The organism is Nocardioides nematodiphilus (assembly GCF_020216525.1).
GTDB classification, from domain to species: Bacteria; Actinomycetota; Actinomycetes; order Propionibacteriales; family Nocardioidaceae; genus Nocardioides; species Nocardioides nematodiphilus.
Genome location: NZ_JAIWOY010000007.1, coordinates 1 through 213096 on the forward strand (window position 1 = coordinate 1; position 213096 = coordinate 213096).

A 213096-nucleotide genomic window follows, 5' to 3' on the forward strand; every position below is an offset into this window, starting at 1 on the left:
CAAACGCTCAACAAAACCAACAAACGCATAAACTGCGCAAAGTGTTCGCGTCCACGAACCAACGTTCACCACGGTGACCATTTGTTTTCCGATACCGAGTGTGTCGGGCAAGGGTTACGGCGGTCATAGCGTAGGGGAAACACCCGGTCCCATCCCGAACCCGGAAGTTAAGCCCTACAGCGCCGATGGTACTGCAACCGGGAGGTTGTGGGAGAGTAGGACGCCGCCGGACATATATTGAGGTCGAGAGCCCCATCAGACGCGAGTCTGATGGGGCTCTCCCGCATTTCCGGGACGATATCGAGCCATTTGTTCTCCACAGCAGTGCGCCATCGCCGGGCTTTCCACAGGCGGTCGGCGACCGGGTGCCAATGTCGGCAGCCCCGGGCAGGCTGGTGCTGGAGGTGATGCCCGATGGGCGCACGCAAGAGCAGCGAAGAGACGCTTGACGTCGTGAACGACGTCCACCTGATCGGCCGGCTCTCTGCGGCCGCGGAGAGCCGCACTCTGCCGAGCGAGGCGGTGATGTGCACCTTCATGGTGATCGTCGACCGCCGGGACTCCGATCTGCGCTCCAAGCAGCGTGTGGACGTCCTCAGCTGCATCGCGTGGACGCCGCGGTTGCGTCGCCAGGTGATGACCTGGGTCGAGGGCGATGTCGTCGAGGTCGAGGGTGCGTTGCGCAAGCGCTTCTTCCGTACCAGCGGGGGCGCGACCGGCTCCCGGGTCGAGGTGGAGGTGCGATCCGCCCGTCGGGTACGGCGCGTGGCAGCATGACGCCATGCTGAAGGCGACCGATCGCGCGCTCTGCGAGCTGTACGACCTGGCCATGCTCGACCTCGACGGCGTGGTGTACATCGGGGGCCATGCGGTCCCAGGAGCCGCCGATGCCATCGCGTCGGCGCGACGCCGGGGGATGAAGGTCGCCTTCGTGACCAACAACGCGGCCCGTCCTCCTGCGACCGTCGCCGAGCACCTGCGTGAGCTCTCGATCGACGCCGCGTCGGAGGACGTCGTCAACTCTGCCCAGGCAGCGGCCGGCGTCCTGCGTGGGCGCTTCGGCGCGGGTGCACGGATCGCGTACCTCGGCGCCGCCGGCCTGGATGAGGCACTACGCGAGGCTGAGCTGGTTCCCGTGGGCGTGGACGACGACGCGGACGCGGCGGCCACCGGCTACGGGCCGGACGTGCCCTGGCGCGACATCATGCGACTCACCACCCGCATCCGAGACGGGCTGCCCTGGGTCGCCAGCAACACCGACGGGAGCCTCCCGACCCCGTACGGCACTGCGCCCGGTCACGGCGTCATGGTGGACATGATCTCGAGGTTCGCGGAGGTCCGGCCCGAGGTGGCCGGCAAGCCGTCTCCGCCGCTGCTGCAGGAGACCATCCGCCGCGTCGGCGGTGAACGTCCCCTGATGGTGGGCGACCGGCTGGACACCGACATCGCCGGCGGCGCGGCCGTCGAGGTCGACACGCTGCTGGTGATGACCGGCATCACCGGCCTGACCGAGCTCATCGAGGCGACCGCGGAGCTGCGCCCGACGTACATCAGCGCCGATCTGGGCGGATTGGTCGCGCCGCAGCCGCAGGTGACGGTCGAGGAGGACCGCTGCGCGCTCAGCGGCTGGACCGCCTCCGTCACGGACGGCACTCTCGAGGTGAGCGGCGAAGGTGATCCCGGGGATTGGTGGCGCGTGGTCGCAGCCGTGGCCTGGAGCTGGTCGGATGCTCACGGCAGCGCGCCGGACACGGGTCGACTGACCCCGCCCCGGTAGCCTCTGCGCCATGAGTGAGCAGGTTCCCGAGCGCACCGGCGTCGCTGCCGTCGATGCGGCGATCGACGCTGTGGAGGCGTTGGCGGTCGCCCCGGTCGCGGAGCACGCCGCGGTCTTCGCGAGTGTGCACGACACCCTGCGCCGCGCCCTCGACGCCGATCCGGAGGCCTGAGCCTCCGTGCCTCGCCGACTCCGCCTCGACGCCGAGCTGGTGCGCCGGAACCTGGCCCGCTCCCGTGAGCATGCCAGCGACCTGATCGCCGCCGGCCGCGTCACCGTCGCCGGTGCCCGCGCCACCAAGCCGGCCACCGGCGTCACCACCGATGCCGCGATCGTCGTGCGGGAGGACCCGAACGACCCCGACTACGCCTCGCGCGGCGGCCACAAGCTCGCCGGCGCCCTCGAGGCGTTCGCCGCCCTCGGCCTCAGCGTCGAGGGCCGCCGCTGTCTCGATGCCGGCGCCTCGACCGGCGGCTTCACCGACGTGCTGCTGCGCCACGGCGCCCGTGAGGTCGTCGCCGTCGACGTCGGCTACGGCCAGCTGGTCTGGCGACTACAGCAGGACCCGCGCGTCATCGTCCACGACCGGACCAACGTGCGCGAGCTCACCACCGAGCTGATCGACGGTGCGGTCGATGTCATCGTCGGTGACCTGTCCTTCATCTCGCTGGAGCTCGTCCTCGACGCGCTGATCGGCGTCACCGCTCCCGACGGAGACCTGGCGCTGATGGTCAAGCCGCAGTTCGAGGTCGGCAAGGACCGTGTCGGGCGCGGTGGCGTGGTCCGGGACGAGGCGCTGCGCGCCGAGGCGGTCAACGCCGTCGCCGCGGCAGCCGCGACCCGTGGCTGGGGAGCCCGCGCGGTCACGACGAGCCCGCTGCCCGGCCCGTCGGGCAACATCGAGTACTTCCTCTGGCTGCGCCGTGGTGCAGCGACGATCAGTCCGGAGGAGATCGACGCCGCGGTCCGCGCCAACGTCGGACTGTCGGTCCCGGATGAGAAGGTGGATCCGTGACTGAGAGTGCACCGATGAGCGCGGGGGACCGCCGCATCCTGATGCTGGCCCACACGGGCCGCGAGGAGGCGCGTCAGGTCGCGCTCGCGTGCCTGAAGGCGCTGATCGCGCACGGCATCACGGTCCGGATGCTCCGCACCGAGATCGAGGAGTTCGGGCTCGACCCAGCCATGGACGGGCTCGAGGCCGCCCCCGGTGCGGAGGGCGCCGCAGTCGGCTGCGAGCTCGCCCTGGTGATCGGCGGCGACGGCACGATCCTGCGGGCCGCGGAGGTCACCCACGGCAGCCGGACGCCGGTGCTCGGCGTCAACCTCGGCCATGTGGGCTTCCTCGCCGAGGCCGAGGTGGAGGACGTCGAGTCCACCATCGAGGCGATCGTCGCACGTCGCTACACGGCGGAGGACCGTCTGACCCTCGACGTCCGGGTGTTCCACGGAGGTGACGAGGTCTTCCGTACCTTCGCGGTCAACGAGGCCAGCGTCGAGAAGGCGGCGCGCGAGCGGATGCTCGAGGTCGTCGTCGAGATCGACGGCCGACCCCTCTCGCGGTGGGGCTGTGACGGCGTGGTCTGCGCGACCCCGACCGGCTCGACCGCCTACAACTTCAGCGCCGGCGGCCCGATCGTGTGGCCCGGTGTCGAGGCGCTCCTGATGGTCCCGATCAGCGCCCACGCCCTCTTCGCACGGCCGATGGTGGTCGCGCCTACCTCGATGTTCGCCATCGAGGTGATGGCGACCGCGGCCGGCACCGGCGTGCTGTGGTGCGATGGCCGGCGTGCGGTCGATCTGCCGCAGGGGGCCCGCATCGAGGTCACCCGCGGCGCCGAGCCGGTCCGGCTGGTCCGGCTGCACCAGGCGCCCTTCACCGACCGGCTGGTGGCGAAGTTCGGGCTCTCCGTCGAGGGCTGGCGCGGAGCCGGCGAGCGCCGGCGGAACGGAGGCAGCTGATGTTGGAGGAGCTGCGGATCAGCTCGCTCGGCGTGATCGACTCGTCGACGCTCGAGCTCGGTCCCGGACTGACCGTCATCACCGGTGAGACCGGCGCCGGCAAGACCATGATCGTGACGGCGCTCGGCCTCCTGCTCGGCGGCCGCGCTGATGCAGGGGCGGTGCGTCGCGGAGCCAAGACCGCGCGCGTCGAGGGCGTGGTCGACGCGCGCTCGCTGCCCGACTTCGTGACCGCGACCGACGAGGCCGGTGGCGAGGCGGAGGACGGCCGGGTGCTCCTGGCCCGTACGGTCGCCGCCGAGGGCCGCTCGCGCGCCTTCGCCGGTGGCGCTTCCGTCCCGATCTCCACGCTGGGGGACCTCGCTGCGCCGCTGGTCGCGGTGCACGGCCAGTCCGACCAGCACCGGCTCCTCCAGCCCCGTGCCCAGCGGGAGGCCCTCGACCGCTTCGGTGGCGCCGAGGTCGAGGCGCTGCTCTCCGCCTACCGCGACACCTACCGCCGCCTCAACGACGTCGAGTCCGAGCTCGACGAGGTGCGCAGCAACGCCCGTGAGCGTGCCCGTGAGGCTGACCTGCTCCGGTTCGGCCTCGACGAGATCGAGAAGGTCTCGCCGGTCGCGGGGGAGGACGCCTCCCTCGCCACCGAGGAGACCCGGCTCGGCTTCGCCGACACCCTGCGCACCGCCGCCGAGCAGGCCCGCGAGGCGCTCTCCAGCGAGGAGGGCGGCCCGGACGCCCTCGGTGCGACCTCGGCCGCACGGCGACTCCTCGACGGCGTCCGCGACCACGACACCGAAGCCGCCGCGCTCGCGGACCGGCTCGCCGAGATCACGTACCTGCTCTCCGACCTGGCCGCCGACGTGGCCTCGTACGCCAGCGCCATCGACACCGACCCGGCCCGGCTGGCGACGGTGTCCGAGCGGCGCGCGGCCCTGACGGCGCTGACCCGCAAGTACGGCGACACCATCGATGAGGTGCTGGCCTGGTCCGAGACGTCCGCGCAGCGGCTGCTCGCGCTCGACGGCACCGACGAGCGGATCGAGGCGCTCGCCGCCGAGCGTGCCGAGCTCCGCGTGGCGCTCGGCGAGCAGGCCGCCGCGCTGAGCGCTGCCCGTACCGCGTGCGCCAGCCGACTGGCCGCGGAGGTCACCGCCGAGCTGGCGCTGCTCTCCATGCCGCACGCCCGACTCGCGATCGACGTCCGTCAGCACGACGCCGGCGAGGCCGGCGCCGCCGGCGGGCGTGAGCCTCTCGAGGTGGCCGGACGACGACTGCGCTTCGGGTCCTCCGGCGTCGACGAGGTCGAGCTGCTGCTCGCCGCCAACACCGGCTCCGAGCTGCGCCCGCTCGGCAAGGGCGCCTCCGGTGGCGAGCTCTCTCGCGTGATGCTCGCGCTCGAGGTGGCCCTCGCCGGCACCAGCCCGGTCCCGACCTTCGTCTTCGACGAGGTCGACGCCGGCGTCGGCGGAGCCGCCGCGGTCGAGATCGGTCGCCGCCTCGCCCGGCTCGCCCGCAGCTCCCAGGTCCTGGTGGTCACCCACCTGCCCCAGGTCGCCGCGTACGCCGACACGCACGTCGCGGTCGAGAAGGCCAGTGACGGCAGCGTCACGACCTCGGGCCTGACGGTGCTCGACGACGCGGCCCGGGAGCGCGAGCTCTCCCGGATGCTGGCCGGCATGGCGGAGTCCGACACGGCCCTCGCGCACGCCCGCGAGCTCCTCGAGGTCGCCCGCACGGCCCGCTCGGAGCGCTGAGGACCGACACACCCGGGACTCCGCGTCCGCTGACGCGGCGGGGTCGGATGTGAGGATTGCTCGGTCATGAAACTGCGTACCCGGACCGATCTGCCCACCCTGCCCGGCCTCGCCGGCACGCTCCGTGTCGGTCGGCCGACACGCTCCCTGCTCGCTCGGCTCCGACCGGGCGACATCGCCGTGGTCGACCACGTCGACCTCGACCGCGCCACCGCCCAGCGGATGCTCGACTCCGGCGTGGTCGCGGTCATCAACGCCCAGCCGATCTCCTCTGGCCGGTTCCCCAACCAGGGCCCCCAGCTGCTGGTCGACGCCGGCATCCTGCTGGTCGACAGCGTCGGGGAGGGCGGCTTCGGCGCGCTGGGCGACGGCCGTGCGGCCCGGATCGAGGACGGCATCGTCTACGACGGCGAGCAGCGCCTGACCACGGGCCGCGTCGTCGACAAGGCCGTCATCGAGACGCAGATGGCCGAGGCCCGTACGGGCATGGCCTCCCAGCTCCAGACCCTCACCCACACCAGCACCGAGCTGATCCGGCGCGAGGAGGACGTGATCCTGCACGGGGTCGGTCTGCCCGTGCTCGACGCGCGGATCCGCGATCGGACCGTGCTCGTCGTCGCCGACAGCGGCCAGACGGCCGCGCAGCTGCGCGGCATGCGCAGTTTCCTGCGCGAGCAGCGCCCCACCGTGGTGGCGACCGCCCCGGCCGTCGCCGCAGTGCGCGCGGCCGGCCTGCGCGCAGACGTGATCGTGGTGGGCGCGGGCGAGGACCTGCCCGACGCCAAGTCGCTGCGCGGCGCACGCGACGTCGTGCTCTGCGGCACCGGCACCACGCACGACGACGGCCTGGCGCGCCTCGGCACCGCGCCGCATCGGGTGCTGAGCAGCCTCGGCTCTCGCGAGATCGCCGTGCTCTCCGCCCACGTCGCCGATCCGCGCGTGATGATCGGCGTCGGACTCGGCGCCGGGTTGGCCGATGCGCTCGATCATGATCGAGACGGCGCCGCCGGTGCCTACCTGAGCCGGCTGGCCGCCGGCCCGCGACTGGTCGACGCAAGCGCGGTTCCCACCCTCTACTCGGGAAAGGTGCGGGTGCACCACATCCTGCTCGCGCTCCTGATCTGCCTGGTCGCGGTCACCGCCGCGATCGCCACCACCGACGTGGGCCACGACTGGCTCCGCGACGCCCTCGACCGGATCGGAGTCGCGCGATGATGCGCCGCGCCCTCGTCCCGCTGATCGCCGTGTGCACCGCCCTCGGGGTGGGCATCGCCCTCGGCGGCGGGCCCCTGAGCGACCGCGGCGACGCCGGCACCGCGACCGGCTACGTCAGCGGCAAGGCCCACGACGACCTCCTCGCCCAGGCCAAGGCCGGCCAGAAGCTCGCCGCCGCGACCGCCCCGATGCTCGTCCACGGCAAGCTCACCGGCAAACCGGTCGCGATCGCCGCGTTCCCGGGCGCCCCGCAGAGCGTGCTCGACGCCGTGGCCGGGCAGGTCGCCGCCGCCGGCGGCACGGTCACGAGCACCGTCCACATCACCGGGGCGGCCACCGACCCGGCGAACAAGTCCTTGGTCGACACCCTCGGCAGTCAGATGGCGACCCAGGTCCACGGCGTCGTCGACGCCGCCCAGCCGCCGTACGTGCGTCTCGGGCAGCTCCTCGGCGGTGCGGTCGCGACGACCAGCACCCCCGCTGCGCCGAGCGCGGATGCCGCGACCACGCTCGCGACCCTCGCCGAGTCCAAGCTCGTCTCCATGGGTGCAGCCGGCCAGGCCAGCGACGCCCAGCCGACCGTGCAGAGCAGTGCATCCCTGCTGCTGGTCGTCCTCGGCGACCACGTCGACCCGACGATCCTCGCCGGCATCGTGCAGGGCGCCGCCACCCGCGCCCACGGCGTCGTGGTCGCCGGCAGCACCGGGTCCGGTCTCCGCGGCGACCTCAAGCGCCTGCGCGCCCACGACCTCGGCGCGCAGGCACCGGTCGTCGCCACCGTGGACGGCGACGAGACCAACATCGGTCAGGTCGGCGCCGTGCTGGCCCTCGCCCACCAGATCGCGGGCGGCGGCGGAGCCTATGGCGCGTCAGGAATCGATGGAGTGGCTCCGCTCGGATAGGATCAAGGTCCATGAAGTCGGGCGCCCAGACCAAGCATGTTTTCGTCACGGGAGGCGTCGCCTCCTCTCTCGGTAAGGGCCTGACGGCTTCCAGCCTCGGTCGCTTGCTCCGCTCACGCGGCCTGCGTGTCACGATGCAGAAGCTCGACCCGTACCTCAACGTGGACCCGGGCACGATGAACCCGTTCCAGCACGGCGAGGTCTTCGTCACCGAGGACGGCGCCGAGACCGATCTCGACATCGGCCACTACGAGCGCTTCCTCGACACCGACCTGGTGGGCAACGCCAACGTCACCACCGGTCAGGTCTACTCCAACGTGATCGCCAAGGAGCGCCGCGGTGAGTACCTGGGCGAGACCGTCCAGGTCATCCCGCACATCACCAACGAGATCGTCGACCGCATCCTCGCGATGCACGGCGACGACATCGACGTGTGCATCACCGAGATCGGCGGCACCGTCGGCGACATCGAGTCGCAGCCCTTCCTCGAGGCCGCCCGCCAGGTGCGCCAGCGGATCGGCCGCGACAACGTCTTCTTCGTGCACGTCAGCCTGGTCCCGTACATCGGCCCCTCCAAGGAGCTGAAGACCAAGCCCACCCAGCACTCGGTGATGGCGCTGCGCCAGATCGGCATCCAGCCCGATGCCATCGTCTGCCGCGCGGACCGCGAGCTGCCCGAGGGCATCAAGCGCAAGATCGCGCTGATGTGCGACGTCGACGAGGAGGCCGTGGTCACCGCCGCCGACGCCCCGTCGATCTACGACATCCCGAAGGTCCTGCACCGCGAGGGCCTCGACGCGTACGTCGTGCGCAAGCTCGACCTGCCGTTCCGGGACGTCGACTGGTCCATCTGGGACGACCTGCTCCGCCGGGTGCACCACCCCAAGGAGGAGATCACCGTCGGCCTGGTCGGCAAGTACATCGACCTCCCCGACGCCTACCTCTCGGTCGTCGAGGCGCTGCGCGCCGGCGGTTTCGGCAACGAGGCCAAGGTCAACATCCGCTGGATCGCCTCCGACCTGTGCGACACCCCGGAGGGTGCCCACAAGCACCTGCACGACGTAGACGCGGTCTGCGTCCCGGGCGGCTTCGGCATCCGCGGCCTCGAGGGCAAGGTCGGCGCGCTCACCTACACCCGCACCCACGGCATCCCGACCCTCGGCCTGTGCCTGGGCCTGCAGTCGATGGTGATCGAGTACTCGCGCAACGTCCTGGGACTCGAGAAGGCCGCCTCCACCGAGTTCGACCCGAACACGCCGGAGCCGGTCATCGCGACCATCGAGGAGCAGAAGGCGTACGTCGAGGGCGCCGGTGACCTGGGCGGCACCATGCGCCTCGGCTCCCAGCCCGCCGACCTGCAGAAGGGCTCGATCGCCGCGGAGGTGTACGGCGCCACCCGCGTCGAGGAGCGCCACCGCCACCGCTACGAGGTCAACAACGACTACGTCGCCCGCCTCAGCGAGGCCGGCCTGGTCATCTCCGGCACCAACCCGGACAACGGCCTGGTCGAGTTCGTCGAGCTGCCGCGTGAGATGCACCCGTACTACATCGCGACGCAGGCCCACCCCGAGCTCAAGTCGCGCCCGACCCGGCCGCACCCGCTCTTCAAGGGCCTCGTCGCTGCCGCGATCGCGCGCCAGAAGGACCAGCGCTTCCCGATCGACGAGTCCAAGCTGTACCGCGAGCCCGAGCAGGACGCCCCGGCCGAGGCCGCTGTCGTCGCCGACGCCGAGTGATGGCGCACGGGAACGGCGAGGTGCGCGACGAGCCGCAGCAGTGGCCCGTCGTCTCCTCGACCGACCTGCACCGCGACGACTGGGTGATGGCGCTGCGCCGCGACACCCTGCGCGACCTCGACGGTGAGGGCACCTTCTCCCGGCTCGTGATGGAGCACCCTGGTGCGGCCGTGATCGTCGCCCTCGACGCGGAGGGCCGGGTGCTCTGCCTCAAGCAGTACCGCCACCCGGCGCAGATGCGGTTCATCGAGCTGCCGGCCGGACTGCTCGACGGCGAGAACGAGTCGCCGCTCGACGTCGCCCGGCGCGAGCTGCAGGAGGAGGGCTCCTACGCGGCCGCGACCTGGCGCCCGCTGACCGCGGCCTACTCCTCCCCGGGGCTGATCTCGGAGAAGATCCACTACTTCCTCGCCACCGACCTCACCGCGGTGGATCGCGGCGACTTCGTGCTCGAGCACGAGGAGGCCGACATGGAGCTGATGTGGGTCCCGTTCGACGACCTGCACGCTGCCGTGCTGGCCGGTCAGGTCAGCGATGGACCACTTCTGATCGCGGTTCTGATGGTGCGGGCGCTCGGACTGGCGTAAGACTGTGGCATGACCACGATCGGTGTGCCCAAGGAAGTCAAGAACAACGAGTACCGGGTCGCGATCACGCCAATCGGCGTGCACGAGCTCGTCGCCCACGGACACACCGTGGTGATCGAGCAGGGAGCCGGACTCGGCTCCTCGATCCCCGACGAGGAGTACGTCGCCGCTGGGGCGCGGATGCTGCCCAGCGCCGACGAGGTGTGGGGGAGCGCCGAGGTGGTGCTCAAGGTCAAGGAGCCGATCGCCGAGGAGTATCACCGGCTACGACCTGGACTGACCCTCTTCACCTACCTCCACCTCGCCGCCGACCCGACCCTGACCCGTGAGCTGCTGGCCAAGCAGGTCACCGCGATCGCGTACGAGACGGTGCAGCTGCCGTCGGGCGGCCTGCCGCTGCTCTACCCCATGTCGGAGGTCGCCGGCTGCCTCGCGCCGCAGGTCGGGGCGTACTGGCTGATGCGCGCCCAGGGCGGACGCGGCGTGCTGATGGGCGGCGTCGGCGGTGTCGCCAGCGCCAAGGTCGTCATCATCGGCGCCGGCGTCTCGGGGCAGAACGCCGCCAACATCGCGCTCGGCATGGGCGCCGACGTCACCCTGCTCGACACCGACCTGGACAAGCTGCGGATGTCGTTCTGGCGCTACGACAACCGCGTGCACGGTCTCGTCTCCTCCAAGCTCGCGCTCGAGGAGCAGGTCAAGCAGGCCGACCTGGTGATCGGTGCGGTGCTGATCCCGGGCGCCGCCGCCCCCAAGCTGGTCAGCAACGAGCTGGTCGCGCAGATGAAGCCGGGCTCGGTGCTGGTCGACATCGCGATCGACCAGGGCGGCTGCTTCGAGGACTCGCGCCCGACCACGCACGCGGACCCGACGTACCCGGTGCACAACTCGACGTTCTACTGTGTGGCCAACATGCCTGGCGCCGTACCGAACACCTCGACCTACGCCCTGACCAACGCCACCCTGCCGTACGTGGTCGCGGTGGCGGACCGGGGCTGGCGGGGCGCATGCCAGGCTGATCGCAGCCTCGCGCTGGGTCTCAACACCCACGCCGGCGAGCTCACCAACGCCCCCGTCGGCGCAGCCGTGGGCATCGATGCCGTCTCGATCGAGAGCGTCCTCGACCAGGCGGGCGCCTCCTGATCACGACCGTCGCGCCGAGCACCGCCGTCCGCACCTACCTCGACCACCTCTCGGTCGAGCGCGGCCTGGCGGAGAACACGCTCGCCTCCTACCGTCGTGACCTGCGGCGCTACCTGGCCTACCTCGACCAGGTCGGGATCACCGACCTCTCGGGCGTCTCCGAGGCCACGGTGACCGAGTTCCTGGCGCGCCTGCGTGAGGGCGACGCCGACCACCAGCCGCTGTCGGCGACCTCTGCTGCGCGGACCGTGGTGGCCGTACGGGGCTTCCACAAGTTCGCCCTGGCCGACGGGATGGTCACCCTCGATCCTGCAGGGGCGGTCCGCCCGCCGCGCCCGGCCAAGCGGCTGCCCAAGGCGCTCCCGCTCTCCGACGTCGAGGCGATCCTCGAGGCCGCCGGCGAGCCGGAGACGCCGCTGACCCTGCGCGACCGCGCCCTGCTGGAGGTGCTCTACGGCACCGGCGCCCGCATCTCCGAGGCGGTCGGGCTCGACGTGGACGACCTCGACCTGCCGCCCGGCGAGCCCGGCGGCACCGTGCTGCTGCGCGGCAAGGGCGGCAAGGAGCGCCTGGTGCCGCTCGGCTCGTACGCCCGCACGGCGGTCGAGGCCTACCTCGGCCGCTCGCGTCCCGGCCTGGTCGCGTCCTCCACCCCCGGTGGCGCGCTCTTCCTCAACTCCCGCGGCGGCCGGCTCTCGCGGCAGTCGGCCTGGACCGTCCTGGTCCGCGCCGCCGACCGCGCGGGCGTGAGCGCCGACGTCTCGCCGCACACGATGCGGCACTCCTTCGCCACGCACCTGCTCGACGGCGGCGCCGACGTGCGCGTCGTGCAGGAGCTGCTCGGCCACGCCTCGGTCACCACCACCCAGATCTACACCCTGGTCACCGTCGACAACCTCCGCGAGGTCTTCGCGACCGCCCACCCCCGCGCACGATGAATGAGAAGACTGCTGTGAGCACCTGGCCGCCGAACGCCGGCACGAGCACCGACGACGTGTACGAGGCGATCACCGCCTACGTGGAGGGCCGCGGACTCGAGCTCTACCCGCACCAGGACGAGGCGATCATCGAGCTGCTCGGCGGCGCGAACGTCGTGCTGGCGACTCCGACCGGCTCAGGCAAGTCCCTGGTCGCGCTCGGCGCCCATGCCGCCGCTCTGGCCAGCGACCGGGTGAGCTTCTACACCGCCCCGATCAAGGCGCTGGTGAGCGAGAAGTTCTTCGATCTGTGCTCGGTCTTCGGCGCCGAGAACGTCGGCATGCTCACCGGCGACGCGTCGGTCAACGCGGACGCCCCGATCATCGCCTGCACCGCGGAGGTGCTGGCCAACATCGCCCTGCGAGAGGGCTCGCGCGCCGACATCGGGCTCGTGATCATGGACGAGTTCCACTATTACGGCGAGCCCGATCGCGGCTGGGCCTGGCAGGTGCCGCTGCTGGAGCTGCCGCAGGCCCAGTTCCTGCTGATGTCGGCGACGCTGGGCGACACCCGTGAGCTGCGCGAGGACCTGACCCGCCGCAACGGCCGCGAGTCGGTCCTTGTCGACCAGGCCGAGCGCCCGGTGCCGCTGAGCTTCACCTGGGCCATGACCCATCTTGCTGAGACGCTCGAGGAGCTGGTCAGCACCGGTCAGGCCCCGGCCTACGTCGTGCACTTCACCCAGGCCGCGGCCGTCGAGCACGCCACCGGGCTGCTCAACGCCGGGTGGATCACGCCGCCGGACAAGGACGCCCTGGCCGAGCGCCTGGCGGACGTACGGTTCGCGGCCGGCTTCGGCAAGACGCTGGGCAAGCTGCTGCGCAAGGGCATCGGCGTGCACCACGCCGGCATGCTGCCCCGCTACCGCCGCCTCGTCGAGCAGCTCGCCCAGGCCGGCCTGCTCCGGGTCATCTGCGGCACCGACACGCTCGGCGTGGGCATCAACGTCCCGATCCGCACGGTCCTCTTCACCGGTCTGGCGAAGTTCGACGGCCGGCGCCAGCGGATCCTGCGCACCCGTGAGTTCCTCCAGATCGCCGGCCGCGCCGGGCGCGCGGGCTACGACACCCACGGCTACGTGGTGGTCCAGGCGCCCGAGCACATCATCGACAACGAGAAGGCCAAGGCGAAGGCCGCGGAGCGGCAGGCCGCGGGCAAGAAGAACTCCAAGGCGCAGCTCAAGAAGCCGGCCGACGGCACGGTGGTGTGGAACGAGGCCGCCTTCACCCGCCTGGTCGAAGGGCAGCCCGAGCCGCTGCAGAGCCGGATGAAGGTCGACAACGCGATGCTGCTCAACGTGGTCGCGCGCGACGAGGACGCCTTCGCGGTGATGCGTCGCCTGGTGATGGAGAACCACGAGTCCCGTCGCGAGCAGCTCCGGCTCGCGCGCCGCGCTCTGCGGCTGGCGCGCTCGTTGGTCTCCTCGGGGATCCTCACCCGCCTCGACGAGCCCGACGCGTACGGGCGCCGCTACATCCTCACCGAGGACCTGCCCGCCGACTTCGCGCTCAACCAGCCGCTCGCACACTTCGCGCTCGCCGCGCTCGACACCCTCGACCCGGAGTCGCCCGAGCACACCGTGGAGGTGGTCTCGGTGATCGAGGCCGTCCTCGAGCCGCCCCGCCAGCTGCTGCTCGCCCAGCAGTTCACCGCCCGGGGCAAGGCCGTCGAGGAGATGAAGGCCGACGGCATCGAGTACGAGGAGCGGATGGAGCTGCTCGAGGAGATCACCTGGCCCAAGCCCCTCGCCGAGCGCCTCGAGGCGCTCTACGAGGTCTACCGCGGTGGCCACCCGTGGCTGCCCGAGGACGCGCTCGACCCCAAGTCGGTCGTGCGCGAGATGTACGAGAACGGGATGAGCTTCACCGACATCGTCGGCCGCTACCAGCTCGCCCGCTCCGAGGGCCTGGTGCTGCGCTATCTCACCGACGCGTACCGGACGCTGTCCCACACCCTGCCCGCCGCGGTCGTGACGCCCGAGCTCGAGGACCTCATCGCGTGGCTGGGGGAGACGGTCCGCCAGATCGACTCCTCGCTGCTCGACGAGTGGGAGGCACTCAACGATCCGGCGCACGTGCGCGAGGACGTCGCCCACCACGCCCCGCCGCCCCCGCCGCGCGCGCTCTCACAGCAGGGCCGGGCCTTCGAGGTGATGGTCCGCAACGCGATGTGGGCCCGCGTCGACGCCGTCGCGCGTGACGACCTCGATGCGCTGATGCGGCTCGAGCGGGCCGCCGCGGACCGCACCGACCCGCCGGGCGAGGTCGTGATGAAGCGGACCGACTGGGACGACGCGCTCGAGGAGTACTACACCGAGCACAAGTCGGTCGGCACCGCCGGCGACGCCCGCAGCCCGAAGATGCTCGCCACCCGCGACGAGGGCCGGCTGCGGCACGTCACCCAGACCCTCGACGACCCCGCCGGCCACCACGACTGGGTGATCGAGGCGGTCATCGACCTCGAGGCCACCGACGACACCGGCGAGCTCGTGCTGCGCACCGAGGCGATGCGACGGCTGTGATCGGGAACCTCCAGCGCGTCTCGCGGCGTCCTGGAGGTATGCCATCCCTGCTGGCCCTGGCCGTTCCGGCCGTGCTGCTCCTCGGGTTGTCGGCGTGCGCGCAGCAGGGCCACACCGACGGGCCCGACCTCGCCGACCCTGGCGCCGGTCCTGGCACATGGACCGAGATCACCGGCTCGCCGCTCTCGGGACGCGATGACCCGGTGGTCGCCAATGTCGCGGGCGAGCTGGTCGTCGTCGGCGGCTACGCCGGTCCGGGCTGCCCGCCGGGCGCGGACTGCGCGTACGTGCAGGACGACGAGCGTGACGGGGCCGCCTACTCCTTCACGACCCACACCTGGCACGCCATCGCGGACGCACCCGAGCCCGTCGCGGGATGGACCTCGCCCGCCGTCGTCGGCGACCGGCTCTACCTGCTCGTCGAGGGCGCGCTCCTCAGCTGGGACAGCAGCGAGGACGCGTGGCGCGAGCGACCGGTGCCGGGGCACGCCCGCGGTCGCGGTCTCGACCTGACGGTCGATGGTCGTCGGCTGATCCTCACGTCCGGATCGGACGAGCACGGTGTCCTCCCCGACCGGACCTTCGACACCCGGACCGGTGAGTGGTCCGAGCTCCCGCCGAACCCGCTCGCACCGTCGTTCGACCGCACCATCACCGCGACGCCGGCCGGGCTGGTGCTGACCGCAGACGCGCTCGACGCCGGGGGCAACCCGGTGGACCCGTCCCTCGTCCACGCCGCGGTGCTGGCGCCGGGCGCGACGACCTGGCGCGAGCTCCCGCTCACCGGTCAGCTCGCCAGCGGTCCGTGGTCGTGGACGGGCACGCGCCTGGTCGCGCCGGTCCTCGGTGGCGCCGACGGCGGCGAGGTCGACGACTACGGCCGGACGATCCCGTTCGGCGGCCGTCTCGACCCCATGAGCGGCGCGTGGAGTCCGTTGCCCCCTGCCCCGACCGAGGGCACCCGCGCCTGGCCGGTGCAGGCGCTCGCCGGCGCGAGGATGGTCATGGCGGGCTGGCTCTACGACGACGCGGCCGGGACCTGGACCCGCCTCCCGCGCCCCGCGGAAGCGCCCGAGGAGCCGGGGCCCGCGATCTGGGCCGGGCCCCGGCTCCTCGTGTACGGCGGTGGCAGCTGGCAGGGCGAGACGTACGTCCGCTCGACCAACGCCTGGATGCTCAGCCGCTAGCGGCGGCCCACCTCCTTGAGGTAGCCACCAGTGACCGTGCCGACGCCGGTGACGTCGTCCCAGCCGCGGGTGGTCGTCAGCGAGCTGTCCTCGTCGAACGTGCGGACGCTGGCGAGCAGGCCGTCGTCGGCGTTATAGCCGTTCGCGTAGTCCGAGCGGATGTTGCCGGCGTCGGGGGAGTAGGAGGTGGGGTCGTAGAAGACGCCCGCCTTGCCCGCGAGGCGGTAGATCAGCGGGTTCGCGAAGCCGATCCGGCCTCGGGAGCCCTGCTGGGCGATCGCCTGGGCGCCCGCCATCAGCGGCGAGGCGAGACTGGTGCCGCCGATGCGGTACTCGCCGTAGTGCACGCCCGCCGGACCCCAGACGCTCGCGTCCTCGAAGTCCTGGGTCTCACCCACGCGCATGCCGGTGGTCGGGTCGGCGTCCATCGCGATGTCGGGCACCGCACGGCCGGAGCCGCTGGTGACGACGCCCCGCTGGTAGCTCGGACGGGCGAAGATCTGGCTGAAGCCACCGCCGGCGCCGTAGAGCCAGGTCGCGCCGGACCAGCTGCTGCCGTTGGTCGTGTACTTGGTGGTGCCCCAGCCGGTCTCGAACTGCCGGGAGTTGGCCTGGGTCACGCCCAGGGCGGTGCCGCCCACCGCGGTGACGTACGGGTCACCGGACGGGTAGTCGGGGTGGATGTAGCCGGCGTTCGCCTTCTCGTCCCCGTCGTCGCCGGAGGAGAAGTAGAACCCGATGCCCTGCACCGCGCCCTGCTGGAAGATCGACTGGTAGGCGTCGATCGTGCCCTGGTCGAGCGTCAGGCACGGCGTCTTGGTGGTGCAGCCGTCGGCGGGGTCGTTCGCGATCACGGTCGGCTCGCCCCACGAGTTGGTGACGATCGAGGCCTGGTTGAGCTGCACGACCTTCGACAGCGCGGCGAGCAGGTCGTCGTCGTAGCAGCTGGCCGCTCCGACGTACTGGATGTTCGCGCCGGTGGCCATCGCGTGCACGGCCTCGACGTCGAGCGCCTGCTCGCCGTACCAGCCGTTGCCTCCGCAGTCCTCGATCGGCGTCGGGGTCACGTCGGTGGCGCCCTCGGGGAAGCTGACGTCGCTGAACTGTCCGTCCTTCAACGCCGGGTCCCCGTGCCGGGTGGCGTACGTCGAGGCATCCGCGGCCAGCGAGGAGGAGTCGAAGGCGTCGGTGATCGCCACGGTCTGGCCCGCCCCGGTCTTGTTGGTCGGGATGCCGTACGCGCCGCGCAGCTGTGAGGGGGTGTAGCCACAGACGGCGTACGGGAGGGTCTTGCCGTGGAACTTCGGCAGACCCGTCGCAGCCTTCTGGCCGTAGTAGTCCGAGCAGGGAGTCGCGTTCACGAAGCCGGAGGGCGCGCCGAGGTCGGCGGGCTCGCTCTGGTGGGGCGAGACCTTGTGCCCGGCGGGCGTGAGCCCGGTGACCGCGAGCACCGAGGAGCCGACCGAGTTCGGCACCGAGAGCTGGGAGTCGGGAGCCGGGACGGACTTCCCCTGGAAGCGGTAGGTCGACATCGTGGTGCCGAACGCGTCGGAGACGGCCGAGGCCGAGCCGGAGACCGCGACGAAGTGGTTGTCCGCGCCGACCGCGGTCACGGTGAGACCGGCACCCTTCAGCCAGTCCTCCACCTGCGCCACCTGGGCCTGGGTCGGGGCGAAGCGCGCGACGTACTCGTCATGGGTGAGGTACTGCCCGTAGGAGGCACTCGCCGGATCGCTGACGTCGGCGACCAGCGCCGCGAGACCGCTGCTGTCATGGCCGCTGAGCCAGACCTTCGCGGCGACCCGGGTCGCCGCCGGGAGGGTGCCGGTCTTCTGGAAGGCCCCATGGGTCTGCCAGGCCGGACGACTGCCGGCGAGCTCGTGCCGGCCCGATTGCGAAGCATTGGCCGGCGAAAGGCCGACCATGGCGGATCCGACGGTCGCGATGCCGGCTGCGCCGGCCGCGACGATCGCCAGAACGCTCACCCGAGTGGTGCGCATGATTCTCCTGTCCGCGACATCGCCGAGATGTCGACTGGCCACCGATCCTGCGCCCGGTAAAGACGTTCTGGCAAGAGTCTCGGCACAATCGGGCGCGGCCCTCCCCGGACCGGCCCCATCGCACGAGTAGAGTCGGGCCAACGCGGAGATATGTCGACATATCCCGCACCGATCCGCCTTCCGGAGAAGCAGGAGCATCCGTTGTCCGACGCGTTGCCGTTCGAGTCGCCCATCGCCGAGCAGCTGGGCCCCACCGGGCGCCCGATGCCGGTCTTCCCGGAGCCGGAGCGACTCGAGCGCCACGGCCCCGCCCGCGTGATCGCGCTGTGCAACCAGAAGGGCGGCGTCGGCAAGACGACCACCACGATCAGCCTGGGTGCCGCACTCGGCGAGCTGGGCCGCAAGGTCCTGCTCATCGACTTCGACCCGCAGGGCTCCATGTCGGTCGGCCTCGGCCTCAACCCCAACGAGATCGAGCTCGGCACCTACCAGCTGCTGATGGATCCGGGCATCTCCTTCGACGAGGTCGTCGTGAAGACCAACGTCGACGGCGTCGACCTGCTGCCGGCGAACATCGACCTGTCGGCCGCGGAGATCCAGCTGGTCCACGAGGTCGGCCGCGAGCAGGTGCTGAGCAGCAAGCTCCAGCCGATCCTCGACCGCTACGACGTCATCCTGATCGACTGTCAGCCCTCGCTCGGCCTGCTGACCGTCAACGCGCTGACCGCCGCCGACGGCGTCATCATCCCGCTCGAGTGCGAGTACTTCGCGCTGCGCGGCGTCGCGCTGCTCAAGGACACCATCGAGAAGGTCAAGGGCCGGCTCAACCCGCGCCTGCGCATCGACGGCCTCCTCGGCACCATGTACGACGGCCGCACCCTGCACAGCCGTGAGGTCATGGAGACCCTGGTCGCGGGCTGGGGCGACACCGTCTTCCACACCGTCATCCGCCGAACGGTGAAGTTCTCCGACGCGACCGTCGTCGGCGAGCCGATCACCACGTACGCGTCCACGTCCCCGGGCGCCGAGTCCTACCGCCAGCTGGCCAAGGAGGTGCTCGCCCGGTGGCAGCGCGGCGCGTGAAGGTGCCGGCCGCGGACGACATCTTCCGGGCCACCATCGACCCCGCGCCGAGCGAGCCGGCGCCGGCCGAGCAGAAGCCTGCGAAGAAGGCCGCGCGCGGCACCTCGGGCCGGGTCCGGCACGACGAGAAGATGACCGTCTACGTCACCTCCGACGAGCTGCTCGAGCTCGAGCACGCCCGGCTGACCCTGCGCAGCAAGCACGGCGTCGCGGTCGACCGCGGCCGGCTCGTGCGCGAGGCGATCGCGATCGCCCTGGCCGGACTCGAGGCCGACGGCGAGCAGAGCATCCTCGTACGCCGTCTCGCCGAGCCCGCCGAGGGATGACCACGACCGCGGAGCTCGCTCCGGAGCCGGGCGCCGAGGCCCCCGGCTTCGCCGTACGCCTGACCAACTTCGAGGGTCCCTTCGACCTGCTGCTCAGCCTGATCGCCAAGCACAAGCTCGACATCACCGAGATCGCGCTGGCGACGGTCACCGACGAGTTCATCGCGTACGTGAAGCAGGGCGGCAAGGAGTGGGACCTGGAGCAGACCTCCAGCTTCCTGCTCGTCGCCGCCACGCTGCTCGACCTCAAGGCGGCCCGGCTGCTTCCGCAGGGCGACGTCGAGGACGAGGAGGACCTCGCCCTCCTGGAGGCGCGCGACCTCCTCTTCGCCCGGCTGTTGCAGTACAAGGCGTTCAAGCAGGTCGCCGCCGTGCTCTCGACGCGACTCGCCGACGAGAGCCTGCGCCACCCGCGCGCGGTCGGCCTCGAGGAGCGCTACGCCACCTTGCTGCCGGAGGTGCTGATCGGGATCGGGCTGGAGCAGTTCGCCGCCCTGGCCGCCAAGGCGATGGCCCCCAAGCCCGGGCCGCCCGAGCTGACCTTGCACCACATCCACGCGCCTGCGGTGAGCGTGCGCGAGCAGGCCGGGATCGTCGTCGACCGGCTCCGCAGCCACGGCACGATGACCTTCCGGGCGCTGTGCGGCGACTCCCCGGACACCCTGACCACCGTCGCCCGCTTCCTCAGCCTGCTCGAGCTCTTCCGGGAGGGCGTGATCGGGTTCGACCAGGTGTCGCCGTTGGGAGAGCTGACCGTGCGCTGGACCGGCGACCACGGTGAGGCGGGCAGCGCCGAGATCGATCTCGACGACCTCATCCATGACGAGTTCGACGGGCAGCCCCCGGCTGCCGAGCAGGAGAGCAGCGATGACTGACCAGACCGACCAGACCGACCGGGGCGCCGAGCCCGAGGTCGTAGAGCGGCCCGCGCTCCCACTTCGCCCGGCCCTGGAGGCCGTGCTGATGGTCGCCGACCAGCCGCTGAGCGCCTCGACGCTCGCCACCGCCGTCGACCACCCGTTGGCCGACGTCGAGTCCGCGCTCAGCGCCCTCGCCGCCGAGTACACCGCGCAGGGCCGCGGCTTCGACCTGCGCAACGTCGCGGGCGGGTGGCGGTTCTACAGCCGCGAGGAGTACGCGGCCGTCGTCGAGGGCTACGTCCTCGAGGGCCAGCAGGCCCGCCTCACGCAGGCCGCGCTCGAGACGCTCGCGGTGGTCGCCTACCGCCAGCCGGTCTCCCGTGCGCGGGTCAGCGCGATCCGTGGTGTGAACGTCGACGGCGTCATGCGTACGCTTCTGGCACGCGGCCTCGTCGAGGAGGCCGGTCAGGATCCCGAGACCGGCGCCCATTTGTACCGCACGACCAGCTACTTCCTCGAGCGGATCGGCGTCACCGGGCTCGACGAGCTGCCCGAGCTGGCGCCGTACCTCCCGGAGATGGACGACCTCGACGACGAGCTGGCGGAGATGACGGGGATGAGCGTCGCGCAGCCCGAGCACCACAGCAGCACCGAGCAGGAGCAGACCCATGACTGAGCGCACCGACCTTCCCCTCGACGAGGATGGTCTGATCCGCATCCAGAAGCTGCTCGCGCTCGCCGGCGTCGCCAGCCGCCGCCGCAGCGAGCAGCTGATGCTCGACGGTCTCGTCGAGATCAACGGCGAGGTCGTCAGCCGGCTCGGGGTCAAGGTCGACCCGGCCAAGGACCTCATCCGGGTCGACGGCAAGCGACTGCCTCCGATCAGCGAGAAGGTCTACCTCGCCTTCAACAAGCCCGAGGGCGTCACCTCCACGATGAGCGACCCGCACGCCGCGCGGACGCTCGAGGAGTTCGTCGCCGACCGTCCCGAGCGGCTCTTCAACGTCGGGCGCCTCGACGTCGAGACCACCGGCCTGCTCTTCCTGACCAACGACGGCGACTTCGCGCAGAAGGTCGCGCACCCCTCGTTCGAGATCAAGAAGACGTACGTCGCCGAGGTCACGGGCCAGCTCTTCCCGCGCCACGTCAAGCAGCTGCTCGAGGGCGTCACGCTCGAGGACGGGCCCGTCGACGTCAGCGCGGCCAAGATCCTGCGCGCCACCGACGCCAAGTCGATCATCGAGCTCACCATCCACGACGGCCGAAACCGGGTCGTCCGGCGCCTGCTCGACGAGATCGGGCACCCCGTCACGCGGCTGACCCGCATCCAGATCGGGCCGGTCAAGCTCGGCACCCTGCGGCCGGGTCAGATGCGCGAGCTCACCAACGATGAGCTCGGCGAGCTGCTGGACACGGCCGAACTCTGAGCGGACCAGCCGGTCCGATCCCGGCGGCGACGGTCCGATAGATTTCGCCCAAGCACAACGAGAGGGAACGACGTGGCAGTGCGTGCAGTACGGGGCGCGACCCAGCTCGAGGTCGACGAGCGCGAGCACCTGCTCGAGCGGACGACCGAGCTGGTCACCGAGGTGATGGAGGCCAACGGCCTGACGACCGAGGACTTCATCTCGATCATCTTCACCTCGACCTCCGACCTGGTCTCGGAGTTCCCCGCGTACGCCGCCCGCCAGCTCGGGTTCGACGAGGTGCCGCTGATGTGTGCCCGCGAGCTCGAGATCGAGCGTTCGATGCCGCGCGTGATCCGGCTGATGGCCCACGTCGAGACCGAGATGCCGCGCGCCGAGGTCACTCATGTCTACCTGCACGGCGCCGCCAACCTGCGCCGCGACCTCACCAGGGTGAAGTCCGTACCCGATGCCTGATCAGGCCCTCAGCGGTCCCGTCGAGATCATCGGGACCGGCCTGCTCGGCACCTCGATCGCGCTCGCGTGCCGTCAGGCCGGGCTCGAGGTGCTGCTCACCGACGCCTCCCCGGAGAACGTCCGCACAGCCTCCGGCATGGGTGCCGGCCGGCCGCGGCTCCCCGGTGACCGACCGCAGCTCGTGGTCGTCGCTGTCCCGCCCGCCTACCTGGGCCGCGTCATCGCGGAGGCGCTCAGCCAGGACCCCGACGCGATCGTCACCGACGTCGGCAGCGTCAAGAGCGCTCCGCTCCTCGAGGTAGCCCCCCTGCCCGGTGCCGACCGGTACATCGGCAGCCACCCGATGGCCGGCACCGAGCGCTCCGGCCCCCTGGCCGGCAACGCCGCGCTGTTCGACGGCCGCCCCTGGGCGGTCACACCGCACGCGGGCACGCGTCCCGACGCCACCGCGCTCGTCGAGCAGCTCGCGCTGCTGTGCGGTGCCGTGCCGATCCGGATGGATCCGGCCGAGCACGACCGTGCCGTCGCCCGCATCTCGCACGTGCCGCACCTGATGGCCGTCCTGGTCGCCGGCCGGCTGGCCGGCGCGCCCGCCGACCACCTCGCGCTGTCCGGACCCGGCGTGCGCGACGTGACCCGCGTGGCCGGGGGAGACCCCGAGCTCTACAGCCAGATCGTCACCGGCAACTCCGGTGCGGTCGTCGACCTGCTCAGCGAGGTCCGCCACGAGCTCGATGAGCTGATCTCCGCGCTCCGCGGCGGCGACCGGGGGACCCTGGCCGGCCTGCTGGAGCGTGGCCAGGAGGGCACGCGGGCCATCCCGGGCAAGCACGGCGGACCGCTCAGCCCCACCACGGCGGTCTTCGTCGCGGTCGCCGACGAGCCCGGCGGCCTCGCGCGGCTCTTCGCGGATGCGGGCGCCAGCGGCGTCAACATCGAGGACGTCCGCATCGAGCATGAGCTCGGCCGCCCGGCGGGCCTGGTGGAGCTGGTCGTCGCCGAGGGCAGCGCGGAGCAGCTGCGTACGGCTTTGGAATCCCGGGGATGGGTCGTCCACCGGTAACATCACGCCCGTGAATGAGCGTGGAGCGGCGGCAGGTCAGAGCATCGTCATCGCCGTCGACGGCACCTCGGGCTCCGGCAAGTCCAGCACCTCGCGCGGCGTGGCCGCCCAGCTGGGCCTGCGCTACCTCGACACCGGTGCGATGTACCGCGCCATGACCTGGTGGATGCTCGCCCACGACGTCGACGTCTTCGACGCCGCCGCGGTGGCCGCCCGGGTCGAGGAGCCGGTGATCACCTCCGGCACCGAGCCGCTGGCTCCGGCGATCTCGCTCGACGGCGAGGACGTCGCCGAGGAGATCCGCAGCGAGCAGGTCAACGCGCACGTCTCGCCGGTCGCCACGGTCCCGCAGGTGCGGGCCCGCCTGATCGCGCTGCAACGCGCCGAGATCGAGCAGGCGCTCGCCGCCGGCGTGGGCATCGTCGTCGAGGGCCGCGACATCGGCACCGCCGTGTGGCCCGACGCCGACCTCAAGCTCTACGTCACCGCCGACCCGGCCGCGCGCGCCGCGCGCCGCGCGCTGGAGGAGGGCGGTACGGACGCCGCCGCCGTTCAGGCCTCGTTGGAGAGCCGCGACAGGATCGACTCCACCCAGGGCGGCCTGGCCGTCCCCGACGGTGCCACCCACCTCGACACCACGCCGTACACGCTCGACCAGGTCATCGCGCAGGTCGTCGCGCTGGTCGACGAGTCACAGAAGGCCCGATCGGCATGAGCGAGCGCAGCGAGCTCATCATCGAGCGCTGCGCCCCTCGTGCCTCATGCGCGCACGGAGCGAAGCGAGTACGTGCATGAGCAATGGCCTCCCCGACACGAGCGCTGTCCGGGCGCCGCGCCGGTGGTGGCTGCACACCTTCGCCTGGTTCGGGCGCTGGGCCATCCGGCGCCGTTACCGCGTCACGGTGCACGGCGCCGGCAACGTTCCCGCCTCCGGACCGGTGATCCTCGCCTCCAACCACATCGGCGTCATCGACGGCCCCCTGTTGGCGATCTTCGGTCCGCGCCCGGCGCACGTGCTGACCAAGGACGAGATGTTCCACGGTGTCTCCGGCCGCTTCTTCAGCGCGGTCGGCCAGATCTCGCTGTGGCGCGGCGGTGCTGACCCCGGTGCGATCAAGGCCTGCGTGAAGGTGCTCCGCGATGGCGGCGTGGTCGGCATCTTCCCCGAGGGCACGCGCGGCGCGGGGAGGTTCGACCTGTTCCATCACGGCGCGGCCTACCTCGCGATGGTGACCGGCGCACCGGTCGTACCGGTGACGATGCTCGGCAGCCGCGACCCCGGCGGCGGGCGCAACTCGCTGCCGCGCAAGGGCGCCCACATCGACATCGTGTTCGGCCGGCCGTGGACGACTGAGCAGGTGCCGTGGCCGCGGACGCGGGAACACGTACGGGCTGTCTCGGCGTTGCTCCGTGGGCACCTGCTGGCCCAGGTCGCGCTTGCCGAGGCGCTGACCGGCCGCGATCTTCCGGGAGCGATCCCGGATCCCGAACCCACCACCCCAGACGATGGCGCACGTACCGGCGCCGCTGTAGACGTAGCAACAACCACGGTCCCTGACCAAGGAGCATCATGAGTGACATCACCGACCAGCCCGACGATTTCGACTTCGAGGGATTCGGCGACGGTGAGTTCTCCGGCCCTACGCCGGTGCTGGCCGTGGTCGGCCGTCCCAACGTGGGCAAGTCGTCCCTGGTCAACCGCATCATCGGTCGCCGCGAGGCGGTCGTGGAGGACGTGCCGGGCGTGACCCGCGACCGCGTCTCCTACGACGCCGACTGGAACGGGCGCGCGTTCACCATCGTCGACACCGGCGGCTGGTCCTCGGACGCCAAGGGCATGGCCCTCCGGATCGCCGAGCAGGCCGAGCTGGCGATCAGCCTGGCCGACGCGGTCCTCTTCGTGGTCGACGGCAAGGTCGGCATCACCGACGAGGACGAGGCTGTCGTCCGCGTGCTGCGCAAGGCGAAGAAGCCGGTCGTGCTGGCCGCCAACAAGGTCGACGACCAGCGCACCGAGGCCGAGGCCGCGACGCTGTGGAACCTCGGTCTCGGCGAGCCGTACCCCGTCTCCGCACTCCACGGCCGCGGCTCGGGCGACCTGCTCGACGCGGTCCTGGCCGCGCTGCCCGAGCTCCCCCCGATGCCCGAGGGCCGCGAGCTCGGCGGCCCGCGCCGGATCGCGCTCGTCGGTCGCCCCAACGTCGGGAAGTCGTCGCTGCTCAACCAGCTCGCCGGCCAGACCCGCGTCGTCGTCGACAACGTCGCCGGCACCACCGTCGATCCCGTCGACGAGCTGATCGACCTGGGTGGGCGCACCTGGAAGTTCATCGACACCGCCGGCATCCGCAAGCGGGTCAAGGAGGCGTCGGGCCACGAGTACTACGCGTCGCTGCGCACCACCACCGCGATCGACCGCGCCGAGGTCGCCGTCCTGGTCCTCGACGCCGAGCAGAACATCGCCGAGCAGGACGTCCGGATCCTCCAGACCGTCCGCGAGGCCGGCCGCGCGCTGGTCATCGTCTTCAACAAGTGGGACCTCGTCGACGAGGAGCGCCGCTACTACCTGGAGAAGGAGATCGAGCGCGAGCTCGTCCAGGTCCAGTGGGCGCCGCGCCTCAACCTGACCGCGCGCACCGGCTGGCACATCGACCGGCTCGTCCCGGCGCTGGACAAGGCGCTCGAGGGCTGGGAGACGCGTGTCGGCACCGGTGCGCTCAACACGTTCCTCGGCAAGCTGGTCGCTGAGCACCCGCACCCGGTCCGTGGCGGCAAGCAGCCGAAGGTCCTCTTCGCGACCCAGCCGACCACGGCACCGCCGACCTTCATCCTGTTCACCTCCGGCAAGCTGGATGCGGCGTACGAGCGCTTCATCGAGCGCCGCCTGCGCGAGGAGTTCGGCTTCGTCGGCACCCCGATCGTGCTGCAGCAGCGGGTCCGCGAGAAGCGCAAGCGCAACGGCTGACGGACCCCGATTCTGACCTCCCGGGGGCCTGCGATAGGCTTCGCGAGCCTTCTTCGGAGGGTGTTCGGGCTGTAGCGCAGCTTGGTAGCGCACCTGACTGGGGGTCAGGGGGTCGCAGGTTCAAATCCTGTCAGCCCGACCGAACGAACCGGCTCTGACCTGGGGATACTCCCCAGCGTCAGAGCCGGTTCTGGTTTCGCCGCGATTCGACCCCAGGTTCCTACGCAGCCCGCGTAGGGTACGTGGACCGTCACGACGGTGAAGTCGAGGACCTCAGGAGCACGGATGCCGAGCGCGCCCACATCGAGCCTGCCCGCACGGGAGTGGGCTTACCACGTGCTGATCCTGGCCGTCGGGCTCACGCTGACCGTCGTGGTCGGCGCCGACGTCGTGCGGCACGGAGCCGACCGCTGGTTCGCCACGGCGCTCCTGGTCGGCGTGCCGCTGATCGCCGTCATCGCCCGCTTCCCGATGGTGCTGGACAGCGGATCGGGAGCCATCGAGGTCGGCTTCGAGTCGTGCGTGCTGATGTTCCTGCTGTGCGTGCTCGACACCGCGCCGGCGTTGGTGGTCTGGTCCCTCGGCGTCCTGCTCACCCAGGCGCTGGCCGAGACCCGGGCCTCGGCGCGGACGTTCAACATCGGCATCGGCATGATCGGCGGCGGACTCGCGGCGGCGGCCTACGGCATCGTCAACCCGGGCGACTCGATCGAGACGCTCCGTGGCCTGCTGGCCGTCACAGCCGCTGCGGTGTCCTACTTCCTCACCGATTACGTGCTGTCCGCGGTGTCGCTGACCATCTCCTCGCGCTCCCCGTTGCGCGCCACCCTCTTCCAGCCGGAGACGGCGCTGGCGATCGCCTGCTTCGTCCCCCTGGACTCGCTCGGCTACCTCGCCGCGGTGGTCGCGCTCAACGCCCCATGGTGGACGCTGTCGCTGCTCGGCATCCCGCTCCTCACCCTGCTCACCGCCACCCGTGCGATCACTCGCGGCCGGGAGAACGCGCGGCGGCTGGGGGTGCTGTTCGGTGCCGCCGGCCGGGCCCAGACCCTCGTCGACCGACAGGCACTGATCGAGGCCCTGTGCGCGGATGCGGGCGAGCTGCTCCGACTGCGCGACGTCCAGCTCCGGGCCGAGCCGCCCACCGAGGGGGAGATCGGGGTCGAGGTGTCCCTGGGCGACGACGACCTGTGGCTGGTGGCGCGGGCCGCACAGCGTGCCCGGGCCACCGTCGCTGGGGACCGGCAGGCGCTGGAGGCGCTCGCCGCCGTCGCCGCCGACGCGAGCGCCCGCATCGAGCTGGTCGACGAGAAGCTCCACGTCGCCCGCCACGACCCCCTCACCGACCTGCCCAACCGCGGCATCCTCCTCGACCGCACGAACCAGGCCCTCGAGAGAGCCCAGGCCCGCGACGGACGCACCGCGCTGATCTTCCTGGACCTGGACGGCTTCAAGCCGGTCAACGACCGTTTCGGCCACCAGGCCGGGGACCTCGTCCTCGTCGACGTCGCCGCCAGGCTGCGCGCCTGCGTCCGGGACCAGGACACGGTCGCCCGACTCGGAGGCGACGAGTTCGCCGTGCTCGTCGAGGACGCCGACCCGGCTGACGTGGCCGCGATGTGCGATCGGATCCTCCGTCGGGTCGCTGCGGGGACCGTGGTCAGCGGCCAGGAGGTGCGGCTCGGCGCCAGCATCGGGATCGCGTACGACCGCGGCAACGACAGCGCCGGCAGTCTGCTGCGCAACGCCGACCTCGCCATGTACCAGGCTAAGTCCGAGGGCAAGGGCCGCTACACCGTCTTCGAACCCGCCATGGGCCACGCCCGGGTGGAGCGCCTCGAGCTCCTCGAGGACCTGCGCGCTGCGGTCGATGCCGACCAGATCGGCGTCGCCTACCAGCCCGTCGTCGACCCCGTCACGCGCCGGATCGTCGGGATGGAGACACTCGCCCGCTGGCAGCGCGCCGGCGTGTCCGTGCCTCCGGACACGTTCATCTCGATCGCCGAGGAGTCGGGGCTCATCGTCGCTCTCGGCGCGGCGGTGCTGCGACGCGTCGAGCTCGACGCTGCCGCGATCCGTGCCTCCGGCGGCCTGGGCCGCGCGGTGAGCGTCAACGTGTCGGCCGCCCAGCTCCGGGAGCCGGGATTCGTCGACATGGTGCTGCACACGGCGCGCGAGCTGGAGGGCATGACGCTCGTACTCGAGATCACCGAGCGTCAGGGCGTCGATCTGACCGGCGGCGTGCTCGAGGCCATGCATACGATCGCCGACAGGGGCGTTGGGTTCGCCATCGACGACTTCGGCGTCGGGTTCTCCTCCATCAGCTACCTGCAGAACCTGCCGGCCACCGTCATCAAGGCCGACGCCGCCCTGTCGCGGAACATCGATCGCGACAGCCGTGCGCGGAGCCTCCTGCGCTCCGTGACCGAGATGGGTCGCACCCTCGGCTTCCGGGTCGTCGTGGAGGGCGTGGAGCGCGAGTCCCAGCTCGATGTGATCAGGCAGGACGCCCCGTACGCGTCCGTCCAGGGCTACCTCCTCCACCGTCCGATGCCTCTGGAGCAGCTTCTGCGGACCCTCGCTGGGGATCTCGACGCCGCGGAGCAGCCGGCCGGCTGAGGAACGTCGACGCCTCGGATCTGGCCGGGCGACCAGATCATGGGGACGTTCCTGGTCTTTTGCTGGAGCGCTCGCTTCGCGTGCCGATAATGGCGACGTGTCATCGCGCCCGCCTCTCGGCGCCGAGGTCGCGCTGGAGCGCGGGGGCTCGGCCTGGCTTGCTGCCCGCGTGACGGGACGCGACGGGGACCACGACCTCCTGGCGGTCGAGCCCCGCGGCGCCGCCGAGACCCCGGCCGAGGGCAGCGCGTCGACGGTCTGCGACGCGATCATGGTCTGGTCGACCGAGCACGGGGTCTTCCGTGCCACCGCGACCGTCGCGATCGACGGCACGCGCGCGCGGGCGACCGTGCACGCGTCGGCGACCCGGACCCAGCGCCGCGAGTACGTCCGGCTGCCGATGGACACCCAGATGACCCTCGCGCACGCCGACGGCATCGCTCGCGGCACGCTCATCGATCTCAGCGAGGCCGCGTTGCGGCTGCGCCTGCCGGCGCAGGGCGCGCCGCGGCTCGCGCCCGGCGCCCAGGTGCGCTCGGCCTTCACCCTGCACCACACCGGCTTCATGCTGCGGGGCACCGTGCTCCGGGAGCAGGCGAGCGGCGCACCCGACACGATCGACGTCGTGGTGATGCTGGACATCCCCGCGCGTACGGCCAACGACCTGCGTCGCAACGTCGTCTTCGAGCAGATCGAACGACAGTCCGAGCTGCACGGGACCGACGACGCGTCGCGGCGGGACGTCCCGTGAGCACCGGCGTCCGGGAGGGCCTGCGCGCGTGGCTGGTCCACGCGCTCGCCGTGCCGACGATCGCCACCGTCAAGCTTCGTTCGCGCGTCAGCGGCGGGTTCTACCTGACCGGTGGCGTCATCGTGGTCCTCGCGACGCTCGGCACTGCGTCCTGGGACGCGGCCGACATCGCCTCGATCCGGGCGATCGGGTACTTCGCGATCCTGACTGGTCCGCTGCTGATCCTCTTCGGGCACCGGCTGCCTCGCGGGGCGTATCACGGCATCTCGGCACTGGGGACCGCACTCATCAGCGGCCTCGTGCTCTACGGGCACGGGGGCGAGGCATCGGTGGCGCTGGCGATCCCGTACCTCTACGTCATCCTCGATGCGGCGTTCTTCTTCGGCATCCGGGGGCTGGCCTGCCACATCGGTCTGATCACCGTCGCCGCCGCCCTCAGCATGCATCACGTCGGGCTCTCCTCGGCGGACACCGTGCTCATCGTGGGCGTCGCCGTGGTCACTGGACTGGTGGTCGCCTCGCTCGCCCGTGCCGCGAACCTCGCTGAGGAGGACCCGCTCACCGGCCTCGGCAACCGGCGCGCGTTCGACCGCCGCCTCGAGGAGGACCTCGCCCGTACGCAGCACGAGCACAGCACCCTGGCCCTGATCCTGCTGGATCTCGACAACTTCAAGATCGTCAACGACGGCCACGGCCACCAGGTGGGGGACCAGATGCTGGTCGCCTGCGCCGATGCGTGGCGCGAGGTCCTGCGCGACGAGCTGCTGCTCAGCCGTTACGGAGGCGACGAGTTCGCCGCGATCCTGCCGGACCACAGTCTCGGCAGGGCCGCCGACATCGCCGACCGGCTGCGCGAGGTCGCCCCATCCGGTGTCACGATCTCCGCCGGCGTCGCGTGCTGGGCGGAGGGCGACACCGCCTCGGTGCTGCTCGGCCGAGCCGACGTCGCGCTGTACGAGGCCAAGTCGGCGGGACGCGACCAGACGGTCGTGTACGGCGACCCCACCCGTGGCGCCAGCGAGCTGGAGGCGGCGATCGGCGCCGGCGAGCTCTTCCTCAACTACCAGCCCGTGATCCGGCTCTCGGACGGTGCGGTGGTCAGGACCGAGGCTCTCGTCCGCTGGCAGCACCCGCGTCGCGGCCTGGTCCCGCCGATGGACTTCATCCCGCAGGCCGAGCGGACCGGCGCGATCCACGCGCTCGGCGAGTGGACGCTGCAGAAGGCGTGCTCGGAGACCGCGTTCTCGTGCGCCAACCGGGGGGTCGCGGTCAACGTCTCGGTCCCCGAGCTGCGCAACCCCTCGTACGCCGAGATCGTCAAGAAGATCCTCGTCGTGTCCGGCCTGCGGCCCGATCGGCTCACCCTCGAGGTGACCGAGGCCCTCTTCGACGAGGACGACCCGCAGGTGGTGCGCACGCTCAAGGAGCTGCGCGCCTTCGGCGTCCAGGTCGCGATCGACGACTTCGGCACCGGCTATTCGTCGCTCAGCTGGCTGGAGAAGTTCCCCATCGACGTGGTCAAGATCGATCGGTCGTTCGTGCAGGCCATCGACCCCGACCGCGACCGGCAGCCGGTGCTCTCCGCGATCATGGCCATCTGCGGCTCGCTCGGCGTCTCCGTCATCGGTGAGGGCGTCGAGACCCCGGAGCAGGCGCAGGTGCTGCGCGATCTCGGCGTCGATCTGGCCCAGGGCTACCTGTTCGGCAAGCCGATGCCGTTCGCCCAGCTCCCCGCCGAGCCAGCCATCCCCGCGCCCCGCTGATCGGCCCCTGACCGAGCGCTCGTCGCCCACTGGTTGAATGGCGGATGTCGCCAACGACCCGAAGGAGATTCATGAGCGAGGCCACCCATGCCGAGCGCCGTACTGCCCGCGAGAGCCGCCGAGTAGGCGGTCACGATGCCCGTTCCTGGCAGCTGGTCAACGCGCTGCGCCCCGATGACTTCGATCCCGCCGAGCTCGGCCGTGCCGACCAGATCATCCTCGACCTCGAGGACGCGGTCGACGAGTCGCGCAAGGACGAGGCGCGTCGCAACGTCCTCGACTGGTTCGCCGGCGGTGGCCGCGCCTGGGTCCGGATCAACGACGTCACCACCACCGACTGGGAGCGCGATCTGGTCGCGCTGACGGGGGTGGACGGGGTCCGTGGGGTCATCCTGGCCAAGACCGAGGCGCCGGCGCAGGTCACCGACACCTTCCACCGGCTCGGTGGACACACCGCGGTGATCCCGCTGATCGAGTCCGCGCTGGGCATCGAGGAGGCCGTCGCGATCGGCCGCGCCCCGGGCGCCTACCGCCTCGCCTTCGGTTCCGGTGACTACCGGCGCGACACCGGCGCGGAGAGCAACGCGCTGGCGATGGCCTACCCGCGGACCAAGCTCGTGCTGGCCTCCCGGATCGGCGGCCTGCCCGGTCCCATCGACGGCCCCACCCCGTACGGCGTGCACGCGGTGCTGCGTGAGGCGGCCGCCGACGCCGTCGCGATGGGGATGACCGGGAAGCTCTGTCTCGACCTGGAGCACCCCGCCGTGATCAACGAGTCGATGTCGCCCTCGCCCTCGGACGTGGCGTGGGCACTGGAGTTCCTCGCCGAGTTCGAAGCGGGCGGCCGCGTCATCCGCGACGGCTCGGACAAGCCGCGCCTGGGCCGCGCCGAGAAGATCCGCGAGCGCAGCCAGGTCTTCGGTATCGAGCCGGCCTGACATGCGGGTCCTGGTGGTCAACCCGGGATCGACCGGCCTGAAGACCGCGCTCGTCGAGGACGGCGAGACGGTCGGTACGGCCGAGGTCGGCTCGGGGTCCGCCCTCGACGAGGTCGCGCGCGTCGCCGCCCAGTGGCTGCCACTGGACGCGGCGGCGGTGCGGTTCGTCCACGGGGGACCGGACCACCTGGCGCCCGTCGTGCTCACCAGCGAGGTGCTGGCGCACCTGGAGGGCGTGACCCCGCTGGCCCCCCTGCACAACCCGACCGCTCTGGCGGCCGCCCGGGCGCTGGCGAGCGCCCACCCGGAGCTACCGCTGGTGGCCTGCTTCGACACCACGTTCCACGCGGGCCTGCCGGCATCCGCCGCGACCTATCCGGTGCCGCGGGAGTGGACCGAGCGCTGGCGTCTGCGGCGCTACGGGTTCCACGGGCTCTCGCACGCATGGGCCTCGCGCCGGGCGGCCGACCTGCTCGACCGGCCGGTCGAGGAGCTGCGGATCGTGGTCTGCCACCTCGGCGGCGGCGCGTCACTGTGCGCCGTCGCCGGCGGTCGCTCGGTCGACACCACGATGGGCTTCACCCCGCTCGAGGGGCTGGCGATGCAGGTCCGCAGCGGCACGGTCGACCCCGGGCTGGTGCTGTGGCTGCAACGTACGGCGGGGCTCGGACCCGACGAGCTCGAGGAGGGTCTGGAGCGCCGCAGCGGCATGGCCGGGCTGTCCGGCACCTCGGGCGACATGCGCGAGATCGTGGCCGGCCTGGACGCCGGTGATGCCCGCTGCCGGGCCGCCTTCGACCTCTACGTCCACCGGCTGGTCCGCGAGCTCGGCGGCATGGTCGTATCCGCGGGCGGCCTGGACGCCCTCGTCTTCACCGGAGGCGTCGGCGAGCACCACCCGCGCGTTCGTGCGGCCGTGGCCGAGCGCTTGGGCTGGCTGGGCGTCGACGTGGACCCTGTCCGCAACGAGGCGCCGCGCGACGAGGACCGCGACATCGCGAGCGATCAGAGCGCCGTACGGGTGCTGGTGGTGACCGCCCGCGAGGAGCTGGTCGCCGCCGAGCACGCCGCTCAGGTCCTGGCACGGAGCTAGGGCTCAGCGGCCTCGTACGGGTGCCGTGTTGCCGCTCTGCCAGCGCCCGCCGCCGTAGCGCAGCCGATAGGTGAGGCCCTTCCTGACCGACAGGCTCGCCACCCCCTCACCGTTGGTCCGGGCGCTGCGCACCGAGACCCACCAGCGGCCGCGGTGCTGCTGCAGCTGGACGGGCACCGAGCGGGCGGGACCGCCCCAGGGCGCGCGTAGGGTGGCTCGCAGGGTGCTGCCCTCCTGCCGCAGGCTCACGACCGGGCGGAACCGCGTCACGGACAGCGCGTTCGAGGTCGAGGCGTCCGTGCTGACGGTGCCGCCGAAGACGACCCGATAGGCGGTCGCGCTGGTGGGCGCGTCGGTCAGCACCGCATTGCCGCGGCCGTCGGTGCGCCCGCTCCGGATCGAGGCGTAGGTGCCGTCCGCGCGGCGGCGCTGGAGCACGATCGGGGCCCAGCGCACCCCGGCGCCGGTCACCCTGTCGGCGAGGTGGTAGCTGAGCTTCACCGGGTAGCCGGAGCCGCCGGTCAGGGTGCCGGCCGTGGCGGTGCTGTAGGTCGGCACGACCGTCCCGTCGGCGGCCAGCGCCTCGGGACCGGCAGGCGTGCCCAGCCCGGTCGGCCCGTCCCAACCCGGACCGGCGCTGCACAGCGATGCGGGCGTGCACGAGCCGGTCGATCCACGGGTGACGTCGACGAGCTTCGAGGTGGCGTTGTAGACCGACATCGGCGAGGTGTGGTTGCCGGCGAGGGCGTAGAGCCCCGCCAGGATCGGCGCGGCGAGCGAGGTGCCGCCGCCGTTCCACCATTGGCCGCCGCGCCAGAACAGCATGCCGGTGTCCGGATCCGCGAGCGCGGAGACGTCCGAGACCGCGCGCTTGCCGCCGCAGACCCCGCTGAGTGACTCCTGGGCCTGCGGTGCGGAGATCGAGTGCTGCTCGGAGCAGCCGGATCCGGACCCGGACCAGGCGGTCTGCTGCCAGGCGCCGTTGACCAGCTTCACGCTGGTGCCGCCGGCCGCGACCACGTTCGTGGCGCTGGCCGGGAAGAGGGCGCCGCCGCCGTACCCGCTGTCGCCGGCCGCGGCCACGTAGGTGACGGCGGGATTGCTGTAGTAGGTGTTGCGCAGCCACGGCGTCGACGACGACTCCGGCGAGCCGTAGGAGAGCGAGAGGTACGTCGCGCCCAGCCGGGTCGCGGTCAGCGCCGCCTTGGCCATGTCGACGGTGTTGGCCGTGGCCGCGTCCACCAGCAGGATGTGGCAGGTGGGGCAGATGCCGCTGACCGCCTGCACGTCGATGGCGATCTCGGTGGTCCACTCGGCGTTGCTCGCCGGCAGGTTGCGCGAGCCGTCCTGGGCGACCTCGCGGAAGCAGCCGCTGGCGCTGGTGCACGCGGGCAGCCGGAAGAACCGGCGGAAGTACGTCATCTGCGCCTCGGTGTTGGGGTCGCTGCCCACGTCGACGATGCCGATCGTGTCGGTCGGCGTCAGGTCGGCCGGGATGCGATAGAGGCTCGCCAGGTCGCTGGGGGTGTAGCTGTCGCTCTGGTTGCGCGCCACCAGGGGTGTCGCGGTGCCGCTGGCAGGTGCGGACGTCCGCGGACGGGCGCCGGGTGCGACCGCTCCGACCGATGCCGGCCGGCTGCGTGCCAGGCAGGTGACCTGGCCGGGGGCGGGCGTCGTGGGGCAGGGCGCGGCGGCGACGGGGATCAGGGCGGGGGCGGCCGGATCGGAACTGCTGACGGCGACGGCTGCGTGGGGAACGGCCAGGAGGCCGACCGTGGTCAGGATCGTCGACAGCAGGGCCACTTTGACGAGGGAGCAACTCTTCATGGCTGTGTGATCTGTCTAGGCAGGTGGAGCGTGTGTGGGGGATCTTGCGTACTGAGACCTCTATCGGCCCCTAGGGTCCTGACGTGACCGGGTGGCGTGGGAAATGATTCGTTCGGGGCATATACGGGAGAACCGCTCGGTTACTCGCGCAACCTGCCGATCGGCGGGGCACATCCATGAGCGGAGGGACGCGTGAGCGATTCGACGTCGGAGCACCAGCTCCCGGCGAACGGCTTCGTGCCGTCCCCGTTCTGGGCCGACCCGGTCCCGGCACCTCCGACCTCCGCCGACTCCGCGCTCGACGCCTCCGTGCCGTCGGACATCCCGGCGCTCTCCGCCGAGGTCGCCGAGGCGGTCGCTCGCGGCGACGCCGCGCTGACCGGCGCCCTGCGCGACCTGCTCGGCAGCATCCCGCTCCAGCGCGCGCCTCAGCCCGCCGAGTCCACCCCGGCCGAGCGCGCCGAGCCCGCGCCCTTCTACGGCGAGTGGGAGCCGACCGACGCGAGCGACGGCGACGACCTCCCGCTCCTCGACGGCGAGGAGTCGTCCGCGGGGGATCCGGCCGGCGACGCCCCGCTCGCGCCGACCGACGCCGACGAGTCCGCGGACTCCGACGCCACCGACGACGAGCACGAGGATGCCGAGGAGGCTGACGAGGACGACGAGGTCTCGGATGAGGCCGCCGCCCGTCGTACGCGCTTCGCCGAGCTCGTGGAGGAGCGCGTCCGCCGCGCCCGCTACGCCCACCACCTGACCCGCGCGATCTTCACCCCGGGCGAGGCAGCGACCGCCGTGATCGTCGAGAAGCGCGCTGCCATCTGGGTGCCGACCCTGACCTTCGTCGCGACCCTCGTCAGCGCCGCCTCCGCGGTCGTGCTGGCGACCCGCCTGCACGGTGACCCCGCCGACCCGACCGGCCACCAGCTGCTCATCGTGATGATCACGGTGTGCCTGCTCGCGGCGGCCTTCGGCATCCTGCTGCGCGCCGAGGTCCACTACGAGCGGCTGCGCCCGCGCGGGCGGACCGTGCGCCACGACGTCGCCGACGCCTACGAGATCGTGCGCGACGCGCCGCGCCGCCTGGTGCGGGTGGACGCACCGCTCGACGTGCTCCGCGGCGTCAGCGACCTGCTGCCCGCCGCCGAGCAGATGGTGGACGCGCTCGTCGAGTACGCCGCCGAGGGCGGCAGCCGGGTGCGCGAGCACCCCGCGTACGAGCGCATCCTGCGGATGCGGGCCGAGGTCGAGGCCCTCGAGGTGATCCTGGCCGAGCGCGCCGAGCGCGATCTGGAGGAGGAGCTCGGTCGCAAGCCGCGGACGAGCGACGTCCGGATGGTCAGCACGGACGGCGCGCCGTTGCCGCGGCCCGAGCAGGTCCCGAACTTCGCCGGCCTCGCCGATCTGGCCGCCACGCTCGACCCGCCGGACTGATCCGGCGAAATCGCCATGTTTGGGAGCGTGGCCACGGGGTAAAGACTGATTCGGCGCATCCTGTGCCGACCAGACAGGCAACCGTGGCCGTCCGTATCTCGGGGGCGGACGGCCGCGGAGATCTTGCCCGGGTCTTTGGGAGGATGCTCCGCGTGGAGATCGTGCCCGCCGACCGCCCTGACGCCTACCTGGTGCGCCTGGACGGCATGGACCAGTCCCTCGTCGATCTGGCCGATCCGCGCCGGCTGGCGTTCGAGTACGTACGTCGCATCGGCGACGTGATCGACGCGAGCGGACCGGCCGGTGAGCCCATCCGGATCCTGCACGTCGGGGGAGCGGCCCTGACCCTGCCCCGCTACGTCGCCGCCACCCGGCCGCGCTCGTCGCAGATCGTGCTGGAGCCGGATGGCGAGCTGGTGGAGCGGGTGCGGGCCGAGCTGCCGCTGCCGCAGCGCAGCGGCGTCAAGATCCGGGTGGCCGACGGGCGGGCCGGGATCGCGGGCGTGCGCGACGGGACGATGGACCTCGTCGTGGTCGATGCCTTCGCCGAGGGCCGGATGCCGGCCGATCTCACCTCGTCGCCGTTCTGGCAGGAGGTGGGAAGGGTGCTCGCACCCGGCGGTCGCCTGATCGCGAACCTGGTCGACCGGGCGCCGTTCCGCCACGCCCGACGGGTGTTCGCAGGCATCCGCGAGCACCTGCCCGAGCTGGTCGTGACCGCCGAGCCGGCCACGTTGCGCGGGCGACGGCAGGGGAACCTCGTCGTGGTCGCTGGCCGGACGGCGGCGGACGGCATCGAGGCCGCGCTGCAGGCCTCAGCGGCCCGCTCAGGCGCTCCGTACCGGGTCCTCGGCGGCGCGGCCACGAGCGACACCCTGGGCGGCGGGACGCCCTTCAGCGACGCCGATGCGATGCCGGGACCGGCCCCGGAGCGCGCCCGGTAGCGGCGTGGCCCGATACAGTGGGCGCACCATGGACGGCCAACATCGGCGAGGTCAGACCTCGTGCTGACCTCGCTCCTGCTCCTCGCCCTCGCGCTCGTACTGGTCGCGGCCTGCGGCCTGTTCGTCGCCGCGGAGTTCTCCCTCGTCACCGTCGACCGTACGACGGTCGACCAGGCCGTCGCGGCCGGTGACGCATCGGCGGGTGGCGTGCAGCACGCGCTGCGCTCGCTCTCCAGCCACCTCTCCGGCGCGCAGCTCGGCATCACCGTCACGAACCTCGGCATCGGCTGGATCGCGGAGCCCGCGGTCTCCGGCCTGATCGACGAGCCGCTGCGCTCGATGGGGGTCAGCGAGGGCGCGGTCGGTCCGATCGCCGTCGCGGTCGGCCTGACGCTGTCCAGCGTCATCACGATGGTCTTCGGCGAGCTCGTCCCCAAGAACATCGCGCTCGCGTTGCCGATGCGCACCGCGCAGGCCACCCAGGCCCCGCTGCGGGCGTTCACCGCCGTCAACGCCGGCCCGATCCGGCTGCTCAACGGCACCGCCAACGCGCTCGTACGCCGCTTCGGCATCGAGCCGCAGGAGGAGCTGCGCTCTGCGCGCAGCTCCAGCGAGCTGGCCTCGCTCATCCAGCGCTCGGCCGACGAGGGCACCCTCGACGCCGACACCGCCGAGCTGATGGAGCGCTCGGTGGAGTTCGGCACCCGTACGGCCGGCGAGATCATGACGCCCCGGGTGCGCCAGCACAGCCTCGAGGAGGGCGACCGCGCCCAGGCCGTGATCGACCTGGCGCGGAAGACCGGACACTCCCGCTTCCCGGTGCTCGACGAGCACGACAACGTCGTCGGCACCGTCCACGTCAAGGCCGCGGTCGCGCTGCCCGTCCACGAGCGCGCCACCACCCGCGTCAAGCACCTGATGGCCCGCCCCATCCTGGTGCCCGACTCGTTGCGCCTCGACCCGCTGCTCGCGCTGCTGCGCAACGAGAGCTTCCAGATGGCCGTCGTGCTCGACGAATACGGCGACCAGGCCGGCATCGTCACCCTCGAGGACGTGATCGAGGAGATCGTCGGCGACATCGCCGACGAGCACGACACCCACGGATCCCGCGCCCGCCTGCGCCGTGACGGGTCCTGGTCGATCTCCGGTCTGCTGCGCCCCGACGAGGTCGAGGACCTCACCGGGGTCGCCCTGCCCGAGGGCGACGAGTACGACACGGTCGCCGGTCTCGTGCTGCGCCTGCTCGGCCGGATCCCGCAGCGCGGTGACAGCGCCGAGGTCGCCGTGCCAGCTCCCGCGGACGGCGGCGACCCGGACGAGGCCGGCGTGCGACTCGCGGTGCTGACCGTCGAGCACATGGACGGCCTGCGTGTCGACCGGGTCTCGCTGCGCGTCAACGGAGAGGCGACGTCGTGAGCACCCCCGTCGCGCTCGTGCTGGCAGCGGTCCTGCTGCTCCTCAACGCCTTCTTCGTCGCCACCGAGTTCGCGCTCGTCTCGGCCCGCCGCAGCCAGATCGAGCCGCAGGCCCATGAGGGCTCCCGGCTGGCCCGGCGCACCCTGACCGCGATGGAGGACGTCGCCTCGATGATCGCCGGCATCCAGCTCGGCGTCACCGTGTGCTCCGTCATCCTCGGTGCCGTCGCCGAGCCCGCCGTCGGGCACGTCATCGCCCCGGTGCTGCATGCGGTGCGCATCCCCGAGGGGGCGGCGCACCCCATCGCCTTCGTGATCGCGCTCGGCATCGTCGCCTTCCTGCACGTCGTGCTGGGGGAGATGGTCCCCAAGAACATCACCCTGGCCGTGCCGGAGCGCGCCGTGCTGATCCTCGCGCCCCTGATGTATGCGCTCGTTCGGCTGTTGCGTCCGCTCATCGTGGTGCTCGACGCGATCGCGCGCGGCACCCTGTGGCTGCTCCGCGTCGAGCCCAGGCAGGAGGTGGCCTCCACGTTCACCCGGGAGGAGGTCGCCGCCATGGTCGAGGAGAGCCGCGGCGAGGGCCTGCTGCGCCAGGACGAGTACGACCGGCTCGCCGGCGCCCTCGGCTTCACCGAGAAGACCGTCGCCGACGTCCTGCTCCCGACCGTCACCCTCACCACCGTGCCGCGCGGCGCCTCCGGCGCCGACATCGAGGCACTGTGCGCCGCCACCGGCTTCAGCCGCTTCCCGGTGGTCGACACGCCGGGCGCGGACGGTGCCGGTCAGCTGCTCGGCTACCTGCACATCAAGGACGTCCTCGAGCCCGACGAGGCCCGCCGCCAGCGACCCGTGGACGACAAGTGGATCCGTCCGTTCGCGACCGTCACCCCCGAGGACCCGCTGCACGACGCCCTCGAGACGCTGCAGCGGCGCGGCTCACACGTGGCCCGGGTGGTCGACCAGGAGGGCATCACGCTCGGTCTGGTCACGCTGGAGGACGTCATCGAGGAGCTCGTCGGCGAGATCCGCGACGCGGCCCACGCCGATGAGGTTCCCGCCACCTAGCGCACCGCGCGTGCCGGCTCCGTTCGCCCGCCGCCTCGCTCCCGGCCTGCGCCAGAGCTCGTCCCTCGCTCGCGCAGCCGCTCGCTCGGTCGCCGAGCGCACTGCGTGCGCTGGCTCCCTCCCTCCCGGCCTGCGCCAGAGCTCGTCCCTCGCTCGCGCAGCCGCTCGCTCGGTCGCCGAGCGCACTGCGTGCGCTGGCTCCCTCCCTCCCGGCCTGCGCCAGAGCTCGTCCCTCGCTCGCGCAGCCGCTCGCTCGGTCGCCTAGTCTGAGGCCCGTGCAGGACAGTGCCACCCTCCCGAGCAGCTCCGATCGCGTATGGACCATCCCCAACGCGCTCAGCGTGCTGCGCCTGGGCGGTATCGGGCTGTTCCTGTGGCTCGTCCTGGGGCCCGAGCTGGACGGGGCGGCGTTCGCGGTCCTGGTCGTCTCCGGCGCGACCGACTGGCTCGACGGCTACCTCGCGCGCCGGCTGGGGCAGTACTCGCGGATCGGTGAGCTGCTCGACCCGCTCGCCGACCGGCTCTACATCCTCGCCGTCGTCGTCGGCCTCGCCCTGCGCCACATCATCCCCTGGTGGGTGGCCCTGCTGCTGCCCCTGCGCGACGTGCTGCTGTGGGTGCTCGTCCCGTTCCTGCGCAGTCGCGGCTATCGCGCGCTGCCGGTGCACTTCCTCGGCAAGGCGGCGACGTTCAACCTGCTCTACGCCTTCCCGCTGCTCCTGCTCGCCGACGGCGACGGGGTGCTGGCGATGCTGTGCCGGGTGCTCGGGTGGTCGTTCGCGATCTGGGGGATCGGGCTCTACTGGTGGGCCGCAGTGATCTACGCGCTGCAGACCCGGACACTCGTCCGTACGGTCCCGCCACTGCGTCTGACACGGCAGCCCGCGAGCGCCAGGAGGGACCGATGACCCAGCAGAACCTGCGGGCGATGCCGTTGCTCGACCTCATCACCCGTCAGTCGCTGGACGAGGACTACCAGCACGTCGCCGAGCAGCGCGAGCAGCGCGGCGACGTGCGGCCGCGGGCGCGGCGGGCCCGAAGCATCACGACCATCGCCGCCGTGCTGCTCTTCGGCCTCCTGGTCGCGATCGCCGCGGTGCAGACCTCGCGCAACTCCTCGGTCGCGAACGAGGGCCGCGAACAGCTGATCGAGCGGATCAACGCGCGTCGCGACAATGTCGCTGCCCTGCAGAAGCAGATCTCCGAGCTGCGTGCCGCCACGACCCAGCTCAACGCCGAGTACGCCGATCTGGGACGGACCCTGGGGGACGTCACCGCCACCCGGCGCACCCTCGGTGCTCAGACCGGGTGGGCGGCGGTCAGCGGCGACGGCGTACGCGCCCGGCTCGACGACGCGCCCAACGGCGGCAGCGACGGCGCCGTGCGTGACTCCGACCTGGCCGGACTGGTCAACGGGATGTGGCAGGCCGGGGCGACCGCGATCAGCGTCAACGGTCAGCGCGTCACCGCGCTGAGCGCGCTGCGCAACTCCGGTCCGGTGATCCGGATCAACGACGTCTCGCTCTCGGCCCCGTACACCGTTCTGGTCCTCGGCGACGTCAACACGCTCCAAGCGAAGTTCACCCAGTCGACCTCCGGGATCCGGCTGCAGAGCCTGGCCCACCAGCTCGGGATGCCGTTCGACATGGAGAATGCGCACGACCTCGACCTGCCCGCCGCGCCGGCCTCGATGTTGGTCCTGCGGCATGCCAGCACCGATCATGGTGCGATGACCGAGAAGGAGACGCCGTGATCGCAGCGCTGGGCCTGGTGGTCGGAGTCGTGCTCGGGCTGATCTTCCGCCCCGACGTGCCCGTCGCCCTCGAGCCGTACCTGCCGATCGCCGTCGTCGCCGCCCTCGACGCGGTCTTCGGCGCTCTGCGTGCGTTCCTCGACGGCATCTTCGACGACAAGGTCTTCGTCGTCTCGTTCGTCAGCAACGTCGTGATCGCGGCCGGCATCGTCTGGATGGGCGACAAGCTCGGCGTCGGTGGCCAGCTCTCGACGGGCGTCATCGTCGTCCTCGGCATCCGGATCTTCTCCAACGTCGCCGCCATCCGAAGGCACATCTTCCATGCCTGAGGCCCACAGCCACCTGGCGCAGCCGTCCGAGGAGCCGACCGGCCGCCAGCGCCTGATCGACGCCCTCACCCACGTCCGGGGCGGACGTGGCCAGGTCATCGTCGCGGTGCTGCTCGCGGTCCTCGGCTTCGGCGCGGTCACCCAGGTCAACAGCAACGACCACGACGCGACCTATGCCGGCTATCGCCAGCAGGACCTCATCGACGTCCTCAACGGCCTGGCCGGCACCACCCAGCGCGCGCAGGACGAGCTCACCCGCCTGCAGGAGACGCGCAACCGCCTCAACTCCGACACCCAGCAGCGCCAGGCCGCGCTGAGCCAGGCCCAGAGCCAGGTCGACGTCCTCGGCATCATGGCCGGCACCGTGCCGGTGACCGGTCCCGGCATCCGGGTGACGATCACCGAGAGCACCGGGCAGGTCAACGTGGACTCCTTCCTCGACCTGATCGAGGAGCTCCGCTCCGCGGGAGCCGAGGCGATCCAGGTGAACGGCAAGGTCCGGCTGGTGGCCAGCTCGGCCTTCGAGCAGGGTCCCGACGGCCTCTTCGTCGACCACCAGCTGCTCACGCCCCCGTACACGGTGGACGCGATCGGGAACCCGGACGGGCTCGCCGGCGCCGTCTCCTTCGCGCACGGCCCGCAGGACGAGTTCGCCCATGACGGCGCCGAGGTCTCGGTCGCGCAGCGACACACGCTGAAGCTGACCGCGGTCCGCACCAACCCCTGACACCCCCGAGCGTCTAGTCTGGCGCCGACCGGCCATCGATCCCGAGGAGCATCACGTGACGCTGTACCCGCAGGACCTGAAGTACACCAGCGAGCACGAGTGGGTGCGCAGCCCCGGCGAGCACGCCGGATCCGTACGGGTCGGCATCACCCACTTCGCCCAGGAGGCGCTCGGCGACATCGTCTACGCCCAGCTGCCCGACGTGGGTGCCGTGGTCACCGCCGGCGGCGCCTGCGGCGAGCTCGAGTCGCACAAGTCCGTCAGCGACGTCTACGCCCCGGTCTCCGGCGAGGTGGTCGCGGTCAACAACGGCCTGGACGCCACGCCCGGCCTGGCCAACGACGACCCGTACGGCTCCGGCTGGCTCTTCGAGATCGTCCCGTCGAGCCCCGACGAGCTCGACGGCCTCCTCGATGCGGCCGCCTACGAGGCCGGCCTCGCGTCATAGCCGCGCCTGAGCCGACTGGTCCGGACCTGATAGGTTCGACTCAGACGTCACCCTCACCATCCGGTTGAGGGTCAGACGAGGAGGAAGCCCCCGATGACCTGCCCCGCCTGTGGCCACCAGAACGCCGCCGACGCGCGCTTCTGCTCCCAGTGTGGTTCGGCGCTGGTCGCCCCCGCGGCCCCGTCGGACAACACCTCGACGATCCAGATCGTCGACCCGCACAGCGACACGTCCGACCGGCTGCTCAGCCCGGTCGACGCCGCCGCCGTGGACGGGCTGCCGGCCGGCAGCGCCCTGCTCGTGGTCCAGCGCGGCCCCGGTGCGGGCAGCCGCTTCCTGCTCGACCAGGACCTGGTCCGCTCGGGCCGGCACCCGGACAGCGACATCTTCCTCGACGACGTGACCGTCTCGCGCCGGCACGCGGAGTTCCAGCGCTCCGAGACGGGCTACACCGTCTCGGACGTGGGCAGTCTCAACGGCACCTACGTCAACCGCGACCGGATCGACAAGGTCGCGCTGAACGACGGTGACGAGGTCCAGATCGGCAAGTACCGGCTGGTGTTCTACTCCGGCCACGCCGAGCGCTGAGGCCGTAGGCGTGACTGCTGAGAACCGTGCCGCCGAGCGGACCGTCGAGGAGTCGGCCGACGGCGGCGAGCTGTTCAACATCGGACAGGTCCTGGACCTGCTCCGCGCCGACTTCCCGGGGCTGATCAGCATCCCCAAGATCCGGCTGCTCGAGCAGGACGGCCTGATCACGCCGCACCGTACGGCCAGCGGCTACCGCAAGTTCTCCCACCGCGACGTCGAGCGGATCCGCTACGTGCTGCGGATGCAGCGCGACCACTACCTGCCCAAGAAGGTCATCGCCGAGCACCTCGACGCGATGGACCGCGGCCTGGAGCCCCCGGAGGCGGCGCCGGTGGTGCCGACCGTCCCGACGGTCTCGCTCGCCTCGGACGGCACGCCGAGCGCGGACTCGTTCCGCCGTACCGACAACCTCCGCCTCTCGCGCAAGGAGCTGGTCAAGATCGCCGAGGTCAGCGACGAGCTGCTCCGTGAGCTCGAGGACGCGCGGCTGATCACGGCGGTGCGCGGCTACTACGACAGCGACGCCCTGGTCATCGCGCAGACCGCGAAGGAGCTCGCCGAGTTCGGCATCGAGCCGCGCCACCTGCGCGGCATGAAGGCCGCCGCCGACCGCGAGGTCGGCCTGGTGCAGCAGATCGTCGCCCCGCAGCTGCGGACCAACGACCCCGCCGCGCGCGCCCGCGCCGAGGAGACCGCCGCCGAGGTGGCGGCGCTGTCCGTACGGCTGCACGCGACGCTGATCAAGGCTGGCCTGAAGCGCCCCTGAACCGTCGCGACCAGCGGGGTAGGGTGGATGACGTGCGCGAGGTAGACGTCCTGGGTGTCCGTGTCGAGATGCCGTCGAACCAGCCGCTGGTGCTCCTGCGGGAGGTCACCGGCGAGCGCTACCTGCCGATCTGGATCGGCGCTGTGGAGGCGACCGCGATCGCCTTCGCCCAGCAGGGGGTGGTGCCGCCCCGCCCGCTGACGCACGACCTGCTCAAGGACGTCCTGGAGGCCACCGGCAACGAGCTCGCCGAGGTGCGGATCGTCGACGTCAAGGACAACGTCTTCTTCGCCACCCTGGTCTTCGCCTCCGGCGTCGAGGTGTCGGCTCGGCCCTCGGACGCGATCGCGCTCGCGCTGCGGATGGGCACGACGATCGTCTGTGCCGACGAGGTGCTCGCCGAGGCCGGCGTCGCCGTGCCGGCCGAGCAGGAGGACGAGGTCGAGCGGTTCCGCGAGTTCCTCGACCAGGTCACCCCGGACGACTTCGAGGCACTCTGAGCGTGCCGGCGAGCGCGGCCTGACCCTCAGGTTGAGGTTGAGGGTTGCGACACGCCGGGAGAGTCTTTGACCCCGGCCTCTCGTGGACCTACCTTGAAGTGTCTCTGGTGTAACTCCACCGCTGTGACCCATAGGTCGCGGCGGCTTCCCCGTAGGAGTTACGCTCGACCGGAGTAGACCACGGAGGATCGCGTGAACGAGCACGAGCAGGAGCCAGGCCCCAGCGCCGAGGCTGTCCTGGCTGCGGAGCAGGCTGAGGAGCAGGGACTGCTCTTCACCGACGATGTCTCCCCGCTGCCGAGCGATCTTGGCTACCGCGGTCCGACCGCATGCAACGCTGCCGGTATCACCTACCGACAGCTCGACTACTGGGCGCGCACCGGCCTCATCGAGCCGAGCGTCCGCGGCGCCAGCGGCTCCGGGTCGCAGCGCCTCTACAGCTTCCGCGACATCCTGATCCTCAAGATCATCAAGCGTCTTCTCGACGCGGGCATCTCGCTGCAGCAGATCCGTACCGCCGTCGACCACCTGCGTGAGCGCGGCACCGAGGACCTCACCCGCGTCACGCTGATGAGCGACGGCGCCTCGGTCTACGAGTGCACCAGCAGCGACGAGGTCATCGACCTCCTCCAGGGTGGCCAGGGCGTCTTCGGTATCGCGATCGGCGGGGTCTGGCGCGAGATCGAGGGCAGCCTTGCGCAGCTCCCGAGCGAGCGCACCGGCGCCGATGGCGACGCGACGCCGTCGGCAGGCGACGAGCTCGCCGCCCGTCGCGCCGCCCGCAGCGCAGGCTGATCCACCGAAGAACCCGACACAGCCCCGGTACGTCGTCGACGGCCGGGGCTGTGGTGCGTCTCGACGAGCCATCGCGCGAAGCACGCTAGACTCCGGGTGCCGACATCCCACGTGGGAGAGCTCGATCGCGAGCGCCGAAGGGGCAATTCCTCCCCGGAACCTCTCAGGCACCAGGACCACGGGGGCTGGCGACTCTGAAGTGCCACCCGTGTCCGCTGCCGGACGCAAGTGCCGTGACAGAGGGGGAGGACCACCTATCCGTGCGTCCCCAGGAGCCTTCGTGTCCGACCGCCCCACCCTCGCCGATCTCGACTCCGCGGCTCCGTTCGCGGCCCGCCACATCGGCCTCCGGGACGAGGACGTCTCGACGATGCTCGCCCGCCTCGGCTTCGACTCCCTCGACGCGCTCATGGGCTCGGCCGTCCCGGCGGGGATCCGCAGCACCGCCCAGCTCGGCCTCCCGACAGCGCTGAGCGAGGCCCAGGTGGCCTCGCTGGCCCGGGAGATCGCGGCGACCAACCGGCCCGGCGAGGCCATGATCGGACTCGGGTACCACGGCACCATCACCCCGCCGGTGATCCGGCGCAACCTGCTCGAGGACCCGAGCTGGTACACCGCGTACACGCCCTACCAGCCGGAGATCTCGCAGGGTCGGCTCGAGGCGCTGCTCAACTTCCAGACCATGGTCGGCGACCTGACCGGGCTGCCCACCGCGAACGCGTCCCTGCTCGACGAGGGCACCGCCGCAGCCGAGGCCATGACGCTGGTGCGCCGCGCGCGCAAGGGCGCCGCAGGTCCGTTCATCGTCGACGCGGACGCGCTGCCCCAGACGATCGACGTCGTCCGTATGCGCGCCGAGGCGATGGGCATCGAGGTCGTCGTCGCTGACCTGTCCGACGGCCTGCCGCAGGACGTCGTCGACGCGAGTGGCGTGCTCATCCAGTATCCCGGCGCGTCTGGTGCCGTCCGCGACCCGCGCCCGGTGATCGAGGCGGCCCACGAGCAGGGCGCCCTGGTCGTGGTCGCGGCGGATCTGCTCGCCCTGACCCTGCTCGAGGCGCCCGGCGCGATGGGCGCCGACGTGGTGATCGGGTCGGCCCAGCGCTTCGGCGTACCGCTGTTCTACGGCGGCCCGCACGCGGGCTTCATGGCCGTGTCCGCCGGGCTCGAGCGGAGCATGCCCGGTCGACTCGTCGGCGTCTCGATCGACGCCGAGGGACGCCCGGCGTACCGGCTGGCGCTGCAGACCCGGGAGCAGCACATCCGGCGCGACAAGGCGACCTCCAACATCTGCACGGCGCAGGTCCTGCTCGCGGTCACCGCCTCGATGTACGCCGTCTACCACGGCCCCGAAGGGCTCGCCTCGATCGCGACGCGCACCCACCGCTATGCCGCCGTGATCGCGGCGGCGCTGCGTGACGCCGGGTTCGCGCTGGCCAGCGAGACGTTCTTCGACACCCTCACCGTCGTGGTGCCGGGTGGCGCCGCGGACGTCGTCGCCAAGGCCCGCGAGCTCGGTCTGCACCTGCGGCTGGTCGACGCCGACACCGTCGGGCTCTCCACCTCGGAGACGACCACCCGCTCGACGCTGCGCTCGGTGCTCGCCGCCTTCGGCGTCGCGGCCGAGGTCGACACGCTCGACACGGCGACGGGTGACGCGCTGCCGGAGACCCTGCTCCGCGCGACGCCGTACCTCACCCACGAGGTGTTCTCCACGCACCACAGCGAGACGCAGATGCTGCGCTACATGGCCCGCCTCGCGAACCGCGACTACGCGCTCGACCGCGGCATGATCCCGCTCGGGTCGTGCACGATGAAGCTCAACGCGACCAGCGAGATGGAGCCCATCTCGCTGCCCGGCTTCGCCGACCTGCACCCGTTCGTGCCCGCCTCCGACGCGGCCGGCTACGCCCGGCTCGTCGAGGAGCTCGAGGGCTGGCTCGCCGAGGTCACCGGCTACGACCGGGTCTCGATCCAGCCGAACGCCGGCTCCCAGGGCGAGCTCGCCGGACTGCTCGCGATCCGCGGCTACCACGCGGCCAACGCCCGGGCCAACGGCGTCGCCAACAACCGCGACGTCTGCCTCATGCCCGCGTCCGCGCACGGCACCAACGCCGCCTCCGCGGTGATGGCCGGGATGAAGGTCGTGGTCGTGAAATCCCACGAGGACGGCACCGTCGACCTCGACGACCTGCGCGCACAGTGCGATGCGCACTCCGCAGATCTCGCCGCGATCATGGTGACCTACCCCTCGACGCACGGGGTCTACGAGGAGGGCATCACCGAGCTGTGCGAGATCGTGCACAGCCACGGCGGTCAGGTGTACATCGACGGTGCCAACTTCAACGCGCTGCTCGGCTACGCCAAGCCTGGTGAGTTCGGCGGCGACGTCTCGCACCTCAACCTGCACAAGACGTTCTGCATCCCGCACGGCGGCGGTGGTCCGGGCGTCGGGCCGGTGGCCGTGCGCGAGCACCTCGCCCCGTACCTGCCGACGCACGCGATGCACCCCGACGCCGCGAAGCGCGAGGGCATCGGCCCGATCTCGGCGGCGCCGTACGGCTCGGCGGGCATCTTGCCGATCTCGTGGGCGTACATCCGTCTCATGGGTGGCGCGGGTCTGACCCGCGCCACGGCGGTGGCGGTGCTCTCGGCCAACTACATCGCGGCCCGGCTGGGGGAGCACTACCCGGTGCTCTACCGCGGCGACTCGGGCCTGGTGGCGCACGAGTGCATCCTCGACCTGCGGGCGCTGACCAAGGCGACCGGTGTCTCGGTGGATGATGTGGCCAAGCGACTCATCGACTACGGCTTCCACGCCCCGACGATGTCGTTCCCGGTGCCCGGCACCCTGATGGTCGAGCCGACCGAGTCGGAGGACCTGGCCGAGCTGGACCGCTTCATCGACGCGATGATCGCGATCCGAGGCGAGATCGAGCGCGTCGCCTCGGGCGAGTGCTCGCCGGAGAACTCCGTGCTGCGCGGCGCGCCGCACACCGCGCGAGCGCTGGTCGGCGAGTGGGACCGGGTCTACAGCCGCGAGGAGGCGGTCTTCCCGCAGGGTGTCGACGTGGACAAGTACTGGCCGCCGGTCGCCCGGATCGACAACGCGTACGGCGACCGCAACCTGGTCTGCGCGTGCCCGCCGCCGGAGGCCTTCGCCGAGTGACGTCGAGGGGTCACTTCTTGTGGGTCGAGTGTCCAGGTGATCGGACACTCGACCCGCAGGAGGTGACTCCTCAACCCACAGGAAGTGACCTCTCAACCCGCAGGAAGTGACCTCTCGACCAGGTAGAGGGTCCCCCGCTCGCCGGGAGCGGGTCAGCGGAGAGCGAGCGTCGAGCCGCCGCGCGACTTGGTGACCAGCAGCTGGGTCGGGATGCGGTCGCGGAGCTCGGCGACGTGGCTGACCACGCCGACGACGCGCCCGCCGTCGCGCAGGCCGTCGAGGACCGCCATCACGTCGTCGAGGGTCTCTGCGTCGAGGGAGCCGAAGCCCTCGTCGACGAAGAGGGTCTCGAGCATGGCGCCGCCGGCCTCCTGGCTGATCACGTCTGCCAGGCCGAGGGCCAGCGCGAGGGAGACGACGAACGTCTCGCCGCCCGACAGCGTCGCGGGGTCGCGGGACTCGCCGGACCACTCGTCGCGGACCAGGAGCGCCAGGCCGCCGCGGCGGTCACCGGCCGCACGCGAGGCGGTGTGCTCGAGCTGGTAGCGCTGGTCGGTCATCGTGGTGAGACGCTCGTTGGCGGCCTCGACGACCTGGGTCAGTCGGTAGGCCACGACGTAGGCCGACAGCGACATCTGGAGCTGGTTGTCCGCGCTCTTGCCCTCGGCGAAGGCCGCCAGCTGGGTTGCGGTCGCCAGCGCGCCACGCAGCGGCCCCCACGCGGCCAGCGCGTCGTCGAGCTCCTCGCGCAGCTCCGCCAGCCGCGCCAGCGTCGTCGCGCCGGCGGCCACCGCGGCTTGGGCGCGTCCACGGAGGTCCTGGGCGGTCTCGTGCGTGGCGAGGAGCGCCGGGAGGTCGGGGAGCGGTTGCGTGCCCACCGTCGCGGCCTGCGGCTCGGCGAGGATCGCGGAGACGACGGCCATCCGACGCTCGTGGTGCTTGAGCCGCGCCGTGGCAGCCTCGATCTCGGCCGGATCGAGCGCTGCGGCCGCTGCGGACTCTGCGTCCTCGAAGCCGGCCTGTGTCACGGCGTCCGCCAGGGTGCGCTCGGCCTCGGCGAGGGCCGCCGCGGCGCGGTCGCGGGCGTCGAGTCGCTCGACGAGGGTCGCGGAGGCCTGGGCGGTCCGCTCGCGCTGGGCGAGCAGGGCGGCGACGGAGTCGGCCCCGGTCTCCTCCAGCGCCTCGGCGAGGACCCGGTCGAGGTCCGCGCACTCGGCAGCGAGGCCCTCGTGCGTGGTGCGGGCGGCAGCGGCCTGGGCGCTGATCTGGGTGAGCCGCTTGGCGTCGGCCTCGACCGCGCGGGTCGCGGTGCTGAGGGCCGTCTCGGCAGCAGGTGCTATCGCCGCGAGGCTCTGGGCGGTCGCGAGCTCGGTCGCGACGGCCTCCCGCTCCGCCTCGGGCCCGGCCTGCTCGCGGGTGAACGCCAGGCGGGTGTCGAGATCCTGGAGCTCGAGGCTGCGCAGGTGCTCGATGGCGCTGGCGTCGTCGGCGGCCTTCTGGGCGGCCTTCTCCGCCTCCGCGTCAGGCGCGTCGGCCGACGGTGCGGCCTTGTGCGGGTGCTCGTCGGAGCCACACACCGGGCAGCAGGCGCCGACGGCCAATCCTCCGGCGAGCTCGGCGGCCATGCTCTCCAGACGGGCGGCACGCACATCGAGGGCGCGCTCGCGAAGCTCGAGCGTGGCGGTCCGCGCGAGCGCGTACGCCTCCTTGGCCTCGGCGACCGCCGTGACCAGACGATCGGTCTCGACGTAGGCCCGGGCGCGCACCACGAGAGCCTCCGCACGGCCCGCCGCAGCACGCGCCGACTCGAGGTCCGCGCGCAGCGCGTCGAGACGCGCCGGAGCGGCCTCGGCGCGCTCGACGAGCGCGGCGAGCTCGGTGCTCAGCTGGTCGTGGATCGCGGCGGTGCGGGTCGCCTCGGCGGCGACACGGTCGCGCCGCTGCTCCTGCGGAAGGAGGGCGCGCGCGGCGTCCACGAGGCGGACGTGCTCGCGGTGGGCGGCGGTCGCCTCGACCAGGACGGCGTCGCCCGGCACGGCCGCGAGGCAGGCGTCGTGCTGGGCTCGGGCACGGGCGACGAGGGAGCGGACGGGGGTCACCGTGGCTGCGCGACGGGCGGCCTCGACTCGCGCGCTGTCGAGAGCGACGTCCTCGGCCTCGGCCTCCAGCGCGGCATGCTCGGCAGCCGCGGCGTCGAGGCGCTCGCGCGCCTCGACGAAGGCCCGGGCCTCCTCGAGAGCAGCGCGCGCGGCGGCCTCCGCAGCGACCGCGTCGCCGGCCGTGGCGCAGCTCGCCAGGTGCTCGTCGTGCAGCCGCTTCTCGATCGTGTCGACCCAGCCGACCATCTCGCCGTCGCCGGCCGCGAGGCTCAGGTCGCCGAGGTCCCAGTCGTCGGGCAGTGGCGTCTCGGTGGCCTCGCTGACGCGGCTGACGGCGTCGGCGACACGCTGGTTGAGCGTCTCGCTGCGGCGGCGCAGCTCGATCCGGTGCTCGCGCAGCCAGCGCTCGATGTCGGTGAAGCGCTCGGTGCGGAACAGCCGCTGCAGCAGTTGCTTGCGCTCCTCGGACTTCGCGCGCAGGAACGCCTGGAAGCGACCCTGGGGGAGGAGGGCGACCTGGGTGAACTGGAGCAGCGTCATCCCGAGCAGATCGGTGATGAGGTAACCGGCCTCGTCGAGCCGGGTGGTGTGGGTGACCCATGCCGCGCCGCGCTGCTCCTGGAGCGTGACCGAGGCCTGCTCGGTGGTGACGCCGTTGCCGCGCTTCTTCGGCCGGTCCCAGGCCGGTGAGCGGCTGATCCGGAAGCGGCGACCGGACAGCGTGGCCTCGAGCACGACCCGCGGCGCCACGCCGGGCTCCGCCTGGTCGCAGCGCAGCCGCTTCGCGGCGGCGCGGTCGCCGGGGACGTCACCGTAGAGCGCGAAGCAGACGGCGTCGAGGACGCTGGTCTTGCCGGCGCCGGTCGGCCCCGAGAGGAGGAACAGGCCGGCCGCGGAGAGCATGTCGAGGTCGACCGAGACGGTGCCGGCGAAGGGGCCGAAGGCGGTGATCTCGAGGTGGTGCAGACGCATCAGAAGAGCACCTCCGCCCACTCGGTCTCCGGCTCGGCGCTCTCGGACGACTCCTCGCTGAGGTGCATGTCGACCTCGGGATCCTCGCAGCAGGCGTCGACAGCGCGCCCGAGCAGGGCGAGCTCGTCGGCCGAGGCGGAGGCCCCGCGCAGCTCGGCGATGAAGTCGGCGACCAGGTCGCGGTCGCGTCGCGCGGGCTCGCGCCGGTGCGACAGCCCGCCCACGACGGGTGCGGTGGACTCGAAGCCGAGCATCAGGGTGTGGGGGAAGCGGCGCCGCAGCCGGTCCATCGCCTGGAGCGGGCGCACGGTGTCGGTGAGCGTCACCTGGAGCCAGGAGCCCTCGTGCTCGGCCAGCGAGGCATCGCTGAGCAGCGTCTCCAGGTCGCCGCGCAGGGTCGCCAGCGGCCGGGGGACCGGTGCGTCGATGAACTCGGCGTGGCTCGTCCCGGCGGCGCCCAGCTCGATCAGCCACGACCCCTTGTGCTGGCGGGCCTCGGAGAAGGAGTAGGCGAGCGGGGAGCCGCTGTAGCGGATGGTGTCGGTCAGGGTGTGTCGCCCGTGCAGGTGGCCCAGAGCCGCGTACGAGACGCCGTCGAAGACGCTGGTCGGCACGATCGAGACGCCACCGACCGAGATGTCGCGCTCGGAGTCGCTGGCGAGGTCGCCCGCGTCCTCGACGCGCCCGGCGACGAAGGCGTGGGCGAGCACCACCGAGCGCGCACCGCGGCGATCGGAGAGGTCCGTGCGCACCCGGCGCATCGCCTCGCCGAGGGCGGCCGCATGGGAGCGCGCAGAGAGCTGCCACGGCTCGCGCACGGTGTCGGGGTCGAGATAGGGGATGCCGTAGACGGCGACCGGGCCGTGCTCGTCCTCGAGCAGCACCGGCACGTCGACGCGGGAGGCGTCCGTACGGATGAAGACACCGGCCGCGTCGATCAGCTCCGAGCCGAAGCCGAGCCGCTGGGCGGAGTCGTGATTGCCGCTGGTGAGCACGACCTTCGCCCGCGAGGCGGCGAGCCGGCCGAGCGTCTCCGACGCCAGCCGGACCGCGTCGACCTGCGGAAGCGCCCGGTCGTAGATGTCGCCTGCGACGACGACCAGGTCGACCCGCTCACGCTCGACCACCTCGAGGAGATGGTCGACGAAGGCACCCTGGTGGGTGAGCATCCCCTCCCGGTGGAAGGACCTCCCCAGGTGCCAGTCGGAGGTGTGCAGGATCCGCATGCGCCCAACTTAAAGGCCGCCACCGACAGTTTCCGGGGGACGCCCCGGGGCGACCGATTAGTTTCGACCCGTACACACGTTTCACCGGTGTCTTCATCCCCGACCACGAAGGACACCACCATGAACGAGCACATCACCAGCACCAGCACCGGCCTGGGCACCTGCCTCTGGTTCGACGGCACCGCCCTGCCGGCGGCCGAGCTCTACGCGGCGCTGATCCCGAACTCGAGGATCACGCACGTCAGCCACTGGAGTCCCGGCATGAACGCCGGCGTCGCCGGTGAGGTGATGACGGTGCTCTTCGAGCTCGACGGCCGGCCGTATCGGGCCCTCAACGGCGGACCCGGCATCACGCCCAGCGAGGCCTACTCCTTCGATCTCACGGTCGAGACGCAGGAGGAGATCGACCGCTACGTCGCGGCCCTGACGGCCGACGGCGGCGAGGTGGGGCCGTGCGGCTGGCTCAAGGACCGCTTCGGCTACTCCTGGCAGGTCGTCCCGACCGTGATGGCGGAGCTCGCCGCCGACTCCGACCCCACGGTCGCCGCGGCGGTGATCAACGCGATGCTCGGGATGCGCAAGCTGGACATCGCGGCGCTGCAGGCGGCCGCCGACGCGGCCCGCCAGGAGGGCGCCGCCCGATGAGCGTCCTGGACGAGGCCCGGTTCGCCGCGGCCAGCGAGCAGCACCGCCACGAGCTCCGCGTGCACGGCTACCGGATGCTCGGCAGCATCGAGCAGGCCGAGGACGCGGTGCAGGAGGCGCTGCTCAAGGCGTGGCGGGCCCGGGACTCGTTCGAGGGCGATCCGTCGGCCGGCGTACGGGCCTGGCTCTACCGGATCCTCACCACCACCTGCCTCGATGTGCTTCGCGCTGCGGGCCGCCGGCCGACCGCGGCCGGCACGATCGACGAGGTGAGCTGGCTCCAGCCCGTCCCGGACGCGATGCTCGACCAGACGTCGCCCGAGCAGTCGGTCGTACGCCGGGAGACGGTCGAGCTGGCCTACCTCGCCGTGATCCAGCTGCTGCCGGCCCGGCAGCGTGCGGCGCTCCTGCTGCGCGACGTCGAGGGCTACTCGGCCCAGGAGACCGCGGAGATCCTCGGCGTCTCGGTGCCGGCCGTCACCAGTGCGCTGCAGCGGGCCCGGGCGACCATCGCCGCGCGGACCGCGGCTCGCGACGCGGACTGGTCGCCGACCGAGATCACCGACGGCGAGCGGCGCCTGCTCGAGGCGTTCATTGCCGCCCATGAGGCGCAGGACCCGGCTGCAGGCCTGGCGCTCATCCGCGAGGACGTACGCGTCGCGATGCCGCCCAACCCGGGCCTGTTCGTCGGCCGCGACGCGGTCGCCGGCTTCATGGCCCAGGCCTTCGACCGGACGATCTTCGGGGAGTGGCGGCTGCTGCCGATCGCGGCCAACCGGATGCCCGCCGCCGCGTCCTACCTGCGGCGCGAGGGGGAGAGCGTCTTCACGCCCTTCAAGATCGACGTGCTGCGGATCGGCGGCGGTCTCATCGCCGAGATGACCACCTTCGACGCCTCGCACTTCCGCCGCTTCGGTCTGCCGGAGAGCCTTCCGGTGCAGGAGGGGTGACCCTCAGCCGCCGAAGCGCTGCATGATGGCCTGCGCGCGGGTGAGCTGGTCGGTGCAGTCCACCAGCACCCGGCGCAGCGACAGGTCCAGACCGGGCTGCTCGATCGCGGCGCGTGCCCGTGCGAGGGTCTCCTCGTCGGTCGCGCCGGCCGGGAAGAACGCCTCGGCGGCCTGGGCCAGCACCCAGCCGGCACGCGCGTTGACGGTGGCGGGCAGGGCGTCGAAGTAGCGCCCGACGTACGGATCCGTCAGCTCCTCGGGCCCGCGCCACAGCCCGTGGCCGGCGGCAAGCACGTCGTAGTTCGGCAGGTCCGTCTCGCCGGTGAAGACCGACCAGGCGTACGCCTTCGCCTCGGCGTCCGGCAGCGAGCACAGCGCGCCGGTGAGCGCGACCCGCGCGTCGTTGGCGGGCTCGGCGTCGAAGGCGCTCCGCAGCTCCTCGCGAGTGATCTCGCCCAGGGCGGCGAGTCGCCCGAGGATCCGCCAGCGAAGGTCGAGATCGAGGTCGATGCCGGCCGGCGTCGCCGCGGAGAGCCAGCCCCGCAGCGGGTCGGGGGACTCCGCGGAGCGGATCGCCGTACGGAAGGCGGCGAGCTGCTGCTCGGAGCCGACCTCGGTGGCGGCGAGCTTCGCGAGCGCGGCCTCGTGCACGCGTGCCAGCGACCCGTCCGGTGCGAGGGGGAGGACGTCGTTGAAGAGCCAGCCGAGCGTGCGCCGGTAGGTGTCCTCGGTGTCCTCGACCGGCAGGCTCGCCACCGCGATGTCGATGACGTCGGCGGGGGAGACGGCGGCGTTGTGGAAGCCGCTGCGCAGGTTGTTCCAGATGCCCGCGCGCAGTCGTCCGTCGCCGACCAGGGGCAGGTGGGTCTTGAGCGCCTCGACGGTCCGCTGGTCGGGGATCGCGACCGCCCAGGTCTCGTCGAACGGGTCCAGGATGATCGCGGCCCCGGCGAGCTCGCCGACCTCGGTCCGCTCGCCTGCGACGGTGACATCGTGGGTGTGCCAGTGGCGACCGTCGTCGCTCATCGAGATCGTGAAGGCGTGCGTACGGTCGGCAGGGTGCTCGGCCGGAGGGGTCCGGACGAGCTCGTGGGCCGCGCGGTCGTACGTGAGCGTGTCCGGCCCGGCCGTGCGCAGCCACTGGGTCGCGAAGTCGGACAGGTCGCCGGCGCCGGACCGCTCCCAGGAGGCGAGCAGGTCGTGCATGGTCGCGTTGCCGAACCGGTGCGCGGTGAAGTGGTCGATGACGCCGCCGAAGAAGACGTCGTCGCCGAGGGTGTTGGCGAGCTGACGCAGGATCGCGGAGCCCTTCGAGTACGAGATGCCGTCGAAGTCCTGCAGCGCCGCGGCCCCGTCGACCGCGCCGTTGCCGGCGACCGGATGGGTCGAGGGCCGCTGGTCGGCGATCAGGCCCCACTGGCGCCGGGCGTAGGACAGGTCCGCCCACGCGTCGCTGTACTCGGTGACGTCGGCGGTCACCCGGTTGCCCATGTACTCCGCGAACGACTCGTTGAGCCACAGGTCGTCCCACCACACCGGCGTGACGAGGTTGCCGAACCACTGGTGGGCCATCTCGTGCGCGATCGTGGTCGCACGCTGGATGCGGACGCCGCGGGTCACGCGGGAGGTGAAGATCAGCGGGTCGCGGAAGGTGACGCAGCCCGGATTCTCCATCGCGCCGGCGTTGAACTCCGGCACGAACGCCTGGTGGTAGGCGCCGAACGGGTAGCGGATGCCGAAGAGCCGGTGGAACTCGTCGAAGCTCTGCTTGGTGATGGTGAGGATCTCCTCGGCGTCCCGCTCCAGGTCGCCGGCGAGGCTGGCGCGCGCCGAGAGGCCGAGGGGGATGCCGGCGTGGCTGTCGCGGATCAGGTGGTACGGACCGGCGACCAGGGTGACGAAGTACGTGGAGAGCGGCTGGCTCTGCTCCAGCTCCCACACGCCGGGCTCCACCTGCTCGCCGGGCGCGTTGCCGACCACGAGCCAGTCCTGCGGTGCGCGCACGTGGAGCGTGTACGGCGCCTTCAGGTCGGGCTGGTCGAAGCAGGCGAAGATCGAGGGAGCGGCGTCCATGAAGGACATCCCGTACACGTAGTGCCGCCCGTCGGCCGGGTCGACGGAGCGGTGCAGACCCTCGCCGTCGTTGCGGAAGCGCATCGTCGCCTCGACGACGAGCTCGTTCTCACCGGCGACGGTGTCGAGAGGGAGGCGTCCGCGGTCGAGGAGGTCGACATCGATCGGGTCGCCGTTGAGCCGGGCGGCCTGCAGGCGGACCGGCTTGAGGTCGACGAAGGTCGTGCCGCCGCGCGAGCGGAACCGGATCACGGTCCTCGAGGCGAACTCGGTCTCGCTGCTCGCGAGATCGAGGGAGAGGTCGTACGAGAGCACCTCGAGCAGGGCCCGGCGGGCCTCGGCCTCGGTGCGTTGAAGGCTCTGGAAGGGGGACGACGCGGTCACCCGGGCACCTTAGTACCCGGGTGACCGACGGTTGTCAGGCCTGCGGTCCGAGCGCGAACTCCACGCGCCCGTCGGGGTCCACGGCGGCGTCGAGGACCTTGTCGTCCAACAGCTCCGCGGCGCGCGAGTCGAGGTAGACGGTGGCGCCGTCCTGCTCGACGACCTGGTCGCCCGGCGTCGCGTCGGGGGTGGCCGTCACCTCGAAGGTCTGGGTGGCCTCGTCGGAGGAGATCCGCAGACCGGCGGACTCGGGCGCCTGCGGGCGCTGGGTGATGTTCTTGACGATGGTGCTTGCGTTCTCAGTGAGAGTGAGCATGCACGTCCGTTACCCGATGCTCAGGGCCTCACACGGGGTGAGTGTCCGGGGTCACCCGACGCTGACCGCGGAGATCTTCACCGGGGTCTTGGGGGCGCCGTCCACGCCGCCGTCGGCGGTGCCGGCCTGCGCGACCTGATGAAGCACCGTGAGGCCCGCCGGCGCGATCGTGCCGAACACGGTGTAGTTCGGCTGGAGCGGGCTGTCGGCGTACACGAGGAAGAACTGTGAGCCGTTGGTGCCGGGGCCGCCGTTGGCCATCGCCACCGTCCCGGCCGGATAGGTCTTGTACGTGGATCCCATCTGAGCGCTCGCCTTCTTGTCCGTCTCGAGGGCGTTGGCGCTGTCCAGCTCATCGGCGAAGGAGTAGCCGGGGCCGCCCTGGCTGGTGCCGGTCGGGTCGCCGCACTGCAGCACGGCGATGCCGGACGCAGCGGTGGTGAGCCGGTGGCACGACGTGTCGTCGAAGTAGCCCTGCTTGGCCAGCGAGACGAAGGAGTTGACCGTGCACGGCGCGCTGTCGGCGTTGAGGGTCAGGGCGATGTCGCCGGCCGAGGTCTTCATGGTCACGGCGACGTCGCCACTCTGCGTCGGCGTCGACGGCGGCGCCTTCACCGGCTTGGTTGCTTGACCGGCGCTCGGGTAGGAGCAGGCACCACTGCTCGCGCCGGTGCCCGCACCGGCGTCGTCGGTGGCGTTGTTCTCACTGCTGCCGCAATCGGCGAGCAGGACCAGGGGGGCGACGGCGAGCAGGGCGTACGAGGCGCGCTTGAGCATGCCCAGAGGCTAGATGACGGGGCTAGTGTCGAGAGCATGGACCTCGGCCTTCACTACGCGAACTTCACCAACCCCGAGTGGCAGACCCAGCTGCTCCCACGCCTGACCGAGTCGGCGCGGATCGCCGACGAGGGCGGCGTCGACCTCCTGACCGTGATGGACCACTGGTTCCAGATGGAGGCGTTCGGCGGCCCGTTCGAGCCGATGCTGGAGGGCTACACCACCCTGGGCTACCTCGCCGGACTCACCGAGAGGGTCCGGCTCTCGATGCTGGTCACGGGTGTCACGTACCGCCATCCCGGCCTGCTGGCCAAGACGGTCACGACGCTCGATGTGCTCTCCGGTGGTCGCGCGCTGCTCGGCATCGGCGCCGCCTGGTACGACCGTGAGCACGCCGGGCTCGGCGTGCCGTTCCCGCCGCTGAAGGAGCGCTTCGAGCGACTCGAGGAGGCGCTGCAGATCGCCCAGCAGATGTGGTCGGACGACGACGGCCCGTACGAGGGCAAGCACTACCGGCTCGCCGAGACGATCTCGCTGCCGCAGCCCGTCCGCGGCTCGATCCCGATCCTGATCGGCGGAGGCGGGGAGCGCAAGACGTTGCGCCTGGTCGCGCAGTACGGCGACGCCACCCACCTCTTCGCCCGCGAGGGCCGGGAGGCGATCGCCCACAAGCTCGACGTGCTGCGCGGGCACTGCCGCGACGTCGGGCGCCACTACGACACCATCGAGAAGACCCTCGGCGGCGGTGGCGGCACCGACCCGGTCCGCGACACCGACACCTTCCTGCGGGAGATGGAGGCGTACGCCAAGCTCGGCATCACGCTCTTCACCGTCACGATCGTGCCCGGTGTGGACGACCCGGTGGGCTACACCACCGAGCTGGTGGAGCGGGTCCTGCCGCGGCTTCAGAGCATCGGCTGACCCGCCAGCCCGGTCAGCGTCGGAACGACGTGGTCACCGTGACCCGCGGCCGGCCGAGGTAGGTCGCTCGCGCGCGGTGGACGCCGGCGACGAGACGGGGCAGGCGGAAGGCGGCACGACCGTGCACGAGGCGCTTGGTGAGGCGCATCCGGCCGTCGATGGTGAGGCGCACCCGCCCGGGAGCGGTCGAGGTGACCACGACCCTACGGCCGTGGACCTTCATCCGCAGGTGCGGTGCGGCGACGTCGCCGGTGGCGGCCGGGGTGGCCGAGCCGGGTGCGTCGACCGGGATCGCGACGCCGTCCTGGTACGCCTTGTTACGCGTCGGCAGCACCAGTGACGACGGGTAGGTCGTCGAGGAGTGGACGGTGATCGGGGCGAGCGTGTTGGCCAGGTCGGGCAGCGTCGGCAGCAGGTGCGGCACGTCGAAGGACTGGACGGTCAGCTCGAGGCGGTGCCCGGGCCGGATGTCCGCGCCGGTCGGGAAGAGCTCGACGTCGACCGGCACGACCTGGCCGGGCTTGGCCAGGGCCTGCGAGGCCTTGGTGAACGGGTGGTACGGCTGGAGCACCTGGCCGTCGAGATAGCGCGTGCGCGCGGTGTCGAGGGCGCGCAGCGAGATCATCTGCCAGCCGCCGGTGAGCCGCTTCACGGATCCGTCGGGGGCGACGTCGTCGATGGCCACCGAGAGCAGGCCGTCACCGGTCGGGCTGGAGACGTAGAGCCGCGCGTTGATCGGGCCGAAGATCGGGAGGTGCTGCGTCAGGGGAGCGGTCCGGAACGCCGTCGACATCTGGCTGTTGACGTTGTTGGACTCGAAGCAGGTCGAGTTGAACAGCTGCAGCTCGCTGATCAGACCGGCGGTCCACTGGTCGGTGGAGCGCGAGCAGAGCCCGGAGACCGGGTTGGGCAGGACCGTCGAGGCCTGGTCGGCAGTGCTCGGCGCGACACCGAGCACGCCCGGCTTGCCGGTCCCGGCGGTGCCGGAGAGGGGCTCGACGGTGGCGCTGGTGTCGGTCGGGTCGACCCAGCGCTTGGCGGTGCGCCACTGGTCGGGGCCCTGCTCGAAGTAGGTGATCGGCGCGATGTCGCTCTTGGCGCCGTCGAGGCCGGCGTCGGGAATGCCCTTGACGTAGTGGTCGAACCAGCGCAGCTGCAGCTCGGCGAGCGAGCCGTGGCCGGCGTCGCCGACGTCCTCGCCCGAGGAGCCCTGAAGGTGGTTCCACGGGCCGATGATCATCTTGGTCGGGACGCCGCGCTTCTGGAGGTTCTCGAACAGCAGCGGAGTGCCGCGCTGGAACAGGTCGTACTCGCCGCCGACGAGGAACGTCGGCACGTCGACCTTGTCGATCACGTTGATCGGGGAGCGCTGGGCGTAGAAGTCGCCGTCGTACGCGTCCTGCTGGCCGCCCAGCGCGCTGAGCATCGTCGGCGCGCTCCAGGTCGCGATGTCCGTGAGGTGCTGGACCAGCGCCGTCAGGCCCGAGACCGGATCGGTGGCGGTGACGGCCGGCGGGATGATCCCGGTCGTGGTGACCAGGCCGATCCACAGCGGGATGAAGCCGACGTCGATCTGGCCGCCGCTGGCGACCACGTCCCGGTAGACGTCCGCGGCCGGGACCTGCGGGAAGATCGCCTTGAGCCCGGCCGGGTGCTGGGCCGCGGCGAAGATCTGGTCGATGCCCATGTAGCTCGGGCCGGTCATCGCCGTCGAGCCGTTGCTCCACGCCTGGTCGTGGGCCCAGGTCATGATCTGGCCGTAGTCCTTGGTCTCGCGGGTGCAGAACGCGCACCAGGTGCCCTCGCTCGAGCCGGTGCCGCGGGCGTCCACGGTGAGCTGGGCGTACCCGCGCTTGACCAGGTAGCCGGGGTCGGCGCCGGTGAGCATCCCACCCACGCCGGGCACCTGTGAGGTGGACTTGTTGTACGCGGTGATCGTCACGACCACGGGGACCTTGTCGGTGGTCGCCGTGCCGTCGGCGTCGGCCGGCAGCGTCAGGTCGGCGCGCAGCACGGTGCCGTCGTCCATCGTGATCGGCAGATCCGTCCGGGTGACCGTCTTCGGATAGTCCTCCGGGCGCGGGGTCCACCCGCTCGCGGCCTGGGCCGCGCCGGGCACGACGACCAGCCCGAGCACTCCGAGGAGGACGGTCAGGACCAGGGCTGTGAGGCGGCGCACACTCGCACAACGCGGCGCGGTCGAAAACGTTACTCGCGAGTTCGGTTCCACCGGCGGGGCCGCAACAAGTCCGGCGATGCCGGTGGGGGAGGGGACGGCGAGTAAAGTCGCGCGGTCGTCCGATCGCCCGTCCTACTGCTCCGGAGCCCCGCTTGTCCCTCGCCGTACCGCACCCGATCGACGTCCGCACGGCACTCCGCTCGCCGGGACTGCTGCGGACCGAGGTCCTCGGGGGACTTGTGGTGGCGCTGGCGCTGGTGCCCGAGGCGATCGCGTTCTCCGTGGTCGTCGGCGTCGATCCGAAGGTCGGGCTCTGGGCGGCGGTCACGATGGCGATCACCATCGCCTTCGTCGGCGGCCGGCCGGCGATGATCTCCGCGGCGACCGGTGCGGTGGCCTTCGTGGTGGCCCCGGTCGCCCGTGAGCACGGCGTCGACTACCTGGTCGCCACCGTCATGCTCGGCGGGCTCATCCAGATCGTGCTCGGACTGGTGCGGATCGGGCGCCTGATGCGCTTCGTCACCCGCCCCGTGATGGTGGGCTTCGTCAACGCGCTCGCGGTGTTCATCCTCCAGGCACAGTGGGACAATCTGCACCGGGTGCCGTGGCAGGTGTTCCCGCTCGCGGCGGTCGCGATCGCGATCATCGTGCTGCTGCCGCGGGTGACCACCGCCGTACCGGCGCCGCTGGTGGCGATCGTGGCGCTGACCGCGTTCGTCTGGTGGTCCGGCGTCGGGGTGCCGACGGTGAGGGACAAGGGCGCGCTGCCCACCAGCCTGCCGCCCTTCGGGCTGCCGGACGTGCCCTGGAGCTGGGAGACGCTGCGGATCATCGCGCCGTACGCCCTGGCGCTCGCGGCGGTCGGTCTGATGGAGTCGTTGATGACGGCCACGCTGGTGGACGACATCACCTCGAGCCGCTCGAGCAAGGACCGCGAGGCCTGGGGTCAGGGCGTCGCCAACATCGTCACCGGCCTGTTCGGCGGCATGGGTGGCTGCGCGATCATCGGCCAGACGATGGTCAACGTCCGCCAGGCGGGAGCGCGGACCCGGATCTCGACGTTCCTCGCCGGCGTCTTCCTGCTCGTCCTGCTGCTGGCGCTGGGCGGCCCCGTCGGGCGGATCCCGATGGCGGCCCTCGCCGGCGTGATGATCATGGTCGCGGTCGGCGCCTTCGACTGGGACAGCGTGCGGACCCTGCGTCGTACGCCCCTCTCCGAGACGCTCGTCATGCTCGTCACGGTGGCGATCGTGGTGGCCACCGGCAACCTCGCGATCGGCGTCGTCGCCGGGGCGATCCTGCATGCCCTGGTCCGGCGCTCCGGCGGTGCGCCCGGCGACGTGAGCGACGACGACCCGGTGGGGGACCCGGTGCTGGTCTGAGTCGCGCCTAGATGTACCGACCTCATGGCCGGGTACACCTAGATCGTCCCGGCGAGCACCGGCTCGTGGTCGCCGGCATGGACCGGCACCCAGCGGGTGGCGACGAGCGCCAGGCCCGCGAGCAGGAGCGCCGCGGTCAGCCAGAACGGATAGGCGCGGTCGATGCTCGAGAGCCATCCGGAGATCCAGCCGAACGGCGCGGCGGCCAGCATGATCACGGTGCGCTGCAGCGCCATCACCCGCGAGCGCTCGGCCTCGTCGACGTGCAGCGCGACGAGCGACTCCGAGAGCATGAAGAGGATGCCTGCGCCGAAGCTGTCGAGCAGGAGGCACAGGCCCAGGGCGGCGTACGTGCCGGCGCTCGCGCCGTCGTGCACCGTGGGGATCGCGACCAGCACCAGCTGCCCGGCGAGGTAGACCCCGAAGCCCCACAGGCTGCCGCGCTTGAGGTCGACACCGGTGCTGAGCCGGGGGATCAGGGTGAACAGGAAGACCACCGAGATCAGTGAGCGGACCATCGGGAAGAACGGCAGCGCCGGATCGGGTACCTGCAGCCGCTGGTTGATCACCACCTGGAAGAACGTGCTCTCGATCAGCGTGACCGCGGCGACCAGCCCGGCGATGCCGAGCGCGAGCCGGGAGCCGGGGGAGCGGCCGAGCAGGGTGAGCGCGTGGCGGTAGCCGCGCAGCAGCTGGAGGACGGACTCGTGCTTGGTCTCCTCCATCCGGATGCGGCCCTGCCGGGTCTCGGTGGACCAGCGGTAGAGCCAGATCGTCTTGCCGAGCATCACGATCGCCGCGTTGACCAGCAGGATCCGTACGGCCGGCTCGAGACCGAGCTGGGAGACCAGGACGGCGGCGATCGGCGCGAAGAGCGCGGAGCAGTCGGCCGCGACGCGTACGAGCGCGTAGATCCGGGTGATCTGGCCGCGCTCGGCGTCCTCGACCATCAGGCAGTCCCACGAGTTGCTGGTGATCTGCAGGGTGCCGTTGAGGATCGATCCGGCCACGAAGACCCAGAAGTTCTGCGCGACCGCCCACAGCAGGCAGGGGATCACCCAGGCGGTGATGTCGAACCATGCCGTGGTCGCACGCCGACCGAGCCGGTCGGTAATGATGCCGCCGGCCAGGCCGAAGAACACCTGAGAGACCATCCCGATGCTGGCGACCAAGCCGATCTGCGCATCGTGCACCCCGAGGGCGAGCATGAAGACCGACATGTACGGCAGCACCAGAGCCATCGACAGGCCCCACAACGGCTCGGTCCACACGCACGCGCGCGGGTTGCCGCGCAGGGTGATCAAGGTGTGCCAGAGCAGGTTGGGGGTACGAGCCACCGCGACAGTAAAGCAGCGGTGGCAGCGCTCTCGCGACGAGATGGCTCCGCAGGGCGCGCCGCGTCCTGGTCACCCGGTGGTCTGTCCGGTTTCCGCTCGCGCGGGCGCAGCGTCGGTTAGCGTGCGCCCATGAGGCGGCGACCGGGGACAGGGACGTCCACGGCCCGACTGATGCTCACGCACGGCCTGCTGATCCTGGTGTCGGTCGGCCTCCTCGGGATCGCGCTGTCGCTGGGGATCCAGGGGACCGCCTCCGAGCGTGGGCTCGCCGAGGCCCGGACCGAGTCACTCCTGGTGGCGCAGACGGCAGTGGAGCCGCATCTGAGCGGGCGTCCGCTCGACGAGGGGCTCACCGAGCGTGAGCGCGCGGTGATGCAGCGGCTGGTGCAGCGGGCCGTCACGGGAGGGCATCTGCTGCGGCTGCGGCTGCGCGACGAGCTCGGCCACATCGTCTACGCCGACGACGGGCCCAGCGACGTGGGTCGGTCCAAGTCGACACTCGGGAAGGGCACCTCCGACGACGAGGCCGCTGACGACGAGGTCAGCGAGGCGACCGACGGCGAGGTGGTAGCGCAGCTCACCCACCTGAACGCCGATCGTGAGGATGGCGGGACGCTGGGGCCGGCGGCCGTGGAGGTCTACCTCCCGCTCGTGGCCGGCTCCCCGGGGCGACAGATCGGCGTGCTCGAGATGTACCTTCCGTACGCGCCGATCAAGGCCGCGGTGGATCACGACCTGCGCGTCCTCTACCGGGACCTCGGCCTCGGCCTGGCCGGGCTGTTCGTCGTGCTGTTCGTCATCGCGGTCTCGGTCAGCCGGGGTCTTCGACGCGCACTCGCCGCCAGTGCCTGGTCGGCGCGCCACGACGCGCTCACCGGGTTGCCGAACCGGGCGCTCTTCGTCGAGAGCATTGCCGCCGCGGGTGCCTGGGCGAGCCGGACGGGCCGCCCCGGAGCGGTCGCGATCATCGATCTGGACCACTTCAAGGACCTCAACGACACGCTCGGCCATTCCATCGGCGACGAGCTGCTGTCCGTCCTCGCCGACCGGCTCAGTGCCGCGGTGCCGGCGCCCGACATGGTCGCCCGCCTCGGGGGAGATGAGTTCGGCCTGGTGCTCCGCGACGGCCACGACGCGGCCAACGAGCTGGCCCGCATCGCCGAGATCCTGGTCGCCGAGGCCCAGGTGGGTGCCTTGCCGCTGTCCGCCGCGCCGAGCATCGGCTACCTCGCGATCACCGGTACGGATGTCAGCGCCGAGACGCTGATGCAGCGCGCCGAGGTCGCGATGTACGCCGCCAAGGCCGGTCACACCGTCATCGCCGAGTACAGCGCCGATCTCGAGCGGTTCGTCGCCGCCGACATGGAGCTGATCGCGGAGGTGCCGCGGGCGTTGCGTGCGGGGGAGCTCCGGCTGCACTACCAGCCCCAGTGCGACGCGGCGACCGGCGCGCTGGTCGGTCTCGAGGCGCTCGTGCGGTGGCAGCATCCCCGCCTGGGGCTGCTGGCGCCCGGGCGGTTCATCCCGATGGCCGAGCAGACCGACCTCATCGAGCGACTCACCGCCTGGGTGCTCGAGGCCGCGCTCGCCGACGCGGCCCGGCTCGCGGACCGGGGGAGGCCCATCCCGATCGCCGTCAACGTGTCGGCCCGCAGCGTCGTCCGCACCGACTTCGCGCGCCAGGCGATGGCGGCGCTGGAGCTCGCTGACGTCGCGCCGTCGCAGCTGGTGATCGAGGTGACCGAGACGACGCTGGTGAGCAATCCCGAGCGGGCCCGCAGCGTCCTGGCCGAGCTCGACAGCGTGGGCGTCCACGTCAGCATCGACGACTTCGGACAGGGCCAGACGTCACTGGCCTATCTCGCCGATCTCCCGATCCGCGAGCTCAAGGTCGATCGCGCGTTCGTCACCGGGATGGCCGCCGACCCGGCCAGGACGGCGATCGTCCGATCGGTGATCGACCTCGGGCACAGTCTCGGCATGCGGGTCGTGGCGGAGGGCATCGAGACGGATCAGGACCTCGAGGCCGTGCGCGCACTGGATTGCGATGTCGCGCAGGGGTACCACCTGGCCCGACCGATGGACTTCGACGCCCTGGTCGAGCTCATCGACCGCACGGCGGCGCCATCGCCGACGGCGTGACGCGCGCTGCGTAGGCTGCGCCTCGTGCGTGCCGTGGTGACTCGAGTGTCCGCAGCGTCCGTCGAGGTGGCGGGGGAGACCGTCGGCGAGCTGCCGCGGCCGGGGCTGCTGGTGCTGCTCGGCGTCGGCCATGACGATGGGCCCGCCGAGGTCGAGTGGCTGGCCCGCAAGGTGTGGGGGCTGCGGATCCTGGAGGGGGAGCAGTCGGCCTCCGACGTCGGTGCCCCGGTCCTGGTGATCTCGCAGTTCACGCTCTACGGCGACGCGCGCAAGGGCCGGCGTCCGTCCTGGACCGCCGCCGCGCCCGGGCCGGTGTCCGAACCGCTGTACGAGGCGTTCTGCACGACGCTGGCCGGGCTGGGTGCGCAGGTGGAGCGCGGCGTCTTCGGCGCCCGGATGAACGTCGCGTCGGTCAATGACGGCCCGTTCACGATCCTGTTGGACACCGACGCCCGCTGAGACGTGTGAGACTGTCGGTGTGTCTGACAACGAGTCATCCCAGGAATCGGCCAACGACGACCTGAAGGCGCGCATGCGTGAGGCGCTCGACCGCAAGAAGCCCAACGATCAGGGGGTCGCCCACGGCAACCACGAGCGTGGCCACGCCGAGGCGCACGGTCCGGCCGGCGGGAAGCGGCTCCACCGCCGCAAGTCCGGCTGAGTCCGGGAGACCTACCTCGCCGCGGAGCCGGGCTCGGACTGCCCGCGGCGGGGACGGCTGGCGTGCAGGCGTCGGCGGGTGCACGACGCGCTGCTGCATCCGGGTGGCGCAGCGCATCTAGGAGATCTGCCCGTCCCAGCCCCACCTCGGCGTGGGGCCCGGTTCGCCGACGTCCGTGCCGACCGGTTCCTGGGAGACGTCCTGGGCGATCGCGGCGCCCCAGTCGAAGTAGGTCATGAGTGCGGCGCTCAGGTCGGTGCGGCCCGGGTAGGTGTCGGCGATCGCGTCGGTCATCAGCTCGAGCCAGCGCTGTCGGTGCGCGTCGTTCATGCCGATCCCGAGGTGCGAGTGCAGCAGGGCCTGGTGTCCGCCCAGGCGTGCGGTGAAGTCGGCAGGTCCGCCGAAGACCTCGGCGAGCCAGACGGCGACGTGCTCGAGATGGGTCGGCGTGAAGTCGACGAAAACCGGCGCCAGGATCGGGTCGGCCAGCACGCGGTCGTAGAAGTTGTCCGACAGACGACGCAGACCGTCGAGTCCTTCGACGTCGTCGTACAGGCTCGTCCCACGGCCCGTCGGCGCGAGCTCTGATCCGTTGTCGGTCATACGTTCAGCGTCTCACCGGCCCGCTGCGGGGAACAGGGAGACGGAGACAGAATGACATAATGTCGCTTATCGGCGATATATGGAGAACAGTCTGAGGAGCAGCGTCACTGCTACCCAGGTTGCGGTGGCGCACACGACGACGTGTCCCATCTTGCGCACGACGGGCCGCTCGTACAGCCCACCGAGGTAGACCAGGACGAGACCCAGGCAACGGCGGCAGTGACCACGGTGCGGCGCCTTATCCGATCTGCTCGATCGGATAGCGCCGCGGACGTCGCTCGCCGCTGAACTGCTGACGAGCCTCGTCCACGACACGCTTCCACTCCTCCGAGCGGCACCGGATGGGTACGGCACCGAGCCGGATCGCAGCGGCGCGGGTCTCATCGGTGACGTCGAAATGAACACCGCTGATCTTGTCCTGCAGCCAGGCGGGCTGCAGGCCGAGGCGCCCCGCGAACTCCAGCAGCTCGGCGCGGGAGTCGGCCATCAGGTGTGACCAGTGCGCGCTGAGGTGCCCGACCTGCGCCTCGATCCGGTAGTCGTCGACGTAGGCAGCCACCGGCCCATTCTCCCCGATGCGGCGTGCGCCGGTCGGAGGCGGGTACCGCGTCCCGATGGACGACGCGACCTTGGAGTTCATCGGCACGGCCACGGCTCTCCTGCGGCTGGGTCCCTTCACGCTGCTCACCGATCCCAATTTCCTCCACCGCGGCCAGCGGGCCTACCTGGGCAAGGGCCTGTTCTCCAAACGCCTCACCGACCCGAGCCTGCAGCCGGCCGACCTGCCCGACCTGGACGCGATCGTCCTCTCGCACCTGCACGGAGACCACTTCGACCGCGTCGCGCGCCGGGAGCTGGACCGGTCCGTGCCGATCCTCACCACGCCGGCCGCCTCGGACCGGTTGCACGACTGGGGGTTCACCGAGGCCGCCGCGATGCGTCCGTGGGACACCCAGACGCTGACCTCGAGCGGGGCACGGCTGACGATCACGTCCGTCCCCGGAGAGCACACGCCGCGCTTCGCGAAGGGGCTGCTGCCGCCGGTGATGGGCAGTGTCCTGGAGGTGGAGGGCGCCGGTGTCGCACCGCTGCGCATCTACATCACCGGCGACACCCTCTACCGGCCGTGGCTACGGGAGGTGGTCGACCGGTGCGGACCCATCGACGCCATGGTGATCCACCTGGGCGGGACCCGCGCGCTCGGCATCCTGGTCACCATGGATGCCGGCCAGGGTGGCGACCTGGTCGAGCTGATCCGCCCCGCCCTGACCGTCCCGGTCCACTACGACGACTACACCGTGTTCCGCTCCCCCTTGGCCGACTTCGAGAGCGCGTGGCGCCGGCGCGGCCTGCCCGGCACGCTCCGCACGGTCGCGCGCGGCGAGTCGGTCTCGCTGCGTCCCGGAGCGCCTACCTGACGCAGCGCGCCCTCAGGACGGGCGCTCGGCCGGCGTGCTGGTCTGCACCGACTCCGCGGCCGTCTCCTCGGGATCGTTCGTACGCTCGGCCGACTCCTCGAGGATGGCCTCGGCCTGGGCCTCCGGATCGTCGCTGCCGACCGCGCGCTCCTCGGCGAGCAGCTCGGCACGCGTACGGACGTCATCCTCATCGGGTCGCTGGCTCATGCCGTGCCGGTATCCCGACCCGCGGCGCACGATTCGCGCCTCGTGGATGACATCCCGCGAGGCCCTCAGCGAAGCACCGCCCCGTCAGCTGATCGCGGGAGACCGTCGCTCCGGGGCCTCCATCCCCCGCGGGACGCGAACGCGACCGTCCCACGGGACCGCGAGTCCCATCGGGAGACCTCAGTCCTTGCGCAGCACGTTCACGGCGAAGTCCGCGTCGTCGTGCCAGCCGCGCAGGTCCCAGGTGGCGAAGCGGTTCTCCAGGCGCAGGCCTGCCGCACGGACGGCGTCGTCGAAGGCAGTCAGGGTGAGGTCGCGGTCGGTGTGGAAGCCGACCACGACGAAGCCGTCATCGACGACGTGCGCGGCCACCCGGCGCAGCACCTCGGCCTCGGTGCCCGGGGTCACGAAGACGATGACGTTGCCGGCGAGCACGGCGCCCGCGAACGGCTCCGGCTCCCCCATCGCCGGAAGATCGAGCTCGGCGAGGTCGGCGACCAGCCAGCGCGGCCCCGGGTGGTCCTCCTCGGCGGCCGCGATCAGCACAGGGTCGGCGTCGACGCCGACCACGGTGTGGCCGCGCTCGCGCAGGATCGCGCCGACCCGACCCGGACCGCAACCGCCGTCGAGCACCCGCGAGCCGGGCGGCAGCATCGCGTCGACCAGCCGGGCCTCACCGCCCAGGTCGCGACCCTCCGCGGCCATCGTGCGGAAGCGCTCGACGTACCACTGCGAGTGCCCTTCCTTCGTGTCGGTCATCCACCGTGTCGGCTCGCCCATGCCTCCACTCTAGGGACGGCTCATGAGGGCCGGACGATGTGGAACAGGTTCTCGGGGGTGATCGCGAAGTAGTCCGTCGGGCCGCCACCGCGCAGCACCGGCTCCGCGTCCGCCGTCCGGTAGACGCCGTCCGTCACCAGGTCCGAGGCGATGTGCACGCCGACGACCTCACCGAGCACCAGCCAGGTGTCGAGGTCCGAGCCGGACGCGGACCGGAGCCGTACGACATCGCTCCGTCGGCACTCGAAGGAGACCGGCGCCTCAAGGACGTGCGGCACCGACACGACCTTCGACGCCCCCGGCGTCAGGCCGGCCAGGTCGAACTCCGAGACCGAAGCGTCCACCGACGCGGAGCACGCGTTGACCTGCTCGATGAGCGGCCGGGTGGCGAGGTTCCAGCAGAACTCCCCCGTCGCCTCGACGTTGGCGACCGTGTCCTTGTAGCCGAGCGACGCGAAGCCAATGATCGGCGGGGTGTAGTTGAAGGCGTTGAAGAAGCTGTACGGCGCCAGATTGAGCAGGCCCTCGGCCGATTGCGAGGAGATCCAGCCGATCGGGCGCGGCCCGACGATGGAGCCGAACGGGTCGTGCGCCAGGCCATGCCCCAGCCGGGGCTCATAGAAGTGGGTCATCGCAGCACAACCTAGTCGGCCGACAGCCGGATCGCCTTCGCCTTCGGATAGCCGAGCGGCAGCACCCATACGCCGGACCTGGCCCGGTACAGCACCCGCCAGGACCGGTAGCCGAGGATCGAGCGGGGCCAGCGGCGCATCACACCTGCGTAGGAGCGGACCGCGTTCACGTACGACGTCGAGTGGTTGTACGCGTACAGCGCCCGCGTCATGTCGCGCGGCGCGCCGTGGGCGCGCAGGTAGCGGGCGGCCGCCGGGATGGCGTCGCGCGGGTCGTGCACGTCTCCCCCGCGTCCGTACGCGGCCCACGTCGCCGGCATGAACTGCATCGGCCCCTGGGCGCCTGCGTAGCTGGGGCCGACGATCCGGCCGAACTTCGTCTCCACGAAGTTGATCGCCGCCAGGTAGGTCCACGGCACGCCGGTGGTGCGCGCCGCGCGCCGGTAGATCCGCATCAGCTGCGTCGCCGGCAGTGGGTCGACGATCCGCCACGGGGGCAACGACGGCTGCGGTGGGGTGATCGAGCGCAGTCCCCCAGCCGCGGCGAGGTCGGCCGCGATGATCCGGTGGGCGCGGCCGCTGAGCCGCGCCAGCACCCGCCTCCGTACGCCCGCCCGCGCCTCGGAGAGCGCCCGCACCGCGAGCTGCTCGAACTCCCCCGCCGCCCGGACTGCGCCGGCCGTCGACCCCGGCGCGGCGATCACCGACTCGGCCGAGGCGACCTGCGCCGCGAAGACACGGACCGGGCGTACGGGCGGCATCAACCGAGACGTCGACGATGCGCTCGGCGCCGATGAGCTCACCAGCGACACGGACGGCTCGGCCGAGGGCGCCCCTCCCCCGCAGCCGACCACCCCGAGGGCGACGACAGCGACCAGGGAGAGCGAGACCGGAGCGAGCACAGCGCGCATGCACCATGCTTACCTCATGCCCGAGGCCGACCTCCGCCCCGTCATCGCGATCTGCGCACCCGAGCACGCCGACATCCTCGAGCGTGAGTTCTTCCGCTACACCGGTGACTACGACGTCCACCTGCACAGCACGCCGGTGGCGATGACCGCCGACCTGGCCACCCTCGTGGCGCAGGGCCGCCAGATCGCGCTGCTGGTCACCGAGTCGGTGCTGCCCGGCGTGCCCTTCTTCGAGACCGCCGGCACCTGGCGCTCGATCATCCCGACCGCGCGACGCGTCGTCTGCGCCCACATCGACCACTTCCTGCGCCAGTCGCCGGAGTTCCGCCCCGGTCTCGCGGTCGGCAAGTACGACGCCTTCCTCCTCACTCCGCGCGGCGCCCGCGACGAGGAGTTCCACACGGCCATCACCGAGCTCCTCTCCGACTGGGGCTCCACGGTGGCCGACCCCGAGGTCGCCTCCGCCAAGATCATCACCGCGGGCAACGACCCGTTGGTGGTCGCGATCCGCGACTACCTCGACCGGATGGGGATGCCGTCCCACACCTACGCCCCGGACTCCGAGATCGGGCGGCGCATCCTGGACGAGCTCGCCGCCGACGGTGAGGAGATCACGCTGCCGGTGGTCTGGTCCCTCAACCGCCAGTCCGGCTCGGTCCGCAGCGTGCGTGAGGTCGCCGCCCGCTTCTACGGTCGCCCCGAGCAGATCGCCGCGGCCGGCGAGGTGCAGGACGTGGTGGTCGTCGGCGCCGGTCCGGCCGGCCTCGCGGCCGCCGTCTACGGGTCGTCCGAGGGCCTGTCGACCGCTGTCATCGAGGCCGAGGCGATCGGCGGGCAGGCCGGCACGTCGTCGATGATCCGCAACTACCTCGGCTTCCCGCGCGGCATCTCCGGCATGCGCCTGGCCCAGCGCGCCCGGAACCAGGCGATCCGCTTCGGCACCCAGTTCACCGCCGGCTGGCCGGTCACCTCCCTGATCCCCGGCGCGCCCGGCGAGCCGCACGCGCTGGTCACCGACGGCGGCTCGATCCGGGCCCGGGCCGTGGTGATCGCCAGCGGCGTCGACTACCGCCGCCTCGCCGTCGACACGGTCGAGGAGTTCGTCGGCAAGGGCGTCCAGTACGGCGCCGCCGCCAGCTCCGCCCGCTCGATGTCCGGACGCGACGTCTATGTCGTCGGCGGTGGCAACTCCGCAGGTCAGGCCGCCATCCACCTCGCACGCTTCGCCCGTTCGGTCACGATCGCGGTGCGTCGCAAGGGACTCGAGGAGACGATGTCGGACTACCTCATCCGGGAGATGTCGTATAGCCCGCGGATCAAGGTCCTGCCCTGCACCGAGGTGGTGGGCGCACGTGGCGACACGGCGCTCGAGGCGATCGAGATCCGTGACGTCGAGACGGGCGCGGTGCAGGAGGTCGAGTGCGCCGGCCTCTATCTGCTGCTCGGCGCCCAGCCGCACTGCGACTGGCTCCCCGAGGAGATCTGCCTCGACGCCAAGGGCTTCGTCCAGACCGGGCGCGACGTCCCGACCGAGCACTGGATCGAGGGTCTCCCGCCGGAGAGCCTCGCCACCTGCGTGCCGGGCATCTTCTGTGTCGGCGACATCCGGGCGGGCTCGATGAAGCGGGTCGCCTCGGCCTCCGGCGAGGGCGCCTCGGTGGTGCCCCTCGTGCACCAGTACCTGGCGTCCCTGGCCTAGGCCCCGACGTACGCGGCCAGGTGCTCGCCGGTCAGCGTGGACTTCGCCCGTACGAGATCGGCGGGCGTGCCCTCGAAGACGACCCGGCCGCCGTCGTGACCGGCGCCGGGGCCGAGGTCGATGATCCAGTCGGCGTGCGCCATCACGGCCTGGTGGTGCTCGATCACGATCACCGAGCGCCCGCTGTCCACCAGTCGGTCGAGCAGCCCGAGCAGGTTGTCGACGTCGGCCAGGTGCAGACCCGTGGTCGGCTCGTCGAGCACGAAGACGTCGGCGTCACCGGAGCCGAGGTGGGTGGCGAGCTTGATCCGCTGCCGCTCGCCCCCGGACAGGGTGGTCAGCGGCTGGCCGAGCTTGACGTAGCCGAGGCCGACGTCGACCAGTGTCGCCAGGATCTTCGAGGCCGCCGGGGTCCGCGCGTCGCCGTCGGCGAAGAAGGACGCCGCCTGGGCGACCGACAGGTCGAGCACCTCGGCGATGTTGAGGCCGCCGAGGCGGTACTCCAGCACCGCCGCCTGGAACCGCTTGCCGCCGCAGTCCTCACACGGGCTCGCCACCGTCTCCATGAAGCCGAGCTCGGTGTAGATCATCCCGTTGCCGTTGCAGGTCGGGCAGGCACCCTCGGAGTTGGCGGAGAAGAGAGCCGGCTTCACGCCGTTGGCCTTCGCGAACGCCTTGCGGATCGGCTCTAGCAGACCGGTGTACGTGGCGGGGTTGGACCGGCGCGACCCCTTGATCGCGCCCTGGTCGACGGTGATGACCGAGTCGCTCGGCAGGTGGCCGTGGATCAGCGACGACTTGCCGGAACCGGCGACGCCGGTGACCACGCAGAGCACCCCGGTCGGTACGTCGACGTCGACCGAGTCCAGGTTGTGGGTGTCCGCGCCTCGGATCGCGAGCACACCGGAGGGCGCGCGTACGGACGCCTTCAGCCGGGCGCGATGGTCGAGGTAGCGCCCGGTCAGGGTGCCGCTCCCCCGCAGGTCGGCGACGGTCCCCTCGAAGCAGATCGTGCCGCCGTCCGAGCCCGCCCCCGGCCCGAGATCGACGACCCGGTCCGCGATCGCGATGGTCTCGGGCTTGTGCTCGACGACCAGGACGGTGTTGCCCTTGTCGCGCAGCTCGAGCAGCAGCGCGTTCATCCGCTGGATGTCGTGGGGGTGCAGGCCGACCGTGGGCTCGTCGAAGACGTACGTGACGTCGGTCAGCGCCGAGCCCAGGTGGCGCACCATCTTGGTGCGCTGGGCCTCGCCCCCGCTCAGCGTCCCGCTCGGGCGGTCCAGGGAGAGGTAGCCGAGGCCGATCTCGGTGAAGGCGTCGAAGAGCCGCAGCAACGTCGCGATCAGCGGCGCGACACCCGGGTCGTCGACCGTACGCAGCCACGCGGCCGCGTCGGTGATCTGCAGCGCGCAGATGTCGGCGATCGACCGTCCCCCGATGAGCGAGGAGCGCGCCGACTCGTTGAGCCTCGTCCCCGAGCACGAGGGGCAGGTCTTGAAGACGGCGGCCCGCTCGACGAAGGCCTTGATGTGCGGCTGCAGCGAGTCGACGTCCTTGCTGAACATCGACTTGCGGATCTTGGGGATCAGGCCGTCGTAGGTGACGTTGATGCCCTTGGCCCTGATCTTCGTCGACTGCTTGTAGAGCAGATCGTGGCGCTCCTTCTCGGAGTAGTCCCTGATCGCCTTGTCGGGGTCGACGAAGCCGGACTCGATGAAGGTCGCCACCATCCAGCCGTCGGCGGTGTAGCCCGGCACCAGGATGGCGCCCTCGCGCAGCGACCTCGACTCGTCGATGATCACCGACAGGTCGAGATCGGAGATCGTGCCGCGTCCCTCGCACTCCGCGCACATGCCGCCGAGGTAGATCGCGTCCTTGACGATCTTCTTCTCGCCGTTGGGGCCGGTCATCACCCCGCTCGCGCGCGTGGTCGGGATGTTGAACGAGAAGGCGGTCGGACCACCGATGTACGGCGTGCCGAGCCGGCTGAAGAGCGAGCGCAGCATGGCGTTCGCGTCCGTCACGGTGCCGAGCGTCGAGCGCGGGTTCGCGCCGAGCCGCTCCTGGTCGACGATGATCGCCGTCGTCAGCCCCTCGAGCGCGTCGACGTCGGGACGTGGCAGGTTCGGCATGAAGCCCTGCACGAACGTCGAGTACGTCTCGTCGATCAGTCGCCGTGACTCGGCCGCGATCGTGCCGAACACCAGGGACGACTTGCCCGACCCCGAGACGCCGGTGAAGACCGTCAGGCGTCGCTTCGGGATCGTGATCGCGAGGTCGCGCAGGTTGTTCTCCCGCGCGCCCTCCACCCGGATGACGTCATGGCTGTCTGCTCGCACCAGGCGAGCCTATTGGCTCAGCGCCAGCCGAGGGCGGGCGCGACGTGCTCGAGGATGTTGCCGAGCAGCTTGGCGTTGTAGTCGACGCCGAGCTGGTTGGGCACGGTCAGCAGCAGGGTGTCGGCGGCGGCGACGGCCTCGTCGTCCTTGAGCTGCTCGATCAGCTTGTCGGGCGAGGCGGCGTACGTGCGACCGAAGATCGCGCGGAAGTCGTCGATCTGACCGACCTGGTCGCGGCCTTCGCCCTCGCCACCGAAGTACATGTCGTCGATGTCGTCGACGATCGGCATGATCGAACGGCTCACCGAGACCCGTGGCGTACGGGTGTGGCCGGCTTCCTTCCAGGCCTCGAGGTAGGCCTCGATCTGCTTGCGCTGCTGCACGTGGAACGGCTCGCCGGACTCGTCGGCCTTGAGCGTCGAGGACTGGAGGTTCATCCCCAGCGTGCCGGCCCAGCGGGCGGTGGCGTCGGAGCCGGCGCCCCACCAGATCCGCTCGCGCAGCGTCTCGGAGTGCGGCTCGAGCCGCAGCAGCCCCGGCGGGTTGGCGAACATCGGGCGCGGGTTCGGCTCGGCGAAGCCGTCGCCCTCGAGCATCTGCAGGAACACCTGCGTGTGGCGGCGGGCCATGTCGGCGTCGGTCTCGCCCTCGGCCGGCTGGTAGCCGAAGTAGCGGAAGCCGTCGATGACCTGCTCCGGGCTCCCCCGCGAGATGCCGAGCTGGAGCCGGTGCCCGGCGATCAGGTCCGCCGACCCGGCGTCCTCGACCATGTAGAGCGGGTTCTCGTACCTGTCGACTTAGCGTACGTGACTCTGAGACCAGCCAGCCTGCTCAGCTCATCGCATCGACGGTGCGACGGCGGCGGAAACGGCACTCCTCCTCGACCTCCTGTGCAAGGTCTCCGAGACCCATCGTGGGTAGAAGGTCCTTGAACCGCTCCACGAGCGCGAGGCCATCGCTTTCATCCAGTACATCTGTTACCCACACGTCGAGGAACGACTCCCAGACACGGCTCTTGCGAACCCTGTCGCCGAGCTGCCGCGCGATCTCCGCCGACCAAGCGTGATGGTTCGGGATCGTTAGCGCGTCGTCGACGATGTCGGCCAAGTCGCCGAAGCGAACGCCGAGCCGCTCAGCGACGGCAGCCATGTTGTCTTCACTCATTGACCGGTAAACGACCACCTCCGGCGGGCCGCCGCCCGGAAGAGCGACACAGCCAACTCCGCTCCCCTCGTCACCATCAAGGACACCGATCCCTGCTTCCGGCAGCTTTCCGGCGTGGGCGAGTCCGCCCAACGAACGAACGGTCCCTGCGGGACCTACCTCCACGATCTTCATGCGCTCGAGTGCACCTGGATCGAATCTACGAACGATGCTCTCAACCATGGATCCGGACTCTCCGTCTTCGCAATAGGCAAGAAGTTCCGGGTGCCGCTCGTCATCCATCAGAGACAAGGCGTACTCAGGGGTGACCCCGTAGACCGGCTCTCGTTGCCCGGCGCGCGTGGATCGAAGGTAGATCCGGGCCTCAGGCGGGAGTTGCTCTAGCACGTATGGCGAATGGGTGCTGACGACGAGTTGCAACCTCCGGGCGCGAGCGATGCCGATGAGTTCGGTCATCAGGCGGCGCTGGGCTCGGGGATGAAGGGAAGCCTCGACCTCATCGATCAGAATCAGGGAGTTTCGTGGCGCCTCTTGCAACAGCGCGATGAGGTCGGTCGTCGCATCCTCCCCCGCACCTTGGTGGAAATTCGAGTAGCTAGCTCCACTACTCGTTTCGACGATCCCAACTTGCTTTCCACGTTCGTCACGGACGATAGATCCGGACTCGTAGTTTCGCCCAAGCACGCGTGAGAGCACTTTTACGTTGTCAGGAGTGAGTTGGAGCTCCGTCGCTGACTTGGCCAGTTCCGTCCGAGCAACGCGTCCGTATCCGATCAGGGTGTCAACGGGCTGAGTTCGAGAAATGTCGAGAAACACGACGTTGCGAGCGAGGCGCTCGGGCATGCCGCGCCACCTCGTCGTCTGCTTTCTGAGCGACTTCTGCTCGACGCTATCGCCTTGACGGATCCGGTACTCGAGTCTGACACCGCTCACGATCTCCCAGGGCGTGCTTGGGAAGAAATCATCAGGGGAAAGATCCTTCGCAGCATCGCCCGCTGCGGGCCGGTAGGCGGCCGCGGCGGCCTTCAAGACCGTGCTCTTGCCGGATCCGTTCTCGCCCGCGATTGCCACCACTGGGAATCTGAACTCGACCCACTGCTTCTGCCAGCCACGGACTCCATCTATGTAGACAGCCTCGAGAAAGAGCGGCCATCCAGCGCTGGTGTTCCGGCTCGACGCCCAATCGCTGGCCAGTCCGGGCAAGGTCGGGGACTCGCGGCTGGTCATGTGACTCCTTAAAGGCGGTGGGTGCTGGGAATTCTGGCTCTGGCGTATCCCCGGAGGCCAGGTTGCCCGCCACGGAGGAGTGTCGCGTGCCGGGCACGCAGCATCACAGCTGCCCAACCAACCGAGGTGGAGGCAGTTCCGCCTGCGGGCGGGACTTTACCTTTGATGGCCTGCTTCGTTGGTGAAAAGCAGATGTCCGCAGAGACGGCACCGTCAGATGGCGTTCGCGCGCTCAGCCGCTGACTTGACGAAGGGTCGGGCGACGCTCTCGAAAAGAGGCGTCGTCAGCTCTCGGGGGGCAGGACTGGGTAGCGACCGTGCCCAGCAAACCCAGATCAATCTCGCTAAGAGGTTGGAGCGCTGTTTCAGCGGTGAGGAATCCCGCAGCCACGAAAGCTACCAGCGGATGGGTTCCCGTTGCTTGGGCAAGGATGGCGACTTCCGCGCCGCCGGTCGGCACCTTGTCGCCGCGCAGCCAGCGGCTCAAGGTGGTTTGAGTCGGGCCCGCTCCTGCGGTGACCTCTCGGATTCGGTTAGTGATTGCCTGCTGGGGCAAGCCATTCATACCGCCGAGAGCGAGAGCCGCCTCAACGTAGGTCGTCCATCGCGACTGCTTAGTAAGCACGACGACATACGCTAGATCAGAAGGTACGGCGACGCGCATCTATTCGCGAGCGGACGTGCATTCATCTGCTGACCTGCAGCGATCCGATGGAATCTGCTATGCGGTACGCGGGTCAGGCCGACATGTACGCGTTCTCGTAGCGCATGTCGATCACGCCGGTGCCGATCTCGATGCGCGACGTCCTGGCCCCGATCGCGGCGAGGAGCGGGAACGGCGAGGAGAGCTGGCGGGCGAAGTGATGCACGCGGAAGTACGCGCCGTCGGCGCCCACCTCCTCGGCGGCGACCGCCAGGTCGATGGACTGGAGCAGCACGTCCGAGGCCGAGCGGGTCGCCGACTGCGGCGAGGGCGACCAGTGGCCGAAGGAGAGAAAACCGATCTTCTTCACAGTTGATTCAACCATCAACCATCTGAGGCATTCCCGTGACCGCATGAAACCCGTAGATTCGGTTTCTTTACCACAAGGAGGATCTTCGCCCCCGAGCGATATGGGTCCCGGGACCAAGGACCCCTAAGGTGAGGGCCGCGACGGCCGATGTGGCAGTCAGTCAGCAGGTCGTCATTCCTCAGTCATCAGCCGAAGGACCGTCATGCAGATCCAGCGACACCGTCGTGGCAGCGCCCTGGGGCGCGTCTCTGCGCTCGTGGTGGCCGGCGCCCTCGGCTCCGGGCTGACGCTGCTGCCCGCGGGCGCAGCTCTCGCTGCCACCGGCACGTCGGACACCGCCCCGCCGGTGACCTCGGCCGGCGCCCTGATCGACTCGGTCGGGGTCAATGTCCACATGTCCTACAGCGACACGAGCTACGCCGACCCCGGCAAGGTGCTCAGCCTGCTGCAGGGCCTCGGCGTCCGCCACGTCCGCGACATGGTGGTCAGCAGCCGGGCGGACCAGGTGGCCGCCCTCCAGCGTCTCGGCGCCGCCGGCATCCGCTCCGAGCTCATCCTCAACGGCAGCTCCGGCATCGGGCCGCAGCTCGACCAGAGCCAGCTCTCCGAGCTGGCGCAGCTCGCGCCGGTCACCGACGCCGTCGAGCCGACCAACGAGTACGACTGCTCCGGCGACGCCGCCTGGCCCGCCCACCTGCACGCCTATGCGAGCCGGCTCGCCGAGGCGCTCCAGGCGTCCCCCGCCACCGCACGCCTCGGACTGCTCGCCCCCGCGTTCTGCCGCCCCGAGTCCGTCGGACAGTACGGCTCCGCGGTCGGCTCGGCGAGCGTCGCCAACGCCCATGAGTATCCCGCCGACAAGACGGTGGAGCTGGCCGCTGAGAGCAGGCTGCCCGCCTGGGCGGCCACCCAGGGCCCGGCGTTGCCCCAGGTCGTCACCGAGACCGGCTACAGCGACATCCAGAACAGTGCCTACCCCGCCCGCACCACCCAGGCCGCTGCGGCCGACAACCTGGTCCGCTCCATCCTGGAGAACAAGCGTCTGGGTGTGGTGCGCACCTACCTCTACGAGCTGCTCGACGAGAAGGCAGACTCCCTGCAGCTCGATCCGGAGCAGCACTTCGGGCTGGTCGCGAACAACGGCGCCCTGAAGCCCGCGTACACCGCCATCCAGAGCCTGTTGCGCGACATCGGCCGGACCAGCAACGCCTCGACCGTCGCCCCGTCGAGCGCGCCGGCGCCCTTCGCGGTCTCGCTCAGCGGGGGCGGGAGCCTGCTCCGCTCGCTGGTCACCACCGACCCGGACGGCCGCGGCCAGACCGTCGCGCTATGGCTCGCGGCGCCCACCACGTCCGCCGCCTCCTCCGTGCGGGTCAGCCTCTCCTCCGGCGCCACGGCCACGGCGCAGCGTCCCTCGCGGGGCAACGCGGTCACCGCGCTCGGCACCGGCACCAGCTTCGACGTACCCGTCGACGGAGCCGTCACGCTGGTCCACGTCGGTCCCCCGACGAGTGCCACGGCCGCGAGCTGCGTCAGCAGCGTCGGCTACGCCGCGACCGCGAGCGCACTCGGCGCCTCGGTGATCAACCCGCTGGCCGCGTCGACCTGGTCCGGGGCTCCCGCCGCGAGCAGCACGCTCCCCGCCTGGCTGCCGCAGGGTGGAGCCACGATCAGCGGCGGCGGCCAGCAGGTCCGCGTCGCCGTGCCCGGCTCGCCGACCTCCTGGACCATCGGCATCTGGGCGCGGATCGCGCCGGGCTCCGCCGAGGCCGCGCCGTTCGTCCACGGGACCAATCTCACCGGCGCTCTGATCCGCACCTACGACCTCACTCACGACGTCCCGTCCCACGTCCAGCTCAGCGCGTACGGTCCCGCCGCCGGCCCGGCGCCTGGCGCCGAGACGTACGGACAGCTCGTCCCGGGCTCGTGGCACTTCCTCGCCCTCGCCGCCGGCCCGAGCACCACCACGCTCTTCGTGGACGGCATCGCCGCCGGCACCGTCGCCAGCGCCCCCCAGGCCCTGACCGGCGTGGATCTGGGCTCGCTCGACGCCTCGCTCGGCGGCGGCTTCCGCGGCGACCTCGCGGCGCTGACGGTCTTCCCGAAGGCGCTGCCAGCGGCGTCCGTGCTGGCGCTGGCGACAGCGGCCGACCGGCCCTGCGAGCACCCCGCCACCCGCTCGAAGGCCCCTGCTCGGGCGACGAAGCACCGCCACCACAAGAAGGCACGCCACCACCACCGCCATCAGGCCACCAAGCGGCGCTGACCCTGGCATGCTGACGGCGTGCGCATGGGGAGCTCGGGGTCGCAGGATGCAGCGGGACCGCGACGTCGCGGCTGGGTGCTCTTCGCGCTCGTCCTGCTTGCCCTCGCCGTGGCGAGCGCGATCCCGTTAGGGCGCGCCCACCAGCGCACCGAGGCCCAGCAGGTGCGTCCTGCCCTCCCCGTGGGTCTCAACCTCGGGCGCCAGCTCGTCGGCGCGAGCGGAGCGCAGGTCGACGCGGCGATGCGTGATGTGGTCGAGCTCGGTGCGAGCTGGGTCCGGGTGGACTTCGCCTGGACCGACCTCGAGCCGCGCCGGGGACGCTACGACTGGTCGACGACCGACCGCATCGTCGCGGCGGCGGCCGAGCGCGGCGTCCACGTGCTCGCGCTGCTCACCTACACCCCGCCCTGGGCCCGCGCGCCGGGCTGCGAGCGGTTCGCCTGCCCGCCGGCGTCGGCCGCGGCGTTCGCCGCGTTCGCGGCTGCCACGGTCGCCCGGTACGCGCCTCGCGGCGTGACCAGCTACCAGCTGTGGAACGAGCCGAACATCGACCTCTTCTGGCCGCGCCCCGACCCGGCCGCGTACGGCGCGCTGGTCGGGGCCGCGGTCCCGGCGATGCGGGCCGAGCACGCCCACCTGCGGGTCCTGCTCGGTGGGCTCGCGTACACGACGCCGGCCGGTGATGGGATCGCGCCACCGAGCTTCGTCCGCCGCGCGTGCGCCGATCAGCGCTGCGACGTCGACGCGGTCGGCTACGACCCGTACACGTATCCCGAGGTGCCGAGCGTGACCGGCGTGACCACGCCGTGGAACTTGCTGACGGCCGGCGGCGCGTTGCGCCGCAGCGTCGACCAGGTGCTGGGCACTGACGTCCCGATCTGGGTGAGCGAGTTCGGCGCACCGGTGCAGCGTCCCGGTGAGCGCGGCGGGCGCGCAGTGAGCGAGCAGCAGCAGGCCAGCATCATCGGCACCGGTCTCACCCTGGCCCGGCAGGACCCGCTCGTCGGCGGCTTCTTCCTCAACGCCTGGCGCGACGACGCCGGCGCGGCCTCCCCCGCCGGCAGGTTCGGCCTCTGGCGCGCCGACGGCACGGCGCGGCCGGCCGTCGCCGAGGTCGCGCGCCTCCTGGCTCAGCCGAGCAGCGCGCGGTAGGCCGCCGCCGAACGCTCGGCGATCTCGTCCCACTCGTAGCGAGCCGCACTCGCCCGTGCGCCTTCCGCGTACGCCTCGTGCTCCTTGAGGATCCGCTCGACGGCGTCGGCGACGGCGTCAGGGCTGTTGTCGCACACGATGCCGTTGACGCCGTCGCGGACGAGATGGCGGGCGAAGTTGTCCGGGTGTGACGAGGTGACCACCGGGGTGCCCATCGCCAGGGCCTCGAGTCCGACCATGCCGAAGCCCTCGCGCTCGGAGGGGAAGAGCACCACGTCCGCCGCCGCCATCGCCAGCAGCACGTCGCGGTGCGCGGGCAGGAAGTCGATCATCTCGACGGCCCCGGGCGCAGCCGACCGCGCCCGGTCCGCGAGCATCGCGGCCGCAGGCCCCGCGCCGATCACCCGGAGGCGTACGGCGTGGCCGCGAGCGATCAGCTCCGCGCAGGCGTCGATGGCGACATCGACGCGCTTGTGCTCGAGCAGCCGCCCGGCGCAGAGCAGCTCGACCCGCTCGTTGGGCGCGCGCCGGGGCGTGAGGGGGAGCTCGGCGAGTGCGATGCCGGGAGTGATCAGGGAGACGCTGGCGGCGCCGGCCGCTCGTACCCGCTCGGCGGTCCCCTCGGAGACGGCGACGACGTGGTCGGGCAGCAGCGCAGCGGTCCGCTCCACCGCCGCGGCGAGGTGGCCGGCAGGTCCGAGATAGCGCACCCAGTAGTCGCGGCCCCAGAACTCGTGCCAGGTCACCGCCATCGGCCGGCGCCGCAGCCAGGCGACGACGCGCGCGGGGAAGAGCTGGAGGAAGGGGATGGCGTCGACCTCGAGCACGTCGTAGCGCCGGGTGAGCATGCGGAAGGTGGCCAGGGCGAAGGCGACCGCCTGCAGGATCGAGCGGCGCCCGCCGGTGTAGAGCGGTACCAGTGGCATCAGCGCGTGGAAGGTGACGCCGTCGCGCCGGATCGTCCGGGGTCCCTCCCACCACTTCATCGTGTGCACGTGCACGTCGATGTCATGGTCGGCCGCCAGGCGCGTCCAGAGCTCGTGCTGGCGCTGCTCCTTGCCGCCGGTGTGCCACGGTGAGACCGCGTCGGTCACCACGGCGAGGCGCAGGCGCCGGGCAGGCGCGGCGGGGCGGGTCAGGAGCGCGAGGGTCCGAGCGCGCTGGTGCTCCCACGACCACCGCTGCTCCGCCGCTCGCCGGCCCCCGGAGCCGAGCACATCGGCGCGGGCCGGATCGGTGAGGATCGCTCGCAGCGCAGCGGCGAGCGCCCCGGCGTCACCCGGCGGCACGAGGAGCCCGTCGACCCCGTCCCGGATGACGTACGGGATCCCGCCGACGGCACTGCCGACGACCGGGGTGCCGGTGGCCATCGCCTCGACGAGCACCATCCCGAACGACTCCGCGTCGGTGAGGGACGGCAGCGCGAGCACGCCGACGCCGGCGATCACCTCGGCGACCTCGGGCGCGGAGAGCTCGCCGTGCCAGGTTATCCGCTCCGCGACGCCGAGCCGGGCGGCGCGCGCCTGGAGCGCCGGCACCAGGTCGCCTCCCCCGACCATGACCAGCCGGGCCTCGGGCACGCCGGCCACCGCGTCGAGCAGGACCTCCACGCCCTTCCAGCGCGAGCTCTCCTTCAGCACCCCGACATAGCCGATCGTGGGTGGGCGCCCGCTCGCCGGCGGCCCGGGTCGGAAGACCTCGAGATCGACGCCGGGGGTGATCACCTCGGCGCGCGGGTCCCGGGCCACCAGCGCGGTGGGCGACGCCGCGACGAGCGCGCCGGCACGCGCCATCACGCGGGGCAGCACGTGTCGCTCGTAGGCCAGCAGGAGGCGGTCGACCGGGCCGCGGCCGCCGTGCTTGACCATCGAGCCGGCGTGATAGGTCAGCACGCTGGACCGCCTGCCCGCGGCGAGGATCGCCAGGTCCGCGAGCCCGGGCACCGGCGAGTGCGCATCGACCGCGTCGACGCGCAGTCGCCACAGCAGCCACTTCAGCTGCAGCCACCACCAGGGGTTCACCGGGGTGTTGGAGAGGGTGATCCAGGTGCCGAGCAGCACCACCTCGACGCCGTGGTGCCGCTCGCGGCGGATGCCGCGGCCCGGATGGGTGCTGATCACGACGACGTCATGGGCGGGCGAGTCGCGCAGCCATCGCGTCACCTGCCAGGCGTACGCCTGCAGGCCGCCGACCTGCGTCATCCGGGGGGCCACCACCGCGACCTTCCAAGGCCTGCTCATCCGTGCACCTCCTTGTCGTACGTCGTGGCGTGCGTCAGCCGCGTCAGCAGCAGCGAGATCGCTCCCCCGGCGCTCTGCCCCAGCCACCACCCGAGCGCGACCCCGGTGAGCCCGTGCTGGGCGCCCCATGCCACGCCGGTGAGGGTGAGGCCGGTCGAGATCAGCTGGGCGAGGACCATGGTCCGGCCCGTGGCGATCAGGCGCAGGCGCATGGCCGCCCAGTAGTTCAGCCCGACCCCGCTCGCACCGAGAGCGAGCAGACGGAGCGCGCCGACGCCGGAGCCCGCGTACTGCGCGCCGAAGACCGCGAGCAGCAGCGGCGCGGCGAGCACGACGACCCCCGCGCCGAGCACGACCGCCGCGGTCATCGTGCGGGCGCCGCGCTGCGTGATGGCCCGCTGCTCCGCGGTGTGGCGCTCGGCCTCCGCGTACATCGCGTTGCCGACCGTGTAGACGGCATGGTTGAGCAGATTGGCGACCTGGAAGCTGATGAAGAAGACCGCGTTGAGCGCAGCCCCCATCGTGTTGATCACGACCAGCGGGAGCACCAGCTGCGGCGTGATCAGGAGCCCGTTGACCACGTAGCCCGAGGCGGCGAGGCCCCGTGCGCTGCCGAAGCCGGGCGAGGGCCGCAGCGAGGGCCGATCGGGCAGGCCGCGCAGGATCACCGCGACGCTCGCAGCCGCGGCGAGCATGCTGGTCGCACCGAGGACGCCGAAGATGTGGAACGCCCCCGCGCCCGCCAGCGTGAACGGCAGCGCCATCCGTACGCCCCCGGTCAGGACGCCGTTGACCCAGAGGTTCGCCCGGACCCGGTCGACGGCCAGGAAGAGGCTGTCGGTGAGCTGGTTGACCGCCGTCGCGGCGACGAGGAGGGCGAAGACGGGAGCCGCCGTCCAGCCGAGGGCCCGGGCCACCCCGGGCGAGAGCGACGGCACGAGTGCCGCATAGGCGAGCGCGAGCGCCACTCCGGCGAGGGCGACGATGAGTCCCGCAGTCGCGACGTCGCTGGCCGGGCGGGTGCTGTGCGACATCGAGCGCAGCAGGCTGACGTTGAGGCCGAGCTGGGCGAAGAACGCCAGCGCCTCGGCGGCACTCACCAGCGTGCTCGCCACCCCGACCTCGGCGGGCTGCGCCAGCCGTGCGACGACGATCCAGAAGAGCGTCCCTGCGCCGGCCATCAGCAGCGTGGTGAGCACCATGATCAGTGCATTGGCGACCACCGGGTCGTCGAGCACCGCGCGCGCCCGCCCGATCGGCGACGGGCGCGCGGCCGAGTGCCGCGGCCCCCTCGGCAGGGTGCCGACGCTCATCGCCACACCTCCGCGTCCCCCGAGCTGTAGAGCAGGTCCAGCCGGCGCTCGAGCACGTCGCGCGGATAGGCGTAGGTCAGCAGATCGCCCGAGTAGAAGACCGTGCCCCTGCTGGCGCGAGCGGTCTGGCGGGTGAGGAAGACGTACTCGCCGCTGCGCAGCGCGACCGGGAGGAAGTCGTTGGTCACGACGCTGCCCTGGGGCAGCTGTGTCTGCAGCCGAGTGATGGAGACGATGTCGCTGGCTGCGACGAACGGAAGGTCGCTGCGCTCGAGCTCGGCGCCGAGCCACCTCGTCGCGGCCACCTCGGGCGTGTCCACGTAGAGCAGGTCGAAGTACGGGCCCTCGTTGGCCTGGGAGATCACCCCGGGCACGCCTCCGAAGGTCGCCGCGACGGCGCCCGTCAGGCAGGCGCCGAGCGCGAACAGGACCGTCGCGGTGCCGCCGTAGGCGTGCCGGGCGCGGACGAAGAGGGTCATCAGGCCGACGCCGACCAGAGGGGCGGCGAGCAGGAGCGCCTGCTGGAAGGCCCGCAGCACGCCGTAGTCGGCCGAGAGCCCCGGCACGGCGACGATCACGCCGACCGCTCCGATGCTGCCGAGCACCAGCCAGACCTGCTCGTCCCAGACCCGGCCGGCGGCGCGGACCTTGATCCAGAGCGCGATCAGGCCGATGACGAGCAGCAGCTCCAGCGCCAGGCCGGCCGCAGCGCGCAGGAGCATGTTCGCGTGGCCGATCGGGAGGCCCAGCCGGTCGAACACCCGGCCCGCCGGGGTCAACGCGGTGGGCGGCACCTCGGTCAGCCGGGGACGCGCGGCGTCGCGATCGTCGACGTTCGGGATGACGTACTCCCCCGGCGAGGCGGCGCGCGCGGACACCAGCCCGTCGTAATAGGTGGTGAACCGCTCCTCGGGGCCCGGCCCGCCCCCGCCGATGAACTTCAGGTCCGAGGAGCCGATCACCGACTTGCCCTCGATCAGGCTGGTGGTGAGCTCGGTGACCGTCTCGGCGAGGTGTCCGCCCGAGTGGGTGATCGGCGTGCTCCACGTCCACGCTGCGGCGGTCAGCACCGCGACGACCCCGGGCGCGAGCATGATGAACACCACGGCGCCGGCGAGCGGGCGCGCCTCATGGGGGTGCTGGTGACGGCGGCGCCACCGGGCGACCGCCGCAGGGAGGACCCGCGAGCCGATCAGGCTCAGCATCAGCGTCGCGATCAGCATGTACGTCGTCGAGTAGTGCGACAGCACCACGCCGACGCCGAAGACCAGCGTCAGACACTGCCGCACCAGCGGCGGGTAGCGGTCCGCGCCCGCCGCGAGCAGCGCGAGCGCGACGAACAGGAACGCCATCTCCTGGCGGGTCAGGTACGGCATGTCGGTGAGGAACGTCGGGAAGATGATGAAGAACGCTGCGCCCACGATCGCCGCCAGCGGCGTGACGATGCGCCGGGCCGCGACATAGACGATCACGGGCACCAGCGCGAAGATCACCTGCGCGACGACCTTGAAGACCGCCAGCCCGCTCACGCCCATCACCTGCCCGAGCACGGTCGGCAGGATGTTGACGCTGAGACAGGCGTGGTACGCGGAGGCGTACTGGTCCATCGACCAGTGCCGCGCCGCGAAGGTCAGCGTGTAGGACAGGTACTCGTTCTGGATGTCGTGGCCGACGATGTACCACCCACGCAGCGAGGTGCCGAGCAGCAGCGCCAGGCCGCTGAGGTAGATCGCCGCGACCGTGCGGCGCGGTACCTCGCCGACCAGGACGGTGGCTGCCAGCGCGCCGACGGCGAGGAGGTGCGCGACCACGGCGACGGCTCCGGAGCGGCCGTTGTTGAGTCGGACGGCGCCGCCGATCGCGAGCACCAGCGCCAGCGCGGCGAGGGTGACCTCGGGGGCCAGCCGCGCGGTCAGCACGGCGTGTGCCCACGCCCGGGCGTTGCCCGGCCAGCGCGACGGCCGGACGAGGGTGACGCGGATGGAGGCGGCGAGCACCAGCAGGGCGTTCGCGGTGCCCGAGGCGAGCAGCAGGGTGTGCTCCTCGAGCGGTCGGTCGTCGCCCCACCACGGCAGCACGGTGTTCAGCAGCAGCGCCCCCACCATCACCCCGAAGAGGGCCAGCCCGAACGCGAAGAGCCGTGCGCTCGTGCGCTCCTCCATCGCGCGGAAGGTCCAGACCGCCAGCACGTACGTCGGGACGCCGAGGAGCGCGACCGCGCCGAGCACCGGCCGGGCCACCGGCAGGGAGAAGTCGTGGGCGAGGGCCCCGGTGGCGGCGGCGACGAGGAGCAGCGGAAGCGCCGCGCGCGCGAGCCACCGGCCCACGGCACCGCCCGTGGCGCGCATCAGGACACCTGGTGCCGGGACGCGGAGGACTGGTGGCGCGACGGGGAGAAGAGCACCCGCTCCGGGGAGGCCAGGAAGTCGCGCAGCGCCTCCTGGACGTGGTTGCGCGGCCACACCTCGGGGTTGAACGCCGCGCTCAGGCTGAGCCGGCCACCGAGCTCGACGGCCTGGACAGAGATCGAGTCGGGCCCGTTCGGGTGGCTGAAGGTGGCGATCAGACTCTCCCCCGGGCGGACGCCCGGGAGCATCGCGACGGTGTGCTGGCCGAAGTAGGAGACGGTGAGGCGCGGCGCACCGGTCGCAGCGGCGCTCGGCGCGTGGGTGTCGGTGGTGTGCCGGCCCCGGGCGCGCATCGCCGCGAGCGCGTACGCCGGCAGGCCGCGGTCGCGGACCTGCACCATCGCCTCGGAGATCGCGACCGGGTCGTGGTCGTCGTGGGGTCGGACGTAGAGCCCGGCCGACCAGTTGCCCCACAGTGGCAGGCCGGCGTGCGGGCGGCGGCTGTTGTAGAGGCACTCGAATCCCGGCCGGACCTCGGCCACGCAGCGGGCCAGCCCGGCCCTGATGCCCGCGATCACGATCGCCGCCATGCTGGCGTCGGGATAGAGCCGGTCGCGCAGATGTCGGACCGCCGCGGTGAAGCGCAGGTCGCTGAGCGCGACCACCGTAGTCGGTGTGCGCTCCTGCTCGTCGATCGCGTACGAGCCGCCGGCGAGCTCGCGCCGGTGGCGCACCACGTACGGCAGCGACCGGGCGTTGCGCAGCAGACCGGCGGCGATGTCCCGGTCACGCTCCCAGGCCGTCGCGACCCGCCAGGGCAGCTCCAACGTCTCCTCCGAGCGCGCCTGGCGCAGCAGATGCCCGACGAAGGTGTCGACCGTGAGCCCATCGCCGAACTCGTGGTCGGCGGTGACCAGCAGCCAGTCGTCACCCACCATCACGGAGAACCGCTGGCGAGCACGCAGGTGCGGCGGCAGGGTGAAGGCGAGCTCGGGGGCGATGGCGTGCAGCGGGCTGGCGAACACGTGCAGGTCCAGCCACGTGTCCATCTCGCGCTCCCCGACCGGGCGCCAGTGGCCGTCCGGATGGCACCAGCGTCCGACCTGCGGGGAGATCGTGGCGATCTGGCGCAGCGCACGCCGGATCAGCGCAGCGTCGGGGATGTCCATCCTGAGGTAGGCGCGGATGTAGCCGATGCCGCGCCAGGCGAGGTCGACCGGGTCGCCGGGGCGCCAGACGCCGCTCATGAGGCCGCTCCGCCGCAGTGCAGGACGAGCTTCTCGGGGCGGCCGTCGAGAGCGACCGTGACCGTCGCCGGCCGGTGCGAGGGCAGCGGAACGGCGAAGTGGCCGGTCGACCCGGGCGCTACGCTCAGGTGGCCGCGGGACCTCCCGGCGTGCCAGCCGAAGACGGTCGTACGGTCCAGGTGGCTCGCGAGGGCGACCTGGAGACCCTGCGCGTTGACGTCGGGCGAGCAGGTGCGGGCCGCGGTGGGCGAGGCGAAGGCGAGCTCGACGTACGGGGTCGGGAGTCGGTGGGTGGAGACCACGAGCTGGTGGCGGAGGGTCGATAAGGCGACGGCGCCGCCGGCCGTGACGAGGCCGAGCAACGCGAGCACCGGCACCGCGCCGAGCCACCACGGGCCGCCGGGGCGGCCGGTGGGAGCGGGCGAGGTCATCGTGCTGTCGTCACCGCCGGAAGCTCGCGCTCGGGCATGGCGAGCGCGACCACCGCCGCGGTCGCCGCAGTCGGTACCGCCGGGTGGTGCATGTAGACCAGATGGCTCTGGCCGTGCCGGGTGCGGGTCACGACGTCGACCACGACGCCGATCGCGACCAGCACCGCGATGGTCACCATCCCGGCGAACTGCGCCTCGACGGTGAGGCCGATGTTGGTGCCGGCCAGGTGGCCCAGATACGCGAGCATCGCGAACAGCGTGGCGGTGGAGGCGATGAGCGCGGCATAGAACGGCAGCGGGCGCTCGTAGCGGAAGAGCGAGAACGCGGTCTGCAGGATGCGGCGTCCGTCGCGGAAGGTGTGCAGCTTCGACTCGCTTCCGTCGACGCGCGCCCGGAAGCCCACGGGCAGCGAGGTGCACGGCACCCGCAGCGTCAGGCAGTGCACGGTCAGCTCGGTCTCGATCTCGAAGCCGCGCGACGTCGCCGGGAAGCTCTTCACGAAGCGACGGCTGAAGACGCGGTAGCCGCTGAGCATGTCGCGCGCGTTCTCGCCGAAGAGCCGGGCGACGACGCCGTTCAGGAGGCGGTTCCCCCACTCGTGGCCGCCTCGATAGGCCTCGGCGTCCTCGGGCGTCCGGACCCCGAGCACGTGGTCGTACGGGCCCTCCATCAGAGCGCGGATCATCTGCGGGGCGTGGGCCGCCTCGTAGGTGTCGTCGCCGTCGATGAGCACGTAGATGTCGGCGTCGATGTCGGCGAAGGCCCGCCGCACGACGTTGCCCTTCCCCGGACGCGACTCGGTCCGCACGATGGCGCCTGCTGCGCGGGCGATCTCGGCCGTGCCGTCGGTGCTGTTGTTGTCGTAGACATAGACGTCGATGCCGGGCACGGCCTCGAGCAGGCCCGTCACCACGTTCGCGATGGCGGCGGCCTCGTTGAGGCACGGCACGATCGCCGCGACCCGGTAGCCGGGGAACATCGGTGCGCTGGGCCGTAGGTTGCGGACGCGGCGCGCTCCGGGGGCGACGGGGCGCTCGGGGCGGCTGATCTCGAACCAACGTGTCAACTCGGTCACGGGGGTGCTCCGTTCGACGCATGCAGGGGGAACCCGAGAGGGAGCCAACGACGAGGTGGGGACCGGTCGTGGACGTGGATGCAACGAGTTCTCGTTCGCGGAGTGACGGGTGCTTCGGAAACACTCCCGAAGTGGCCTAGACCACCGCGGGGACCGTGGGTACCTGCTCCCCATGAGGATCGCGATCACCGGAGCCAGTGGCAATGTCGGTACGGCGCTGGTGCGCGCCCTGAGCGCGCACGGACACGAGGTCGTCGGCATCGCGCGCCGGCCCCCGGCTCCGAGCAGCAGGTATGCGGAGGCGGAGTGGCACGCCGTCGACCTGACCGCGGCGGACGCCGTCCCCCGCCTCACCGCGGCCTTCGCGGGCGCGGACGCGGTCGTCCACCTGGCGTGGGCGTTCCAGCCCACCCACGACCGGGACTACACCGAGCGCCTCGACGTCGGCGGCACGGAGCGGGTGATCGAGGCGGTGCTCGCGGCCGGGGTCCCGCACCTGGTCCACCAGTCCTCGCTCGGGGCCTACTCCCCCGCCCCCGCCGACGACCGCCCGGTGCCGGAGACCTGGGCGCGCCGCGGCATCGCCACCTCTCCGTACAGCCGGCACAAGGTCGCCGCGGAGGAGATCCTCGACGAGACCCTCGCGCGGCATCCCGACCTGATCATCGCGCGCACCCGGCCGGTGCTGATCGGCCAGCGGCTCAGCGGCTCGGGCCTGCTGCGCTACGCGATGCCGGCCCTGGTCCCGGCGGCCGTGCTCAAGCGGGTGCCGATCCTGCCGGTCGACGGGCGGCTACGGCTGCAGTTCGTGCATGCCGACGACGTGGCCACCGCGATCCGCCTGATCGTCGAGCAGCACGCCGGCGGCGCGTTCAACCTCGCCGCCGAGGACGTCGTGCCGGTCGACGCGATCGCCCGGGCCCTCGGCGGGCGTCACGTCCAGGTGCCGCTCCTGGTGCTGCGCCGCCTCGCCGACCTCAGCTGGCGCGCGCACCTCCAGCAGGTCGACGTCGGCTGGCTCGACATGGCGTACCAGGCGCCGCTGCTCGACAGCACCCGCGCCCGCGTCGAGCTGGGCTGGTCGCCGCAGCACCGCAGTGCCGATGTCCTCGCCGAGGTCATCGACGGGATGCGCGCGGGGGCGTACGACGACACCCCCATCCTGCGCCCGCGTCGGGTGCGCGAGGGCGTCGTCCGGGCGCTACGGGGAGAGCCGGTCGCCCACCGTCATCGTCCGTGAGCGGCAGCGGCGGCCGAGGGGCCGAGCTTCTGGATCTGCAGGACCTCGGTCGGGGTGAGCGCGCGCCACGGTGAGGGCACCGCCGCCGTGCCCGGCACGCCGGGGCGATCGCCCTGCGTCCACCACTGCGCCTCGTAGGCGGTGTTCTCGAACAGGACCCGGTCGCCCTCGTGATAGACGCGGCCGATGCGCCACTCGGGGTAGGTGCCGGCCGCGAGCGTCGGACTCGGCTCGGGGCGCTCCCCCGGCAGCACCGGGCCCAGCAGCGTCCACGGGGACTCGGTCTGCAGCGGGTCGTCCGGCATGTCGCCGGAGGTCCACCACTTGGCCTCGTAGACGTTGTGGTGCCAGACGACGCGCTCGGCCTGCACGTAGACGTGCGAGGGCGCCCACACCGGGTACGGCGCGGTGCTGGGATCGTCGGAGGGCATCACGGTGGGGTCAGCGGTCGGCGTGGCCGCCGCCCGAGGCGTGCTCGCATCGGCGCTCGTGGTGGTGTGGTCGACCCCGGAGAGCGCCGCGGTGAAGGCCGACGGAGCCTGGGTGACGCCGCTGCACGCGTCGGAGACGATCGTGACGTCGGGATAGTTGGCGCCGCAGGCGCGGTCGCGGTTGAGCGACCACATCGCGACCCGGCCGAGCTTGTGCGCGGTCGCGAAGGAGCGCAGTCGCGCCGCGTCGGCGAGGGTGAAGACCTCGCCGGCGATGTCGTTCTGGCCGATCATCGCGGTGGCACCCATCCGCTGCCAGACCGCCAGGCCGGTCGGCCGCTTCCCGCCGTGGGCGTAGACCCTCCCCAGCTGGGTGTGGGCGGCGTTCAGGGCGCTCACGGCCGCCTCACCCATCGTCTGGCCGGACGGGAGGTCGCCGTAGTCCATGGTCATGAGGTTCACGCCGGCCAGGTCCACGCCGGCGGCGATCGTGCCCGTGACGAGGGCCAGGCCTTCGGCGGTCAGGCCGGAGCGAGCCACCGGGACCGTGAGCCAGACCTTGACGTGGGTGTCCTCCTGGAGCCGCGCGATGGCCTCGCCGCGGCGTGCGGTGGCGCTCGTGTCCGAGAGCGCCTTGCCCTCGACGTCCAGATCGATGGTCCTCACCTTGTAGCGGCTCACTACCCCCTTGTACGCGGAGAGCAGCTCGTCGGGTGAGGTGCATCCGACGGCGAGGTCGGTGTTCGCCTGGCCCCCGAAGGAGACGAGGGGGTTGCCGCCGCGCTGGCGCAGCAGGGCGATGCGGCGGTCGAGGTCGAGCGCGTCGCCGGCCTCGTCCATCGAGTACGCGCCGCCCCAGCTCGGGGTGCACGGTGCGCCGGGGTCACTGACCACGAAGGAGAGCGTCGCGTCGAGGGCGGCTGCGCTCTCGGGGGACTCGAAGGGCTCACGAGGCGTCGCGGTGACGTCGACGTAGCCGGAGAAGCCGGGGGCGGACGCGTCGTCGAGCGCTCGGCTCTCCTGGAACCACGTCCAGCTGCGCAGGGACGCCAGGACGAGCGCCGCGATCACCACGACCAGGAGGGCCAATCGGGGCCACGAGAGCCGCCGTCCATCGAACTGTCCCACCGGTTCTCCACGCTTGTCTGTTGGTTTCGCACCTGCCGGGCCTCATCGTGCCGGATAATCCGCTGTCGCAAGCAATGATGGGAAAACAACGGGGATCCGGTGATGATGCGCGCAGGGACGGCACAGGGCGCGGCGTCAGCGACGGCACCGCGGCGTCAGTGGGGCGCGGAGCGTCGGGCGGAGCCGATGCCGATCGTGCATCTGCGCCCCTCGGTGCGCAAGCTCACCTGGGGCCGCATCGCCATCGCCTTCACGATCCTGTGCTGGGTCGGCTACCTGGTCTCGACGGTCTTCCGGCGCTTCCTCAACGACGGTGCCGGATTCCGGTTCACCATGGAGGCGCTCGGCTACCTCGCCGTGGTCACCGCACTCAGCTTCTCCGCGCTGATGTATCTCGTCGCGCGCCAGGGCGCGCTGCGCCGCTTCCGTGAGCACCGCCGGGTGCCGCGCGGCATGCTCGACGCGCACTTCACCCACGAGCACGGCGCCCTCACGGTGCTGGTGCCGTCCTACGCCGAGGAGCCGGACGTCGTTCGGCTCACGCTGTGGAGCGCGGCGCTGCAGGAGTATCCCGACCTGCGGGTGGTGCTCCTCGTCGACGACCCGCCGTTCCCCACCGACCCAGAGACCCTCGCGCAGCTCGAGGCCACCCGAGCGCTCGCCGAGGAGATCGACGAGGCCCTGGCGAAGCCCTGCGAGCGGGCCCAGAGCGCGTACGACCACGCGGTGACCGTGCTGGGCGAGGTCTCGGCGCACACCGTGGCGCCGGTGGAGCTGGTCCGCGGTCTGGCCGAGGAGTACGAGGCCGCGGCCTCCTGGCTGGAGGAGATGGGCCGCGAGGAGGTCGTCGCCGACCACGTCGCCGAGTTCTTCGTCGAGCAGGTCCTGATGGGCCTCGCCAGCGAGCTGCGGCTGACCCTGCTGGCCCTCACCGCCGTCGTCGCCGACGGCGGCCAGCTGCCGGCGGTGCGCCTGCTCGAGCTGCACAGCCGCCTCATCTGGATCTTCGGCGCCCGCCTCGGCACCTTCGAGCGCAAGCGCTACGCCTCGCTGTCCCAGGAGGCCAACAAGGCGATGAACGTCAACGCCTACCTCGGGCTGATGGGGTCCGCCTGGAGGGCCGAGGAGACCGCGGCCGGCGTCGAGCTGCGGCGCCTGGCGCCGGGCACCGAGGCCGAGCCCGGAGACCTCGACATCGAGATGACCGATTACGTCCTGACCCTCGACGCCGACTCGCTGCTGCTGCGCGACTACTGCCTGCGGCTGGTCTACTTCCTGGAGCAGCCGGAGAACGACAAGGTCGCGATCGTCCAGACGCCCTACTCGTCGTTCCGCGGCGCCCCGACCCGCATCGAGCGGATCGCCGGCGCCACCACCGACATCCAGCACATCCTGCATCAGGGCCTGACCGAGTACGACGCCACCTTCTGGGTCGGTGCCAACGCCGTCATCCGCCGCCAGGCGCTCGAGGACATCGTCGAGGTCGACACCGTCGGCGGCCACGAGATCCGGACCTACATCCAGGACCGCACCGTCATCGAGGACACCGAGTCCAGTGTCGACATCGCGGCGGCCGGGTGGCGGCTGGTCAACTACCCCGAGCGGCTCAGCTACAGCGCCACCCCGCCGGACTTCGGCTCGCTGGTCGTGCAGCGCCGGCGCTGGGCCAACGGCGGTCTGTTGATCCTGCCGAAGTTCTGGCGCTCGCGTCGTGCCCGCGCCAAGGCCGGCCAGCCCCTGCGCCTCCTCGAGGTCGCGCTGCGGGTGAACTACATGGCCTCGCTCGCCTGGGCGAGCCTCGGCCTGATCTTCCTGCTGTTCTACCCCTACGACGGTCGGCTGCTGAGCCCGCTCGTGGTCGGCGCCGCGCTCCCCTACTTCCTCGCGATGGCCAGCGACCTGCGCCTGTGCGGGCATCGGGGCCTGGACGTGTTCCGCATCTACGGGTTCAACCTCGTCCTGCTGCCCGTCAACCTCGCGGGGGTGCTGAAGTCGGTCCAGCAGGCGTTCACCGGTGAGAAGATCCCGTTCGCGCGTACGCCCAAGGTGCGCAACCGGACCGCGGCCCCGGGGCTGCACGTGCTCGTCCCGTACCTGGTGGTGGGCTTCTCCGTGCTCACCGCGTGGCGCGACTTCCACCACCAGAACTGGCCCAACTTCGCCTTCGCCGTCTTCAACGCGGTCCTCGCGCTGGCCGCGATCCGTGCCTACATCGGCGTGCGGTCCTCGCTCGTGGACATGGCGATGGGCGTGGTGAACTGGCTGATGGTGCCCAAGCGCTCCGTCCCGGTGCAGCCGGAGCTCGCGCTCGACGGCCCGCAGGCGCAGGCCGTCGACTGGGCGGGCATCCTCTACCACGGCGACCGCCGTCTCGACCGCGACCTGCGCCGCAACGACGACCGCCGTACGCGCCTGGTCGATGCGCCGAGCCGCCCGCGCCGCCGCTGATCCCAGGCCCTCCGCGCGCCCTTGTTGTGCTATCTCATATGTGAGTTATCGTCTTCGGCATGACGGATGACTACAAGGGCCGTATCGGCAACCTGGTCCGCGACGCCCGCAAGCACCGTGGGCTGACCCAGACGCAGCTCGCGGAGCGCCTGGCCACGTCTCAGAGCGCCATCAACCGCATCGAGAAGGGCCAGCAGAACCTCTCGCTGGAGATGATCGCGCGGATCGGCAGCGCTCTGGAGTCCGAGATCGTCGCCCTCGGCGCCGGTCCGACGCACCTGCGTGTCACCGGCCCCACCACCCTGTCGGGCGAGATCGACGTCAAGACCTCGAAGAACGCCGGGGTCGCGCTGCTGTGCGCCACCCTGCTGAACAAGGGGCGCACGACGCTGCGCAAGGTCGCGCGCATCGAGGAGGTCAACCGCCTGCTCGAGGTGCTCAACTCCCTGGGCGTGCAGACCCGCTGGCTCAACGAGGACAACGACCTCGAGATCATCCCGCCCAAGGTGCTGCGTCTCGACGCGATCGACGAGGCCGCCGCCCGTCGTACCCGCTCGGTGATCATGTTCCTGGGCCCGCTGCTGCACCGCTCCGAGGAGTTCCAGCTGCCGTACGCCGGCGGCTGCAACCTCGGCGAGCGCACCGTCGAGCCGCACATGGCCGCGCTGCGTCCGTTCGGGCTGCAGGTCAAGGCCACCGACGGCTCGTACCACGCCTCGGTCGACCCGAAGATCCAGCCCGGTCGCCCGATCGTCCTCACCGAGCGCGGCGACACCGTCACGGAGAACGCGCTGATGGCCGCGGCGCTGCACCCCGGCACCACCGTGATCCGCAACGCCTCGTCGAACTACATGGTCCAGGACCTGTGCTTCTACCTGCAGAAGCTCGGCGTGACCGTCGAGGGCATCGGCACCACCACGCTCACCGTCACGGGCCTGGAGGAGATCGACGTCGACCTCGAGTACGCGCCGTCCGAGGACCCCATCGAGGCGATGTCGCTGCTCGCCGCGGCGATCGTGACCAGCTCCGAGATCACCATCCGCCGGGTGCCGATCGAGTTCATGGAGATCGAGCTCGCGACCCTGGAGGAGATGGGCTTCTCCTACGAGCGTGGCGCGGAGTACGCCGCCCTCAACGGCAAGACCCGGCTGGTCGACATCGTCACCAAGCGCTCCATGCTGCGCGCTCCGCTCGACAAGATCCACCCGATGCCGTTCCCCGGCCTCAACATCGACAACCTGCCGTTCTTCGCCGTGATCGCGGCCGTCGCCCAGGGCCAGACACTGTTGCACGACTGGGTCTACGAGAACCGCGCGATCTACCTGACCGAGCTCAACAAGCTCGGCGGCCAGGTCAAGCTGCTCGACCCGCACCGCGTGATGATCGAGGGCCCGACGCACTTCTCCGGCACCGAGATCGTCTGCCCGCCGGCGCTGCGTCCGGCCGTGGTGATCCTGCTGGCGATGCTGGCCGCCAAGGGCACCTCGGTGCTGCGCTCCACGTACGTGATCGCGCGTGGGTACGAGGACCTCGCCGAGCGTCTGAACCAGCTCGGTGCCAACATCGAGCCCTTCCGCGACATCTGAGCCGCACCCGGCCCGAACGAGCAGAAGGAGGCCCCGGCGCGGGGGTGCGGCGGCTGGGCGGTCTGGGCGTCGGCCCCCCCCCCCGTGGGGGGCCGTGACGACGGCCTCGGGGCGAAGGGCCACCGGGCCGAGCAGGCCCGAGTCCGGCACCGGCTTGCCGGCGGCGGTCCGCTTGTTCAGCAACGTGTTGGTGACCCGTACGGAGATGGTGTTGGTGCCGACGTGCAGCGCGGAGGTGACGTCCACGACGTACGGCGCCCACAGCGCGCGCGGCAGGGTGGTCCCGTTCGCGGTCACCTGGGCGATGGTGCCCACCCGACCCAGGTCGAGCTGCAGCCGACGGCCGGCGAGGTCGGCCGGGGTGAGGCTCACCGTGGTCTGGTAGACGCCGCTACCGGAGAAGTTCGGGTCGGTCCTCGTCCAGCTCCCGAGCGTGGTCGGGACGGCCGTGGCGCCGTCCTTCTCCAGCCGCAGGGTCCATGGCCCGTCGAGCGCGATCGGCGCGAGCGGGTCGCTGACGGTGACGCTGCCGTGGAACGTGTGGCCGTGGTCGGTGCCGGTCAGCTCCGTGGCGCCGGGGTGGTCGAGCAGCACCGTGGCCTGCAACGCGCCGCCATGCGACGTCGTCACCGACTCCGCCATCAGGTCGCCGATGAGATGCGCTGTGGCCTTGGTGCCAGCGCGGAACACGACGGCGATGGTCTCGTCGGGCTCGAGGGTGAGCGGCACCGTGGTGCTGGCGCGGGCGCCGTGGCCATCGGTGTCGTACGTGCCGGCCACCCGTGTCTCGCCGGAACGGAGATCCCACAGCTCGGGGACGCCGTCGACCGGGAAGGTCGCCCGGGTGGTGACCTCGTCGGCCGACTCGTTGTAGAGGACGAACGAGGTGTCGCCGTCCCGCTCGGTGCGAAGGACGCGCAGCGCGGGTGCCGCCGGTGAGAGGGAGGCGGCCACGACGCCGGTCTGCTGTGCCAACGGGGTGAGCTCGGCGGCGAGCGCCTCTCGGGTGCTCGCGTACGGCACGACGGCGACCGCGCCCGCCCCGTGGCGGGTCCAGTCGGCGCCGGCGCCCCCGAAGAGGTCGGTCAGCGCGTCGGTCAGCTCCCGGTCGCGGCCGGTCGCCTCGTGGGTGGGGAGCTCGCCCTCGATGACCACGTGGCCACCGGTCTGCACGAATCTGGCCAGGGTCCGCACCGTCGCCAGGTCGATGACGGGCGTCGTCGGCACGACCACGGTGCGGTACGAGGCCTGCCCGATGTGCAGCTCTCCTCCCTTCGAGGTGGCCTGGAACCGGGTGTGCGGGTCGCCGGAGAACGAGCCGTCGCTGACCATGTCGAAGTCGATCTGGCCCTGCTCGAGGGCGTAGGCCGCTGTGGAGAGATCCGCGTCCAGCCGGTGCGCGGGCTCCGAGGCCCAGGTCTGCTCGGCCGCGCGCTGCGGCTGCAGCAGCACGGTCCGGGCGCCGTTCCTGCCTCGAGCGAGCTCACTCACCCGACCGATCCAGGCGTCGACGTCGCCCATCGCGTCCCAGTACGTGCTGGACGGGCCGAACGGCGGCGCGAAGTACACCTGATTCTCGTCGGTCCACATGGCGTGCAGCGCGTAGTCGTTGATCCCGCGGGTGGTCAGCGCGCCGACCGTGGCATGGATGAACTGCGGCGCGACGTCCCACCCCGAGTTGCCGAAGACCTCCGAGAGCGAGCGCTGAGCGCCGCTGAGGTGAGCGGCGGAGGAGGCGTTGCGGCCCAGCGTGGTCTGGTGTCCGGCCACGTAGTCACCGGTGATCATGTCGGTGCCCGGCACCTGGGCGTACTGGTTGTCCTTGGAGAGGTCGCCGGTGCTGTGCATCCGCTGTTGCGGACCGTTCTCGTCCAGCAGCGGGTTGGTGATCAGCTGGAGGCCGTGCTCGTCCATCCAGGTGGCCTGGCGCTGGTAGTAGTTGGTCGCGTACGCGTTGTTGACCGCACGCCAGTAGTCGCCCGCCTTCTGCTCGCCGGTGCGGCCTAGCTGCTCGTAGGCGGCGGTGTAGGCCACGCCCGGGGTCGAGCCCTCCTCCGTGATCAGGTCGGTGACGCTGCTCGACCACGGCAGCGCCTTGAACGGCCACGGCTCGGCTGAGGAGAGGAACGGCTCGTCGTCCCAGAAGCCCGGCACGACGGTGCCCATCGCCCAGCCGAAGCGGCGCACGTACTCGCCCTGTGCGAAGTCGAACAGGTAGTCGCTCACCTTCGGGTCCAGGGTGTTGAGATAGCCCCGCGTGTATCCGGTGGAGTCATCACTGAGGGTGGTGGTGCCGTAGGTGTCCAGTTGCCACGTGCCCGCGGGCACCTTCCACGTGCCGCTCTCGAGCTCGGGGGTGAGCTCGACGAGGTCCGCGGCGTCGGTCGAGCCGACCGGGCGGGCCGCTGCTGCCATCGCGCCTTCGATCCTCACCAGCGGACCGCCGAACCCGGCGACCTGGTCGCCGGTGTCGAAGCTGCGGGAGAGCAGCACCTGACCGCTCGGGTCGGTGACCACCAGGTTGTCCCAGGTCACCCGCTGCAGACCCTCGATCGCGTCCTGCACGCCGACGCCGCCGTACTCGGCACTGACGGCAGGTGCGCCCGTCGGGTAGGCGCCGTCGACGGCGGTCGGCTGGACGGTCTTGTTGATGGTCGGCGTGATCCGGTCGCCGGCGACCTTGACGGTGATGGTCTGGTCCGAGCGAGGGTTGAAGCCGGGGGTCGGGACGCCAGCGGTGAGCTGGCTGCGCTGGCCCTTGCCGGGACCATCGACGCGCCAGACGGCGGCGCGTCCCTTGACGTCCACATCGACCAGGTAGCCCTGCGAGCCGTCCGCGTTGGAGCGGACCATCAGCTGAGCGCCGGACTTGGTCAGATGCACCTTGCCGGTGGCGGTGTAGTCGGTCCACTGGACGCCTGGGGTGAACGGGTGCGCACCCTCGCGGATGCTGGCGTCGACGACGAGGCGACCATCGGCGACGCTCAGGCCGCTGGACATGCTCGGGTCGACCGTCGCCGGGCCCGTGATCACCTGCGTCGAGCGCTGCAGCGCCTTGAGCCGCATCTCGGGGTGCGCCGCCACGGTCCGGTCCCCCACCGTGCCGCCGTTGGCGATGAGGCCGCCGGCCTTGCCGCTGGGAAAGTTGCTGTCGTTGAACAGCCAGATGTGCATGCCGGTGCGCTGGGCCTCGCGAAGGACGTGCTCGACGATGTCGAACCAGCCGTCGGTGAAGTAGGCCGGCTGCATCTGGTCTCCCCCGTAGGGGAAGAGCACCGCGGAGTAGATGCCCTTGTCGCGCATCTCCCGCATCTGGGTGTCGACGACCTGTGGCGTGACGGTGCCGGTCCAGTACCAGTAGAGCATCGGACGGCTGTCGGGGGTCGGGTCGGCGAAGCTCGCTGCATCGAAGCCGCCCGCGGAGGCGGGGGTCGGGCGGTCGGCCTCCTCGAGGGGCGCGCCCGCACCGGCGAGAGCCGGTCCGCTCGATGCGATCACCGACAGAGCGAGTGCCGCAGCTGTGGCGGCTCCGAGACGAGAACGCCGTCTCGGCGAGTTGAAACGAATCACAATCGACCTTTCGTTGAAGGTGGAGGCGCGTACGATCGATATCGCGCGCACTGTGACGTACGACACTAGTTCGATCCGCGAGATTCTGTAACGTTTCATTCAGCATGTGGGCACTCCTGCCCGGCTGCCGCGGGCACGCGGCCCCCGCGCGACATACTGCTCTCGTGACCTCGCCCACCGTGCTCGCCTTCGCCCACCGGGGCGGCGCCTACCACCCTGAGATCGAGGGGCTGGAGAACACCCTCGCCGCCTTCGAGCACGCCGTCGCGCTGGGCTACACCCATCTCGAGACCGACGTGCACGTCACCCGCGACGGCGTGCTGCTCGCCTTCCACGACGACGTCCTCGATCGGGTCACCGACCAGAAGGGCGCGATCGCCCACCTCACGTTCTCGGACGTGCGCGCCGCGCGGATCGGCGGCCGTCACCAGGTGCCCACCCTCGCGGAGCTCTTCGACTGCTTCCCCGACGCGACGTTCAACATCGACCTCAAGTCGGCGGGCTCCGTCCGGGCGCTGGCGTCGTTCCTGGAGGCCCGCAACGCGCAGGATCGGGTGATGGTCGGCTCGTTCGGCATCCGCCGGATGCGCGAGTTCCGGCGGCTCACCGGAGGCCGGGTGCCGACCGGTGCGCACCCCGGCGAGGTCGCCGCCTACCTCCTCTCGCCGAGCGTCCGGGTGGCGCGCCGACTCGCGGGTGACGACTTCGCCGCCTTCCAGGTGCCGCGTACCCGGACCGTGGCGGGGCGCACGGTGCCGATCGTGACCCGGTCCTTCATCGAGCGCGCCCATCGGGCCGGCAAGCAGGTGCACGTGTGGACCATCGACGACCCGGACGAGATGCGGATGCTCCTCGACCTGGGCGTCGACGGCCTGATGACCGATCGCACCGATCTGCTGAAGTCGGTGCTCGTCGAGCGTGGCCAGTGGGCCGCGGAGGACGGGTCGTGAGCGCTCTGGGCGACTTCGCCGCAGTGCACCGGCGCCGCCAGCAGAACGCCTGGAACTGGTACGACTGGGCCAACTCGGCGTTCTACACCACCGTGCTCACGGTGATCCTCGGCCCGCTGATGATCACGGTCGCCGGACGCGCCGCGGGCTGCGGTGACAGCCCGGACGACACCTGCTCCCGGACGGTCGACGTGATCGGCCTGCACCTGGCCGCCGGCTCGCTGCCCTCGTACCTGACGAGCTTCGCGACCATCGCGAGCGCGTTCGTGCTGCCGATCGTCGGAGCGATCGTCGACCGCAGCGGACGCAAGAAGCAGCACATGGCGTGGTTCGCCTGGTCCGGCGCCTTCGTCGCCTCGCTGCTGTTCTTCCTGCGTGGCGACCACTGGCAGCTGCCGGCCGTCGCGGTGGTGGTCAGCTCGATCCTCGGCGGCTGCTCGCTGGTGAGCTACTACGCGATGCTCAACGACATCTCGACCGAGGACGAGCGCGATGGCGCCTCCTCGCGCGCGTGGGCGTTCGGGTATCTCGGCGGCGGAGTGCTCCTGCTGATCAACCTCGTCATGGTCCAGCTGCACGGCACCTTCGGCCTGGAGAAGGAGATGGCAGCACGACTCTCGCTGCTCTCCGCGGCGCTGTGGTGGGCGGGCTTCACGATCATCCCGATCGTCCGCCTCGAGAACGTCGGTCCGGTCAACGTGGTCCCCGAGACGGGTGGGCTGCTGCGTCGCAGCTTCGGTCAGCTCTGGACCACGCTGAAGGAGGTCCGCACCTTCCCGATGACCTTGCCGTTCCTGCTGGCCTACCTCTTCTACAACGACGGCATCCAGACGGTCATCTACAGCGCCTCGATCTTCGGCTCCAAGCAGCTGCACTTCGGCGATGCGGTGCTGATCGCCGCGATCCTGCTGATCCAGTTCGTCGCCTTCGGCGGCGCGCTCTTCTTCGGCCGGTGGGCCGAGCGGTACGGCGCGTACCGGTGCCTGCTGTACGGCACCTACGCCTGGATGGTGATCGTGCTGGCCGCCATGTTCCTGCCGGCGCGCAACGTCACCCTGTTCCTCGTCGTCGGGATCGCGATCGGCGTCGTCCTCGGCGGTACCCAGGCGCTCTCGCGCTCGTTCTACAGCCTGCTCATCCCTCGTGGGCGCGAGGGCGAGTACTTCGCCCTCTACAACGCCTGCGAGCGCGGCACGTCGTGGTTCGGCACGCTGCTGTTCGGCATCGTCTTCCAGATCACCGGGTCCTATCGGCCCGCTATCGTCTCGCTCGTCGTCTTCTTCGTGCTCGGCGCCTTCTTCCTGCTGCGCCTGGATCCGCGCCGGGGCATCGAGGACGCGGGCAACGTCGTGCCGTCATCCCTGTGAGGGCCGAAAAGTCAAGAGTGATGTGACCCCCTTCATAGCGTGGACGGAATCTTCGGCCCGCGGTTACCGTTGAAAGAGTCGAAGGGTTCGGCACACGACCCTGACTCTTGGGGGAAAGTAAAGGAGGTGGCCCATGGCAGAGCGCACATTGCGTGGCGCCCGACTCGGCGGCCAGAGCTTCGAGGACGAGCGCGGCATCGAGTTCGCCGCTCGTCAGCAGGTCGGCTACAAGTGTTCGCACGGACACCAGTTCGAGATCACCATGTCCGACGAGGCCGACGTGCCGGCGACGTGGGAATGCCCGCGCTGCGGTGCTGAGGCGCTCAACATCTCCGGAGCACTTCCGGAGGAGAAGAACGAGAAGCCGGCCCGTACGCACTGGGACATGCTCCTCGAGCGTCGTTCGGAGAAGGAGCTGGAGGACATCCTCAAGGAGCGCCTCGACCTGCTCCGCGGCGGCGAGATCGGCCCCGCGCACCTGCACCGACCCAGCAAGAAGAAGGCCGGCGTCTGATCCCCTACGCGGTGGACTAGCGCTGGTCGTCGTCGACCACCTCGCCCTGGACGACCGGTCCCCGACCGGCTCCGGGGCGAGTTGCATTTCCGGCCGCGCCCGACGGCACGACGACGAGCCGCCTGGCCACGATCGCGGTCAGCACGCGGCGCGCCGCGGGCCGGGTGAACGGCAGGATCAGGGCGAAGCCGACCAGATCCGTGACGAAGCCCGGGCTGATCATCAGGGTGCCGCCGATCACGATCAGCACGCCGTCGGCGAGCTCGCGCGCCGGCATCCGGCCGGACGCCAGCGCCTCGCGCAGGGCCGCCCAGGCGCGGCCACCCTCGCGCTTGACCAGCCAGCTGCCCAAGAACGCGTCGGCGATGAGCAGAAGGACCGTCCACCATGCGCCGATCACCTGACCGACCTGGATGATGACGTAGATCTCCAGGACCGGCATCACCACGAAGGCGAGCAGCAGGAGCCACGGCCAGCGGCGCCGCCGCGGACGCTCGGCCGGCGACGGCGTCATCGCTTGTCCAGTGCGTGCCGCAGCTGTGCCCGGCGCTCCTGCAGACCCCAGCGGGTGACGAGCTTGAGCGACTCCGAGGCGACCGCACCGCTCATCTTCGAGGCGCCGCGCACGCGCTCGACGAACTCGATCGGCACCTCCTTGACGACCAGGCCCGCTCGGACCGTACGGGTGGCGAGGTCGGTCTGGAACACGTAGCCCGCCGACTCCACCGAGGCCAGCTCGATCTTCTCCAGGGTCTCGCGTCGGAAGACCCGGAAGCCGGCGGTGGCGTCGCGGATGCTCAGGCCGAGCAGCATCCGTACGTACAGGTTGCCGCCGCGCGACAGCGCCTGGCGCGACAGCGGCCAGTTGACCACCGAGCCGCCCCGGACGTACCGGGAACCGATCACCAGGTCGGCGCTCCTCAGCGCCTCCAGGAGGCGGTGCAGCTGCTCGGGCTGGTGCGAGCCGTCGGCGTCCATCTCCCCGATGACGTCGTAGTCACGCTCCAGCGCCCAGGCGAATCCCTCGAGGTAGGCGGCACCGAGACCGTTCTTCACGGTGCGGTGCAGGACGTGCACGCGGCTGTCCGTGGCGGCCATCTCGTCGGCGAGCGCTCCGGTGCCGTCCGGGGAGCTGTCGTCGACGATCAGGACGTCGACCTCGGGCTCGGCGCGGCGCAGTCGCTCCACGATCCAGCCGATGTTCGCCGCCTCGTTGTAGGTCGGGACGACCATGACGACCCGCCCGAGGGCGCTCAGATCAGTACTCACGTTCCGTCTTCCGCTTCGACCTGCTGTTGATGGCGCTGAGGATCAGCCTAACCAGCACCAGCCCGGCAGCGACCTGACCGGGTAGGCCGCCGAGCCACATCGCCGGGCTCGTGCCGCTGATCAGGGCGACCTGGTGGTCGAGCACGGCCCGGGTCCGGGTGGGAACCGTGGCGACGACGTGGCCGTCCGGCGCGACGATCCCACTCAGCCCGTTCAAAGAGGCGACCACGGCGTAGCGCCCGGCGGCCATCGCCTGGACCCTCGTGATCGCGAACTGCTGGGCGACCTGGTCGGTGCCGATGAAGCTGGCGTTGCTGGTCTGTACGGTCAGCAGCCGACCGCCGTTGCGGGTCTGTGGGTCCACGACACCGTCGAAGGCGATGTCGAAGCAGATCGCGTCCGTCACCGGCACCGTGCCGACGAGCAGCGGCGTCTGCCGGGTGCCGGCCACCATGTCGTACGACAGTTGGCTGAGGCCGCTGAAGTTCCGGTCCCCGAGCAGGCCGCGCATCGGGAGGTACTCGCCGAACGGCACCGGGTTGTGCTTGGTGTAGCGGTCCCCCGGGCCCGTCACCGGGTCCCAGACGATGCCCTGGTTGAGCACGTGCGTCTTGTCCGGCGCGTTCGGCAGGCCGCCGACCACGACCGGCACGCCGATCGCCTGCACGGCGGCCCAGATGCCGTCGTTGGTCGTGGTGTCGGTGATCGGGTCGGTCGCGGTGGCGTTCTCCGGCCAGAGGACGAAGTCCGGCTCCCGCTGTGTCCCCGCGGCGACGTCGCGCGCGAGCTGCTCGGTGAGGGCCACGTGGCTGGCGGTGACCGCGCGGTAGTTGGCCAGGACGTCGCCGTCGCCGGGGACGTCGCCCTGGACGAGGGCGACCTGGAGGCGCCCTTCGACGTGCCCGTTCCACGGACGCCACAGCGGGACGCTCACCAGGGCGCACACCGCCACCAGGACGCCGAGGGCGCGCCGCCGGCGCGGTGCGACCACGAGCCGGGCGATCAGCGCGCCGAGGAGCGCGAGCACGAGGCTCACTCCCCCGGTCCCGAGGTAGGGCAGGGCGGGCGCCAGCGGCGTGTCGGCCACCGCGAACGACAATCGCCCCCAGGGCATCCCGCCGAACGGGAACGTGCCCCGCGCCCACTCGATCGCGATCCACGACAACGACGTCCACAGCGGCCAGGCGCGCAGGCGCAGCAGCACTGCGTCGACGGCGCTGAGAAGCATGAGGAAGAGCGCCATCGCCGCCGACAGGCCGATCCAGGCGCCGGTGCCGATGGACTCCTGGAGCCACCAGACGTGCAGCCCCGCGAAGGCGGCACCGAAGCCGAGCCCGGGCACGAGCGCCGCTCGGGCCGATAGTCCGCGCAGGCACAGCAGTCGGGCGGCGATCGTGAAGGGGATGACCCACGGGAGGGTCAGCGGCTCGAAGGCCGCCGCGAGGACCGCGCCGGCGAGCACGGCGATCAACAGGCGGCGGCGCACCGGGTCAGATTAGAGGAATGCCCGGAATGCCCGGGGGTACAGATGCGCAACGCCCCTCCTCCGCTTCGGGCCGAGCCTGCTCGCGACTGGATGCCGGGCGAGGTCTCGTTGTCTACAGCGGGGTGGGGCGTTGCGGATGTCCGGACGAACTGGCCTAGATTCGCCCTTAGTTACTTAACAGTCAACCCCGCTCTGACCTGGGGAAACATGTAAAGCCGCAGGTCAGAGCGTGTTTCGCATCACAGGATTTCAGTCTCGAAATCCTTGGCGTCGGCGTGTCGCGGGCAACACGCCGTGCGCCGCCTGGGTCGAACGTCCCGCGTGGTTGGATGCCTCCGTGGTTGAAACCGTGCCTGCGCCGTCGTCCCGCCTCATGCTGCTCGACTCGGCGTCGATGTACTTCCGCGCCTTCTTCGGCGTCCCGGAGATCAAGGCGCCCGACGGCACCCCGGTCAACGCGGTGCGCGGGTTCCTCGACTTCATCGCCCGTCTCGTCGAGCAGTACCGGCCGTCGGACCTGGTGTGCTGCTGGGACGACGACTGGCGTCCGCAGTGGCGCGTCGACCTGATCCCCTCCTACAAGGCTCAGCGCGTGGTCGCGGAGAACGAGGTGGGGCCCGACGTCGAGGAGGTGCCGGATCCGCTCCAGGTGCAGGTCCCGATCATCGTCGAGGTCCTCGCCGCGCTCGGCCTCCCGGTCCGCGGTGCCGCGGGCTACGAGGCCGATGACATCATCGGCACCCTCGCCGCCGGCGCCGGCATGCCGGTCGACGTGGTGACCGGCGATCGCGACCTCTTCCAGGTCGTCGACGACGCCGCCGGGGTGCGGGTGCTCTACATCGCCAAGGGCGTGGGCAACCACGAGCGTGTCGATGAGGCCTGGGTGCAGGAGAAGTACGGCGTGTCCGCCGCCCAGTACCCCGACTTCGCCACGATGCGGGGCGATGCCTCCGACGGGCTGCCCGGGGTGAAGGGCGTCGGCGAGAAGGGCGCCGCCGCCCTGCTCGCGACCTACGGCGACCTGGCCGGCATCCGCGCCGCCGCCCACGACCCGGCGGCCACGCTGACGCCGGGCCTTCGGGCGAAGATCCTCGCGGGCGAGCCCTACCTCGACGTGGCACCCGCCGTCGTGGCCGTGGCGCGGGACGTCGACCTCGACCGTACGGGCTTCGCGCTCCCCCACGCTCCGGCCGACGCGGGGCGTCTCGCTGAGCTGGCCGAGCGCTACAACCTGACCTCGTCGGTCGCCCGCGTCACGGCGGCGCTGGCATCACTCCACGACTGAGGAGTACGCCACCACACCGCGCTTGAGCTTGCCGACCAGCTCGCGCGCGATCTTGCGCACCGGCGAGTCGCCGGCGGCGTCGGCGACCTGACCGGCCAGATCGACCAGCTGCTTCATCCAGCGGACGAAGTCGCCGGCGGCCAGGTCGACGACCGTGAGCACGTCGTCGAGGTCGTCGCCCTCGGCCCAGCGGAAGGCGGCCCAGGCGAAGCCGAGATCCGGCTGGCGCAGGAAGTCCAGCTTGTGGTCGCGCTCGAGCGCGTCCAGGTCGGCCCAGACCCGCACCATCTCGGCGATGACGTCGTTGAGCCGCCCGCCGGGCAGGCGCGGCGGCGGCGCGTCGTCGGCGCGACGGGCCTCGTAGACCAGCACGGAGAGGGCAGCCGCGAGCTCGGAGGCGCTGAGCTTGTCCCACAGCCCGACGCGCAGGGACTCCGCGGCGACCAGGTCCATCTCCGAGTAGAGCCGCATCAGGTGCCGGCCGCGGTCGGTGACCTCCCAGTGGTCCGGGTCGGGACCGTCGAGGTAGCCGAGCGCATGCAGCAGGTCGCAGACCCGGTCGAACTGCCGGGCGACGGTGTTGGTGCGGTTCTCCACCCGACGGCGCAGCGTGTCGGTGTCGCGCTGCAGCTTGAACCAGCGCTCGGCCCACCGGGAGTGGTCCTCGCGGTCGGGGCAGTCGTGGCAGGGGTGCTTGCGCAGCTCGTGGCGCAGCGCGGCGATCTTGTCGTCGGCCTCGGTCCGTCCGCTGTCGCCCCGGCGGCTCGGGGCGTTCACCGGCCGCAGGTCGCGGGTCTTCTCCTTGAGGTGCGCGGCCAGGTCGCGGCGCATCTGCGGGTTGCGGCCGTTGAACGTCTTGGGCACCCGCATCCGGGTCTGCGCGACGACGGGCCGGTTGAAGTCGATCATGGCCAGGCGGCGGGCCTGGCGGTCGAGGGTGACGACGTATGGGCGCGGGTTCTCGCCGTCGTAGCCGGGATCGATGATCACGGCGTAGCCCGCGAACTTCCCGGTCGGCACGTCGATGACGTCGCCGGGCTTGAGCTCGCCGAGTGAGGCCACGATCTCCTCGCGCCGGTCGGTGCGGCGCTCGCGGAGCGCGGCCTTCTCGACCTGGCTGATCTGCTGGCGGATGCCGGCGTACTCCATGAAGTCGCCGCGTTCGCAGGCCGCCGCCTCGCGGTAGCCGTCGAGGGCCTCCTCGGCCTTGTGCAGCTGGCGGGCGAGCCCGACGACGGCCTTGTCGGCCTGGAACTGCGCGAAAGACTGCTCCAGCAGCTCCCGGGAGCGTGCCTTGCCGAACTGGTGCACCAGGTTGACGGCCATGTTGTACGAGGGCCGGAAGCTGGAGCGCAGCGGATAGGTACGCGTCGAGGCGAGGCCGGCGAGCTCCTTCGGGTTCATCCCCGCCTGCCACAGCACGACGCCGTGGCCCTCGACGTCCAGACCGCGACGCCCGGCGCGGCCGACGAGCTGGGTGTACTCCCCCGGTGACAGGTCGGCGTGGGTCTCGCCGTTCCACTTGGTCAGCTTCTCGATCACGACGGTGCGCGCGGGCATGTTGATGCCGAGGGCCAGGGTCTCGGTGGCGAAGACGACCTTCACCAGGCTGCGCAGGAAGAGCTCCTCGACGACCTGCTTGAAGGCGGGCAGCATGCCGGCGTGGTGGGCGGCGACGCCACGGGTGAGGCCGTCGACCCAGTCGTGGTAGCCCAGGACGTGGCGGTCCTCGTCGGGCAGGTCACGGCAGGCCTCGGAGACGTACGCGTAGATCTCGTCGCGCTCCTCCGGGGTGGTGAGGCGCAGGTTGGCCGAGAGGCACTGGGTGACGGCGGCGTCGCAGCCGATCCGGCTGAAGACGAAGACGATCGCGGGCAGCATCCCGGCCCGGTCGAGGGAGCCGACCACCTCAGGGCGCGAGGCGATCCAGACCCGGCGACCGTTGCCCACATCGCGGCGCCCCGGGGTCTTGGTGGCGCCTCGCGGCGAGCGGCGGTCCTTGATCTTGGTGGCGGCCCAGTCGTCCCGGGCGATCTTCATCAGCTCGCCGTTGACGGGGGCGCCCTCCTTGACGAACCCGGCCGACGCGTCGATGTCGGAGGAGGCGAAGAGGTCGAGGACGCGGCGCCCGACCATGACGTGCTGGTAGAGCGGGACGGGCCGCTTCTCCTCGATGATGGTGGTGGTCTCGCCGCGCACCGTGGTCAGCCACTCGCCGAACTCCTCGGCGTTGGAGACGGTCGCCGACAGCGAGATCACCGAGACCGACTCCGGCAGGTGGATGATGACCTCCTCCCAGACCGCGCCTCGGGAGCGGTCGGCGAGGTAGTGCACCTCGTCCATCACCACGAAGCCGAGCCCGAGCAGCGTGCTGGAGCCGGCGTAGAGCATGTTGCGCAGCACCTCGGTGGTCATCACCACGATCGGCGCCTCGCCGTTCACGACGTTGTCGCCGGTCAGCAGGCCGACCTTGTCGGCGCCGTAGCGGCGCACCAGGTCGCTGTACTTCTGGTTCGACAGCGCCTTGATCGGCGTGGTGTAGAACGCCTTGCGGCCGGTGGCCAGCGCGAGGTGGATGGCGAACTCGCCGACGATCGTCTTTCCGGAGCCGGTGGGGGCCGCGACCAGCACACCGCGGCCGTCCTCGATCTCCCGGCAGGCGCGTGCCTGGAAGTCGTCGAGGGGGAAGGTGTAGAGGTCCGAGAAGTCCTTGAAGACGGGGTACGCCCTGTCGCGCTTGGACTTGGCGTAGCGCTCGGACGGCGACAGCTCGGTCATGCCCCAAACCTACCGGCGGCCCTTCAGTGCAGGACGGTCAACGCCCCCGGCACGCACTCCACCGTCAGCGGTACGTCGGCGAAGCGCTCGCCGTCGGCGTACGAGGTGACCGGCGGGGTGATCGCGATGCTCACGGTGCGCGCCCGGACACGCTCGTACGCGGGGTTGTGCACGTGCGCGCCGGTCTTGACCGTCGGGAAGAACCGGACGAGCTGCAGACGGGTCAGCTTCTTCACGATGATCACGTCGAACAGGCCGTCGTCGAAGCTCGCGCCGACGCCGATCTTCATCCCGCCGCCGAAGTGGTCGAGGTTGGCGACCGAGACCAGCATCGCCTCCACGGTGCGCTCGACGCCGTCCAGCGACAAGGTGTAGTGCAGCGGCCTGAAACGGGGCAGCTCGGCCGCGACCGCGACCGTGTAGCGCAGCGGCCCGGTGGGCCAGGTCATCTCCCCGCCGCGCCTGGCGGCCAGCGCGTCGAAGCCGGTGGCCAGGACCGTGAGGAACCAGACGTCGCCGGAGCGGCCCAGGTCGATCGCGCGACGGCGGTCGCGCAGCACGACCTCGGCGGCTGCGATGGGGTCGCCGAGCGGGATCTCCAGCGCCCGGGCGGCGTCGTTGCCGGTGCCCGCCGGCAGGATGCCGAGCGCGACCTGGGTGCCGGCCAGCGCCTGGACGGCGAGGTGGATCAGGCCGTCGCCGCCGCTGACGACCACGGTGTCGACCCCGTCCGCGATCGCCTTGTGGACGAGCGTCAGGGACTCGGCCGGATCGTGCCCGACGACGTCGGTGACCTCGGCGCCGGCGGCCCGCAGGTGCGCGATGACACGATCCCGGCCCACGTGTCCTTCGCCGGCCCCGGAGGCCGGGTTGGAGAGGAACGCGATGCGACGGCCGGCTGCGCTGGTCATGCGCTGATCATGTCAGTCGCGCGGCAGCGGCGAGGGCTGATCGGGGTCGAGACCGGCATAGGGCCGGTTGTCGATCTTGCGCCGGTCGTGGACCCGGGCGATGACCTCGGAGATGCCGTACAGGATGCACATCGGCACCGCCATGAACGTCATCGTGAGCGGATCGGTCGACGGTGTGGCGGCGGCGGCGAAGACGAAGATGCCGATGATGATCCACGGCCGGGTCGCCTTGAGGGCGCGGGCCGGCAGCACGCCGACGCGGTTGAGCATCACCACGAAGACGGGGATCTCGAAGGCGATGCCGAACACGAGCAGGGTGCGCAGGAAGAACGAGAGGTAGTCGTTGAACTCCACCAGGTTCTTGACGCCGTCGTGGTTGAAGCTGATCAGGATCTCGACGCCCTTGGGGAGCGTGAGGTAGCCGATCGCGACGCCGATCAGGAACAGCGGGCCCGCGAAGGCGACGAAGATCGCCGACCAGCGCTTCTCCTTGGGCAGCAGCGCGGGCAGGATGAACGCCCAGATCTGGTAGAGCCACAGTGGTGCCGAGACCACCAGGCCGGCGAAGGCGGGCAGCTTGAAGAAGAGCAGGAAGCCGCCACCGACGCCTTCGGTGATCGCCTCGGTCCTGCCACTGCCCAGCGCCCGCTGGGCGTCGAGGTACGGGTTCGCGACGAGATCGAAGAGCTGGTCGTTGAAGAACAGCATCACGCCGAAGCTGATGGCCAGGATGAGCGCGATCTTGAGGACGCGCGCGCGGAGCTCGCGGAAGTGGTCCGAGAGCGCCATCCGGCCGTCAGCACCGACGGGGTGAACGGGTCGGCCACTGAGGAGGCCGACGACGCCCGACAGGGACAAGGTGGGGTCCTGGGTCAGGCGTCGGGCTGCTGCAGGCGCGCGCGCTCCGCGTCCAGCTCGGCCTGGCGACGGTCGAGCTCGGCCTGCTGCGCGATCTTCGCCTGCTCGATCTGCTGAGCCTCCGGGCTCGTCGCCACCTGCTCAGCCGTCAGCGTCGGCTTCTCGCCCTTGTCGTCGTCGCGCAGGCCCTTGGTCTCGGCCTTGAAGATACGCAGCGCCTGGCCCGTGCCGCGGGCGAGCTCCGGCAGCTTGGCGGCACCGAAGACGAGGATCACGATCACCAGGATGATGAGCCATTCCCAGCCACCGGGCATGTCGATCAGGGGGAACATGTGAAGCACCTCGTCGTCGTTCGTTGGGGACTTGTGAAATCTTACGCGTAGAGCGCCAGGGTCGCCTCGGCCGCATCGCGCAGGTCTGCGGCGAGCTCGACCGGAGCCACCACCGTGGCGTACGGGGCGAGGCGCAGCAGCAGGCGGCGCAGCCAGCGCCGGTCGGCCACGCGGAGGTCGACCTCGAGGCTGCCGTCCTGCTGCTGGCGGACGTCCTCGACCGGGTAGTACTCGGTCACCCAGCGAGCCTGCGGCTGCAGGTGGAGCGTCACGGTGAGCAGGTCCTCGCCCGCGGCGAACAGGCCCTCGGCCAGGCTGCGCGGGGTGGTCGGCTCGGTCGCGATCGGCGTGTCCAGCAGGGTCGCCTCCCGGATCCGGTCGAGCCGGAACAGGCGCGGCGCCTCGGCACTGTGGCAGTAGGCGTCGAGGTAGTCGACGCCCTGGTGGGCCACGACCCCGCGCGGGTCGACCGTACGGGTGGACTCCTCGTCGCGGGCCGGCACGAAGTAGGCGAGCTCGACCTGGCGATGCTCACTCACCGCGCGCTGGAGCAGCGCCTTGCGCGCCGCGTACGCCCGCTCGTCGGGGGCGATCGGCACCTCGACGGGCACGGTGGCGCCGGCGGCGGCCTGCTCGAGCTTGGCGAGCGCCCGGTCGACGACCTCCGAGGCCTCCTCGGTGATGGCACCGCCACGCAGGGCACGCAGCGCGACGATCAGTGCGGTGGCCTCGTTGGTCGACAGGCGCAGCGGGCGCGAGAGGTAGTCGGCGTTCGAGATCCGGATGACCCGGTCGCCGTCCTGCTCGGTCAGGGCCTCGAGATCGACGTCGATGAGGTCGTCGGGCAGACCTTCGGGCAGGCCGCACATGAAGAGCACGCGCAGGTCCTTGACGAGCTGCTTCTCCGGTACGCCGAGCGCGGCGGCCGCCTCGTCGAGGCGCACTCCCCCGCGGGCGTGCAGGAACGGCACCAGGGTGAGCAGGCGTGCGACCTGCTCCTTGGCCCCGCTCGAAGCCGCAGGTGACGTCTTCACGCCAGCACCCCCTGGAGGCGGGCGATGACGCTCGCGCGCAGCGTCGCGGGTGACTCGACGATCACGTCGGCTCCGTGGCCGAGGACCTCGTCGGCCAGATCGGCCGGCGGGGTCGGCAGGTGCAGGCGCTCCCAGTCGGCGTCGACCTGCTCGATCTGAGCGGCGTGGCGGCGCAGCATGTGCCCGGCCCCGCGCCGGACGAGCAGCGTGGCCGGCTCGGCGGGCCGGTCGGGACGCAGGGTGGCGTGCGCGATGGCGCGCACGTCGACGCCCTCGGGGATCTCGTAGGTCCCGGGCGTGCCGTCGAGACGGGCGCTGCCGACGACGCGCGACAGGCGGAAGACGCGCTGGTCGTCCTTGTCCAGGTCGTGCCCCACCACGTACCAGCGGCCGGAGAACCGGACCACGCCCCAGGGCTGGAGGTGGCGTGCGACCGCGTCGGGACTGCCTGACGTGCGGTAGTCGAAGCGGACCGGGATCCGGTGGTTGACCGCTTCGAGGAACACGTCGAAGGACGGCTCCTCGGCGGCCAGGCGCGGCGAGACCAGGTCGAGGGCGGCGACGTCGATCTCGGCGCCCGCGGCGGTCAGCTTGCGGACCGCCTCGGTGGTCGCGTCCGCGAGCCGGGCGTGCTCCCACACCTTGGTGGCCAGGCCGACGACGGCAGCCTCGTCGGCGGTGAGCTCGATGGCCGGCAGCGCGAACGCGTCGGGGCTGATCCGGTAGCCGCCCTCGTCCTCGAACAGTGGGTCGTACGAACCGGTCTCGATCGGCACGCCGAGACTGCGCAGCTCTTCCTTGTCGCGCTCGAACATCCGCTCGAAGGCCTCGTCGGAGGAGTCCTTGTAGAGCAGCTCGCGGATGCGATCGCGCCCGACGTAGCCACGCTGGACGAGCAGCATGATGAGCAGGTTCATCAGGCGCTCGGTCTTGGCTGCCGCCATAGGGCTAGGAGGCCTTCAGGACGTCGATCACGAACCAGAGCGTAGCGTTGCCGGCGATCTTGTCACCGCTGCCCTGCGCGCCGTAACCGAAGGCGGGCGGCATCGCGAGGAGCACGCGGCTGCCGACCGGGACGCCCTCGAGGCCGATCTGCCAACCCTTCACCAGGCTGGTGAGGGTGTTGGTGTACGGCGTCTTGCTGTAGCTCTCGTCGAAGGGCTCCTTGGCGTTGAACGTCTCGCCCAGGTAGTTGATCGTCACCTTCGAGTTCTCCGTGACCTTCTTGCCGGTGCCCTTCTTGAGGAAGAGGCGGTGCACCGGAGTGGTCAGGTCGGGCTCGGAGAGACCCTTGAAGTCGAGGCCGGTCGGCTTGCCGTTCTTGCTGATGATTCTCGGCATCATGCTCGGCGAGACGTCGTGCACCTTGTCGTCGGTCGGCGTCGGCGAGACCGCCGCCTTCTCGACGAGGTCGGCGACGACGACGAGGCTGTCGTTCTTGCCCAGGCCGAGCTGGGACGCCGCGTCAGCCGAGCCGAGCAGGTCCTCCGGGGTGGTCACGGCCACCACCCGCGAGCCGTACGTCTGCCCGCTGAAGAGCTTGTCGAAGACCGGGCCGAGCTGGCCGTTGTTCGGCAGCGCCTCAGGCTTGCCCTGGTCGTAGTCGCTGAAGGTCTGCTTCTTGGTGGTGCCGTCGGCGATCCACAGGTAGGCGTTGACCGTGTCGGTGGACGTGATCTTGTCGCCGCTGCCCTTCACCAGGGTGGTGACGCTGGTCGACGTCGGCTTGGCGACCGGCTTCTTCCAGGTCGCGGTGATCTCCTTGCCGACGTCACCGGTGAAGGAGACCTGGCTCAGGCCCGTGCTGGTGGCGCCGTCCTTGGTGTTGTCGTCCGATCCGCCGCAGGCGACGAGGGTCGGGAGCAGGAGCACCGGGATCAGGGCGAGGGCAGGACGGTGGAGACGGGAAGACACGTGAGAGGACCTTCGGGTGGGGTGCGGGGGAACTCTGGTCAGGCTAGGTCGCGAGTCTGAGCGCGCCCTGAACGACCCTCAGGAACCGGTGGTGCGTCAGCCGATGCCGAGGACGTCGACGACGAAGTACATGGTCGCGTTGGGCGGCACGGAGCCCTTGCCCTGGGCGCCGTAGCCGAGCGCCGGCGGGACCTCCAGGAGGACGCGGCTGCCGACCGGCACCCCGACCAGGCCCTTCTTCCAGCCCTCCACGAACCCGGCCAGCGGCTGGCTCGCCAGCGGGGCGCCCGTGTAGCTCTGGTCGAACGGCTTCTTGCCGTTGTAGAGCGTGCCGAAGTAGTTGATCGTGATCTTGTCGCTCGCCTGGACCTTCGCGCCGGTGCCCTTGATCAGGTACGCCTTCTTGAGCGGTCCGTTCTTCTTCGGCTTCGGCACACCCTGGAAGCTCATCCCGGTCGGCGCGGACGTCGGGCCGCCGGTCAGGACCGGCCTGGGCGCCCACGCCGGGGCGGCGACCGTCTTGCCTTTCGGTGCCTTCAGCGCCGGGACGGCGGGCGTGGTCGGGCTGGCCGACGGGCTCGGCTCCGGGGTGGTCTTCTCGACGAGATCGATGATCACCAGGAGGCTGTCCTTGGTGCCGATCCCCATCTCGGGGTTGCCGGCCGCGCCGAGCAGCTTGTCGGAGGCCACGACGGCCGCGATCCGGTCACCGTAGTGGGCGCCCTTGAGGATCGTCTTCCACTCCTCGCCCAGCTTGGAGAGCGTGAGGGTCTCGGGCTGGCCGTTGGCGTAGTCGCTGTAGGCCTGGAGCTTGGTGGTGCCGTCGCCGATCCAGATGTTGGCGCTGACGCTGTCGCCCGAGGCGACGGCCGCGCCGCTGCCCTTGACAAGGGTCTTGGCGACCGTCTTGGACGGGTAGGCGATCCCGCTCTTCCACTTCACGTCGGGGGCCTTGCCCGGCGCGCCGGAGATCGTGACGCCCTCGAAGCCGGTGGTGGTGGCGTCGCCGTAGCCGACCTTGGTGCTGCCGCACGCCACCAGGGCGGGCAGGAGCAGGGCGGGCACGACGAGGGACGCGGTACGACGCAGACGCACGATGGGACCTTCGGTTCGGCGGTAGGAGCAGGTGAACCTTAACGGCTCAGCCTGAGGCATGGCTGAACCGGCTCACATCCCGTCGATGAGGCGCTGCACCCGGTCGTCGTGGGAGCGGAACGGGTCCTTGCACAGGACGGTGCGCTGGGCCTGGTCGTTGAGCTTGAGGTGGACCCAGTCCACGGTGAAGTCGCGCCGCTTCTCCTGGGCCATCTTGATGAACTCGCCACGCAGCCGGGCACGCGTGTGCTGGGGCGGGACGGACTTGGCCTCGAAGGTCTTGAGGTCCGTGGTCACGCGCGCGACCGCGCCCTTCTTCTCCAGCAGGTAGTAGAGCCCCCGCCCGCGGTGGATGTCGTGGTAGGCCAGGTCGAGCTGGGCGATCCGGGCGTGGCCCAGCGGGAGGTCGTGCTTGGCGCGGTAACGCTCGATGAGCTTCCACTTGATCACCCAGTCGATCTCCCGGTCGACCAGGCTGAGGTCGCCGGACTCGATCGCCTTGAGACCCCGCTCCCACAGGTCGAGCGCTCGCTCGATGGTGGGTGTGGAGAGCTGGCGGCGATCGACGAAGTCGCGGGCCTTGGTGAGGTACTCGGCCTGGATCTCCAACGCGCTCGCCTCGCGGCCGTTGGCGAGGCGGATCTTGCGCTGGCCGCTCATGTCGTGGGCGATCTCGCGGATCGCGCGGATCGGGTTCTCCATCGTGAGGTCGCGCATCACCACGCCCTCCTCGATCATCCGCAGCACGAGGTCGCACGTGGCGAGCTTGAGCATGGTGGTCGTCTCGGACATGTTCGAGTCACCGACGATGACGTGCAGGCGGCGGTACTTCTCCGCGTCCGCGTGCGGCTCGTCGCGGGTGTTGATGATCGGACGCGAGCGGGTGGTGGCGCTGGAGACGCCCTCCCAGATGTGCTCGGCGCGCTGGGAGACGCTGTACGAGGCGCCGCGCGGCGTCTGGGTGACCTTCCCGGCCCCGACGATCAACTGGCGGGTGACGAGGAACGGGATGAGGACGTCGGCGAGGCGGCTGAACTCGCCCTGGCGGCTGACCAGGTAGTTCTCGTGGCAGCCGTAGGAGTTGCCGGCCGAGTCGGTGTTGTTCTTGAACAGGTAGATCTCACCGGCGATGCCCTCGTCGTGCAGGCGCTGCTCGGCGTCGAGGAGCAGGCCCTCGAGGATCCGCTCCCCCGCCTTGTCGTGGGTGACGACGTCGACGACGTCGTCACACTCGGGCGTGGCGTACTCGGGGTGACTGCCGACGTCGAGATAGAGCCGCGCGCCGTTCTTGAGGAACACGTTGCTCGAACGGCCCCAGCTCACCACCTTGCGGAACAGGTAGCGCGCGACCTCGTCCGGGCTCAGCCTGCGCTGGCCGCGAAACGTGCACGTGACGCCGTACTCGTTCTCGATCCCGAAGATCCGCCGGTCCATGTTGAAACACTAGACCCGCCGTCCACAGATTGCGGGAGGTCGACGCGCAGGGTAGTGATCCGCTTCGTCCTCGGGACGCTACCGAGGGCGCGCGGGTCATGCGGCCGGCTCGGCACCCTGCACTCGCAGCCGCCCTGCGGGCGATGGGATCAGGCGCGTTGGATCGTGAACGCGGCGATGAAGCCGAGGGTGGTGATGAGCCCGGCGAAGAGGTGGGCGCGGTCGAACGCCTCGGGGATCATCGTGTCGGCGACCATGGCGAGGATGGCGCCGGCGGCGATGGCGGTGATGACCGCGATGGTCTCGGGTGCGGCACCGTCGAGTGCGACCGCACCCAGGAGGCCGGCCAGCCCGCTGGCGATCGCGATCGCGGTCCACACCGTGAACACGTAGCGGGCGCTGCGCCCGTTGGCCTTCATCCCGGCGGCGCTGGACAGGCCTTCGGGGAGGTTGGAGATGAAGATCGCGACGAGGACCGGCACGCCGACCCCACCGCCACCGAGCAGGGACAGCCCCAGCACGATCGACTCCGGGATGCCGTCGAGCAGGGCGCCGATCGCGATCGCAGCGCCGCTGCCCGCCTGGTCGTCCTCGGAGGGCTGCTCCTCACCCGATCGCTTGCGGTGCTGTGCTCCCCGTCTCGCCAGCACCACGTTCGCACCCACGTAGACCAGGGCGCCGGCGAGGAAGCCGACGATCGTCGGCGTGAGGCCGCCGGTCGACTCGGCCTCGTCGACCAGGTCGAAGGCCAGCGCCGAGATGAGGACGCCGGCGCCGAAGGCCATCACCGCCGCGATCACCGTCCGCGGCACCCGGACGAACCATGCGATGAGCGCACCGATGATCAGCGCTCCCCCGGCGAAGAATCCCCACCATGCCGCCTGCAGGGCGATCGGCATCTCCACTCCTCCTGTGCGGCCCTCAGCGGGCGTCGGTGACGATCGTCTGGACCTCGTCGACGCGCAGCACCGCCGTCGACGTGGGTCCGTCGATCGTGCCGGCCTCCCCGGGGATGGCGATCCTGACACCGTTCATCTCGAAGTGGATGTCCCAGCTGGCATAGGCCGAGACCGCGTAGGCGGGCCGTCCCTCCCAGCTCGCTGTTCCGTCGTAGGAGGCCTGGGTATAGGCGTGCTGGCAGTCCGTCGAGGCCTGCTCGGCCGAGGTGGTCCACGGGCAGGTGAGGGTGGCGCCGTCACCGGTCCTGATGTTCAGCGACCTGATGGTTGCGATCGCGACCAGGCCGAAGGCCGAGCTACCGGTCTGGGTCGGCTGGGCGCCCGTCACCCAGAACCACGTCGGCACGGTGACGAGCGTGCGGTTGACGGGGCTGGTGCTGAGGGCCGGGAGGGCGAGGTCCAGCTTCCCCTTCGCCTCCTGGGCCTGGACGGTGAGGGGCGGCGTCGGCGGAGTGCCGCTGTCGCTCCAGTAGATCTCTGCGCCGGGCGGGCCCTGCTGCGGATACGGCGGATAGCAGCGACGGACCATCGGCTTGGAGTCCGGCTGCGGCTTCGGTCCCTCGGGCAGGACGAAGGGCGGATGCCAGTCCTCCTGGTAGCACGCGCTCTCGCCCACGCAGAAGGTGGCGTTGGGGTACATCACAAGCTGACAGGTGGGTTGGGCCGGCCCGCTTCCGCCGCCCGGATCGGTGCCCGGGTCGCCCGGCTGGGTGGAGCCGGGCTTGGTGCAGACGTACTCGTTGGTCTGCGGATCGGTCCAGCACGTCACGCCGGCCGTGGAAGGCGCTTGAGCGATCACCAGGAGGGCGACGATCAGCCCTGTCACAGCCAGGAGTCGCGTCAGCACGGCGTGGTCCCCATCTCGATGTCGTCGACCAGCCAGCGGTCGTCCTGGAGGAGGAGCCGGTACGTGTAGCGGGCGCGTGGCCCCGACTGGGACTGCGGCCCGCTGTGCGAGGCCGCCTTGGGCACGATGAAGGTGTGCGTTCCGTCGACGCATGCGTCGACGCGCGCCGTCGATCCGGTCACGGTCGGGTCTGCGGAGACCACCGTGCTCGTGCCGATGAACTTCATGCCTTTCGCGGCGACGTTCTTGCGGTAGTTGCCGACGAACGTCGACGCCCACGCCGGGGTGGCCACGCCGTCGAGCGCGGCCTCGCTCGGGTGCTCGGCGATCTGCGACGTCGCGGCGACGTAGGCCGTCACCGCAGCCGTCGCTGCCTCGCCGGGATCCGCGGTCGGCGACGCCGAGCCGCCGAGCGGCTCGATCTCGGTGTGCGCCGCCCCGCCGCCGCAGGCGGTCAGCGAGATGAGCGCGCCGAGCACGGCGAATGAGGGCAGGACGAAGCGCATGCAGGGAGCCTTCCCGAGTTTGTCACCTGCCAAACGACCACGTCGCCCGCAGGTGACGTGGCGTGCACCTCACAGCGGAGGCGCGATGGGCGGCTCTCCCCCGACGTCGTGGCCCGCGTCGGGGCCGCTGACCTCGCCCGGCGCGATCGCCGGGTCGGTGCCCTCTGCGGGCGCCGTCTCCGCGAGCCGGTCGCCGAGGATCTCGGCGAGGCGCGCAGGGCTGAAGCGGGAGAACTTCCTCGGCTGGGTGCGGGTCCGATCCAGGATCGCGACCTCGAGGTCCTCCACCGGGATGATCCGGTCGGCGCCCGGCGTGCCGTTGCCGCCCGGCGAGTGCCCGAGGGCCGCGACCGCCAGCCTCAGCGCCTCGTCGAGCGGGGCACCCTCGGCGTAGCGGTCCTTGAGATAGCCGGCGACCGCCTCGGCGGCGCCGCCCATCACGGCGTAGCCGTGCTCGTCGGCGACCTGGCCGTCATAGGTCAGCCGGTAGAGCTGGTCCTCGGCCGCGGTGTCGCCGATCTCGCCGACGAACAGCTCCACCTCGTACGGCTTCTCGCCGCCGGAGGAGAAGATCGCGCCGAGCGTCTGGGCGTACGCGTTGGCCAGCCCGCGCCCGGTGACGTCGCGCCGGTCGTAGGAGTAGCCGCGCATGTCCGCGAGTCGTACGCCCGCGATCCGCAGGTTCTCGAACTCGTTGTAGCGGCCGACCGCGGCGAACGCGATCCGGTCGTAGATCTCACTGACCTTGTGCAGCGCCGCAGACGGGTTCTCCGAGACGAAGAGCAGGCCGTCGGCGTACTGCAGGCCGACCACCGAGCGCCCACGGGAGATGCCCTTGCGGGCGAAGTCCGCACGGTCCTTCATCAGCTGCTCCGGGCTGACGTAGCCCCCGAATCCCATGCTCATGCGATGCCCTCCCGACGAAATGAGCGAAGCGAGGCCCGGAGGGCGGGCTTGAGCGTGAGCGATCCCGTCCTGCTCATCGAGTGCCACCCTCCAGCTCGGCGTACGGTCCGTCGGGTCGTTGCATCCGGCCCCCGACCACACGGTCGGCGATCGCCGCTACCTCGTCGTCGGGCAGCCGCTGACCGCCGTCGGCCGTGATGATGTGGACCACCGGGAAGATCCGGCGGGTGAGGTCCGGCCCGCCGGTCGCGGAGTCGTCGTCGGCGGCGTCGTAGAGCGCCTGGATGACCGCGGTGACGGCGCCCTCCTGGTCGAGCTCGGGGCGGTAGAGCTTCTTCAGCGCGCCGCGGGCGAACATCGAGCCCGAGCCGACGGAGTGGAACGACGTCTCCTCGTACCGGCCGCCGGTGACGTCGTAGGAGAAGATCCGGCCGATGCCCGACTCGAGATCGAAGCCGGCGAAGAGCGGTACGACGGCCAGGCCCTGCATGGCCATCCCGAGGTTCTGCCGGATGAGGGCGGCGAGGCGGTTGGCCTTGCCGTCCATGGAGAGGGTGGTGCCCTCGATCTTCTCGTAGTGCTCGAGCTCGGTCTGGAAGAGCCGCACCATCTCGACGGCGAGGCCCGCGGTGCCGGCGATGCCGACGCAGGAGTACTCGTCGGCCGGGAAGACCTTCTGGATGTCACGCTGGGCGATGACGTTGCCCATCGTGGCGCGGCGGTCGCCCGCCATCACCACGCCGCCGGGGAACGTCACCGCCACGATCGTGGTGCCGTGCGGCGCGAGCTCGGCTGCGGACCCGGGCGCCAGCGCGCGCCGCGACGGCAGCAGGTCAGGGGCGCTGGCCGCCAGGAAGTCGGCGAAGGACGAGTTGCCCGGCGTCATGTACGACGTCGGGATGCGCGAGTCGCTCATTCGCCGCCCTTCTGGATGAACGACTTCACGAAGTCCTCGGCGTTCGTCTCGAGGACGTCGTCGATCTCGTCGAGGATGTCGTCGATGTCGTTGTCGAGCGCTTCCTTGCGCTCGGCGACATCGCTCGTCTCGGTGGCCGAGACGGCCTCCTCGGGGGCGTCAGACTTCCGCGGCTGCTTCTGTTCCTGTGCCATACCTAGAACCTACTGGGTCAGGGCACGAAACAGGTCGGAGGCCGTCCGACACGAGTCGATCAGCGCGCCGACACTGGCCTTCGTGCCGCGCAGCGGGTCCATCGTCGGGATGCGCTGCAGCGAGTCGTGGTCGGGCAGGTCGAAGATCACCGAGTCCCACGACGCGGCGGCGACATTGTCCGAGTACTTCTCCAGGCAGCGGCCCCGGAAGTAGGCGCGGGTGTCGGTCGGAGGCTCGTGCATCGCGGTCTCGACCGCGGGCGTGTCGATCAGCCGCTCGATCCGGCCGGCGTTGACGAGCCGGTGGTACAGCCCCTTCTCCGGGCGGATGTCGGCGTACTGCAGGTCGATCAGGTGCAGCTTGGCGTCGTCCCAGTCCAGCCCGTCGCGGTCGCGGTACGACTGCAGCAGCTTGAGCTTGGCGACCCAGTCGAGCTCGCCGGCGCAGAGCATCGGGTCGCGCTCGAGCCGGTCCAGGACGGACTCCCAGCGGGCGAGGACGTCGGCGGTCTGGGGGTCCACGTCGGTGCCGAACCGGTCCTCGACGTACTTCTTGGCCAGGTCGAGGTACTCCAGCTGGAGCTGGACCGCGGTCAGCGTGCGGCCGTCCTTGAGCGTGACCCGGTGCCGGAGAGTGGGGTCGTGCGAGACGGCGCGCAGCGCTGCCACGGGCTTGTCGACAGCCAGCTCGCGGGTGATGAAACGCTCCTCGATCATCGCCAGCACCAGCGAGGTGGTGCCGACCTTGAGATAGGTCGAGACCTCCGCGAGGTTGGCGTCCCCGATGATCACGTGCAGACGCCGGTACTTGTCGGCGTCGGCGTGCGGCTCGTCGCGGGTGTTGATGATCGGGCGCTTCAACGTGGTCTCGAGGCCGACCTCGGTCTCGAAGAAGTCCGCGCGCTGGCTGATCTGGAAGCCGTGTGCGCGGCCGTCCTGCCCGAGGCCGACCCGGCCCGCGCCGGCGAAGACCTGGCGACTGACGAAGAACGGCGTCAGGTGCTTCACGATCTCGGGGAACGGCGTCGAGCGGCGCATCAGGAAGTTCTCGTGCGCGCCGTACGAGGCGCCCTTGTTGTCGGTGTTGTTCTTGTAGAGCGTGATCTGGGGATTGCCCGGCAGCCGCGCCGCCGCCCGGCTCGCGTCGAGCATGATCTGCTCGCCGGCCTTGTCCCAGCGCACGATGTCGAGCGGCGTGGTCACCTCGGGCGTGGAGTACTCCGGATGGGCGTGGTCGACGTACAGGCGGGCGCCGTTGGTCAGGATGATGTTGGCCAGCCCGAGGTCCTCGTCGGTGAGCTGGCTGGGGTCGGCCGCGGCACGCGACAGGTCGAAGCCGCGCGCGTCGCGCAGCGGCGACTCCTCCTCGAAGTCCCACCGAGCACGCCGCGCCTTCAAGGTGGCGCTCGCGTAGGCGTTGACGATCTGCGAGGACGCCACCATCGGGTTGGCCAGCGGCTGGCCGGCCACCGAGATGCCGTACTCGACCTCGGTGCCCATCACCCGCCTCACGCTCATGCTGCGAGCCTACGCACTCAGAGGTACTGCCCCGTCGCGGCGACCTGCTCGATCGACCGCCCCGGCTCGGAGCCCTGCTTGCCGGAGATGAGCGTGCGGATGAAGACGATCCGCTCCCCCTTCTTGCCGGAGATCCGCGCCCAGTCGTCGGGGTTGGTGGTGTTGGGCAGGTCCTCGTTCTCCTTGAACTCGTCCACGCAGGCCTGGAGCAGGTGCGAGACCCGCAGCCCCTTCTGCTGGTGGTCCAGGAAGTCCTTGATCGCCATCTTCTTGGCCCGGTCGACGATGTTCTGGATCATCGCCCCGGAGTTGAAGTCCTTGAAGTAGAGGACCTCCTTGTCACCGTTGGCGTAGGTGACCTCCAGGAAGCGGTTCTCCTCCGACTCGGTGTACATCCGCGTCACGGTGGTGTCGATCATCGCGTTGGTGGTGGCCACCCGGTCCCCGCCGAACTCGGCGAGGTCGTCGGGGTGCAGCGGGAGCGTCGCGGTGAGGTACTTGCTGAAGATGTCGCGGGCGGCCTGGGCGTCGGGGCGCTCGATCTTGATCTTCACGTCGAGGCGGCCGGGGCGCAGGATCGCGGGGTCGATCATGTCCTCGCGGTTGGAGGCGCCGATGACCAGGACGTTCTCGAGGGCCTCGACACCGTCGATCTCGCTGAGCAGCTGCGGGACGATGGTGTTCTCGACGTCCGAGCTCACCCCGGTGCCGCGGGTGCGGAAGAGCGAGTCCATCTCGTCGAAGAAGACGATCACCGGGGTGCCGGCCGACGCCTTCTCCCGGGCGCGCTGGAAGACGAGCCGGATGTGCCGCTCGGTCTCGCCGACGTACTTGTTGAGGAGCTCGGGGCCCTTGATGTTGAGGAAGAAGCTCTTCCCCTCCGAGCCCGTCCTGGCCGCGACCTTCTTGGCCAGCGAGTTGGCGACCGCCTTCGCGATCAGCGTCTTGCCGCAGCCCGGAGGGCCGTACAGCAGGATGCCCTTGGGCGGCCGCAGCTCGTGCTCGGTGAAGAGCTCGGGATACAGGTAGGGCAGCTCGACCGCGTCGGTGATCATCTCGATCTGCTCCCCGAGGCCGCCGATCGAGTCGTACGAGATGTCCGGGACCTCCTCGAGGACGAGCTCCTCGACCTCGGACTTCGGGACCTTCTCGTAGACGTAGCCGGAGCGCGGCTCCATCAGCAGCGCGTCGCCGGCGCGGATCCGGTCGGCGAGCAGGGGCTCCGCGATCCGCACGACGCGCTCCTCGTCGGCGTTGGCGATGACCAGGGCCCGCTCGCCGTCGGCGAGCAGCTCCTTGAACATCACGACCTCGCCGACCTTCTCGAAGGCGAGCGCCGCGACGACGTTGAGCGCCTCGTTGAGCATGACCTCCTGGCCGCGCTGCAGCGCGCCGACCTCCACCGTGGGCGAGACGGTCACCCGCAGCTTGCGACCACCGGTGAAGACGTCGATCGTGCCGTCCTCGTTGGCGTTGAGGAACGTGCCGAAGCCCGCCGGGGGCTGCGCCAGGCGGTCGACCTCCTCGCGCAGTCGCAGGATCTGGTCACGCGCGTCGCGCAGGGTCGAGGCCAGGCGCTCGTTCTGTGCGTTGGACGCCGCGAGCGAGCGCTCCGCCTCCGCGAGCCTGGCCTCGGAGCCGAACCCGCTGAAACCGTCGGATGTCGACATCTCGCACCTCCTAGGTAGGTCTGCTTGGGACCTTACCCGCGAGGTGGACAAACGAACGCGTGATTCTCAGCCCGGGCGCGTCCGCGCCGGATCTTCGTCGCTCGCCCCGCGTGAAACTCGCACGCTCCGCGCCTGGGCCCGCTCCTCAGTCCTCGGTGCTCTCCGGCGTGTCAGCGTCGTCGAAGACCTCGACGGCCGCGATCGCGTCGAGCTCCGGCGCGGCCATGTCGGCCGGGCGCGGACCGCGGTAGTCGACGCCGTACGCGCCGGGAGCCGGGCGGCGGGTCTTGCGCGGCGGCTTGGCGCCCGGAGCGAGGCGGCGCGCCGTGACGAGGAACGCCGTGTGGCCGATCATCTTGTGACCCGGGCGGACCGCGAGGCCCTCCACGTGCCAGTCACGCACGAGCGACTCCCACGCCTGCGGCTCGGTGAACCCGCCGTGGGCGCGGAGCGTCTCGACGAAGAGGGACATCTGGGTGGTGGTCGCGACGTATCCGCAGATGATGCCGCCCGGACGCAGCGCGTCGGCGACGGCGTCCACGCACTCCCACGGCGCGAGCATGTCGAGGATGACGCGATCGGCGGTGGCGCCCTTCTTCGGGAGCTCCTCCTGGAGGTCACCCAGGTGCAGCGACCAGGTCGGCGGCTCGGCGCCGAAGAACTGCCCGACGTTCTTGCGGGCGACGTCGGCGAACTCCTCACGACGCTCGAAGGAGGTCACCGTGCCGTAGGGTCCGACGGCGCGCAGCAGCGAGCAGGTCAGCGCACCCGAGCCGACGCCGGCCTCGACCACGTGGGCGCCCGGGAAGATGTCGGCCATCGCGACGATCTGGGCGGCGTCCTTCGGGTAGACGACCGCAGCGCCGCGCGGCATCGAGACGACGAACTCGCTGAGCAGCGGACGGAAGACGAGGTACTCGCCGCCGGAGGACGAGGCGATGGTGAAGCCCTCCTCGCGACCGATGAGGTCGTCGTGCTCGAGGTGGCCCTTGTTGGAGAAGAAGCGCTTGCCGGCGACGAGCTCGAAGTTGTGGCGGCGGCCCTTGGCGTCGGTGAGACGGACCCACTCGCCCTCGCGCAGCACGCCACGGTGGACACCGGACCACGCCTCGGCGGGTACGTCGGTGCTGGCGTCGGAGGTGGCCACAGGGCCGGCGTCAGGGGTCGGGTCGAGCGCGTCGGACATGGCGCTGAGGTTATCGGCCGGTGCTCTGGAAGGCAGCATCCACATCGGTCGTCGAGAGGACCCCGTAGACGCTGCCGTCCTCCTCGACCAGGAGGTACTCGGTGGCCGGGGTCTGCCCGATCGCGCGGATCAGCTCCTCGCCGTGGATCGTCGCCGGCAGGCTCAGCCCGGCCGTCAGGTCGCGGGTGACCGCCGAGATCGGCATCCACGGGCGGCGATCGTCCTGCGTCGCGCGCAGGGCGGGCTCGCTCACCACGCCGATCGGCTGACCCGTCGCCGTGACGGTGATGATGCTGCCGGCCTGCGCCTCCTGGGCACGTCGGACGGCCTCGGCGATCGAGAGGTCCGCGGGCACCGCGAGCGTACGACGGGCGAGGTTGCGCGCGACGAGCTGCGGCAGGCGTTGGCGCATCCGCGCGGACACGATCGCGGCGGTGGCGCCCTGCCACAGGAACATGCCGATGAGGAACCCGAAGAGGACATCGAACAGCGACGGCTCGTTGCCGGTGACGAGACCCGCGGCGAAGGCCCAGGCGACGGCGCAGACCGCGGCGATCCGTCCGATCCAGCCCGCGACGAGGGTGCCGCGGTGCATGTTCTTGGTGGCGCCCCAGACGGCCGCCTTCATCACGCGGCCGCCGTCGAGCGGCAGCCCCGGGACCATGTTGAGCACGCCGACGACGCCGTTGGCCCACAGCAGACCCTCCACGGCCAGCAGGACCAGGCCGTCGGGGCCCGCCCACCAGGCGAGCGCCGCGGCGGCGGCCACGACCAGCGAGGTCAGCGGACCGACGACGGCGATGAGGAACTCGTCGCGCGGGCGTACGGCCTCGGCCTCGACCTCGGTGGCGCCGCCGAGGAAGTGGAACGTGATGTCCCCGACCGGGTAGCCCAGGCGCTTGGCCACGATCGCGTGCGCGGCCTCGTGCAGCAGGACCGAGCCGTAGATGACGACCGCGAAGAGGAAGGCGGCGAGGTAGCGCAGGGCACCCAGGCCGGGCTCGAAGGACTCGACCACCGGGGCCATCGACACCGTGATGACGGCCGCCACCAGGAACCAGGACGGCGTGACGAGGACGTCGCTGCCCGCGACGCTCCCGATCCGGATCGCTCCGGGCTGTCGGGGGCGCTGAGGCGAAGGCTCTGGTGCTGACACCCTGTGAGTTTAGGCGAGCGGGTCAGCGGCTGCGCGAGCGAGGCACGAGGTCCGGCGCAGGCCGTGAGCGGATGACCCAGGCGCGGAGCGCCTTGTCGGGACATCGCGTCGGCATTGTCAGTGGCCTGTTCTAGGGTCCTGAGCATGAGCATCTCCCCCGCCGAGCAGCTGTCGACCCCGGTCGACGGCGTCACGGTGCTGGGCGCGCTCTCGCCGAGCCGCGCCTCGGACTTCATGACCTGTCCGCTGCTCTACCGCTTCCGCCAGGTCGACCGGCTGCCCGAGCCGCCCTCACCGGACGCGGTCCGCGGCACCGTGGTGCACAAGGTGCTCGAGGACCTCTTCGACCGCCCCGCGGTCGAGCGGGTGCCGGACATCGCCCTGGGGATGCTCGCCCCGGCCTGGGCCGCGCTGCAGGAGGCCGAGCCGGAGCTCGCCGAGATGCTGCCCGAGGCCGAGCGGGCCTCGTGGATGGCGTCGTGCCGCACGGTGCTCGAGCGTTACTTCACCATCGAGGACCCCTCCCGGCTCGACCCTGCGGAGCGCGAGCTCTACGTCGAGGCGGTGCTCGACTCCAAGCTGCTGCTGCGCGGCTTCGTCGACCGCCTCGATGTCGCGCCGACCGGCGAGGTCCGAGTGGTGGACTACAAGACCGGGCGCGCTCCACGCCCCGGGTTCGAGGCCAAGGCGCTCTTCCAGATGAAGTTCTACGCGCTGGTCTGGTGGAAGGTGCGCGGCGAGGTCCCGGCGATGCTGCAGCTGCTCTACCTGGGCAGCGGCGAGGTGCTCCGGTACGAGCCGGACGAGGCCGACCTGCGCGCCACCGAGCGCAAGGTCGAGGCGATCTGGCAGGCGATCCGGACCGCGGAGCGCACGGGCGACTGGCGACCGAGCCCCAGCAAGCTGTGCTCGTGGTGCGCCCACCAGGCGCTGTGCCCGGAGTTCGGGGGCACGCCGCCGCCGCTCCCCCAGCCGCCCGCCGAGCAGGGCTGACTCAGAACGACAGCGCAGCCGACTCCCGCTTCTCCAGTGCGTCGGTGAGCAGCGAGACCAGGGCCTCGAGCCGGACGTCGACCGTCGAGGTGAGCTCGTCGGCGGAGGCGCCGTCGAGCGCGACCGCGGCCAGCCCGGCCTTGGAGTCGATCAGCTCGGCGATCCGTGAGTCCAGGGTCTGCGCGGCGATGACACGCCACGCGGTGACCGGCTCGGTCTGGCCGATGCGGTGGACCCGGTCGATGGCCTGGGTCTGCTCGGCGTCCGTCCACGACAGCTCCGCCAGGACGACGTCGGAGGCGACCTGGAGGTTGACGCCGACGCCTGCCGCGGTGAGCGAGCAGACGATGACCTGGACCTCGGGCTCGTTGACGAAGGCGTCGATGGCCTTGGTGCGGGCGGTCGAGGACTGGTCGCCGCGGATCTCGGTGTAGCGGATCCCGCGCTTGTCGAAGACCTCGCCGGCGGCGTCCATGACGTCGATGTGCTTGGCGAAGAAGACGACCTTGCCCGCGCTGCGGGCCAGCTGGGCGGCGTAGTCGGCGGCCAGGCCGGCCTTGGCGCGGCCGATGCGGCGCACCATCGAGAAGACGTTGTCGCCGGTGGTGGACTCGTCGCCGTCGGCGACCTCCCAGCCCGCGACGCGGCGGACGAGCTCGTGATCGATGCCCTCCACCTCGGTGCCGCCGATCTTCGCGCGGTGCTCCTTGCGGGCCTCGATCGCGGAGTCGTAGCGCTTCATCAGGCGCAGCGCGAGCTCGCGCTCGGCGGCCCGGATGGAGCGGCCCTCGGCGTCGTCGAGCTCGACCGGCAGGTCGGCGATGCGGCGCGCGGGGATGTCGGCGGCGACGTCGACCTTGCGGCGACGCACGATGCCCTGGTCCACGACGGCCTGACGGGCGGCGGGATAGAAGCCGAAGTCGGCCGGGGTCATCCCGGTCTCCTCCAGGGCGGCCATCAGACGCGGGCGCGGCGAGCGCTCGGTGATCCAGCCCAGGAACTGCCAGATGGTGAGGAAGTCCTCGACGTCGTTGATCAGCGGGGTGCCGGTCAGGGCCATCATCAGCGGGTTCGCGACCCGCTGACGGACCCGGTCGGCGATCTCGAGGACGTGCTGGGAGCGCTGCGACTTCTTGTTCTTGATGAAGTGCGCCTCGTCCACGATCATCCCGCGGAAGCCGTGGTCGCCGATCCAGCCCACGTGGCGGTCGAGGATCTCGTAGTTGAGCACGATGATGTCGGCGAAGCCGTCGACGTCCTGGCCGTCACCGTGCACGACGCTGACGCTGCGGCCCGGGGTCCAGCGCTGCGCCTCACGGGCCCAGTTGGTCTTCACGACGTTGGGGACGACGACCAGCAGCGGGTACGCCTCGGCGGCCTGCGCGGCGAGCAGCGACTGGGCGGTCTTGCCCAGGCCGGGCTCGTCGGCGAGCAGGAAGGTGCGGTGGCCGTCGACGACCGAGGCGACCAGCCGGGACTGGTGGTCCATCAGCGTGAGGCCGGCCGGCAGCACGCCCACCGGGCGGGCCTCCGGCAGCTCCATGCAGGACGAGACGCCCGGCGCGGGGTGCTCGAAGGAGTTGAGCAGCGGGCTGATCAGGTCCCAGCCGATGAGGCGGCGGGTCTCGGCCCGCGGCGGCGCCGCGGAGAAGTCCGGCACCATGAAGGGGGTCATGAGCTGCGCACGGGCCACCGAGGTCGGCACGACCTGGCGCTCGGTACGGGCCGCCTGGGCCTCGGTCGGCTCGGGCTTCTCGACCTCCGGCTCGGGCTCCCGGCCGGCGGCGGCGAGGAGCTGGCGGCGCAGGTGGCGGGTGGCGTCGGTCTCGACGGCCTCCTCGCCGAGCAGCCCGAAGAGGGCGGGCTCGCGAGCGGCGGTCTGGGCCAGGATCGTGGCGATGCCGTCGAGGCGCTTGAGCTCGGCGGCGCGCTGGGGCTCGGTCAGGTCCGGCGTGGACTTGAGGCGCTGGCGCTCCTCACGCACCAGGAGGGCGACGACCTGGAAGCGGGTCGCCTCGGGGCGACCGCGCTGCACGCTGATCTCCACGTCGCGTACGGCCTTCGCCAGGACCGGGATCAGCCCGGTCTCGTCGCGCTGCCGCGTACGGGAGCGCTGCTGCTGGCCCCGACCGCGCCCGGATGCACGCCGACCCTCTGCCGCCACACTACGTCCTGTCCTGCCGCGCAGAAGCCCGGCGAATTCTGATCCCTCGGCCCCAGAGAAGAGCAGGTCGTGACGACGCTGCTCCGGGCCGGTCCCTCCGAGGATACCCCGACCGGTGCCGCTACGGCGCGGGGGTCTCGGGGTAGAGCACGCAGGCCACCTCGACGCCGCCTGCCCGGCGCAGGGCCGGGTCGACCCCGTCGTGGAAGCGCATCCGGACGCCCTCGCCCTCGGGAGACACCTCGGCGACGCCACGCCACAGCGGGTCGTCCTCGGCCGAGCGGATGCCGCTGAGGAGGTCCTGCACCGGCGCAGCACCGCCCACGCCCAGCGTCACCGACTGCACCCCGGGAGTGTCCAGGTGGGTCAGGTCGCCGATCAGCTGGGCCTGGCGCACGAACTCCTCGGGCGTGGCGCGGGTCCAGTGCGACTCGAGCATGGTGCGCAGGTCGCGCCCCTCCCAGCCGCACTCGGCCTGAGCGACCGGGCAGCGCGGGTGGAAGGAGCAGCCCGTGGGCGGCGCGGCCGCGTCCGGGATCTCGCCGCGGGGCAGGTCGCGCGCGACCGTGCGGGAGGGGTCGGGGTCGGGGATGGCACGCAGCAGCGCCTGGGTGTACGGGTGGCGCGGCTCGGCGAAGATCTCCTCGGTCGGGCCGATCTCGACGACCCGGCCGAGGTACATGATCGCGATGCGGTCGCAGAAGTACTTCGCGCTGGCCAGGTCGTGGGTGATGTAGACGTAGGTGAGCCCGAGATCCTGCTTGAGGTCGAGCATGAGCTGCAGGATCTTCGCGCGCACCGACATGTCCAGCATCGAGATCGGCTCGTCGGCGACCAGGACGTCGGGGTTGAGAATGATCGACCGAGCGAGCACCACCCGCTGCTTCTGCCCGCCCGAGAGGTCGCGCGGGTACTTCGACAGGAACAGCTCGACCGGTGAGAGCCCGACCCGCTCGAGGGTCTCGATCACCCGGGCGCGCCGCTCGGCAGCCGAGGTGACGCCGTGGACGCGCAGCGCGTCGCCGACCGCCTCCTCGATCGTCATGGACGGGTTGAGGGCGGCGTTCGGGTCCTGGAACGCCATCTGGATGTGGCGCCGGATCCCCCGGCGCTCGCGACCGCTCAGCGTGGCGATGTCGCGATCCTGGAAGAGGATCGAGCCACTGGTCGCGGGCGCGAGACCGAGCAGCGCACGGCCCAGGGTGGTCTTGCCGCTGCCGCTCTCGCCGACCAGGCCGAGGACCTCGCCCTTGCGCAGCTGCAGGTCGACCCCGTCGATGGCCCGGACGGTGCCCGAGGAGCGACCGAGCAGCCGCCCGAGGGTCCCGCCGCGCAGCCCGTAGTGGACCGACAGCCCGCGTACGTCCATCAGCACGTCGCCGATCACGTCAGGCCTCGTCTGCATCGCTCAGCTCCTCGTGGGCCAGGGGTGCCCGCTCCGCGGGCGTCAGGTCGCGGGGGCCACGCAGCCAGCACTCGACGGTGCCACCGGCCTCCCGCGTCGTCGGGACGGGTGAGGTGGTCGCGCAGATGCGCATCGCATCGGGACAGCGCGGGTGGAACCGGCAGCCGGCCGGCGGGTCGACCAGGTCCGGCGGCGAGCCGGGGATGAAGCGCAGCCCGGTCGTGCTCAGCGAGATCGTCGAGGCGAGCAGCTCCCGGGTGTACGGGTGCTGCGGGTCGCTGAACACATCGGCGACGGTGCCCTGCTCGACGATGCGTCCGGCGTACATCACCGCGACCCGGTCGCAGGCCTCCGCGACGATCCCGACGTTGTGCGTGATCAGCAGCAGCGCGGTGTCGAAGTTGCGGCGCAGGTCGTTGAGGATCTGCACGATCTGAGCCTCGACCAGGACGTCGAGCGCTGTCGTGGGCTCGTCGGCGACCACGAAGGCCGGGCGCAGCACCAGCGCCAGCGCGATCATCAGTCGCTGCCGCATGCCGCCGGAGAACTCGTGCGGGTAGGAGCGGTAGCGGGTCGGCGGGATGCCCATCATCCGCAGGGCTTCGAGCGCGCGGGTGCGGACCTCGTCCTTGGACAGCTTCGGCTCGTGCTGGGTGATGGTCTCCTCGAAGTGCTCGGAGATCCGCATGAGCGGGTTCAGTCGGGTGAGCGGCTCCTGGAAGATCATGCCCAGGTCCGAGCCCCGGAGGCCGTACGCCTCCTTCGCGCTCATCGCGAAGATGTCGCGCCCGCGGTAGCGGACCTCGCCGTCGCGCTTGGCGCCTTCGGGCAGGAGCCCCATCAGGCCGCGGCCCAGGGTGGACTTGCCGCACCCGGACTCCCCCACCAGGCCCAGGGTCTCCCCCGGGCGCAGGTCGAAGCTGACGCCGTCGACCGCCTGGATCGCGCCGCGGGTGGTGCCGTACCAGACCCGTACGTCGCGTGCGGAGATCACCGGCTCGGCAGTCATGTCGCTCATCGGACCTCCTCCGTCTCGACACGTGCGGGCAGCAGCACCGGCAGCAGACGGCGCCGGCGCAGGGTCGGGTTGAGGGTCTCGTTGAGGCCCTCGCCGACGAGGGTCAGGGCGGTGACCAGCAGGACGATCGCCAGACCGGGGTAGAGGCCCGTCCACCAGACCCCCGAGCCGGCGTCGGCCAGGGCGCGGTTGAGGTCGTGGCCCCACTCGGCGGCCTGGGTCGACTGGATCCCGAGCCCCAGGAAGCCGAGGCCGGCCAGGGTCAGGATGGCGTCGGCCGCGTTGAGGGTGCCGATGACCGGCACGCTCTGCACGACGTTGCCGAAGAGGTAGCGCCGCATGATCACGCCGTCGGAGGCGCCCATCGCGCGGGCGGCCTCGACGTACGTCGCCTCCTTGGCGCTCACGGTGGTGTTGCGCACCACGCGGTAGTACTGCGGGATGTAGATCGCCGAGAGCGACAGCGAGACCGCGATCACCGAGCCGCCGACGATGTTGGTCAGCAGGAACGAGAAGACGATCGCGAGCAGGAACGACGGGAACGCGAAGAGGGCGTCCATCACCAGCACCAGGATCCGGTCCAGCCAGCCACCGTAGTAGCCCGAGATCAGGCCGAGCGGCACGCCGACGACGATGCAGACCAGGATCGAGAGCAGCACGACCTCGATCGCCGTGCGCGCGCCCCAGATGGTGCGCGAGTAGACGTCGAAGAAGAGCCGGTCGGTGCCGAACCAGTGCGTGCCGTCGGGGTGGCCGAGCTTCGGGAAGTCGGTGCCGTGGGCCGAGGCCTGCGCGAAGCCGTACGGGGCGACCCAGGGCGCGAAGATCGCGAGGAACACGAAGACGGCGCTCATCACGATGCCGATGACCAGCATCCACCGGGCCAGGCCGGAGGTCTCGGAGAACGGCTTGGCCAGCGCGGAGAGAACGGTGCGCATCTCAGTACCTCACCCTCGGGTCGATGAGCGCGTTGACGACGTCGACCACCACGCTGACCACCACGACGGCGATCGCGAAGATGGTGACGATGCCCTGGACGGCGCCGTAGTCGCGCTCGTTGATGTAGTCGACCAGCTTCTGGCCCAGTCCGGGCCAGTTGAACGTCGACTCGGTGAGCACCGCGCCGCCGAGCAGCATCGCGAACTGCAGGCCGATCACGGTCACGACCGGGACCAGTGCGTTGCGCAGCGCGTGGTGACGGGTGACCTTGCCGCGCGAGATCCCGCGCGCCTCGGCGGCCTCGACGTAGTCGGCCTGCATGGTCTGCAGGATGTTGACCCGGACCAGTCGGATGAAGACGCCGCAGATCAGCAGGCCCAGGGTCACGGCCGGCAGCAGCAGGTGCTTGAGGACGTCGAGGATCGCGTCGCTGTTGCCGCTGAGGAAGACGTCGATGAGCAGGATATGGGTGCGCGGCGTGACCAGGAACGCGGTCATCGGGCTGGAGGCGCCACCGGTGGGCAGGCCCAGCGGCTGCGCGACGTACACCTGCAGCAGGAAGCCGACGAAGAAGATCGGTGCGGCGTAGGTGAGGATGCCGAAGAGCCGGATGACGACGTCGCCGATGCTGTCGCGGTAGCGCCCGGCCACCAGGCCGAGCGGGATGCCGACCAGCAGCGCGATGGCGAAGGCCGCCATCGTGAGGCTGAGGGTGGCGCCGCCGTTGTCGCGGATGACGCGCAGCACCGGCTGGTTGTCGCTGAAGGTGGTGCCGAAGTCGAGATGCGCGACCGAGGACAGGTAGTCCCAGTACTGCGCGATCATCGGCCGGTTCAGCCCGAGCGCCTCGCGGCGCTGGGCGAGCGCGTCGGCGTCGAGCTTGCCGCCGACCGCTGCCGAGATCGGGTCGCCGGGTGCGACCCGCAGCACCACGAAGACGAGGGTGAGGATCACCCAGATCATCGGGATGACGAGCAGGACGCGTTGTGCGATGTAGCGGGGCAGTGATCCGCTGCCGGTTCCAGCCACCGTGTTCCTCTCAGAGCCCGTGAAGAGGCAAGGACGTGGGTTACGCGGGACGTGGGGAGCGACCACCGGTCGCTCCCCACGCTCGCAGGGTCGGTGCTACTTCTTGGTGACCAGCCAGAGCCGGAAGATGAACGACGGGTCGAGGGTCGACTCGACCCCGCTCATGCCCTTGCCGTACACCGCGGTGTTCTGGCCGACCCAGCTCGGGATCAGCGGGACGTCGCGAGCGGCGATGTCCTGGAGCTGGCCCTCGATCTGCTCACGCTGGCCCTGGTCGCTGGTGCCCTGCTCCTGGGCGACGAGCTTGTTGACCTCGGCGTTCTTGTAGCCGTTCTGGAAGAAGCCGCCGTTGACGAGGAACGGCGACAGGTAGTCGTCGGCGTCCGGGTAGTCCGGGAACCAGCCGAGCATCCACAGGTCGTACGCGCCCTGCTTGTAGAGGGTCTGGTACTGCTCCCACTCGGTGCTCTTCGGCGTGACCTTGAACAGGCCGCTGGCCTCGAGCTGGCGCTTGAGCTCGTTCATCTCGTCCTCGGACGCCGGACCGTAGTGGGTCGGGGTCCAGCCGAGCGTCAGCGCGACGGGGGTCTTCACCCCGGCCTTGCTCAGGATCTGCTTGGCCTTGGCGACGTCGGGCGTCCCGTACGCCTCCTTGAAGCTGTCCTTCTGGCCGGCGTAGCCCGGCGGGACCACGCTGTACAGCGGGGAGACGGTGTCGTCGTAGGCCGCGCTGGCGATCTTGTCGCGGTCGATGAGCTGGGCCGCGGCCTGGCGCACGGCGGCGTTCTGGCCGATGCCCTTGTCCACGCGCCAGGTCCAGTAGCGGATCTCGGAGCCCTTGCCGGTGGCGACGGTGAGCTTGGAGTCGCTCTTGAGGGCGCTGATGTCGGTCGGGCTCAGGCTGCGCCAGGCGACGTCGACCTCGCCGTTCTGGGCGGCGAGCTTGAGCGCGGTGTTGTCGGAGTAGTACTTGATGAAGACCTGCGACGCGCCGCCGGTGTTGTCCCCGGTGTAGTCGGTGTTCTTCTCCAGGACCGCCTGGTCCTTGGCCTTGTACTGCGCCAGTTTGTACGGGCCCGAGCCGATGACCTTCTCGTCGGCCAGCTTGGTGTCGGCGGGGAAGACGTCCTCGTCGACGATCGCCGCGGCACCGGGGTACGTCAGGACGTACTGGAACGTGGTGTCGGGCTTGTTGAGGTGGAAGATCACCGTGTTGTCGTCCGGGGTCTCGATCGCGTTGTCGTCGAGGGTGACCACGCCGGACTTGTCGTCGGTCTTGGTGATGGAGCCGAGCAGGTAGATCGCGGCGCCGTTCGGGTCCTGGATCTTGATCGCGCGCTCGAAGCTGTACTTCACGTCCGAGGACGTCAGCGCGTCGCCGTTGGAGAACTTCAGGCCCGGCTTGAGCGTGCAGGTGAGCGTCTTCGGGTCGCCGTACTCGCACTTCTGCGCGGCGTCGCCGACGATGTTCGTCGAGTTCGCGGGGACCGTGAGCAGGGTCTGGTACAGGTTGTACTCGAGCGTCGAGGACCCGAGGTCGTAGGACCCGGCCGGGTCGAGCGCCGTGACGGTGTCGGTGGTGCCGAGGATCCAGCCGCCTCCCGAGGCGCCTCCCCCGCTGCCGTTGTCGTTGCCACCACAGGCGCTGATCGCGAGTACGAGAGCACCCGCGCCGGCGATCGCGATGGCGCTGCGCATGCGCTTCTTCATCCGATTCACTCCGCTTCCCAGGTGCCCTGATTGGTACCTGTTTCGCCGGAAGATACCCAGGGTGAGGGGCTCCGGCTAGACGGGATCGATTTCCGGGCGGTCTCGAAATGACAACGATTTCACACCTGCCGCGTCGAGTCCGGTGAGGGAATCGCGCTCGATCCACCCGGCCCGCAACGAAACCGGTACGTGGTTGGGCACCACCAGGACGGTGCAGCCCGCCGCGTCGGCCGAGGTCGCACCGGTCGGGCTGTCCTCGATCGCCACGCAGTCGTACGGGTCGACGCCCAGCGCCGCGGCAGCGGTCTCGTACGGCTCCGGGTGCGGCTTGCCGTTGGCGACCTGCTCGCCGGTGACGATGACCTTGAAGGACTCGGCCGGCAGGTGCGCCAGGATCGGCGCGACGAAGCGCTGCCACGACATCGTCACCAGCGCGCACGGGATGTCGTGGGCGACGAGGTCGGCCAGCAGCTCCTTGGCACCCGGTCGCCACGGCACGTCGGCGTCGAGGCGCGCGCAGACCCCGTCGAGCAGCAGCTCGACGACCTCCTCGGGCGTGTGCGGCATGCCGAGCTTCTGCTTGATGTAGGCGCCAGACACCAGCAGGTCGCTCCCGACCAGATGGGCCGCGTCCGCCTCGCTCCACTCCCCGCCGTACTCCTCGGCGAGCGCGTACTCGGTGGCGATCCAATACGGCTCGGTGTCGACGAGGGTTCCGTCCATGTCCCATAGAACGGCGGCCGGTCTTGCTGGAGGGCCACTCGGCTCCTGACCTGCAGGAACTGGAGAAAACGCGGCATTCACAATGGCCTCCAACCAACTCCATGTGGAGATTCATGCGGAGTTTGACCCTACTGGGCTAGGGCGATGCATCCACCCGCCGCCCCACGCAGGTGCACATCCAGGCGCCGACGGACCCTTTCAGTAGCTCCGCCTGCCCACGTGCCGAGCATGAGCAACTACTCCATCGCTACTCGAATAACCACCTCCGCAAAGGCGCGGGCCTCCAGATGCAGGGCGCCACCGACGCGAACCGAGGCTGCTGCCTCAATCGCGGCTCGCGGTGGTAGCGCCGGCAGGTAGCGATCCTGCGAGCAGCCGCCTGACGTCCTCCGCAATCTGCACGTCCTCTCGCGCGGCGACGACGAGCGTGCGGACTAGGGCGTCGTGCGTGCCGATGTCGGCGTCGAGACCCGCCGCGAGGTTGCGCGCAGCGTCGACCTCGACGCCGAGGAATCCGAGTCCGGCGGCCGCTCGCCGCCTGATCCCGGCGGAGTGCTCGCCGACGCCACCTGAGAAGGTGAGGACGTCGATGCCGCCTGCTGCAGCGGTCATGGCGGCGATGCCTGTTACGAGATGGTGCGTGTAGACATCCAGGGCGAGCATCGCATCCGGTTCCTGCCGAGCAGCCGCCGTTTCCACCTCGCGCATGTCCGCTGTGCCGGCGAGTGCGAGCAGGCTCGAGCGCTCCTCCAACGCGACCGCGATCTCGCGGGCGGTGAGATGTTCATGTTCTTCGAGCCAGAGCAGGAGGCCCGGGTCAACATTCCCGGATCTGGTCGCCATGACCAGGCCCTCAAGCGGGGTGAAGCCCATCGTGGTGTCGACGCACTTGCCGTCCACCACTGCCGCCAACGAGGCACCTGCCCCAAGGTGGCATGTCACCACCCGGAGGCCGACCGGCGTGCGGGCGACGATCTGGGCGGCCCGACGCGAGGAGTAGGCGTGGGAGAGCCCATGGAATCCGTAGCGCCGGATCCCGTACATCTCCCGCCATTCGCGCGGTACCGCATACGTCGTGGCCTCGGGCCCATGGTGGCATGGAAGGCGGTGTCGAAGCACGCGACGGCCGGCGCGGAGGGGAGCACCGCGGTGACCTCGTCGAGTGCGGCCAGGGACCTCGGCTGATGCAAGGGCGCAAGATCGACGAGGTCCTCCAACTGCTGGCGGACCACGGCGTTGAGCAGGGCGGCGCTGGTGAAACGGCTACCGCCATGGACGATGCGGTGACCCACGACGCCGGGCCGCGGCCAGGCCGCGATGGCATGTCCGAGGGCCGCCGAGTCGATCCCGGCCGGTCCGACGACCAGATCGGCACTCTGCTCGAGAACATCGTGCTCGTCGAGCAGGCGCAGCTTCAGGCTGGAGGACCCGGCGTTGACCACAAGGATCCGCACCACCTACTCCGTTCGCGTTTGCGTCGGCCAGGTCCATTGCGAGATGGCTGGGTCGTCCTCGCCATGCTCACGGGTGTAGGCGCGTGCCGCCAGACGGGCGTCGGACATCCGCTGGCGCAGCGTTGCGGCATGGCTGCCGAGCCGGGGGGGGGGGGGGGGGGGGGTCGGTCGATGACGTCCATGACCAGATGGAAGCGGTCGAGGCCGTTGAGCATGACCATGTCGAACGGCGTGGTGGTGGTGCCTTCCTCCTGGTAGCCGCGCACGTGCAGGTTGTCGTGGTTGTGGCGGCTGTACGTCAGGCGGTGGATGACCGACGGGTAGCCGTGGAAGGCGAAGATCACCGGCTTGTCCGGGGTGAACAGGGCGTCGTAGTCGCGGTCGGAGAGTCCGTGTGGATGCTCCGTGTCCGGCTCCAGCCGCATGAGGTCAACGACGTTGATGACGCGGACCTTCAAGTTCGGGAGGTGAGTTCGGAGCAAGTGGGCGGCCGCGAGTGCCTCCAGGGTCGGGATGTCGCCTGCGCAGGCGAGCACGACGTCGGGGTCCTCCCCGAGGCCGCCACCCTCGCCGCTGCCGTTGTTGCCGCTGTCGTTGCTGGCCCACGGCCAGATACCCAGACCACGAGTGCAGTGGGCGATCGCCTCCTCGATCGTCAAGTAGGTGAGAGCTGGCTGCTTTCCCGCGATGATCAGGTTGACGTAGTTGCGGGTGCGCAAGCAGTGGTCGGCGACCGAAAGCAGCGTGTTGGCGTCCGGGGGGAGGTACAGCCGCACGATCTCGGACTTCTTGTTGATGAGGTGGTCGATGAAGCCGGGAACCTGGTGGGAAAAGCCGTTGTTGTCCTGACGTCAGACATGGGACGACAGCAGATAGTTCAGCGATGCGATCGGTGCGCGCCACGGGATCTGAGGGGTCATCTTGAGCGACTTGGCGTGCTGGTTGAACATCGAGTCGATGATGTGGATGAACGCCTCGTAGCAGTTGAACAGACCATGCCTCCCGGTCAGCAGATAGCCTTCGAGCCAGCCCTGGCACAGATGCTCGGAGAGCACCTCCATCACCCTGCCGTCAGGCGCGAGGTGGTCGTCGGTGTCCATCCGCTCGGCGTCCCAGGCACGATCGGTGCCGTCGAAGACCGCGGTGAGCCGGTTCGAGACGGTCTCGTCGGGCCCCATCAGCCGGAAGGTGGCGGGGTTAGCAGCGATGACCTCCCGCAGGAAGGTCCCTAGGACGCGGGTCGCTTCGCTCGTGCCGGTCGCCGGGTGCACAACCGGCACCGCACTGTGGTGGAGGTCGGGCATGACCAGGTCACGCACCAGCAGACCGCCGTTCGCATGTGGGTTGGCGCTCATGCGATGCTCAGCGGCCGGCGCGAGCGCCTGCAACTCGGGGATGAGACGACCCGCAAGGTCGAACAGCTCATCGGGTCGGTAGCTTCGCATCCAGCCCTCGAGCTGGGCCAGGTGCTCGAGGTTGGTTCGGACCTCGACCAACGGCACCTGGTGTGAGCGCCACGTGCCCTCGACCGGAAGCCCATCCGCGATCGTGGGACCGGTCCACCCTTGGGAGTCCGGAGCACGATCATCGGCCAGGTCGGCCGTTCGGCATTCGCTCCGGTGCGGGCGTTGTGTTGGATGCGAGCGATCTCGTCCAGCACCGTGTCGAGGGTTACGGCGAGCTCCTCGTGGACGGTGAACGGGTCGTCGCCACCGACGAAGTGGGGCGCATAGCCGTAGCCCCGCATCAACTCGGCCAGCTCCGTCTCGGGGATGCGGGCCAGCACCGTCGGGTTAGCGATCTTGTACCGGTTCAAGTGCAGCACCGGCAGGACAGCACCGTCGAGGACCGGGTTGAGGAACTTGTTGGAGTGCCAGCTCGCGGCCAGCGGACCGGTCTCGGCCTCCCCGTCCCCGATCATGCACAAGGCGAGCAGGTCGGGGTTGTCGAAGACGGCCCCGTAGGCGTGGACCAAGGCGTACCCGAGCTCACCGCCCTCGTGGATCGAGCCAGGCGTCCCCGGCGCGAGGTGGCTGGGGATGCCACCGGGAAACGAGAACTGGCGGAACAACGCTCGCATGCCTGCCACGTCCTGTCCGACCGCCGAGGAGACCTCGCTGTAGGTGCCGTCGAGGTACGCGTTCGCGACCAGTCCCGGTCCACCGGCCCAGGGCCGGTCACGTAGAGCACGCTCAGGTCGCGTTCCCTGATCGCGCGGTTCATGTGGACGTACATCAGGTTGAGCCCAGGCGTCGTGCCCCAGTGGCCGAGCAGGCGGGGCTTGATGTGCTCAGCCAGCAACGGTTCGCGCAGCAGCGGGTTGTCCATCAGGTAGATCTGGCCGACGGACAGGTAGTTGGCGGCTCGCCAGTACGCATCCAGCAACTCCAGTTCGTGACGGTCGAGGCGGCTCGGATCTGTCATGGGGTCCCTCCTGGTGTGGGATCACGCCGATCGGCGTTTCGACGACCGTGACGAGGGAAGCTGCCAGCGGGGTTGAGCAGGTCGCCGGTGCTGAAGCGGGCCGCACGGTGTCGCAGCGCACGCTCCATGGTGTAGCGACGTCGCGGCCGGGGGTGGCCGGACGTCGCCCGGTAGAAGATGTGCTTGCCGACCTCGATGAGGACGAGGTAGCCGACCACCATCGCGGCCAATGCCGCGAAGAACGCCGTCGGCAGCGGTCTGAACCCGAGCGCGTGAGCCAGTGGCGTCAGCGGCAGCGCGGTGCCTATCGCGACGACGCCGACGGCGGCACCGGCCAACGGCAGGCTGGGGTGACTGCGGAAGAACGGGATACGCCGGGTACGGATCGCGAAGATGACAAGCGTCTGGGTGGCCAGCGACTCGACGAACCAGCCCGAGCGGAACTCCACGGCCCCAGCGTGGAAGATCCACAGCATCACGCCGAAGGTGACGAAGTCGAACACGGAGCTGAGCGGGCCGAAGAAGATCATGAAGCGGCGGATGAACGCGAGGTCCCAGTGAGAGGGCTGCCGCAACTGTTCCTCGTCGACACGGTCGGAGGAGATCGCCAGCTGGCTGGAGTCGTAGAGGAGGTTGTTGAGCAGGATCTGGCTCGGCAGCATCGGCAGGAACGACAAGAAGAGAGAAGCGCCGGCGGCTGAGAACATGTTGCCGAAGTTGCTCGAGGTTCCCATCAGCACGTACTTGATGGTGTTGGCGAAGATCCTTCTTCCTTCGGCGACGCCGTCGGCGAGTACGTCGAGGTCCTTCTCGAGCAGGATGACGTCGGCCGCGTCCTTGGCGACGTCGGTGGCCGAGTCGACGGAGATGCCGACGTCGGCTGCGTGGAGGGCCAGGGCGTCGTTGACGCCGTCGCCGAGGAACGCGACCGCGCCGCCGGACTGACGCTGGATCCGGACGATGCGGGCCTTGTCCTCGGGGCTGACCCGCGCGAACACCGTGGTGCCTGCGATGGCCTGGGCCAGGGTGACATCATCGAGGGCTCCGAGGTCTGCACCGGTCAGCGCCACATCGCCGGAGAGACCGAGATCGTGGCATACCTTGACCGCCACCGCAGGGTTGTCCCCGGTGACGACCTTGACGGCGATGCCCAGCGCGGCCAGCCTCTCGAGCGCTTCGGCCGCGTCCAGCTTGGGCGGGTCGAGGAACACCAGGAAACCGATCAGGTCCAGCTCCCGTTCGTCGGCGGCCGCGGGTGGGCGGTCGGCGAAGACGGAGCGGGTGGCGACGGCGATGACCCGGTTCCCGGCGCCGAACTCGGACGCCAGAGCGGTCCGGGCTGACGCGGGCACGTCGATACAGCGTTCTAGCACGGCTTCCGGCGCGCCTTTCGTCACCAGCGTCAAACGCTGGTCGCTGCCTTGGACGAGGACGGACACCATATTGCGCTCGTGATCGAAGGGCAGAACGCCTACCCGGTGATAGGCGGCGGCAGCAGCGAGTTGAGCGGCCACCTCGGGCGAGGCCCACAGTGCTCGGTCCAAGGGGTTACCGCCGACCGCCGTACCGTCGACCGCGATGTTCTCGGTCGCGACCAACCCCCACATGAGCAAGGCCTGTGCCTCGCGGCCGTTCGATGCGCCGTGGGCGGGAACGGCGCGGCTGTAGTCGATGAGGCCCGCCGTCAAAGTGCCGGTCTTGTCGGTGAACAGCACGTCGACGTTGCCGAGGTCCTCGATGCAGACCAAGCGTTTGACCAGGACCTTGTGCCTGCTCATCCGCCGCGATCCGGCGGCGAGGCTGCTGGAGACCACCGCAGGCAGCAGTTGAGGGGTGATGCCGACGGCGATCGCCAGGGAGAACAGCAGCGCATCCATGATCGGCTTGTTCAACACCACGTTGACTACGAAGATCGACGTGGTCAATGCTCCGGCCACGTAGACCAGCAGCATCGAGAACTTACGCAGCCCGATCTGGAATTCGGTGTCGAGCTGGTGGGTGGACAGGCCGGCCGCGATCTTGCCGAACTCGGTGCGGGCACCGGTCGAGACGACGACACCGCGTCCCCTACCAGAGTTCACGACAGTCCCCATCAGGGCGCAGCCCGTCAGCTCCGCCAACGCCGCCCCGGCCAGCACTGCTTCGGTGTTCTTGTCCACCGGCAGCGATTCCCCGGTCAGCAGCGACTCGTCACAGGCGAGCCCGGTCGCGGCGATCAGCCGGATGTCGGCTGGCACGACGTCTCCCAGACGAAGGTCCACGAGGTCTCCCGGAACGAGCTCGGTAGCATCCACCGTGGCAGGCCTCCCGTCCCGCGTGACGACGCACTCGTGACGGATCTGGTCGTGGAGCGCCTCGGCCGCCCTCTCGGCGCGGTACTCGTTGACGAACCCGAGACCGACTGACAGCGCCACGATCACCCCGATGATGGCGGCGTCGCTCTTCTCACCGACGAAGTAGGACGCGAGCGCTGCGGTCAGGAGCAATGCAAGCAACGGGGATCGGAGCTGATGCCACAGCACCGGCCCGAACCGAGCATGGTGAGAGGACACCGCGTTGGGTCCCCACCGGTCCCGCCGTTCGCTCACCGCGGTGCTCGACAGGCCGTTCAGGTCACTGACGGCGAGACCTTCCAGCACCTCGGCCGTAGAGACATGCGAAGCGGCACCGACGTCGAGCGACGCCGACGATGTGCGCGACCGGACCGACGCGCCACTCGTCACGACCGCGCCTCCGTGCTCGGCCGGGTGACCAGTTCGTCGGTCGTGCCGCTGGCGACGTCCGGCTGGCCGCAGGCGAACTCTGGCTGCCGATTGCTCATGTTCGAGGGCATTCTTCGCCCGGCGAGGGGGTCCTCGCCCGCGGGGTCCCATCCGAGGACGACGTACGGCGGCGAGCGTAGGCCCAACGAGTTCAGCGGCGAGGGCGGCTGAACTGCTCCGAACTGGCTGTGGTTCTCAGCACACTCGACACTACACGCGCCAACCGAGCCCCACGCGCGGACCGGCGGCACGCGAGAGCAGGCCAGGTCGCGCAGCCCCTCGGGCAGTTCAGCATCCAGATGTGACGAGGGGGGGGGGGGGGGTGAGGCTACAGTGAGTTGGACCGCGGGTCGGCCGCCGCCGCAGGTGGATCGCTGGGCGGCTTGTCGAGCGGGCCTTGCAGCAGACGAGGGCGGGAATGGGCGAGCTGGAGAACGCTGAGAATGCAGGTATGACGCTTGCGCCCATGTCCTCGCAGCAGGCGGCTGCGGATGCTGCGGATCTCCAGGCCAGTCTCAGCGACTTGGGTCGCCTGGTGGCCGCGACCTTGGGGCTGGCGGAGCTGCTCGAGCGCGTGGCGATGTACGCAGCGCACGCGATTCCCGGCGCCGACGGCGCGGGTGTGACGCTACTGCGGGTGGATCGGCCGGATCACCGTGTCGAGGCGCTCGCGGCAAGTCACCCGTTCGTCTCCGAGATCGACCAGATCCAATACGTGACGCTTAACGAAGGCCCTTGCATCACCGCAGCGCTGGAGGCGCGGACCGTGCGCTCGGGATCGCTGGGCGGCGAGAAGATGTGGCCCAGGTTCGGCCCGCGGGTGGGCCGGCTCGGCATTCACAGTGCGCTGTCGCTGCCGTTGCTGCTCCCCGGCCAGGTTGTCGGGGCGATCAACGTCTACGCCCGCGGCAAGGATGTTTTCGACGACCATGCCGCCGAGCTGGGTGAGTTGTTCGCCGCGCCGGCTGCGGTCGCGGTCCACAACGCACAGGTTCTGGCCCGCGCCCTCGAACTGACGACCCAGCTGCAGACCGCGCTGTCCACCCGGCCCGTCATCGATCAGGCCATCGGGCTGCTGCGCGGCCGCACCGGCGGCACAGCGGACGAGGCGTTCGCCACGCTGCGCAGGCTCAGCCAGTCCGAACACACCAAGCTCGCCGACGTCGCCAAGCAGGTCGTCGACGAGGCGGTGAGACGCGCTCGTGCGCGGCACGCCGACCGCCCGAACATCGGCTGACCCAGGGGGACCCAGGGCAGGACATCGTTGCTCCACCGCGACGCAGACCGATGAGGGGCGCGATGCGCCTAGGACAGCCCCGTAGGCTTGCGGACAGGAGAGCCGGACCAGGATCCGGCGGTCTCCTCAGCTCCTCCCCCGCGCCGCGATGTGCAGCGCTCGGTCCATGCTCGTGACCAAGTGCTCCCAGGAGCACCACGGAGAGCAGTCCGCCCATGATCATCTCTGCCGCGCTGGGCGCCGACCTGGCACTGCTGACCCAGGCTCTCGACGCTCCGGGCGTCGATCTGGCCGAAACGGTGAGGCGCTTGACCGGCGACGCGCGAACCGCCGCGCAGTCCTACCTCGGATTGTCTGTCGCGATCACCGCGTTCGAAGCGACGTTCGACTTCACTGTGCTCGACGAAGGCGTCGAGTCCGGGGACGTCCGAACCTCCCTATGGGTACCGCTGACGGTGGCCGCGGAAGGGAGTGGCGCAGTCGATGAGACGACGTCGCCGGCCTCGGTCACCCTCGTCTTCTACGCCGCTACCCCAGGCGCCCTCATCGACCTCGCCGCGGATCTGGCCTGTCTCACCGGGCGGCCCCTCACCGACTTCCGCCTAGACGACCACCCCATGCCGGCCTCGGGTCACACCGAGCCGACCCTCCTGGAAGCGATCTCGACGATCAACCAAGCGCTCGGCGTGCTGATCGAGGAGGGCGCAACACCGGAACAGGCCGAGCGCGACCTCGCGACCCGAGCCATCCACGCGGGCACCGGTCTGCCGGCAGCGGCGGCCATGGTGGTCGCGGGCCTGCACCCACCCGACTCGGCCAGTCGTTGACTCCTGCCCGCGCCGACAACCCCATGTCTACCGTGGCCGTACCGCGTCGTCTGTGCGCATCGCATCGCGTCGCCGGGAACGGGGTGTAGTGTAGGAGTTGCTGAGAGCCTCAGCCAGTTCGGTACCAGTTCAGCCGTCCGCCGCTGGACCCAGAGCAACAGCTCCGCGCCGCACACACCGGTGACTACCTGCCTGTCAGGAGCACCATGAACGCCCCGCCGCGCCAGTTCCGACCGAATGCTGCGCCGGGCACGAACCCGGTGTCTGAGCCGCATGCGGTCGCGCCGCCTCGCGACAACGGGGCGCCGCCGCTTGCGGCACCCCCTCCACCTGAGCGTGTCCTCATCACGCACGCCACCGCGCCCGCATACGGCCGCGACATCGTGTCGCGGGCGGCTCCGGCCTCCTAGGGAAAGTCCACCATGAAAGCTCTCATCGTCCTCGTCATCGTCGTCATCGCGCTGGGGTTGCTGACGCTCGCCCTGGCAGTACGCATCGTGAAGCAGTACGAGAACGGCGTTCTCTTCCGCTTCGGGCGGGTGATCGGAGAACGCTCACCCGGGTTTCGCCTCATCATTCCGATCGTCGATGTCCTCCATCGGGTCTCGCTGCGGATCGTCACCATGCCGATCCAGTCCCAAGGGATCATCACCAAGGACAACGTGAGCGTCGACGTCTCGGCAGTGGCCTACTTCAAGGTCGTCGACGCCGTGAAGTCCGTGGTCGCCATCGAGAACGTCTACTCCGCCATCGATCAGATCGCCCAGACGACGCTGCGCAAGGTCGTCGGGCAACACACCCTGGATCAGACGCTCTCCGAGACCGACAAGATCAATCTCGACATTCGCGCCATCCTCGACGTCGCCACTGTCGAATGGGGTGTGCTGGTGACCTTGGTCGAGCTCAAGGACATCCAGCTGCCCGAGAGCATGAAGCGTGCCATGGCTCGACAGGCCGAGGCCGAGCGCGAGAAGCGAGCCAAGATCATCAATGCCGAAGGCGAGTCACTCGCCGCGGCGGCCCTGGGCGACGCCTCCGACATCATGATGGCCCACCCCCTGGCCCTGCAGCTGCGCAATCTGCAGAGCCTCGTGGAGCTGGGCGTCGACAAGAACACCACCGTCGTGTTCCCCGCGCCGCTGATGAGCACGATCGCCGAACTCGGTTCTTTCCTAGCCCACGAGAGCGCCGCGGCCGCGTCCCCCACCGCCGTGGCGCCACCGGTCGATGCCTCGCCGGTCCCGAACGTCAATGGGGCCGGTGCGAGGTAGGGCTCGAGGCCCCGGACGAGCAGCGCCCGTCCCATCCATCACAACACCCGAGCGGTCCGACGCGACCCTACGACCCTTGACCAGAAGGACACAGCGATGACCCGACTCGATTGCGACCACGCCCGCGGCGACAGGCTCGTCGACTCCTTGAATCCGGTGCCGGGGCCTTGTCGGGCCGACGACATCCAACCTCTCGGATGAGAGTCGGTCTGATCGCTCCTCCGTGGGCGCCCGTTCCCCCGGTCGGCTACGGCGGGACCGAGGTCGTGGTCGACAATCTCGCCCGCGGTCTGCAGGTGCTCGGCCACGACGTCCGGCTGTTCACCGTCGGCGACTCGACCTGCCCTGTGCCGACGTCCAGCCTCTACGGCACCGCGCCTCGCCCCATCGGCACGACGGTCGAGGAGGCGGCGCACGTCCTCGCGGCGTACGAGGCGATGGCCGAGGTCGACCTGATCCATGACCACACCGTCCTTGGGCCGCTGCTGGCGCCGTGGCCGCGACACGGCATACCGCCCGTGGTGAGTACCCACCACGGCGCGTTCACCGACGAGAATCGCCGGATCGTCCGCGAAGTCGCGCGCCGCGCGGCTGTCATCGCCATCTCGCATGACCAGGCATCCAGAGCCCCCGAGATCCCGATCGCCTCCGTCATCCACCACGGCATTGACCTGGCAACGTACCGGCCCGGCCCGGGCGACGGCGGCTACCTGCTGTTCCTGGGGCGGATGTCTCGTGAGAAGGGCATCGCTGCAGCCCTGCGCGTGGCCCATCGCACGGGCAGGCGTCTGAAGGTGGTGACGAAGATGCGCGACCCTTCGGAGACCGACTATTTCACGACGGTCGTCGAACCGATGCTCGCCGACGACGACGAACTGCTCCTCGAGCCCACGATCGAGACACGGCTGGATCTCTTGCAGCACGCCGAGGCGTTGATCAACCCCATCGCGTGGCCCGAACCCTTCGGGCTGGCCATGGCCGAAGCCCTGGCTAGCGGCACGCCGGTGATCGGCTACGGCGCCGGGGCCGCGCCGGAGATCGTCGACCACGGATCCACCGGGCTGCTGTGCCACGACGAAGACGACCTGAGCAGAGCCGTCGGTCGGATCCGGTTCCTCGACCGGGGTGCGTGCCGCGCAGCCGCGGAACGGCGCTTCTCACTAGCCCGGATGGCTCACGACCACGTCGAGCTCTACGAGCGCGTCCTGTCGAACCCTGCGTCGGCGCATGAGCTGCACCTCGGGGTCCGCCCGCAGGCCGAGGTCGTCGCATGACGGGGCTCTCCCCTCCGAGGTCGCCTTGGTCGTCGGACTCCGAGCCGGCCAGCGACTCGGGCGTGGCCGATACCGTCACGCTGCTCGAAGGCACCACGTTCTGCATCAGTGAGCAGGGCGGAGACATTCGCGCTTCCGGTGCCCAGGGTCTCTTCGCCCGGGACACGAGGGTGCTGTCACGGTGGACGCTGACCTTCAACGGAGACGCCCCCATCGTGCTCGACGCACAACGGACCGAGCCCTACCGCGCGACCTATCTCAGCCGGATACCTGCGGCCGCCGGCCAGGGTGACAGCACGACGATGCTGGTGGTCCGAGACCGACACGTCGGTGATGGCATGAGGGAGCAGATCACACTGCGCAACCTGACGAGCACCGAGGCTTCCGGCGTGCTCCGCCTAGGCGTCGATGCGGACTTCGCCGATCTGTTCGAGGTCAAGGACGGGCGTACACCGACTGCCAGTCGCATTGTGCGGGTCGTGGACGACGAGGGCATCGGCCTTTCCCGGACGCGCGGCGTCCATCATCCCGCCGTGCACATCCGAGCTGACGGCACTCCCGACCTCTCGCCGCAGGCGCTGAGCTGGAACCTCGTCGTCCCGTCCCGTGGCGAGTGCACCGTCGTCGTGCACGTCGCGCCAGTCCTCGACGGCGTCCGGCTCACGAGCAGCCACGATGTCGGCCACCCGCTCGGGTGCACAAAACCGGCCCGCCGGTTCCACGAATGGCGCCACGGCATCCCGGAACTGACGAGCGGGGACGCGGGACTGTCCGCCGTCCTGGCACGCAGTGTCGAGGACCTCGGCGCGCTGCGGATCTTCGACGACCAGCACCCCGACCGCGCCGTGGTCGCAGCCGGCGCCCCATGGTTCATGGCGCTGTTCGGGCGCGACTCGATCCTGACATCGTGGATGCTGCTGCCCCTAGACAGCAGCATGACCGTCGGCACCCTCCAAACGCTCGCCGACCATCAGGGCACTCTGACCGACGCCGTGACCGAGGAGCAGCCCGGACGCATCCTCCACGAGATCCGGTTCGGCCTCACCGCTGTCGACCTCACCCTGGGCGGGGGCAGGGTCTACTACGGCACCGCTGACGCGACCTCGCTGTTCGTCATGCTTCTGGGCGAGCTTTCCCGTTGGGGCGGGGACCCCGCGATCATCGGCGACCTCCTCCCCCACGCCGACCGAGCGCTGGACTGGATCGAGAACGCCGGCGACCGCGATGGGGACGGCTTCGTGGAGTATCAGTGCGGCACCGACCACGGCCTGGTCAATCAGGGCTGGAAGGACTCCTGGGACGGCATCAGCTTCGCCGATGGCCGACTTCCCACCGGCCCTATCGCCTTGGCCGAGGTGCAGGCCTATACCTACGCCGCCCTCTTGGCCCGCGCGGGACTTGCTCAGGCTGCGGGCGACGACGACGCTCACCACATGTGGAGCGTCAAGGCGGCCGACCTCAAGCGGCGGTTCAACGAGGCGTTCTGGATCCCCGACCGTGGGTGGTTCGCCGTCGGGCTTGACGGCGACAAGCAACAGATCGACAGCCTCACGTCCAACATCGGGCACTGCCTGTGGACCGGGATCGTCGACAACGACAAGGCCGCTGCCGTAGCGGACCACCTACTGTCACCCGACCTGTTCACCGGCTGGGGCATCCGCACCCTGGCGTCGAGCATGGCTCGCTTCAATCCGATGGGCTACCACAACGGCTCCGTGTGGCCTCACGACAACGCCCTGTGCGCGGCAGGTCTGATGCGCTACGGGTTCGTGGATCACGCCCAGCGGGTCATCACCGGTCTCCTGGCCGCCGCCGACGACTTCGGTCACCGGTTACCCGAGCTGTTCAGCGGCTTCGACCGCGCCGACTTCGCGTCACCAGTCCCGTACCCGACCGCGTGCTCGCCCCAGGCCTGGGCCGCAGCCGCTCCACTGTCGTTCCTGCGCACCCTGCTGCGCTTCGACCCGGACTCGCCGCGCGGGCAGATCGCGTGCGCGCCATCGGTCCCCGAGCAGTACCTCCCTCTCGGGGTGCACGGGATCCGGGTCGACGGCCACCGGCTCACCATCGACGTCACGGCCGACGGCTGGGTCATGGAAGGTCTGGGCGACGCTCGCTTCAAGCTCACCACGTCCCAGGAGCGCCGTTGTTGACTCCGAGGCAACGCAGGAGGTGTTCGGGGCCGCAACCCCCTTGCGTTGCCAAGGCTAGCCGCGCAACGTGGCCCCGACGCGATGCATGTGCTTGACCGCCGCCGCGTACGCGGCAAGCGCGCTGCACTCGAGGTAGGGGATCTGGTGCTCGTCGCAGAAGTCGCGTAGGAGTGGTTGAGCGCGGCGGAAGGCCAGACCGAGGACCCGGCTGCCTCTCGAGCTGCGAGTGACCTGCAGGTGGCCGATGTCGTGGCCCAGGAAGCTGGTCCGGTTGGCCAGCACAGCGAGCACCGGAGTCATTGCGAGCAACCAGCAGGCGTGACGGTGCGTGAGCATCACCGCGATGACCATCCCCAGGGCAGCCAGCACCGCCGAGGCGTTCCGAGTGAAGGCGACGGGTCGCCGGCGCATCAGGCCGGCGTCGCGCACGCGCCGAGCGAGATCGCCGTACCCTCCCTGTGCGGCGCCAGCGGTGACCTCGGACCGCTCCGACTGCGCAGCGGGGGTGGTGCTCACGTCATCGAGGCTCACGGTCGAACTCCTGGCTGCGATGCCGGCATCGCCCGGAAGGGCTGGCCGACCTGGGAAGGACGGGCCAGGAGGGCGGTCCTGGTCACCCGCAGGTGGATGGGCCGTGCGCGGCCCGCTCACGAGGGGTCCCGCTACGGGTGCCCGCCATCGTCGTCCCAGGCGGAGCGGGCCTCGTTCGTCTCGCATGCATCAGTCGTCGCGCGGACCGGGACGGCGGGACTCCGCCGCCCGCCGGCGTCGAGGAGGAGCGCAGCGGCTTCGTCCGCCGGGGTCTCGGGTGCGATGACGTCGATAGCCAGCCGACGGCCGTCGAGCATGGTGAGGACGAGCTGACGGGTGTCGTCCCTCGGGAAGGAGCCGGTCTTCACCCGCCGCCCAGGAACGGCGACCGAACGGGGGCGGTCGTCCCAGTCCGGCGGTGAGTAGAGGACCCGCGCGATGCGCCCGGAGCTGGATGGCCACAGTGCGAACAGGCCGCCGAGCTCCTCGCTCAGGTTGCGGCTGTGCGGCCACCAGGCGCCCGACGCCATGCCCGGCTCCGACATGGGGCGGACTGCGAATCGCCCCGTCCGATCATCAGTGGCCATGAGTGCCACCGCCTGTCCCTTGCTGCATCGGCCGTCCCGCGGTGGAGTCGAGCGATTGCAGTCTTCTTCGATCATACGCCGGTATTCCAACACCGGCCGTCCGTTGGTCTTCTTCGCGCGTTGGCACCGTGCTCATCGAGCACTCGACCTGGTGGCGCAGGTGTCCTGTCCCGCAGGTGTCACGTCAGGGGCCGAACCCGCGTACGGGTGCGCCACCGCACGCGGCAACATTTGCGGTGCGCCGTAGAGTGGAAGTCAACCAGCTTGCCATGCCAGCGCTCTTCGAGCCTCCAGGGCAGGACCGAGAGGCGGGCGTCGTGGCGACGTCCTTGAATCACTCGTGTCGGCCGGGCGGCGCACGCGATGGCGCGTACGAACTCGAGCGATCCTCGCTGGTCGTGCCGCGGGCAGGGATGCTGGTCGCGCTGCCCCGCGCAGCGGTGCTGGTGCTGCTGCCGCTCACCCTCGCCCTCGCGTTGGTGCCTGAGGCGCGGAATGTGGACGGCGTCGCGCGCGCCCAGGACCTGACCGCCTACCCGTTGATTCTCTTGGCGGGCATCACGCTCTACTTCTGCCAGCGCATCGCCGGGGACGCCGGCCACGGTCGGCTTGCCGCCGGCATCGTCCTCCTCGGATCTCAAGGCGTCGGCCTTGCGGCCATCCGTGTCGCTCGGCCCGTGGCCGCCATCGAGCACCGCGACTGGTCGACCGGTATCGACGTGTCGTTCCAGGTAGGGCTCCTGCTGCTGACGGTGCTCGTCGGCCGCCAGCTCCGAGCCGACCGCCGATTCGCCGACCCGGTCGCCGTGAGCGTGGCCGGCGCCGTCGTGCTCGTAGCAGCCCGGGCGGCCGTCCTCGCGCTGCCCTCCACGGGCCTCGCCCCGGTCGCTGTGCGCCTCCTCGCGGCCTTGGCGCTCACGGCGCAGGTGGGCACCGCGGTCCTCCTGCTGCGAGCCGCGTGGTTGCCGCACTGGTTCCGCGCTCCCGTCGCGGGGGCGCTGAGCCTCCTGGGTCTCAGCCACTTCCTCGTGTCCGCAGGCCCGTTCGGTGAGGTCGGCGGCGGCTTCGCGGTGGCCGCGGGGCTCCTGGGTGCCATGCTGCTCCTCGCGGCGAGCTTCGCCCTCCTCGAGGTGCTGCTGGAGCGCAGCGGCGACGCCGTCGTCGGGCTGAACCACCGGGTGGATCACCTTGAGGCTGACGCGCGCGTCGAGCAGGAGCACCGACACGAGGTCGGAAGCACCTTCGCCGGGATCGCGAACGGGATCCACCTCCTCCGCTCGCCGATATTGCTGACCGAGGATCGCCGCCGCGACCTCGAGACGATGCTCGACGCCGAAGCGGCGCGACTCCAGCGATTGATGGACCCCGGAAGGGCAGTCGTGTCGCAGTATCTGGACCTCGACGGCGTCCTGAACCCGCTCGTCGCCGCTCATCGCATCCGCGGGAGAGTCGTTCACTGGCGGCCCAGTGGACTGCACGTCAGATGTCGTGCCGACGACATCGCCCAGGTGGTCAACATCCTCCTCGAGAACGTCGCCAGGCATGGCGGGACTGCGGCGACCCTCACCGCTGCCAGAACCGGCGACGGCATCGAGATCCGGGTCACAGACCGGGGCCCAGGCATCGATCCCGCCCTCGCCGAGATCATCTTTCTCCGGGGCCACCGAGGAACACTTTCCCACGGCGAGGGCTTCGGACTGCACATCGCTCACCGACTCATGATCGAGCACGGCGGCGGACTCCGGCTCGTCCAGGACGCGACAGTGCCCGGCGCCAGCTTCGTCGCCCGTCTCCCCCGCGCGCTGACCGCTCCCCTCGCCACCAACGCACGGGAACGCGCGACCCCATGACCGCAGATCGGCGACAGGCGGTGTGACGTGCGGGCCTGTGGGTAACGCACCAAGGTCCGTATAGCCGCCCCGACGACCCAGGAGGACCCACCATGGGTGACGCGATGGAAGACCGGGCCAAGGCCCGTGCCCTGCCCGAAGGCGATGTGATCCGGGTGCTGCTGGAGCAGCACGCGCAGATCCGGGACCTCTTCAGCGAGGTCAAGAACCACACCGGCAAGGAGCAGGAGTCGGCCTTCGATGCGTTGCGCGCTCTGCTCGCCGTGCACGAGACCGCGGAGGAGATGGTGCTCCGCCCGGTCACCGAGAAGGTGGTCGGCGAGGACGTCGCCGTGGCCCGCAACCATGAGGAGATGGCGGCCAACGCCTTCCTGGCCCACCTGGAGAAGATGTCGCTGGACGACCCTGACTTCGCGGCGCAGTTCGCCGAGTTCGAGGCGGCGGTGGACAAGCACGCGGAGGCCGAGGAGAGCGAGGAGTTCCCACGGATCCTGGCCGAGTGCGACGTCGACCAGCGTCAGACGATGGGCCGCAAGATCAAGGCCGCGGAGATGATCGCGCCGACCCACCCCCACCCGTCGATGGAGCCGGGCTCGATGCACCAGCGGATGGTCGGGCCGTTCGCCGCCCTCATCGATCGCGCCCGCGACGCGATCTCCCACGCGCACTGACGGATCACTCAGGCGGAGTGGCCCGCCTCGATGTCGGCGACGTCCTGGAGGCTCAGGGCGTCGCCGTTCTCGTCCTCGGCCGCATCGACGCCCCCCACGGGTGCGAGCAGGTGGTCTGCGTCGAGAAGCCGACGAGGCAGCCGTCGCGCTCATCACCGGACGCGGCGGTGACGACGAAGACCGGGTAGTCGTGCCCGGCCACGAAGTCGTCGAGGCCGGGCCCGGCAGGCCTCATCCGCCGCCGCCGTCGCGGGTGAGCGCGCGGGTCTTGCGTACGGCCGGCAGGACCTCCTCGCCGAAGCGCCGGATCATCTCGGCGTAGTGCGGGCCGATGTTCGCGACGTAGACCTCCTCGAAGGAGGCGTAGTCGTCGAAGGCCTCCGCGTGACGCTGGAGGTCGGGGCCGCACACGTGCGCGTTGCGGGTCATCTCCTCGGTGACCAGCTGAGCGCCCTGCTCGAACTGCTTGGGTGACGCCAGCACCTGGGCCAGCTCGCCGGGCAGGCCGGAGGTCGACCAGAGCCGGTGCGCGTGACCGACGGCCTCCTCCTCGGTCGGCGCGTACGCCGCCTTGATGGTCGCGATCGCGGGCTTGCCGCCGGACTCGGTGCGGAAGAGGTCGAGGAGCTCGGCGTCCGCGGTGGTGGTGACATATCCGTCGCCGATCCGCGCCGCGAGCTTGGTCGCCGCCGGGCCGAAGCCGCTGACGTAGATCTCCGGCGGCGTCTCGGGCAGGGTGTAGATCCGCGCGTCCTCGACGGTGTAGTGCTTGCCGTGGTGGTCGACGCGCTCGCCGGTCCACAGCCGCCGCATCACGTCGACGGCCTCCTCGAGCATCTCGAGGCGGATCTCGGCCGTCGGCCAGCGGTCGCCGTGGATGTGCTCGTTGAGGGCCTCGCCGGAGCCGACGCCGAGCCGGAAGCCGCCGTGATGGAGTGCCGCACTGGTGGCCGCCGCCTGGGCGGTGATCACCGGACTCATCCGTACGGTCGGGCACGTCACCGTGGTCGTGACGGGCAGTCGCGACACCTTCGCGAGAGCTCCGATCACGCTCCACACGAAGGCGCTCTGTCCCTGCTCGTCGTTCCACGGATGGAAGTGGTCACTGATCGCGAGAGCCTCGAAGCCGGCCTCCTCGGCGAGCACCGCCTGCTCCAGCAGCTCGTCGGGGCCGTACTCCTCGGTCGAGAGGAAGTATCCGATCACCATGCGCTGCCTGTACCCACGGGTATGGACCGGATATCTCACCTCTTGTCGGCACTCCTGCCGATATGGGAGTGTCGCGGCATGTCGCTGCTCAAGAAGCGCCCCGCCCGGACGGTCTACGACTACATCGTGGTCGGAGCCGGCTCCGGTGGCTCTGCCGTCGCCGCCCGCCTGGCCGAGAACCCGAACGTCACCGTCGCGCTGATCGAGGCGGGTGGCAGCGACTTCACGCTCGCGACCCGCGCCCCGGCCGCCTTCGGCGAGCAGTTCCACAAGAAGGGCGACTGGGACTACTTCACCGCCCCCGAGCCGGCCGCGGCCAACCGCGAGATCCACCTGCCGCGCGCGAAGGTCGTCGGCGGTTGCTCGGCGATGAACGCCATGCTGTGGGTGCGCGGCAGCGACCGGGACTTCGACTCCTGGGGCCTCGACGGCTGGGGTTGGAAGGACGTCGAGCCGGTCTACGACCGGATGGAGGGCCACTTCCTGCCCGGTCACAACCAGGACGGGCCGATGCGGATCAACCGGCTCACCACACCGGACGCGACCGCGGTCGCCTTCGTCGACGCCGCCGTCAACGCCGGCATCCCCGCCAACGAGGACCTCTCCGGCCCCGATCTCGACGGGGTCTCGCTGGCCCCGACCACGACGGTCGGCGGCCGGCGCTGGTCGACCGCGCGCGGTTACCTCGACGCCGTGGTCAAGAAGCCCAACTTCGACCTCATCACCAAGACGCTGGTCGACCGGATCCTCATCACCAACGGCCAGGCCGTCGGCGTGGAGGTCTCGACGCGGGGTCGCAAGCGGACGCTGAGCGTCCGAGGCGAGATCGTGCTGAGCGCGGGTGCGTACAACACGCCGCAGCTCCTCCAGCTCTCCGGCATCGGGGACGCCTCACACCTGCGGAGTCTCGGCGTCGACGTGGTGGTCGACAACCCCGAGGTCGGGGCGCACCTCAAGGAGCACCCCTTCAGCTTCACCAACTTCGAGCTCGCCGACGGGCCCTGGAAGGGCCTCTTCGGCGTCGAGAAGAACCCGATGCACATCGTCAACTGGCTGCGGAACGGATCGGGCCCGATCGCGAGCAACGTCGCCGAGGCGATCGCCCACGTGCGTACGCGGGAGGGGCTCGAGGTGCCGGACATGCAGCTCGTCTTCGCGCCGGCCTTCTTCTGGGAGAACGGCGAGGCGACCCACACCAAGCCGGCGATCTCGGTGATGCAGTCCTACTGGGAGCCGAAGAGCACCGGCCACGTGAAGATCACCTCGAAGGACCCGGCGGCGGCCCCGGAGATCCTGATGAACATGCTCTCGGCCCGGGAGGACGTCGAGGCGCTGATGCGCGGCATCGACCTCACCCGCCGGATCATCGCCTCGGCACCGTACGACACGATGATCGCCCGCGAGATCAACCCGGGCGCGGACATCCGGTCCCCCGAGGCGATGGAGACCTTCATCCGCGAGACCACGCTGCACACCTACCACCCGGCCTGCACCGCCGGCATGGGTCGCGTGCTCGACGAGCGGCTGCGGGTCAACGGGGTGAAGGGGCTCCGCGTCGCCGACACCAGTGCCCTGCCGGAGATCACCCATGGCAACACCAACGCCCCGGCGATCCTGATCGGCGAGCGCTGCGCGACCTTCATCCAGGAGGACGCGCAGCGCTGACGCCGCCCGCATCAGGAGGCGCCGAGACCCTCGCTGAAGAAGGCGTCGATCCGCTCGACGGCGCTCGTCACGTGCGGCTCCACGTCGTACAGGTCGACGTGGCTGGCACCCTCGATCCAGTACATCTCCTTCGGCCCGACCGCCTTCTGGAAGGCCTCGGTGCTCATCCACGAGGTGACCGCGCGGGTTCCGACCACCATCAGCAGCGGGCGCTGCCCGATCAGCGGCACCTGGGCGAACGCGTCGAACGTGCCGAGCCGGTCGACGCTGGTCCAGTCGAGCGAGCGGGCGGACCGCTCGTGGGCCGCGCGCGGCGTGCAGTAGTACTCGAACCCCTCAGCGCCGTGCTCACCGCCCATCGCGCGAGCGTGCTCGAGGCTCTCGGGGAAGATCGGCAGCGCACCCGGGTCCTCGCCACGCGCGGCGGCCGTACGGGCGGCCCCGGCCGCGGTCAGCAGCCCCTGGAAGACCGCCGGGTCCTGCGCGCCGTCGGCGCCGAGGCGGAACTGACGGGCCACGTCGACCGCGGAGACCGTGGCCAGCGCCTTGATCCGGTGGTCGCTGGCGGTGGCCGCCAGCGAGTAGCCGCCCGAGGCGCAGATGCCGAGGGCGCCGATGCGCTCGGCGTCCACCTCGGGACGCGTGGTCAGGTACGACACGGCGGCCTTGAAGTCCTCGATCCGCTGGCCAGGGTCCTCGAGCCCGCGCGGGAAGCCGCCGCTCGCGCCCTGGTACGCGGCGTCGAAGGCGACGGTGACGTAGCCGCGCTCGGCCAGGCGGGCGGCGTACAGGCCCGAGGTCTGCTCCTTCACGCTGGTCCCGGGGTGACCGACGACGATGCCAGCACGCGCGGTGGTGAGGTCGGCCGGGGCGTAGAGATGCGCGGCGAGGGTGATGCCGTTGCTCTGGAAGGCGACGTCGGTCGTGGTGATCGTGGTGGTGCTCATGGGTGGCTTCTCCGTCTCAGGTGGGGGTTGCGCCGTTGTGGCGTGTCACCAACCTCCCTGCGCCGGCCGGGCCGCAAAAGAGACGAGTCTGTGCCGGGGAAGGATCTGTCCCTCCCACGACGTGGTGCCCAGCCAGCAGAATGTGAGCCATGAGCCACCCCTCCGATGCGCACGAGCTCGGCGCCTTCCTCAAGGCGTGCCGGGCACGCCTGACGCCGGCTGAGGTCGGCCTCCCCGAGCGCGACGGCTACCGCAAGGTCGCCGGGCTGCGCCGCGAGGAGGTCGCCTCCGTCGCCGCGATCAGCGTCGACTACTACACCCGTCTCGAGCAGGGCCGGGTGAAGGCATCCGCCTCCGTGCTGTCGACGCTGGTGCGAGCCCTGCGGCTCGACGAGGACCAGCAGGCCTACCTGTACGAGATAGCCGGCAAGGTCGACGCGCTGCCGCGTCGGCGCCGTAGCGCCGAGCAGGTGCGCCCGCCCGTACGGCGGCTGTTGGAGCAGCTCGGCTCGACGCCGGCGATCGTGCCCGGCAAGCGCCTGCAGGTGCTGGACTGGAATGCCGCAGCGGCGGCGCTCTTCACCGACTTCGCGGCCCTGAGGCCTGCGGAGCGCAACTACGTACGCCTGCTCTTCACCGACCCCGGGGCGCGCGGGATGCACCTGGAGTGGGAGCACGACGCGCGTGACGCGGTGGCGGCGCTGCGGATGGAGGCGGCCAAGGACGCCGACGACCCCGAGCTGGCGATGCTCGTGGGGGAGCTGTCGATGCGCGACGCCTCCTTCCGGACCTGGTGGGCCGAGCACCGGGTGATCACCGCGACGTACGGGACGAAGCGCTATCGCCATCCTGTCGTCGGTGAGCTGACCTTGGACTGCGACACCTGGCAGAGCCCGGACGGCAACGGCCAGCGCCTCATGGTGCTGACCGCTGCCGCCGGCTCCCCCTCGGACGACGCGCTCCGGATCCTGTCCTCGTGGACACCCGCGCAGACGGGATCCGGAGCGGCGCTCGCCTAGGCCTCGATGAGCTTCGAGGCGTGATAGTGGCCGAGCTGCCAGTCGCGCTCTCCGCGCTCGGCGACGATGGTCAGGTAGACCGGCACGTCACCGTCGGGCCGGTGGAAGAGCACCCCGGCGTACGCCACGATCGCGTCCTCACCGAGCCATCGCGCCGAGAGCAGCTCGTACTCCGCGGTCAGCCCGCGCGGCTGCTTGGCGTAGTAGGCGGTTGCCGCAGCCGGCCCGAAGGCGGGGACCGGGTCGAAGCCCTGGACGAGTCCGTCCTCGGTGAAGAGGGCGCCGATCTCGTCGGCGCGGCCTGCCGCGAGGCTCGCCGCCCACCGATCGAGCAGGTCCCTGACGACCTCGCCGGCCGTCTGTCCCGCGCTCATCAGCGGCCCGCGCTCTGACCGCCGTCGATGTGCAGGAACTCGCCCGTGACGAACGGCGCCTGCTCCAGGTAGAGCACACCCCTCGTCACGTCGTCGATCTCGCCCATCCGCCCGACAGGGTGCAGCGTGGAGAGGAACGGGTGGTTCTCCTCCGGGTGCAGCGGCGTCCTGATGACGCCCGGCGAGACGGCGTTGACCCGGATGCCCCGGCCGGCGTACTCGACGGCGAGCGCCTTCGTCGTCGCGGCGACACCGCCCTTGCTCAGCGAGGCCAGCGCTGAGGGGACGCTCGCGATCGCGCTCTCCACGAGCGTGGTCGTGACGCTGACGACGTGGCCGCCCTCGCCCTGCTCCAGCATGCGCGCGATGGCGAGCTGGCTGACGTGGAAGAAACCGTCGATGTTCGTCGACTTCACCGCCGCGTATTCCTCGGCCGTGTACTCGGTGAAGGGCTTGGCCACGAAGATGCCGGCGTTGTTGACCAGCGTGTCGATGCGACCGAACCGCTCGATGCCCGTCCGCACGATCCGCTCGGCGACGGCTCGCTGGCCGATGTCGCCGGCGACCGCGGCCAAGGAGGCCGTCTCCGGCAGCTGGATGGAGCGCGAGTTCGCGACCACGGCGTAGCCGAGGTCCTGGTAGGCGGCGACCAGCGCCGCGCCGATTCCCTGTGATGCGCCGGTGATCACGGCGACTTTCTGTGCAGTCATGTCCGAGGAACGTAGACGTTCGGTCAACTATTCCTATAGATGACCGGTCTACCATGGAGGCATGGGACGAACCTCCGACGCGCGCGAGCGACTCATCGCCGCCGCCCTCGACCTCTTCGCGCAGCGGGCCTACAGCTCGGTCGGCATCGCCGAGATCTGTGCCCACGCCGGCGTGCAGAAGGGCTCGTTCTACTACTTCTTCGCATCCAAGGAGGCCCTGGCGATCGCGGCGATCGATGAGCACTGGGTCGCCCAGCGGGCGCAGTGGCAGGGCATCCTGGCCGGAGGCGGGACCACGCTCGATCGGCTGCGCGGGATCTTCGACGCGACCGCGAAGGTCCAGCAGGACGCCCTGAAGGGCACCGGGTCGGTGACCGGGTGCCTCTTCGGGAACCTGGCACTGGAGGTCAGCTCGATCAGTACGCCGATGCAGCGGCGCCTGCAGGAGATCTTCGAGGAGCAGGTCGCGATCCTCTCGGACCATCTCCGTGCGGCGGTGGACTCCGGAGAGCTCACGGTCGACGACGTCCCGGCCACCGCGAAGGCGATCGTCGCCCAGCTCGAAGGGCTCGTCCTCTTCGCCAAGCTCTTCAACGACCCCGGTCAGCTCGACGCGCTCTGGGGCAACAGCCTGCAGCTGATGGGCATCAGCCCCCAGCTGGAGCTGCCGCGTAGGTGAGTCCACCGCCGAGGTCACGAGCACCATCACGGACGGCACGGCGGGCGAGGAGGAGGCGCATCCTCCTCGCCCCGTGGCCGGCGCTCGACGTCGCCGCCGCGGCGCCGCACCCGAGCGGTCCGGGTCCTGCGGGCGCCGCCTAGCCCTGCACCGCCAGCGTGGCGGGGCTCGGCGGGGCGAAGCCGGTCGTGGTCGTCGCGGTGAAGGTGACCTGCTTGGCGCCGGCCGGCAGCGCTGTGGGGAACTTCAGGTGCGTGGTCGCCTGCTCGGTCATCGTGAAGGGGACGGTGCCGAGCTTGACGCCGGTGTCGGTCACGGCAGCGACGCTGCCCCGGCAGCCACCCGCACCGACGCCGCAGGCCAGGTCGACCCCGACGGTGCCGTCCGCGGTGACGTTCACGGTGGTGCTGGTGACGGTGAGCGCGGAGGGGAACGTGGTGCCGGTCGGGGTGTCGTCCGACGCCGGGTCGAGGCACGAGTCCCACTCGTACGCCGGGTTGTTGACCGTACGTCCGCGCCGGTCGGTGATGGTCTGGTAGCCGATCAGCGAGGACGGTGAGCCGACGGTGAAGCAGCCGTTGCTGTGCACGTTGAGCTCGAACTTCCCATAGCCGGTGGGCGGCATCGGGGTGTTCGGGTCGGACCACGACATCAGGCAGTTCCAGGTGGCGCCCGGGCCGGACTGGGTCACGTTGGGGCCGCGGTCGCACATGGCCTTGGCCTGCAGCGAGGACGGGGTGATGCCCGTGTGCCCCTCGATCGCGGACTCCTGGGCGTAGACGTTCGAGAAGGACGTGGCGACCGCGCGGTCGAGGCGGGGCACGGTGATCGTGCTGCCGCCGCTAGTGGCGACGGCGACGCCGCCGAGGCCGACCGCCACCAGGACGGCGGCGGCGAAGGTCAGGATGATGCGTCGCATGTCAGCCTCCTGTGATGTCGCGACGACGGAGCAGGGTCCACGAGAGTCCGAGCGTGATCGCGGCCCAGACGGCGCTCGCGATCAGACCCGTGACGAACGGCCCGTGGAAGGACGGTGACGCGAGGAAGCCGTGCCAGGCCTCGTAGGCGCTGGTCGGGAGATAGGGGCGCAGCGCCTCGGCGCTGCCCATCGAGCCGACCAGCTGGAGCACGAAGCCGATGACGACCGGGGCCGCGATGCCGACGGCAGCGCTGCGTGACCAGATCCCGAGCAGGATCGCCAGACCGGTGAAGGCCAGCGTCGGTGGGATCGCGGTCAGCCAGCTCATCGCCACGAGGTGCCACGCCTGCGAGGCGGGGATCAGCTGGCCGGAGAGCCCGATCAGGTCGCCGTGCCCGGCGACCAGCACCGAGGTGACGATCGTGGATGCGCTCAGGATCAGCAGCACCAGGATCGCGAACCCCATCGCGGCGACGGTCTTCGCGCCGAAGAACGACCCGCGCGACACCGACCGGGTCAGGATCGTCTTCCAGGTGCCGTGGTGGTCCTCGCTGGCGAAGATGTCACCGGCGACGATGGCGGTCAGCAACGGCATCACCCACTGTCCGGCGTAGCCGAGCACGAGCAGCGCCAGCGCGAAGCCGTTGGTGGTGGCGTAGCGGCCGAAGAGCGAGTCCTTCGGCGGGTTTCCCTGTGCGTGGATCGCGAAGGCGACCGGGATGGGCAGGAGCAGGGCGCCGAGCAGGACGGCGCGCGTACGCCACTGCGCGCGCAGCTTGCGCAGCTCGAAGCCGAGGGTGGCGCTGAAGCCGGCACGCGCGGTCCGCACACGGGGTGTCGTCCCGCGGGCGGGGGCGGTCGTGGCGCTCATCGGGCCACCGCCTCGGTGTTGGTGAGCATGAAGAACAAGGCCTCCAACGGGGTCTGGGTCGGGGTGAACTGCTTGAGGCGGACCTGGGCGGCGACGACGTCGGCGACGAAGCCTGAGACCGCGTCGTGCGGACCGACGACGTGCAGCGCACCGGACTCGTCCGCCTCGGTCTTCACCTGGTGCCGGGCGGCGATCTCGAGAGTCTTCGCGTTGTCGGTGGTGTCGAGCAGGTGACCCGGGTCGGGCGCCATGGCGCGCAGGTCGGCGATGCTGCCGTGGAAGGCGACGGCGCCGCGGTCCATGATCGTGACGTTGTCGCAGATCTCCTCGACCTCGTCCATGTTGTGCGAGGACAGCAGGACGGTCAGGCCGGAGTCGGCGAGCCGCTTCACCAGCGCCCGCATGTCGCGGATGCCGGCGGGGTCGAGGCCGTTGGCGGGCTCGTCGAGGACGAGCAGGCGCGGCTCGCGCAGCAGCGCCGCTGCGACGCCGAGGCGCTGGCGCATGCCGTACGAGTAGCCGTCGACCTTGCGGTCGGCCCGGTCGGCCAGATCGACCGTGTCGAGCACCTCTTCGATCAGCCCCGGCCGCACGCCGCCGTCGAGGCGCGCCAGCGCGACCAGGTTCTGCCGCCCGGTCAGGTAGGGATAGAAGCGCGGAGCCTCGACGAAGCCGGCCACGCCCTCGAGCACGCGGGTGCCATCGTCGTCCCAGCTGCGTCCGAAGACACGCAGGGTGCCCTCGTCGGGCCTGATGAGCCCGAAGAGCATCCGGAGGAAGGTCGTCTTGCCGGCGCCGTTGGGCCCCAGCACCCCGTACACCTCGCCTGGGGCGACCCGGATCGTGATCCCGTCGACCGCGCGCACCGCCCCGAAGGACTTGACGACGCCTTCAGCGTCTACTGCCAGTGCTGCACTATTCATGGACAGGACGGTAGGAATCACTCCATGAAGCGACGATGAAGTCGACTCGGAGCGGGCGAGAGGGTGCTGCATGCGGGTGCTGGTGGCCGAGGACGACCCCCGGCTCGGGACGCTTCTGGAGGATGCCCTGACCGAGGCCGGCTGGCGCGTCGACCTGGTCGTCGACGGTCGTACCGCGTATGCCTCGGCGCTCGAGGGCGGCTACGACGTCCTGCTGCTCGACTGGATGCTGCCGGGCCAGGACGGTGTCACCGTCTGCCGGCGGCTGCGCGACCTGGGCGTCACCACACCGACCCTGATGCTGACCGCCCGCAACGCCGTCCGGGACCGGATCGAGGGCCTCGACGCCGGCGCCGACGACTATCTGGCCAAGCCCTTCGACCTCGACGAGCTGCTCGCGCGGCTACGGGCGCTGCACCGCCGCTCGGGCTTCGAGGCGCCCTCGTCGATCCACGCCGTCGGCGACCTCGTGCTGGACACCGCCGCACGACGCGTGCGACGCGGCGAGGTCGAGATCGCGCTCGGTGCGCGCGAGTTCGACATCCTGGCGCTGCTGATGGCCAACGCCGGCCGGGCGGTGTCGCGCTTCGACATCCTGGAGGAGGTCTGGGACGGGGAGACCGACCTGCGCAGCAACGTCATCGACGTCCATCTCGCCTCGATCCGGGCGAAGATCGACCGCCCCTTCGGGGCACGTCGACCATCACCACGCTGCGCGGGGCCGGTTACCGGGTGGAGACCTCGTGAGACGGTTGCGGTCGCTGCCGCTGCGCGTGCGCCTGGTCGCGGGCTTCGTGGCCGCGATGCTGGTCGTGCTGAGCGGCACCGGGGCGTTCCTGTACTGGCGGGTGCAGTACGGCCTGGACCGGCAGCTCGACGCCACCCTCACCCAGGCCTCACAGACCATCGAGCCGCTGCTCGGCGCCGACGGCGTGCCGAGCGACGCGACCCGGGCCGACGCGACCGGTGTCGGCTGGCAGGTGCTCACCACCGACGGAGACGTGGTCGCCTCGGGGGGACTCCTGGCCGGCCGTACGCGGGTGCCGGTCGGCACGCTCCGCCCCGGGACCCACCTGTTCGACGTCGGCACGATCCTGCCCGTCTCCCCCGCGCCCCTGCGGGTCATGGTGACGTGGCTGGCCGCGCCCAGCACCGAGTACCTGGTGCTCGCGGTCAATCGCGACCACCGCGACGAGTCGCTGCGTGAGCTGCTGGTGCAGCTCCTCATCGCCGGCTTCGGCGCGCTGCTGGTCACCGCCCTGGTCGGTGACCTGCTCGCGCGGCTCGCCCTGCGCCCGGTGGAGCGCTACCGGATCCGGGCCCAGGAGATCAGCGCCGGCGCGCCCCACCTGCGTCTCGAGGTGCCCGACGACCGCGACGACGAGGTCACCCGGCTGGGCCGCACCCTCAACGAGATGCTCGGCAGTCTTGAGAGTGCCCTGGAGCGCGAGCGGCGCTTCGTCGACGAGGCCAGCCACGAGCTGCGCACTCCCCTGACGCTGTTGCGCGGCCGGCTCCAGCTCGCCCGCCGGCGCGCCCGCACCGTCGCCGAGCACGAGCAGATCCTGGACGAGCTCGCCGTGGACACCGATCGCCTGGTCACGCTCTCCGAGCAGCTCCTCGACCTGGGTGCCCCGGTCACGGCCGGCACCGCCGACGCAGCGGCTGTCGTCTCAGCCGTGGCGCAGCGTCATCGAGCCGCTGGACACGCGGCGCTGCACCTGCGGCTGCCGGACTCCCCTGCTCTGGTCGCGTGCCCACCGGAGGTCCTGGAGCGCATCCTGGTCAACCTGGTGACCAACGCGCTGCGCCACGGCACCGAGCCGGTCGCCGTCCGGGTGAGCGCGCTGAGCGCGTGGACCGTGCTCCAGGTCTCGGACGAGGGGCCGGGGATGGCACCGGATCTCCTCGAGCGCGCGACCGAGCGCTTCGCCCGTTCCGACGACGCCCGCGCGCGGCCGGGTGTGGGCCTGGGGCTGGCGCTGGTGGAGCACCTGGTCGGTGGCGCGGGTGGCGAGCTGCGGCTGTGCAGCGCAGGTCACCACGTCAGCCACGGCGTCGCCTCGGGTGTCCCGTGCACGCACGACGACAGGATGACCGTCACGGTCATCCTGCCGAGCAGCTGACCGACTGGGCTACGCCTCGGCGACGGCCTTGAGGTGCGTGAGCGTGGTGCCGAGCGCCTGCTCGAGCTCGTCCGCGTGGCCCTCGCTGCCGCCGAGCAGCGTGGCGGCGAACGCCCGGCCGAGCGGGTGGAGCCGCTTCGGGACGGGGCGGCGCTGGGTGAGTTGGGTGCCGCCGTCCTCCTCGCTGAGCTCGAAGATCCAGCGGGCCCCGCTGAGCGGCGTGTCCCAGGCGATCGAGCGCTTCGGCTTGAGGTCGACGATGACGTTGGTGGTCGGCCAGTAGACCCAGCCGCGCTTGTTGACGCCGACGTACTGCTGGCCCACCCGCAGGCCGCCGCGCAGCATCGGCCTCATCGTGAGCAGCTCGGGGCTCGCGTCCACGAGGTTGCGGAAGTCGGTCAGGACGGCCCAGACCTTCTCGACGGGCGCAGCGATCTGGACGGACGCGGTGAGCTCGCGGTCGGCACTCATGGCGCCGACGCTAGCAGCAGGAATACTGGTGAGTAACCAGTTGTCTCAGAGCTGCGTCGCCAGGCGTCGCAGCGTGTCGGAGGCTGGCCCCGTCGTCGCGTTGCGGGAGCCGGTGCCCGCCCACAGGTGGACCCGGTCCGGATCGCCCGCCTCGGCCGCCGCGCGGCGCAGGCCCCGGGTGAGGTGGTGGATGGCGGGATAGCCGTACGGCGCCTCGGCCTCGTGCGCGTCGATGAAGGCGTTGCGCAGGCCGCGGGCGGGCCGACCGGTGAACGCCCTGGTGATGACCGTCTCGGTGAAGCGGGGGTCTGCGAGTGCGTCCCGGTGGGTGCGCGAGGCACCGCTCTCGTCGGTGCGCAGCAGCAGCGTGCCGACAGCGACCGCGTCGGCACCGGCCGCGAGGATCGTCCGGACCGCGTCGGGGCCGTCGACGCCGCCGCCGGCGATGACGGGGAGGCGGGTGGCCGCGACCACGTCCCGTACGAGCGCCTCGGTGGCGATCGGGTGGATGGGCCGGCGCGGGTCGTGCGTGCCACTGTGCCCGCCGGCCGCGCTCCCCTGCGCGATCAGGCCGTCGACGTCGAGCGCGGCGGCGGCCCGCGCCTCCTCGACCGTGGTGACGGTGACCAGCACCCGCGTGCCGACGCGTTGCAGCGCCCGCACGTCCTTCGCTGCCGGCAGGCCGAACGTGATCGACACGACGGGCACCGGATCGCGCACGAGCAGGTCGACCTTGGCCGGCCAGTCGTCGTCGTCCTCGCGCAGCGGCGCGGCGCCCAGATCGATGCCGAAGCGATCGGCCTCGGGCTGCAGAAGGCCGGCGTAGCGACGGAAGTCCGGCTCCGTGAGGCCCGACGCTCCGGGCAGGAACAGGTTGACGCCGAGCTCTGAAAGACCGCGCTCGCGCGCCGCGGCGATGTCCGAGGCCATCGCATCAGCGCTCTTGTATCCGGCTGCGAGGAACCCGAAGCAGCCGGCGGACGCCGCTGCGGCGACCAGGTCGAGCGTGGTGGCGCCGCCGGCCATCGGCGCGGCGACCAGGGGCAGGTCGGTCCCAAGGAGACTCACGGGACCATCCTGCAACACGGCCGGTCAGGCCAGGGCGAGGAAGAGCTTCTCCAGCTTCTTGCTGTCGACGCTCTCGGGGCCGCCCTCCGCCAGGCACTGCTGCAGGCCGGTGGCCACGAGCGCGTACCCGCCGCGCGCGATCGCCTTGTTGACCGCAGCGAGCTGGGTGAGCGCGTCCTCGCACTCCGAGCCGTCCTCGAGCATCCGGATCACGGATGTCAGATGGCCGTTGGCGCGCTTGAGTCGCGTGATGATCGCCTTGGTGTCCTCGGGCTCGAGTCGCATGGAGCCTCCCTTCGTCGTGGATGAGTATATATCCCCCAGGGGGGTTATGCTCGGATCGTCACCACATCCCCCTCGGGGGTTCTACCGGAAGGAAGCCCGATGGCCGACCACTCCTCGCACGGCAAGCAGGTCCTCACCGAGCTCGCACCCCTGGGGCGCAACCTGCGGCACGCGATCCCGGACGTGTACAAGGGCTTCGGTGAGCTCTCCAAGGCGGCCTTCGCCGACGGCGAGCTGGACCGCAAGTACAAGGAGCTCATCGCGCTGGCCATCGGCGTCGTCGAGGGCTGCGACGGCTGCATCGCCTCGCACAGTCAGTCGGCCGTCCGCGCCGGTGCGACCCGCCAGGAGGCGGCTGAGGCGATCGGCGTGACGTTCCTGATGCACGGCGGCCCGGCGACCGTGTACGGCGCCCGGGCCTACGACGCCTTCTGCGAGTTCGCCGACGCCCTCGAGGCCGGCGAGCAGCCGTCCTGATCGCCCGCACCCCCCCAGATCGCTCACACTCCCCCGATCCCCCGACTCCGAAGGAGCCACCATGTGCCGACCCGTCGCCTGTCAGACCTGCGGCAAGACCACCTGGGCCGGATGCGGCCAGCACATCGCCGGTGTGAAGATGACCGTCCCCGCCGACCGCTGGTGCGACGGTCACGAGAAGGCCGAGCGTACGGGCGGCCTCTTCGCCCGCCTCCTCGGCCGCTGACCAGACCGGGCTCGCGTCAGCCCCGGAGGTAGGCGAGCACCGCGCTGACCCGACCATCGCTGTCGTGGTCGAGAGCGAGCGTGGCGCTCCTGGTCGCCGACCCCGGGTCAGCCTCGCTTCTGGATCAGGACCACGTAGCCCAGGGCCACGCCGAGGCCGCCCACGACCGGGCCGAAGTCGCGCGTCGTCCCGGTCGTGCCGAAGGTCCAGATCGCGCCGAGCACGATCAGCGCCAGGGCGACCAGGCCGAACATGATCTTCGCGGCGGTGTTGTCGCTGCCGTACCGGCTCTTGAGATCAGTCATCGGGGCTCAGTCCTCCGGCTCGTACGCGAGGTTCGAGCCGAGCCAGCGCTCGGCCTCCTTGAGCGTCCAGCCCTTGCGCTTGGCGTAGTCCGCGACCTGGTCCTGGCCGAGGCGGCCGACCACGAAGTACTGCGCCTGCGGGTGGCTGTAGTAGATGCCCGAGACCGAGGCGCCGGGCCACATCGCCATCGACTCGGTCAGCTCGATGCCGGTGTTGGCCTGCACGTCGAGCAGCTCCCAGATGGTCTGCTTCTCGGTGTGCTCCGGGCACGCCGGGTAGCCCGGCGCGGGGCGGATGCCCTTGTAGCGCTCGGCGATGAGGTCGTCGTTGCTCAGGGTCTCGTCCGTGGCGTAGCCCCAGAACTCCGTACGGACGCGCTGGTGCAGACGCTCAGCGAACGCCTCCGCGAGCCGGTCGGCGACCGACTCCAGCAGGATGGCGTTGTAGTCGTCCAGCGCCTCCTTGAAGGCCGTCACCCGCTGGGGCAGGTCGACGCCGGCGGTGACCGCGAAGGCCCCGACGAAGTCGTCGAGCCCGGCGTCAACGGGAGCGACGAAGTCGGCCAGCGATCGGTTCGGGATCCCGGTGCGGTGCTGGCCCTGCTGGCGCAGCTGGTGCAGGGTCGCCTTGACCTCGTCGCGGGCCTCCGAGGCGAAGACGGTGACGTCCTCACCGGTCGAGGCGGCCGGGAAGAGGCCGTAGACGCCCTGCGGCTTGAGCCAGCCCTCAGCCTCGATCCGGTCGAGCATCTCCTGGGCGTCCGCATAGAGCTTGGAGGCCGCCTCGCCCGTGACGGGCGAGTTGAGGATGTCGGGGAACTTGCCCTTCATCTCCCAGGCGTTGAAGAACGGCTGCCAGTCGATGTACTCGCGCAGCTCGCTCACCGGGTAGTCGGCCAGGACCTCGACGCCGAGCCGCTTCGGCGCGGGCGGGACGTACGAGGACCAGTCGATCGGGGTGGCGTTCACCTTCGCCTGGACGTGGGTCAGCATCGGCCGGTCGTGCTTCTCCGCGTGCCGGGCGCGCAGCGCGTCGTAGTCCTCCTTGATCGCGGCCATCAGCTCACCGCGCTTGTCGCCCAGGAGCTGCGCCGCGACCGGCACCGAGCGCGAGGCGTCCTTCACCCAGACGACCGGGCCGTCGTACTTCTGGTCGACCTTCACCGCGGTGTGGGCGCGCGAGGTCGTCGCCCCGCCGATCAGCAGCGGGATCGTGAGTCCGTTGCGCTGCATCTCCGAGGCGAAGTGGACCATCTCGTCGAGCGAGGGCGTGATCAGGCCGGACAGGCCGATGATGTCGGCCTCGTGCTCCGCGGCCGCGTCGAGGATCTTCTGCGCCGGCACCATCACGCCGAGGTCGATGACCTCGTAGTTGTTGCACTGGAGCACCACGCCGACGATGTTCTTGCCGATGTCGTGGACGTCGCCCTTCACGGTCGCCATCACGACGGTGCCGTTGGTCTCCCTCTCCCGGCCCGTGCTGGCGAGCTCGGGGTTGGCGTCGTTGAACGCCGCCTTCTCCTCCTCGATGAACGGGATGAGGTAGGCGACCGCCTTCTTCATCACGCGCGCGCTCTTCACGACCTGCGGGAGGAACATCTTGCCCGCGCCGAAGAGGTCGCCGACGACGTTCATGCCGTCCATCAGCGGGCCCTCGATGACCTCGATCGGCCGACCGCCGTCGGCCTTGATCTGCGCGCGCAGCTCCTCGGTGTCCGCCTCGACGTGCGCGTCCAGCCCCTTGACCAGGGCGTGCGTGATCCGCTCGCGAACGGGCAGCTCGCGCCACTCCTCGGTCTTGGCCTCCGCCGCCTCCCCCGAGCCCCGGTGGCGCTCGGCGAGCTCGAGCAGCCGCTCGGTGGCGGCCGTCGGGTCGGGGTTGCGGTTGAGGATGACGTCCTCGATCGCGTCGCGCAGCTCGGGGTCGATCTCGTCGTACGTGACGAGCGCGCCCGCGTTGACGATGCCCATGTCCAGGCCGGCGTTGATCGCGTGGAAGAGGAAGACGGCGTGGATCGCCTCGCGGACCGGGTTGTTGCCCCGGAACGAGAACGACACATTGGAGATGCCGCCGGAGACCTTCGCGCCGGGCAGGTTCTGCTTGATCCAGCGAGTCGCCTCGATGAAGTCCACGCCGTACGTGGCGTGCTCCTCGATGCCGGTCGCGACCGCGAACACGTTGGGGTCGAAGATGATGTCCTCGGGGTCGAAGCCGACCCGGTCCACCAGGATCCGGTAGGCGCGCTCGCAGATCTCGATGCGGCGCTGGTAGGAGTCGGCCTGGCCCTCCTCGTCGAAGGCCATCACGACCGCCGCGGCGCCGTACTGCTTGCACTTCAGCGCGTGCTCGATGAACGGGCCCTCGCCCTCCTTGAGGGAGATCGAGTTGACGATCGACTTGCCCTGGACCACCTTGAGGCCGGCCTCGATGACCTCCCACTTGGAGGAGTCGATCATCACCGGCACCCGGCTGATGTCGGGCTCGGACGCGACCAGCTTGAGGAAGCGGTCCATCGCCTCCACGCCGTCGATCATGCCCTCGTCCATGTTGACGTCGATGACCTGGGCGCCGGCCTCGACCTGCTGCGCGGCGACGCTGATCGCGGTGTCGTAGTCGCCGGCCTTGATCAGGTTGCGGAAGCGAGCCGAGCCGGTGATGTTCGTCCGCTCGCCGACGTTGACGAAGAGACTCTCGGGGGTGACTGCGAACGGCTCCAGGCCCGACAGGCGCAGGGCCGGCGCGGGGTGGGCCGGCGCGCGCTCGGCGCCCAGGCCGGACACCGAGTCGGCGATCGCCTTGATGTGCTCGGGAGTGGTTCCGCAGCAGCCGCCGACGATGTTCACGAAGCCCGCCCGCGCGAACTCCGAGACGTAGCCGGCGGTCTCGTCCGGACCCTCGTCGTACTCGCCGAACGCGTTGGGCAGGCCCGCGTTCGGGTAGCAGGAGACGAACGTGTCGGCGACGCGCGCCATCTCCTCGATGTAGGGGCGCATCTCCTGGGCGCCGAGCGCGCAGTTGAGGCCGACCGCGATGGGCTGGGCGTGACGCACCGAGTCCCAGAAGGCCTCGGTGACCTGGCCGGACAGGGTGCGGCCGGACGCGTCGGTGATGGTGCCGGAGATGATGATCGGCCAGCGCCGGTCGTACTCGGCGAAGACCTGCTCGACGGCGAAGATCGCCGCCTTCGCGTTGAGGGTGTCGAAGATGGTCTCGATGATGATGATGTCCGCACCGCCGTCGACCAGACCGCGGGTCGCGTCGGCGTACGCCGCGACGAGCTGGTCGTAGGTGACGTTGCGCGCCGCGGGGTCGTTGACGTCGGGGCTGATGGAGGCCGTACGGGTCGTCGGGCCGAGCGCGCCGGCGACGTAGCGCGGGCGCTCGGGGGTCGCGAACTCGTCGGCGCAGGTGCGCGCGAGCCTCGCGGACTCGTAGTTGAGCTCGTAGGCGAGCTCCTCCATGCCGTAGTCGGCCATCGAGATCGCGTTCGCGCTGAACGTGTTCGTCTCGATGATGTCCGCGCCGGCCTCGAGGTACTCGCGGTGGATGCCGCCGATGATGTCGGGCTGCGTGAGGGTCAGCAGGTCGTTGTTGCCCTGCAGGTCGGAGGGCCAGTCCGCGAAGCGCTCTCCGCGGTAGCCGGCCTCGTCCGGACGGTCCCGCTGGATGGCGGTGCCCATCGCGCCGTCGATGATCAGAATTTGCTCACGCAACGCGCTGGTCAGGGCGTCGGTGGCGTCGGGCCGCAGGTTCTTCTCCGCAGTCATGGCAATCCTTCCAAGAATGGAAGGCGTCCTTGGATCCCCGCGAGCATGATCGCGACCAGCCGAGCGTGGCGGACTGCGGGATGAACCGGCACAGTCCGTTGCAACGCCTCTCGGCGTCGTGAATTCTACGGGGTCCCTGCGCCGAGAACCCACATCTGCCCGGATCGTGGCCCGGCGAGCGGCCTCGGCTCGCCGGCTCAGTCGCTCGGCACAGGCACGAGCAGGCTCGGCGCGGCCTCGCTCCCTCGCCTAGGCTGGGGAGGTGATCGAGCTGGAGCAGACCCACGACCTCGTCGACCCGGTCGTCATCGCCGCCTTCGAGGGCTGGAACGATGCGGCCGATTCGGCCACCGGCGCGGTCGATCACCTGCTGGACATGTGGAACGCCCGGATCGTCGCCGAGCTCGACTCCGAGGACTACTACGACTTCCAGGTCAACCGCCCGCGGGTCAGCGCCGATGAGTCCGGCACGCGCCACATCACCTGGCCGACCACCCGGATCGCGGTGGCCTCCCCGCCAGGCCTGGGCCGTGACGTCATCCTGATCCGGGGCATCGAGCCGTCGATGCGCTGGCGCTCGTTCTGCGGTGAGCTGATGGGCGCGATCGAGTCCCTCGGCGGCCGGCTGGTCGTGACCCTCGGGGCGCTGCTGGCCGACACGCCGCACACCCGCCCGATCCCGGTCAACGGCAGCGCCAGCGACCCCACGCTGGCGGAGAAGCTCAACGTCGACCTGCCCACGTACGAGGGGCCGACCGGCATCGTCGGCGTCCTGCAGGCCGCCTGCGGCGAGGCCGGCATCCCGGCGGTGAGCTACTGGGCGGCGGTGCCGCACTACGTCGCGCAGCCCCCGTGCCCCAAGGCGACGCTGGCGCTGCTCGGCCAGCTCGAGGAGCTGCTCGGCTGCTCGATCCCCCAGGGCGACCTGCCCGAGGACGCCCGCGCCTGGGAGCGCGGCGTCGACGAGCTCGCCGAGGAGGACGAGGACATCGCCGACTACGTCCGCTCGCTCGAGGAGACCCGCGACACCGCGGACCTCCCCGAGGCCTCGGGCGAGGCGATCGCGCGGGAGTTCGAGAAGTACCTCAAGCGCCGGGGCGAGGAGAGTTGAGAAGTCACTTCCTGCGGTTCGAGTGTCCATCTCGAGCCACGGAAAGTGACCTCTCAAGCCACCAGAAGTGACCTCTCGGCTAGAGGCTGAGGCCGAGCGCGGCGTCGAGGACCTTGCTGACCTGGGCCGCGGCGTCCTCGTCGCTGTGCTGGGCGAGGTGGCCCGAGCCACCGAGGGTGGCGTCCACCCAGGCCTGGACGGCGGCCACGGCGCGCGGGGCGTCGAGGTCGTCGGCGATGGCCGCGAGCACCTCGGCGACGACCGGCTCGGCGGGGGCACCGGCACCGAGCGCGAGCGCCTTGCGCCACTGGCCGACGGTGTCGACGGCGTCGAAGAGCAGCTCGTCGGTCCACTCCCAGTCGGAGCGATAGTGATGGCGCAGCAGCACCAGGCGGATCGCCATCGGGTCGAGCTCGGCGTTGCGCAGCGCGGAGACGAAGACCAGGTTGCCCTTCGACTTCGACATCTTCTCGCCGAGGTAGCCGACCATGCCGCAGTGGGCGTACGCCTGCGCGAACGGGGCCGAGGAGTCGATCGTCTGCGCGTGCGCGGCACACATCTCGTGGTGCGGGAAGATCAGGTCCGAGCCGCCGCCCTGGACGGTGAAGCCGGCGCCCAGGTGCTCGCGGGCGATCGCGGCGCACTCGATGTGCCAGCCCGGGCGGCCCTTGCCCCACGGTGAGTCCCAGCTCGGCTCGCCCGGACGCTCGCCGCGCCACACCAGCGGGTCGAGCGGGTCCTTCTTGCCCGGCCGGTCCGGGTCGCCGCCGCGCTCGGGGAAGATCTCGAGCATCTGCTCGCGGCTGTACTGCGACTCGCCGCCGAACGCGTCGTCGGCGGAGATGGAGAAGTACAGGTCTTCCTCGACCTTGTAGACCGCGCCGGCCGCCTCGAGCTGCTTGATCAGCTCGATCACCAGCGGGATCGACTCGACGGCGCCGGTGTAGTTGGCAGGCGGGATGACGCGCAGCGCCTCCATGTCCTTGCGGAAGAGCTCGATCTCGCGCTCGGCCAGCTCCCGCCAGTCGATCTTCACCTTGGTGGCGCGCTCCAGCAGCGGGTCGTCGACGTCGGTGACGTTCTGTGCGTAGTTGACCGTGAGGCCGGCATTGAGCCACGCACGGTGCAGCAGGTCGAAGGTGACGTACGTGTTGGCGTGGCCCATGTGGGTCGCGTCGTACGGGGTGATGCCGCAGACGTAGAGCGAGGCGTTGCTGCCGACGGCGTCCAGCCCCACCTCGACGAGGTCCTGACGGGCGGTGTCGAAGAGCCGGACCGCCGGGGCCGTGACCGGCAGAGCGGGGACGTCAGGTGCAGACCAGGCGCGCATGCTCAGAACTCTAAGGGAGTCCACCACGTGCCGTGCAGGTGGCTCCGCGACTCAGAACGGTGGCCAGGGGATGACGTGCCAGTCATCGGTGGGCTCGGGCATCGCGCCTGCTGCGAGCAGCCGATCACAGCGAGCGGCCAGCGCCTCGAGGTCCCAGTAGGCCAGCAGCTCGCTCAGGGGCTCGCCCTCGGGGCCGTCGAGCGCTGCCCGTACGCGGCGCACGACCTTGATCTCCTCGTCCGTCAGCGGCATGCCGGTCCAGCCCCACAGCACGGTGCGCAGCTTCGGCTCGCGGTGGAAGGTGAGGCCGTGGTCGCAGCCGTACCGGTGACCGCCCTCCATCTCGAGGACGTGCCCGCCCTTGCGGTCGGCGTTGTTCGCGAGCACGTCGAAGACGGCCATCCGGCGCAGCTCGGGGGTGTCCTCGTGGATCAGGGAGACCGGCTGGTCGTCGCCGCCGATCCCGTCGAAGACGTGCAGGTAGCCGACCGGGACCGGTCCGGCCGGGATGAGGGTGACCGCCTCCTGAGCGGGATCGGTCTCGCACCAGCGCTGCACCATGCCGGTGCCGTGCGGGCCGTCGCGCAGCCAGGTCTCCGGGACGATGTCCCAGCCGGTCAGCTCGGAGAGCACGTACGCGGCGACCTCGCGGTGCGCCAGGTTGCCGTCCGGGAAGTCCCACAACGGGCGCTCGCCGCGGATCGGCTTGTAGACGACGGCGGTGCCGTCGATGGAGCCGAGGAAGGTGGCGTTGGAGGCGCTGGTGATGCGGCCGTGCAGCACCAGCTCGCCGTCCAGCCGCTCAGCGACACGATCCGGCACGCTCAGTCCTCGCTGAGGCGCCGCTTGAAGCCGTTGGCGCGGACGCAGAGGTGGCCCTCGGGATCGATCGGACCGCCACAGAAGGGGCAGGAGGGCCGCCCGGCCTCGATGACCAGCCCGGCGCGCTTCACGAAGGCGCGGGCGTGGGCCGCGTCGAGCCGGACGAGCAGCATCTCCTCGGGTTCGGGCTCGTCCGCAGGCACCGCCTCGACGGCGATCTCCTCGTCGATCGGGAAGATCTCCAGCACGATCCGCTCGTCCTCCGGATCCCACGACAGGGTCATGGTGCCGACCCGGAACTCCTCGGTGATCGGCTGCTCCAGCGGAGCGTTGTCGTCCAGCCCGTACGGCGCCACCGCGGGCACGACCGTGTCGGGGTTGGTGTTGCGCATCACCTCGTCGAGGAGCTCGTCGATGCGCTCGGCCAGGATCGCGACCTGCTGCTTCTCCAGGGAGACGCTGACCATCTGGGCGCCGGCGCGGGCCTGCAGGAAGAAGGTCCGGTCGCCGGGTTCGCCGACGGTCCCGGTGACGAAGCGCTCGGGCGGGTCGAAGGAGTGCACGACGGGCATACCCGTAAACCTACTTGCCGGGCCCTGCGCCGCCACCGACCGCTGCGTCATCCGCCACGTCGTCCGGCGTGTCCGCGCTCGCCGGGGCCTTCGGGTTCAGCCAGGTCAGGTCCCCGTCATGGGTGTTCGTGGCCAGCACGAACGGACGTGACTCCGTGTAGCGGATGACCGAGATCGAGGCCGGGTCGACGTGCAGGCGCTGGAAGAGGTCGAGGTGCATGCCGAGCGCGTCGGCGAGGATCGACTTGATGATGTCGCCGTGGCTGACCGCCACCCAGACCGCGTCGGCGCCGTACGCCTCGCTGATCGCCGCGTCGTGGCGCCGTACGGCCGACACCGCGCGGGCCTGCATCGCGAGCATCGCCTCGCCGTCGGGGAACGTCGCGGCTGACGGCTGGGTCTGCACGGTCCGCCACAGCGGCTCGGAGGCCAGCTCCTTGAGGGCGCGACCCTGCCAGGCGCCGTAGTCGCACTCGGTGATCGCCTCATCGGTGTGCAACGGCACCGGGAACTGCTCGTCGGCGACCGGACGCGCTGCGAGCAGTGCCCGCGCGGTCTCCTGGCAGCGCTCCAGCGGGCTGGAGACGACCGACGTCAGCCGGACGCCGGCGAGCCGCTCCCCCGCCTTGGTCGCCTGCTCCCGGCCGAGGTCGTCGAGCCGTACGCCGGGGGTCCGCCCGGCCAGGGTGCCGCTCGCGTTCGCGGTCGTGCGGCCGTGTCGCACCAGGATGAGCGTCGCCATGCGCGCCACTCTAACGAGCCGTCCCCGGCGCGGCCGGCTCGCTCGCCTAGGCTCAGGGTCGTGATCGTCGACTCCGCCCTCTACCGCAACGGCGCGCGGGTCGACCTCGCCTGCCACCCGCACGAGTTCCAGGTCATGCGCGAGGGCGTGGAGAGGGAGGGCGACTTCGTCTGGCTCGGCCTCTATCGTCCCAGCGAGCGTGAGCTCGCCGAGGTCGCCGACGCGTTCGGCCTGCACCCGCTCGCGGTCGAGGACGCGCTCAAGGCGCACCAGCGTCCCAAGCTCGAGCGCTACGGCGATGTGCTCTTCCTGGTGCTCAAGACGCTCTGGTACGTGGATGCCGAGGACGCGGTCGAGACCGGCGAGATCAACCTCTTCATGGGGCGCGACTTCGTCGTCACGGTGCGGCACGGCCGGGGCTCCCAGCTCGCGCCGGCGCGTCACTTCCTCGAGGACGACGAGCGCCGGCTGCTGACGCAGGGACCGTCGGCGGCGATCTACGCGGTCGCCGACTTCGTCGTGGACGGCTACTCCTCGGTGATCAGCGAGCTGACCAAGGACGTCGACGAGGTCGAGACGTCCGTCTTCTCCGAGGCGCGGACGAACGACTCCGAGCGGATCTACAAGCTGAAGCGCGAGCTGGTCGAGGTGCGCCGTGCGGTGATGCCGCTGCGCGATCCGATCCGCCGCTTCACGACCGCCGAGCACGACGACCGCGACATCGACGCGGACATCCGCCCGTTCTTCCGCGACGTCCTCGATCACCTCAATCAGGGTGCGGAGGCCGTTGACGGCCTCGAGTCCCTGCTGTCCTCGGCCTTCGACGCCCACCTGGCCCGGATCCAGGTCCAGCAGAACGACGACATGCGCAAGATCTCCGCGGGCGCCGCGATCATCGTCGTCCCGACCCTGATCGCCGGCGTCTACGGCATGAACTTCGAGAACATGCCCGAGCTCGGCTGGCACTACGGCTACGCGTACGCCCTCACGATGATGGGGCTCACCGTCGCCGGTCTGTGGTGGTGGTTCCGCAAGTCCGGCTGGCTGTGATGGCGTTGCAGTCGATCCCACGCTCGACTGCTGCGCCGAATGAGTAGTGATCCGGCGTTGTCGAGGTAGCGCGCGCAGACGTTCGCCGGGCAGAACGGACATTCGTTCTGTCCTCGGGGCCGGCCATGCGGCGTCGAACAGTCGTCCGGCGTGCTGGGCTGCCCCGCGGTCCACCGAAGTCAGGGCACCCGCCCGCGCAGACACTCAGCGCGAGCCGGGCGAGCAGAGTTCGTGGTACCCAGCGGCACGTCGCCGCGCCGTCAGCACGCTCAGGTCGCGTTGACGACGCCGGTGGCGACCAGGACGAGGACGGTCGTGCCGAGGACCACGCGGTACGGGACGAACCTGCCGATCGAGTGGTGGCTGACGAAGCGGAGCAGCCACGCGACCGACGCGTAGGCGACCACGAACGAGACCAGCGTGCCGACGAGGGTGACGCCCACCGAGATGCCGTGCACGTCCTTGAGCTCGTAGAGGCCGGCCGCGGTGAGCGCCGGGATCGAGAGGAAGAAGCTCAGCCGGGTCGCGGTGACGCGGTCGAGCCCCTGGACGAGGCCCGCGGAGATGGTGGCACCGGAGCGCGAGACGCCCGGGATCAGCGCGATGCACTGCACCAGGCCGACGACGATCGCGTCCTTGATGGTGAGCTGGCGCTCGCCACGCTCCTGCTTGCCGACACGCTCGGCCCACAGCATCACGCCGCTCCACACGATCAGCGCGCCGCCGACCCACCACAGCGAGCGCAGCGGGCCGGAGATCAGGTCCTTGGCCAGCAGGCCGACGATGCCGATCGGGATGGTGCCGACGATCGCGTACCAGCCCATCCGGTACTCGAACGTGCCGCGTCGCGTGGCCTGGAACAGCCCGACCGACCAGCCGCGCACGATGGCGACGATGTCCTTGATGAAGTACAGGACGACGGCCGCGATCGCGCCCATCTGGATGACGGCGGTGTACGCGGTCACGCCGTCGTCGTCGATCGGCAGACCGAGGATCTTCTCGGCGATGGTCAGGTGGCCCGTGCTCGACACCGGGAGGAACTCGGTGAGTCCCTCGACGACGCCCAGCACCACGGATTCCAGGTAGTTCATCAGTCGCTCTCAGCTCAGCGGCAGGTCCCGAGAAGCCTAGGGCGTCCGACCTGCGGCGAGCCTGGACGCCACCTCGTCGGCGCGCCGACTATCTTCTTCCGCATGCAGCAGCGCGCCGTCGGGGCCTCCGGGCTCAAGGTCTCCTCCCTCGGTCTCGGCACCATGACGTGGGGTCGGGACACCGACGAGCACGAGGCCCGCGACCAGCTCATCGCCTTCGCCGAGGCCGGCGGCACCCTGGTCGACACCGCCGCGGGCTACGCCGACGGCGCCTCGGAGCAGCTCCTCGGCAGTCTCATCGGCGATGTGATGTCACGCGACGAGCTCGTCCTGGCCACCAAGGCCGGCATCTCGCGCCGCAGCGGCTCGCGCCAGGTCGACACCAGCCGCCGCGGACTGCTGGACAGTCTCGAGGGCTCGTTGCGCCGCCTCGGCACCGACCACGTCGACCTGTGGCAGGTGCACGTCTGGTCCGACGAGACGCCGCTCGAGGAGACGTTGGCGACCCTCGACCACGCCGTCGCCAGCGGCAAGGCCCGCTACGTGGGCATCTCCAACTACTCCGGCTGGCAGACCGCACAGGCCGCGACCTGGCAGCGCGCCGTCACCGGCCGCTCGCACCTGGTCAGCACGCAGGTGCAGTACTCGCTGCTCGCCCGCGAGGTCGAGTACGACGTCGTCCCGGCAGCCGACGCGCTCGGCCTCGGGCTCCTAGCCTGGTCGCCCCTCGCCGGCGGCGTCCTCACCGGCAAGTACCGCACCGGCACCCCCTCGGACTCCCGCGGCGCACGGTCGGACTTCGCCGGCCGCGTGGACGCCTACCTGGACGAGCGCGGTCGTGGCATCGTCGAGGCGGTGGCCCGAGCCGCCGACGGCCTCGGCTGGACGGCCCAGCAGGTCGCGCTCGCCTGGGTCCGTGATCGCCCGGGAGTGACCGCCCCGATCCTCGGCGCCCGCACCGTCGCCCAGCTCCAGAGCGCGCTCGGGGTGGTCGAGCGCATCCTGCCGATCGAGATCGTCGCCGCCCTCGACGACGTCTCAGCCGATTGAGCGTCGGCCCGATGGGTCAGGCATGAGCAGGCACGAGCGGCGGGCTCCGCGCCCCGGCGTGGAGTGGGAGTTCGACAAGATCGTCTTCGATCGCGATCTGTCGCGCAGCGCGGTCGCCAAGATGCTCGTCGAGCGTGCTGAGCACGGCGGCTGGGAGCTGGACCGGCTCCGGATCGGCAACGACGGCATCCGCCGCGTCATTCTGCGACGCAAGATCATCCGGGCCGTTCGGACGGCGTGACGCGCCGGTCTGCGCCGTACTCGCCGGTAACGCCCCGCCGGTCCTTACGATGTGGGGTGATGCCCGCGCCCACCAGCACTCCCACAGCTGTCGGACGCCGCCCCGGACCCGCAGTGAGCAACCTTCCACTGTGGCACCGTCGCGGCGCGATCGGCGTCCTCGTGATCGCCACCTGCTGTCTGCTGGCGTGCTTCTCCACCCACGAGGCCGACGGCTTCGTACCGATCTACTACGTCGTCAGCGTGGCGTCCGTGATCGTGCTGTGGGCCCTGGTGGGACGCTCCCGCCACCAGCCCGTCCTCCTGGCCTGGCCGCTCGCGGTGATGCTCGGCATGGCCGGCGCCTCGTTCGTCGCGCCGATGGCCGCCACGTTGTGCATGAGCACGATGTTCGTCGCCTTCCTCTTCGCCGGCCTGACGCAGACCCGCGGCATCTCGCTGATCATGCTGCCGCCCGCGGTGTTCACGTACCTCCTGGTCTTCGCCGATCTCCCGGTCTCGCAGCTGAGCGTCAAGCTCGCGACCTCCGCCGTGGTGTGGGTGGCGGTCAGTGAGGCCCCCGCATGGCTGGCCGGCGACCTGCGGGCCGCCCGGACCGAGACCGAGCGCCTGGCCGCCACCGACCCGCTGACCGGGCTCGCCAACCGCCGGCACTGGGACGAACGGCTCCCCCAGGTGCTGGAGGCCGGCCCCTCCGGCGTGGTGCTGCTGATCGATCTCGACCACTTCAAGCACTTCAACGACGCGCACGGCCACCTGGCCGGGGACGACATGCTCGTCGCCTTCGCCCGGACGATCGAGGACGCGCTCCCCGAGACGGCGCTGGCGGCCCGTTGGGGCGGCGAGGAGTTCGCGGTCGCGGTCGGAGACCGGGTCGAGGCGCGCGCGGTCGCCGACGCGATCCGGGCCAGCGTCCCGCTCGCGCAGACCTGCTCGATCGGGATGGCCGAGCACCGCCCCGGCGAGGCCACGGTGGAGCTGATCCAGCGCGCCGACGACGCGCTGTACGCGGCGAAGAGCCACGGCCGCGACCGCATCGTCGCCGCCTGACGCCGCCCGCACCGCACCGCACCGGAAAGAGGACGCTAGGCGCTGGGCCGCCGGCCCGTCTCGTCGAGGAACCGGTCCAGCACCCGGGCACCGAACTGCAGGCCGTCCACCGGCACGCGCTCGTCCACGCCGTGGAAGAGCCCGGTGAAGTCCAGGTCGTCCGGCAGCCGCAGCGGCGCGAAGCCGTACGTGCGGATGCCGAGCTTGGTGAAGTGCTTGGCGTCGGTGCCGGCGGACATGAGGTACGGCGCGACCGCCGCACCGGGGTCCTCCGCGAGCAGCGAGCGTGAGATCGCGTCGACCAGGTCGCCCTTGTACGGGCTCTCCCACGACCGCTGGTTGGAGATGAAGTCGATGTCGACGCCCTCGCCGCACAGGCGGGCCAGCTCGGCGAAGAACTCGTCCTCGTGCCCCGGGAGGAAGCGACCGTCGATGTGCGCGCTCGCCTCGGTCGGGATGACGTTCACCTTGTAGCCCGCACCGAGCATCGTCGGGTTGGTGACGTGGCGCAGGGTCGCGCCGATCATCCGGGCGGCGGGGCCGAACTCCTCGATCAGCGACTCCGCGTTCTCCGGGGTCGCCTCGGTGCCGACGAGCTCGGCGACCGCGGCGAGCAGGGTCTGCATCGTCGGGGTGAGCTGCACCGGCCACTCGTGGGCGCCGATCCGCGCGACCGCGTTGGCGAGCCGGGTGACCGCGTTGTCCCGGTTGATCATGGAGCCGTGCCCGGCGGTTCCGCGGGCGGTCAGCCGCATCCAGGCCATCCCCTTCTCGGCGGCCTCGATGAGGTAGAGCCGGCGGCCGCGGATGGTGGTGGAGAAGCCGCCGACCTCGCCGATCGCGTCGCTGACGCCGTCGAACTCCTCAGGCATCTCCTCGATCAGCTTCTGGGCGCCGAGGTGCCCTCCGGCCTCCTCGTCGGCGGTGAGGGCGAGCACGATCCGGCGGGTGGGCGTACGGCCGGCGCGCTGGCGTGCCCGCACGACACTGAGCACCATCGCGTCGAAGTCCTTCATGTCGACCGCTCCACGGCCCCAGACGTAGTCGTCGCGGAGCTCGCCGGAGAACGGGTCGACCTGCCAGTCCGAGGCCTCGGCCGGGACGACGTCGAGGTGGCCGTGGATCAGCAGCGCGGGTTCGTCGCTCGACGTGTCGCCCCACTGGGCGACCAGGGAGGTGCGCCCGGGAGCGGACTCGTGCAGGCGCGAGCTGATGCCGACCTCGTCGAGGAGGCCGGCGACGTACTCGGCCGCCTTGCGCTCACCGGGCCCGGAGGCGTCGCCGTAGTTGGAGGTGTCGATCCGGATGAGGTCGCGACAGATCTCGACGACCTCCGCGTCGACTGCGTGGCCTGGTTCCAGCTCGCCCATGCCCCCGACGCTACAGGCCCTCAGTGGACGTGGTCCTGCTGCCAGGCGCGGAAGGCGTCGACCGCGGTCGGCAGGGTCGGGAAGATCCGGTCGGCGCCAATCCGGTCGAGGAAGCCGGTCGGCTGCAGGCGCCGGCGCAGGTCGTCCTTCATCCGGGCCAGTCCCATCTCGACGCCGTGCTCGGCCAGATCGAGGCGGACCTCCTCGAGGATGTCCGCGGCGGTGACGTCGATGCGGCTGATGGCCTCCATGTTGATCACCATCCACTCGGCGTCCGGGTAGTCGTCCAGCGCGGCGTGCGTCCGGCTGCGGAAGTCCTCGGCGTTGGCGAAGAAGAGCGGCGAGTCGTACCGGAAGACGATCAGGCCGGGGATCGGCTCGGCGTCGTCGTAGTCGTCGACGTCGTGCATCCCGGCGAGACCCGGGACCAGGCCGAGGACCGCGTGGTGCGGGCGCGCCACGCGGCGCAGCAGGTCCAGGACGGAGAGCCCGATCGCGACCAGGATGCCCTCGAGGACGCCGATGGTGAGCACGCTGATCGTGGTGGCGATGACGAGCACGAACTCGGAGTGGCGGAACCGCCAGAAGCGGACCATCTCGGGCACGTCGACGAGTCGGACGGCGGCGTAGACGACGACTGCGGCCAGCGCCGCGGTCGGGAACGCCTCCAGCACCGGGCGGGCGAAGAACACGGCTGCTGCGGTGGCCACCAGCGTGACCACGCCGGTCAGTTGAGATCTGCCGCCGACCGCGTGCGCGATCGCCGTACGCGAGCCGCTGCTGCTGACCGGGAAGCCCTGCATCACGGCCGCACCGAGGTTGGAGGCGCCGAGGGCGAGCAGCTCCTGCTTGGCGTCGGGGCGGTCGTCGTCGGCGAAGGCGCGGGCGGTGAGGATCGTGTCGGTGAAGGTGACGAAGGCGATCGCCAGGGCGGGGCCGGTGAGGCTCCACCACTCGCCGGCGGCCAGCGCCGGGAGGTGGAGGTCCGGCAGCCCGCGGGCGATGTGGCCGACGGTCTCGACGCCGTGGTCGGGCAGGTGGAGGGCGGCGGAGACGGCCGTCGCCGCCAGCATGCCGGCGAGCGCGACCGGGGCCTTGGGCCACAGCCAGCTGGTGATGAGCAACGCCGCGACCAGCGAGAGCGACAGCATCGCCGTCGGCGCGTGGGTCTCCCCCATGTGCCGCATCGCGTACCAGAACTCCCGGACGAACCCGTCGGCGTGGATCGGGAAGCCGAGCAGGTCGTCGAGCTGTGAGACGACCATGACGCCGGCGATGCCGGCCATGTAGCCGACCAGGATCGGCTTGGAGAGCAGCTCGGCCACCGCCGCCAGCCGTAAGGCCCAGCCCAGCACGCAGAAGAGCGCCACCAGCAGACCCAGCGCGATCGCCGTGCCCGGGCGGTCGTGCGCGGCCACCGAGCCGAGCGTGGTCGCCGTCATCAGGGACGCCGTCGACTCCGGGCCCATCGAGAGCAGCCGGGAGCCACCGATCAGCGCGTAGCCGAACAGGGCGCCGAGAGCGGCCCACAGGCCGACCTGCGCCGGGAGCCGGGCCAGCTCGGCGTTCGCCATCACCTGCGGGATGAGGTACGCGGCCACGGTCAGGCCGGCCAGCACGTCCCCGCACAGCCAGCTCCGCTGATAGCGGCGCGTCCAGGCGAGGATCGGCATCTGCACGATCCGCACCCTAGGCGACGAGGGGCCCCGAGCGCGGAGCGCGAACGGCACGAGACGGTCAGGTGGTGGCGATCGGAGCGCTGATCGCGCGGGTGACCGCGATCAGGTCGGCCGGGGCGAGCTCGACCTGCAGGCCGCGCTTGCCGGCGCTGACGAACACGGTGTCGTACGCCAGCGCGCTCTCGTCGACCACCGTCGGCAGGGGCGTGCGCTGCCCGATCGGCGAGATGCCGCCCAGGACGTAGCCCGAGCTGCGCTGCGCGGCGGCGGGATCGGCCATCTCGGCCTTCTTCGCCCCGGCCGCACGGGCGAGCGCCTTGAGATCGAGCTGGTGGGCCACCGGGACGACGGCGACGGTCAGTCGGCCGGCGACGTCGGCCACCAGGGTCTTGAAGATCCGGTTGCGGTCGACGCCGAGCTGCTCGGCGGCCTCGTCGCCGTACGCGGTGTTCTCGTCCGCGTGCTCGTAGGGATGGACGGTGAACGTCATGCCCGCCTTGCTCAGCGCGACGGTCGCCGGGGTGCCGGAGGAGGTCTTCTGCTTCGCCACGGGCAGAGCATCCCATGCCTGGACCCTCCCCATCGGCTCACCGGCGGCGCTAGCCTCCGAAGGCCGAGAAGGCGGTCAGATCTCCAGGAAGGAGACGCGGTCGCCGGCCATCAGCACGACCTTGCCGTTCGGGAGCTCCATCGTCCGGACGACCATGTCGTACCGCCGGCCCTCGAGGGGGGTCAGTTTCTGGGCGAGGGTCGAGCCGTCCACCGTGTACACGCCCAGCAGCATGGAGTCGTTGCGGGTGCGGAAGGTCGTGATGGCGGTGTGGCGGTCCGGGAGCCAGGTGAAGGCGTGGGTGTCGTCGGCGGCGACCGGCCAGGTCCACTGCCGGAGGCTGTCGACGGCGACCTGCTTGACGTCGGTCAGGTCGCGGATGTCGAAGAGCCCGACCTGCGCCTTCTCCTGCTCGCCGCTCGAGGAGAAGGCGACCTCCTGGCCGATGCCGAGGAGCTGGCCGTCGCCGAGCGGGTGGAAGTAGGAGGAGAACCCCGGGATGTGCAGCGCGCCCAGCAGCTTCGGGTGCTCCGGGTCGCCGAGGTCGACGGTGAACAGCGGGTCGGTCTCACGGGCGGTGGACAGGATCGCGAGGTCGTCGAACCAGCGCGCCGCGGTCAGGGTCTCGTCCACGCCGAGGCCGTCGAGGCGCCCGATCTCGGTGAGCTTGGCGCCCTCGGGCCGCAACGTGACGACCGAGCTCTGCTGCCTGCCCTGATGGCCGGACCGCGTCATCGACGTCGTCGCGACACGCAGGACGCCACCGGCCTCGTCCATCGACCAGCGGTCGGCGATCGAGCCCTCCAGGGTGCCGGTGGCGACATGCGTGGCGCTGGTGCCGGCGAGGTCGAACTGGAAGATCGTCGTCTTCCCGTCACCGCCGTACGGCATCCCACCCACGACCTTCCCCGCCACGTCGTCGACCGTCCCGCCCAGGGGTCGGACGCAGTCGATGCAGCCGCCGAGTCCACCGGTGGTGAGGTAGAGGTGGTCGGCGGACTCGTACGAGATGCTCGTGGTGCCGGCGATCCCGATAGCCGCCGGCTCGGTGGGGGTTGCGGTGGAGAAGCCGACGACGCTCTCGGTCCCGAGTGAGACGCCGTCCGGTGGCATCGCGACGTGGTCGCAGGCGAGCAGCGGCCGGCTGCCGGAGCCGTCGTCGACGCGCGGGAGCCAGTCGTCGAGGGTGGTCTCCTTGACGATTGCACGGTTGCGCTCGAGCGCCTCCTTCGGGCTGAGATCGCCCTTCCTCGCGTCGTGGGGGTAGACGAACGGCAGCTCCGGCAGGCCGTCGGCGAGCACCAGGTGCACGTCGCTGCCCTGCAGGCGTGCGGTGTCGAGGCCGCCGGAGTAGCGCACCTGGGAGGTGATCGCCGGGTGCTGCGGGTCGGCGAGCGACACCGTGTCGACCCGGGTGCCGGACCCGTCGCGATTGCCCGCACGGAGCGTGTCCGTCCCCAGCGCGACCAGGGTGGCGCCGTCGAGCAGCAGCTCGGGGGCGCTCAGGTGCGGCAGGTCGAGGGAGGCGTCGAGACGGACCTGATCGCCGGAGACGTCATAGACCTTGATGGTGTTCTCGCGGGTGGCGCGGACGAGCAGGGTGCCGTTGGTCTTGACCAGGTCCGGCTCGTCGACGCCCGCCTCCTGGTTGTTGGTCCCGGAGGGGTCGTTGGCGACGCCCCCGATGGACGCGCCGTCCGCGCTCGCCGCCTGCCCTGCGGCCGCCATCGGTGCCTTCAGCGAGCTGGTCCCACGGAGCTCGTCGTACGCGCCGAAGCCGCCCCAGTTCCACCCGTACGCGCCGACCTGCTGCCGCGCCCGGTCCTGGTAGCTCGCGAGCAGCTGCGCGCACGAGTCGGCGGGCTTGAGCGACGCCTGGAAGGCGCTGTGCCGCAGCTCGGGCGAGACGACCCCGTTCGCCGCCGAGTCACCACCGGCGCCGCCGTCAGCGGTCGAGGCACTCCCGCCGCCGCCGTCCCCGACGTGGCCGCCGAGCACGAAGCCGGAGGCCACCGCCGCGGCGGTCGCCCCGACCAGCAGGGGCCGTACGAGATGACGACGGCGGCGGGCGCGTGCCTCGGCGCGAGCCGCGCGCAGGAGCTCGGCGACGGGCGGCCTGCCCTCCGGGTAGCTCTCCCAGAGCTCCTCGAGATCGGTCATGACGTGCCTCCGGTGACATCCGCGAGATGGTGGCTGGCGCTGAGCTTGGCCAGGGCACGGGAGAGTCGGCTCTTCACCGTGCCGGCGGGCAGTCCGAGGACCGACGCCGTCTGGGCCTCGCTCAGCTGGACGAAGTAGCGCAGCACGACGACGTCGCGCTGCTCCTTGCTGAGGGTGCCGAGCGCCCGGTGGACCGCGTCGGCGATGGCTGCGGCCTCGGTGCCGTCGGCGACCGGCAGATCGCCGCGCGCCTCGTCGACGGGGGTGTGCGAGCGTCTGCGGTACCAGGACGTACGCCGCTCGGAGCGCAGCGTGTTGAGCAGCATCCGGAAGACGTAGCCCTCACGATCGTCGGCGCGCGCCACCAGGTCCCACTTGCGGTAGCACGTCAGCAGCGTGGCCTGGACGAGGTCCTCGGCCTCGTGCGGCCTGGCGCCGAGGAAGACGGCTGCCTTCAGCAGTGCCGACCAGCGTTCGGTCACGAACGCGGCGTACTCCGCCTCATCCACCATCCCGCTCGCTCCCCCGGTCACTGCGCGGGCAGCACGTCTGCCTCGGCTGACAGTACGACGCGGCGGGACCCGTGTTCGGTTCCCAGCCCGAGGGACCTCTTCGCGGCTAGGGGCGGGTGGCCTCGAAGCGCATCACGTGCCCGATGGCCGTCGAGGCGACCGCGACGCCGGTGAATCCCGCATCGCGCAGGGCGACCCGCAGCTCCACCGACCCGATCATGCTCACCGGTGAGCCGTCGACGCGATGCACCAGCCGCGCAGCGAGCGAGTCGGTGAGGTCGTACCCGACGAGCCGCCCGCCGGGACGCAGCACCCGCAGCGCCTCGGTCAGCGCCGGACGCCAGTCCACGACGTGGTGGAGCATGAGGTACGAGGTGACGACGTCGAAGGTCGCGTCCGCGAACGGCAGCGCGGTGACGTCGGCCTGCTCGACGCTGACCTGCGCGAGCGAGGCCAGACGCCTGCGCGCGGCCGCGACCATGACCGGGTCGATGTCGGTCACGGTGAGTCGCAGATCCGGGAAGCGGTCGATCACACCGGCCGCCATCGCGCCGGTGCCGCCGCCGATCTCCAGGACGTCGCCGTGCAGGTCGTCGCCCGACAGGGCCCAGGGCAGCACGACCCGCTCAGCGAAGGCGCACCACGGCAGGCTCCGGCAGAACGTGCGCTCGACGACCGACATCACGGGCATGCGCCGACCGTAGCCGACGGCGGCGCCGCTAGCCGAGAGCGACGACGACGCGCTCGGCGAGCAGGGAGACGCCGACCAGGATCATCGCAGTGCCGGCGATACGCGTGACGAGGCCCGCGATGCTGGGCCGGGCGCGCAGGACGCGCTCCATCACGACGCCCATCGGCAGGTAGAACGAGCCGGCGAGGAGCACGAAGACGGTGCCGAGCAGCGCGAGCTGGGCCGGCAGCGGCCAGGTGTCCTGGGCGTGCGCGAACTGGGGCAGGATCGAGACGAAGATCAGCACGCCCTTGGGGTTCAGGCCGCTGACCGCGATGCCGCGGGTGAAGGTGCCGCGCGGGGACACGGTGAGCACCTCGCCGGCGCCGAAGGCGGCCGTACGGGCGGCGCGCAGGGTGCCGATGCCGAGCCGGATCAGGTAGAGCGCACCGGCCACGGTGAGGACCATCAGGGCGATCGGCTGAGCGGCGATGAGACCGCCGACACCGACGGAGACGACCAGCGTGATGAGGACGTAGCCGACCATCAGGCCACCGACGGCCGGCACCAGGACGCGGTCGCGGGCACCGACGCCGAGGACGTAGGCCCAGTCCGGACCGGGCACGGCGATCATGGTCAGAGCGATCGCTGCGAAGCCGAGGACGGCCGACATCTCCATGGGCGGAAATGTACGAGGAATTCCGCGCAATGTGCTTCGCGTCTGATCGCCATTTGCACGATCCAGTGGAAGGATTGCTCGCATGGACGCACTTGACCGGGAGATTCTCTCTCTGATGCAGGAGGACGGCCGGTTGAGCGTCACCGACCTCGCCTCGCAGGTCGGGCTGAGCCTCTCGGCCTGTCACCGCCGGCTCAAGGAGCTGGAGACCACCGGCGCCATCCAGCGCTACCGCGCCGTGATCTCCCCGAAGGCCGTCGGGCTCGACTTCGAGACCATCGTCTTCATCACCTTGGACCGCTCCGACGTGCACGCGATCGGGGAGTTCGAGGAGGCGGTGACGAAGCTGCCCAACGTGGTCGAGGCCGAGCGGCTCTTCGGTGAGCCGGACTTCATGATCCGGGTGCTGACCAGGGACCTGGCCGGCTACCAGGAGCTCTACGACCGCGCGCTCAGCCACCTGCCGGGCGCCAAGCGGCTCACCTCGACGATCGTGATGAAGCGGATCGGCCCGGAGCGGACCGTTCCCGTGCGCTGAGGGCCAGCGTCGTCGACCGGCCCGCGCGCGACGCCGGTCCTCGCGGCACAGGCGACACTGGCGGCCGCGGCGCGCACCGGCGCACAGTAGGGGTCCACCACCAGGAGGCTCCGATGAGCGCTGACCAGGTCGTACCCGAGACGCAGGGCGTCTCGTCATCGCTGCTGGGGGTGATCGACCTCGGCGCGGAGATCCCCTCGATGGCCGGCTACCAGCTGCGCACCCGGCTCTTCATCTTCGCCCCGGGCGCGGTCTTCGGCCCGCTGCACGACCACGTCGGACGCCCCGGGACGGTCTACGTGCTGAGCGGCACCATCACCGACCATCGCGACGGCGTCGCTCGCGACTACGGTCCCGGCCTGGGCTGGCCCGAGGACCACGCCACCACGCACTGGCTGGAAAACCGCGGTACGGAGCCCGCCGTCGAGGTCTCGGTCGACGTGGTCCGCGCCCCGGAGGGTGCCGGCGCGGGACAGATCCCGCAGGTGCACGATCGAGCAGGGTGAGAGCACACCTGCGGCCAGATGGCCGCTGCCCTGATCAGTCGTAGATGACGGCCTCACCACGGGCCCGCAGGGCGGCCAGGCCGTCGTGCATCGCCCGGAGCCGCTCCGGGTCGTGGCCGGTCCAGTCGGTGATCTCTCCGACGACGCGCAGCGGCTCGCGACTGCGGTAGGAGCGCGTGGGGTTCCCCGGGAGCTTCTTGTCGGTGACGTTGGGGTCGTCCTCGAACTCCCCCGTCGGCTCGACGAGGTAGATCCGGCCCGGGCCCTCGCCCTGGGCGAGCTCGGCTCCCCACACCGCGGCGTCGAGGGTCTCGGTGAAGTAGATGTAGTTCATCAGCCGGCCGGCCTCGTAGTTGGACTCGCGGCCCGCGACGAGCAGGTCGCCGACCGCCAGCGCGGCCTTCGTGCCGTGCAGATAGGCACCCTCGCGGTAGATCTCGAACGGGATCGGCGCGCGTGTCTCACTCACCTCGGGGACTCTAGCCGTGCGCACCGTGCTCGTGCTCGGTGTGGCTGGCCTGCTCGAACTGGAAGGTGGAGTGCTCGACGTCGAAGTGCCCGCCCAGGCACTCCTGCAGCTCGTCGAGCAGACGCGGGGTGTGGCCGTCGAGGAAGCACTCGTCGTCGACCACCACGTGTGCCGAGAGCGCCAGCATGCCCGACGTGATCGTCCAGGCGTGTAGGTCGTGCACGTCGCGGACGTGGTCGACGCCGAGCAGGTGGGCGCGGACCTGCGCCAGGTCGACGCCGCCGGGCGCACCCTCGAGCAGGATCTTGCCGGAGTCGCGCAGCAATCCCCACGCGGCCCGCACCATCAGCGCCACCACGATCAGCGAGGCGACCGAGTCGGCCTTCGACCAGCCCGTCGTCAGGATCACGATGGCGGCGATGACCGTGCCGATGAACCCGTAGAGGTCGGTGAGGATGTGCTGGTAGGCGCCTTCGATGTTGAGGCTGGCACGGCTGGCGCGCGCGATCAGCCATGCGGCGGCGACGTTGACCACGCAGCCGGCGAGCGCGACGACGAGCACGGGCACGCCGGCCACGTCGGGGTGCGTGGAGACCATCCGCCGGATCGCCTCCACCAGCACGATCCCGGAGACCACCAGCATGGTGATGCCGTTGCCGGCGGCCGCGACGATCTCGGCCCGCTTCAGGCCGTACGTCCACCGCTCGCTCACCGGACGCGCCGACAGGGTCATCGCCCACAGCGCCACCGCGATGGCGCCGGCGTCGGTGAGCATGTGGCCGGCGTCGGAGAGCAGCGCCAGCGAGTCGGCGATGAACGCCACCACCACCTCGCCGGCCATGAAGGCCAGCATCAGGATCAAGGCGGCGACCAGATAGCCACGGCGGGCGTCGCTGCCGACGGCGTGCGTGTGTCCGTGTGCGTGCCCCTGGTGATCCACGCGCCCATCCTCCCGTACTGTTCGTGATGCCTGTGGTGCAGGAACCCGGTGAGAGTCCGGGGCGGTTCCGCCACTGTGTCCTTCCCTGAGCCCGATCTTCTGGGCCCAGCGTGAGGCAGCCAGACACTGGCCGCAGGTGAATCCGACCGATCAACGGGGCGAGAACCCCGAGGAGGAGCCGCTGCCCATGCGGATCGCGCTGCTGTCCACGTCCGACACCGACCTGCTCTCGGCCCGCGCCAGCGGCGCTGACTGGGTCTGGGCCAATCCGACCCGGCGCGACGGTGTGCCCGAAGCCGACCTGGTGGTCGTGCGCTTCCTCGGCTCGCCGCACGACCTGCCGGTCGACCTGAGCGGCGTCACGGCGCCCGTGGTGGTGCTCGGCGGTGAGCAGCAGCCCAGCGCCGACCTGATGGAGCTCTCGACCGTCCCGATGGGCGTCGCCGCCGAGGCGCACCGCTATCTCGCCGAGGGCGGCCCGGCCAACCTGGCACAGCTGCACGCGTTCCTGTCCGACACGGTGCTGCTCACCGGGGAGGGCTTCGAGCCGCCCGCCGAGCTCCCGGCCTGGGGCTTCGCCTCGCGACCGGGTGGCCTCGAGGCTCGCACCTCGACCACCGGGGAGTCCCCTGCGCCTCTGCGCGTCGGCGTGCTCTACTACCGCGCCCATGAGGCCAGCGGGAACACGGCGTTCGCGCACGCCCTCGCCGACGCGATCGACGCGGTGGGTGGGGGCGGCCAGGCCGTCGGCGTGCCGATCTTCGCCGGCTCGCTGCGCTCAGCGCCTGACGACCTCTACGAGGCGCTCGGCAGCCTGGACGTGCTGATCGTCACCGTGCTGGCCGCTGGCGGCTCGGTGCCGGCCACGGCGGGCGCCGGTGAGGACGACGAGGCGTGGGACGTCGAGCGGATGGCCGCCCTCGACATCCCCGTCCTGCAGGGTCTCGCGCTGACCAGCAGCCGCGAGGAGTGGGAGGCCTCCGACGACGGCGTCACGCCTCTGGACTACGCCAACCAGATCGCGATCCCGGAGTTCGACGGCCGGATCAGCACCGCGCCGTTCTCCTTCAAGGAGATCGACGAGCAGGGCCTCCCGCACTACGCCGCCGACCCCGAGCGGTGCGCCCGCGTGGCCGCCATCGCGGTCAACCACGCCCGGCTGCGGCACGTGCCGAACGCCGAGAAGCGCCTCGCGCTGGTGCTCTCGGCCTACCCGACCAAGCACGCCCGGATCGGCAACGCGGTCGGCCTCGACACTCCCGTCTCCGCGATCCGGCTGCTGCGCAGGCTGCGCGACGAGGGCTACGACCTCGGCACGCCCGAGGCGAACCCCGTGCTTCCGCTCCTCGACCTCGACGACGACACCGCAGCCGGGGACGCGTTGATCCACGCGCTCATCGCGGCGGGCGGCCAGGACGAGGAGTGGCTGACGTCGGCCGACCTGACCGACGCGCACGTACGGGTCACGCCGGAGCAGTACGCCGCCTGGACCGCGGACCTGCCCGCCGAGCTGCGGGCGTCGATGACCGAGGCGTGGGGCGAGGCGCCGGGCTCGCTCTTCGTCAACGACGCCGGTGAGCTGGTCATCGCCACCCTCCGCGTCGGCAACGTCGTGATCATGATCCAGCCGCCGCGCGGCTTCGGGGAGAACCCGGTCGCGATCTACCACGACCCGGACCTGCCGGTCACCCATCACTACCTGGCCGCGTACCGCTGGCTCGGCAGCGCTGTCGAGGACGGGGGCTTCGGGGCGAACGCCGTCGTCCACCTGGGCAAGCACGGCTCGTTGGAGTGGCTGCCAGGCAAGAACGCCGCCCTCTCCGCCGCCTGCGGGCCGGATGCGGCGCTCGGCAGCCTGCCGCTGATCTATCCGTTCCTGGTCAACGACCCCGGCGAGGGCGCCCAGGCCAAGCGCCGCGCGCACGCCACCATCGTCGACCACCTGGTGCCGCCGATGGCGCGCGCGGAGTCCTACGGAGACATCGCGCGGCTCGAGGCGCTGCTGGAGGAGTACGACAAGATCGCGACGATGGACCCGGCCAAGCTGCCGGCGATCCGCGGCGAGATCTGGCAGCTGATGCATGCCGCCGAGCTGCACCGCGACCTCGGCCTGGAGGAGCGCCCGGACGACGAGGAGTTCGACGACTTCCTGCTCCACGTCGACGGCTGGCTGTGCGAGATCAAGGACGCCCAGATCCGCGACGGCCTGCACGTCCTCGGCGCCGCGCCCGAGGGCGAGGCGCGGGTGAACCTGGTGCTCTCGATCCTGCGGGCCGGGCAGGTCTGGGGCGGCGTGGGCAACGCCGTGCCCGGGTTGCGGACCGCGCTGGGGCTGAGCGAGGGCGCCGCCACCACCGAGGTCGACGCCGTCGAGCACCAGGCGCGCACGCTCGTCGAGGCGATGGAGAAGGCGGACTGGGATCCCGGCGTCGTCGACACGCTCCACCACTCCCCTGAGGTCCGCAGCGTCCTCACCTTCGCCACGACCCAGGTCGTCCCGCGGCTCGCCCGGACGACCGACGAGCTGGATGCCGTCCTGCATGCGCTGGCGGGCGGCTACGTCCCCGCCGGGCCCTCGGGCTCTCCGCTGCGCGGGTTGGTCAACGTGCTCCCCACGGGGCGCAACTTCTACACCGTCGACCCGCGCGCGGTGCCGTCGCGGTTGGCGTGGCAGACCGGCCAGGCGATGGCCGACTCGCTCATCCAGCGCTACCTCGAGGAGACCGGCTCCTACCCCGAGTCCGTCGGGCTCTCCGTCTGGGGCACGTCGGCCATGCGGACCTCCGGCGACGACATCGCCGAGGTGCTCGCGCTGCTCGGCGTGCGACCGGAGTGGGACGCCCAGTCACGCCGCGTCGCCCGCCTCGAGGTGATCCCGCTGGACGAGCTCGACCGGCCACGGATCGACGTGATCGTACGGATCTCCGGCTTCTTCCGCGACGCCTTCCCGCACGTGGTCGCCATGCTCGACGACGCGGTGCGGATGGTGTCCGAGCTGGACGAGCCGGCCGACCGGAACTTCGTCCGCGCCCACACGCGGGCCGACCTGGCCGAGCACGGCGACGAGCGCCGCGCGACTACGCGCATCTTCGGCTCGAAGCCGGGGTCCTACGGCGCCGGCATCCTGCAGGTGATCGAAGCGGGCAACTGGCGCGGCGACGAGGACCTCGCCGAGGTCTACACGGCCTGGGGCGGCTTCGCGTACGGACGTGGCCTGGACGGTGCTCCGGCCGCGGACGACATGCGGACCAACTACCGGCGGATCAAGGTCGCGGCCAAGAACGTCGACTCGGTCGAGCACGACATCGCCGACTCCGACGACTACTTCCAGTACCACGGCGGCATGGTCGCGACGGTCCGGGCGCTGACCGGCGCGGACCCGAAGGCGTACGTCGGCGACTCGACGTCACCGGACGCGATCCGCACCCGCACCCTGGCCGAGGAGACCGCCCGCGTCTTCCGGGCGCGGGTGGTCAACCCGCGCTGGATCTCGGCGATGCAGCGGCACGGCTACAAGGGCGCCTTCGAGCTCGCCGCCACCGTCGACTACCTCTTCGGCTTCGACGCCACCGCGGGCGTGGTGCACGACTGGATGTACGACAAGCTCGCCCACGAGTACGTCCTCGACGAGACCAACCAGGAGTTCCTCAAGCGGTCGAACCCGTGGGCGCTGCGCGGCATCGTCGAACGGCTCAGCGAGGCCGCCGAGCGCGGTCTGTGGGCCGAGCCGGACGCGGACGTGATCGCGGCGATGCAGCAGGTCTACCTCGACGTCGAAGGCGACCTCGAGGATCAGGCGTGATCCGGATCCTGGGCATCGGGATGGGCCCGCAGCACGTCACTCCCGAGGTCGCCGAGGCGCTGCGCGGCTGTGACTACGTCGTCGCCGCGGCCAAGAGTGACGACGACCCCCTGCTCGCGGTCCGGCGCCGCGTCTGCGAGGCGTACGGCGTGGAGCTCGTCGTGGTCCCGGACCCGGAGCGTGACCGCGATCCGGCGGGCGACGCCGGGTACGTGACCGCCGTGCGCGACTGGCACGCCGCCCGCGTCGCCGCCTACCGGGCGGTGCTGGAGGAGCGACGCGGCACCGCGGGGTTCCTGGTGTGGGGCGACCCCTCGCTCTACGACTCGACGATCCGGGTCGTCTCGCAGCTCACCGACGACTACGACGTCCTGCCCGGGATCAGCGCACCGCAGCTGCTCGCCGCGCGACATCGCATCGTGCTGCACCCTGTCGGACAGCCGATCCACGTCACCACCGCCCGCCGGCTGCGCGACGACGTCGCGACCGGCCAGCGCAACCTCGTCGTCATGCTCGGTGCGGACCTCGAGCTCGACGGGCTGGAGGACTGGTCGATCTGGTGGGGCGCCAACCTGGGCGACCCCTCAGAGGAGCTGGTCGCCGGCCGCGTCACCACGGTGCGCGTGGAGATCGACGAGGCTCGCGCGCGGGCGAAGGCGGCCGCCGGCTGGGTGATGGACCTCTACCTGCTGCGTGCGCCGGAGGCGGCGTGAGCGGGCTGCTCGTGGCCGGCACCACCTCCGACGCCGGGAAGTCGGTGCTCACCACCGGACTGTGCCGGGCGTTCGCCCGCCGCGGGGTGAAGGTGGCGCCGTACAAGGCGCAGAACATGTCGAACAACTCGATGGTGGTCGCGGCCGGCGACGGCTTCGCCGAGATCGGGCGGGCGCAATGGGTGCAGGCACTGGCCGCGCGCGCCACCCCCGAGGCGGCGATGAACCCCGTCCTGCTCAAGCCCGGCAGCGACCGGCGCAGCCACGTCGTGCTGATGGGACGACCGGCGGGCGAGGTGTCCTCCTCCGACTGGGAGGCCGGTCGCGCGCACCTGGCGCGGGCGGCGCACGACGCGTACGACGATCTCGCCTCGCGCTACGACGTCATCGTGGCCGAGGGGGCGGGCAGCCCGGCCGAGATCAACCTGCGTGCCGGCGACTACGTGAACATGGGTCTGGCCCGGCACGCTGACCTGCCGACGATCGTCGTCGGCGACATCGACCGCGGCGGCGTCTTCGCCGCCCTGCTCGGCACGGTCGCGCTGCTCGCCCCTGAGGACCAGGCGCTGATCACCGGCTTCGTGATGAACAAGTTCCGCGGCGACCTGGGCCTGCTCACCCCGGGCCTGGAGATGCTGCAACGCGCGACCGGACGACCGACGTACGGCGTCCTGCCCTGGGACCCGTCGCTGTGGCTCGACTCGGAGGACGCGCTCGACCTCGACGGGCGCCGTGCGTCGAGCGCGGGCGCCAAGCGGGTCGCGGTCGTGCGGCTCCCCCGGATCAGCAACTTCACCGACCTCGACGCCCTCGGCCTGGAGCCGGATCTCGACGTCGTCTTCGTCTCCTCGCCGCGCGATCTCGCCGACGCGGACCTGGTCGTGCTGCCCGGCACCCGAGCCACGATCAGCGACCTGGCGTGGCTGCGCTCCCGCGGTCTCGATCGCGCCGTCGTCGCGCACGCCGAGGCCGGCCGGCCGGTGCTGGGGATCTGCGGCGGCTGCCAGATGCTCGGCACCCGCATCGCCGACCCGGACGGGACCGAGGGCGAGGCAGGCGCGGAGGTCCAGGGGCTGGGCCTGCTCCCCCACACCACCGTCTTCGGCGCCGAGAAGGTGCTGCGGCTGGACGAGCGCGGTGGGTACGAGATCCACCACGGCCGCGTCACGGGCACGACCGAGGACGGCCTGGTCGCCGGCACGATGGTCCACGGCCGGCTGGAGGACGACGCCCATCGGGCCGCATTCCTGCGTGAGGCGCTCGGGGTGACCTCGCGCGCCTCCTTCCCGGCCGCCCGCGATGCCCGCCTCGACCGGCTCGGAGACCTGGTCGAGGAGCATCTCGACGTCGATGCGCTGCTCGAGCTGGCGCTGTCCGGTGCGCCTGCCGGCCTGCCGGTGCTCGCTCCCGGCGGCATGCGGTGAGGGTCCTGCTGCTCGGTGGCACCGCCGAGGCCCGGGCACTCGCTGTCCTGCTGGTCGACGCGGGCATCGAGGTGTTGTCGTCGCTCGCCGGACGGGTCGCCGACCCTCGTTTGCCGGTGGGCCCGGTGCGGATCGGCGGCTTCGGCGGCGTGCCGGGCCTGGCCGCCGCGCTCGCGGACCACGACGTGGTCGTGGACGCGACCCATCCGTTCGCCCGAGGCATGTCGGCCAACGCGGTCGCGGCCTGCGCCCGGACGGGGACGCCGCTGCTCCGGCTCGAGCGGCCCGGCTGGACGCCGGATCCGTCGTGGACCTACGTCGACTCGCACGATCAGGCGGCCGAGGCCGCAGCAGAGCTGGGCGAACGACCGCTCATCACGGTGGGCCGCCAGGAGCTGGCGCGCTTCGTACCGGCCCTCGGGCACCTGCCCGCGGTGGCCCGCGTCGTGGACCGACCCGACATCGAGCTGCCGCAGCCCTGGACCCTGCTGACCAGCCGCGGCCCGTACCCGATCGAGAGCGAGCTCGCCCTGATGCGCGAGCACCGCATCGATGTCCTGATCACCAAGGACTCCGGCGGCACCTACACCTGGGGCAAGATGCAGGCGGCCGCCGAGCTCGGGCTCCCGGCCGTCGTCGTCCGTCGTCCGCTGGACGCGAACGCGCCCGAGACGGTCGACGACGTCGACGCCGCGTACGCCTGGGTGCGCGAGCGGCGCTGACCGCTCAGGCCGGCCAGCGCTCCTCGACGCGGGCGAGCTTCCAGTAGCCGAGCGCGGCGGCCCAGACCACCACGAAGATCCCGACGACGATGAAGCCCACGTTGTTGAGGTTGATCTCGCTGATCGGGTCGGTGAACCAGTTCTCCCAGCCGGCGCGGTCGTGCAGCACCGCGATCAGCTCGATCAGGCCGATGAGCAGCGCGACCGCTACCGAGAGTCCGGTGATGGTGAGGTTGTAGTAGACCTTGCGCGCCGGACGCAGGAACGCCCAGTCGTACGCCACGCTCATGAAGAGCCCGTCGAGGCAGTCGAGCAGGCTCATCCCGGCCGCGAACAGCAGCGGCAGGACGATGATCGCGTACCAGGGCACGCCGGTCGCGGCACCGGAGCCGGCCAGCACCAGCAGCGAGACCTCGGTGGCGGTGTCGAAGCCGATGCCGAAGAGCAGGCCGACGGCGAACATCTGCCAGGGGCGCCGGATCGCCCGGGTCGCACCGCTGAGCACCCGGGCCATCAGCCCCCGGCCGTCGAGGTGCGCCTCGAGCTGCGACTCGTCGTACTCGCCGCGGCGCAGGCCGCGCCACACCCGCCAGATGCCGCCGAGCGCAGCGAGGTTGAGCAGCCCGATCAGGACCAGGAAGAGCCCGGAGCTGAGCGTGCCGGCGAGGCTGAGCGTCTCGTGGGTGCGCGAGTCGTCGTCGGAGAGCGTGCTGACGGCGTGGGCGCCGACCGCGACCAGCACGGCGAGCCCGAAGACGGTCGCCGAGTGCCCCATCGCGAACCAGAAGCCGACCGACTTGGGCCGGTGGCCATCCGCGCGGAGCTTGCGGGTGGTGTTGTCGATCGCCGCGATGTGATCGGCGTCGAAGGCGTGCCGCATGCCGTAGGTGTAGGCGGTGACGCCGAGGCCGACGCCGAAGACCTGCCCGCCCAGCGTGTAGTGATGCGGCCCGACCGCGCCGAGCAGGATGCCGAAGCCGACCAGGTGCAGCAGGGCGACCACGCCGAGCAGGCCGGCTGCCTGCAGCCAGTCGCGCCGTTTCCAGGATGAGAGCGTCACGAGCGGATCTCCTCGATGAGAGCGACGGTCGCGGCGAGGACCAGGGCACTGCCCCAGCCGACGCGCCGCGCGAGCCGGGTGCTGCGGGGGATGTCGGACGGCGCGGGTGCGCGGCCGTCACCCATCACCGCCCGCTCCTCGACCCGGGGCGCACCACTGGCTCCGTAGTAGGTGTTGGTGCCGCCGAGACGGACACCGAGGGAGCCGGCGAAGGTCGTCTCGACCACGCCGGCGTTGGGGCTGGGGTGCCGGCGCGCATCGCGCCGCCACGCGCGGAGGGCCGTACGGGCGTCGCCCCCGAGAGCACTCGCCAGCAGACCGGCGAGCCGCGACCCGGGCAGGTTGACCAGGTCGTCGAGGCGCGCGCTGGCCCAGCCGAAGTGCTCGTAGCGGGCGTTGTGGTGCCCGACCATCGCGTCGAGGGTGTTCGCCGCGCGATAGCCGAGCAGGCCCGGGACGCCCGCGACCGCACCCCAGACGAGCGGCGCGACGACGGCGTCGGAGGTGTTCTCCGCGACCGACTCGATCACTGCCCGCGCGACCTGCGACTCGTCGAGAGCGTCGATGTCGCGACCCACGAGATGGGTCAGCCGCTGCCGGGCGGCCGGCAGGTCCGGGCGCGCGAGATGGGCGTGCACGGCGTCGGCCTCGCGCTCGAGGCTGCGCCCGCCGAGCACGGCCCAGGTGGCGATCGCGGTGAGCGTCGTCCGGGCCAGCGGGTGCCGTGCCGTCGTGCGCTCGCACAGGGCGCCGATGGCGACCGCTCCCCCGACCATCGTGGCCGCGTGGACGGCGCCACGGCGGCGGTCGTCGGCGTAGATCGCCCGCTCGTGCGCGGCCGCGATCGTGCCGAAGCCGGCCACTGGATGCAGGCGGCTCGGGTCCCCGAGCCATCGGTCCGCCGCGAAGCCGAGCAGCAGCCCCGTGCTCCGTGCCGCCCTCACCGCGTCGCTCCGGTGGGTGCGACAGCGTCCAGCGCGGTCAGCAGCCTCCGGGTGCGGTCGGGCGGACGTACGGCGATCCGTGCCCAGGTGTCGTCGAGACCGGGGAACGTGTCCGCGCGGCGGACCGCGATGCCGTGGCTCCGCAGCCGCTCGCGGGTGCCGGCACCGAGCCGGGCCAGCACGAAGGATGCCTGCGACCGGATGTGCTCGATGCCCCGCGCGTCGAGCCCACGGGTCAGCTCGGCACGCCAGCGGACGATGGCGTCGGTGCGGGAGCGGGCCTCGTCGGCGGCCTGCCCGCGCAGGCAGGCGACGGTCGCGGCGATCGCCGGCCCGGAGACCGACCACGGTGTCTGCTGGGCGCGGAGGCCGGCGACGACCTGGGGGTCGCCGACGACGTACCCGGCTCGGATGCCGGGGATCGACCAGTGCTTGGTCAGGCTGCGCACAACGACCAGGCCACGGTGCCGCTCGCGCAGCAGCGACGCGGTCTCACCGGCGACGACGTCCATGAACGCCTCGTCGACCAGGACGACCCGCCCGGGTCGCAACAGAGCGGTGATCGTCTCGCGTGGGTGCAGCACGCCGGTGGGGTTGGTCGGGTTGCCGATGACGACCAGGTCCGCCTCGTCGGGCACGGCGGCCGGCTCGATCGCGAACCCGGCCTCGGGCCGGCAGAGCACCTCGGTCACCTTGTGCCCGGCCTGCTCGAGTGCGACCTGGGGCTCGGTGAACTGCGGATGCACCACCACCGGCAGCTGCCAGTCGCGCGATCGGGCGATGAGGGTGAACGCCTCCGCCGCGCCTGCCGTCGGCAGGACCTCGTCGAGGCGGCGGCCGTACCGCTGGGCGATCGCCCGGGCTGCAAGCAGCGCGTCGGGATAGCTGGCGGAGGCGTCGATCGCCTCGTGCAGGACCCGTTCGAGCCATGCCGGCCGGGGGCCGTCGAAGACGTTGACCGCGAAGTCGAGCATCGCCTCACCGGTCTCGGTGTCGCCGTGGTGGCGCAGCGGGTCCCGGAATGCGTCGGTCGGCGCGGTCGCCTCGGGCGCGAACGGCACCCGGCGGTGTGGCGCGGCGGCGTGGACCGCATCGGCGAAGCGTTGCGCGAGCTGCGGAGCCCCGGCCCAGTGGGTGTGGAGGTACGAGGCGTGGAGGGTCGGCGTGGCGAAGCCGACCCGCTCACCGTCGATCTCCCAGGCCGGGCTGCCGTCCGTGTCCGTGGCCGCGCTGGTCTGCGTCTTGTGGAACTCGTGCCCGCTGACCTGCTCGCCCGCGCGGGTGAGCAGCGTGTCGCCGACCGATCTCGCGACCGGGTAGCGCAGCGTCAGGCTGCTCATCGCCGCCTCGATCGGCAGGACGCCGGCCATCGGCACGCCGTCCAGCGAGCGCGCCAGGTAGAGCAGCCCGGCGCACTCGGCGACCGTCGGCACGCCGGCCGCGACCGCTGCCCGCAGGTCGGCGAGCAGTGCCCGGTTGGAGGCGAGCTCGGCGGCGTACACCTCGGGGAAGCCTCCCCCGAGGTAGATCCCCTGAACGCCGGCGGGGAGGGCGGCGTCGACGAGCGGGTCGAAGGCGACGACCTCGCAGCCGGCAGCGACGAGCAGCTCCTCGGTCTCGGCGTAGCGGAACGTGAACGCGCGACCGCCGGCGACGGCCACGACGGAACGGTGCTCGCCGGCGCGCGCCGGTGGGCGTACGTGGTCGGTCGGCTCCCAGGACGCCGACCCCAGAGCGGGCGCACGCTGCGCGAGCGCCTTGATCGCGTCCAGATCGACATGCTGGGCGACCTGTGCGCCGAGGCGCTCGATCGTGGCCGCGGACTGCTCGCGCTCGGCCGCGGGCACCAGCCCGAGGTGGCGCGATGGGGTCGCGAGGTGCGGGTCGCGCGGGATGACCCCGAGGACGGGCAGGCCGCGGATGGAGCGGCGCACCTCCTCGACGTTGCGTGCCGAGCCGGCCTGGTTGAGGATCACGCCGACGACCTCGATCGAGGGGTCGTAGGCAGCGACGCCGGCGACGATCGCTCCTGCCGAGCGCGACATCCGGCCGATGTCGAGGACGAGCACGACGGGCGTACGGGTGAGGCGGGCGACGTGGGCCGTGGAGGAGAAGCCGTCGGTGCCGATCCGGCCGTCGTGCAGCCCCATCACCCCCTCGATGATCGCGATGTCGGCGTCGCGGGCTCCGTGCAGCAGGAGCGGGGTGATCCGCTCCTCGCCGACCAGGTGCGGATCGAGGTTGCGACCCGGGCGCCCGGTCGCGAGCGCGTGGTAGCCGGGGTCGATGTAGTCGGGCCCGATCTTGTGGCCGCTCACAGCCAGGCCGTCGGCGCGCAGCGCTGCCATCAGCCCGGTCGCGACCGTCGTCTTGCCCTGCCCGGTGGAGGGCGCGGCGATCACCAGCCGAGGCAGCCGGGTCACCATTCGATGCCTCGCTGACCCTTCTGGCCGGCGTCCATCGGGTGTTTGATCTTGGTCATCTCGGTGACCAGGTCGGCGACCTCGATGATCTCGGGCGCGACGTTGCGCCCGGTGATGACGACGTGCTGATGCCCGGGGCGGTGCGCGAGGAAGTCGGCGACCTCGGCCGCGTCGATCCAGCCCCACTTCACCGGATAGGCGAACTCGTCGAGGATGTAGAGGTCGTGCTCCTCGGCCAGCATCCGCCGCTTGATCTCGGCCCAGCCGTCGCGCGCGACTTGGGCGTGGTCCTCGTCGTCACCCTTCTTGCGGGACCACGACCAGCCGTCACCCATCTTGTTCCACTGCACCGGGCCGCCCTGGCCGGTCTCCTCGTGGATCCGGTTGAGGGCGACGTACGCGCTCTCCTCGCCGACCTTCCACTTGGCGGACTTCACGAACTGGAAGACCGCGACGTTCCAGCCCTGGTTCCAGCCGCGCAGCCCGAGCCCGAAGGCCGCCGTCGACTTCCCCTTGTTCTCGCCGGTGTGGACGATCAGCAACGGCCGGTTGCGCCGCTGTCGGGTGGTGAGGCCGTCGTCGGGGACGGTGGCCGGGACTCCCTGCGGCATGCTCAGGCCACCTTCCGCGTCCGAGCGGCGCTCGTCAGGGCCTCGGCGCTGACGTCGCTGATCGGCAGGTGCTCGGCCTCGAGGAGGGCGGCGAGCTGGGCGGCCAGGCCCATCCGCATCGGCCCGGACTCCGAGTCGACGACCACGGTGGTGACGCCGAGGCCGGCGACGTACTGCGCCGCCTGTCGGCTGCGCGCGACCGCACCGCTGCCGGCGGTGGCGCGCCCGTCGGTGACCACGATGAGCAGCGGTCGCAGGCGCGGGTCGCGCAGGTGCTCACGCTGCAGGACGCGGGCCGCCTCGAGCAGGCCCTCGGCCAGCGGCGTACGACCACCTGCGGGCAGCTCGTCCAGGCGCGCGGCGGCGATCTCGACCGAGTGCGTCGGCGGGAGCGTGAGGGCGGCGCCGTCGCCGCGGAACGTGACCAGCCCGACCTTGTCCCGGCGGCGGTAGGCGTCCATCAACAGGGACAGGACGGCGGCCTTGACCTGCGACATCCGCTTGCGTGCAGCAATCGAGCCGGACGCGTCCACGCAGAACAGCACGAGGTTGGCCTCGCGGCCCTCCTTGACCGCGACGCGGAGGTCCTCGACCTGGAGGGTGCGGCGTCCGTGCTGGGCCGCGGCCTTGAGGGTCTCGACCAGATGCAGGCTCCCGGTGGTGGCGGGGCGGGCGCCGACCCGACGTCCGGTGCTGCCGATCGCGCGGCTGCGCCCCCCGGCCTGCCCGCTGCCGAGGCCGTCGACCTTCAGGAGCCGGGGGCGGTACGGCGTAGCGGACGAGGCGACTGTGGACGGGGCGTCGTTGGCCGGGGCCTCGTTGGCCGAGTGAGGCGCGCTATCGCCTGTATCGAGGCCCTCGTCCGCGCCCTGGCCAGGTGGTTGCTGGGGCGTCTCCCCCGGCCCGCTCGCCGGCCCATCCGGTGAGCCATCCGGCGGGCCGTCCGTCGGGGCGTCTGTCGGCCCGTCCATCGGCGGTCCCGGATCCGGCTCGGGCTCCGGCGGCAGCTCGTCGTCGCCGAGGATCCGGTCGAGCAGCTCCTCGTCGATGCCGGGCGCGTCGAACGGGTTGCGGCGTCGCCGGTGCGGCAGCGCGAGCAGCGCAGCGCGCCGGATGTCGGCCTTCGTCACCGACGCCCGACCGGCCCAGGCGGCGTGCGCGACGGCGGTGCGGGCGGTGACGATGTCGGCACGCAGGCCGTCGACCTCGAAGGCCGCGCAGACCTCGGCGATTGTGAGCAGCGCGGCCTCGCCGAGCAGCACGTCGCCCATCTGCGCCCGGGCCTCGAGGATCCGCTCGCGCAGCTCCTTGTCGGCGGCCGCATAGCGGTCAATGAAGCTCGCCGGCTCGGCGTCGAAGGCGATCCGGCGACGGACCACCTCCATCCGTGACGCCGGGTCGCGCGGCGCGGCGACCTCGACGGTCAGCCCGAACCGGTCGAGCAGCTGCGGGCGCAGCTCGCCCTCCTCGGGGTTCATCGTGCCGATCAGGACGAAGCGCGCGTCGTGCTCGACCGAGATGCCGTCCCGCTCGACGGTGACCCGACCCGAGGTAGCGGCGTCGAGCAGCAGGTCGACCAGGTGGTCGTGCAGCAGGTTGACCTCGTCGACGTAGAGCAACCCACCGTGCGCGCGGGCCAGCAATCCCTGCTCGACCTCCACGGTGCCGTGCGCCAGCGCCGACTCGAGCTTGATCGAGCCGATCACCCGATCCTCGGTGGCACCGATGGGCAGCTCGACGAGCGGCGGCAGCAGCGCGCCCAGCGCTCGTACGGTGGTGGTCTTGGCCGTGCCCTTCTCACCGCGGACGAGGACGCCGCCGATCTCCGGGGCGATCGCGGTGAGCACGAGCGCGAGGCCCATGTCATCGAGTCCGTCCGGCGCGTCGAGATCGCAGCCGAGGACGGCAGAAAAGGGGAAATGCAGTGGCATAGGTGAGGCTCCCGCTCGATTCGACCAGCCGACCTGATGTCGGATGGTTCAGGCGGGAGGCCGGTCTTCGGACTTACTCGGTCTCTGACGGATCAGAGCCGGGCTTACCGCAGCGGGCCTGTGCCGGAGTCTCACCGGCTTCCCAGATTCTCCCCTCCCGCCTTCACCACCGTTTCCGATGGCTGAGCCGTTGGGGCACCTCTCGCCTTGCGCCAGTCACGATAGCGTCTGGCCGCGTGATCATCGTGGTGGGTATCGGCGCTGACGGTTGGGACGGGCTCCCGGATCGGATGCGCGAGGTCGTCGAGACAGCGCCGATCGTCGTGGGCGCGCAACGCCAGCTCGACCTGTTGCCGGAGGTCGCGGGACAGCGCCGCGAGCTGTGGCCCACGCCCCTGCGCGAGGCGCTGCCCGCGTTCCTGAGCTCGCTGGGCGTTCGGCAACAGGTCGTCGCGCTGGCCTCCGGCGATCCGTACGTCTCAGGCATCGGCACGACGCTCACCGAGCTGCTCGGCCGCGAGAACGTCCAGGTCATCCCGGGCGTGTCGTCGGTGGCGCTGGCGCGCGCCGAGATGGGGTGGTCGTCGGAGTCGTGCGCCGTCGTCTCGCTCGTCGGGCGCCCGGTCGACCTGCTGCGCCGCGAGCTCGCCCCTGGCCGGCGGATCATCGCGCTGTCCTCGGATGAGGAGACCCCGCGACAGATCGCGGCGATCCTGGACGAGAGCGGGTACGGCGACAGCGCCCTCACCGTGCACGGCGACCTCGGCGGGCCGGAGCACACCACGAAGCACTTCGACCAGGCGGCGCGAGTGGTCAACACCGTGCTGCGCCACGAGTTCCCGAGGCTGAACATCGTCACCATCTCGTGTGTCGGTCCGGCGCTCGGCGGCTGGGTCGCGGGCCTGCCCGACGACTGCTTCGAGCACGACGGCCAGCTGACCAAGCGCGACCTGCGCGCCTCCGCCCTCGCCCGGTTGGCGCCCGTGCCCGGCGAGCGCCTCTGGGACGTAGGCGCCGGCGCCGGCTCGGTCGGCATCGAGTGGTTGCGCTCCCACCCCACGTGCACGGCCGTCGCCATCGAGTCGTCGCCGGAGCGCGCCCAGCGCATCGGGCGCAACGCCGCACGTCTCGGCGTGCCGGGTCTGATGGTGGTCGAGGGCCGCGCACCCGCCGCGCTGTCCGAGCTGCCGGCGCCGGACGCGATCTTCATCGGCGGCGGCGCCACCCGCGACGGCGTCATCGATGCGTGCCTGTCCGCCTTGGGCCCCGGTGGCCGACTGGTCGTCCATGGCGTGACCCTGGAGACCGAGCAGCTGCTCGCGCGGCTGTACCAGGAGCACGGCGGCGAGCTCACCCGCATCTCCGTCGAGACCACGGCACCCGTCGGCACCTTCACCGGCTGGACGCCCGCCCGTGCCGTCACCCAGTGGGCGCTGCGCCGCTGAGCGCTGACCTCACACGTGTCCCCGAGTCTTGTCGCCGAACGTGCTCAGGATTCGGGTAATCGCCGCGCCGACGCCCCTCGGTTGAGATACTCGTCACATGAGTGTGGACCGGGCTTCCTGGGGCCCCGGGCCTACGATCGCGGTGCTGTCGCCGGTCACGGGCGGTTTCTACTTCGGCCGGGTGCTCAGCGGCATCACCCGCGAGGTCGCGGCGGCCGGCGGCCAGGTCGTGCTGCTGCAGACGCTCGACGCAGGCAGAAGCGGCGACGAGGCGTTGGGCGCTCCGGCGTTCGCGACGCCGTCGGCCATGGACCACGTCGACGGCGTCATCGCTCTGGCCGCCTCCGTACGCCGCCCCTTCCTCGAGACGCTTCGCTCCGCGGGCAAGGCGGTCGTGCTCGGCGGCTACCAGATCGAGGGCTTCGACTGCCGTTCGGCCATGTCCGACAACGCCGGCGGGATCCGCGCCGCGGTGGAGCACCTGGTCGGCGTCCATGGCCACTCGAGGATCGGTTTCGTCGGCAGCCTCGAGCAGACCGACATGGTCGAGCGGTTCGCCGCGTACCAGGAGGCTCTCCGTGCTCACGGGATCGATCCGGACCCCGATCACGTCTTCGCGGCCGGCAACAACGGCGAGTCCGGAGGCGCTGCCGCGGCACGCCTGCTGGTCGAGGCGGGCGTGCCGGTCACGGCCGTCGTCGTCGCCACTGACCGCAACGCGCTGGGCTTCCTCGAGGAGCTGCGCGACTCCCCCGACCCGGCGGTGCGGTCGCTCGCGGTCGTCGGGTTCGACGACATCGAGCCCGCCTCGACGACGCATCCCGTCCTCACCACGGTGAACCAGGGGTCCGACGGCGTCGGCGCGCTCGCGGCACGCCTGATCCTCGCCGAGGTGCGGGGCGAGCCGATGCCGGCAGGCCGGCAGGTCGCGCCGGCCCACTTGGTGGTACGCACCTCGTGCGGCTGTCGCACCGCGGAGAGTGGGCCACAGGACGTCACCGGAAGCAGCGCCGCGCGGCTCGTCGCGCGTCTGCACGAGGCCCTCTGGCCCGGCCAGTCCCCAGCGGAGCGCGCCGCCGGGTCCACGCTCGAGCTGGAGCGGGGTGCACTCGCCTTCAAGCGGGCGCTGGACGCCGCCCTGTCGGGTGCGGAGGACACGGTGACCACGGCGCTCGATGAGGCGGTGGCCCGGCTGCAGGCCGTGAGCCCGACGCCGGAGGCGTTGCAGCGCATCGTCCTTGCGCTGGGCGAGCGCCTCGAGGAGCTGCAGGATCCGACAGGAGCGGCGCTCGACGCGACCGGGCGGGCCCGAGCCGAGCGGATGGTCCTGCGCGCGACCTCGGCGCTCTGGCTCGCCCACACGGGCGTACGCATGGAGGAGAGCGCCCGGCTCGAGCACACGATCCTCGAGCAGTACGCCGTGGGGATGAGCCTCCTGGACCGTCGCGGGGTCGACCCGAGGTCACTGGCCTGGATGGCCGCGACGCCCGTACGCGTCGGCTGCCTCGCCCTGTGGGACGGTGCGCCGGGCAGCAGCCCGCTGCGCATCGCCGGCGTCTACGACCCGGCCGGCTCCTTGTCCGGGTCAACGGTCGCTGTCGGCACCGCCGTCGCGGTGAGCGACTTCCCGAGCCGCGAGATGCTCGGCCTGCCCGATGCCCCCGCCGGCGAGGTGGCGTTCGTGATCCCGGTCCGTACCGCAGACACGGACTGGGGCGTCCTCGCGGTGATCGGCTGGATCGACTCGAAGTCGATCGATGCGAGGGGCTCGTACAACCACTGGGCTGCGCTGCTCGCCGTGGCTTTCGAGCAGGAGCGGCTGGTGGAGCAGGTCCGGGCGAGCGAGGAGCGCTACACCGTGGCGGCCCGCGCCACCGACGACGGGCTCTGGGAGTGGGACCTGCAGAAGGACACGTCGTACTACTCGGCCCGGTGCCGCCAGATGCTCGGGTGTGGTCCTGACGAGGAGGGGGTCGACCTGCTCTTCGACGCCGTTCACCCGGACGATCGCGACCTGGCGCGCACCGCCCTGTCTCCGGACCGAGCGGGTGACACCCCCGTCGAGGTCGAGCTCCGGATGCGGTCGTCGAGTGGCCGCTACCGCTGGATCAACTGCCGTGCGATCACCGTACGCACCGCTGGTCAGGCAGCGCATCGGATCGTCGGCTCGCTCTCGGACATCGAGGACCGGAAGGTGCTGGAGGAGCAGCTGCGCCGCAACGCGCTGCACGACGCGCTGACGGGCCTGCCGAACAGAGCGCTCCTCGCCGAACGGCTCGCGGCAGCGCTCGACGCGACGCCGCGGCAGCTGAGCGCCCCGAGCGACGACGGCGTGACGGTGCTGTTCCTCGACCTCGACGGCTTCAAGGAGATCAACGACTCCCGCGGGCACGACGCAGGCGACACCGTCCTCGTCGCGGTCGCGGATCGACTGCGCGGCGCCATCCGCCCGCACGACACCGCCGCCCGCCTCGGCGGGGACGAGTACGTCGTCCTGCTGCAGACCGGCTCCCTCCCGACGGTCCTCGGCATCGTGGAGCGGATCCAGCAGGCGATCGCCCAGCCGGTGTTGCTCCCGGGCGGACCGGTCGGCGTCACCGCGACCGTCGGCATCGCCATCGCGCTCCCCGGCCGCGCCAGCGGCGCCGCGCTCCTCCGGGACGCGGACAACGCGATGTACCGAGCGAAGGCCGCCCGCCGCGGGTCCTGGGCATTGCACCAGGAGAGCCACGCAGGCTGAGCAACCGTCGGTGGGCGCGACACCGGGCGACTGCGCACATCGCGGACCCGCCCCGGTACGCGTGCGTCGCTTCGCCGCGATCGGCGCCCCGGCGGGCATCCCGTCTCCGGCTATCAGATGCATGTACGGCTCACGCGACTAAGGCATGCTGCGTACGTGAGTACCGATTGCGATCACGCGGCCATCTTCACCGGATTGCGCCGACGATCGGAGGCCGGTCGAGAACAGGCTATAGATGACGCCCAGCGTGACCCGCACGCGGATTCGCTTTTGGCTCAGATGCTTGATGAATCCCGCGACGGTTCGTGGGAGAAGGTCCTCGTCGCGGCCGCACTGGGTCAGGTGTCTGGGCCCGACGGGGATGCGGCGCTCCGCCGTGCGCTCGACGCGTCGGGACCTGGCACGAGTGATCTGCGGTGCTCCGCCCTACATGGCTTGGCCCGTCGATGCGGTGAAGCAGCACATGAGGACTTCGTGCGCGGCTTCCACTCAACTGATGCCGGAACCCGCGACTCAGCCATCGTCGTACTGGCCGCATGCGGTCGCGACGGAGTTTGGGACGAGATGGCTGCACGTCTCGCAAGTACGATGAAGCGGCCAGGTCGGCGAGGCAGCGTCCCCTCCGACACACTGACCATGCTGGTCTACCTTCTCCGACATGCGGAAGGCGATCCAGGCAGGCTCCCGTTCCTGGTCCGACTGCTACGCAAACGCTGGGACGGACTCAATCCCCGGAGCGACCCTGGTGGCGAGGCCTCCCAATGGGTCGCCCGACATTGGGCCGATACCGCTCCCGGCGGTCCGGAGGCCGACGAAGTCGCCGCCCCTCACGCGGAAGCCATCAACACCTGGCTGCGAAACGAGCCCTTCTTCAAGTATCTGACGCCTTAGCTCGCCGCCGACGACAACACCGCGGGAGATCCAGCGCCGACCAAAGCCGACTACACCTGCGGCGACGTAGCGCCTTGCGAGTGCGTCATTCCGCCGCGAGCGGGCAGCGGCAGCCTCGAGCTGCCGGAGGCTCAAAAGCGCGGGTTAAGCCGGCCCGACGACCACGTCAGTCGTCGACGCCTTCGTCGCGGCCCGTCGGGGTACGTGCAGCGTCGGAACGGAGCAGTTCCTCGGATCGCTTGTCTTATTCTCGGGCCATGGTCGAACAGGAGGCGGTCGCTGCACGTCTGCGAGCTGCGGACGGCCGGTGGAGCACCGTGCGCGGCGTCTTCCGAACCTGGCGAGACCAAGCGCTCGTCACCCAGGCGTTCATGGACTGGCACCACATCGATGAAGCGGCCGACACCGGGCAGAACGGCGCAACGTCCTTCGTGGTCACCGCTGGTCGTGAAGACCAGGGAGCCGGTGACGAGTCCGGGGTCGAGCACGTTTTGCGCGTCTGCGCCGCCGAACACGGTCGACGCCGCCGCGCCGAAGCCATTTCCCGCACAGGCGAGCAGTGGATGGCGGATGTGGTGGTCGTCGACGAACCGTGGTTCTGGGCCCGCAAGGACGACGACGTCCTGACCAACGACGGCGACCCCCGTTCGACTCATGGAGGAGCCGACTTCGTGCTTCTACTCAGGCCGAACGCCGTCCCGGACGGCTTCGACCTGAGCGCTACGGGCACAACCGAGACGGTCGCGGGGCGCCTCTGCGACCTGGTCGTCGCGACCCCTAAGGATCCGGCTGCTTACGACGAGACACTCCCCGGGGCGGAGGTCTTCGACATGACCAGCGGAGGCAGAGACTTCATGCTTTGCGTCGACCAGCAAACGTCAACGCTCATGCGGATCGCCAAGCTCGTCGGCGGAGAGCCGGCCGAGATCGTCGAGTATCTCGACATCGCCTTCGATGAGCCGGTCGGTGAAGGGATCTTCGGACCTCTGGCGTAACGGTCCGTGTCACGTCGTGCCTGCCGTTATTGGCACAACTCGTTCACACGGATCTGCCGCGATGAGCCGTGTCGAGACGTGAGTCATTCCGCCGCGCTCCGGACGCGGCCTTGGAGGCGAGTTGGCCGGTGCTGCTCAGCCTCGGTGGCGCCTCGGCCGCTCCTCGCACAAGCTTGACGATCTCGACGGCGGCGCCATCAGTTCTTAACCAGCACGCAATACGTGTTCTGTTCCACCGTCACGGCCTGCTGCGGAGCTGTGCACGCGGAGGCGGCCAGCACTTGCCCTATGACGATGACGGCAGCCGTTGGGTCATCGCAGGCAATCTGAAAACCGGCGCGGGTGAAGCACTCACCTATGGCCACCGCGGGAGTCGGTCGATCCGCAGGCGGCACGTCAGTCGGAGCTGGCGAATCGGGAGCGACCGCAGCCGCCGAAGCCCACGCGACGAGCAGGCCGACGGCCACAGTTGTCGCCGCGACTGGGACGAAGCGTCGAAGGACCGGCTTTGTCGGAGCTAACCCAGGCGGCACAGGGCTAAGAACGTGGGGATCACGACCTGCCGGCTGCCCGACGACGCGTTGGTGGCGTCGTAACGCGAGTGCGTTATCGATGATTACCCAAAGGTTTCTGAGGTACGCGAAGAACATGCCCCGGTCAAGTCCCAGGTAGTGGTGTAGCGCTGCGTTCTCCTCGATGAGGTGTCAGGCGGTCAG

Annotated in this window: 177 protein-coding genes, 1 tRNA gene, 1 rRNA gene, 6 pseudogenes and 3 riboswitches; of the genes and pseudogenes, 92 read left to right on the forward strand and 93 right to left on the reverse strand. The window is 71.0% G+C overall.

The window, feature by feature from the left end; genetic code table 11:
• Positions 1–115: 115 nt before the first annotated feature.
• The 15 genes from rrf (at position 116) to KSO98_RS12455 (ending at position 15762) form a co-directional block, all read left to right on the forward strand.
• Positions 116–232 (forward strand): 5S ribosomal RNA (gene rrf / locus KSO98_RS12385).
• 182 nt (positions 233–414) lie between these two features.
• Positions 415–777: a single-stranded DNA-binding protein gene (locus tag KSO98_RS12390; RefSeq protein WP_225285921.1), complete on the forward strand. Its 363-nt coding sequence runs from the start codon at positions 415–417 to the stop codon at positions 775–777.
• A gap of 4 nt (positions 778–781) precedes the next feature.
• A complete protein-coding gene (locus KSO98_RS12395) occupies positions 782–1777 on the forward strand; it encodes an HAD-IIA family hydrolase (protein ID WP_225285922.1) in 996 nt (331 codons plus the stop codon).
• A gap of 10 nt (positions 1778–1787) precedes the next feature.
• Entirely contained in the window at positions 1788–1949 is a 162-nt protein-coding gene (locus KSO98_RS12400) for a hypothetical protein (RefSeq protein ID WP_225285923.1), read from the forward strand.
• Between the two features lie 6 nt (positions 1950–1955).
• A complete protein-coding gene (locus tag KSO98_RS12405; protein WP_225285924.1) occupies positions 1956–2792 on the forward strand; it encodes a TlyA family RNA methyltransferase in 837 nt (278 codons plus the stop codon).
• Between the two features lie 14 nt (positions 2793–2806).
• The gene (locus KSO98_RS12410; protein ID WP_225286098.1) at positions 2807–3739 is read left to right on the forward strand and encodes an NAD kinase; all 933 of its coding nucleotides are present in this window, start codon (positions 2807–2809) and stop codon (positions 3737–3739) included.
• A complete protein-coding gene (recN, locus tag KSO98_RS12415; RefSeq protein ID WP_225285925.1) occupies positions 3739–5493 on the forward strand; it encodes a DNA repair protein RecN in 1755 nt (584 codons plus the stop codon). Before KSO98_RS12410 ends, recN begins: the two co-directional genes overlap by 1 nt.
• A 66-nt stretch (positions 5494–5559) precedes the next feature.
• Complete coding sequence (gene steA / locus KSO98_RS12420) at positions 5560–6708, forward strand: putative cytokinetic ring protein SteA (RefSeq protein WP_225285926.1); 1149 nt, start codon at positions 5560–5562, stop codon at positions 6706–6708.
• Positions 6705–7610 (forward strand): copper transporter, encoded by a 906-nt coding sequence (locus KSO98_RS12425; RefSeq protein WP_225285927.1) that lies wholly within the window; start codon positions 6705–6707, stop codon positions 7608–7610. Before steA ends, KSO98_RS12425 begins: the two co-directional genes overlap by 4 nt.
• Before the next feature lie 11 nt (positions 7611–7621).
• The gene (gene pyrG / locus KSO98_RS12430; RefSeq protein ID WP_225285928.1) at positions 7622–9346 is read left to right on the forward strand and encodes a CTP synthase; all 1725 of its coding nucleotides are present in this window, start codon (positions 7622–7624) and stop codon (positions 9344–9346) included.
• A complete protein-coding gene (locus KSO98_RS12435) occupies positions 9346–9933 on the forward strand; it encodes an NUDIX domain-containing protein (RefSeq protein WP_225285929.1) in 588 nt (195 codons plus the stop codon). The genes pyrG and KSO98_RS12435 overlap by 1 nt, the downstream gene beginning before the upstream one ends.
• A 9-nt stretch (positions 9934–9942) precedes the next feature.
• Complete coding sequence (ald, locus tag KSO98_RS12440; RefSeq protein ID WP_225285930.1) at positions 9943–11076, forward strand: alanine dehydrogenase; 1134 nt, start codon at positions 9943–9945, stop codon at positions 11074–11076.
• Entirely contained in the window at positions 11076–12014 is a 939-nt protein-coding gene (gene xerD, locus KSO98_RS12445) for a site-specific tyrosine recombinase XerD (protein WP_225286099.1), read from the forward strand. The genes ald and xerD overlap by 1 nt, the downstream gene beginning before the upstream one ends.
• Entirely contained in the window at positions 12011–14575 is a 2565-nt protein-coding gene (locus KSO98_RS12450) for a DEAD/DEAH box helicase (protein ID WP_225285931.1), read from the forward strand. The genes xerD and KSO98_RS12450 overlap by 4 nt, the downstream gene beginning before the upstream one ends.
• Before the next feature lie 38 nt (positions 14576–14613).
• Complete coding sequence (locus tag KSO98_RS12455) at positions 14614–15762, forward strand: Kelch repeat-containing protein (RefSeq protein ID WP_225285933.1); 1149 nt, start codon at positions 14614–14616, stop codon at positions 15760–15762.
• On the opposite strand, the gene KSO98_RS12460 is transcribed toward KSO98_RS12455, so the two are convergent.
• Positions 15759–17762 (reverse strand): S53 family peptidase, encoded by a 2004-nt coding sequence (locus KSO98_RS12460; RefSeq protein ID WP_225285934.1) that lies wholly within the window; start codon positions 17760–17762, stop codon positions 15759–15761. The two genes, KSO98_RS12455 and KSO98_RS12460, sit on opposite strands and share 4 nt — an antisense overlap.
• Positions 17763–17912: 150 nt before the next feature.
• Between KSO98_RS12460 and KSO98_RS12465 the strand changes: the two genes are divergently transcribed.
• The 16 genes from KSO98_RS12465 (at position 17913) to KSO98_RS12540 (ending at position 33103) form a co-directional block, all read left to right on the forward strand.
• The gene (locus tag KSO98_RS12465; protein ID WP_443680815.1) at positions 17913–18845 is read left to right on the forward strand and encodes a ParA family protein; all 933 of its coding nucleotides are present in this window, start codon (positions 17913–17915) and stop codon (positions 18843–18845) included.
• Positions 18827–19171, forward strand: coding sequence for a hypothetical protein (locus tag KSO98_RS12470; protein ID WP_225285935.1), 345 nt, complete (start codon positions 18827–18829; stop codon positions 19169–19171). Before KSO98_RS12465 ends, KSO98_RS12470 begins: the two co-directional genes overlap by 19 nt.
• Positions 19168–20046 (forward strand): segregation and condensation protein A, encoded by an 879-nt coding sequence (locus KSO98_RS12475; RefSeq protein ID WP_225285936.1) that lies wholly within the window; start codon positions 19168–19170, stop codon positions 20044–20046. Before KSO98_RS12470 ends, KSO98_RS12475 begins: the two co-directional genes overlap by 4 nt.
• Positions 20039–20707 (forward strand): SMC-Scp complex subunit ScpB, encoded by a 669-nt coding sequence (gene scpB, locus KSO98_RS12480; protein WP_225285937.1) that lies wholly within the window; start codon positions 20039–20041, stop codon positions 20705–20707. The genes KSO98_RS12475 and scpB overlap by 8 nt, the downstream gene beginning before the upstream one ends.
• Positions 20700–21458, forward strand: coding sequence for a pseudouridine synthase (locus tag KSO98_RS12485; protein WP_225285938.1), 759 nt, complete (start codon positions 20700–20702; stop codon positions 21456–21458). The genes scpB and KSO98_RS12485 overlap by 8 nt, the downstream gene beginning before the upstream one ends.
• Positions 21459–21530: 72 nt before the next feature.
• The gene (gene aroH, locus KSO98_RS12490; protein WP_225285939.1) at positions 21531–21914 is read left to right on the forward strand and encodes a chorismate mutase; all 384 of its coding nucleotides are present in this window, start codon (positions 21531–21533) and stop codon (positions 21912–21914) included.
• Positions 21907–22977, forward strand: a complete 1071-nt coding sequence (locus KSO98_RS12495) for a prephenate dehydrogenase (protein WP_225285940.1) — start codon at positions 21907–21909, stop codon at positions 22975–22977. The genes aroH and KSO98_RS12495 overlap by 8 nt, the downstream gene beginning before the upstream one ends.
• 10 nt (positions 22978–22987) lie before the next feature.
• Positions 22988–23692: a (d)CMP kinase gene (cmk, locus tag KSO98_RS12500; protein WP_225285941.1), complete on the forward strand. Its 705-nt coding sequence runs from the start codon at positions 22988–22990 to the stop codon at positions 23690–23692.
• A 76-nt stretch (positions 23693–23768) separates the two neighbouring features.
• Positions 23769–24551 (forward strand): lysophospholipid acyltransferase family protein, encoded by a 783-nt coding sequence (locus KSO98_RS12505; protein WP_225285942.1) that lies wholly within the window; start codon positions 23769–23771, stop codon positions 24549–24551.
• 5 nt (positions 24552–24556) lie between these two features.
• The gene (gene der / locus KSO98_RS12510) at positions 24557–25939 is read left to right on the forward strand and encodes a ribosome biogenesis GTPase Der (RefSeq protein ID WP_225286101.1); all 1383 of its coding nucleotides are present in this window, start codon (positions 24557–24559) and stop codon (positions 25937–25939) included.
• Positions 25940–26004: 65 nt separating this feature from the next.
• Positions 26005–26078 (forward strand) — tRNA-Pro (locus KSO98_RS12515).
• A 146-nt stretch (positions 26079–26224) separates the two neighbouring features.
• Positions 26225–28558 (forward strand): putative bifunctional diguanylate cyclase/phosphodiesterase, encoded by a 2334-nt coding sequence (locus KSO98_RS12520; protein WP_225285943.1) that lies wholly within the window; start codon positions 26225–26227, stop codon positions 28556–28558.
• A 97-nt stretch (positions 28559–28655) separates the two neighbouring features.
• Positions 28656–29309, forward strand: coding sequence for a PilZ domain-containing protein (locus KSO98_RS12525; RefSeq protein WP_225285944.1), 654 nt, complete (start codon positions 28656–28658; stop codon positions 29307–29309).
• Positions 29306–31072, forward strand: coding sequence for a putative bifunctional diguanylate cyclase/phosphodiesterase (locus KSO98_RS12530; RefSeq protein WP_225285945.1), 1767 nt, complete (start codon positions 29306–29308; stop codon positions 31070–31072). Before KSO98_RS12525 ends, KSO98_RS12530 begins: the two co-directional genes overlap by 4 nt.
• A gap of 71 nt (positions 31073–31143) precedes the next feature.
• Positions 31144–32010: an HpcH/HpaI aldolase/citrate lyase family protein gene (locus KSO98_RS12535; RefSeq protein WP_225285946.1), complete on the forward strand. Its 867-nt coding sequence runs from the start codon at positions 31144–31146 to the stop codon at positions 32008–32010.
• 1 nt (position 32011) lies between these two features.
• A complete protein-coding gene (locus KSO98_RS12540; protein WP_225285948.1) occupies positions 32012–33103 on the forward strand; it encodes an acetate/propionate family kinase in 1092 nt (363 codons plus the stop codon).
• A gap of 3 nt (positions 33104–33106) precedes the next feature.
• Here KSO98_RS12540 and KSO98_RS12545 read toward each other — a convergent pair whose 3' ends face one another.
• On the reverse strand, positions 33107–34930 hold the full coding sequence (locus KSO98_RS12545; protein ID WP_225285949.1) for a S8 family serine peptidase: 1824 nt from the start codon (positions 34928–34930) through the stop codon (positions 33107–33109).
• A gap of 192 nt (positions 34931–35122) precedes the next feature.
• On the opposite strand from KSO98_RS12545, the gene KSO98_RS12550 reads away from it, so the two are divergent.
• From KSO98_RS12550 to gcvP, 14 genes are all read left to right on the forward strand, one after another.
• Positions 35123–36361 (forward strand): hypothetical protein, encoded by a 1239-nt coding sequence (locus KSO98_RS12550; RefSeq protein WP_225285950.1) that lies wholly within the window; start codon positions 35123–35125, stop codon positions 36359–36361.
• A 143-nt stretch (positions 36362–36504) separates the two neighbouring features.
• The gene (locus KSO98_RS12555) at positions 36505–37305 is read left to right on the forward strand and encodes a spermidine synthase (RefSeq protein WP_225285951.1); all 801 of its coding nucleotides are present in this window, start codon (positions 36505–36507) and stop codon (positions 37303–37305) included.
• A 60-nt stretch (positions 37306–37365) separates the two neighbouring features.
• Positions 37366–38721: a hemolysin family protein gene (locus KSO98_RS12560; protein ID WP_225285952.1), complete on the forward strand. Its 1356-nt coding sequence runs from the start codon at positions 37366–37368 to the stop codon at positions 38719–38721.
• Positions 38718–39788, forward strand: coding sequence for a hemolysin family protein (locus tag KSO98_RS12565; RefSeq protein ID WP_225285953.1), 1071 nt, complete (start codon positions 38718–38720; stop codon positions 39786–39788). Before KSO98_RS12560 ends, KSO98_RS12565 begins: the two co-directional genes overlap by 4 nt.
• A 275-nt stretch (positions 39789–40063) precedes the next feature.
• Positions 40064–40696, forward strand: a complete 633-nt coding sequence (gene clsA, locus KSO98_RS12570) for a cardiolipin synthase ClsA (protein ID WP_225285954.1) — start codon at positions 40064–40066, stop codon at positions 40694–40696.
• Positions 40693–41541, forward strand: coding sequence for a DUF881 domain-containing protein (locus KSO98_RS12575; RefSeq protein WP_225285955.1), 849 nt, complete (start codon positions 40693–40695; stop codon positions 41539–41541). The genes clsA and KSO98_RS12575 overlap by 4 nt, the downstream gene beginning before the upstream one ends.
• Complete coding sequence (locus tag KSO98_RS12580) at positions 41538–41870, forward strand: small basic family protein (protein WP_225285956.1); 333 nt, start codon at positions 41538–41540, stop codon at positions 41868–41870. Before KSO98_RS12575 ends, KSO98_RS12580 begins: the two co-directional genes overlap by 4 nt.
• Complete coding sequence (locus KSO98_RS12585; RefSeq protein ID WP_225285957.1) at positions 41863–42597, forward strand: DUF881 domain-containing protein; 735 nt, start codon at positions 41863–41865, stop codon at positions 42595–42597. Before KSO98_RS12580 ends, KSO98_RS12585 begins: the two co-directional genes overlap by 8 nt.
• A 61-nt stretch (positions 42598–42658) precedes the next feature.
• Positions 42659–43045, forward strand: coding sequence for a glycine cleavage system protein GcvH (gene gcvH / locus KSO98_RS12590; RefSeq protein WP_263642744.1), 387 nt, complete (start codon positions 42659–42661; stop codon positions 43043–43045).
• A gap of 93 nt (positions 43046–43138) precedes the next feature.
• Positions 43139–43633 carry a double zinc ribbon and FHA domain-containing protein gene (locus tag KSO98_RS12595; protein ID WP_225285959.1) on the forward strand — a complete coding sequence of 165 codons (495 nt, stop codon included), beginning with the start codon at positions 43139–43141 and terminating at the stop codon, positions 43631–43633.
• A gap of 10 nt (positions 43634–43643) precedes the next feature.
• The gene (ftsR, locus tag KSO98_RS12600) at positions 43644–44402 is read left to right on the forward strand and encodes a transcriptional regulator FtsR (RefSeq protein WP_225285960.1); all 759 of its coding nucleotides are present in this window, start codon (positions 43644–43646) and stop codon (positions 44400–44402) included.
• Positions 44403–44434: 32 nt separating this feature from the next.
• Positions 44435–44902 carry a bifunctional nuclease family protein gene (locus KSO98_RS12605; protein ID WP_225285961.1) on the forward strand — a complete coding sequence of 156 codons (468 nt, stop codon included), beginning with the start codon at positions 44435–44437 and terminating at the stop codon, positions 44900–44902.
• 192 nt (positions 44903–45094) lie between these two features.
• Positions 45095–45697, forward strand: a complete 603-nt coding sequence (locus KSO98_RS12610) for a MerR family transcriptional regulator (RefSeq protein ID WP_372457781.1) — start codon at positions 45095–45097, stop codon at positions 45695–45697.
• 102 nt (positions 45698–45799) lie between these two features.
• A riboswitch (glycine riboswitch) is annotated at positions 45800–45886 on the forward strand.
• A gap of 91 nt (positions 45887–45977) precedes the next feature.
• Entirely contained in the window at positions 45978–48866 is a 2889-nt protein-coding gene (gcvP, locus tag KSO98_RS12615; protein ID WP_225285962.1) for an aminomethyl-transferring glycine dehydrogenase, read from the forward strand.
• A gap of 152 nt (positions 48867–49018) precedes the next feature.
• Here the strand turns inward: gcvP and KSO98_RS12620 are convergent, their stop codons facing one another.
• Positions 49019–51937, reverse strand: a complete 2919-nt coding sequence (locus tag KSO98_RS12620) for an AAA family ATPase (RefSeq protein ID WP_225285963.1) — start codon at positions 51935–51937, stop codon at positions 49019–49021.
• Positions 51937–53163 carry an exonuclease SbcCD subunit D gene (locus KSO98_RS12625; protein WP_225285964.1) on the reverse strand — a complete coding sequence of 409 codons (1227 nt, stop codon included), beginning with the start codon at positions 53161–53163 and terminating at the stop codon, positions 51937–51939. Before KSO98_RS12625 ends, KSO98_RS12620 begins: the two co-directional genes overlap by 1 nt.
• Positions 53164–53283: 120 nt before the next feature.
• Here KSO98_RS12625 and KSO98_RS12630 point away from each other — a divergent pair, with 120 nt between their 5' ends.
• Positions 53284–53808 (forward strand): VOC family protein, encoded by a 525-nt coding sequence (locus KSO98_RS12630; RefSeq protein WP_225285965.1) that lies wholly within the window; start codon positions 53284–53286, stop codon positions 53806–53808.
• Positions 53805–54758, forward strand: a complete 954-nt coding sequence (locus KSO98_RS12635) for an RNA polymerase subunit sigma-70 (protein WP_225285966.1) — start codon at positions 53805–53807, stop codon at positions 54756–54758. The genes KSO98_RS12630 and KSO98_RS12635 overlap by 4 nt, the downstream gene beginning before the upstream one ends.
• A gap of 3 nt (positions 54759–54761) precedes the next feature.
• On the opposite strand, the gene pepN is transcribed toward KSO98_RS12635, so the two are convergent.
• The 3 genes from pepN to KSO98_RS12650 are packed head-to-tail and all read right to left on the reverse strand — an operon-like array spanning position 54762 to position 58308.
• Positions 54762–57215: an aminopeptidase N gene (gene pepN / locus KSO98_RS12640; RefSeq protein ID WP_225285967.1), complete on the reverse strand. Its 2454-nt coding sequence runs from the start codon at positions 57213–57215 to the stop codon at positions 54762–54764.
• A gap of 34 nt (positions 57216–57249) precedes the next feature.
• Positions 57250–57531: a Fe-S cluster assembly protein HesB gene (locus KSO98_RS12645; RefSeq protein WP_225285969.1), complete on the reverse strand. Its 282-nt coding sequence runs from the start codon at positions 57529–57531 to the stop codon at positions 57250–57252.
• A 51-nt stretch (positions 57532–57582) separates the two neighbouring features.
• Entirely contained in the window at positions 57583–58308 is a 726-nt protein-coding gene (locus tag KSO98_RS12650; RefSeq protein ID WP_225285970.1) for a peptidylprolyl isomerase, read from the reverse strand.
• A gap of 36 nt (positions 58309–58344) precedes the next feature.
• On the opposite strand from KSO98_RS12650, the gene KSO98_RS12655 reads away from it, so the two are divergent.
• On the forward strand, positions 58345–59229 hold the full coding sequence (locus tag KSO98_RS12655; protein WP_225285971.1) for an LLM class F420-dependent oxidoreductase: 885 nt from the start codon (positions 58345–58347) through the stop codon (positions 59227–59229).
• Between the two features lie 13 nt (positions 59230–59242).
• Here KSO98_RS12655 and KSO98_RS12660 read toward each other — a convergent pair whose 3' ends face one another.
• Entirely contained in the window at positions 59243–61408 is a 2166-nt protein-coding gene (locus tag KSO98_RS12660; RefSeq protein ID WP_225285972.1) for a CocE/NonD family hydrolase, read from the reverse strand.
• Between the two features lie 152 nt (positions 61409–61560).
• Between KSO98_RS12660 and KSO98_RS12665 the strand changes: the two genes are divergently transcribed.
• Positions 61561–62790, forward strand: coding sequence for a SulP family inorganic anion transporter (locus KSO98_RS12665; protein ID WP_225285973.1), 1230 nt, complete (start codon positions 61561–61563; stop codon positions 62788–62790).
• A 38-nt stretch (positions 62791–62828) separates the two neighbouring features.
• Here the strand turns inward: KSO98_RS12665 and KSO98_RS12670 are convergent, their stop codons facing one another.
• Positions 62829–64127: an MFS transporter gene (locus KSO98_RS12670; RefSeq protein ID WP_225285974.1), complete on the reverse strand. Its 1299-nt coding sequence runs from the start codon at positions 64125–64127 to the stop codon at positions 62829–62831.
• A gap of 129 nt (positions 64128–64256) precedes the next feature.
• On the opposite strand from KSO98_RS12670, the gene KSO98_RS12675 reads away from it, so the two are divergent.
• Genes KSO98_RS12675 through KSO98_RS12685 form a run of 3 tightly spaced genes read left to right on the forward strand, consistent with a single transcriptional unit; the run spans position 64257 to position 66930 of the window.
• Positions 64257–66269, forward strand: coding sequence for a putative bifunctional diguanylate cyclase/phosphodiesterase (locus KSO98_RS12675; protein ID WP_225285975.1), 2013 nt, complete (start codon positions 64257–64259; stop codon positions 66267–66269).
• A 24-nt stretch (positions 66270–66293) separates the two neighbouring features.
• Positions 66294–66728, forward strand: a complete 435-nt coding sequence (dtd, locus tag KSO98_RS12680; RefSeq protein WP_225285976.1) for a D-aminoacyl-tRNA deacylase — start codon at positions 66294–66296, stop codon at positions 66726–66728.
• 19 nt (positions 66729–66747) lie between these two features.
• Positions 66748–66930: a DUF5302 domain-containing protein gene (locus KSO98_RS12685; protein ID WP_225285977.1), complete on the forward strand. Its 183-nt coding sequence runs from the start codon at positions 66748–66750 to the stop codon at positions 66928–66930.
• Positions 66931–67047: 117 nt separating this feature from the next.
• On the opposite strand, the gene KSO98_RS12690 is transcribed toward KSO98_RS12685, so the two are convergent.
• Positions 67048–67533: a group II truncated hemoglobin gene (locus KSO98_RS12690; RefSeq protein ID WP_225285978.1), complete on the reverse strand. Its 486-nt coding sequence runs from the start codon at positions 67531–67533 to the stop codon at positions 67048–67050.
• Between the two features lie 238 nt (positions 67534–67771).
• A complete protein-coding gene (locus KSO98_RS12695) occupies positions 67772–68092 on the reverse strand; it encodes a DUF4031 domain-containing protein (protein WP_225285979.1) in 321 nt (106 codons plus the stop codon).
• A 55-nt stretch (positions 68093–68147) separates the two neighbouring features.
• Here KSO98_RS12695 and KSO98_RS12700 point away from each other — a divergent pair, with 55 nt between their 5' ends.
• Positions 68148–68951, forward strand: coding sequence for an MBL fold metallo-hydrolase (locus KSO98_RS12700; protein ID WP_225285980.1), 804 nt, complete (start codon positions 68148–68150; stop codon positions 68949–68951).
• Positions 68952–68963: 12 nt separating this feature from the next.
• On the opposite strand, the gene KSO98_RS12705 is transcribed toward KSO98_RS12700, so the two are convergent.
• From KSO98_RS12705 to KSO98_RS12720, 4 genes are all read right to left on the reverse strand, one after another.
• Entirely contained in the window at positions 68964–69158 is a 195-nt protein-coding gene (locus KSO98_RS12705) for a hypothetical protein (protein WP_225285982.1), read from the reverse strand.
• Between the two features lie 180 nt (positions 69159–69338).
• Positions 69339–69938: a class I SAM-dependent methyltransferase gene (locus KSO98_RS12710; protein WP_225285983.1), complete on the reverse strand. Its 600-nt coding sequence runs from the start codon at positions 69936–69938 to the stop codon at positions 69339–69341.
• 20 nt (positions 69939–69958) lie between these two features.
• A complete protein-coding gene (locus tag KSO98_RS12715) occupies positions 69959–70570 on the reverse strand; it encodes a flavin reductase family protein (protein ID WP_225285984.1) in 612 nt (203 codons plus the stop codon).
• 11 nt (positions 70571–70581) lie between these two features.
• Entirely contained in the window at positions 70582–71481 is a 900-nt protein-coding gene (locus KSO98_RS12720; RefSeq protein ID WP_225285985.1) for a lytic transglycosylase domain-containing protein, read from the reverse strand.
• Between the two features lie 16 nt (positions 71482–71497).
• Between KSO98_RS12720 and KSO98_RS12725 the strand changes: the two genes are divergently transcribed.
• On the forward strand, positions 71498–73180 hold the full coding sequence (locus tag KSO98_RS12725; protein ID WP_225285986.1) for an NAD(P)/FAD-dependent oxidoreductase: 1683 nt from the start codon (positions 71498–71500) through the stop codon (positions 73178–73180).
• Here the strand turns inward: KSO98_RS12725 and KSO98_RS12730 are convergent.
• From KSO98_RS12730 to KSO98_RS12745, 4 genes are all read right to left on the reverse strand, one after another.
• The gene (locus KSO98_RS12730) at positions 73177–75519 is read right to left on the reverse strand and encodes an ATP-binding cassette domain-containing protein (protein WP_225285987.1); all 2343 of its coding nucleotides are present in this window, start codon (positions 75517–75519) and stop codon (positions 73177–73179) included. The genes KSO98_RS12725 and KSO98_RS12730 overlap by 4 nt on opposite strands.
• Before the next feature lie 17 nt (positions 75520–75536).
• Complete coding sequence (locus tag KSO98_RS12735) at positions 75537–76289, reverse strand: LLM class flavin-dependent oxidoreductase (protein ID WP_225285988.1); 753 nt, start codon at positions 76287–76289, stop codon at positions 75537–75539.
• 61 nt (positions 76290–76350) lie between these two features.
• Positions 76351–77910 carry an ATP-dependent nuclease gene (locus tag KSO98_RS12740; protein ID WP_225285989.1) on the reverse strand — a complete coding sequence of 520 codons (1560 nt, stop codon included), beginning with the start codon at positions 77908–77910 and terminating at the stop codon, positions 76351–76353.
• A gap of 737 nt (positions 77911–78647) precedes the next feature.
• Positions 78648–78938 (reverse strand): LLM class flavin-dependent oxidoreductase, encoded by a 291-nt coding sequence (locus tag KSO98_RS12745; RefSeq protein ID WP_225285990.1) that lies wholly within the window; start codon positions 78936–78938, stop codon positions 78648–78650.
• Positions 78939–79125: 187 nt separating this feature from the next.
• Between KSO98_RS12745 and KSO98_RS12750 the strand changes: the two genes are divergently transcribed.
• Positions 79126–81189, forward strand: a complete 2064-nt coding sequence (locus tag KSO98_RS12750) for a LamG-like jellyroll fold domain-containing protein (RefSeq protein ID WP_225285991.1) — start codon at positions 79126–79128, stop codon at positions 81187–81189.
• Positions 81190–81213: 24 nt separating this feature from the next.
• Positions 81214–82341, forward strand: a complete 1128-nt coding sequence (locus KSO98_RS12755) for a beta-galactosidase (RefSeq protein WP_225286104.1) — start codon at positions 81214–81216, stop codon at positions 82339–82341.
• Here the strand turns inward: KSO98_RS12755 and KSO98_RS12760 are convergent.
• From KSO98_RS12760 to KSO98_RS12785, 6 genes are read right to left on the reverse strand one after another with little or no spacing between them, the layout of a single operon-like run.
• Positions 82320–84581 carry a glycosyltransferase family 4 protein gene (locus KSO98_RS12760; RefSeq protein WP_225285993.1) on the reverse strand — a complete coding sequence of 754 codons (2262 nt, stop codon included), beginning with the start codon at positions 84579–84581 and terminating at the stop codon, positions 82320–82322. The genes KSO98_RS12755 and KSO98_RS12760 overlap by 22 nt on opposite strands.
• Complete coding sequence (locus KSO98_RS12765; protein WP_225285995.1) at positions 84578–85894, reverse strand: lipopolysaccharide biosynthesis protein; 1317 nt, start codon at positions 85892–85894, stop codon at positions 84578–84580. The genes KSO98_RS12760 and KSO98_RS12765 overlap by 4 nt, the downstream gene beginning before the upstream one ends.
• Positions 85891–88242 carry a hypothetical protein gene (locus KSO98_RS12770; protein ID WP_225285996.1) on the reverse strand — a complete coding sequence of 784 codons (2352 nt, stop codon included), beginning with the start codon at positions 88240–88242 and terminating at the stop codon, positions 85891–85893. Before KSO98_RS12770 ends, KSO98_RS12765 begins: the two co-directional genes overlap by 4 nt.
• On the reverse strand, positions 88242–89489 hold the full coding sequence (locus KSO98_RS12775; RefSeq protein ID WP_225285997.1) for a hypothetical protein: 1248 nt from the start codon (positions 89487–89489) through the stop codon (positions 88242–88244). Before KSO98_RS12775 ends, KSO98_RS12770 begins: the two co-directional genes overlap by 1 nt.
• Entirely contained in the window at positions 89486–89920 is a 435-nt protein-coding gene (locus tag KSO98_RS12780) for a hypothetical protein (protein WP_225285998.1), read from the reverse strand. Before KSO98_RS12780 ends, KSO98_RS12775 begins: the two co-directional genes overlap by 4 nt.
• The gene (locus tag KSO98_RS12785) at positions 89917–90996 is read right to left on the reverse strand and encodes a glycosyltransferase (protein ID WP_225285999.1); all 1080 of its coding nucleotides are present in this window, start codon (positions 90994–90996) and stop codon (positions 89917–89919) included. Before KSO98_RS12785 ends, KSO98_RS12780 begins: the two co-directional genes overlap by 4 nt.
• Positions 90997–91168: 172 nt before the next feature.
• Between KSO98_RS12785 and KSO98_RS12790 the strand changes: the two genes are divergently transcribed.
• Positions 91169–92236: an NAD-dependent epimerase/dehydratase family protein gene (locus KSO98_RS12790; protein ID WP_225286000.1), complete on the forward strand. Its 1068-nt coding sequence runs from the start codon at positions 91169–91171 to the stop codon at positions 92234–92236.
• Here KSO98_RS12790 and KSO98_RS12795 read toward each other — a convergent pair.
• Complete coding sequence (locus KSO98_RS12795) at positions 92224–93795, reverse strand: chitinase (RefSeq protein WP_225286001.1); 1572 nt, start codon at positions 93793–93795, stop codon at positions 92224–92226. The genes KSO98_RS12790 and KSO98_RS12795 overlap by 13 nt on opposite strands.
• A gap of 186 nt (positions 93796–93981) precedes the next feature.
• Here KSO98_RS12795 and KSO98_RS12800 point away from each other — a divergent pair, with 186 nt between their 5' ends.
• Positions 93982–96243, forward strand: coding sequence for a glycosyltransferase family 2 protein (locus KSO98_RS12800; protein ID WP_225286002.1), 2262 nt, complete (start codon positions 93982–93984; stop codon positions 96241–96243).
• Between the two features lie 59 nt (positions 96244–96302).
• Complete coding sequence (locus KSO98_RS12805) at positions 96303–97829, forward strand: helix-turn-helix domain-containing protein (protein ID WP_225286105.1); 1527 nt, start codon at positions 96303–96305, stop codon at positions 97827–97829.
• A 171-nt stretch (positions 97830–98000) separates the two neighbouring features.
• On the opposite strand, the pseudogene KSO98_RS18940 reads toward KSO98_RS12805, so the two are convergent.
• A pseudogene (locus tag KSO98_RS18940) lies at positions 98001–101498 on the reverse strand (glycosyl hydrolase); the annotation flags it as partial.
• Positions 101499–101563: 65 nt separating this feature from the next.
• On the opposite strand from KSO98_RS18940, the gene KSO98_RS12815 reads away from it, so the two are divergent.
• From KSO98_RS12815 to KSO98_RS12825, 3 genes are all read left to right on the forward strand, one after another.
• Complete coding sequence (locus tag KSO98_RS12815) at positions 101564–102349, forward strand: glycerophosphodiester phosphodiesterase family protein (protein WP_225286003.1); 786 nt, start codon at positions 101564–101566, stop codon at positions 102347–102349.
• Positions 102346–103716, forward strand: coding sequence for an MFS transporter (locus KSO98_RS12820; RefSeq protein ID WP_225286004.1), 1371 nt, complete (start codon positions 102346–102348; stop codon positions 103714–103716). Before KSO98_RS12815 ends, KSO98_RS12820 begins: the two co-directional genes overlap by 4 nt.
• Before the next feature lie 133 nt (positions 103717–103849).
• On the forward strand, positions 103850–104230 hold the full coding sequence (locus KSO98_RS12825; RefSeq protein WP_225286005.1) for an RNA polymerase-binding protein RbpA: 381 nt from the start codon (positions 103850–103852) through the stop codon (positions 104228–104230).
• Positions 104231–104246: 16 nt separating this feature from the next.
• Here the strand turns inward: KSO98_RS12825 and KSO98_RS12830 are convergent, their stop codons facing one another.
• The 3 genes from KSO98_RS12830 to lnt are packed head-to-tail and all read right to left on the reverse strand — an operon-like array spanning position 104247 to position 106985.
• Positions 104247–104744, reverse strand: coding sequence for an FxsA family protein (locus tag KSO98_RS12830; RefSeq protein WP_225286006.1), 498 nt, complete (start codon positions 104742–104744; stop codon positions 104247–104249).
• Positions 104741–105499, reverse strand: coding sequence for a polyprenol monophosphomannose synthase (locus tag KSO98_RS12835; protein ID WP_443680816.1), 759 nt, complete (start codon positions 105497–105499; stop codon positions 104741–104743). Before KSO98_RS12835 ends, KSO98_RS12830 begins: the two co-directional genes overlap by 4 nt.
• On the reverse strand, positions 105489–106985 hold the full coding sequence (gene lnt / locus KSO98_RS12840) for an apolipoprotein N-acyltransferase (RefSeq protein WP_225286008.1): 1497 nt from the start codon (positions 106983–106985) through the stop codon (positions 105489–105491). The genes KSO98_RS12835 and lnt overlap by 11 nt, the downstream gene beginning before the upstream one ends.
• Before the next feature lie 373 nt (positions 106986–107358).
• Between lnt and KSO98_RS12845 the strand changes: the two genes are divergently transcribed.
• Positions 107359–108270 (forward strand): 5'-3' exonuclease, encoded by a 912-nt coding sequence (locus KSO98_RS12845; protein ID WP_225286107.1) that lies wholly within the window; start codon positions 107359–107361, stop codon positions 108268–108270.
• Here the strand turns inward: KSO98_RS12845 and KSO98_RS12850 are convergent.
• From KSO98_RS12850 to KSO98_RS12940, 19 genes are all read right to left on the reverse strand, one after another.
• Entirely contained in the window at positions 108256–111048 is a 2793-nt protein-coding gene (locus KSO98_RS12850; protein ID WP_225286009.1) for a DEAD/DEAH box helicase, read from the reverse strand. The genes KSO98_RS12845 and KSO98_RS12850 overlap by 15 nt on opposite strands.
• Before the next feature lie 23 nt (positions 111049–111071).
• Positions 111072–111959: a diacylglycerol/lipid kinase family protein gene (locus KSO98_RS12855; RefSeq protein ID WP_225286010.1), complete on the reverse strand. Its 888-nt coding sequence runs from the start codon at positions 111957–111959 to the stop codon at positions 111072–111074.
• A 12-nt stretch (positions 111960–111971) separates the two neighbouring features.
• A complete protein-coding gene (gene tatC / locus KSO98_RS12860) occupies positions 111972–112817 on the reverse strand; it encodes a twin-arginine translocase subunit TatC (protein ID WP_225286011.1) in 846 nt (281 codons plus the stop codon).
• A gap of 14 nt (positions 112818–112831) precedes the next feature.
• Positions 112832–113149, reverse strand: a complete 318-nt coding sequence (gene tatA / locus KSO98_RS12865) for a Sec-independent protein translocase subunit TatA (protein WP_225286012.1) — start codon at positions 113147–113149, stop codon at positions 112832–112834.
• Positions 113150–113190: 41 nt separating this feature from the next.
• The gene (locus tag KSO98_RS18945; protein ID WP_225286013.1) at positions 113191–114183 is read right to left on the reverse strand and encodes a helix-turn-helix transcriptional regulator; all 993 of its coding nucleotides are present in this window, start codon (positions 114181–114183) and stop codon (positions 113191–113193) included.
• A complete protein-coding gene (locus KSO98_RS12875; protein WP_225286014.1) occupies positions 114180–115127 on the reverse strand; it encodes a helix-turn-helix transcriptional regulator in 948 nt (315 codons plus the stop codon). The genes KSO98_RS18945 and KSO98_RS12875 overlap by 4 nt, the downstream gene beginning before the upstream one ends.
• Before the next feature lie 4 nt (positions 115128–115131).
• The gene (locus KSO98_RS18950; RefSeq protein WP_225286015.1) at positions 115132–116097 is read right to left on the reverse strand and encodes an FKBP-type peptidyl-prolyl cis-trans isomerase; all 966 of its coding nucleotides are present in this window, start codon (positions 116095–116097) and stop codon (positions 115132–115134) included.
• 96 nt (positions 116098–116193) lie between these two features.
• Positions 116194–117192 (reverse strand): FKBP-type peptidyl-prolyl cis-trans isomerase, encoded by a 999-nt coding sequence (locus KSO98_RS12885; protein WP_225286016.1) that lies wholly within the window; start codon positions 117190–117192, stop codon positions 116194–116196.
• 72 nt (positions 117193–117264) lie between these two features.
• Positions 117265–118626 (reverse strand): Pup--protein ligase, encoded by a 1362-nt coding sequence (pafA, locus tag KSO98_RS12890; RefSeq protein WP_225286017.1) that lies wholly within the window; start codon positions 118624–118626, stop codon positions 117265–117267.
• 149 nt (positions 118627–118775) lie between these two features.
• A complete protein-coding gene (locus KSO98_RS12895; protein WP_225286019.1) occupies positions 118776–119525 on the reverse strand; it encodes a ZIP family metal transporter in 750 nt (249 codons plus the stop codon).
• A 22-nt stretch (positions 119526–119547) separates the two neighbouring features.
• A complete protein-coding gene (locus KSO98_RS12900; protein WP_225286020.1) occupies positions 119548–120432 on the reverse strand; it encodes a hypothetical protein in 885 nt (294 codons plus the stop codon).
• The gene (locus tag KSO98_RS12905; protein WP_225286021.1) at positions 120426–120938 is read right to left on the reverse strand and encodes a hypothetical protein; all 513 of its coding nucleotides are present in this window, start codon (positions 120936–120938) and stop codon (positions 120426–120428) included. The genes KSO98_RS12900 and KSO98_RS12905 overlap by 7 nt, the downstream gene beginning before the upstream one ends.
• Before the next feature lie 69 nt (positions 120939–121007).
• Entirely contained in the window at positions 121008–121844 is an 837-nt protein-coding gene (gene prcA / locus KSO98_RS12910) for a proteasome subunit alpha (RefSeq protein ID WP_225286022.1), read from the reverse strand.
• 73 nt (positions 121845–121917) lie between these two features.
• Positions 121918–122760: a proteasome subunit beta gene (gene prcB, locus KSO98_RS12915; RefSeq protein WP_225286023.1), complete on the reverse strand. Its 843-nt coding sequence runs from the start codon at positions 122758–122760 to the stop codon at positions 121918–121920.
• Positions 122757–122954 carry a ubiquitin-like protein Pup gene (locus tag KSO98_RS12920; protein WP_225286024.1) on the reverse strand — a complete coding sequence of 66 codons (198 nt, stop codon included), beginning with the start codon at positions 122952–122954 and terminating at the stop codon, positions 122757–122759. The genes prcB and KSO98_RS12920 overlap by 4 nt, the downstream gene beginning before the upstream one ends.
• A 9-nt stretch (positions 122955–122963) precedes the next feature.
• Positions 122964–124472, reverse strand: coding sequence for a depupylase/deamidase Dop (gene dop / locus KSO98_RS12925; protein ID WP_263642733.1), 1509 nt, complete (start codon positions 124470–124472; stop codon positions 122964–122966).
• A gap of 17 nt (positions 124473–124489) precedes the next feature.
• Positions 124490–126142, reverse strand: coding sequence for a proteasome ATPase (gene arc, locus KSO98_RS12930; RefSeq protein WP_225286025.1), 1653 nt, complete (start codon positions 126140–126142; stop codon positions 124490–124492).
• Between the two features lie 145 nt (positions 126143–126287).
• A complete protein-coding gene (locus tag KSO98_RS12935; protein WP_225286026.1) occupies positions 126288–127328 on the reverse strand; it encodes a tRNA (adenine-N1)-methyltransferase in 1041 nt (346 codons plus the stop codon).
• Between the two features lie 10 nt (positions 127329–127338).
• Positions 127339–128484 (reverse strand): site-2 protease family protein, encoded by a 1146-nt coding sequence (locus tag KSO98_RS12940; RefSeq protein WP_225286027.1) that lies wholly within the window; start codon positions 128482–128484, stop codon positions 127339–127341.
• Between the two features lie 144 nt (positions 128485–128628).
• Here KSO98_RS12940 and KSO98_RS12945 point away from each other — a divergent pair, with 144 nt between their 5' ends.
• The gene (locus KSO98_RS12945) at positions 128629–129477 is read left to right on the forward strand and encodes a RecB family exonuclease (protein ID WP_225286028.1); all 849 of its coding nucleotides are present in this window, start codon (positions 128629–128631) and stop codon (positions 129475–129477) included.
• 1 nt (position 129478) lies between these two features.
• On the opposite strand, the gene KSO98_RS12950 is transcribed toward KSO98_RS12945, so the two are convergent.
• From KSO98_RS12950 to mgtA, 11 genes and pseudogenes are all read right to left on the reverse strand, one after another.
• Positions 129479–131641 carry a DEAD/DEAH box helicase gene (locus KSO98_RS12950; RefSeq protein ID WP_225286029.1) on the reverse strand — a complete coding sequence of 721 codons (2163 nt, stop codon included), beginning with the start codon at positions 131639–131641 and terminating at the stop codon, positions 129479–129481.
• Positions 131642–131762: 121 nt separating this feature from the next.
• Complete coding sequence (locus KSO98_RS12955) at positions 131763–133046, reverse strand: ABC transporter ATP-binding protein (protein WP_225286030.1); 1284 nt, start codon at positions 133044–133046, stop codon at positions 131763–131765.
• Positions 133030–134064 carry an ABC transporter ATP-binding protein gene (locus tag KSO98_RS12960; RefSeq protein ID WP_225286032.1) on the reverse strand — a complete coding sequence of 345 codons (1035 nt, stop codon included), beginning with the start codon at positions 134062–134064 and terminating at the stop codon, positions 133030–133032. The genes KSO98_RS12955 and KSO98_RS12960 overlap by 17 nt, the downstream gene beginning before the upstream one ends.
• Positions 134061–135002, reverse strand: a complete 942-nt coding sequence (locus KSO98_RS12965) for an ABC transporter permease (protein WP_225286033.1) — start codon at positions 135000–135002, stop codon at positions 134061–134063. The genes KSO98_RS12960 and KSO98_RS12965 overlap by 4 nt, the downstream gene beginning before the upstream one ends.
• 1 nt (position 135003) lies before the next feature.
• On the reverse strand, positions 135004–136032 hold the full coding sequence (locus tag KSO98_RS12970; protein WP_225286034.1) for an ABC transporter permease: 1029 nt from the start codon (positions 136030–136032) through the stop codon (positions 135004–135006).
• Positions 136033–136128: 96 nt separating this feature from the next.
• On the reverse strand, positions 136129–137742 hold the full coding sequence (locus tag KSO98_RS12975; protein ID WP_225286035.1) for an ABC transporter substrate-binding protein: 1614 nt from the start codon (positions 137740–137742) through the stop codon (positions 136129–136131).
• 75 nt (positions 137743–137817) lie between these two features.
• Complete coding sequence (locus KSO98_RS12980) at positions 137818–138546, reverse strand: HAD family hydrolase (RefSeq protein WP_308012764.1); 729 nt, start codon at positions 138544–138546, stop codon at positions 137818–137820.
• A gap of 243 nt (positions 138547–138789) precedes the next feature.
• Positions 138790–139922 (reverse strand): annotated as a pseudogene (locus KSO98_RS19060) (acetate/propionate family kinase).
• Positions 139880–140695, reverse strand: coding sequence for a phosphoketolase family protein (locus tag KSO98_RS12990; protein ID WP_308012767.1), 816 nt, complete (start codon positions 140693–140695; stop codon positions 139880–139882). Before KSO98_RS12990 ends, KSO98_RS19060 begins: the two are co-directional and overlap by 43 nt.
• Positions 140693–142343, reverse strand: a pseudogene (locus KSO98_RS19065) (phosphoketolase); the annotation flags it as partial. The gene KSO98_RS12990 and the pseudogene KSO98_RS19065, both read right to left, overlap by 3 nt.
• Complete coding sequence (gene mgtA, locus KSO98_RS13000; protein ID WP_225286037.1) at positions 142340–145066, reverse strand: magnesium-translocating P-type ATPase; 2727 nt, start codon at positions 145064–145066, stop codon at positions 142340–142342. The gene mgtA and the pseudogene KSO98_RS19065, both read right to left, overlap by 4 nt.
• Positions 145067–145556: 490 nt before the next feature.
• Between mgtA and KSO98_RS13005 the strand changes: the two genes are divergently transcribed.
• The 5 genes from KSO98_RS13005 (at position 145557) to KSO98_RS13025 (ending at position 151867) form a co-directional block, all read left to right on the forward strand.
• On the forward strand, positions 145557–146342 hold the full coding sequence (locus KSO98_RS13005) for a GAF and ANTAR domain-containing protein (protein WP_225286038.1): 786 nt from the start codon (positions 145557–145559) through the stop codon (positions 146340–146342).
• Between the two features lie 215 nt (positions 146343–146557).
• Positions 146558–147169: a hypothetical protein gene (locus KSO98_RS13010; RefSeq protein WP_225286039.1), complete on the forward strand. Its 612-nt coding sequence runs from the start codon at positions 146558–146560 to the stop codon at positions 147167–147169.
• A gap of 422 nt (positions 147170–147591) precedes the next feature.
• A complete protein-coding gene (locus KSO98_RS13015; protein WP_225286040.1) occupies positions 147592–148440 on the forward strand; it encodes a slipin family protein in 849 nt (282 codons plus the stop codon).
• A gap of 197 nt (positions 148441–148637) precedes the next feature.
• Positions 148638–149714, forward strand: a complete 1077-nt coding sequence (locus tag KSO98_RS13020; protein ID WP_225286041.1) for a glycosyltransferase family 4 protein — start codon at positions 148638–148640, stop codon at positions 149712–149714.
• 62 nt (positions 149715–149776) lie between these two features.
• Positions 149777–151867, forward strand: a complete 2091-nt coding sequence (locus KSO98_RS13025) for an amylo-alpha-1,6-glucosidase (protein WP_225286042.1) — start codon at positions 149777–149779, stop codon at positions 151865–151867.
• Positions 151868–151921: 54 nt separating this feature from the next.
• Here the strand turns inward: KSO98_RS13025 and KSO98_RS13030 are convergent, their stop codons facing one another.
• Positions 151922–152383 (reverse strand): fatty acid desaturase family protein, encoded by a 462-nt coding sequence (locus KSO98_RS13030; protein ID WP_225286043.1) that lies wholly within the window; start codon positions 152381–152383, stop codon positions 151922–151924.
• A gap of 146 nt (positions 152384–152529) precedes the next feature.
• A complete protein-coding gene (locus tag KSO98_RS13035) occupies positions 152530–152943 on the reverse strand; it encodes a DUF5994 family protein (RefSeq protein ID WP_372457782.1) in 414 nt (137 codons plus the stop codon).
• Positions 152944–153302: 359 nt separating this feature from the next.
• Between KSO98_RS13035 and KSO98_RS18960 the strand changes: the two genes are divergently transcribed.
• Together KSO98_RS18960 and KSO98_RS13045 are read left to right on the forward strand one after the other, a co-directional pair.
• On the forward strand, positions 153303–154835 hold the full coding sequence (locus KSO98_RS18960; RefSeq protein ID WP_225286044.1) for a sensor histidine kinase: 1533 nt from the start codon (positions 153303–153305) through the stop codon (positions 154833–154835).
• A gap of 92 nt (positions 154836–154927) precedes the next feature.
• Positions 154928–155506, forward strand: coding sequence for a hemerythrin domain-containing protein (locus KSO98_RS13045; RefSeq protein ID WP_225286045.1), 579 nt, complete (start codon positions 154928–154930; stop codon positions 155504–155506).
• 231 nt (positions 155507–155737) lie between these two features.
• Here the strand turns inward: KSO98_RS13045 and KSO98_RS13050 are convergent, their stop codons facing one another.
• Entirely contained in the window at positions 155738–156715 is a 978-nt protein-coding gene (locus KSO98_RS13050; RefSeq protein ID WP_225286046.1) for a TIGR03557 family F420-dependent LLM class oxidoreductase, read from the reverse strand.
• Between the two features lie 78 nt (positions 156716–156793).
• Here KSO98_RS13050 and KSO98_RS13055 point away from each other — a divergent pair, with 78 nt between their 5' ends.
• Complete coding sequence (locus KSO98_RS13055; protein WP_225286047.1) at positions 156794–158380, forward strand: GMC family oxidoreductase; 1587 nt, start codon at positions 156794–156796, stop codon at positions 158378–158380.
• A gap of 11 nt (positions 158381–158391) precedes the next feature.
• On the opposite strand, the gene KSO98_RS13060 is transcribed toward KSO98_RS13055, so the two are convergent.
• Entirely contained in the window at positions 158392–159327 is a 936-nt protein-coding gene (locus tag KSO98_RS13060; RefSeq protein ID WP_225286048.1) for an alpha/beta hydrolase, read from the reverse strand.
• Positions 159328–159476: 149 nt separating this feature from the next.
• Here KSO98_RS13060 and KSO98_RS13065 point away from each other — a divergent pair, with 149 nt between their 5' ends.
• Positions 159477–160346, forward strand: coding sequence for a helix-turn-helix domain-containing protein (locus KSO98_RS13065; protein WP_225286049.1), 870 nt, complete (start codon positions 159477–159479; stop codon positions 160344–160346).
• Here KSO98_RS13065 and KSO98_RS13070 read toward each other — a convergent pair.
• Together KSO98_RS13070 and KSO98_RS13075 are read right to left on the reverse strand one after the other, a co-directional pair.
• Complete coding sequence (locus KSO98_RS13070) at positions 160343–160720, reverse strand: nuclear transport factor 2 family protein (RefSeq protein ID WP_225286050.1); 378 nt, start codon at positions 160718–160720, stop codon at positions 160343–160345. The two genes, KSO98_RS13065 and KSO98_RS13070, sit on opposite strands and share 4 nt — an antisense overlap.
• A complete protein-coding gene (locus KSO98_RS13075) occupies positions 160720–161430 on the reverse strand; it encodes an SDR family NAD(P)-dependent oxidoreductase (RefSeq protein WP_225286051.1) in 711 nt (236 codons plus the stop codon). The genes KSO98_RS13070 and KSO98_RS13075 overlap by 1 nt, the downstream gene beginning before the upstream one ends.
• Positions 161431–161491: 61 nt before the next feature.
• On the opposite strand from KSO98_RS13075, the gene KSO98_RS13080 reads away from it, so the two are divergent.
• Positions 161492–162109, forward strand: a complete 618-nt coding sequence (locus KSO98_RS13080; RefSeq protein ID WP_225286053.1) for a TetR/AcrR family transcriptional regulator — start codon at positions 161492–161494, stop codon at positions 162107–162109.
• A 139-nt stretch (positions 162110–162248) separates the two neighbouring features.
• On the opposite strand, the gene KSO98_RS13085 is transcribed toward KSO98_RS13080, so the two are convergent.
• The 3 genes and pseudogenes from KSO98_RS13085 to KSO98_RS13095 all read right to left on the reverse strand — a co-directional run.
• Positions 162249–163028 carry a hypothetical protein gene (locus KSO98_RS13085; protein ID WP_225286054.1) on the reverse strand — a complete coding sequence of 260 codons (780 nt, stop codon included), beginning with the start codon at positions 163026–163028 and terminating at the stop codon, positions 162249–162251.
• Position 163029: 1 nt separating this feature from the next.
• A complete protein-coding gene (locus tag KSO98_RS13090) occupies positions 163030–163899 on the reverse strand; it encodes a DUF2705 family protein (protein ID WP_225286055.1) in 870 nt (289 codons plus the stop codon).
• Positions 163896–164759 (reverse strand): annotated as a pseudogene (locus tag KSO98_RS13095) (ABC transporter ATP-binding protein); the annotation flags it as partial. The pseudogene KSO98_RS13095 and the gene KSO98_RS13090, both read right to left, overlap by 4 nt.
• A 133-nt stretch (positions 164760–164892) precedes the next feature.
• On the opposite strand from KSO98_RS13095, the pseudogene KSO98_RS13100 reads away from it, so the two are divergent.
• Positions 164893–165444 (forward strand): annotated as a pseudogene (locus tag KSO98_RS13100) (response regulator transcription factor); the annotation flags it as partial.
• 121 nt (positions 165445–165565) lie between these two features.
• Positions 165566–166948, forward strand: a complete 1383-nt coding sequence (locus KSO98_RS13105) for a sensor histidine kinase (RefSeq protein ID WP_225286057.1) — start codon at positions 165566–165568, stop codon at positions 166946–166948.
• Positions 166949–166957: 9 nt separating this feature from the next.
• On the opposite strand, the gene KSO98_RS13110 is transcribed toward KSO98_RS13105, so the two are convergent.
• From KSO98_RS13110 to KSO98_RS13120, 3 genes are read right to left on the reverse strand one after another with little or no spacing between them, the layout of a single operon-like run.
• Entirely contained in the window at positions 166958–167419 is a 462-nt protein-coding gene (locus tag KSO98_RS13110) for an SRPBCC family protein (RefSeq protein WP_225286058.1), read from the reverse strand.
• Positions 167420–167464: 45 nt separating this feature from the next.
• The gene (locus KSO98_RS13115; protein ID WP_225286059.1) at positions 167465–168487 is read right to left on the reverse strand and encodes an NAD(P)H-dependent flavin oxidoreductase; all 1023 of its coding nucleotides are present in this window, start codon (positions 168485–168487) and stop codon (positions 167465–167467) included.
• Positions 168488–168511: 24 nt separating this feature from the next.
• On the reverse strand, positions 168512–168772 hold the full coding sequence (locus KSO98_RS13120; RefSeq protein ID WP_225286060.1) for a metal-sensitive transcriptional regulator: 261 nt from the start codon (positions 168770–168772) through the stop codon (positions 168512–168514).
• A 99-nt stretch (positions 168773–168871) separates the two neighbouring features.
• On the opposite strand from KSO98_RS13120, the gene KSO98_RS13125 reads away from it, so the two are divergent.
• Positions 168872–169249 carry a carboxymuconolactone decarboxylase family protein gene (locus KSO98_RS13125; protein WP_225286061.1) on the forward strand — a complete coding sequence of 126 codons (378 nt, stop codon included), beginning with the start codon at positions 168872–168874 and terminating at the stop codon, positions 169247–169249.
• 61 nt (positions 169250–169310) lie between these two features.
• Positions 169311–169470: pseudogene (locus KSO98_RS13130) on the forward strand (DUF8730 family Cys-rich protein); the annotation flags it as partial.
• Positions 169471–169582: 112 nt separating this feature from the next.
• On the opposite strand, the gene KSO98_RS13135 reads toward KSO98_RS13130, so the two are convergent.
• On the reverse strand, positions 169583–169780 hold the full coding sequence (locus KSO98_RS13135) for a hypothetical protein (protein ID WP_225286064.1): 198 nt from the start codon (positions 169778–169780) through the stop codon (positions 169583–169585).
• Between the two features lie 6 nt (positions 169781–169786).
• Positions 169787–173548 carry a methionine synthase gene (gene metH / locus KSO98_RS13140; protein WP_225286065.1) on the reverse strand — a complete coding sequence of 1254 codons (3762 nt, stop codon included), beginning with the start codon at positions 173546–173548 and terminating at the stop codon, positions 169787–169789.
• Positions 173549–173810: 262 nt separating this feature from the next.
• Here metH and KSO98_RS13145 point away from each other — a divergent pair, with 262 nt between their 5' ends.
• Positions 173811–174659, forward strand: a complete 849-nt coding sequence (locus KSO98_RS13145) for a PAC2 family protein (protein ID WP_225286066.1) — start codon at positions 173811–173813, stop codon at positions 174657–174659.
• Positions 174660–174738: 79 nt separating this feature from the next.
• Here the strand turns inward: KSO98_RS13145 and mshC are convergent, their stop codons facing one another.
• The 4 genes from mshC to KSO98_RS13165 are packed head-to-tail and all read right to left on the reverse strand — an operon-like array spanning position 174739 to position 178125.
• Entirely contained in the window at positions 174739–175989 is a 1251-nt protein-coding gene (gene mshC, locus KSO98_RS13150) for a cysteine--1-D-myo-inosityl 2-amino-2-deoxy-alpha-D-glucopyranoside ligase (RefSeq protein ID WP_225286067.1), read from the reverse strand.
• 51 nt (positions 175990–176040) lie between these two features.
• Positions 176041–176811 (reverse strand): SCO1664 family protein, encoded by a 771-nt coding sequence (locus tag KSO98_RS13155; RefSeq protein ID WP_225286068.1) that lies wholly within the window; start codon positions 176809–176811, stop codon positions 176041–176043.
• A 2-nt stretch (positions 176812–176813) separates the two neighbouring features.
• Positions 176814–177383 carry a DUF3090 domain-containing protein gene (locus tag KSO98_RS13160; RefSeq protein WP_225286069.1) on the reverse strand — a complete coding sequence of 190 codons (570 nt, stop codon included), beginning with the start codon at positions 177381–177383 and terminating at the stop codon, positions 176814–176816.
• A gap of 10 nt (positions 177384–177393) precedes the next feature.
• A complete protein-coding gene (locus KSO98_RS13165; RefSeq protein ID WP_225286070.1) occupies positions 177394–178125 on the reverse strand; it encodes a histidine phosphatase family protein in 732 nt (243 codons plus the stop codon).
• 60 nt (positions 178126–178185) lie between these two features.
• Here KSO98_RS13165 and corA point away from each other — a divergent pair, with 60 nt between their 5' ends.
• Entirely contained in the window at positions 178186–179175 is a 990-nt protein-coding gene (corA, locus tag KSO98_RS13170) for a magnesium/cobalt transporter CorA (protein WP_225286071.1), read from the forward strand.
• Positions 179176–179444: 269 nt separating this feature from the next.
• Here corA and KSO98_RS13175 read toward each other — a convergent pair whose 3' ends face one another.
• Positions 179445–180266, reverse strand: coding sequence for an undecaprenyl-diphosphate phosphatase (locus KSO98_RS13175; RefSeq protein WP_225286072.1), 822 nt, complete (start codon positions 180264–180266; stop codon positions 179445–179447).
• A gap of 102 nt (positions 180267–180368) precedes the next feature.
• Here KSO98_RS13175 and KSO98_RS13180 point away from each other — a divergent pair, with 102 nt between their 5' ends.
• The 3 genes from KSO98_RS13180 to KSO98_RS18965 all read left to right on the forward strand — a co-directional run bounded on the left by KSO98_RS13180 (position 180369) and on the right by KSO98_RS18965 (position 182606).
• A complete protein-coding gene (locus KSO98_RS13180) occupies positions 180369–181316 on the forward strand; it encodes an aldo/keto reductase (RefSeq protein WP_225286073.1) in 948 nt (315 codons plus the stop codon).
• Positions 181317–181338: 22 nt separating this feature from the next.
• Positions 181339–181557: a DUF5703 family protein gene (locus tag KSO98_RS13185; protein WP_225286074.1), complete on the forward strand. Its 219-nt coding sequence runs from the start codon at positions 181339–181341 to the stop codon at positions 181555–181557.
• Between the two features lie 113 nt (positions 181558–181670).
• Complete coding sequence (locus KSO98_RS18965) at positions 181671–182606, forward strand: GGDEF domain-containing protein (protein WP_225286076.1); 936 nt, start codon at positions 181671–181673, stop codon at positions 182604–182606.
• Positions 182607–182641: 35 nt separating this feature from the next.
• Here the strand turns inward: KSO98_RS18965 and KSO98_RS13195 are convergent, their stop codons facing one another.
• The 7 genes from KSO98_RS13195 to KSO98_RS13225 all read right to left on the reverse strand — a co-directional run bounded on the left by KSO98_RS13195 (position 182642) and on the right by KSO98_RS13225 (position 190226).
• Positions 182642–183976 carry a M20/M25/M40 family metallo-hydrolase gene (locus KSO98_RS13195; protein ID WP_225286077.1) on the reverse strand — a complete coding sequence of 445 codons (1335 nt, stop codon included), beginning with the start codon at positions 183974–183976 and terminating at the stop codon, positions 182642–182644.
• A 20-nt stretch (positions 183977–183996) separates the two neighbouring features.
• A complete protein-coding gene (locus KSO98_RS13200) occupies positions 183997–185649 on the reverse strand; it encodes a SulP family inorganic anion transporter (RefSeq protein WP_225286111.1) in 1653 nt (550 codons plus the stop codon).
• A 64-nt stretch (positions 185650–185713) separates the two neighbouring features.
• A complete protein-coding gene (gene ybaK / locus KSO98_RS13205) occupies positions 185714–186205 on the reverse strand; it encodes a Cys-tRNA(Pro) deacylase (RefSeq protein ID WP_225286078.1) in 492 nt (163 codons plus the stop codon).
• A gap of 75 nt (positions 186206–186280) precedes the next feature.
• Positions 186281–188365 carry a beta-propeller domain-containing protein gene (locus tag KSO98_RS13210; RefSeq protein ID WP_225286079.1) on the reverse strand — a complete coding sequence of 695 codons (2085 nt, stop codon included), beginning with the start codon at positions 188363–188365 and terminating at the stop codon, positions 186281–186283.
• Positions 188362–188877, reverse strand: a complete 516-nt coding sequence (locus tag KSO98_RS13215; RefSeq protein ID WP_225286080.1) for a SigE family RNA polymerase sigma factor — start codon at positions 188875–188877, stop codon at positions 188362–188364. The genes KSO98_RS13210 and KSO98_RS13215 overlap by 4 nt, the downstream gene beginning before the upstream one ends.
• 106 nt (positions 188878–188983) lie before the next feature.
• Entirely contained in the window at positions 188984–189568 is a 585-nt protein-coding gene (locus tag KSO98_RS13220) for a class I SAM-dependent methyltransferase (protein ID WP_225286081.1), read from the reverse strand.
• 28 nt (positions 189569–189596) lie between these two features.
• Positions 189597–190226, reverse strand: coding sequence for a LysE family translocator (locus KSO98_RS13225; protein ID WP_225286082.1), 630 nt, complete (start codon positions 190224–190226; stop codon positions 189597–189599).
• 82 nt (positions 190227–190308) lie between these two features.
• Here KSO98_RS13225 and KSO98_RS13230 point away from each other — a divergent pair, with 82 nt between their 5' ends.
• Entirely contained in the window at positions 190309–190764 is a 456-nt protein-coding gene (locus KSO98_RS13230; protein WP_225286083.1) for an Lrp/AsnC family transcriptional regulator, read from the forward strand.
• A gap of 113 nt (positions 190765–190877) precedes the next feature.
• Positions 190878–191270 (forward strand): cupin domain-containing protein, encoded by a 393-nt coding sequence (locus tag KSO98_RS13235; protein WP_225286084.1) that lies wholly within the window; start codon positions 190878–190880, stop codon positions 191268–191270.
• A 34-nt stretch (positions 191271–191304) separates the two neighbouring features.
• Here KSO98_RS13235 and arr read toward each other — a convergent pair whose 3' ends face one another.
• Both arr and KSO98_RS13245 read right to left on the reverse strand, forming a co-directional pair.
• A complete protein-coding gene (gene arr, locus KSO98_RS13240) occupies positions 191305–191739 on the reverse strand; it encodes an NAD(+)--rifampin ADP-ribosyltransferase (protein ID WP_225286085.1) in 435 nt (144 codons plus the stop codon).
• A 10-nt stretch (positions 191740–191749) separates the two neighbouring features.
• Entirely contained in the window at positions 191750–192613 is an 864-nt protein-coding gene (locus tag KSO98_RS13245; RefSeq protein WP_263642769.1) for a cation diffusion facilitator family transporter, read from the reverse strand.
• An 82-nt stretch (positions 192614–192695) separates the two neighbouring features.
• Positions 192696–192828, forward strand: a riboswitch (cobalamin riboswitch).
• Between the two features lie 38 nt (positions 192829–192866).
• On the opposite strand from KSO98_RS13245, the gene KSO98_RS13250 reads away from it, so the two are divergent.
• From KSO98_RS13250 to KSO98_RS13265, 4 genes are read left to right on the forward strand one after another with little or no spacing between them, the layout of a single operon-like run.
• Positions 192867–196481, forward strand: a complete 3615-nt coding sequence (locus KSO98_RS13250; protein WP_225286113.1) for a cobaltochelatase subunit CobN — start codon at positions 192867–192869, stop codon at positions 196479–196481.
• Complete coding sequence (cobF, locus tag KSO98_RS13255; protein ID WP_225286087.1) at positions 196478–197194, forward strand: precorrin-6A synthase (deacetylating); 717 nt, start codon at positions 196478–196480, stop codon at positions 197192–197194. The genes KSO98_RS13250 and cobF overlap by 4 nt, the downstream gene beginning before the upstream one ends.
• Positions 197191–198618 (forward strand): cobyric acid synthase, encoded by a 1428-nt coding sequence (locus tag KSO98_RS13260; RefSeq protein WP_225286088.1) that lies wholly within the window; start codon positions 197191–197193, stop codon positions 198616–198618. Before cobF ends, KSO98_RS13260 begins: the two co-directional genes overlap by 4 nt.
• Entirely contained in the window at positions 198615–199340 is a 726-nt protein-coding gene (locus KSO98_RS13265; RefSeq protein WP_225286089.1) for a cobalt-precorrin-6A reductase, read from the forward strand. The genes KSO98_RS13260 and KSO98_RS13265 overlap by 4 nt, the downstream gene beginning before the upstream one ends.
• 4 nt (positions 199341–199344) lie before the next feature.
• Here KSO98_RS13265 and nicT read toward each other — a convergent pair whose 3' ends face one another.
• Genes nicT through KSO98_RS13290 form a run of 5 tightly spaced genes read right to left on the reverse strand, consistent with a single transcriptional unit; the run spans position 199345 to position 206309 of the window.
• Positions 199345–200400: a Nickel transporter NicT gene (gene nicT, locus KSO98_RS13270; protein WP_225286090.1), complete on the reverse strand. Its 1056-nt coding sequence runs from the start codon at positions 200398–200400 to the stop codon at positions 199345–199347.
• Positions 200397–201344 carry a cobalamin biosynthesis protein gene (locus KSO98_RS13275; protein WP_225286091.1) on the reverse strand — a complete coding sequence of 316 codons (948 nt, stop codon included), beginning with the start codon at positions 201342–201344 and terminating at the stop codon, positions 200397–200399. The genes nicT and KSO98_RS13275 overlap by 4 nt, the downstream gene beginning before the upstream one ends.
• Positions 201341–203770, reverse strand: a complete 2430-nt coding sequence (cobBC, locus tag KSO98_RS13280) for a bifunctional hydrogenobyrinic acid a,c-diamide synthase/histidinol phosphate aminotransferase CobBC (RefSeq protein WP_225286092.1) — start codon at positions 203768–203770, stop codon at positions 201341–201343. Before cobBC ends, KSO98_RS13275 begins: the two co-directional genes overlap by 4 nt.
• Positions 203764–204378 (reverse strand): cob(I)yrinic acid a,c-diamide adenosyltransferase, encoded by a 615-nt coding sequence (cobO, locus tag KSO98_RS13285; protein ID WP_225286093.1) that lies wholly within the window; start codon positions 204376–204378, stop codon positions 203764–203766. The genes cobBC and cobO overlap by 7 nt, the downstream gene beginning before the upstream one ends.
• Positions 204379–204380: 2 nt before the next feature.
• On the reverse strand, positions 204381–206309 hold the full coding sequence (locus KSO98_RS13290) for a VWA domain-containing protein (RefSeq protein WP_225286094.1): 1929 nt from the start codon (positions 206307–206309) through the stop codon (positions 204381–204383).
• Positions 206310–206350: 41 nt separating this feature from the next.
• A riboswitch (cobalamin riboswitch) is annotated at positions 206351–206482 on the reverse strand.
• Positions 206483–206545: 63 nt separating this feature from the next.
• Between KSO98_RS13290 and cbiE the strand changes: the two genes are divergently transcribed.
• The 3 genes from cbiE (at position 206546) to KSO98_RS13305 (ending at position 212380) form a co-directional block, all read left to right on the forward strand.
• Positions 206546–207754, forward strand: coding sequence for a precorrin-6y C5,15-methyltransferase (decarboxylating) subunit CbiE (cbiE, locus tag KSO98_RS13295; RefSeq protein WP_225286095.1), 1209 nt, complete (start codon positions 206546–206548; stop codon positions 207752–207754).
• Between the two features lie 97 nt (positions 207755–207851).
• A complete protein-coding gene (locus KSO98_RS13300; protein ID WP_225286096.1) occupies positions 207852–210494 on the forward strand; it encodes a diguanylate cyclase domain-containing protein in 2643 nt (880 codons plus the stop codon).
• Between the two features lie 1148 nt (positions 210495–211642).
• On the forward strand, positions 211643–212380 hold the full coding sequence (locus KSO98_RS13305) for a LolA-like protein (protein WP_225286097.1): 738 nt from the start codon (positions 211643–211645) through the stop codon (positions 212378–212380).
• The last annotated feature ends 716 nt before the right edge of the window (positions 212381–213096 follow it).

Coding starts and splice junctions, on each gene's coding strand:
- KSO98_RS12800 (WP_225286002.1), top strand. CDS start 93,982: ATGCCGATCGTGCATCTGCGCCCCTCGGTGCGCAAGCTCACCTGGGGC.
- KSO98_RS12655 (WP_225285971.1), top strand. CDS start 58,345: ATGGACCTCGGCCTTCACTACGCGAACTTCACCAACCCCGAGTGGCAG.
- KSO98_RS13045 (WP_225286045.1), top strand. CDS start 154,928: ATGGGTGACGCGATGGAAGACCGGGCCAAGGCCCGTGCCCTGCCCGAA.
- KSO98_RS13290 (WP_225286094.1), bottom strand. CDS start 206,309: ATGCCACTGCATTTCCCCTTTTCTGCCGTCCTCGGCTGCGATCTCGAC.
- KSO98_RS12725 (WP_225285986.1), top strand. CDS start 71,498: ATGCCCGAGGCCGACCTCCGCCCCGTCATCGCGATCTGCGCACCCGAG.
- KSO98_RS12425 (WP_225285927.1), top strand. CDS start 6,705: ATGATGCGCCGCGCCCTCGTCCCGCTGATCGCCGTGTGCACCGCCCTC.
- KSO98_RS13195 (WP_225286077.1), bottom strand. CDS start 183,976: ATGGGCGAGCTGGAACCAGGCCACGCAGTCGACGCGGAGGTCGTCGAG.
- KSO98_RS12625 (WP_225285964.1), bottom strand. CDS start 53,163: ATGCGGATCCTGCACACCTCCGACTGGCACCTGGGGAGGTCCTTCCAC.
- KSO98_RS12395 (WP_225285922.1), top strand. CDS start 782: ATGCTGAAGGCGACCGATCGCGCGCTCTGCGAGCTGTACGACCTGGCC.
- KSO98_RS13020 (WP_225286041.1), top strand. CDS start 148,638: ATGAGAGTCGGTCTGATCGCTCCTCCGTGGGCGCCCGTTCCCCCGGTC.
- KSO98_RS12410 (WP_225286098.1), top strand. CDS start 2,807: ATGAGCGCGGGGGACCGCCGCATCCTGATGCTGGCCCACACGGGCCGC.
- KSO98_RS12715 (WP_225285984.1), bottom strand. CDS start 70,570: ATGACCCACTTCTATGAGCCCCGGCTGGGGCATGGCCTGGCGCACGAC.
- KSO98_RS12765 (WP_225285995.1), bottom strand. CDS start 85,894: ATGAGCGTCGGCACCCTGCCGAGGGGGCCGCGGCACTCGGCCGCGCGC.
- KSO98_RS13125 (WP_225286061.1), top strand. CDS start 168,872: ATGGCCGACCACTCCTCGCACGGCAAGCAGGTCCTCACCGAGCTCGCA.
- pafA (WP_225286017.1), bottom strand. CDS start 118,626: ATGGACCGGCGGATCTTCGGGATCGAGAACGAGTACGGCGTCACGTGC.
- KSO98_RS12945 (WP_225286028.1), top strand. CDS start 128,629: ATGAGCATCTCCCCCGCCGAGCAGCTGTCGACCCCGGTCGACGGCGTC.
- KSO98_RS12700 (WP_225285980.1), top strand. CDS start 68,148: ATGGACGACGCGACCTTGGAGTTCATCGGCACGGCCACGGCTCTCCTG.
- cobBC (WP_225286092.1), bottom strand. CDS start 203,770: ATGGTGACCCGGCTGCCTCGGCTGGTGATCGCCGCGCCCTCCACCGGG.
- KSO98_RS13135 (WP_225286064.1), bottom strand. CDS start 169,780: ATGACTGATCTCAAGAGCCGGTACGGCAGCGACAACACCGCCGCGAAG.
- KSO98_RS12450 (WP_225285931.1), top strand. CDS start 12,011: ATGAATGAGAAGACTGCTGTGAGCACCTGGCCGCCGAACGCCGGCACG.
- KSO98_RS12805 (WP_225286105.1), top strand. CDS start 96,303: ATGACGGATGACTACAAGGGCCGTATCGGCAACCTGGTCCGCGACGCC.
- KSO98_RS13210 (WP_225286079.1), bottom strand. CDS start 188,365: ATGACCGATCTCGAGGAGCTCTGGGAGAGCTACCCGGAGGGCAGGCCG.
- KSO98_RS12620 (WP_225285963.1), bottom strand. CDS start 51,937: ATGCGTCTGCACCACCTCGAGATCACCGCCTTCGGCCCCTTCGCCGGC.
- KSO98_RS13060 (WP_225286048.1), bottom strand. CDS start 159,327: ATGAGCACCACCACGATCACCACGACCGACGTCGCCTTCCAGAGCAAC.
- KSO98_RS12540 (WP_225285948.1), top strand. CDS start 32,012: ATGCGGGTCCTGGTGGTCAACCCGGGATCGACCGGCCTGAAGACCGCG.
- KSO98_RS12935 (WP_225286026.1), bottom strand. CDS start 127,328: ATGTCCGACGCGCTCGACCCGACCCCTGACGCCGGCCCTGTGGCCACC.
- KSO98_RS13035 (WP_372457782.1), bottom strand. CDS start 152,943: ATGTCGGAGCCGGGCATGGCGTCGGGCGCCTGGTGGCCGCACAGCCGC.
- KSO98_RS12750 (WP_225285991.1), top strand. CDS start 79,126: ATGCAGATCCAGCGACACCGTCGTGGCAGCGCCCTGGGGCGCGTCTCT.
- KSO98_RS13010 (WP_225286039.1), top strand. CDS start 146,558: ATGATCATCTCTGCCGCGCTGGGCGCCGACCTGGCACTGCTGACCCAG.
- KSO98_RS13055 (WP_225286047.1), top strand. CDS start 156,794: ATGTCGCTGCTCAAGAAGCGCCCCGCCCGGACGGTCTACGACTACATC.
- KSO98_RS13085 (WP_225286054.1), bottom strand. CDS start 163,028: ATGCGACGCATCATCCTGACCTTCGCCGCCGCCGTCCTGGTGGCGGTC.
- KSO98_RS12760 (WP_225285993.1), bottom strand. CDS start 84,581: ATGAGCAGGCCTTGGAAGGTCGCGGTGGTGGCCCCCCGGATGACGCAG.
- KSO98_RS12645 (WP_225285969.1), bottom strand. CDS start 57,531: ATGCTCACTCTCACTGAGAACGCAAGCACCATCGTCAAGAACATCACC.
- KSO98_RS13075 (WP_225286051.1), bottom strand. CDS start 161,430: ATGACTGCACAGAAAGTCGCCGTGATCACCGGCGCATCACAGGGAATC.
- KSO98_RS13080 (WP_225286053.1), top strand. CDS start 161,492: ATGGGACGAACCTCCGACGCGCGCGAGCGACTCATCGCCGCCGCCCTC.
- KSO98_RS13235 (WP_225286084.1), top strand. CDS start 190,878: ATGAGCGCTGACCAGGTCGTACCCGAGACGCAGGGCGTCTCGTCATCG.
- KSO98_RS12435 (WP_225285929.1), top strand. CDS start 9,346: ATGGCGCACGGGAACGGCGAGGTGCGCGACGAGCCGCAGCAGTGGCCC.
- KSO98_RS12710 (WP_225285983.1), bottom strand. CDS start 69,938: ATGGGCGAGCCGACACGGTGGATGACCGACACGAAGGAAGGGCACTCG.
- KSO98_RS13015 (WP_225286040.1), top strand. CDS start 147,592: ATGAAAGCTCTCATCGTCCTCGTCATCGTCGTCATCGCGCTGGGGTTG.
- prcA (WP_225286022.1), bottom strand. CDS start 121,844: ATGAGCATGGGATTCGGGGGCTACGTCAGCCCGGAGCAGCTGATGAAG.
- KSO98_RS12770 (WP_225285996.1), bottom strand. CDS start 88,242: ATGCGCGCCACGGGCGGTGCCGTGGGCCGGTGGCTCGCGCGCGCGGCG.
- KSO98_RS13120 (WP_225286060.1), bottom strand. CDS start 168,772: ATGCGACTCGAGCCCGAGGACACCAAGGCGATCATCACGCGACTCAAG.
- KSO98_RS12635 (WP_225285966.1), top strand. CDS start 53,805: ATGAGCGTCCTGGACGAGGCCCGGTTCGCCGCGGCCAGCGAGCAGCAC.
- KSO98_RS12390 (WP_225285921.1), top strand. CDS start 415: ATGGGCGCACGCAAGAGCAGCGAAGAGACGCTTGACGTCGTGAACGAC.
- KSO98_RS12845 (WP_225286107.1), top strand. CDS start 107,359: ATGCTGCTCGACTCGGCGTCGATGTACTTCCGCGCCTTCTTCGGCGTC.
- KSO98_RS13185 (WP_225286074.1), top strand. CDS start 181,339: ATGAGCAGGCACGAGCGGCGGGCTCCGCGCCCCGGCGTGGAGTGGGAG.
- KSO98_RS13230 (WP_225286083.1), top strand. CDS start 190,309: ATGGACGCACTTGACCGGGAGATTCTCTCTCTGATGCAGGAGGACGGC.
- dop (WP_263642733.1), bottom strand. CDS start 124,472: ATGAGCGTGAGGCGGGTGATGGGCACCGAGGTCGAGTACGGCATCTCG.
- arc (WP_225286025.1), bottom strand. CDS start 126,142: ATGTCGACATCCGACGGTTTCAGCGGGTTCGGCTCCGAGGCCAGGCTC.
- cobO (WP_225286093.1), bottom strand. CDS start 204,378: ATGCCGCAGGGAGTCCCGGCCACCGTCCCCGACGACGGCCTCACCACC.
- KSO98_RS12555 (WP_225285951.1), top strand. CDS start 36,505: ATGCTCCGCGTGGAGATCGTGCCCGCCGACCGCCCTGACGCCTACCTG.
- KSO98_RS12505 (WP_225285942.1), top strand. CDS start 23,769: ATGAGCAATGGCCTCCCCGACACGAGCGCTGTCCGGGCGCCGCGCCGG.
- KSO98_RS12400 (WP_225285923.1), top strand. CDS start 1,788: ATGAGTGAGCAGGTTCCCGAGCGCACCGGCGTCGCTGCCGTCGATGCG.
- KSO98_RS12465 (WP_443680815.1), top strand. CDS start 17,913: ATGTCGACATATCCCGCACCGATCCGCCTTCCGGAGAAGCAGGAGCAT.
- KSO98_RS12650 (WP_225285970.1), bottom strand. CDS start 58,308: ATGCTCAAGCGCGCCTCGTACGCCCTGCTCGCCGTCGCCCCCCTGGTC.
- KSO98_RS12975 (WP_225286035.1), bottom strand. CDS start 137,742: ATGAAGAAGCGCATGCGCAGCGCCATCGCGATCGCCGGCGCGGGTGCT.
- KSO98_RS12740 (WP_225285989.1), bottom strand. CDS start 77,910: ATGACCAGCCGCGAGTCCCCGACCTTGCCCGGACTGGCCAGCGATTGG.
- KSO98_RS13300 (WP_225286096.1), top strand. CDS start 207,852: ATGAGTGTGGACCGGGCTTCCTGGGGCCCCGGGCCTACGATCGCGGTG.
- KSO98_RS13110 (WP_225286058.1), bottom strand. CDS start 167,419: ATGAGTGCCGACCGCGAGCTCACCGCGTCCGTCCAGATCGCTGCGCCC.
- KSO98_RS12690 (WP_225285978.1), bottom strand. CDS start 67,533: ATGACCGACAACGGATCAGAGCTCGCGCCGACGGGCCGTGGGACGAGC.
- KSO98_RS12965 (WP_225286033.1), bottom strand. CDS start 135,002: ATGCGCACCGTTCTCTCCGCGCTGGCCAAGCCGTTCTCCGAGACCTCC.
- KSO98_RS12585 (WP_225285957.1), top strand. CDS start 41,863: ATGCCTGAGGCCCACAGCCACCTGGCGCAGCCGTCCGAGGAGCCGACC.
- KSO98_RS13160 (WP_225286069.1), bottom strand. CDS start 177,383: ATGCCCGTCGTGCACTCCTTCGACCCGCCCGAGCGCTTCGTCACCGGG.
- KSO98_RS13180 (WP_225286073.1), top strand. CDS start 180,369: ATGCAGCAGCGCGCCGTCGGGGCCTCCGGGCTCAAGGTCTCCTCCCTC.
- KSO98_RS12520 (WP_225285943.1), top strand. CDS start 26,225: ATGCCGAGCGCGCCCACATCGAGCCTGCCCGCACGGGAGTGGGCTTAC.
- recN (WP_225285925.1), top strand. CDS start 3,739: ATGTTGGAGGAGCTGCGGATCAGCTCGCTCGGCGTGATCGACTCGTCG.
- KSO98_RS12875 (WP_225286014.1), bottom strand. CDS start 115,127: ATGGCGGCAGCCAAGACCGAGCGCCTGATGAACCTGCTCATCATGCTG.
- KSO98_RS13215 (WP_225286080.1), bottom strand. CDS start 188,877: ATGGTGGATGAGGCGGAGTACGCCGCGTTCGTGACCGAACGCTGGTCG.
- KSO98_RS12780 (WP_225285998.1), bottom strand. CDS start 89,920: ATGACCTCGCCCGCTCCCACCGGCCGCCCCGGCGGCCCGTGGTGGCTC.
- KSO98_RS13225 (WP_225286082.1), bottom strand. CDS start 190,226: ATGGAGATGTCGGCCGTCCTCGGCTTCGCAGCGATCGCTCTGACCATG.
- steA (WP_225285926.1), top strand. CDS start 5,560: ATGAAACTGCGTACCCGGACCGATCTGCCCACCCTGCCCGGCCTCGCC.
- ald (WP_225285930.1), top strand. CDS start 9,943: ATGACCACGATCGGTGTGCCCAAGGAAGTCAAGAACAACGAGTACCGG.
- KSO98_RS12830 (WP_225286006.1), bottom strand. CDS start 104,744: ATGACGCCGTCGCCGGCCGAGCGTCCGCGGCGGCGCCGCTGGCCGTGG.
- KSO98_RS12630 (WP_225285965.1), top strand. CDS start 53,284: ATGAACGAGCACATCACCAGCACCAGCACCGGCCTGGGCACCTGCCTC.
- KSO98_RS12960 (WP_225286032.1), bottom strand. CDS start 134,064: ATGAGCGACATGACTGCCGAGCCGGTGATCTCCGCACGCGACGTACGG.
- KSO98_RS12595 (WP_225285959.1), top strand. CDS start 43,139: ATGACCTGCCCCGCCTGTGGCCACCAGAACGCCGCCGACGCGCGCTTC.
- KSO98_RS13175 (WP_225286072.1), bottom strand. CDS start 180,266: ATGAACTACCTGGAATCCGTGGTGCTGGGCGTCGTCGAGGGACTCACC.
- KSO98_RS12745 (WP_225285990.1), bottom strand. CDS start 78,938: ATGGTTGAATCAACTGTGAAGAAGATCGGTTTTCTCTCCTTCGGCCAC.
- KSO98_RS12720 (WP_225285985.1), bottom strand. CDS start 71,481: ATGCGCGCTGTGCTCGCTCCGGTCTCGCTCTCCCTGGTCGCTGTCGTC.
- KSO98_RS12475 (WP_225285936.1), top strand. CDS start 19,168: ATGACCACGACCGCGGAGCTCGCTCCGGAGCCGGGCGCCGAGGCCCCC.
- KSO98_RS13050 (WP_225286046.1), bottom strand. CDS start 156,715: ATGGTGATCGGATACTTCCTCTCGACCGAGGAGTACGGCCCCGACGAG.
- KSO98_RS12575 (WP_225285955.1), top strand. CDS start 40,693: ATGACCCAGCAGAACCTGCGGGCGATGCCGTTGCTCGACCTCATCACC.
- KSO98_RS13305 (WP_225286097.1), top strand. CDS start 211,643: ATGGTCGAACAGGAGGCGGTCGCTGCACGTCTGCGAGCTGCGGACGGC.
- KSO98_RS13220 (WP_225286081.1), bottom strand. CDS start 189,568: ATGCCCGTGATGTCGGTCGTCGAGCGCACGTTCTGCCGGAGCCTGCCG.
- KSO98_RS12920 (WP_225286024.1), bottom strand. CDS start 122,954: ATGGCACAGGAACAGAAGCAGCCGCGGAAGTCTGACGCCCCCGAGGAG.
- metH (WP_225286065.1), bottom strand. CDS start 173,548: ATGACTGCGGAGAAGAACCTGCGGCCCGACGCCACCGACGCCCTGACC.
- prcB (WP_225286023.1), bottom strand. CDS start 122,760: ATGAGCGACTCGCGCATCCCGACGTCGTACATGACGCCGGGCAACTCG.
- KSO98_RS12495 (WP_225285940.1), top strand. CDS start 21,907: ATGCCTGATCAGGCCCTCAGCGGTCCCGTCGAGATCATCGGGACCGGC.
- KSO98_RS12535 (WP_225285946.1), top strand. CDS start 31,144: ATGAGCGAGGCCACCCATGCCGAGCGCCGTACTGCCCGCGAGAGCCGC.
- KSO98_RS12825 (WP_225286005.1), top strand. CDS start 103,850: ATGGCAGAGCGCACATTGCGTGGCGCCCGACTCGGCGGCCAGAGCTTC.
- KSO98_RS12850 (WP_225286009.1), bottom strand. CDS start 111,048: ATGACCGAGCTGTCGCCGTCCGAGCGCTACGCCAAGTCCAAGCGCGAC.
- KSO98_RS13070 (WP_225286050.1), bottom strand. CDS start 160,720: ATGAGCGCGGGACAGACGGCCGGCGAGGTCGTCAGGGACCTGCTCGAT.
- KSO98_RS13065 (WP_225286049.1), top strand. CDS start 159,477: ATGAGCCACCCCTCCGATGCGCACGAGCTCGGCGCCTTCCTCAAGGCG.
- mshC (WP_225286067.1), bottom strand. CDS start 175,989: ATGCGCGCCTGGTCTGCACCTGACGTCCCCGCTCTGCCGGTCACGGCC.
- scpB (WP_225285937.1), top strand. CDS start 20,039: ATGACTGACCAGACCGACCAGACCGACCGGGGCGCCGAGCCCGAGGTC.
- KSO98_RS13005 (WP_225286038.1), top strand. CDS start 145,557: ATGACGCTTGCGCCCATGTCCTCGCAGCAGGCGGCTGCGGATGCTGCG.
- KSO98_RS12790 (WP_225286000.1), top strand. CDS start 91,169: ATGAGGATCGCGATCACCGGAGCCAGTGGCAATGTCGGTACGGCGCTG.
- KSO98_RS12485 (WP_225285938.1), top strand. CDS start 20,700: ATGACTGAGCGCACCGACCTTCCCCTCGACGAGGATGGTCTGATCCGC.
- KSO98_RS12455 (WP_225285933.1), top strand. CDS start 14,614: ATGCCATCCCTGCTGGCCCTGGCCGTTCCGGCCGTGCTGCTCCTCGGG.
- KSO98_RS12955 (WP_225286030.1), bottom strand. CDS start 133,046: ATGCAGACGAGGCCTGACGTGATCGGCGACGTGCTGATGGACGTACGC.
- KSO98_RS12675 (WP_225285975.1), top strand. CDS start 64,257: ATGAGGCGGCGACCGGGGACAGGGACGTCCACGGCCCGACTGATGCTC.
- KSO98_RS12855 (WP_225286010.1), bottom strand. CDS start 111,959: ATGACCAGCGCAGCCGGCCGTCGCATCGCGTTCCTCTCCAACCCGGCC.
- tatA (WP_225286012.1), bottom strand. CDS start 113,149: ATGTTCCCCCTGATCGACATGCCCGGTGGCTGGGAATGGCTCATCATC.
- KSO98_RS12905 (WP_225286021.1), bottom strand. CDS start 120,938: ATGCGCTTCGTCCTGCCCTCATTCGCCGTGCTCGGCGCGCTCATCTCG.
- KSO98_RS12895 (WP_225286019.1), bottom strand. CDS start 119,525: ATGCCGATCGCCCTGCAGGCGGCATGGTGGGGATTCTTCGCCGGGGGA.
- KSO98_RS13250 (WP_225286113.1), top strand. CDS start 192,867: ATGCGGATCGCGCTGCTGTCCACGTCCGACACCGACCTGCTCTCGGCC.
- KSO98_RS12775 (WP_225285997.1), bottom strand. CDS start 89,489: ATGAGCGGCGTCTGGCGCCCCGGCGACCCGGTCGACCTCGCCTGGCGC.
- KSO98_RS13090 (WP_225286055.1), bottom strand. CDS start 163,899: ATGAGCGCCACGACCGCCCCCGCCCGCGGGACGACACCCCGTGTGCGG.
- KSO98_RS12460 (WP_225285934.1), bottom strand. CDS start 17,762: ATGCGCACCACTCGGGTGAGCGTTCTGGCGATCGTCGCGGCCGGCGCA.
- KSO98_RS12705 (WP_225285982.1), bottom strand. CDS start 69,158: ATGAGCCAGCGACCCGATGAGGATGACGTCCGTACGCGTGCCGAGCTG.
- pyrG (WP_225285928.1), top strand. CDS start 7,622: ATGAAGTCGGGCGCCCAGACCAAGCATGTTTTCGTCACGGGAGGCGTC.
- KSO98_RS13200 (WP_225286111.1), bottom strand. CDS start 185,649: ATGCCGATCCTCGCCTGGACGCGCCGCTATCAGCGGAGCTGGCTGTGC.
- KSO98_RS12755 (WP_225286104.1), top strand. CDS start 81,214: ATGGGGAGCTCGGGGTCGCAGGATGCAGCGGGACCGCGACGTCGCGGC.
- KSO98_RS13165 (WP_225286070.1), bottom strand. CDS start 178,125: ATGGCGACGCTCATCCTGGTGCGACACGGCCGCACGACCGCGAACGCG.
- KSO98_RS12735 (WP_225285988.1), bottom strand. CDS start 76,289: ATGGTCGAGGACGCCGGGTCGGCGGACCTGATCGCCGGGCACCGGCTC.
- KSO98_RS12545 (WP_225285949.1), bottom strand. CDS start 34,930: ATGAAGAGTTGCTCCCTCGTCAAAGTGGCCCTGCTGTCGACGATCCTG.